This is a genomic window from Arthrobacter sp. Z1-9, assembly GCF_054792695.1.
Map to the genome: position 1 here is coordinate 287104 of NZ_CP096456.1, position 229525 is coordinate 516628.

Genomic DNA, 229525 nt, shown 5'->3' on the forward strand with positions numbered 1-229525 from the left:
GTGCTCGAAGGTTACCGGCTTAACGGTCGCTGACATGTGTGATTCTCCTGGAGGTGTTGCAGGCGGCTGGGGATGTTGGACGGGCGGACGTGGCAGGAAACGGCGTGGTGACGGGCTTTTACCCCTTGACGGCGCCGCCCGCGAGTCCCTTCATGACCCGCTGGTTGAGGAACAGGTACAGGACAAGCGTGCCGAAGACGTTGATGCAGATAGCGGCGAACAGCGGACCGTACTGGACGGCACCGAACTCGCCGGTGAAGTTCAGCAGGCCCACCTGGATGGTGTTCAGGTCGGCGTTGTTGGTGAACGTCAGGGCGATGAGGAGGTCGTTCCAGATGAAGAAGAACTGGACGAGGGCCACGGTGAAGACTGCGTTCCGGACCATGGGGAAGCCGATGGAGAAGAAGGCGCGGACCATGCTGGCGCCGTCGAGGGTGGCGGCTTCGAACACTTCCCGGGGCACGGCCCGGAAGTAGGTGGCCATCATAAACACCGTCAGCGGGAGCCCGGTGGCGGTGTAGGTGATGATCAGCGGCCAGAGGGTGCCTGTGATCCCCATCTGGAAGTAGGCGGAGAAGAGCGGGAGCAGGATCATCTGGCCGGGGACCATGATGCCGGCGAGGAAGGTCAGGAGGACGGTATTGCGGCCCTTCCAGACAAGCACTTCAAGGGCGAAGCCGGCGGCGACACCGAACAGGACAATAAGGAAGAGCGACGGGATGGTGGCGATGAGGCTGTTGGCCACATAGGTTGCGAGGTTGCCGGTGGTCCAGGCTTCGGCATAGTTTCCGAAGTTGAAGTTCTGCGGGAGGGCCCAGACGGGGTTGTTGAGGAACTCGTCCTGGGTTTTGAATGAGCCCAGGAAGAGCCAGACCAGTGGGTAGATTTCCACGATCAGCAGAAGGGCGACCAGGAGGTTGATTGGCAGGCGTTTCAGCGCTTTGAGGTTCCTGGCCCGGCTGCGCGGGCTGGGGACAGCTGGGCGCGTGCTGGTGCGGGCGGGTGACGTGGCAGGAGCGGTCATCGTCGGTCAGTCCTTGGTGAGGTCGCGGCGTGAGGAGCGGAAGATGAAGAGCGTGACGATGAGGCAGAGAATCGTCAGCAGCAGGGCGATGGAGCTGCCGTAGCCGTAGTCCCCATAGGTGAATGACGTGCGGAACATGTGCAGGGTCAACGGTGTTGTGGCACTTCCCGGCCCGCCGTTGGTCAGCGCGACGATCGAGTCGAAGACCTTTAGTGTGCCGTTGATGCTGAAGATGACGGAGGACAGCAGCACCGGCATGGACAGCGGCAGCACAATGTGCCGGATGAGGCGCAGTCCTTGGGCGCCGTCGAGCCGGGCGGACTCGAGGATGTCCTCCGGGATGTCCACCAGCCCGGTGTAGAGGAGGACTGCGTAGAAGCCCATGGATCGCCACAGGTCCATAATGATGATGACCCAGAAGGCCCTGGTCCCGTCACCGAACCAGTCGATGGAGCCCATGCCGACGGCGTTCAGCGCCGAGTTCACCAGGCCGTTCTGGGGCGCGATTTCGAACATTTTCTGGAACAGCAGCGCGACGGCGACCGTGGGCAGAACGACGGGGAAAAACACCAGGGTGCGGATGAGGCTGGAGCCGCGCCTGAGTGCGAAGACATAGAGCAGGGAAAGCAGGTAGCCCAGGAATACCTGGCCCGCGGTGATGATGATGGCGTAACGGACGGTGAACCAGAGTGCTTCACCGACCGCTGGGTCTGAGAAGAGCTTTTCGAAGTTGGAGAGCCCGGCGAACGTGAAGCCCGTGATGGCGTTACCGGAGAGGAAGGTGTAGCCGAGGGACCAGAAAACCGGTATCAGCATGGCCAGCGTGTAGACCAGCAGTGCGGGACCGAGCAGGATGGCGACAGCCTTCTTGTCTCCCAGGACGTTGTTCATGATGCTTCTTTCATCGGGGAGGTTTTGTTACGGGGCGCCGGGGCCGGCCGGGCATTGTTGGGATGCGGCCGGCCCCGGCAGGAGAGTTACTTGGCGTCCAGGTCGTTCTGGACGAGTTCCATGAACTTCTGCGGGGCGATGCTGCCCGAGACCAGGCCTGCCGCGTTCGTCTGGCTGGTGGTGGTCGCCTTCGTGCTGAACAGCGCCTCGAACCAGAGCACGCTTTCGGTGGTGTTGTTGACCGTCTCCTGGGTGGACTTCACCAGCACGGGAACATCCTCAACAGGAGCGTTCTGCTTGAAGCCGGAAATCGAGTTGGCGTTTTTCAGTGCGCTGCTGCCGTAGTTGGCGGCGATGCACTTTAGCCATGCTGATGCCTTGTCGTCGTACTTCTTGGCATTGAAGGTCATCGGCAGGCCCACGTTTGCCGCGTACTGATTGTCGATGCCTGCGCCGCCGGAAACCTTGGGGAAGGGCAGGAAGCCGATGTTTTCCTCGCCGATCTTGTTGGCTTCCTTGTCATTGAAGTTCGACAGGATCCAGCTGCCCATGTAGAACATGCCGGCTTTACCGCTCATGAACTGGTTGGCGGCGGTGTCATAGTCGATGGAGCCAACGCCCTGTCCGAAGTAGCCCTTGGCACCGAGGTCGGCAACGGCCTGTGCGGCTTTTACATACTCGGGGTCGGTCAGTTTCGCTTCACCGTCGGCAACCTTCTTCATGGCATCCGGACCGAGATCGCTGAAGAGGTAACCGCTGAGGAGCCGCGTGAGCGGCCAGCCCTGCTCGCCGGAGGCCGACAGCGGGGTGACGCCTGCTGCCTTCAGTTTCTCGCCGGCTTCAACGAACTCGTCCCAGGTCTTGGGTTCGGTGATGTTGTTCTCAGCAAAGAGCTTCTTGTTGTACCAGACGCCTTCGACGTTGTACTGGTACGGCAGCACGTTCAGCTTGCCGCCGTAAAGGGCTTTGATCGTTGACACTGCTCCGGGCAGGACGGCGTCGCTCATGCCCAGGTCAGCGAAGGCCTTCTCAAAGTCGAGGATGTTCCCTGACTTTTCCAGGTCCTGGGTCAGGGCAGGCGCGTTGCCGGCCGCGAACTGCACAGGCAGGGCGTTTTGTCCCGCCAGCAGCTGCAGCTTCTGGTCCAGTCCCGTCTGCGGAACTGTTTCGATCTTCAGCGGCGCGGCGTCGTTTTCAGCCTTGCACTGGTCTTTGCTCAGGGTCTCCAACTCACCGCGAATGGTGGTGTTCTCCACATTGGTCAGGTAAGAAAATTCCTTGGAACCCTGGGCGGAGTTTCCGCTGCCACCAGCACCGCAACCCGTGAGCAGAAGGGCGAGAGCTCCTACCGATACAACTACTGGAGCAAATACGCGGACTTTGGGCCGCGACACAACAGAAACCACAGTTCCTCCTTGAAGTGTGCTTCGTTTGAAGCGTTTCAATAAAGGGTAAAGCGTGCTCATCTGATGTGTCAATGATCACGCGCAGCTATGCGCTCCAGGCCGCTAGCGCCTGGGCAGGGAGTTGGTGCCATGTGGGGAGGCGGCGCGCGCTTGGATAGTTGAAGCGCTTTAGCGGCGGGTGCGCTGCAGGGTTTCTACTTGCTCCAACCAAGGCAAGTGACCCGCGATGCTGCGACTTGCGACACTAGCTCAGCAGCGAGACCTGCAGGGCGGCGTCGGCGTCGCGGAGGACTTTTGCGGCCTCCTGCAGGCCTTCCACCCGGCCGAGGGAGACGTCTTCGTGTTCGATGTTGACCAGCATGTCCGGGTCCACTTCGTGGAGGGCTCGCAGGAACTCGGTCCAGTAGGCGGTGTCGTGGCCGCGGCCGAGGGCGACGAAGTCCCAGGCGGAGTTTTTGGGCCATTCGTTGACCCACTCGTTGCCGCCGAGGTTGGTTCGGTCCTCGTCGGGGGAGAGCCGGCGGAAGCTGTTGTCCAGCACGCCGTAAAGTGCAGCGTTTTCCTTGTTGATGCGTACGTCCTTCGCGGCAGCCTGGAACACGAGCGGGCCCAGTTCGCGGACGACGGCGACGGGGTCCATGTGCTGCCAGAACAGGTGCGAGGCATCCAGTTCCACGCCCACGTGAGTGGCACCCGTCAGGTGGATCAGCTTCCGGACATCGGCGGTGTTGAAGACGAGATTCTGCGGGTGCAGTTCCAGGGCGACCTTGACGTCCAGCTCGCGCGCCAGCTGGTCGATCTCCTTCCAGAACTGCGCGGCGATCTCCCACTGGTAGTCCAGTACATCCAGTGCGGCTGAGTTCCAGGCGTTGACGATCCAGTTCGGAACAGTGGCGCCGGGCTCACCGCCGGGCAGGCCGGACATGGTGACCACGCGGTTTTGGCCCAGCCGGCGTGCAAGGCGGATGGAGCGTCGGATGTCCTCGGCGTGCTTTTCTCCAATCTCCGGGTTGGGGTGCAGCGGATTGCCGTTGCAGTTCAGGCCGGCGATGGACACGCCGGTTCCCTCGAAAACGGCCAGGTACTCATCCCGCGCCGCGTCACTGGTGAGGATCTCATCCAGGGTGGGCACGTGGACCGGGGGGAGGAACCCGCCGGTGTTGATTTCGATCCCGGTCAAGCCCAGGTCGGCGATGACCTTCAGGGCTTCAGGAAGGGACCGATCGTGCAGGATCGCGTTGTAGACGCCGAGTTTCATCTTTTCTTCCTTCTGAACCGTGCGCTGGTCTGCTTGCTTCTTCTTTGATGCACTGGGACGAGCGCAGCCTCGAGCAGTGATGCAGATCGCGCGATGCTCGTTAGAGCGCTCTAAAAGGCTATGGGTGCAACTTTGTCCTGTCAATGTTCTAGTCCTGCCTAACTCTTCAGCGCGGCCGCGCTGGTTCGCGCTGACAAGACGACCTGCCACACCGGCGAGGATGCCCCACAACACAAGAAAACACCCGCCCGCGTTACCGCGGACGGATGTTTCTGCTTACCCCAATATCTGGAGTCCAGTTACAGGAAGCTCCTTCCGATGTCTCTGCCGATTTGTCGGAGCAGCGTGGCGGAGAGGTGGGGATCTTTGGACGAGTCCAGGTCTGTGTAGTCGGCCAAGGTGTACACCCGGGTCAGGGCCATGTCAGACCATTGCTCCTTGGGAAGCAGGGAACGGCCGGCGACAGCGATGATGGGACGGGTGCCTGACCGTCGCGCAACAGCGGCGGGCAGTTTCCCCGCCAATGTCTGTTCGTCGATGCTGCCTTCGCCGGTGATCACCACATCGCAGCTGTCCTTGCGGGTGTTGAAGTCCAGCAGGTCCAGAAAGTAGTCGGCTCCGGATACCTGTTTGGCACCGAGCAGCAGGCAGGCGTAGCCGATGCCGCCGGCGCTTCCGGCGCCTTCATGTGCTGCCAGGGACTCCGCGTCGGCAAAACCTGCTTCTGCCATTTTGCTCACGAAGTGCCCCAGGCTCTCATCGAGGATTGCGACGTCCTCCGCTGTGGCACCCTTCTGGGGGGCGAAGACCGCGGGTGCGCCGTGGGGGCCGCGGAGGGGGTTGTGAACGTCGCTTGCGACGACAAGTTCGGTCTCTTGCAGTTCCGGGAGCGCGGTGCGGTGAACGGACTGGATCTGTCCCAACGCTCTTCCGCTGCCGTAGAGCTGGCGCCCTTCGGAGTCGTGGAAGCTGTAGCCCAGGGCGGTGAGCATGCCCATTCCGCCGTCGGTGCTGGCGCTGCCGCCCAGTGCCAGGACGATCTTTGCGGGGTTGAGGCTGAGCGCGAACAGGACCGCTTCGCCGAATCCTCGGCTGGAGGAGTTCAATACCTCCAGTTTTCCTTCGGGCAGCAGCCCGAGTCCGCAGGTGTTGGCCACCTCGACGACGGCGGTGTTGCCGTCGAATGCGATGCTGGCCTGCACTGGTTGGCCAGTAGGGCCGGCGACGGTGTAGCTGCGGCGGGTGAAGCCGGAGGTGACGGCGGCATCGACGCTGCCGTCACCTCCGTCCGCCAGGGGAAGCAGTTCGCATTGAACTGCTCCGGCCGTGCCTTGGACGTCAGCGGCGGAGCGAAGCCCTGTTGCCAGGGCCTGCGCTACTTCGCTGGCTGTGAAGGCTGCCCTTGAACTTGTCGGGGGCGATAAGGGTCCGCACGGTCTTGGGGGCGGTGGGTGTGCTCATGTCAGTTAGACGGTCTCCGAGTGGGTGGGGCGAGAGCCCACGGGGGCAAGCTCGGCAACCGGGCCTGCATGCTTGGAGACAGTCTCCTTGGGCCCGTGGTGTCCGTACTCGGTGAGATCGTCCTCGATGTCGACGACTTCGTCCAGATGGATCGGGTCCTCGGTCGGCATGGGTTCGACAGTTTCACCGTTGAAGACCCGGCGGGCGCGGTCTGCGTCCAGGGTGCGGTCCCACCAGGCGATGAAGAGGGTGGCCACTGCGTTGCCGGTGAAGTTGACCAGAGCGCGGCATTCGGACATGAACTTGTCGATGCCGAAGATGAGCATGATGCCCGCAGCGGGGATGGTCCCGATGGTGGTCAGGGTGGCGGTGAGGGCGATGAAGCCACCGCCTGCAACGCCTGCAGCGCCCTTGGAGGTCAGGAGCATGACGGCGAGCAGGCCCAGCTGCTCGCCAAGGCTCAGGTCCGTGTTGGTAGCTTGGGCGATGTACAGGGCAGCCAGGGAGAGGTAGATAGCGGCGCCGTCCAGGTTGAAGCTGTAGCCGGTGGGGACAACCAGGCCCACGGTCTCCTTCTTGACGCCGGCGTGCTCGAGCTTGCGCATCAGGCCCGGCAATGCGGGTTCGGCGGTGGAGGTGCCCAGAATGAGCATGTATTCCTCTTTGAGGTGGCGGATCATCTTGAAGATGTTCAGCCTCAGGAAGAGCATGATGGATCCGAGCACGATCACCACGAAGAGGATGGAGGTGATGTAGAACAGGGCGATCAGTCCGCCCATGCTGGTCAGGGACGAGACGCCGAACTTGCCGACGGCGTAGGCCATGGCGCCGAAAGCACCAATGGGGGCGGCCTTCATGATGAAGCCCAGGATCTTGAACATCACGCCGGTGAGGCGCTGCACGCCGTCCAGGACGGGTGCGCCGACCTTGCCCATGGCGTTCAGGGCGATGCCGAAGATGACGGCGATGAAGATGATCTGCAGGATGTTGCCTTCAACGAAAGGGGCAACCATGCTTTCAGGGATGACTTTGGTGAGGAACTGCCACCATTCCTGATTCGCGCCGGCGTCGATCAGCTTCGCGGCGGACTCGGAAGTCTCGATGCTGTCGGCGTCGGCGTTAACGCCGTCGCCCAACCGGAAGATGTTGATGGCGACGAGGCCGAAGATCATGGCCAGGATGGTGCCGACCTGGAAGTAGGTCAGGGCTTTCAGGCCGGTCATACCGACCTTTTTGAGGTCAGCTACGCTGGCGATGCCGCCCACGATCGTGAGGAACACGATGGGGCCGATGAGCATCTTCATCGCATCAACGAAGGTGGTCCCGATGGGTTCCATGGCGATTCCGACGCTGGGCGCGAGCCAGCCGACGAGAATGCCGATGACGATTGCGGTCAGTACCCAAAAATACAGTTGACGGTACAAAGGTGTCTTGCGGGCCGCGTCTGCTGTAGGCGCGCTGCCGGCGGTAGTGATGTGGTCCATGATTCCTACCTCATTGTGGAATGTAACTGGAGGGCGCGGAGGTCCCACCCCAACACTGGCGAGCTTGTGCCGGGGCCCTCGGGACGCCGCTTATTACTTAGGGAAGACGCCCGACGGCGGTGGCCAGCCGCCGTCGGACGTTTGAGTTGGGAGAAGGGCTAGACGGCGCTCAGGGTGCGCGTGAGGGCCTTGACGATGGCGTCGGTGACATCGTCCGTGTTGGCGTCGCCGCCGACGTCGCGGGTCAGGTGCCCGGCGGCGGTGGTCTGCTCGATCGCCGCTTCAACCTGGCGGGCCTCGTCGTGCAGGCCGAAGTGGTCCAGCATAAGGGCGGCGCTGGCGATGGCGCCGATCGGGTTGCTGATGCCCTGCCCGGCGATGTCTGGAGCGGAACCGTGCACCGGCTCGAACATGGACGGGAAGCGGCGCTCCGGGTTCAGGTTGGCGCTGGCGGCCAGGCCCAGGCTGCCGGCAAGAGCGGAACCAAGGTCGGACAGGATGTCGGCGTTCAGGTTGGAGGCCACCACCACGGACAGGTCCTCCGGCTTGAGGATGAACTTGGCGCTCATCGCATCCACCAGGACGCTTTCGGTCTGCACGTCCGGGTAGTCCAGGGCCACGCGGTTGAAGACTTCATCCCAGAGGACCATGCCGTACTGCTGGGCATTGGACTTGGTGACCGATGAAACCTTCTTTACGGTACGGGTCCGCGCCAGATCGAACGCGAAGCGCATGATCCGCTCACAGCCCTTCTCGGTGAACAGGGCAGTCTGCAGGGCCACCTCGTTGCCGGGGCCGCGGCCGCTCAGGTTCCGTCCGCCGAGGCCGGCGTACTCGCCTTCGCTGTTTTCGCGGACAACAACCCAGTCGAGCTCGGTGTTGTCCGCCTTCCGCAGTGGGGACTGGATACCGGGCAGGAACTTCACGGGACGGATGTTGGCCCACTGGTCGAAGTTCTGGGTGATGTTCAGGCGCAGACCCCAGAGGCTGATGTGGTCCGGGACGTTTTCCCACCCGACGGCGCCGAAGTAGATGGCGTCGAAGTTCTTCAGAGTCTCCAGCCCATCGTCGGCCATCATCTTGCCGGTTTCTGCGTAGTACCCGCAGCCCCAGGGGAACTCGGTCCAGTCGAAGGCGAACTTGCCGTTGGAGTTCTCAGCCAGTGCATCCAGGACGCGGCGTCCGGCGGAAACAACTTCCTTGCCCACACCGTCGGCGGGGATTGAAGCGATCTTGAATTTCTGGGTGGCGCTCATGTGCCAGTCTCCTCGTTGAGTGTTTGCCAGTGAACCAGTAATCGGGGTCACACTGTTCTTCCTCTTCAAGTAGACGGCCTGTTCCTATAGGGCGTCCAAGACCAAGATTCGATACGGCATATAGGTTCAGCCTATCGACGGCGGCAGGGCGGCTTCCAGGCCGGGCGAAGCATGGAGTTCCGCCACTTGCAGGAAGGCCCGGGCGGCAGGCGTCAGGTCTTCCTTCCGGCTCAGGACCGCAACTTCGAGGTAGGAGACGGGTTCGATGAGCAGAGTCCTGAGTCCTGATCTCTGGGCCAGTGGAGCCCAGGATGAAGGCATCACCGCGTGGCCTACGCCCGCGAGGACGAGCGGCAGGATCGAAGTCCGGTGGGCGACTTCGGCAACAATTTCGGTGTTGACGCCGTGCGCCAGCGCATCGTCTACCAGCCACCGCATCAGGGATCCGCGCTGGCTCACGATCAACCGGTGGCCGCCCAGGTCTTCGCGCTGGATCGACTGTCCCGGGTTGAAGGTGTCCGCCTGGGGATTGACGATGAGGATCAGGGGCTGGCGTTCCAGCTCAAGCACCTGGACCCCTGGCACCCGGACGGGGATGGGGGAGCCGGCAAGCCCGATCTCCGTGCTGCCGGACCGGACAGAGTCGATAACTTCTTCCGGTGTGAAGGCAGCACTGACATTCAGCCGGACCGAAGGGTGCAGCCGGGTGAAGCCGGCGATCATGGACGTCAGCGGCTCAATACCGGGGGAGGGCATGGAAATGATGTCCAGCCGCCCGCTTCGGACCCCGCGAAGAGCCTGGACTGCCGAGGCCGCGGCATCGAGATCACGCATCACCAGCCTGGCCGGCCCCACAAGTTCCTTGCCCGCTTCGCTGAGGACGGCGCGGCGGCCGATGCGGTGGAACAACGGCACGCCCAGGTCCTTCTCCAGGCTCGCAATCGTCTGCGAGAGGGAAGGCTGGGCGATCAGTAGATGCTCGGCAGCCCGGTTGAATCCGTCGTGGTCGACCACGGCCAGGAAATACTTCAGTTTCCGCGTATCCACGCAGTTCCTCCCACGTTTTCAACCTCGGGTTCGGCGGCAACGCCTATGTGCCCGAGCACCAGGCTGCCTCGGCCCAGATAGCCTACGCCTATCAGGAGGATCACTTCCAGGGCAAAGCGCGCGGTGGACTGTGGCTTTGCGCGGTGGGACTGCGGGTGCGAGCGGTAGTGATTGTTGCTACTGGCCGATGCCGGTCACACCGATCATGATCGGGACGATACTGATGATGAGGATGGCGCCGAGAATATCAAAGGCAAATCCTGTGCGGACCATGCGGGTGATGGGAACCGCGCCCGAGCCGTAAACAATGGCATTTTGCGGGGTGGAGACCGGCAACATAAAGCCGAAGGATGCTGCGAATGTGGCTGCCAGGGCGGGGACGAGGGGGTCCACTCCCATGGCGGCACACAGCGGAATGACGATCGGAACAACGACGGCGGCAGATGCGGTGTTGCTGGTTGTCTCCGAGATGAGGATTGCCAGGACTGCCGAGAAGGCGGTGATCGCCAGGACGCTGGTGACGCCCAGGTTGTCGGCGGCAGCCTTTCCGATGGTTTCGGCAAGGCCGGTGGACGAGAGGAGGGCGCCGAAAATAATGCCTGTACCGAAAAGGATGATCGTCCCCCAATCGATCTTGGCTGCGTCGGCCCAGGTAAGGGTTGCGCGGCGCTCCTGCCAGTTTGTGGGAAGGATGAAGAGCAGGGAAGCGCCGACGACAGCGACGATGCCTTCGTCCAGCCGGTTATCCAAAAACGTGTACAGCTCCGAGTCCGGGCCGGCAAGGAGGCTGGCCAGTGCAGGGAGCAGCCAGAGGGTGACGGTGAGGCCGAAAGCGACAAGGGTATTAATCTCGGCCCGCGACATTCTGCCCTGCTGGCTCTTCTGCTCCCGGATGAACTCGTCCACGCCTTCAATTCGGCGGATCTCCGGCTTGTTGAGGAGGAACATGGTGAGCGCCAGAACAACAAACATTGCAACGCAGAGTGGGGCCACAGTCGCTGTCCACTCTACGAAAGAAATCTGAACACCGGTTGCTTCCTCGATGAGGCCGCGGCCGATCAGGTTCGGGGGCGATCCGACGGGCGTCAGGAGGCCACCGACGCTGGCACCATAAGCGAGCATCAGCATCAGTGCCGCCCCCACACGCAGGCGCAGCGGGTCAAAATCCGCCTTGACCACGCCGCGGTCCTGCATGAGCTGTGCGATCACCGCCAGGATGCCCAGGGCGGTGGGCATCAGCATCGCCACGGTGGCGGTGTTGGAGACAAACGCTGACAACAGACAGGTGATTACGCCGAAGGCGATGATGACCCGGTAGGTGGACTTTGCGACACCCGCAATGGACAAAACAGCGAAGGCCAGCCGCTGCGCGATGCCGTGTTTCAGCATGGCCGCAGCCAGAATGAAGGCGCCGATAAAGGTGAAGATCGTTGTCGAGCCAAAGGGTCGCAGGACGTCAGCTGCAGGTGCGACGCCGAGCAAGACCACAGCGGCCACGCCGATGAGTCCGCCCACCGGGATTGGTACCGGTTCGCAGATCCACAGGATAATGACCCCCAGCAAAACGGCTGCGAGCAGCTGCTGGGTGTGGTCCATCCCGGTGGGAAGAAGTGCGAAAACAATTGCGACTGCCGGCGCCAGGAAGAATCCCAGTGTTTGGCGGGCCCGCTCAAACTTCTCCTCCCGCGGAGAGAGCTTCTGCTCGCTTAAACTCCTGAACGTCTTACCGCCCAGCAGGGCCGCACGAACATCGGTCCGTTGCGGTGGAGGGACCGCCGCTGCAGACGGTGTCACCTTGCTGGACATCTTCGTCCTTTCGTCATGTGGGTTTGAACCCACTGTGCACCGTGACCCGAATCACGTCCAAGACGAATTGCCTACTTGTCCAATAGGAAAAACCGATCCCACCGCTTCCAGGCACCCCGGAACTGCTGGTGCGGTGGGAGTCAGTTCACGAGCAGTCTGCCCCACCGCGGATCCAGCAGTTGTGCGCCAGCCAGCTTGAGGGTATGCCACAGCGTGACGGCTACCGAGTCCAGGACGGGAACGCCGGTGCTTTCTTCGATTTCGGCTGTGATGTTCGCGCCGTAGAGGTTGGTGCACAGGTAGACCAACGCATCGGGGTTGGCCGCTGCAAGTTCGCAGGAGCCGGGCCGCATCTCATCGTCGGTCACGCGCGCGAAGGACTCGTTGTCGCTCAAGCCCAGGGCGCGGTGGTCGACAGTTTCGATTCCTTCCCGCTCGTAGGCGTCGATCACCTGGTGGTTTACATCGTCCGTGTACGGGGTGAACAAACCGATCCGTTTGGTGCCGAAAGTTCTGAACGCCTCGAGGTAAGCCAGCGTTGACGTGGTGGCCGGGATGCCGGTGGCGTCGGTAATTTCCTGCACCAACTCCTGGTCGTGCTTAGCCCCCAGCCAGGAACCCGAGGTACCGTTCCAGGCAATAACGTCCACGTCCGCCGTGGCAAGCAGCCGGGCGGCGTCCCGCATGACGGCGGAGTCGAACTGCTTGTTCGAGGAATTGTCGAGGGCAATCCGGGTGACGGGGATCCGGGTGAAATGGACGGTGACGTCGGTCCGGCCGCCGAGCATTCGGTAGGTCTGCGGCTCAAGGCAGGTGTTGGATGACGGAACGATCATGCCGATCCGGCGGGGGCGCGTTGTTGAAGGCATCGAAGCTCTCGTTTCTTTTTTGGCGCTGGCCTAGAGATTTGCGGTGGCCGGAGCCCCGGCAGGGACGGTTGAATCGTGCTGGTGAAAGCCGTTGCGGGGCACGAAACGGCCTACACTCCCGGGGTCGTGGAAGCCTTCGGCGTCCAGCACCACTCGGCCTCCGGAAATTACGACGGCGGGCCAACCGGTGAGTGCCTTGCCCTCGAACGGGGAGAAGTCTGTGCCCATGTGCAGCGCAGCGCCCACCACGGTGCGCTCTTCGGCGGGATCGAAGACCACCAGATCGGCGTCAAAGCCTTCGGCGATGCGGCCCTTTCCGGGGGTGGCATTGATCCGTGCCGGTCCGGCGGAGAAAACTTCGACGAAGTCCTCCACGCTGGCGCCGGCTGAGGTCATGGCGGTAAACGTGACTGGCATCCGGGTTTCAACACCTGGCAGGCCGTGTGGCATGGCCCGGACATCGTCGGTGCGCTCGCGCTTCTGCGAGAGGTCGTAGCAGGAATGGTCCGAGGACATGGTGTGGATGGTCCCGGAGGCGAGGCGTTCCTTCAGCGCGGCCACTGTTTCGGCGTTGCGCATGGGCGGGCAGCAGGCGAACCACTCAGGGAATTTCGAACCGTAGACGGAATCATCCAGCGTGACGTAATGCGGGCAGGTTTCGGAGTACGCCTCCTGCCCGCGGGTCCGTGCCTCCGTCACCAGATCCACGGCCCCTGGTGTTGATTGATGGACAAAGTAGACCGGCGCCCCCGTGTATTCAGCCATGGCCAGCGTTTCCTTGACGGATACTTCTTCCGCCAGCTCTGGCCGTGTCCGGTGCAGGTGCTCGATGCCGATCCGGCCGTCCTGGGCGTGCTGCTCCGTGCAGTCGGTGATGATGGGATCGTGCTCGGCGTGGATGTAGGTAAGGCCGTCCAGCCGGACCATCTCGCGCATGACTTTCAGGATGGTGTCCCCGTCCGCCATGGTGGTGCTGCGGTTGGTGGTGTACATCTTCACCGAACGCACGCCTTCGGCGGCAAGCTGCTCAAGCTGCCAGGGCACGGTTTCATCCCAGCTGATGACAGCACCGTGCAGGGCAACGTCACACCGTGATTCTGTTGCCAGCTCTTTTTTATGCAGTACGGCTGCGAGTGGGGTTTCCTGGGCGTCGCGGGGGATGCCGAAGTCGATGATGGTGGTGGTGCCGCCCCACAGGGCTGCGGTGGACGTGGTGCGGTAGTCGTCCAGGGTGCGGAAGCGTCCGGTTACCTGGGCCACGTGGCAGTGGCCGTCCACGCCGCCGGGAATTACAAGGCGCCCGCCTGCGTCGATGGTCCGTTCGGCGCGGGGAACGGCTTCAGAGGCGTCGAGGAGCTGTGTGATCAGGCCGTCCTGGACCACGATATGGGCGTTTTGGCGGCCGAAGCTGTTGACGACGGTGGCGTGGGCAATTACAAGGTCTGGATGGCGGGACATCGATGTCCTCCTTCTGGAGAAAGCGTGGTGGTTAGGCGGTGGGCACAGCGGACGCGGCGCTGTTCTGGGCGGCGGAGAGGGCGGCGTCGAGGTTTTCACTGAGTCCCTTGCGGCCCTTGACGGGCGGGGGAGCGAAGGCGCCTGCGCGGTGCGGACCGGATTCGAGCCCCACCACCGCCTCTGCCATCCGGATTCCGGCTGAGATTCCGTCCACTACGGGGACGGGGATCTGCCCTTTGAGTTCGCGGGCCAGCCCGGCAAGGGGTGCCCCTGCCAGGATGACGACGTCGGCGCCGTCCTCAGCGACGGCCTGGCGGCAGAGTGCCAGGAGGGTTTCCTTGAAGTCCTGCTGGACCGAGCCGATGCCGTTGAGCGTTTCGTTGATGGACCTGATGGAGGCAAGCCTTCCGAGCAGGCCGAACCGCTCCACGCAGTCGCGGTACCAGGGTTTGATGCGCTCCGAGATAGCAATGATGGAGAAGCGGTGGCCCTGCAGTGCGGCGGCGCAGAGGGCGGCCTCGGTGATGCCGATGACCGGAATGTCCGTCAGTTCCTTGAGGGCGGGCATGCCCGGGTCGCCGAACGCGGCTACCACCACCCCGTCTACAGGGTCGGTGCCGGGGCGGGTGTGTTCGGCGATGATTTCGGCTACCGCACCGGCGGCGATGAGGGACTCGAAGCGGGTTTCGATGTATTCCACGCCGTGGCCGGCGGTACGGACCACCAGTAGGGTGCCCGGAGCCGCGGAGCGGAGGGCCTCGGATTCGATGAGGGCCGTGACATCGTCGCTGATGTTGGGGTTGATGACGAGGAGTCGCATTATTTCTTCCGGTGAAGTTGGGGTTCGGTTTTCTCGAAGTCTTCAGGGAACTGCTCGCGGTATTTGCCGATGTGGGATGCGGATTGTGCGGCGGCACGGTCCGGGTCCCCGGTGGCGATTGCGGTGTACAGCTCGCGGTGTTCCTGGATGAGTTCCGGCAGGTCGCTGACGTGGCGGAAAAGCCAGTGCATGCGGCCCTGAAGGGGTTCCAGTGCTGATTTGAGAAAGTTGTTGTCAGCGATGGAGGTGATGGCGTCGTGGAACTCACTGTTTGAGCGGTGGGCTTCCCGAACGGCGCCCTTGGCGAGGAAGCCTTCGGCGTCGTCGAGCAGGCCCTTCAGGTATGCCAGGTCCTGCTCGGTTGCCCTGACGGCGGCGAGCCGGCAGGCCAGGACTTCCAGGGACTGGCGGACGTCGAAGAGGTCCTCCACGTCTTTGGGGCTGAGCGTGCTGACTTCCGCTCCCCGTGCGCCGCGGTCACTGATGAGGCCTTCCTGGCGGAGCATGCGGAGTGCTTCGCGGACGGGCAGCCTCGAGACGGAGAATTCCGCCGCCAGGTCACGTTCCACCAGCCGCGTGCCGGGAGCGTAATGTCCTTCGAAAATCCGGGTGCGGAGTGTGTCCCGGACGGCCTCGCGGAGGGGGCGTTCCTTGTCCTGGGTATCTTCTGCAGTAAGCATGGTGCTCCATTCGGATGTTCGTGTGACGTCGCTCCCGGCAGCGGGGGCGTGGGTTGCGTGTTGCCTTGGGTGGCCAGCTTAGACAGGAAGCCGCTTGTTGTAGTTCAGGGTCAGGACAGATGCACCCATAATGATCGCGGATCCTACGAAGTACAGCAGGGCCCACGTGTACGAACCGGTGGCCCCGACAATCAGGCCGACGGCGATGGGTGTGACGAACCCGGAGATGTTGCCGCTGAAGTTCATGGCGCCGCCCAGGACGCCCGCATTGGTGCGCCCGCCCAGGATGGATGGGATGCTCCAGAACAGACCAACCCAGCGCAGGAAGAACATCACGAGCGACAGCAGGACGACGGCTGTGGTGGGGTCGGGAACCACAGTGACGCCGATGAGACCGCCAATGACCACCAGGCTGGAGATGCCCAGGAGGGTGCGCATGACGCGGTTGGCTGAGGCGCCGGAAGCACGCCACTTGTCGGCGATGGTGCCGCCGATGATTTCGCCAACGAATCCTGCCCCGAAGATCACGAAGGTGGACCAGCCGATGGTCTTCAGGTCAAAGCCTTTGTCCTGGGAGAGGTAGAGCGGGCCCCACGTGAGCAGACCGTAGAACACCCCGTTGAAGCCCAGCCAGCCCAGGCACATGGCCCAGAAGGAGCGGAATTTCAGGTAGGGGAGCAGGGCGCGCTTGCCTTTGCTGCCGTCGCGCTCCGCTTCGGCGTCCTCTGCCGCGTGTGACGCTTCGATGTAGGCGGCCTCGGCCTCGTTGACGCCGCGGTGTTCGCGGGGATTGTCCCGGACGTACCACCAGACGGCGAGGCCCATGAGGACGGTGGCGGCACCGGCGATCAGGAACGCCAGGCGCCAGCTGCCGGTGGACGCAATAAGCCCGGCGATGATGATGCCGCCAAGACCTGCACCAAGGGGTGCGCCGGCGTCCAGGATTGTCGCGCCGCGGCCGCGTTCGGACTTGTGCATCCAGATGGCGTTGAGCTTACCGCCGGCGGGCATAACGCCGGCCTCGGTGACGCCGATGCCCATGCGGGCGATGAACATGCTGAGGAACCCGCCGGCCATGCCGGACGCCGCTGTGGCGGCTCCCCAGCCGACGCAGGACGCGGTCATGACCTTGCGGGGCCCGAACCGGTCGATCAGCCAGCCGACCGGGATCTGCATGAGGGCGTATGTCCAGAAGAAGGCGGAGAGCAGCAGGCCCACCAGTTCCGGGGCCAGATTGAATTCCTTCTGGATGATGGGGAGCGCAACGGAAATGGAACCACGGTCGATGTAATTGACGGCAACCAGGACCAGCAGCAGCAGGAAGAGCTTCCAACGGACGGTGGTGCGCCGTTGCACGCCATCCTTCTGCGGGGCATCGGTGGCTGCCGGATCCAGGGTGCCGTCTGTGGCGGCTGTTTCGGTATTAGGAATAGACACAGCTTCTCCTTCACGGGGAAGTTACGGATGGGGAAAGCAGGAACGGGGCAAAAGTGCGGTGTGTGTCGGCCGGGACCTGCAGCCCGTGCTGTTCTGGTCCAGGATGCGAAGGTCCGACACGAAGAAGCGGACTTGGCGACGCCTTATGGGCGTTCCGGAGCGCCCAGAGGATGTTCATTTGGGATCCCGTTTTGGGATCCCAAAATCAGAGTATGAGTGACGCGCGCCACTGTCAAGGCATTTCCGCGCATGCAAGGGAAAGAGCAGAAGATTCCAATTGTGACTGCGCATCAAGCACGGCTTCGACGGCGGAGGTCCCCCAGAGGAGTTATCTCACGGGATGCAACGGACGCCTCCCCAGTATGGAGGGGTGGCGGGTGCCGGGGCGGGTCTAAGCGGCCGCCGAGGCATCACTGGGCCATCTGCGCAGGGTCTTTAGAGACAGTGAGCTATCCAGGGCGCAGCGCCTGGGCTCTCCTGATGGCCCATGCCACTGCGCACTGAAGCCGGTAGTGAATCAGCGGGTCTTGCCGCCCCCGTTCCTGCGTTCAAGGTTTCCGGCTGGCGGCGGTGCATCGTGAGTGCGCGGTGCCACACTTCGGTCCGCTGCAGCCTCCAGACCGGCCGGTTTCCCGGCAGTGAAAAGCCACTCGTCGAAAAGCGGGTTCAATTCCTCGCCTGAGATCTTTTCGGCGAGGGTAATGAAATCATCTGTGGCCACGTTGCCGCCGGCGTTGAGTTGTACCCACTCGCGCAGGATGCGGAAGAAATCCTTGTCGCCGACGGCTTGCCGCAGCGCGTGCAGCGTCATGGCTCCCCGGTCGTAGACTGCGGCGTCGAATAGCGCGTCGGGGCCAGGATCGCCGATCCTGACGCTCCAGAACGGGTTATCGGCCGGGACGGAGGCAATGGAATCGAAAATCTCCTGGACGGTATCCAGGCCCTCGCGTTCACTCCACAGCCAGTGGGCCAGGGTGGCAAATCCCTCGTTGAGCCAGATATGCTGCCAGGCCTCCACCGAGACATTGTTACCGACCCACTGGTGCGCCAACTCGTGCACCACGAATGAATCGCCCTGTACCGGGTCGTTGAAGATATCCCTGGCGTAGATGGGCCTCGTCTGGTTCTCCAGGGCAAAGCCCAGCCCCCGCAGGTCGTCCACGGTTCCGCCGGCGTCCCGGAACGGATACCGGCCGAAGTAGCCTTCGAGGAATTTGATGATTTCCGGCTGCCTGGCGAATGAGGCCTGGACTTTTTCCCCTACACCCGGGGGAGATTCAGCCGTTGTGATCCAGTCGTTCTCATTGCCCGGGCTGCCCGCCGGCGGACCCGGGACCGTCCAGCCGTCCAGGGTATCGCCGTCGTCCTCGAAGGAGGTGCTGCCCTCGCCCGTGGAGACCACCACATCGTCGACAAACACGCCGGGGAGCTGACCGGTGTCGTCACTGACATAGGTGATGGAGACTTCCACGTCGCTGCCGGCATAGCCGGCAAGGTCGGCCGACCACTGTTCCCATCCGTCGCTGGCGCCGCTGGCCGCCGACCACGCGCCGGAGGTGCCCGCGTCCGTGCAGCCGCCCGCGCCGTCGTCCGTTTGGTAGTGCGTCAGGAAGGGATGCTGTGTGTGCCACCTGGGGCAGGAAAAGCCTGTCTGCCCGGACGTGTGCCCGTTGGCATCGGGCAGGGTCGTCCAGTCTTCGGCACCGGCGGTGCGGGCCTCCACGAAGATAAAATCCCAATTTGGCTCGGTATCGCGGGTCAGCCAGAAGGACAGCTGCGCCCCGCCGTCCGGGACGGTGATGGTCCGGGTGAGCCGTTTGTAGGAACTGTCCGATGCCTGGGACCAGGCGAAATTGGCCCCGGTCCGCGGTGCTGCCACCGGGTCAAAGAGGTCGGGGTCCAGCGCATCCAGGTATTTGATCCGCCCGGCCTGGTACTGGTTGAAGTCCCACTGCCCCACGCTGGCCGTAGCCAGATAGGACGCCATCGGTTCGCGCGCCTCCCACGTCCAGGTGGTCAGGCCATCCTTGGTGCGGTCATCGATTAGGCGCCCATTCGCCACGACTTCGAGCCCTTCCGGAACCGTTATCCGGAAGACGTAGGAAGCCTTGTCCAGTGGATGGTCGTTGACCGGGAACCAGGTGGCTGCCACATGCGGCTCCCCGATGACCAGGGAGCCGTCATCCGTGTGAAAGAACCCTGACTGCCCGTACTGGTCCGTGATGGTTTCCGGAACACCGTCGTAGTGGACCTTCACCGTGAAGGGGCTGTCGTCCTTGATACCCCGCTGCGGAGTGACGGTCAGTTCGCCGGCGTCGCGCGTGAATTCGGCTGAATGGCCGTTGACCGTCACCCCCCGGACCGTCAGGCCGTCCAGGTCCAGGTTGAATGCGGAGAGGTCCTGCGTGGCCTCGGCTTTGATCGTGGCGGTCCCGCCCAACATGTCGGTCGGCGGATCATAGCTGAGATCCAACACATACTTGTCGACGTCGTAGCCGCCGTTGCCGTCCAGCGGAAAGTAGGGATCACCGAGGCCGGGCGCCCCGGGCCGGTATTTGACCCCGGCCGGGAAGGGCTCTTCCTGAGCCGGTTCCGGGGATGTTTGCGTGGCCGCGGCGGCGGGGACCGGCAGCGCTGCCACGCACAACAGTGCCGCCAGCGCTGCCGCGCGCCGGCGTCCACGGGCGGCATACAGGCCGGGTGCGGCGGCCGGGTGTTGGGACGACATCGGCAATCCCTGCTTTCTGGAGTAGTCCTGGAGGATGCGGCCGTCCACAAAGGGCAGCAGCTCTTTGTGCCGGCCAAAACGACCGCAGGCGCATACTGTGGGGTGTTTCAGGGAGGGAAATACGCGTTACTTCGTCGCGTGCCGTACGGCTCATTGCCGTCCTGAAATCACGGCGTCAAGGGATATCAGCTTCAACAATCCAGGCTGTTAAGGCCTCGACTTCCTTCAATGGGGGTCCGCAAATCATCTGCCGGTGCCCATTGGACTCTGAAATATGCTATTCGGAACGCGCAATAGGAAATTTTCACAAGCGCATTAGGTGAGTCGGGGGGAAATTCCTAAGACTCACTGATCGGGCTATAAACGAGGCTGAATTCCTCTTTACCTGTCCCGCCGCCCGCGATGACGGGTTCCGCTAATTCGGAAATCATACACTCGGGCGATTGCGTGATGACAGGTGAGGAGCCCCCTAATTAGTCCTCGACGAGCGCAACTCCTACTTCTTCGTCAACCGGTACCGCTCGATCTGTTTGAGCCGCCGCAGGAGGCTGTCGCGCCGCGGGTGCGGGACGGCGTCGGCCGCCTCGGCGGTGAGGTCGATGTGTTTGGTGCCGTACTGCCACAGCAGCAGGTCATCGAGCAGCCGGTCCGGGCCGGGGGAGTAGCGGTGGTCCAGTGCTTTGCGGACTTCCGTGATGCGGTTGGCGCTCAGCAGCCCGGCGAGCTGCATGGTCTGGTTGAGCCCGTGCGCGGCGAGAAGCTCCGCGGCCCAGCCCCAGTCGTCGTCCACCTTCCGGTCCACGTGCGGCAGCAGGGTCCGCCACACATCCCGGATCCGGTTGGGTGTCAGCGGCGCGGCGCCCTCGCCCTCGGTATCCCAGAAGCCCCGGACCTCCTCGTACCGTTCGTGCAGGTCCGCGAAGGCAGTCTCCACCGTTTCCAGCATGGCGGCAGTGGCGGTGAACTGCCGGTCGAAGTGCGGGGTCCAGGCGCGCGGGTCCTCGGCCTTGAACCGGATGTCGTGCTCGATCTCGCTCCAGGCATGGGCAAAAATCGTGCGGATTTGGCACTCAAAGAAATAGCTGCCGTTCGGCTGCGCGTCCGGGTTGAAGACCTGCTGGTACTCCTTCACGGCCTCGTTCTGGATGCTCCGCAGGATCAGGTGCCGGCTGGAATAGCCGTAGGTACCGGACTCGATGGAGCCGATGTCCTTCTCCCGGTCCCCGCGGCAATCGAACAGCTGCCGCTGCCGTTTGATGATGTTGGCCACCGCGGCGTTCTCGGCCGGCAGCTTGGTGATGACCCGGATTCCCACCATGTCATTCAGCGTCCGGAACGGGTCCGGGAACTTCAGCACGGGCGGGCCCCCCGGCTCCAGCGGCTCCTCGATCCGGGAGATCTTCTCCTTGAACGATTCCACTGTTTTGGTGCGCCCGGTGACGAACAGGGGAGTGACCTCGCTGTCCTTCAGCATGTCCCGCATCAACAGCAGGACATCCCGCGTGACCAGTTTCAGGGCAGGCCGGACGCGCTCATAGATCTCCACGTTCTGCTGTACAGATTCGCGCAGGCTAGGGTCCAGGCTGTCCCAGTTACTCGGCATATTCCCAGCTTACGGCCGGGCACCGACAGAACGGCGGCGGTTGGAACCTTCAGCCTTCCGCCGCGACAGTGGATCCGCGCACCACGAGGGAACTTTCCAGCGTGACCCCGGCCCGCTCCAGCGCTTTGCCCTCCATCAGGCGGCGCAGCTGCTCCCCTGCCTTCAGGCCCAGGGGAGTGGCGGGCAGATGGACGCTGGTGAGGCCCGGATTGCTCGTGGCCGAATAGGGAAGATCATCAAAGCCGGCCACCGCCAGCTCCTCGGGTATCCGCACCCCGGCCACACGTGCCTCCTGCAGCACCCCGTAGGCGTGGGTATCGGTACCGCAGACGACGGCGGTCACCCCCTGCCGCTGCCACGTCGGCCAGGCGGCGGCGAACGCGGCCGCCGCCGTGCCGACGTCGATGGTGGTGCTGATGATGCGGTCCGGCCCGACGGTGATGCCGCGGGCAGCAGCCTCCTCCAGGAAGGCTTTCCGCCGCAGGGCGAACGTTTCCGTGCCGGTAACGCTGTCCACGTACGCCGCTTCCCGGTGCCCGGCCTCCGCGAGGTGGGCTGCCAAGTCCCGCGCTCCGCTTGCCACGTCCAGGTTCACCGACGGCGCGTACGCCTCCAGCCCGGGAGCGTCCAGCAGCACAAGCGGCGACGGCGACGCGAGGTCTTCGAGGAACCCGGCGCTGGGTGCGTCCACCAGGAGCCCGGCCGGACGCAGGGACATCAGCCGCCGGACGTCGTCGGCCTGCGGAAACTCGCCTGCCTCGGTGACCGACAACAACAGCTGGTACTGCGAGCCCAGGGACTCCCGCACCCCGGCAATCACCTTGGCGAAGAACGGGTTGGAGATGTCCGGCGCCACCAGGATCACGATGGAACTCACGCCCTTGGCGAGGGAACTGCCGATGCCGTCCACCACGTAGCCGAGCTCGGCGATGGCCTCCCGGACCTTGGAAATGTTGTCCTCGGAAACGCGGCCGGCAGTCTTGCCGTTGGCCACCAGCGAGACCGTGGCCGTGGAGACGCCGGCACGGGCAGCCACCATCGCCGCGGTAATCCGCCGCGAACGCGCGGGCTGCTGCGACTGTTCGGCGAATTCCATACTTCGATCGTAGTAGGCGCTGTGCCGGCTTCCGTTCACCCGCAGAAACCAGCTTTACCCGTCCAGCCCGAGCCCCTCGATGACCCCTGCCACGCGCCGGCGCTGTTCCCCGCTCAGCCCCCGAACAGGCAGGGGCAGGCAGGATCCCGGCGCCAGCCCCAGCTGCTCTGCGATGGCAGCGACAACCCGGATGCTCCCGCCGAATTCGGCAAACAGGTCCCACAGCGGGGCCAGCCGTTCCGACTCGGCCAAGGCGTCGGCGAACCGGCGCTCCCGGGCCGCCCTGGTAATTTCCATGGCAAGGGCCGGCAACGTGCCGCCGATGACGGAGTACCAGGCGTCGCAGCCGGCGGCCAGCCCGGCGGCGGCCCTGGCATCGCCGGAGACGCCGATGGTCACGGATGCGGGGACAACAGCACGGATCTCCCGGACCCGCGCCGCTGCCTGTTCCAGCCCGTCCGGTACGCCGGGTATTTTGATGGACGCGATCCGCGGCAGCGCGGCAATCCGCTCGTAGAGCTCAGTGCTGAAGGTGAAGTGGGTGGTCCCCGGGTTGTCATAGACCACCACGGGCAGTGACGAGTGCGCCGTGACAGTCCGGAAAAGCTCGAACACGTCGTCGTCCGTCAGCGGCTGATACGTCATGGGCGCGAGCAGCAGGCCGGACGCGCCGGCCAGCTCGGCGTTCTCGGCGTTGGCCAGCACCTGCGACGTCCGGAGCGCTCCGATCCCAACAATCAGCGGAGTGGAACCGGAATGCTCCACCGCCAGCCGGGCAACACGGTTCCGCTCCTCTCCGCTCAGGTACGCGTAGGAACCGGTGGAGCCGAGCGCCGTGATGGAATCAACGCCAGCCCCGTTCAGCCGTTCGATCAGCCGGACGAACGAAGCCTCGTCCACAGCATCGCGTGCCAGTGGGGTGAGGGGAAAGGCGCTCAAGCCAGTGAACACGGGCTCAACCTACAAAGTCGAGATCGGCGGGGCTCGCTGCCTGCTCCTTGGCTGGGCGCCGGCCGCCGCGCTGGGCTGCGGCCCCGGCCAGGACCACCAGCAGGATCCCCACCACCTGGATGGCAGAGGGCTGCTGGTGCAGGATGAGCAGTCCGAGGAGGACGCCGACGGCAGGCTCAAGTGCCATCAAAGTTCCAAACGCGGTGGGCGTCATCCTGCGCAGGGCGAGCATCTCCAGCGCGAACGGCAGCACGGGCAGCAGGATGGCCAGGCCGGCTGCTGCGGCCAGGATGTCAAGGCTGAGGTGGCCGGCGGCCTGGGGAATTCCGACGACGGCGGCGGTCACCGCGGCGATGGGCACGGTAAGGGTTAGCGCGCCGATGCCGGTGAACCGGTCGCCAATCCGCTGGGTGAGGAGGATGTAAAAGCCCCAGGCGACGGCCGCCAGCGCGGCGAACGCAACCCCGGTCGGGTTGAAGTCGCCCTGCCAGGGCTGGGTCAGCAGAACCACGCCCACCAGCGCCAGCGCAGGCCAGGCGAGGGCCTTCCGGTTGTGGCTGCGGATGGCGGCCACTGTCAGCGGACCCAGGAATTCAATCGCGACGGCGGTCCCGAGCGGTATGTGCTCCACCGCGGCGAGGAACCCGATGGTCATCACGCCGGTGGTGATCCCGAGGCCGAGCAGCGGCAGTACGTCCGGACGCCGGATGGAACGCAGTGGCGGGCGGCCGATCGCGAGCAGGATGACCGCTCCCATGCTGAGGCGCAGCCAGGCGGTGCCGGCCGGGCCTACGTCCTCGATAAGGCCCACGGAGAGGGCTGAGCCCAGCTGGACCGACAGGATTGCGGTGACGGCCAGCCCCCACGGCGGGACCGGAACAGTTCGCTTGAGCATCTCAGTTTCCTTCTTTGTTTGTTGGGGCCGCGGCGTGGGCCTCCGGCCGGTGCCCTGAGCCAACGCCCGGTTCGAAGACCGCCAGCGAGAACGTGGCCGGTTCGTTGCCCGGGTTGGCGTAGGAGTGCTCAACGTCGCCAGGGAAGGAGACGGCGTCCCCGGCCTCGAGGACGAAGGTTTCGCCGGCAATTGCAACCGTGACGGATCCATGCCGGACCTGGAGGAGCTCCTTGGTGCCGGGAGCGTGGGCTTCGCTTTCATGCAGGTCGCCGGGCGCGAGGGTCCAGTCCCACAGCTCAACCACATCGGGGGACCCGGTTCCGGCCACCAGCACACCCCGGCCACCGGAGGCAGAACTCCAGAGGGCTGCGCCGTCACCGCTCCGGGTGACCGTAACGGGCTTGGGGCGCGGAGAGTCGACCAACGCCGGCAAGCCGATGCCCAGGGCATCACTGATTCGAAGCAGGGTGCCCACGCTGGGATTTGCGGCACCCTGTTCGACGTTGATGACCATGCGGCGGCTTACTCCCGTGGCTTCTGCGAGCTGGTCCAGGGTCCAGCCCCGCGACTGGCGTTCCTGCCGGACCCGGGTGCCGATCGCCGTTGCCAGCGCTAAGGTGCTCTTATCCATTAGTGCATCATACTGCACCTTCAGTGCACTTATCCACCGATTTGCGGTCGGTTGAAAGCCGGCGGGCGCAGCCCTTCCTTGCGGGTGCGCCAGGTGGGACGATGCCCTTATGAGCGAAACAGGCGGAGGAGGCGCGCGCGACCTCGGCCCCCACCAGCATGCGCACTCGGCACCGAGTACCCAGCAAATGAGGACCGTCGGACAGCGCCGGCGGGACGCAGAGGAGAAGCTGGAGCACCACCTTCAGGAGGCGCGCCACAAGCACGAGCACCTCGAAGTTGAGGATGGGCCGGAGGTTGGAAAGCCCGCCGGCGGCCAGTCCTAAGGCGCCCGTTCCACGGTTGCACCACAAGCCGACAGCCTCAAGCGGTTGGCGGCATCAAGCGCTTGACCTGCGAGTACGTCAAGCGTTTGACGTGATGCTGCCAACAGTGCCATGATCACTCCTGAACGCTTTAGCTCCCCGCGCTGCGGTTAGTAAACCCGGTGCGGGCCCCAATGACGTGGAGATCATCGTGGAACCTTCCGCCCAGCCCTCTAAAGGGCAAGCACCCGGCCGCAAGAAAATCATTCTTGACTGCGATCCCGGGCATGACGACGCCGTCGCGTTGCTGCTCGCGCACGGCAACCCGGACATCGAACTGCTGGCCGTTACAACGGTGGTGGGAAACCAGACCCTGGAGAAGGTCACCCGGAACGCCCTCGCCGTGGGCACCATCGCCGGCATCACCGGCGTCCCCTTTGCCGCCGGCTGCGACCGCCCCCTGGTCCGCAACATCGAAACCGCCCCGGACATCCACGGGGACAGCGGCATGGACGGCCCGGAACTGCCGCCGTCGGCCATTGAACTGGATCCGCGGCACGCGGTGGACCTGATCATCGACACCGTGATGGCCCACGAACCCGGCACCGTCACCCTGGTGCCCACCGCCGGCCTGACCAACATCGCCATGGCGGCCCGCAAGGAACCGCGGATCGTGGAACGCGTCAAGGAAGTTGTCCTCATGGGCGGCGGCTACCACGTGGGCAACTGGAGCGCCGTGGCCGAATTCAACATCATCATCGACCCCGAAGCCGCCCACATCGTCTTCAACGAAAAGTGGCCGGTGGTGATGGTGGGCCTGGACCTTACGCACCAGGCGCTCGCCACCCCGGATGTGGTGGAAAAGATTGCCGCGATCGGCACGAAGCCGGCGAAGTTCGTCACGGAATTGATGGACTTCTTCGCCCATACCTACAAGGACGCCCAGGGCTTTGACGCCCCGCCGGTCCATGATCCCTGCGCCGTTGCCTATGTCATTGACCCCAGCATCGTCAGCACCCGCAAGGTGCCGGTAAACATCGAACTGCAGGGCAGCCTGACGCTCGGCATGACCGTGGCCGACTTCCGCGCCCCGGCGCCGGCGGACTGCCACACCAGCGTCGCCGTCGCCCTCGACCACGAAAGGTTCTGGAACCTCCTCACCGACGCACTGGTTGCCATCGGCGAGCCGCCCACCGGTGAGAGCAACACTGATGGCAACGCGGCCGACGCCGAACGCCGGGAAGGTGCCCACCTCACCGCTGGAGGCGTCAAGTAAATGACTGCCACCATCGTCGAAGCCAAGGCCACCCGCGGCAACGTCACCGCCCTGATGGTCGCCCTGCTGGCGGCCTGCGTGGCCTTCCAGCTCAACGCTTCCATGCTCAGCCCGGCCCTGGTGACCATGGGCGAGGAGCTCAACACGGACCAGGCCGTCATTGGCCTGTCCCAAACCTGGTTCTTTACAGCAGCCGCCCTGTTCTCCCTGTTCCTGCCCCGCCTGAGCGACATCGTGGGCCGCAAGAAGATCCTCGTGGGCATGATGCTGCTCATGGCCGTCGGCTCCGTCATCGCAGCCCTCGCCCCGGACGTCACCTGGCTGTTCGTTGGCCGCATCATTCAAGGCGTCAGCGGCCCCACCGTTCCGCTCTGCCTGATCATGCTGCGCTCCGCCGTCAGCAACCCCCGCAAATACGGCACGCTGATGGGCCTCATCACGGCCGTCAACGGCGGTGTAGCCGGCGTCGACTCCTTTGTGGGCGGCTACTTCGCCGAGCACTTCGGGTTCCGCAGCATCTTCTGGCTCATGGTGGTGCTGGCCCTGGTGGCCACCGCCCTGATCGCCTTCCTGGCCGGTGAAAGCAAGCCGGCCGCCGGCACCCGGATGGACTGGCTGGGCGTGTTCTTCATCGTCGTTGCCGTGGGTGCACTGCTGACTGCCCTGAACGAAGGCGCCAAACTGGTGGGCGCCTTCTCGTCCGGCACCCTGATGCTCAGCCTGGCGCTGGTCCTGGTGTCCGCCGTCGCGTTCTATGCCTTCTGGACCGTGGAGAAGCGGGCGAAGCAGCCGATGGTGGAAACCGTGCACCTGCGCCAGCGCTCCACCTGGGCGCCGCTGCTGACCACCACCCTGACCATGACCGGCATCTTCGCCGTCATCAACGGCATCGTCCCCGCCTACGTCCAGGCGGCCGACGGCTTTGGCATCGGGCCCACCGAAATGTCGCTGATCATCCTCACCCCGTACGCCCTGCTCGGGTGGATTGTGGGGCCGCTCAGCGGGAAGCTCGCTCCCGTCCTGGGCTACACCAAGGTGCTGCGCATCGGCCTCCTCGGCAGCATCGCGGCGCTGGCCATCATCGCGTTCTTCGGCCTAAGCAGCCTGCCGCTGATGATTGCCGGCACTGTCTTGCTGGGCATCATGTACGCCGGTACGGTCAACATCATGCTCAACGGACTCGGCGTTGTCCTCTCGCCCGCGGGAAATCCCGGCTTCCTGCCCGGCATGAACGCAGGCGCCTTCAACCTCGGCGCCGGCCTCAGCTTCCTGGTGCTCCCCGCCGTCCTCGTGGCCTCCTCCGCGCTCGGGGATGCCAAGGCGTCCTACCTCACCGTGATTGTGGTGGGCTTGGCCCTTACCGTGGCGGCCTTCGCTGCCTCCCTGCTGATTCCCAAGCCGGTTGAAGCCGAGGTGGCCGAATGAACGCCGGCGCCTCAGACTCCAGCCAAGGCGCGGCGGGGCAGCCCGCAGCCGGAAAGACCGGCCGGATCGTCGTCGTCGGCTCCCTTAACGCCGACCTGACCATCTACTGCGAACGCCTCCCGCTCCCGGGCGAGACGGTGCACGGCAACGGGTTCGCCGTGAATCCTGGCGGCAAGAGCGCCAACCAGGCCGTCGCCGCGAGCCGGCTGGGCGGGACCGTCAGTCTTGTCGGCGCGGTGGGGGAGGACCCCAACGGCGACATGCTGCTCTCCTCCGCGGCCGGCTCGGGGGTCGACGTCGGGCATGTCCGGACGTCGCACGAGCCTACAGGCGTGGCCGTTATCGCCGTCGATGCCAGCGGCGAGAACAACATCATTATTTCGGCCGGCGCCAACGGCACCCTGTCGCCGGCGGACGTGGCGGAGGCCTCGGACGCTCTGAACGACGCCGCCGTCGTCAGTCTTTGCCTGGAAGTCAGCATGGAGACGGTGCTGGCAGCGGCCCGGGCAGGGCATGACGCCGGCGCAACAGTTCTGCTGAACCTCTCGCCGTACGGCGAGGTTCCGGAGGAGCTGACTGCCCTCACCGATGTCCTGCTGGTCAACGCGCACGAGGCCGCGCTGTTCCTGGGGGACGGCGCCGCGGTTCCCGGGCCGGAGGCAGCCGGTGCCGAATGGGACGCGGAATGGGAAAAGGTCAGGTTGCGGTTTGCCGAGCGGGGCATCCGGCAGGTCCTGGTGACGCTTGGTTCGCAGGGTTCGGTGGTGCTGGATTCGCTGGCGCCGGAGGGCCGCCAGGTGGTCCGGATTGCGCCCACGAAGGTGAAGGCCGTTGATACCACCGGGGCCGGCGATGCGTTTACCGGTGCCGTTGCCGTCCGCCTCGCAGCCGGCGATGCGCTCGCCGGCGCCGCCGCCTTCGCGTCGGTAGCGGCTGCCCTGGCCACCACCCGCAAGGGAACGCAGGCTGCCTACCCGGAGGCGCTTGACGTGGCGCGCCTGTCCGGGAGCTGACCCCGCGTCCGGGTGGGGCCGTCAGAGCGGCCCCACCCGGAGGAATTGCTTGCGCGCCGGACCCTAACTGACCGTGGCGTTGCTGCGGGCGGCAGCAACGGCCTGCGGGACCGCCAGGAGAGCAACCACCGCCAGGGCGCCCGCTGCTGCGAAGACGTAGAAACCCCACGGGTAGGCGATGCCGGCGGCCACCAGGCCGCCTGTCACGGCAGGTCCCACGATGGCGCCGACGCGGCCGACGCCGGCAGCGAACCCAAGTGCCGTTGCGCGCAGGCGGGCCGGGAACAGCTGGCTGACCCAGGCGTAAACGAGTACCTGGGAACTGAAGACAAACACTCCTGTGACGAAGACGAGGGCGTTCAGCAGGACAGCGTTGTCCACCTTGATGCTCAAGAGGGCAAGGCATACCGCCGAAAGGCCAAACCACAGCAACACGACGCGCTTGGTTCCGTGCTTATCAGCCAGGACGCCGGCGATGATGAGTCCGGCAACAGCGCCGAGATTCAAAACAAGGAGCAGGGAAAGCCCTGCGCTAACGGGATATCCAGCGGAAGCCATCAGCTGCGGAAGCCACGTGTTCAGGCCGTATACCAGCAGCAGTCCCATGAACGACGCCGCACCGATCGCTGCGGCAATCAGAGGGTAAGGCTTCTGCACCAGGTTCCGGAACCCGGTTTTCTCCGCCGTCCCGGCAACGCGGACTGCCGGCAAAGTCTCCGGCAGTTTGAACCACAGGAACGGCAGGAGGACCAGGCCTGAAACGCCTCCCACGACGAACATGATGCGCCAGTCCGGAATGACGATCATCGCCAGGAACGCTGTGGCGACGGCACCGACGTGGTACCCGGTCATCGTGCGGGTGGTTGACTTGCCCGCGGAACCGGCCGGGGCATAGTCGTTCATGTAGGCAAGGGCGGCCGGAAGGCATGCCCCAAGTCCGGCCCCGGCCAGAAGCCGGAGGGCGCCAAATACGGCAACGTTGGGCGCCCACACCACCGCGAGGGTAAAGAGCGAGAACCAGAGCACGCAGGCAACCAGCAGGTTCCGGCGCCCGAAACGGTCCGAGAGCGGGGCGATAAAGAGCGCTCCCAAACCCACGCCCACGAGCGAAATTGTGGCCACGAAAGTAGCACCGACCGCGTCAAAGCCAAGCTCACCGGTCTTGATCAGGGTGGGAATGACGGTGCCGAGCACCACCAGGTCGAAGCCGTCCAGGACCATAGCCAGCCAGCAAAGCCAGACCGGCCAACGTGACGGGCGGGGGGAGTGGGAAGTTGTCATGGAATCCTCATTGATTTAGGGAAAAGAACGGAAGCACGGCCGGTCGAGAGTTTTGCCACAACTGGCTGTGACTCGCGGCATACTTTCCGCCCACAAGAGTACAGGCATGTTCAATTAACGCACAAAAGTTCGCTATACGAACACTGCTGTTCCTAACCCGGCGGACGGTAATCTCAGCTCATGACTGGCTTCCGGCGTCGGACCTTCTTTGTAGGGGCAGTTGCGGCAGGTGCTGGCCTCGCCGCTTGCGCAGAGGTACCCAGCCAGCCACAGGAAATAGCGACGGAGGACCCCATCAACGGCGCACAGGTGCAGCGGCACAGGCATCACTACGGCGATGACCCCAGCCAGTGGGGCGAACTGTTCCTCCCTGAACTGCGCGATGACGTTAAGCACCGCGGCGTGGTGGTGGTGATTCACGGCGGCTACTGGCGCTCGCAGTACGGTGCCGAGCTGGGGGAGCCGCTGGCGGAGGACCTTGCTGCCCATGGGATGGCTGCCTGGAACCTGGAGTACCGCCGCGCCGGAAACGGCGGGGGCTGGCCCAATACCTTCACCGACGTGCTGGCTGGGATCGACAAGCTTGGCGAGCTCGCCGCCGCCCATGCCCTGGATCTGGCCAACGTAGTGGCGCTGGGCCACTCGGCAGGCGGGCATCTGGCGGTCTGGGCGGCAGGCCGGGACCGGCTGGGCGGGTTGGGGTTGGAACCTGAGCATCGCGGCGTTGGGGCAGGCGCCGGTCGCGTCCGCATCACCGGCGTAGTGAGCCAGTCCGGCGTGCTGAACCTCGCAGAGGCCGAAAGGCTGAACCTCAGCAATGGTGCGGTGGCCAACCTGCTGGGCGGCCCGTCGTCGGAGTTTCCGGGCCGGCACCGGTACGCGGACCCTATGGCTGCGCTCCCGCTGGACGTTCCGGTTTATGCGGTCCATGCGACGGAGGACGAGGACGTGCCGCTGGCGATGTCCGGCACGTACGTTGACGCGAGCCAAGCGGGGCCCTTGCCTGCGCAGCTGGTCACGGTACCCGGGGACCATTTTGCACTGATCGATCCCGAAGCTGCTGCCTATGTGAAGTGCCGGGAGTTGGTACACGAGCTGCTGGGCTGACACGAACTGCTGCCGGCGCCTCAACTCTGGCAGAGTATGGGCATGCTCACAGTTATTGGCGAAGGTCTTGTCGACGTTGTCCAGCGCGCCTCCGGGATCGAGGCCCACGTGGGCGGGAGCCCGCTGAATGTTGCGGTGGGCCTGGCCCGGCTGGACCACCCGGTGCAGTTCATCGGCCGCTACGGCCGGGACGCCTACGGTGACTCCGTCGCGGCGCACCTTCGCGCCAGTTCCGTGATGCTTCCGCTGGGCCCGGACGATCTCCCCACGAGCGTGGCCACCGCCCTGATTGACGACGACGGCGCCGCCACCTACACGTTCGACCTCGCCTGGGAGCTTCCCGGCATCGCCGACCGGCTGGCGTTTATGCTGCAGGGGACCACCCTGCTGCACACCGGCTCCATCGCCACGATGCTGGCACCCGGCGCCACCGACGTGCTGGCCGCCGTCGAATACGCCCATCCGCGCGCCACCATCAGCTTCGATCCCAACTGCCGGCCCAGCATCATCACCGATGTGGACTACGCGCGCCGCCATACGGAGAAGTTTGCGTCCCTCGCGGACGTTGTCAAGGCATCGGATGAGGACCTGGCCTGGCTCTACCCCGATCTGGATGTGCTGGACGCCGCCCGCCGCTGGCTTGAATTGGGAGGCAACGAGGGCCCGGCCATGGTGGTGGTCACCCGCGGAGCGGACGGGCCGTGGGGGATAACCCGGCAGGGCGAGGCGCAGGTACCTGCTCCCAAAGTCGAGGTGGCAGACACGGTGGGTGCCGGTGACTCCTTCATGGCAGCCCTGCTGTCCGGACTGGTGGACCGCGGCCTGGACGGTGCCCAGAACCGCAAGGACCTGCGTGAACTCCCCGCCGAGGGCCTCGCCGAACTCCTGGCCCACGCAGCCAAGGCGGCGGCCGTTACTGTCTCCCGGCCTGGCGCCAACCCGCCCACCAGGGCCGAGCTGAACGGTTCTTTCACCGAGGGTTAGGTGTAATTCTCACAAACTTAGGTATGAAAGTGACGGAATGCTGTTAGTCTGATTTCGCACCTAGAGAGAGTGAGCAACGATGCTTCTCGAAAGAGACCTCATCCAGTCCGTCGGCTTCCGCAACGTCACCGAGGGCGGTCGTGTGACCGGCTTCCAGTTCCGCGTCCGGATGCCTTCCTACCGCGGTATGGCCGCGTCGCTCATCGACGGCATTGCGGTCCGCGTGGGCAGCATTGTCGACGTCGGCCCTGCCGTTCCGCTGTGGACCTTCGGCGAACGGACCTACACCCTGCAGCAGCTGTGGGAAAGCGACGGCGTGCGCTGGCCCCTGGAGGAGGCCGCGGTGGTCACCGTTCCGTTCGACGGCGGCCTGCCGCAGGGCGTCCACGAGCTCACCATTGAACTGCGGCTGCGCATGTCCTATATTCCCGTCGAGCACCAGCCCACCATCCACCGCGTCAGCCGTGCGGTCACGCTGGCCCCGGCGGGCGGTGACGGAACCTTCCGGTACGGCGTTTCCCTCTACAGCTACATGGGCGACTACGGCACGGTGATGGACCTGGAGACTGCGTTGGCCTCCATCGCGGACGTGGGCGCCACCGGCGTGGAAATCCTCGGGGAGGGCCACGTCCCCGGCTACCCCGAACCCACCCCGGCGTGGATCGACAACTGGTTCAGCCTGCTCGAGAAGTACTCCCTGGAGCCAACGAACTGCGGATCCTGGATCGATACCCGGCTGCATCCGGGCCGGAGCCTGACGGCTGCCGAGGGTGCAGAGGCGCTGCAGCGCGACCTGCGGCTGGCCCACAGCCTGGGTTTCGGGTTCGTCCGGCCCAAGATCGGCGTGGTGTCCGGTGACCTGGTTCCGGACCCCATCTGGACTGAATCGGTGGAGCGCTCCCTTGACCTCGCCCACGAGCTGGGGATCATTATCTGCCCCGAGATCCACTCGCCCACGCCCATCAAGCACCCCGTTGTCGAGGACTACATCAGCCTCATCGAACGGACCGGAACCAAGAACTTCGGCCTGCTCATCGATACCGGAATCTTCCAGGACCGGCCCATCCCGCTGCGCGAAGGCGAGACCCGCGAAACCCGGCCCGCGTTCCTGGACGGCATCGGCGTAGACCCTGCTGATTTCGCAGCGATTGCCCAGTACGTGGTGTTCGTCCAGGCGAAGTTTCACGACATCAACGAGCAACTCGAGGACCAGCAGATTCCTTGGCTGCCCGTACTCAAGGCACTCAAAGACGCCGGCTACACCGGTTACCTCTCCAGCGAATACGAAGGCGACCGCACGCCATGGCGGGCCATCGAGCAGGTACGCCGCCAGCACGCGCTCATCCGCCGCATAACGTTCGAACTTCCCTGACCCCTACCTCCTCCCAGCAAAGAGAACAGACAATGCCAAACGGACTTCTTGACGATTCGAGCCTCCGCACCCACCCGGACGGCCTGGCCCTGGCCCTGACACTGCCGTGGTACCGGAGCCTCTGGCTCTCCTCGGTCTCCAGCCTGCGGCTCACCATTGACGGGCAGGACGTTCCTGCCGAGGACCTGGCCCTGGAACTCGGCGGTGTCCGCTACGAGCTTGCCGACCTGCCGGCGCAGAGCGAAACCCTGTGGTACCTGCAGGAGCACCCCCTGCTGATCGCCAAACGGGATACTCCGTTGGCCTTGGGCGAGCAGCACACCGTCCAGCTCATCGGGGAGCTGCGCCTGCCTTATATGCAGATCGCCCCGGGCCAGGACGGCGGCCCCGGCATGTACGTCCCCAACTTCGTGAATCAGACACTCGACCTGACCGTCACGGACAGGGCCGCTGCGGCTCCTGAATTGACGACGGCGGTCACCCCGCCTCCGGCCAAGACCGAGGACGATCCCTTCTCGCTCGGGCTTACCCTGTACTCCGCCAGCGCCGAGTTCCGGGCCGGCTGGTACGACTTCGACGGCCTGCTGAACCGTGTGGCGGAGCTGGGCATCGGCCCCGGCATTGAGATCGTGGCCTCCCAGGTCCTGCCCACATATCCGCACGTCTCGGATGACTTCGCCCGTTCCTGGCAGGAGGCCTTCGACAAACACGGCTTCACGGCCAGCTCCTTCGGTGCCAATCTGGACATGGGCCGGCGCCGGGACCGGGACATGACCCCCGACGAGGAATACCAGTTCACCGAGACGCTCTTCCGCGGCGCCAAGAAGCTCGGCTTCCCGCTGGTCCGCATCCAGAGCGCCAAGCCCGCCCTGCTGCGACGGCTGCTGCCGCTCGCCGAGGACCTGGAACTCAAGCTTGCCTACGAGATCCACGCACCCCTGGGACCCAACTCCCCAGAGATCATGAAGGTCCGCGACGTCTACGCGGAACTCGATTCACCGCTGCTGGGCTTCGTGGCCGATTTCTCCTCCACCATGCACAGCATGTCGCCCACGCTCCTGCGGGCCGTCCGCCGTGCCGGGCTCGACGACGAAGCAGTCCAGAAGCTGCAGGTCATCTGGGCCACCGACGCGCCGATGCGGGCGCGGCAGGAAGAGTTCATCGGCTACCTCCGCGGGCGGGACTTCGATCCTGCCCGCCTTGGTTCCTTTGCCCACCTGGCCTTCAACATGCATGGCCATGTCAGCCCGAAGGAGTGGGCAGACATCATGCCGCAGATCATGCACGTCCACGCCAAGTTCTACGACATTGATGAACACGGCAACGAGCCCGCCATCGACTATCCGGAACTCGTCCGCGTGTTCGTGGAGGGCGGCTACCGCGGCTACTGGTCCAGCGAATGGGAGGGCCACGCCTTCGCCGAGCTTGGCGAGGTGGATCCGCTGCAGCTGGTCCGCAAGCAGCATGACCTCATCCGCAAGAGCATGCGCTCTGCACTGGCGTCAGCCTGACTCCTCAGCACTTGTGCATCCTCGGTGCCTGTCCGTTCACCCGGCCGGGCACCGAGGCATCTAAACCGGGAGCTCCTAAGCCGGGGCTTTAGGGACGTCCTTGGCGGCCGCAGCGGCAACGATGCCGGCAGCCTCCTTGAACAGGCCCCGCATCCACTCATGCTCCGAATCGCGGTTGTGCACCGGATGCCACCACAGGGCGTTCACCAGCGGCGTGGCGTCGAAGGGGAGCGGGAGGACCCGCACCCCTCCCACGCGCAGCGCGAACGGTATCAGTGCAGCCTGGATGAGCGCGATCCGGTTGGTTCCCACCACAAAATGCGGCAAGGACTGGAAACTCTCCACCACCACGTCCACGCGCGGCTCAACTCCGAGCTGCATGATCTGGCGTTCCGCCGATGTTGACGCTGACCGGGTCTGGTACGTCATCACCCACGGAAGTTCTGCGATGTGCTCCATGGTGATTTTTTCGCCGACGGCGTCATTGGACGCAGAGACCACAGCCACCCAGCTGTCCCGCCACAGGTCCAGGTAGGGGAGCCCGGAGAGGAACCCGTGCGGAATCACCATGCCGTCCACGGAGCGGAGCCGGTTGGCTGCATCTTCCACCACCATCGGATTGTGCAGCATGAACCGGAACCGGACGCCCGGCGCACGCTCGGCCGCAAGCTCGGAAACGACGCGCCCAACGGTGGTAAATCCGTAATCGGAGCCGTAAATGGAGAACTCGCGCTCCGACTCGGCGGGCTCCCACGTGGCCTGGCTCTCGAAGACGCGCCGGGCCGCCTCCAGCGCTGTTGTTGTGTGCTCAGCCAGACGCAGGGCGAACGGTGTGAGTTCATAGGCATTGCCTCGGCGGGCAAGGATGGGATCTCCGAAGTGGGACCGGAGCCGCGCCAGCGAAGCGCTCAGCGCCGGCTGGCTGAGATGGAGCCGCTCGGCCGCCCTCGTCACGCTCCGCTCGGTAATGAGGGCATCCAGTGAGATCAGCAGGTTGAGGTCGAGCCGGGAAAGCAGGACATTATTCGTCACGGCGCGGCGATCTTTCAACGGTGAACTTTCGTCCGGCCAGTGTATCAGCGGTATCAATAGGGCTGGTGTTGAGCATCACATCCTCCAATGTATCGAGCTTCCGCAGACCCCCGTGAAACTTATGTCTAGCATCTGCAATACTTATGTGCTTTTTCTGCACATCTCCTGCATACTGGTGAGTGACCGGGGTCACGGCTCCCGGATATTTTCGACAACGAAGTCAGAAAGGCTGGATATGACACAGCACCGTCGCTACTCAGGCCTCAAGGCCGGCGCCCTCGCCGTCCCCACCATCGCCGCCCTCGTCCTTACCGGCTGCTCGGCCTCCACCGGCAGCAACGCCTCCGGAGGCTCGAACGAATTTTCGCTGTCCTTCGCCACTTCCAACACCATCGAAAGCCCCTTCCAGGTGCTCGCCGAGAAGTACATGGAGGCGAACCCGGACGTGAAGATCACGTTCAACCCGCAGCCCAACGACTCCTACGACCAGACCCTTCGCACGCAGCTCCAGGCCGGAAATGCCTCAGACATCGTGGTGACTTCGCCCGGCAGCGGCCAGGGACGCAGTATCCTTCCGCTGGCGGAGGCCGGGTTCCTTGAGCCGCTGGACGATTCCGCCAAGGAGCTCCTGCCTGAAGGGAGTGCCAGCACCTTCGGCCCGGAAGGCAAGGTTTTCGGCCAGGCCACGGCCATCACCGTGTCCGCCCTGGTCACGAACGAGACTGCGGCTAAGGCTGCCGGCGAGTTCCCCGCGGACTTTGCGGCTCTTGAAGAGCAGTGCAAAACCCTCGAATCGTCCGGGAAATCCCTCTTCGCCCTTGCCGGTGCAGCGCCTCCCAACACAGGCCTCACGGCCATGTCACTGGCAGCCTCCCGGGTTTACGGGGAAGACCCCCAGTGGAACGAAAAGCGCGCGGCCAAGGAAGTCACGTTCGCAGACACGGAGGGCTGGAAATCGGCACTCGAAGCAGTCAACACCCTGAAGGATGCGGGCTGCTTCCAGAAGGGCGCCGCAGGTGCCGGTTTTGACGCCATCACCAAGGGCCTAGCCAGCGGTACGGCTCTGGCAGGATTTATCCCGGCCACGAGCTGGAAGCAGCTGCAGTCCGCTGCTGCCGGCTCCGAATTCGGCGTGCGCGCCCTCCCGGCCGAGAGCTCGGACAAGAGCTTCGTCTACGCCAGCGCCAACTACGCCTTCTCCATCAATGCGGCCTCCAAGAACAAGGAGGCGGCCAAAGCCTTCCTCGCTTGGGCGGCTGAACCTGAGCAGACCAAGGCCTTCGCGGAAATCGACGGCGCCCTTCCGGTCTCCGGTCTGGACAAGTACGACTTCGAAGGCGGCGCCTACAAGAACGTTGGTGACCTGATTAAGGACGGCAAGTACGGGCCCCTGCCCAACAGCCAGTGGCCGAATTCCGCCGTCTACGACGCACTGGCCACGGGGGTCCAGGGCATCATCACGGGCCAGAAGAGCCCTGACCAGGTCCTGCAGGCCATGGACGCCGCCTGGGGCCAGTAGCGTTTTTCACCATCAACGTTCCGACCACTCAAAGGGACAAGCAAGGAATACCATGACTGCGACGATGCAACCGAAAAGCGAAGCAGCTGAAGCACCCCGGCGAGGCAGGCGGACTCCGGGGGCGGGCCAGAACGTTCGCCCCCGGGGCCGGGGCCTGGAGTTCGGACACTGGTGGTGGGCCCTGCCCGGGATCGCCCTGGTGTTTGCCATTCACTATGTGGCAACCGGAATCGGCGGATTCTTCGCCTTTACCAACTGGACGGGCATCGGCTCGTTCAAGATCACGGGCTGGGCCAACTTTGAGGCCATCTTCGAGGACCCCACGAAAGTCGGAGCCCTCTCCAACACCCTCTTCCTGGCGTTTGGCTCGGTTCTCCTGGGCAACATCGCCGGGCTGGTCGTCGCTCTGGGCCTGAACCGCGTCCTCAAGACCCGCTACATCCTCCGGACTTTGTTCTTTATGCCCGTGGTGCTCAGCCCGCTGGCCACGGCGTACATCTGGAAGTACATCTTTGACTTCGACGGTCCGCTTAATGCCTTCCTTACGGCAATAGGCGCCGGCGACCAGGCCAAACCGTGGCTCGCCGACCCCCAGTGGGCCGTCTGGACCGTCCTGGTGGTGCTGGTCTGGTCTTCCACCGGTTTTGCCATGGTGATTTTTATGGCCGGCCTGGCCGGTGTCCCCGCGGAAGTGGAGGAGGCGGCCGCCATTGACGGCGCCAACCTGTGGCAGCGCTTCCGCAACGTGACGCTGCCCGCCATCCGCCCCGCCGTCGCCATCGCCACCACGCTGGGAATCGTCCAGGGATTGCGCGTCTTCGATCCCATCATGGCGCTCACCGGCGGCGGCCCCGCCGGGGCAACCGAAACGCTGGCCACCCAGGTCTACAAGCAGGCGTTCGCGCTCGGTAACTTCGGAGGCGGTGCCGCCCTGGCCCTGGTGCTCGCCGCCATCATCCTGATCTTCGCCGTAATCCAGCAGCGGCTGACGCGTTCGAACCCTGAGGACTAAGCCATGTTCCGCTACACCAAACTCACCCTGCTCCGCGAAGTCGGCCTGTGGGCGCTCGCCCTGCTGTTCCTCACGCCGTTCTACTTCCTGGTGACAACTGCGCTGAAGCCGGACACCGAGTTGTTCACCACTTCAGCCCTGGCTCCGCCTAAGAGCCCGGACTTCAGCAACTTCATCGACGTCCTCACCGCCACCGGCAACTCCAATGTGGTGATGGGCCTGGTCAACAGCCTCATCATCACCGCGGGCAGCATCGTGGGACTCATCGCTCTCGGCTCCATCACCGGCTACGTCATCTCCCGCAGCACCCGCCGCTGGAGCAAGGGCGCGTACTACCTCTTCCTGGTGGCCATCATCCTTCCCGGCCAACTCGGCGCCGTCCCGCTTTACATGGGTGCACGGGCCCTGGGGCTCACCGGATCCGCGTGGGGCCTGATCGTCCTCTATACCGGCATGCTCCTGCCGCTGTCGATCTTCCTCTACGCAAACTTCTTCCGCGGCCTCGGCACGGACTATGAAGAGGCGGCAACCATCGACGGCGCCAGCAAGTCCCAGATCTTCTCCAAGGTGGTGTTCCCCATGATGGCTCCCGCCACAGGAACGGTCACCATCTTCGCCGGGCTAATCGTGTGGAACGACTTTTTCACGTCGCTGATCTTCCTGGGCGGTTCCGCCAACCAGACCCTGCCGGTGGCCATGTACTACTACATCGGCTCCCTGGTCTCCCAGTGGAACTCAATCTTCGCCATTGTCATCGTGTCCATGATCCCCATCCTTGCCCTGTTCCTGTTCGCGCAGAAGCGCTTCATCCAGGGCTTCTCCGGCGGCCTAAAAGGCTGACCGGACCCACCCGGAAACGGCCGCGGGCTAAAGAGCACAAGCGGCCTGCGCGATCCTTTGCGCCCAAAAACAGGTCCATTCAGGCACAGCCGCCACCCCACATTCCTACTGATCACCCTCAACTACCCAGGAGCCACGCATGTACCAGCTTGCGCCCAACATCGACCTTTTGTTCTCAGAAGCAGGCGCCAGCGCCGCCGACCGTGTCCGCGCCGCAGCCGCCGCCGGATTCGACGCTGTAGAAATGTGGGGCCCCACAGGGAAGGACATTCCCGCCCTCAAGGAAGCCCTCGACGAAACCGGAGTCCAGCTCACCGCCCAGTTGGCAGAGCCGCGGATGCAGTTCATGATCCCGCCCAAGGACCACGCGCCGTTCTACACCGGACTGGATGCCGGCGTCGAAGTGGCCCGCCAGCTCGGCTGCCCCCGCATCGTGGTAGGCAGCGGCACCGGCTTCGGCGGCCGCAAGCGGCAGGACCAGCTGGATGAGCTCATAGAAATCTTTACCACGGGCGTTGCGCACATTGAAGGTTCCGGCATCACGCTGGTCCTCGAACCGGTGAACATCCGTGTTGACCACCCTGGAGCTCTGCTGGACCGCACGTCGGAGGCTGTCTACGTCGCCAGGGGCGTCAACTCGCCCAACTTCGGCGTCCTCTACGACCTTTACCACTCCACCGTTGAGGGCGAGGATGTGGCGGCAGAACTCGCGAATGCCGGGGACCTCATCAAGTACGTGCAGGTCGCCGACGCTCCGGGCCGCGGCGAGCCCGGCTCCGGTTCCATCGACTGGCCCGCACGGTTCGCGGACCTGCGCAACAGCGGCTACACCGGCCCTATCGGCCTCGAGTACTACCCCACCATTGACTCGGCAAAGTCGGTGCGCCGCATCCAGGAACTGGTGGCGGGGCGGTGAGCAGCAACCGGTATCCCGCCGCGGTTGATGTCGCCATCGTCGGCAGCGGCCCCACGGCATCGGCCTACGCGCGGATCCTCAGCGAGGAAGCCCCCGGCGCCACTATCGCCATGTTCGAAGTAGGCCCCACTGTCAGCGACCCGCCCGGGGCGCACGTGAAGAACATCGAGGACCCTGACCGCCGCAGCCTGGCCCAACGGGCGTCGGAAGGCCCCGGTGCCGGTGCCGCAACCGTGAACTCGCCGGGCGCCGTCAAGAGCGGAGAACGCCGCGCGCGCCCTGGAACCTACTTGCTGCAGGACGGCTACGCCTTCCCGGGCGAGGACGGCATGCCAGTCGCGGCCATGTCCAGCAACGTGGGCGGCATGGCCGCCCACTGGACCGCTGCCTGTCCCCACCCGGGCGGCAAAGAGCGCATCCCGTTCCTGCCGGACCTGGAAGACCTCCTTGACGATGCGGACCGCCTCCTGGGCGTCACCACCTCCGCCTTCGATGGTGCCCCCTTCTCGGACCTGGTCCGCGAACGCCTGGCCACAGTAGTGGATCAGGGCCGAAAGCCTACCTACCGCGTCCAGCCCATGCCGCTTGCGGTACACCGGCGGCAGGATGGCGGCCTCGTCTGGTCCGGCTCCGACGTCGTGATGGGGGAGGTCACCCGCGAAAACCCCCAGTTTGGCCTCTTTGATGAATCGCTGGTGACCCGTGTGCTGGTGGAGGACGGCGTGGCTGCCGGCATCGAAGTCCAGGACCGCCGCAACGGCGGGACTTATCACGTGGCAGCCCGCTACATTGTGGTGGGGGCGGACGCCCTGCGCACGCCGCAGCTGCTGTGGGCTTCCGGGATCCGGCCCGACGCCCTGGGCCGCTACCTCAACGACCAGGCGCAGGTGGTGTTCGCGAGCAGGCTCCGCGATGTCCAGCCTGAGAACGCCCCGGCAACTGCCAACGGCGCGCTCAGCGAACAGAGCGGAGTGGCCTGGGTCCCCTATACGGACGAGGCGCCCTTCCACGGCCAGATCATGCAGCTGGATGCTTCCCCGGTTCCCCTGGCCGATGATGACCCCGTTATCCCGGGCTCCATCGTGGGGCTGGGCCTGTTCTGCGCCAAGGACCTGCAGCGCGAGGACCGGGTGGCGTTCGACGACGATACCCGTGACTCCTACGGGATGCCAGCGATGCGCATCCACTACCGCCTCACACAGCGGGACCACGAGGTACTGGGCCGCGCCAGGCAGGAAATTGTCCGCCTGGGGAAGGCGGTGGGCGAACCGATCGATGAGCGCCCGTTTGTGATGCCTCCCGGTGCGTCGCTGCACTACCAGGGCACCACGCGCATGGGTGAAACGGACGACGGCGAGAGCGTCTGTTCGCCGGACAGCCAGGTGTGGCAGGTTCCCGGCCTCTTCGTGGCCGGCAACGGCGTCATCCCCACCGCAACGGCGTGCAATCCCACGCTGACGTCGGTAGCGCTCGCCGTGCGTGGAGCACGGAAAATCGCTGAAGAAATCAATAGCGCTTTACTTATGTCTAAATCAGACAATAGACTGACTAAATAGTGAAGAAGTGCCGCGCGCCGGCCCTTCGTTCAATCAAAAGCATTCACTCGCAGGCAAGGCATGCCGCAGACAAGGAGGTCTCGATGATCGCCGACCGCATAATCGAGCAGGGAACACTGACCACCCAGGACGGCCGCACCGCCGTCGAAGTACGGATCCCCTGGTACCGCGCCCTTCCGGGCTCATGCATCGCCGGCGCAGCACTGACGGTTGACGGCGTTGCCGCACCGGAGGACACGCTGCGCTGGACCATGAACAACCGCACGTTCAGCTTTGCAGAACTCGTGGATGAGACGGGCGAATGGTGGTTTCCGCTGGACTCCGCCGTCCTTTCCGGCGACCTTCCCGTCCAGGATGACAACGCCGAGCACGAGGTCCGGGTGGACTTGAAGCTCTACATCCCCTACATCATCACCGACCACGGCGTGCTGCACATCGAAGAGCACGACACCAAGACCATGAAGGTGGCACAGCGATGACCAGCCTCGGCACGCCGATCCAGGGCGTCACCCTTTACAGCTTCACCCGCGCCTCCCATGCGCGGCAGTACGACCTCGACGGCCTCATCCGGAAGGTGGCGGCTGAGGGTTTCGGCCCGGGGCTTGAGGTAATCGGGTTCTCCAGCCTGCGCGGTTTCCCGGACCGCATCGATGACAACTTCGTTGGGCAGTTCCGCGATCTGGTGGCCGAGGTGGACCTTGTCCCCACGTCGCTGGCAGTCAACGTGGACACGGGCATCCGCCGGGACCGGCTCATGAACCACGACGAACTCGTCGAGTACATGCGCAAGCAGATCGAGGTGGCCGCCCGGCTCGGCTTCCCAATCGCCCGCGTGCAGATCTCGCTGACGCCCGACGCCATGGAAAGCCTGCTGCCGGTAGCCGAAAAGTACGGCGTCACCCTGGCCCTCGAAGTCCACGCTGACCAGCACGGCGCCCATGAGCGCGTTCTGGCACTCCGCGACCGCTACGAAAAGCTCGATTCGCCGCTGCTTGGGTTTACCGCGGACTGGGGCGCCACGGTCACCGGCTTCGCCCCGTCCCTCCTGGAGGCCTACCGCCGACGCGACGCCTCAGAGGACCTGCTCCGGCAGGTGGTTGAGTTGTGGAACGGCTTCTATGCAGAAGGGCCGCCCAACAACCAAAAGGTCCACGGCGAACGTTTCGGCGCCTTCATTGGCCTCGCCGCCCGGAACGGCCGGCCCGACTTGGGCATCGACTTTGGCATCAACGGAACGGGACTGTTCGGCCCTGCACCGCTGGACACGTGGCTGGAAATCATGCCGTGGGTCCGTCACGTGCACGGCAAGTTCTTCGGCATTGACGAAAACGGCGAAGAGCCCTCAGTGCCGGTGCGCGGCCTGGTCCGGCAACTCGTGGAAGACGGCTACTCCGGTGCCATCTCCAGCGAATACGAAGGCTGGCACTGGAACAACTGGCAGGACCCGTTCGAGATCATCCGCGGCGAGCAGGCCGTCCAGCGTTCAGCAGCGGCCAACGCCGGTTCCGCCATGATCACCGACGCAACGGAAGCCCGCCGCATCCTCAGTAGCCACCTCGCCCAGCCCGTTCGCGGCTGAAACAAAAGGAATCAAAGACATGTCAGAAGGCATCGCAGGCTCGGGCATCGAGCTTGGCATCACTCTTTACTCCCTCACGTCAGAATTCGCGGCCGGGCTCTACACCCCGGAGACCCTGATCAAGGCCGTCGCCGATGAAGGCCTCGGCCCGGGCGTCGAGTTCAACATCGCCCAGATGCTGCGCACCTACCCGGACGTGGACGAGGATTTCGTCCGCCTGTGGCGGGACAGCATGGACCGCTACGGCCTGACCCCCAGCGCCGTGGGCACCAACCTGGACATGGGCCGCCGTAAAGACCGGGACATGACGCCGGACGAGGAGTTCGACTTCTTCGCCCGGCAGCTCAAGACCGCCAACACGCTGGGCTTCAACAAGATCGTTATCCGGTCCGCGGGCAAGGAACTGCTCCGCCGGCTGCTTCCGCTGGCCGAAAAGTACGACCAGAAGCTCGGCTACGAGATCCACGCGCCCCAGGGCCCGAACGATCCCAAGATCCTCCAGATCCGCGAGATGTATGAGGAGCTCGGCAGCGACCGGCTGGGCTTCACGGCAGACTTCAGCTCCACCATGCACAGCCTGTCGCCCACGCTGTTCCGCACCCTGACCCAGATGGGCCTGCCTGAGGAACACTTCGCGGTCATGCAGGACATCTGGCGCAAGCCCCTGCCCATGCAGGAGCGGAACCAGGAGTTCGAGGACTACCTGCGCGAAAACAACTTCGATCCCGCCCGGCTGGGCCCCTTCACCCGGTTGGCGTTCAACATGCACGGACTGGTTCCGCCGGAGGAATGGCTGGACATCATGCCGCAGATGTTCCACGTGCACGCGAAGTTCTACGACATCGACGAGAACGGCAACGAGCCCGCCATGGACATCCCGCGCATCGTGCGCCAGTTCGTCAAGGGCGGCTATCAGGGCTTCCTGTCCAGCGAATGGGAAGGCCATGCCTTCGCCGACCTCGGCGAATCGGACCCCATCGACCTGGTGAAGAAGCAGCACACACTGATGCGCCGCGCCATCGAAGAATCCGTCGATTCAACTGGTTCCAACCCGACCCTGGTCGAGACTGCGAAGTAAGGAAAGCCATGGCAACTCACAACTCCCTGTTCCAGGACGCCGACGTCCGCAGGCACCCCGAGGGCATTTCGGTGTCCGTGCAACTGCCCTGGTACCGCAGCCTCTGGCTGTCCGCCTTGGACGATGTTGCGGCCACAGTGAACGGCGTGGCGATCCCCAAAGAAGCCCTCCGCTTCGAACTGCAGGGCAAGTCCTACTCCATCGCGGAGCTGCCCGAGCAATGGGAAACCCTCTGGTTCGTCGCGGACAAGCCCGATGTCATCATCCCGCTGGACCGCATCCCCGACGCGGGAGAGGAGATCGACGTTGAAGTCATCCTCACCCTCCGCTTGCTCTACATGCAGATCGCGCCCATGCGCTACGTCGGAAACCGGGTGGCGGTTGAGCGCAAGGTCGTGCTGGCATGACAACCCTGCGCGTGGCCATGATCGGTTATGGCTTTATGGGTGCTGCCCACTCCCAAGGCTGGCGGACGGCGCCCCGCGTCTTCGACCTGCCGGCCGAACCGGAAATGGCCGTCGTGGTGGGCCGCAACGCCGAAGCGGTGGCGGACGCAGCCCACAAGTGGGGCTGGGCTGAGTCCGCCACGGACTGGCGCGAGGTGATCGCCCGGGACGATATCGACGTCGTCGACATTGTCACCCCCGGTGATTCCCATGCAGAGATAGCTATCGCGGCGCTGGAAGCCGGGAAGCATGTCCTGTGCGAGAAGCCGCTGGCCAATACGGTGGCCGAAGCTGAAGCGATGGCCGAAGCGGCGGAGCGGGCGGCAGCAAAGGGCATTCGGGCGATGGTGGGGTTTACTTACCGCCGCGTCCCGGCCGTCACTTTCCTGCGCAACCTCATCGCTGAAGGCGCCGTGGGGACGATTAATCAGGTGCGTGCCTCTTACCGGCAGGATTGGCTCGTTGATCCTGAGATGCCGCTGGCCTGGCGCCTGCAGAAGGAGCACGCCGGCTCCGGTGCGCTGGGGGACATCGGGGCCCATGCCATCGACCTGGCCCAGTTCGTCACCGGGCTGGACCTGGAGAAGGTGTCCGGCACCATCGACACCATCGTGAAGGAGCGTCCTCTTTTGGAGGACTCCACTTCCGGCACCGGGCTTTCCGGCACGGCGGGTGTGGGCAAGGGCAAGGTGACCGTGGACGATATCGCCATCTTCACCGGTCGCTTCGAATCGGGTGCCCTGGCATCGTTCGAGGCTTCGCGCTTCGCCACCGGACGGAAGAACGCGCTGCAGATCGAGGTCTCAGGGGACAAGGGCGCCCTGGCGTTCGACCTCGAGGACCTCAACAGTGTCCAGTTCTATGACCGGACGGCGCCCGCGGACCGCCAGGGCTTCCGGAAGATCCTGGTCACCGAAGCGGAGCACCCCTACGTCTCCGGGTGGTGGCCCGCTGGCCACATGCTCGGCTACGAGCACGGATTCTCGCACCAGGTCAAGGACCTCGTGGAGGGCATTGTGGCCGGCACCGACACGCAGCCCACCTTCGCTGACGGGCTGAGGGTCCAGCGGGTGCTCGACGCCGTCGAACGCAGTTCCGACAATGATTCAGCCTGGACCCGCGTTGCCGCCGATGTCCCGGCGCAGGTCTCGTAGGAGGGGAAATACATGGCACGACCCATTACTTTGTTCACCGGCCAGTGGGCCGACCTGCCGTTCGAGGAGGTGGCGCGGCTTGCCGGCGAGTGGGGCTACGACGGGCTCGAAATAGCGTGCTGGGGAGACCACCTGGACCCCTGGCGCTGGGACGACGACGCCTATGTCCAAGGCAAGCTGGACATCCTGGAACGCCACGGCCTCAAGGTGTGGACCATCGCCAACCACCTTAAGGGCCAGGCCGTGTGCGATGACCCCATCGACGAACGGCACCGCGGCATCCTGCCGGACATCGTGTGGGGCGACGGCGACCCTGAAGGGGTGCGCCGCCGTGCCGCCGAGGAAATGAAGAACACCGCCCGGCTCGCGGCCAAGCTTGGTGTGAAGACGGTAACCGGCTTTACGGGGTCGTCCATCTGGAAGTATGTGGCCATGTTCCCGCCGGCCTCGGAAAAAATGGTGGACGCCGGGTACCAGGACTTTGCGGACCGGTGGAACCCCATCCTGGACGTCTTCGACGAGGTGGGCGTCCGCTTTGCCCATGAGGTGCACCCGTCCGAGATCGCCTACGACTACTGGACCACCCAGCGGGCGCTGGAGGCGATCGGGCACCGTGAGGCCTTCGGGCTGAACTGGGACCCGAGCCACATGGTGTGGCAGGACATCGATCCCGTGGGGTTCCTCTGGGACTTCAAGGACCGGATCTACCACGTGCACTGCAAGGACACGAAGAAGCGGCTCAGCAACGGGCGCAACGGGCGGCTCTCATCGCACCTGGCATGGGCCGACCCGCGGCGCGGCTGGGACTTCATCTCCACGGGCCACGGCGACGTGCCCTGGGAGGACGCGTTCCGGATGCTCAACTCCATCGGCTACCGCGGCCCGTTGTCCGTGGAGTGGGAGGACGCCGGCATGGACCGCCTGGCCGGTGCCCCTGAGGCTCTGGCGTTTGTGCGCAGGCTCTCCAGCTACGAGCCTTCCGAGGCAGCTTTCGACGCCGCCTTCAGCACCAAATAGCACCACCCGGCTTAACAACGGCTACTACAGAGGCCGGCTCCGGAACTCCGGGGCCGGCCTCTGTTGTTTTGCCTGTCAGGTGGAAACGCTCCATCAGCTCCTGCAGCAATTCGGGGCGCCCGCCATCACCTCCTGCAGTAGATCGGGGCACCCTCCATCAGCTCCTGCAGCTATTCCGAGCATGCGCACTCTTCCCGGCACCACTGCAGTTGGACTTCATCAGGAGGTGATGGGGCGTTGCGGGAAAGCCGCCGGAGGTGATGGAGCGTTGCGCCAAAAGTTGCGGGAGGTGATGGAGCGTTGCACCAAAAGTTGCGGGAGGTGATGGTGCGTTGCGGGGGAGGCTGCATAAGGTGATGGGGCGTTTGTTCTGTAACCCGAAAATAGGGTCAACCGCCGACGCCTTGGGCAACGGGTGCTGCCTCAACCAGCGCCGCCTCAGCCACCGCCAGGTGCCGCTGGGTCATCTCCGTGGGGTTATCCTGCAGCCACTCGTGGCCGCCCCACTCGCTGGTCAGTGTGCCGGTGAAGCCGTTGCGGCGCAGCAGGGCGCCCAGGTCCCGCAACGGCTGCGAAACCCGCCCGCCGTCGTCGTGCAAGTCCCAGAACTTCAGGTGAAAGGCGCCCACCAGGGGGAGGATGCCCTGCAGGTCCGACGCGTCACTGCGGCCGAAACGGATGAGCAGGTTCATAAAGAGGGTGTGGATCCGCGGGGGCACGTTTCCTGAGCGGAGCAGGGCGGTGACGGCGTCATGTGTGGAGGGGTCCCGCCAGTCATGCTCCAGGCGCCCCAGGAAGTCCTGCGGCATGCCACCGCGGCGCAGTTCTTCCAGGTAGGTGACGGGAAGGGCGGGCATCAGCATGCTGATGTCCACAAGCACCCGCACGTGGTCATCTCCGAGGGCGTCTATCGCTTCCAGGGCAGGTTCGACGGCGGCGCTGCCGGGGGCCTGCTGCCCCTGGATTTCCTCGTACAGCACCAGGTCGAGCTCGTGCAGAAGTGGCTGGACCAGCGTGAGCAGTTCGGTGCCGGCCTGGCCGATGGGGAGCCGGATTCCGCTGGCGCCCACGCGGTGCGCGGCATGGATCTGGGGAACCAGGAAATCCAGGCGCTGGTGCAGGGGGCGGCGTTCCGTTGGCGTGAAGTCGTCAAGGCTTGCGCCAACGATGCTGACGGACCCGCCCTTCGCCGCCAGGGCATCCCGCAAATCATCGACTTCGGCGTCGCGGGGAACGGGGAAGGACCGCCACACCAGTCCGGGCTCGAGTTCGACCGTCTTCACCACTGAATCCGCGATTCCGGTGACGATGTCCTGGGCGGTCCGACGGGCGGCAATGACGTCCGGGGTCCAGTTAAAGGAGCTGGCGCACAACGTCCAGCTGCTCGGAATTTCGGGAGCCATAGAGCGTCTTCCCCTTTATGCTTCTTAGTGACAAACTTATGTCAGTTTCAGGATAAAGGATGGAAGCCATGTTGGAAACCGCTTTGCGCGAGGATGCGTTGACCACTGCTCCGGAAGGCTTTGAACTGCGCATCGGCCTCCCGTGGATCCGCTCAATGCCGCTCTCCAGCGTCACCAGTCTCACTGTGGAGGTGGACGGCGTGCCGGTGGCAGCAGAGGATCTTGCAGTGATTCTCGGGTCCCGGCGCGTGTCCTCAGGTGCCCTGCAGTCAGAGCGGGGCTGGTGGTTTGTGCAGGACAGGCTTGTCCTTGCGGGCCGGCGCGAGCTGTCGAGCGGGACACGTGCCGTCGCCGTGGATTTTCAGCTGATGATTCCGTACTTGCAAGCACGGCCCGGTTCACCGCTGGTCCTGCCGTTCCACCTGGAGGCCCGGCTGGACCTGGACGAAGCGCCGGTACCCAGCGTCTCCCGTGACGTCGCCTGAGCGGGAGCGCCCTGAGCTGATCTTAGGCGGGAACTGCCACGCGTTCCGGCGAGGGGCGGCCGTCGGCGAACCAGCGCGGGAAGGTGACATCGAACAGCTGCTCGCGCGCCAGCTCGGCGCCTCCGCGAAGGGGTTCGCGCTCGTCGTTCACGGAAAGGGTGATGGTCAGATCCCGCGTGGCCAACGGCAGCGACAGTTCGTAGACCCGCTGGCGAACCTCCGCCAAAAAGACCTCGCCCGCCGACCCCATGGCGCCGCCGATGACGATGACACCGGGATTGAACATGTTCACCAGGGCAGAAATGGTTTCGCCCGCGACCCGGGCGGACTTCTGAATCAGGGTAATGGCCAGCGAGTCTCCGGCCTGTGAGGCCAGGGTGATCTCCTCGAGGGTGAGGGCTCCCTTTTTCACCAGGGGAGCCATGGAGCTGTTGGCGCCCTCCTTGATGGCCTTTTCAACATCCCTGACCAGGGCCCAGCCACTGGCCACGGCTTCCAGGCAGCCGATCTTGCCGCAGCGGCATTGGGCGGTGGAATCCAGGACCCGGACATGGCCGATGTCGCCGGCGGCTCCGTTGGCGCCGCGGTGGATCCTGCCCTGGGACAGCAGTCCCGCACCAATTCCGGAACCGATCTTGCAGTAGATGAGGTCGGCCAAGGATTCGCGACGGCGGGCACGCTCGCCGAGGGCCAGAAGGTTGACGTCGTTATCCACCCACACCGGGGCGTTGAAGCGTTCCTCAAAGGGTGTGCGGACATCGAATCCGTTCCACCCCGGCATGATGGGAGGCGATACGGGCTGTCCGGAGGTGAAATCGACCGGGCCGGGAAGCCCGACCACCACAGCCCAGACGGGCACTGTGGAGTCCTTCTTCAGCACGTCGTCCACAAGGGCCATGACTGCCTCAATGGTCTTTTCGGGTCCCCTGGAGATATCCCAGGTGCGGTGTGTGTGCTCCAGGACGTCGCCGTCGAGCGCCGTCAAACCCACCCTGATGTGGGCCGCTCCGAGGGCGCAGATGACGATCCGGCCCTGCTCGGCGCGAAAGCGCAGGGTCCGGGGTGCGCGGCCGCCGGAGGAGGCGCCGAATTCCCCCTCGCCGAGGAAACCGAATTGGATGGCCTGATCCACGCGCTGGCTAACAACGCCCCTGCCCAGCCCGGTGACCTTGCCGATTTCGGGGCGGGTAGTTGCCTCGCCCGTCCGCACCAGGTTGACGATCCTCAGGAGGCTCGTCACTTCATCGGTCTGGGCTCCGAAGCGGAGGGTGGACTCTGTCGTCATAGTTCACAATTCTCACACATCAAAGCCCACTAAAGCTTGGTTTGCTGCCACTATAGCCAGATCTTTCCGCACTTATGAATAATAGTGACAGAAGAAGGAGGGCGACGATGCCTTGGAACGTGGGGATTATTGGCGCGGGCCCCGGCGTGGCGGCGCTTCACCTGCCGGTGCTGGGGCGCCTCGCGGAACTGTTCACAGTGGTGCACGTAGCCGATGCGGGAAGCGGGCGCGCCCGGGGCCTGGCTGAACGGCATGGCGCACACTGGTCGGAGGGGGAGGCGGACCTGCTGGCGGACCCGGCCGTTGACCTGGTGGCTATTTGCAGCCCACCCGGTGAGCACGCCCGCCAAATCCTGGCGGCACTCAGTGCCGGCAAGCTGGCCATTTTCTGCGAAAAGCCGCTGGCCACCACCATGGACGAGGCTAAGGACGTTATTTCCGCGTGCCGGGAGGCAGGGGTGGCCCTGCTGGTGGGGACGAACCATCTGTTCGACGCCGCATGGGGCCGCACCAAGCACCACCTGGTGGCCCTTGAGGGCAAGGTGCAGGCCATCTCGGTAACGCTCGCGCTTCCGCCAAATGACAGGAACCACCGGCTCGTAAGTGAGGGCGGTACTTTCCAGGCAGCCGGACGGGGACGCCCGGACCTCGGCAACCCTGCCGTGGCGGCCGGCGTCCTGAGGCAGCTGCTGACCGGCCTCGCAATTCACGACCTTCCTGCCGTGAGGGACATCGCGCCCGGCATCGATGAAGTGGTCTACGCCCGGGTCGTTTCCCCGGTCGGCTACTTGGTGGGGTACAGGGCCGGCGGAGTCCTGGTCCAGTTGGCGCTCACCATGCTTCCGGAGGGGCCGGATGCCCTCTGGCGGATGAGTATCGCCACCTCCCATGACCGCATCGAGGTGGATTTCCCGCCCGCCTTTGTCCATGCCGGAAGCGCTGCCACCCGCGTGCGGAGCGTCGACGGGCTGTGGACGGAGTATCCGCGTGAGAACGAGGATGGCTACCTGGCTGAGTGGCGCCTGCTGGCCTCGCTCCTTGAAGGGGATGCCCCCATGGAGTACGACGAACTGTTGGCTGACGCACAGTACGCCATCGGTCTGGCTGACGCCGCTGCGGCGAAAGTCCTTGAAGGGGTGCAGCAATGAGCCGGGACCAGGCGGTCAGCGTTGTCACAGAGTTGCCCGCCTACACGGCGGCTGTCGCGGAGCTTCCCGTGAGTGCTGTCCTTTCAGTAACCGTGGAGGGGGCGGTGGCGGTGGTGCCCGGAACTGGCGACTGGTGGAAGGGGATGCTGGCAGCCCGCGCCGGCGGCGCGTCGGCGGTGGTGCTGGCGGATCCTGCTGTGCTTCCGCGGGGAGCCGTTGAGTCGGAGCGGTGGCCTGGGGACATCCCGGTGATTGTTGAACGCCCCCGGCTGCGTCCCGATGTTGTAGCCGCTGCGGTTGCGGCAAGACGCGGCAGCCCCGCCCGGATCATCACCGTTGAGTGTGCAGCCCACGCTGCAGGCCTTGGTGCGCTGATCTGCGACGGCTTCGGCTGGATGCGGCACCTCGCCGGGGGAGCGCTGGCGCTTCAGTCAAGCATTGCCACTGTTCACAGCAGGATCGCACTCCTGGACTCGGGCGACTACAACGGCGGGACAGTTCCCGCAACCCTTTCGGCAACCGCAATCGGCGGTCTTCATGCCGGAGGCTTCCTCAAGGTGCTTGCCCTCGGTGAGGTGCGGACCGAAGTGACTGTGGACCAGCCCGCCGGCCTGACCCGGGTGGAAACTTCCACCGAGGAAGGGGTGTTGCGGGCTCCGGACTGTTATGAGTCCTCAGCACGTTTGGCCCTCCGCCGGGCGATCGACGCCTGCTTGTCGGATGAGCCGGCAGCGGACCTGGCGGAACTGCTGCAGGACATGTCAGTTACCTGGGCAGTGCTAGATGCGTAGGCACGGCGTCCAGCGTTCATGTCTGTTCCGCGCGTTCTTATGTTGTTTTCTGACCAAAGCGCAGTATTATGGATAACGGCGCCGGGGTTCCTGCCGGACCCGTTCTCCGGTGTGATGGTGCGCCGGAGGCACATCACGTCGCGTCGACGGCCCGATCGTTCGGGTAGATCACTATGCCACTTTCGCCTTTGAGACTCCGTCTCCTTGTTGTTGCCCTGCTCTCGGTCTCCTTCCTCGGGGCCCTGGACCACACAGTGGTGTCCACTTCCCTGGCCACCATTTCCGGTGAATTGGGTGCACTGACACTCATGAGCTGGGTTGTTGTGGGCTACACCCTCGCCAGCACCGTGCTGCTGCCTGTACTCGGCAAGCTCGGTGACGTGCTGGGTGCCCGCCGCATCTTCCTCTTCTCGCTGGTGATGTTCCTGGCCGCCTCACTGGCCTGCGGCTTCGCCACGGATATGGCCTGGCTTATTGCCGCGCGTGTCCTGCAGGGCATGAGCTCCGCCGGACTGCAGTTGATGTCCCAAACCATCATTGCCCGCGTCACCACCCAGCGGGAGCGGCCCCGCTACATGGCCATCATCGGCGCGGCCTTCCCCATCGCCATCCTGATTGGCCCCGTCCTTGGGGGTGCCATCACCGACTATTGGGGCTGGCAGTGGGTCTTCTGGATCAACATCCCGGTGGGGGCTGCGGCCCTGGGCCTGGCGCTCATCGCCGTTCCCCGCCTGGAGCCCGGCCCCATGCCCCGCCACTTCGACGTTGCCGGGGCGGCTGTCTTCACCACCGCCCTGGTGGCGCTGGTGCTTGCCGTTACCTGGGCTGCCGAACGCAGCGCGGGCGCTGCCACCGCTGCCGCGCTCGCTGTCAGCATCGCCGGCTTTGCGGCGTTCTTTTTCATCGAGCGGCGTGCACCCGAACCCATCGTGCCGCTCCATTTCTTCGCCAACCGGACCATTGCTGCAGGCACGGCACTCTCGGCGATTATCGGCGTCGGCCTCTTCTCCATCACTGCTTACCTGCCCACGTACTTCCAGATGGCCTACCAGACCACCGCCACCGTTTCCGGGTTCGTCCCCATCGCCACGGTGTTCGGCATGCTGGTCAGCAACCTGCTGACCGGATGGCTGGCCAGCCGGACAGGGCAGTACCGGATTTTCCCGATCGTGGGAACCACGATGGGGGCCGCCGGGCTTTTGGTGATGGCCATGCTTCCCGCGGGCCTTCCACTGTGGGTTCCCATGATGGTGATGGCGGTGGTGGGGATGGGCACCGGAGCGTTTATGAGCCTGATCGTGGCCGTAGTCCAGGGCGCCGCCCCGGCCAGCCAGACCGGCACCATCACAGCCACCATCAACCTGGTGCGGCAGGTGGGGTCCACAGTGGCGACGGCGGTCATCGGCGGAGTGATCGGTTTCGGCGTCGCCGCTCTTTTGCCGGCAGGCCTTGATGCTTCCACCCTGACGCCGCAGCTGGTGCACGCAGCCGCGCCGGAAGTTCAGGCCAACGTCGCACAGATTTACAACTCGGTTTTCACGCCGATCTTCATTGCCCTGGCAGCCACCTACGCGGTGGGGATTGTCGCGGCGGTCCTGCTTCCGCACGGCCGCCTCTCCGACGAACCCGATCCCGCTCCCAACACCACTTCCGAATCCCTCTCGGCCTGATTTCAAAGGAGACATCATGTCCAACCCCACTATTGCCATCGTCGGCAGCGGACCCATCGGTTCCACGTACGCGCGGGTGCTCCTGGAGCACGTCCCGAACGCGCGGGTGATGATGTTCGAAGCCGGACCGCAACTCACCGACGTCCCCGGCGAGAGCGTTCGCAACATCCCCGATCCTGCCGAGAAAGCACGTGCCCGGGAAATGTCGCAGGGGCCGCAGGCCGGCGCCTACCGGGAATCGCTGGGCATTCCGGCAGGCACCGTCACCGAGGGCATGTTCACCGCCCGCCAGGGCACCCACCTCCTGGACTTCGGCGGCGCGGGTTCCGCCCATGCTCACTCCTTCCCGGCCGCGGCTGCGGCCACCAACGTAGGGGGCCAGGGTGCCCACTGGACCTGCGCGACGCCGTCGCCCGCCTTCAGCGAGAAGCTCCCCTTCATCGCCGATGACGAGTGGGATGGGCTGATTGAGGACGCAAAGCAGCTGCTGCACGTCCACAGTGCCGCCTTCGCGGATTCGAAGGTCGGTGAGGCGATCCGGTCCCTCCTGGACGAAGAGTTCGGCGCGGAGCTGCCGGACGGCTACGGGGTGGGCACCCTTCCGGTGGCCGGGGACCCGCAGCCTGACGGGTCCGTGCGCTGGGCCGGGGCCGACGTCGTCCTCGGCCCGCTGATCGACAAGGACAGCCCGCTCTCCAAGCAGTTCGAGCTGCGCGACCTCACCCTGGTCCGCCGCGTGGAACTGGACGGACAGCGTGTCACCGGCGTCACGGTGCAGGACCTCCGCACCGGGGAGACGTCTTTCGTGGCAGCTGACATCGTGGTGGTGGCCGCCGATGCCTTCCGCTCGCCGCAGCTGCTGTGGGCCTCGGGCATCCGGCCGGCGGCGCTTGGCCACTACCTGACCGAACACCCCGTGGTCATCTCCACGGTGGCGCTCGACGCCGAAAAGATGCGCCGCTTCGCCACGGAAGAGGACCTCAAGGCTGAGCTTGCCCGGCGTGCGCTGAATTCCGCGGATCCGGTGGCGGCCGTGAACCGCATCCCGTTTTCCGAGCCCGAGCACCCTTTCTCGGTCCAGGTGATGTACACCGAAACCACGCCGTTCCCCATGGAGCCGGGCACCCCGTACTCCGAGAACCGCTGGGGCTACGTCAACATGGGCTACGGCCTGCGCAAGCACCCGCGCTACGAGGACGCCGTCACGTTTGACGACAACGAGCCGGACTACCGCGGCTTCCCGAACATGACCATCGACTATGCGCTCACTGAGCGGGAGGAAACGGAGATCGCTCAGGCCACGGATCGGCTGCGCCGTGCCGGCAAGGCCCTTGGCGTTTTTGTTGCCGAGCCCCGGTTGATGCCCAACGGCTCCAGCCTGCACTACCAGGGCACCATGCGGATCGGCGCCAACGACGACGGCACCTCGGTGGCGGATCCGTGGTCCAGAGTGTGGGGCTACGAGAACCTGGTGGTGGGCGGCAATGCGCTCATTCCGACGGCGACGGCGATGAATCCCACCCTGATGAGTGTTGCCATCGCGGTGCGCGGGGCCCGGAAGGTTGCCGAGGAGCTGGTGGCCTGACCTGCGTGGAGATTTTCGCCGGACACCGCCGGCCTGGCTGCAGCTTGGTCCCGCCATCCGTTCCGTGGATACCTGTTATCCCAAATCCATGATTCCCAGATAGCCCAAGCGTTGCCACAGTGAGGGAAGTCACTTTTCGGCGCCTCAAGCGCGCTGAAACCCTCCGTGACCATCAGAGGCTAAGGAAAATTCAATGGAGAATATTCAGCTCACGGATACCGGGACCAGGAGTGAGGCGCCGGGCACCCCGGGGACGCGGAAGGCCGGACGGCTGCAGGCAACCCTCCTGGTTGCCGGCAGCTGCATGCCGGTGCTGGGCGCCGTCCTTCTGGCGCCCATCCTCCCCACCCTGAACCAGGCGTTCGCCGACACACCCGGCGTCGCCATCCTGGTGCCGCTCACACTGACGCTGCCGGCGCTGTTCGTGGCGCTCTTCTCACCGCTCGCCGGCTACGTTGCGGACCGGGTGGGCCGCAAGCAGCTGCTGGTTTTCGCGATGCTCGCCTACGCCGCGTTCGGGACGGCGCCGCTGTGGCTGAACACGCTCGAGTCCATCGCACTGTCCCGGGTGGGCGTCGGAATTGCGGAAGCCGCCATCATGACCTGCTGCACCACGCTCATCACGGACTACTACGCCGGCGAACAGCGGAACAAATACCTGGGCCTGCAGACCATGGTCAGCGCGCTCGCCGCCACCGCGTTCTTCGCCCTCGGTGGCGCCTTGGGCAGCATCAGCTGGCGGACGCCGTTCTGGCTCTACGCGGTCAGCGCGGTGATCGTTGTCCCCATGATGTTCAAGCTGTGGGAGCCGGCAAAGATCCAGCGCACGACGGCGGCAAGGACGCCGGTGCCATGGCGGCAGATCGGTGCCCCGGCCGCCGTGACGCTCTTCGGCGGTATCGTGTTTTACGCACTCATCGTGCATCTGCCCTACGTCATCACCGGGCTGGGCGTCGCTGACGCGGCCCTTATCGGGCTCGCCGCGGCCATCGCTTCCTTGGCAACTGCGGCAGGGGCCATGTCATTCCGCTTCCTCGCGAAGCTGGGCACGCGCACCCTGTTGGCGCTCGCCTTCGGCTTGGCCGCCGTCGGGCTCTCCCTGGTCTCCATCGCGGACAATGTGCCGCTGGCTATCGCGGGGGCAGTTGTTGCCAGCGCGGGAACCGGTGTGCTTCTGCCCACGCTGCTGACCTGGGCCGTGAACGGCCTTGAATTCCAGCAGCGCGGCCGTGGCACCGGCATCTGGACCGGGACACTGTTCATCGGCCAGTTTCTGACCCCCATCGTCCTGGGCGCGGCCGCGGCGGCAACCGGAAGCCTTAGCCTCGCCCTGGGCGGGCTGGGAATCACGTGCGCTGTTGCCCTGCTGGCTGTCCTGGTCCGGGGGCCCCGGATGGTTCCCCGCAGCCACTAAAAGGCTGGCGGCTGGACAGCTGTAGCTCCACCCAGGCGTTGAAGCAGGGCCTCCCGCAGCAGTATCGCCGCGGGAGGCCCTGCTGGGTTTAAGCCCCCTAACGGTTTCGCCCACCGGGCGGCCTGTCCACGTGACTACTATTCGCTGCGCAAATACCTACTAGACGAATTCCCAGGTTCCCCTCGGACGTGACGTAGGTCATTGTTGATTGCAACGAGGTTGACAACCGGTTGCCAAGGAAAATGGCAAAGGCGGCAACAAACTCTCGATCCGGTAACTGATCAACGATTTTAGGAGCCAACGATGAAGTTAGGTCCCACAGCGGCAGCAAGCGCCGCCATTACACTCAGCGCCGCACTGGCGCTCACCGCATGTGGCGGCAGCAGCAGCGGAAGTACGCAAAGCGCCGCCCCGGGCAAGCCGACCGTGACCTCCCTTACTCTCGGCGCGCTGCAGGATGTCCGCTCCTGGGATCCGGCCCAGGCACACGTGGGCAACGGGTTGCAGCCGTACCAGATCGCGTACGATTCCTTGCTGCTCCGTGAACCGGACGGCAAGCTCAGCCCCATGCTCGCGACGCAGTGGAAGTACAACGACGCCAATACTGTCCTCACCGTAGATCTCCGCACGGATGTGACCTTCAGTGATGGCGCCCCGTTCGACGCTGTGGCAGCCAAAGCCAACATGGACCACTTCAAGAAGGCCAACGGTCCCCAGATGTCGCAGCTGGCGTCGGTTACCGAGGTCAAGGTTGTGGATGCAGACACGGTGGAGCTCAACCTCCGCGCCCCTGACCCGGCGCTGGAGTACTACCTGAGCCAGGCCGCCGGCCTGATGGGCAGCCCCAAAGCCCTAGGGTCCGAGGCCATCAAGACCGAGCCTGTTGGTTCCGGGCCTTACGTGATGGACAAGGCCGCCACAGTCAAGGATTCCCAGGCCGTCTTCAACGCCCGGGAAGGTTACTGGAACAAGGACCTGCAGAAGTTCGAAAAAGTCTCGTACAAAGTCCTGACTGATATAACCGCCCGTACTAATGCCCTCGTCTCCGGCCAGGTGGACGCCGCAATCCTTGACCCGAAAACCGGCAAGCAGGCTGAGGGTGCAAAGATGAAGCTCGCGAAGAACGAGGTGGACTGGCAGGGCCTGATCCTGTTCGACCGGGACGGTACCAAGAACCCGGCGCTGAAAGACGTCAGGGTCCGGCAGGCAATCAACCATGCGTTCGACCGCAAGACCATCCTGGACCAGGTTTTGCTGGGCCAGGGAACTCCCACGTCCCAGCCCTTCGGCAAGGACAGCGGTGCGTGGCTGGAAGAGCTGGAAGACAAATACCCCTACGACCCCGCCAAAGCGAAGGCACTGCTGAAAGAAGCCGGTTACGAGTCCGGAGTGGTCCTGGAAGTCCCGTTGGTGCCGGCCTTCGAAACCCAGATCAACGTCCTCAAGCAGCAGTTGGCCGACGTCGGCATCACGCTGAACGCCGGTGCCTGGTCGGGGCCGACCTTCACCAGCGATGTCGCGGCACAGAAGTACACCAGCATGTACTTCTCGCTGTTCCAGGGCGAACCCTGGGTAGCCGTCAACCAGCTTGCCTCAACCAGCGCCTTCTACAACCCGTTCAAGAACACCACTCCTGAACTGCAGGCCAAGATCGATGCCGTCCAGAATGGCGGGGAAGAATCGGACAAGCTGGCGCAGGAAGTCAACCGGTACCTCGTGGAGGAAGCCTGGTTTGCCCCGCTGTTCCGGATCAACCAGATGTACTACCACAACGACAAGGTCAACGTGACGCCGCAGATCCAGCAGGCTGTCCCGTCGATCTACAACTACTCGCCCGCGAAGTAGCGGCACTCTTCCCAGCCATCGTCCGGCGGCGACCTCAAGGGGCCGCCGCCGGACACGGTCACAGCACGCCAGTTCGACGGAGAACCAGCAATGATCCCATTCATCCTCAAACGCCTCGGCAGCGGCATCATTGTCCTGTTCGCTGTTTCGGCCCTGACTTTCTTCCTCCTGTACGCCTCCAGCAGCAGCATCGCCCGCAACATCCTGGGCGACCAGGCCACCCCTGAGCAGGTGGCACTGAAAGAAGCCGAACTCGGCCTCGGCCAGCCGGTGGTTGTCCGCTACGGCGCCTGGCTTGCGGACACCCTGCGAGGCGACCTGGGGTCCTCCTGGTTCACCTCTGAACCTGTGGCCGCCTCCCTTGCAACGCGGATCCCGGTCACCATGACTATGGTTTTCGCAGCAATGATCCTGATTGCCGTCATCGCCACCCTGGCAGGCGTTGCAGCTGCCGTCAGGCGCGGATGGGTAGACCGGACAGTGCAGGTGGGAGCGATCATTGGCGACTCCATTCCGGGATTTGTTATCGGCATCATCCTGGTCACCATCCTGGCCATCCAGCTGGGCGTCTTTCCCGCCACGAGCACTATTTCACCCGACGCAGGCGCGGACGCCTGGGTACTGTCGTTGACCCTTCCGGTGATCGCCCTCCTGATCAACGGGGTGACCAGCGGCGCCCAGCAGATCCGCAGTGCCGTCATCAAGCAGCTGGAACGTGACTACGTCCGCACCCTTCGCAGCCGCGGCATTGGAGAAGGCGAAATCCTGCTCAAACACGTGCTGCGCAGCGCAGCACCGGCAGGCCTTACCGTTCTGAGCCTCCAGCTGATCGGGATGCTCGGTGGGGTCGTAATCCTCGAAGCCATTTTCGCCCTCCCGGGAATGGGCCCCCTCGCCGTCACCGCCACCGCCCAGAGTGACCAGCCCGTGGTGATGGGCGTCGTTATGTACACCGTCGCCGTTGTGATTGTGGTCAACCTTGTTGTTGATCTGCTCAACGGGTGGCTCAACCCGAAGGTGCGTGCCTCGTGACAGAGTCCGTGGAAGCCTCAGCCCTGGCACCCGTCCCGGGCACCCCTGATACCGGCACCAGCGGCCAGACCGGAACAGTGGTCCGGTCCACCGTGCTCAAGCGCCTCTTCAAGAACCCGCTGGGCCTGATCGCGATGACCATCCTGCTGGCAATGGCCCTGTTGGCGGCTTTTGCCGACGTCCTGGCACCGTTCGATGAAAACTTCGCCAACATCGCCAAGACCCTGGCTGCGCCGGACTCCGTCAACATTCTTGGCACGGACAGCGCCGGCCGTGATGTGTGGAGCCGCCTGCTGTTCGGCGCACGGTTGACGCTGCTCTCCGCCCTGCTGTGCGCCGCCGTCGCCATTGGCATCGGCTTGCCTGCCGGCCTCATTGCCGGCTACTACGCGGGCAGGTTCGAAGCGGTGTCGAACTGGGTGGTGAGCATCCTCATGAGTTTGCCTGGCCTGATCGTACTGCTGACCATCCGCGCAGCTTTCGGACCTTCCGTCTGGATCGCCATGATCGCTTTCGGCATCCTGATCAGTCCCTCGTACTTCCGCCTCACCCGTTCAGCTGTCCAGTCGGTCCGCAACGAGCTCTACGTCGATGCGGCCCGCGTGTCCGGTCTTTCGGACGGGAGCATCATTGCCCGCCACATTTTCTCCGTGGTTCGGGCTCCCATCATCATCCAGACTGCGGCGATCGCCGGTGTGGCCATCGCCATCCAGTCCGGTCTTGAATTCCTGGGCCTGGGGGACCCGGCCAAGGCAACGTGGGGCGTGATGCTCAGCGAGGGATTCAAGAACGTGTACCTCACGCCGACGTTGCTGGTCTGGCCGGCACTGGCCATGGCGCTCACCATCGGAGCACTTGTCCTGCTCGGCAACGCCATCCGCGACGCGCTCGAAGACGGCGAAAAGATCCGGCACCACAAGAAGAATGCAGTACAGGCGAAAGGCACGACGGCGGCACCCGCCCGGGTGCGTCTGTCCCGTCAGCCCGTAGCCGCCGTCGAAACCGGCACAGAGCACCACCTCGTGAAGGTGACCAACCTCGGCGTCGGCTATCCGCAGGCCGACGGTTCCATAAAGAAGGTGGTCGACGACGTGTCCTTCCACGTGGACCGCGGCGAGATCCTGGGCATCGTGGGTGAATCCGGTTCCGGCAAGTCCCAGACGGCGTTCTCGATCCTTGGCCTGCTGCCCGACAACGCACGCATTGTCTCCGGTTCCATCCAGTTCGACGGCAACTACACCGTGGCGCCCAAGGATGACCGGGTGAACCAGGACCGCCTGTCCAAGCTGCGCGGCAGACGGATCTCCTACATCCCGCAGGAACCCATGAGCAACCTGGATCCGGCGTTCACCATCGGCTACCAGCTGGTCACCCCGATGGTCCGGGTCCTGGGCATCTCCAAGGACGAAGCCCGCAAGCGGGCACTCAAGCTGCTCTCCGACGTCGGAATCGTCAACCCGGACCGGACATTTAAGGCCTACCCGCACGAAGTGTCCGGCGGCATGGCCCAGCGCGTGCTCATCGCCGGCGCCATCAGCTGCGAACCGGACCTGATCATCGCCGATGAACCCACCACCGCCCTGGATGTGACTGTCCAGGCGGACGTCCTGGACCTCATCCGCGACCTGCAGCGCCGCCTCGGCGTCGGCGTCATCCTGGTGACCCACAACTTCGGCGTGGTGGCCGACCTGTGCGACCGCGTCGTGGTGATGCAGAACGGCCGGCTCGTTGAGGAGGGCTCGGTCCGGGACATCCTCCGCAACCCGAAAGAGCAGTACACGCAGACGCTGCTGAATTCCATGCTCGAAGGCAAGGAACCGATGACCATGCTCGCATCCGCCAGTCCGAAAGGAGCAGCATCATGAACGGATCCACTGCTAAGGCGGGCGGTTCCCCGGGGAATGTCCGCGACGAACTCCTCCGTGTGGAGGACCTAGTGGTGGAGTACCAGGGCAAGGGCTTGCGTTCCAAGCCGTTCCGCGCCCTGACGGACATCAACATCAGCATCCGCCAGGGCGAGACCCTGGGCCTGGTGGGCGAGTCCGGCTCCGGCAAGACCACCCTGGGCCGGGCAGTCCTCGGCCTGGCGCCTGTCACCGGGGGCAGGATCATTTTTGAGGGCAGGGACATCAGCCGCGCCAGCCGCAAGGAACGCCGGATCCTCAGCCGGGACCTGCAGGTGGTCTTCCAGGACCCGTACACCTCCCTGAACCCGGCCCTGGAAATCGGCGACATCCTTGCCGAACCCCTCGGCGTGCAGGGCATGGCACCCGCCGCCGCGAAGAAGCGCGTGAAGGAACTGCTGGACCAGGTGGGCCTGCCCTCGGACGCGATCCACCGGCTGCCCCGGGAATTCAGCGGCGGCCAGCGCCAGCGCGTCGCGATCGCCCGCGCCCTGGCCCTGTCACCGAAACTCATCGTCTGCGACGAACCCGTGAGCGCACTGGACCTCTCCACCCAGGCCCGCGTCCTGGACCTGTTCCTGCAGATCCAACACCACACCGGCGTCTCCTACCTCTTCGTTTCGCACGACCTGGACGTGGTCCGGCACATCAGCCACCGCGTGGCCGTGATGTACCGCGGCGAGATCGTTGAACAAGGATCCGCCGACGTCGTCACCACCGACCCCGAACACCCCTACACCCAGCGGCTGCTGCTCGCGTCCCCTGTCCCGGACCCGGACCGGCAGGAAAAGCGCCGCGCCGACCGCCACCGGCTCCTCGAGATCCAGCGTCACCAGAACGAACAGGCGCTCCTGGCATGAGCACCACAGAAACACCCGTCGAGGGGGCGGGCAGCAGGGCGAAACCCACAATCTACGACATCGCCAAAGCTGCCGGCGTCAATCCCTCCACCGTTTCGCGGGCACTCAACAAGCCGGGACGCGTCAGCGCGAAGACCCAAAAGGCCATCCAGGACGCAGCGGAATCCTTGCAGTTCCAGATGAACCCCTTTGCGCGGGCGCTGGGATCAGGCCGCACCGAAACTCTTGGGCTGATTCTGACGGACATCACGAATCCCACGTTCTTCGACGTGATCCGCGCCGCCCAATCCACGGCCATCACCCGGGGGTACACCATGATGATCGCTGAATCTGCCGAGTCTCCAGCCACCGAACTGAAGGCAGCGACCCGGATGCAGGCCACCGTGGACGGACTGATTCTGGCAAGTCCCCGAATGGACGATGACAACATCCGCACGCTCGCTGCCAGCAAACCCCTCGTTGTCATTAACCGTGAAGTTGAAGGTGTCTCCTGCGTGGTCCCCGACGTCAACGGCGGCATCAGTGCGGCCGTCCGAGCCTTGGCTGAACAGGGACACCGCAAGGTTGCCTACGTTGCCGGCCCGCAGCAGTCATGGATGTCGATTCGCCGCTGGGAAGGCCTGCAGGCGGCCTGTGACTGGTCCCGGCTCGAGGCGGTACGGCTGGAAACCGGCAAGCCAACCGTGGACGGCGGGCGGCGGGTTGCCCATGAAGTCCTGTCCAGCGGAGCGACTGCAGTTTTGGCCTACAACGACCTTCTCGCCATCGGACTGATGCAGGAACTCCAGGCAGCGGGCGTGGTAGTACCCGACCACATCAGCATTGTGGGCTTCGATGACATTTTTGGGGCCGACTTCACCACACCGCCACTGACAACGGTCCGATCGCCATTGGCCACCTGCGGCACCACCGCGGCGGCGCTCCTCCTGGACAAGCTCGACCGGGAAGCCGAGGACCAGCCGTCCCTGGTGCATGTCGATACCGAACTCATCCTCCGGGGCTCCAGCGGACGCCTGCTGGCTGCTGCCGCACCCACTGCCCACTAATCCTCCGCTTAAACGGAGCCGGGTGCCTCCCGGCGCTCCAACATGAAAAGGACAAAAAATTGCTGAAACCCCAAGCCAACGAAACCCGCGAGCTGGTCAATCTGGACGGCCTGTACCGGTTCAAGGTGGACACCGAAAGGTCAGGCCACAGCGAGGAGTGGTTCAGGGCGCCGCTGGACACCGGATTGGAGATCGGCGTTCCCGGCAGCTACAACGACGTTTTCCCGGACAAGGCCATCCGCAACCACGTGGGGTACGTCTGGTACCAGCGCGAAGTCCGGGTACCGCGCGGCTGGGCAGGGGAGCGGATCCACCTGCGCCTGGACTCCGCAACGCATGAGGGCATGGTGTGGGTCGAAGACGTCCTGGTTGCCCAGCACGTGGGTGGCTATGTTCCGTTCAGCGCAGACATCACCGATTACGTCACCGCGGGCCAGGCTTTCCGCCTCACCATCGCCGTCAACAACGAACTGACCCAGGCGACCATTCCGCCCGGCAAAATCACTCTGGGGGAGGACGGCCGGAGGAAGCAGACCTACTTCCACGACTTCTACAACTACGCGGGCCTGCACCGCAGTGTGTGGCTCTACAGCACCCCAGCCGTGACAGTCGAGGACATCACCGTTGTTACCGGCTTCGAAGGACACAACGGCACCGTCGACTACAGCGTTGCCGTACGCGGCGGAACCGGCACTGAAAACGTCTCTGTCATCCTCAAGGACGCGGCAGGCGCCGAAGTAGTCCGGGGGAACGGAACCGACGGCACCCTGGCAATTGACGACGTCGTCCTCTGGCAGCCCGGGGCCGGTTACCTGTACAGCCTCACAGCGGAGATCCGTGACGGCGGCAGGCTGTTGGATACCTACTCGCTGCCGGTGGGGATCCGCACCGTGGAGGTGAGCGGCACGGAGTTCCTGATCAACGGCGCGCCGTTCTACTTCACCGGGTTCGGAATGCACGAGGACCACGTGACCATCGGCAAAGGCCACAGCAACGCCCAGATGGTGAATGACCTGGAACTCCTGAAGTGGTCCGGGGCGAACTCCTTCCGGACATCCCACTACCCCTACGCCGAAGAATTCCTGGAATACGCCGACCGCCACGGCATCGTGGTCATCGACGAAACAGCCGCCGTGGGACTCAACCACGGGTTCGCCGCTGCCTTCGGCGGCCTGCCACAGAAGACCTACGAAGAAGGCGCGGTCGACGCGAAGACCGCCGCCAACCACCGCCAGGCCATCACCGAGCTGATTGACCGGGACAAAAACCACCCCTCCGTGGTCCTCTGGTCCATCGCCAACGAGCCCAACGCCTCAGAAGACGGCGCCCGCGAATACTACGAGCCGCTGGCCCGGCTCACGCGCCAGCTGGATCCGAGCCGCCCTGTTGGCTACGTCAACCTGATCTTCGACCCCATCGGCAATGAAAAGCTCGGCGACCTCTTCGACGTCATCATGCTCAACCGCTACGAGGGCTGGTACACCAACACCGGTGACCTGGAGACCGCAGAGACCCTCCTGGAAGCCGAACTCCGGACCTGGGAAGCTGCTTACGGCAAACCCATGATCATGACCGAGTACGGCGCCGACACCATGACCGGCCTGCACTCCATCTACGAGCAGCCGTGGAGCGAGGAATACCAGACGGCGTTCCTGGACATGTACCAGCGCGTGTTCGACCGCATCGACGCAATGGTGGGTGAGCACGTCTGGAATTTCGCCGACTTCCAGACCTCCGACGGGGTGCGGCGGGTCGACGGCAACAAGAAGGGAGTCTTCACCCGCGACCGGCGGCCAAAACCTGCCGCCTACGCCTTGCGCCAGCGATGGACTGCGTTGGCGGGCAAGAAGGACAACACTTTTCGCCCTCAGGTTTAGGTGCTCCTTTCGGCAACGCGGTCCACGCGCTCCGCTATCCGCAGACGGATAACCTTAGGAGCGTGAAGAACCTGGACCTCAACCTGCTGCCCCAACTGCAGGTCCTGCTGGAACTGCGGAACATCTCCCGGGCGGCCGAGCGGCTCCAGCTCAGCCAACCGGCCACCAGCGCGGCCATGGCAAGGTTGCGGCGGCATTTCGACGACGAACTCCTGGTGCGGAACGGCCGCACCTATGACCTCACGCCCTTTGCGCAGTCCCTGGTTCCGATGATTGATGAAGCGATGCTTCACATCCAGCGGGCAACGCGCGTGCGGTCCGGTTTCGACGCCGCCACCAGTGAGCGGGAGTTCGTCATCGCCGCCTCGGACTATGCCGCAGCGCTGATCGTGGGGCCGCTGCGCGGGATCCTGCGCGAGGAGGCCCCGGGCGTTTCAGTGGATTTTGTCCCCACTGCCGGCACAGGCATCCAAGGACAGATGGCCGACTATTCAAAGATCGACCTGCTCGTGGGGCCCACCGGGTACCAGATGCAGGGGGCCAGCAAGCAGGTGTTTCGTGACAGCTTCGTGGCCATCGCCGACGCCGGAAATCCCCTGCTTCAGCAGCCCCGGCTCACGCTGGCGGACCTGACGACGGTGCCCCACGCCGTCGGCTATTTCGGCGAGGGAATCAGCACCCCGGCCGATAAGCTGTTCGAGTCCCGGGGCATGCAGCGCCGCGTGGCGGCCGTGGTGGCCGGGTTCCTGTCCCTGCCGCTCCTGGTGGAAGGAACCGATTTGGTGGCGATGGTCCCGCGGATGCTGGCGGCACGGGCGCAGCGCGGTGCGGACATCGTTGTGCTGGAGTTCTCGGAGGGGACCGAGGCGTCCCTGGTGGAGGCCATGTACTGGCACCCGTCCCAGGCCGAGGACCCGGCCAGCGTCTGGCTTCGCTCCGTGGTCCAGCGTTCTTGCGCACGGCTGCACGAACTTTTCCCTGTCACTGCGCACCCCGTGACTATCCACGCGGCGGATACCGCCTGACGCCAGCGCCTTGTGCCGGTTGCCGGTGTCCTGGTTGATATTTCCCCCGTGACGGGGTGGTTGCGCGGCCGTAGACTCGTGCTGAAATGAGCCGTGCAGCGACTCAAACAACCCAAGGAGGACCGTTATGAGCAACGTAACCACCAGCCCTGAGGCCGCGGCCGCCGCACAAACCCTGTTCCGGGTCGGTCTCGGAGGGGTGCTTATCGCCCACGGATCCCAAAAGCTTTTCGGCTGGTTCGGCGGGGGAGGCGTCGAAGGCACCAGCAAAGGTATGCATGCCATGGGGTTCCGCCCGGCAAAGCCCAGCGCCATCCTTGCGGGCGTAGGTGAAGCAGGAGCCGGCCTGGCCTTGGCCCTGGGTCTGGCCACCCCGGCCGCCGGCGCCGCTGCTGCAACCACCATGGGCGTCGCAGCCAGCGTCCACGCCCCGAACGGCTTCTTCGCCATGGAGGGCGGCCTTGAGTACCCTGCCGTGCTGGGCCTGGCAGCAGCGGCGTTCACCATCGGCGGCTCCGGACCCTTCTCCTTGGATGCGCTCACCGGTCACGTCCTGGACCGGCCCTGGATGCGGATCACCGCTTTAGCCGTGATCCCCACCGCCATCGCCGTCCAGATTTACCGTCGTCGCCAAGCTCTGGCCGCCGACGCCGCGGCACCGGCCGCCGGCACTCCTGCGGTCATCGCCACGGAAGAGGGTTGAGCCCATCCCCGCGACTAACCCCGCGTCTATCCACGCGGCAGATACCACCTAGACCCGAAGGGCCGTTCCCCGGCCAGCCCGTCCCTGCGAAAGTCGAAGAAACACGCTTTCGTAAAGGACTCTTTATGCCTGCTTCCAGTCAGCGCCTGGCCGGCAAGACCGCCGTCATCACCGGAACGGCCAGCGGCCAGGGCAGGGCGGCCGCGCTCGCCTTCGCCGGGGCAGGAGCGTTGGTGGTGGGCTGTGACATGGACGACGACGGCGCCGCGGCCACGGTTGCGGCGGTCACCGCTGCCGGGGGCCGGATGAGCAGCAGCCGGGTGGATCTCACGGATGAGGCAGCTGTGGCCGGGTGGGCGTGGGATGTCGCGGCGGAGCACGGCCAGGTCCATATCGTCTATGCCAACGCGGCGGTCACCCGTTTCGCCCCGGTGGAGCAGCTCACCTTTGCCGACTGGAAGTGGAACGTGGAGCACGAAATGGATGTGGTGTTCCTGCCGGTGAAGTATTTCTGGCCGCAGCTGATCCAGGTGCCGAATGCGGCCATTGTACTGGTGGGGTCGACTGCGGGAGTCACCGGATCCATGACCAACGGCCGGCTGGCCCATACCGCCACGAAGGGTGCCGTGGTGGCCATGACCAAACAGCTCGCGGCCGAGGGCGCTCCGTATGGGCTTCGCGTTAACACCGTCAGCCCGGGAATGATCCGCACCGCGGCCACCGAGGGCAACCTGCTGGCACCGGACCACCCCATGCGGACTATCGCGGGCAGCATCCCGCTGGGGCGGATTGGGGCGCCGGAAGAAGTCGCCAACTGCGCGCTGTTCCTTGCGTCGGATGAAGCGTGGTATGTGACCGGTGCAAACCTGATGGTCGACGGCGGCTGGTCGGCGGTGCTGCCAGGCTAAGTTTCTCGCGGTGCCCCCCAACTAAGTAGCGCTATGTGTCGTTTTGACGCTCCAAAACGACACTTAGCGCTACCTAGTTGGGATGTATAGGGGCAGTCAGCGGAGGGCATCGGACACCGACTTGGCGCCGCCGTGGCCGGACTGGCCGCCGTCCACCGGGATTTCGGCCCCGGTCACGAACGAAGAGAGCGGGCTGAGCAGGAAGAGCACGACGGCGGCCACCTCCTCCACGTTCCCGGAGCGTCCCAGCGGGGTCTCTTCCAGAGTGGCTTGCCGGAACTCCGGTTTGGCGCCCGCCGTCATAGGCGTTTCGATGAAACCCGGGTGGACGGTGTTCACCCGAATGCCGCTGGGTCCAAGTTCCATCGCTGCCACTTGGGACAACCCGCGCAGCGCCCACTTGCTCGCGGTGTACGCCAGCGGATAATGAGCGGTTAGGCCGGCAGCAGAGCCAACATTGACGATCGATGAGCCGCTGCCCATCAGCGGAGACAGTGCCTGGATCCCCAACAGGCTGCCCGCCACGTTCACGTCGTAGACCCTGTGCAGGTCAGCCACTGATGCCTCAAGCAGCCGGCTGCGCTGGGTGATTCCGGCATTGTTGACCAGCCCGTCCACCTGCCAGCCCTGGGATTGGATCCAGGAAGCGAGGCCGGACCAACCGCCCTCATCAATGACGTCCAGCTGCCGGTACAGCAGCTCGCCGTCCGAAGCGAGGGACACGTCAGCCAGCCCGGCTGGCGCGTCCGCTGCCAGGTCCGTGGCAATGACCCGTGCCCCTGCCTCCGCCAGCAGTCGTGCTTCCGCGGCGCCCTGCCCCTGGCCTGCGCCGGTGACCACCACGGTCCGGCCTTCAAGCTGGAGGGAAACCACCTTAGACGCCGGAAGGAGCCGCAGCGGCAACCCGGTTACGGGGCCTGGGCCGGGCAGGCACACGGGTTACGGCCTCGCGCCGGGCGCCCACCGTGTTTTCGATGGTGCCGATGCCTTCCACCGTCATCCTCACCACGTCACCGGTCTTCAGGGGCGGGGGAGTCTTCGCGCCGTTCCGTCCCCACAGCTCCGCGAGGCAGCCGCTGCCGCACGTGCCGGAGCCCAGCACGTCGCCTGGCCGCACCACCGAGTCCTGCGAGGCGTAGGCCACCAGCTCGGCGAAGGGCCAGCCCATGTTGGACAGCAGGTCCTGGCCGATGGGCTCGCCATTGACTTCGACGGCCATGGAGATCGGCAGGAACCCTTCGGCGTCGTGCCGGTCCTCGAATTCGTCGGCAGTCACGATCCAGGGCCCCAGGGTGTTGGCGAAGTCCTTGCCCTTGCAGGGGCCGAGGCTGACCTTCATTTCACGGCGCTGCAGGTCCCGTGCGGACCAGTCGTTGAGGATTGTGTAACCGAAGATGTGCCGGTGCGCCTCGGCAGCGGTCAGGTTCCTGCCGTCGCTCCCGGGGACGCGTCCGACGACGGCGGCCACTTCAGTCTCAAAGTCCAGGTCCTCACAGCCCGCCGGAATCCCAATTACCTCGCCCGTGCCGGTCACGGTATGAGGGTTGGTGAAGTAGAACGTGGGTGCCTCGTACCACTCGGGCACCACGCCGGCCACGCCGTCGATGCTCTTCCGCACGCCTTCCACATGTTCCTCGAACGCCACGAAGTCCCGCATGGTGGCGGGCTCGAGCGGGGCGAGCAGCTGGACGTCCGCCAGCGGAACGGCAGGGGCGGAAGCTACGGTTTCCCGGGCAACGCGCAGGGTGTCGTCCAGACCGGCGTCCAGCAGCGTCTGGACGCCCTGGCCGCCGGGCAGGGCGTAGCAGGATCCGCCGTCCACGAAGCCGGACTGCGTCCCGCCGTCGTGGTTCCAGCGTGCAATCTTGACCATGGAAGTGTTCCTTAAGCGTTGGGTCGGGCGGTCAGGGCGGCCGCTGCGGTGATGCCCAGGGTGCGTGCGTTGCCGCCCAAAACCTGTGCCTCGTCGTCGGCCGGGAGCGCGGCAGCCTGGATCTCGTCCACCGGAAGGTCGGAGCCCATGTCGAAGGGGTAGTCCGAGCCCAGCAGTACCTGCTCCGGACCGGCTGCGGCGACGAGTGCCTTCAGTTCAGCGGGGCTGTGGACGAGCGAGTCGAAGTACAGCTTCTTCAGGTAGGACGACGGCGGCTGGGCACAGCCGTGTGCCTCAGGCCGGACCTTCCACGCGTGGTCTGAGCGGCCCAGGGTGGTGGGCAGGTAGCCGCCGCCGTGCGCCGCGAGTACCTTGAGCTCCGGGTACCGGTCCAGGACGCCGCTGAAGATCAGGTGGGACAGGGCCACCGCGTTCTCGGCGGGCTGCGAGACGGTGTTGGCGAGGTAGAAGCGGTCCAGCCGCTCATCCAGCGAGCAGCCAAACGGGTGCAGGAACACCAGGGCGCCCAGCTCCTCGGCCCGGCTCCAGAACGGCTCCAGCCGGGGGTCGGAGAGTTCCACGGTGCTGCGCTCCGGATCGTTCGGCGTGGCGGCGAACGATCCGATTTCGACGCCGAGCAGCCCGCACTCCAGAACCGCGTGCTCCAGGGCTTCCACCATCAGGGCGGGGTGCTGGAGCGGGACCAGGCCCAGCCCGTTGAGCCGCTCCGGGGCGCGGTCCACGAACTCGCGGACAGCCCGGTTCGCTGCCTTTGCCACCTTCATGGCCAGCTCCTCGCCGGCGAAGTAGTAGAAGTGCGACGGCGACGGCGAGACCAGCTGTACGTCCACGCCTTGGGCATCCATGTCCGCGAGCCGGCGGTCCAGGTCCGTCAGCTGCGGCCAGCGCTCCTTGATCATCCGCCCCGAAGCGGCCATCGATTCGGGTCCGTTGCGCCGCACCTCCAGGGCCTGCTGCGCGCCGAAGCCCTCCGGGTCCGCCTCGGCCACGAGCTGCTGCAGGGCCGGAAGCAGGATATGGGCGTGGACGTCAACGGTGGGGGTTTGAGTTATGCCGTTGCTCATGCCGGTTCCTTAACGAGGCTGGAGATTGAATGCATAAGGCCGGGCACGTTGGCATCCCGGACGCCGTCGAGCATCCACTGGCCCAACTGGACGGACGCGTTGACAACTGCCTTTGCCCTGTCCAGGCGGCGGTCGGTGAACTCTTTCCAGAGCGTCTCGGTAACGTCGTCGGCACTGATGAGGAGCTCGGCCAGCACAGCCGCATCCTCCATCGCCATGGCAGCACCCTGCGCAATCGTTGGCGGGCAGCTGTGCGCGGCGTCGCCGATGATGACGCTGCGGCCGCGGTTCCAGGACCCGTCGACCAGGTGGGTGGTGAACCAGGTGTAGTTGATGCGGGCACTGTGGTCCAGGTTGGTGCGGATCTCGTTCCAGGGGCCGCCGTAGGCCGCGGCGAGTTCAGCCATGATGCGGGGGCCGTCCTCGTGCTTGCGCTCCTGGGCCTTCTCCACCAGGTAGGCGTAGATGGTGTCAGGGCCTGTGGGGCAGTAGCCGGCGATGAAGCAGGGTCCGCCGTAGGTCAGGTCCGTCCGGACCACCTCTTCCGGGCGCTCCACAAAGGCGCGCCAGATGCCCATGCCCGTGGGCTGCGGCTCTACCTCGATGCCGATCTCCTTGCGGACAGCGGAGTGCAGGCCGTCGGCGCCAATCAGGAGGTTGTAGGTGGCGGTGGCGCCGTCGGCGGTGCCCACGGTGACGGACCCGCCGTCGTCCGTTATGCCGGTGACTGTCCTGCCGTAGCTGATCCGGGCGCCTGCCTGCTCTGCCCGGTCGCGGAGGATGGCGGTGAGGTCGGGGCGGTACATGCCCATTGTGGCGGGCAGGTCATCACCGCCCGTCCGGATGTCCTCCAGGAGGGCGATGACGGTGCCGTCGGGGTCCGGGGCGCGCAGGCCCAGGGTGCTGAAGCCGTAGCCCTTCGCCTCGACCTGATCCCAGACGCCGAGTTGGCGGAGGACCCGCAGGGCGTTGCCCTGCAGGGTGATCCCGGATCCAAGGGTCTGCGGCGCTTCCGCCTTCTCAAGGATTTCCACCTGGATTCCGGCGTCGGCCAGGAGGATGGCTGCGGTCAGTCCCGCGGCTCCGGCCCCGACGATTCCGACGTTCTGTACTGCTGCCATCGCTGACTCCTTTGTATTGACGGCGTTACTGCTGGTGGTTTTGTTGCTGTTTTAACTGAAGCTACCGGACGGCGATCGGGTTGACGGGCGATCCGACGGCACCGGTGATCGGAAGAGGCGCGGCGGTGAGCAGGAAGTCGTACCTGCCGTCCGCCGCACACGCTTCAGCCAGGCCATCCGGGTCCCACATCTCGCCCAGGAACAGGCCGAGGTTGGGGATGGCGATCTGGTGCAGGGGCTGGAAGGCGGCGTCGAACTCGTTGGGACGGACTTCGAACCCCCAGGTGTCGGTGGCGATCCCGGCGATTTCCGAGCGGTGCAGCCACGGTGCCGTACTGAAGGACAGGCCCGGTGCCGAACCGCCGGCGTAGTCGCCCCAGCCGTCCCGGCGGACCCTCGTGTGCTGCCCGGTGCGGATCACCACGATGTCGCCGCGGCCCACCTTTGAGCTGTGCCCCTGCAGGTCAATGGTCCGCTGGAGGTGTTCGGGGGTGATGGCGAAACCGTCCGGCAGTTCGCCGTCGTTCCTTCCCAGTTCCGGGCCGAGCGCACGGCCGACGTCGAGCAGGACGCCGCGGGTGACGATCTTGGCCGCAGCGGTTTCGATGCCGGTCACCAGGTCGCCCTCCGAGGTGACTACGTCGCCGGCTGCCCTGCCGTTCCAGGCCTTGCCCTGGTCGAAGATGTGGCCCAGGCCGTCCCACTGGGTGGAGCACTGCAGCGGCATGGCGATCACGTCGTCGGCACCGCCGAAGCCGTGCGGAAATCCCTGGTTGCCGCGTTCGGCGTCCACCCCGGTGTCCGTCATGGTGTGGACGGGGTTGGTGCGGCGGCGCCAGCCCTTCTGCGGTCCGTTGGTGTCGAACGGCTGGGACAGCGAGAACGCCTCACCGGTCCTGACGAGGGCCGCGGCTTCGACGCGCTTGGCGGCGTCGATGAAGTTCAGGGTGCCCAGGACGTCGTCCTGGCCCCAGCGGCCCCAGTTGTTGTGGGCCGCGGCCATGGCGCGGATGCTGCCCAGCGGGTCCTCACGCCGGATCACCGGGGAATCGGTTGATTCCCCGGTGGCGGTGGTTGGTGCTGTGTCCTGCGTGGTCACTGCTTGCTGCCTTCAGCGAGAACTTCGTCCTTGCAGCGGATCAGCTGGGTGCCAAGGCCCGTGATGGTGCCTTCCATGACATCCCCGTCTTGAAGCAGGCGGCCCCAGTGTTGGCCGTTGCCGGCGGGGCTTCCGGTGAGGACCAGGTCCCCGGGCCGGAGCGGCATGATTTGCGAGGCCTCGCTGACCAGCTTGGCCACCCCGAAGATCATGTCCTGTGTGGACTCGTCCTGCATGGCCTTGCCGTTAAGCTTCAAGGTCACTTGAACGTCCTGCGGGTCCCCGAAGAACTTGGCGGGCACCAGCAGCGGACCGGTGGGCAGGAAACCGGGGGCGTTCTTGGCGCGGTACCAGTCAGAGCCGATGGCCGGCATGTCCTTGCGGAAGACGTATTCACGGGTGGTGATGTCGTTGACCATGGTGTAACCGAAGACGTAGTCCAGGGCTTCCTCGGGGGTGACGCGGAACGCGGTCCTGCCGATGACCGCTGCCAGTTCCAGCTCCCAGTCGTGGGACTTGGAGTAGGCAGGCAGGGTGAGGTCGTCCGTTGCGGAGGCGATCGCCGTCGGAAGCCCGATGAAGAAGTACGGCGTGCCCTGGCCTGCCCGCTTGTCCATCATGGCCGCCGTCTTGGTGCGCACTTCTTCCTCGTCCTCGCCCGGTTCGCGGTGCGCTGCGGCGAGGTCGATCACGTGCTTGCGGTAATTCGCGCCAGTCTGCAGCACCTGGGCCGGTTCCACCGGGGCGAGGACCTCGACGTCGGCGAGTGCCAGGCTGGCGTCCTGGCCGGCGGCGGCGGCGAGGGTGTCCAGCTGGGCTTCGGCGGTTTCCCAGTGCTCGATCAGGGAGTTGATGTCCCCGTCCAGTGGCAGGACCCGGTCATTGATCAGCAGGCCGGCGCGGGCCTTGCCGTCGCCGGCTTCCTGGAAGCGGATGAGGGCATATGTTGCTTCAGGCATATCTTTCTAGCCCCGTCCCTGCTTGGCGTAGGGGTTCAAGAGGGCTTCCTTCATTTCGGGGGAGGCACCTTCTTCGGTGGCGGTGAAGCCCTCGGCCGGCGGGAAGGACTCGGTCATGGAGTGCGGCATGGCGCCGTTCTTGTAGAAGTTGTTGGAGCCCAGCGACGGCTTCCAGGTGTTGGCGTCCCAGTCCGGGACGTAGTTGCGGTAGCCGCCGGAGTTCAGTTCGACGCGCATGCCGGAGGGGTCGCGGAAGTAGAGGAAGTTCTGTTCGCCCACGCCGTGGATTGAGGGGCCGTATTCCATCGGCGTGCCGTTTTCCATCATGACGTCGGCGGTGCGGAGCAGGTCCTCGGTGGCGTCCACCCAGAAGGCGATGTGGTTGACGCGGCCGGCGCGGCTGGAGGTGTCCAGGACGACGCCGAGGTCGTGGGACTTTTCGTTGGTGGTCAGCACGGAGAACACGGTGATGGGTGCTTCGTCCAGGTCAACGAAGGCCATGACGCGGAAGCCGAGGGCCTCGTTGTACCACTTGGCGAAACCGCGGACATCGGAGGACGCCACGGTGACGTGGTCCAGGAAGCGGGGTGCGGCGGCGTGGCTGCTGCGGCGCTCGGGCCGGTCCGGGTAGGTGGACTCGAAGCCGGGTTCGGCTACGAACTTTTCCACTTCATAGAAGAGGCGCATGTGGTGGCCGTAGGGGCCGGTGAATTCGTAGGCCTTGCCGAAGCCGTGGCCGCCGGGGGTCCAGGTGCCCTGGACGCCGGTTGCTTCGATGCGCTGGGCTGCGGCTTCGAGGGCTGCCTGGGAGTTGGTCCGCCAGGCCATCCGGCCCAGGGACGCTTCCGGTCCTTCGGTGATGACCAGGCTGTAGCGGTAGTAGTCGCCCCAGCAGCGCAGGTAGACGTTGCCGTCCACGCGGTCGATGATGCGCATGCCGAACTTTTCCTCGTAGAACCGTGCCGAGGCTTCGACGTCCGGGGTGGTGATTTCGAGGTGGGCAAGATGGGAGAGGGGAGTTTCCACGTTGAAGTCCTTCTGGTTACTGGCTGCGGTACAGGTTGCTGCAGGTCCTGTAACTACTGTGAGGCACTTCATATATTCGGGGAAGGCGAGCTTTTTGATATCAACTATCCGCCCCGCTGATACCCGCCACAGCGACGCTCTCTCACTAAATGGGGTTAAATCACTAACGCTCTCTCACTTTCTTAAGGAAAGTGAGAGAGCGTTAGCGAAAATGGCGCGTTAAGTGAGAGAGCGTGCCAGTGGTTGGGTTACTCCTTGCCGAGCCCCGCGGCCGAAGTCTTCTCGCCTGCCACGCTGTTGAGCGCGGCCAGGTCGAAGATGCCGTTGATGTCGGCCTGCTTGGTGGTGCCGGCAGCGACGCCGTCGGCCAGGAGCTTCTGGTAGGTTCCGGCCAGCGGGTCCACGGTGAACACGATGTTCTTCAGCGACCTGTCGATCACGTCCGCCTTCAGTTCGGCGCCGGCGGATTCCTTCAAAGCGGCGTTGATGATAGAGGCCTTCTCGCCGTCGGCCGCGTTGTTCAGCCACTCCACCGACTTCACGTGCCCCTTCAGCAGCGCCTTCACGGTGTCCGGGTGGTCAGTGGCGAATTTCTGGCTGACGATCAGGATGGTGGTGGGGAATTCGCCCGGCTTGCCGGACAGCGAGCCGTCCCACAGGTCCTTCTCATCCACCAGCACCTTGGCTCCGGCGGTCAGTACCAAACGGGAGGCCCAGGGCTCAGGCAGCCACGCGCCGTCGAGCTTTCCGTCCTGGAACAGCTTCAGGGTCTGGGCGTTTTCAGTGGGGTTGATGGCGACGTCGCCGCTGCCGTCCACGTTGGTCTTGTAGCCCTGCGAAGCGAGCCACGCCCGGAGCGCAACGTCCTGCGTGCCGCCAAGCTGCGGGGAGGCGAGCGTCTTGCCCTGGAGGTCTGCGGGGGAGTTTATCTCTGGCTTGACCACCAGCTGGGCGCCGCCGGCGGCTGCGCCGGCAATGATGTGCACCGACTCGCCGGCGCTCTTGACGTAGGAGTTGATGGCCGGGTTCGGGCCGATGTAGGTGGCGTCGATGGCGCCGGCGTTCAGGGCCTCGATGGCGGCGGGGCCGGCGTTGAACACCTGGGTGGTCAGCTTCGTATCGCCGAGTTCATCGGCAATGTGGCCCTGGCTGACGCCGACGAGGGCGGGGGCGTGGGTGACGTTGCCGAAGTAGCCGAGCTTCAGTTCTGCGGCGGGGTTGCCGGCAGCTGCGGTCTCCTGGACCGCTGCCGGCGCACTGTTGTTGTTGTTGACCGCGGAGGCGACGGCGGCGCCGCCACCGACGAGGGCCAGGATGCCGGCGGCGATGCCGATCTTCAGGCCGAGGGGGCGCTTGGGAGTGGCTGACTGGCCGGCGACGATGCGGGTGGAGCTTGGCTGTTCCGGACTCTTGCTTGAGGGGTCTGACATTGGAAAGTTCCTTTGCTGGGGGATGCTGAGTTGAGAGTACGGAGCACCCGGCAGCGCCACAATCATTCCCGTAGCGGGCGTTCACGGGACGTCGCGAACGCTCAACAGGGCGTAGCGCAGCGTCAAGGAACGTCTCGGGAAGACACAGAACAAGGCTTACGACGGCGTCGCCCGGACTAGCGGGCGCGGGAACGTTTGGCGGGTGGGAAGGGAGCGCCTGCGGATGAAATACTCCGCCACGGCGAGGTTGATGACCCAGGCGGCCCCCATCAGAACGGCCCTCGTTGTAACGTCCGGCGGGCTGGCGAGTAGTTCGGGCACGATGAGGATCAGGGCCTGGGTTCCAGCACCGAGGCCGATGGCGTACGCCCTGGTCATCCACCCGCCGTGCTTCGTGAAGTCGCGGCGCAGCACTGCGCGAAGTCCCAGGATGAGGCTGAGTGCCATGGCGGAGCCGAAAACGAGCCGAAGGACAAGCAGCAGCTGCCCGTCGCTGGGCGGCAGCGTGTAGAAGACCGCCATATAGAGGCCGGACAGTGCTGCGAGCAGGCCCGCCGGCAGGAGGACTCGCCCGGCGATACGGTGCCAGCGGCGCCGGCGGAGCGACGGAACGAACTGGAATGCTCCGAGCAGGGAGTAGACGGTGACACTGACGATATGGATTACCACCGGTGTGGGGGAGTCGAAGAACCTGGCGTTGCGCTCCGTCACTGCCGCTCCACCGGTCAGTTCGGTCAGCCGGGCGGCGCCGGCGATCACCGGGATGAGGCTGAGGAAGATCAGGCCGGCGGGAACAAGCCACTCCCGTCGCCGTCGCTTTACAGCCGCGGGCGCCTTCGCCGGTGCACTTTGCCTTGTGGTTTGCATTGTCCTGCTCCTCTTGGTGCCGGCGTGCTTGCCCTCCGGAAGCGGACCAGGAGGTCGCCCTTGGGGCTGAGGTGTACGACGTACACCTTCTAGGACCAAATGTAGGTGTACGCCGTACACTGGTCAAGGGGTGCAAGGAAACGGAAGGACCAATGGCATGAGCAGGCAGGGCGCGGCGCAGCGCGTGCGCCTCAACCGCGACAGGGTGCTGCAGGCCGCCGTCGCGCTTGCCGACGAAATAGGGATCGGGCCGCTGAGTATGCGCAGGCTTGCCCAGGAGCTCGACGTGGTGCCCATGGCGCTGTACAAACATGTAGCCCACAAGGAGGAGCTTCTCGACGGCATGATCGACGTGATCATCACCGAGATCGATCCGCCGGCCACCGGCCTGGGCTGGAAGGACGTGGTCCGGCGCAGGATCCTTTCAGCTCGGAGCGTCCTTCAGCGGCATCAATGGGCCCGGCAGGTCCTCGAAACGCGCACCAACAAAACGCCCGGCGTCCTCGCCTACATGGACTCGTTTATCGGAATGTTTCTCGAGGGCGGCTTCTCGGTGGATCTGACCCACCACGTCATGCACGCCATTGGCAGCCGCATGTGGGGCTTCACCCAGGAGCTGTTCCAGGAACCGGCCGAGCCAACGGACGGAGCGGTGGCGGACCCGGACGAGGCGGCCCGGCAGGCAATGCTCCAGGAGATGGCCAGGCGCTACCCGAATGTCCTGACGATCGCCATGGCTTCCGCCCACGATCCGGACGCCGTTGTTGGGCAGGGCTGTGATGACCAGTTTGAATTCGAGTTCGCGCTCGACCTGCTGCTGGACGGCATCGAGAAACTGCACGCCCAGGGTTGGACGTCGGCGCGGGCGTAAGGGCAACCGCTTAAAACAAAGGGAGTGGTGCCGCGCCCTGCCCGAAGGCGCAGTACCACTCCACTTTGTGTTGTGTCGGCTTTAGCTGCCGGCGGCTGCCGGCCTGGACTCCCGCACCACCGGCGGCGTGAACCGTGCCCCTGTGTCCGGGAAGGCAGGCACCTCGATGCGGGCGTGGGTGTGGACCTCCTGGACGGTCCGGCGGGTGTGTTCCGCAATGTCTTCCATGGTGGCCACCCACATGCCGTCCATTGCTTTCACCCTTTCAATCAGCCTTTCCAGGGCCACTGCTTTTGAGGGCCGGCCGGAGATGAAGGGATGGTTGGTGAGGACAAAGCAGCTGCCCTGGGCATGGTGTGCCTCCGCTTCGAGCGTCCACATTTCGAGGACCTTGGCCGGGCTTTCGATGACACCGCTGCCCGTGACGCCGGGGTAGAAGGCGTACTGCTCCCAGTCGTCCAGGGCCCAGTCCACGGGGATTTCCACGATGTCCCGGGTGTCACCCGGGGCGACGCTGAAGCGGTAGGGGGCGTCGCCGTCGAGCAGGCTCGAATCGTAGAGGAAGCCGCGGTCCGCCAGAAGCGCGGGCGAATGCCAGTTGAGCTCCCACCACGGCGCCCGGTACCCCACCGGCTCCACTCCGGCGGCCTTCGCCAGGGCCTCCAGTCCGCGGTCGATGTAGCGGGCCTCCGTTTCGGCGTCGATGCCCTGCATTGGCTCATGCAGGTAGCCGTGGTGGGCCACCTCGTGCCCGGCGTCCACGATCCGCCGCACCGTGTCCGGGTAGCACTCGGCCGTGAAACCGGGAACAAAGAACGTGGCGCGGATGTCCTGGCGCTGGAGGATCTGCAGCAGCCGGGGAACAGCCACCTTGGGCCCGTAGGACTGGTGCGTCATCAGGGACATCCGGCGGGTGCTCTTGGGATCATGGGCGATGGTGCAGGATTCGGCGTCGACGTCGAACGTGAAGGACGCTGCTGCCCGCTTGCCTTGCGGCCAGGTGATGGGGTGGGCGGAGTCGGGGAACGCTTCAAGAGTCATGCGGAGAAGTCCTGTCGTAACGGGGTGCGGCGGTTCAGAATGTGCGGTTCTGCAATGTGCGGGTTCAGAGTGCGGCGGGCGTCCCGGGCTGGGCGGCGGCGCCGGTCAGCTCGGAGGGCAGCTGGTGGTGGGCAGATGTCGGGCCGGACTCGATGAATTTGCGGTGCATCCTCGGTCCCAGGATGGCGTAGCTGGTGGCGCTGGCAAGGCCGCCGGCCAGCCAGGACAGGTCCCAGCCGCCCAAAGCCACGGCGATGGGGCCCTGCATCGCAGGGACGAGGCCGTACATAAACAGCCAGGTGGCGAAGATGCCCACCAGGAGGGAGGTAATGCCCGCCCAGTTGACGCCGGGGAGCCGCCGGGTGCCGACGCCGTCGAACAGTCTTTCCGGATTGCCGGGCCAGCGCTTGTCGATCCAGAAGTAGTGGACCAGCATGACGCCGCCCCAGGCGGCCACCCAGGCGACGAGTCCGATGAGCCAGGCGTCGAGGACTGCGGCGAAGTCCTCCTGGAAGATGAAGAAGACGACGGCGGCGAGCGAGAAGACGCCGACGAACAGGTTGAGCTTGCGGCGGCTGATGGTGATGTCGAGTGCCTGGGTGGCCACCGAGAAGGTGTAGATGTTCAGGATGTTGGTGGCGATGGGGCCGTGGAGCACCATCAGCAGTACGGGCAGTGCGAGGACGCCGAAGTTCTGGACGATGAGCTTGCCGGGGTCGATTTCGCCGCTGTTGGTGGCCAGGCTTGCGCCCAGGACACCGAGCCAGACGACGGGGATGAATTGGCCCAGCACCGATGCCAGGTAGACCTTTTTCTTGGGCACTTCGGTGCTGACGAACCGGGAGTAGTCTGCGGCGTAGGTGAACCAGGTGATGCCCCAGCCGATGCCGATGGCGGTCATCACGGCGCTCATCGCTGCAATCCGCTCCGAGCCTTCGAGGATGTTGCCGGCGGGACCGGCGTAAGCCCAGTTGATGTCCATGCCGAACCACGCCACAGCAGACATCACGGCCAGGATGACGATGGTGGGCGGGACAGTCCACTTTTCGAAGGCAGCAATTGCCTTGTAGCCAAACCAGGCGATGGCTACCTGGGCGGCCATGATTCCGGTTGCGACCGCAATCTTCCAGCCGTAGTTGGCCGCTGTAGGGTCCACCCAGCCGAGGGTTCCGAAGAGTGCCATGACCAGGTCCAGGATGATCCAGGTGTTGACGGCGCACCAGCCGATTACCAGGAGCGCCTGAATGGCTGCGGGGAGGTAGTTCCCCCGCCTGCCGAATGCGGCCCGGGCGAGCACCATGCCGGTGGCGCCGGTCTTCTGGCCGAGGAGGACGAAGCAGCCGAAGAGCAGCATGCCGATCAGGTTGCCCAGCACCAGGACCGTCACGGTGTCCGCGAAACCCAGCCCCAGGTGGATTCCGAGGGCGCCCAGTACCCAGTTGATCGGTGCCAGGTTGGCGCCGGCCCAGATCCAGAACTGGCCGGAGACCTTGTGCGTGCGCTTGGATTCGGGAATTGGCTGGAGCCAGGCTTCGACGTCCTCCGTGTGAACGGATTGCTCGGCTCCTGGGGCTGTAGGTTGTTGTTGCATCGGGGCCTCTTCGTTGAGGGGATGGGGATTCTTCAAGATTATGTGTCGGGGGCCACCTTCACCATCTACAATGTGTCTTGAGCTTTCCCCTTCTACATGACGGAGTGTCATGCCTGTTCGATTGGAAGATGTTCTACGGCATTCCACCGTTGTTGCCGCGGATCCCGTGGTCCGGGCGGCGGCGGGACTGGTTCCCCAAACCCAGCTGCGGTGGATCCACTCCAGCGAGGTTTTGGACATTGCCTCGCTGCTCGGCGGCGGGGAGCTGCTGCTGACAGGCGGCCAGGCCCTGGCGCTCGCTACCGATGAGCGCCGCACGGGCTACATCCATGATCTGGCCGAGCGTGGGGTGGCGGCGCTCGCCATCGAGACCGGCACTGTGCTGCCGTCCATTCCTTCCTCGATGATTTCGGCTGCCGAGGAAGACGGGCTTCCCCTGATCGAGCTTCGCAAGGTGGTGCCTTTTGTGGCGGTCATGGAGGCTATCAACTCACAGCTCGTCAGCCAGTCCGCCGCGCAGCTGCAGGAGGCCGACCAGGCCAGCCACGCCATGGCGGTGGAACTCGCGCACGGAGGCAGCCTGGACCGGATTCTTGCAGTCCTGGCTGCTGCAACGGGTTCGGACGTGGTGCTCACCTCTACCGCCGGGATTACCCTCGCGAGTGCGGAACCTGCGGGGGAGAGTGAAGCATCCGCCTCCTTGGACGGTATCCCCGGGGATCATCAGCGGGCCGTCCATATTGAAGTGCCCGTGAGGGGGATTCCCTCTGCCCGCCTGACACTGCAGGTGCGCGGCGAAGCCGACGTGAACCTGGCACGGATCGCCGGCAACCGTTCCGTGGACATCCTGGCCCTTGCCTTGCTGCAACGGATGCCTCCCGGTCTGAAGGAGATGGCCGGCGCTGCGCTGATCCGGGCCATTGATTCCGGCAAGCAGAACTGGCGGCTGCAGGAGCTGGCTCCCGCCGCAGGCATCCCTGTCTCCGCCCATGTGGTGGCGGTGGTTATGCGCTCCTCCGCTTCGCAGCAGCTCCGGCGGCAAGTGGAGCACCTCCTGGACCCGGGTGGCCAGCACGGCGCCAGTTATGCGGACAACGCGGAGCTGCTGGCCCTGGGGGTCCTCCGATCCGGGAATGCGCAGGATGAGCGGCAAAAGATCGTGGACGGCCTGCAGTCGCTGACGGTACCGGAGGGAACGGTGAGTGCCGTCGGGCCGATTGCCTCGGGCATCTCCTCCGCTCCCTGGTCCCTGGCCGAGGCGAGGCTCACGCTGGAACTGGCTGCCGACGTCGGACGTGGCAGTTTCGGCCGAACCGCACCCGGGGTAGGCGGGCAGGGCACCGTCCTTGATGCCCAGGCGTTCGCTGTGGAACGGTTCGCAGTGCACTCCGTGGACGAGGCCGTGCGCCGCGACTTCGTGGGCCAACAGCTCGGCGCCGTCCTTGAGCACGACGCCCAGCGCCAGTCCAAGCTGGTGGAGACGCTGCGGGTCTGGCTGGACTCCGGCTGCAACACCGCCCAGGCTGCAAGGGAGCTGCATGTGGAGCGGCAGTCCATGCACCAGCGCTTGCAGCGGATCTTCTCCCTCTGCGGCGGCGACCCCCGGGGAACCGGCCGCCTTCCCGCCCTGCACCTGGCCACCCGCCTCGCCGCCCTCCAGCCCCAATAACCAGCTGCGACGCTCTCTCACTTAACGCGGCTTTTCCGGCGATCCTCTCTCACTTAACGTGGCTTTTCCGGGGATGCTCTCTCACCCACCAACGCCCAACGCCAGGCCTGTGGATAACTTCTGCGGCGTCCTGCCGCGTCGAGGCACAATGCCAGCATGCGAAAGCAAGAGTTCCTGCCCCCGCCGTTGGCTGAGGCGCCCTTTACCTTCGGTTCGGCCAGGGCTTCCGGTGTCACACTGGACCGGCTTCGGCGCAAGGATGTCGTCAACGTGGGTCGTGGTCTCTACCGCCCGGCGGATTGGGACTTCGATCTGGAAGGCGCCGCCAGGGCATTGTCCGCTGCGTCGCCCGGCGCGTGGATCTCACACGTGACTGCGGCCCGGCTCCGTTGTCAACTGCTGCCACCGTGGCTGGCAAATTCCACGGAACTGCACCTCAGCAAGCCGCGTGCACTGCCGTCCGTGCGCCGGAAGGGCATTTTTGGGCATACCGTCCTGGCCCTTGAGGATGAGATTGAGGTGGTTGACGGCATCAACCTGAGCACCCGGTCCCGCACTTGGCTTGATCTGGCACGGGTCCTGCCGCTCAATGATCTGGTCAGCATGGGTGACGAACTGATCCGCATCCCGCGGGTGGATTTTGAGGGTAGGACCCAGCCCTACGACACCTTGGCGGGGCTTCGCACCCTCGTGGGCCGCCACCCGAATCTTCAAGGCATCGTCAGGGCGCGCGACGCGCTGGACCTGATGCGGGTGGGTGCGGACTCCGCGCCCGAATCGCTGCTCCGCCTGGCTATCGTCAGCGCGGGCCTGCCCGAGCCTGAACTTCAGGTGCCATTGCGCGCGGGAGACGCGAGGTCGCCGTCGGCCGATCTGGGCTACCGTCACCGTCGCCTTGCCATCCAGTACGACGGCGGGCATCACCTTGGCGACGCACAGATACTCAGCGACAGGCGACGGGATAAGGCCTTCAAATCAGCCGGTTGGACGGTCCTTGTTTTCCACAAGGACGATTTTGCCGACGGCTTCGAAGGTGCAGTGCAACGCGTCAAATGTGCACTTCGGAGGGGCTGGCTTGACCACCCGCAGGCGTCAGGGTTTGCCAGCGGTAACTGATCGTCGACAGGGATATGCATCATGGCGAAAAATGGCGCTTAAACCCGTGACGCTCCCTCACTAAAGGCGAGAGAGCGTCGGCGGAAAAGCCGCGTTGTGTGAGAGAGCGTCGCGGGAAAACCCACGTCAAGTGAGAGAGGATCGCCGGAAAAGCCAAATTAAGTGAGAGAGGGTCCGTGGGGGCTAGCGGAGCACCACCGTCCGGCTGCCTTGCAGGATGACCCGGCCCTCGCAGTGCCAACGCACCGCGTTGGACAGGGCCTTGCACTCGGTGTCACGGCCGGCGGCCACCAGGTCCTCGGGCCCGTACGTGTGGTCTACCTCCACGGTCTGCTGCGAGATGATCGGCCCCTCGTCCAGCTCGCTGTTGACGTAGTGCGCGGTGGCGCCCACGGTCTTCACGCCGCGGGCATACGCCTGGTGGTACGGCTTGGCGCCCTTGAAGCTGGGCAGGAACGAGTGGTGGATGTTGATGGCCTTCCCGTCCAGCTTTCGGGTCAGGTTGTCGCTGAGCACCTGCATATACCGGGCCAGGACCACGAGCTCCACATCGAACTCATCCACCAGCTCCAGCAGCCGGGCCTCGGCAGCGGGCTTGGTTGCAGCCGTGACGGGCACGTGGAAGAAGGGGATCCCGTGCCATTCCACCAGTGCCTGGTGGTCGGTGTGGTTGGAGACCACCGCCACCACGTCCACCGGCAGTTCGCCGATGCGCGCCCGGAACAGCAGGTCGTTGAGGCAGTGCCCGAACTTGGACACCATGATCAGCACCCGCCGCTTGGAACCGTGCCGCTCCAGCCGCCAGCGCATCCCGAAGCGCTCCGCAACAGGGCCAAAAGCGGCCCGGAGCGTGTCCGCGGTGGAGGCATCGCCGTCGGACGCAAAATGCACCCGCATAAAGAAGTGCCCTTCGGAACGCTCGCCGAACTGCTGGTTGTCGATGATGTCGCAGCCGTGCTCCAGCAGGAACCCGGAGACGGCGTGGACAATGCCGGGCGATTCCGAGCAGTCCAGCGTGAGGACGTGCTCGACCGTGGTCGCCGGCTGCGGCAGGGAGGTTTCAGTCTGGATGGCAGTCATGGCTCAGCACTCGATTACGTTGACGGCAAGGCCTCCGCGGGAGGTTTCCTTGTACTTGGTTTTCATGTCGGCTCCTGTTTCGCGCATCGTTTTGATGGCTTTGTCGAGGGATACCTTGTGGCTGCCGTCGCCGTGCAGGGCAAGGCGGGCGGCGTTGATGGCCTTCACGCTGGCGATGGCGTTGCGCTCGATGCAGGGGATCTGCACGAGCCCGCCCACCGGGTCGCACGTTAGGCCGAGGTTGTGTTCAATGCCCACCTCGGCGGCGTTTTCCACCTGGGCAGGCGTGCCGCCCAGCACTTCGCAGAGCCCGGCGGCGGCCATGGAGCAGGCGGAACCCACCTCGCCCTGGCAGCCCACCTCGGCCCCGGAAATGGAGGCGTTGATCTTGAACAGGATTCCGACGGCGGCCGCGGCCAGCAGGAAGCGGACTACACCGTCGTCGTTGGCGCCGGGGACGAACTTCACGTAGTAGTGCAGCACCGCCGGGACGATGCCCGCCGCGCCGTTGGTGGGTGCCGTGACGATGCGCCCGCCGGCGGCGTTTTCCTCGTTCACGGCCAGCGCGAACAGGTTCACCCATTCCATGGCCCGGAGCGGGTCGGTCACCCCAGTGTCCGCCGTCAGGGTTTGGAATAACGACGGCGCGCGGCGGCGGACGTTGAGCCCGCCGGGGAGGATGCCTTCCGCGGCGCAGCCGTTGTCCACGCATTCGCGCATGACCGCCCACAGCCCCAGCAGCTTCTCCCGGAGTTCCGCTTCGGTCCGCCACACCAGCTCGTTGGCGAGCATAACGTCGGAGATGGACATGCCTTCGCGTGCGCAGATCTCCAGGAGCTCGTCCGCACTGGCGAACGGGTAGGGAAGGACGGTTGAGTCGGCAACCACCCTGTCGGCGGCATCGGCGTCCCCATCAACAACGAAGCCGCCCCCAATCGAATAGAAGCTCCGTTCGCTGAGGACAGCCCCGGTGTGGTCCAGCGCCCGGAAGGTCATGCCGTTGGGGTGGGCCGGGAGGGACTTGCGCCGGTGCAGCACCACGTCCTCGTCCCAGTTGAAGTCCACCCGGTGGTCGCCGCAAATCCACAGTTCGGCGTCGAGGGCGGCGGCCGCCACCTGGTCGTCCGCGGTAAATGTGTCCACGGTTTCCGGGTCCAGCCCCTTGAGGCCCAGCACCACGGCCTTGTCCGAGCCGTGGCCCCGGCCAGTGGCGCCCAGCGAGCCGAACAGTTCGGCCTGCACGCGCCTGGTGGAGCTGAGGTGTCCGTCGCCTTTGAGTCCGTCGGCGAACAGCTTCGCTGCCCGCATCGGGCCGACCGTGTGTGACGACGACGGCCCGATGCCAACGGAGAACAGGTCCAGGACGCTGAGGGCCATTTAGGGGACCTCGGGGGAGGCGTACTCCCGCATGGCGTCGAGGAGCCAGCGGCCCAGGAAATCGGCGAACGAGGCGCGGGGGAAGATCCGGAAGGTCTCCTCGCCGGTCTTCCACAGCACCACGGGGATGTTGCCGATTTCGGTGGACAGCGCCGTGCCGGCCGACAGGACGCGGGGGTGCAGGTCCAGGGAGCAGCCCTTTTCCAGGACGGCGCGGGACCGGGGTCCGGTGAGTTCGAAGGTGGTGCGGTTGGCGGAGAGGTCCACCACCTGGCCCTCGCCGTCGCCGAGTGCTTCGCGGAGTGCCTGGATCAGGTCGCCGCCGAGGGACTCATGGGCTTCGGTGGGTGCCACCACCAGGAACTCTTCGGGCCCGAGCCACAGTACCGACGTGTCCCTGGAACCGCTGACGGCGCCGCAGGCCCCGGGCAGGCCGCCGGTGACGGTGGCTACGCGCTGTCCGGCGTCGCTGGTCCGGTTGACCCGAAGGCCCACCATGGTCAGGAAGGACACCTCGGACAGTTCCACGACGCCCCGGACGGACCCGGTTTCAAACGCTGCCCGGAGCTGGGCTGCGGGGCTGACACGGAGGGAGAGGTTCTTCTCGTAGGAGGTTGCGGGTGCTGCTGTTTCAGCCATCTTTGCGGGTCCCTTCGGGGTCAAAAAGTACGGTTTCGGCGACGACGACGTCCACAAGTTGATCGCCGGCGGCAGCCACCAGGGTTTCGCCGATGCGGTTGCGGCCGTTCTTGATCAGTGCCAGGCCGAACGACCTGCCCAGGGCGGCGCTGTGGTAGCTGGAGGTGACGAAGCCTTCCATCGGAACCGGCCCGTAGGCAGGGTTGGTGGAGCGGCCCTTTTCCACGAGCTGCGTGCCCTCGGGCAGGCGCAGCGTGCCGTCCACGGGGAGCACGCTGACCAGGTGCTTGCGGTCCTCGCGCTGGGCGTCGGCCCGGGAGTAGGAGCGCTTGCCGATGAATTCCTTGGCCTTGGAGACGATCCATTCCATGCCCGCGTCCTGCGGGGTGACGGTGCCGTCCGTGTCCTGCCCGACGATGGGGTAGCCCTTTTCGGCGCGGAGCACGTGCATGGTTTCGGTGCCGTAGGGGGTGATGTTGAACTCGGCGCCGGCGGCTGCCACGGCTTCCCAGGTGTTAAGCCCGTACCAGGACGGCACGTTGATCTCGTAGGCAAGTTCGCCGGAGAAGGAGATCCGGCAGATTCGGGCGCGGACGCCGGAGGCGAGGGTGGTTTCGCGGAACGTCATGAACGGGAAGGCTTCGGCTTCCAGCCCGCCGTTAGCTGCCAGTTCCGGTGCCACCTTTGCCAGGACAGCGCGGGATTTGGGCCCGACGACGGCAATGGTGCTCCACTGTTCGGTCACCGAGGTGCAGTGCACGTCCAGGTCCGGCCACTCGGTCTGCAGCCATTCCTCCAGCCAGTCCAGCACCTTCGCGGCGCCGCCGGTGGTGGTGGTCATGAAGTAGCGGTCCTCGTCCAGGCGCAAGGTCACGCCGTCGTCGAAGATCATGCCGTCCGCCATGCACATCACGCCATAGCGCGCGGAGCCCGGTGCGAGCTTCTTGAACGCGTTGGTGTAGATCCGGTTGAGGAACTCACCGGCGTCCTTGCCGCGGATCTCGATCTTGCCCAGGGTGGTGGCGTCCATAAAGCCCACGGAGTCACGGACGGCAGCGCACTCGCGCAGTACCGCGGCGTCCATGTCCTCCCCGTCCTGGGGGTAGTACCAGGGCCGCTTCCACTGTCCAACGTCCTCGAACAGGGCGCCCTTGGCCACGTGCCACGGGTGAATGGAGGTGACGCGCGCGGGGTCGAACAGCTCGCCGCGCTGGCGGCCGGCAAGTGCCGCGAACGCCACGGGGGTGAAGGGTGCACGGTAGGTGGTGGTGCCGATGTCACCGATGCCCCGTGAAGCTTCGCCGGCCGTCCGGAGTGCGGCGGCGATGACGCCGATCGCGTTGACGCCGGAGGTCTTGCCCTGGTCGTTGGCGGTGCTGATGGAGGTGTAGCGCTTGATGTGCTCCACGGACCGCATCCCGGCTCCGGTGGAGCGCAGCACGTCGGCCACGGACTGGTCGCGCTGGAAGTCCACGAAGTGGTGGTGCCAGTCGTCCGGGGTGCCCTGCTCACCGGGGACCAGCCACAGTTGGCGGGTGGGGGCGGCGGCCTTCGGCTCGCTGAGGGGTGCGGGTTCGACGGCGGACGCGAACCCGGCTGCGACGGCCGCCTTCGCGCCGGCGGAGATTCCCTCGGCCAGGCAGTCTGCGATAGCGAAGGAGCCGCGGCCGGAGCCGACAATCTGCTGGTTGGGGACCACGGTGCTGGGCACAAAGGCGGCCAGTTCGTCGTCCCAGCGCAGCTTGCCCTGCCGCTGGGAGTGCAGGTGGACCAGCGGGCTCCAGCCGCCGGAGACTGCCAACAGGTCGCAGGCGATCTGTTCGATGCCCGAGGTGAGCTCGCCGTCGTCGTTAATGCTGCGGACGGTGACGCCGTCCAGGCGGCCGTCGGCAGAAGCTGACGTGTTGGCCACCGCGCTGCCGATCAGCACGCGGGTGCCGGCTTCGACGGCGACTGCTGCCACCTCGGTGAGCTGCGGCCGGGCGTCCACCACGGCGGCGATTTTGACATTGGCGGCGCGCAGGTCAGCGGCCAGGGCGTAGGCGCTGTCGTTGGTGGTGCTGATGACCACGCGCTGGCCGGCGGCGACTGCGTAGCGGTTGAGGTAGCTGCGGACGGCCGAGGCGAGCATGATGCCCGGCCGGTCGTTGTTCTCGAACACCAGCGGGCGTTCGTGGGCGCCGGGGGCCAGTACCACCTGGTTGGCACGGATGTGCCAAATCCGCTGCCGGGACACCCCGGAAGCGGCAGGGGAGGACAGGTGGTCGGTGCGGTTCTGGACGGCGATGACGTAGTTGGCGTCGTAGGCGCCGAAGGCGGTGGTGCGGTTCAGGACGGTGGATTCGGCGGCGGAGACGAGTTCGGCTTCGACGTCGGCCACCCATTCCAACGCCGGCTTTCCTTCGATGGTTTCCGCCAGTTCCGGTGCGGTGGAGCCGGAAAGGAGTGATCCGCCCAGTTCCGGCTGGTCGTCCAAAAGCATCACGCGGGCACCGGTTCGGACGGCTTCACGGGCAGCGGCCAGGCCGGCAGGGCCGCCGCCGATGACCAGGACGTCGGTGTGGACGTACGTCTTGTCGTACTCGGCGCGGTCTTCCTCGGGGTCAAGCTTGCCCAGGCCGCTCAGCAGTTCAGCCTGCAGGCCGTCCACCAGGGTGACGGTGGTGGCGGGGAGCATGGACTCGGCCACGTGGCCCGGGAAACGCGGCTGCACCTTGACCAGGGCGTTGGACTCCTCCACGCCGGCGGACATGATGCCGCGGGGGCGGTCCTCGTAGAGCGAGTTGCCTGCGGCGATGCGCCCGTTGGCGAGTAGGGCCGAGGCGAGGGTGTCGCCGGGGTGGCCGGTGAATTCCTCGCCGTCCACGGTGAAACGCCAGGAAATGGTGCGGTCGATGCGGCCGCCGGCGGCGAGGCGGGCGTTGCGGGCCGCGGGATTCTGGGAAGTCACTTTGTTGCTCCTTCCGGGGCGGTGGTGCTGGTTTTCGAAGTACTGGTTCCGGAAATGTCCGGCGCGGCGGTCCCCGTGGTGGTGCTGTTAGCGGCGGTGCTGGCAGTGCCGCTCTCGGCGGTCACCTTGCCGGCGGCGTCCGGCCGGGGCATGCCCATCGGGTACACGGCCTGGATGTCGTAGGTCACGGTGTCGCGGAGCATGTTGAACCACTGGCGGCAGCCGGTGCTGTGGAGCCAGCGCTCGGCGAAGGCGCCCTTGGTGTTGTCCCGGTAGAACAGGAACTCGGCCCATTGGCGGTCGGTCAGTTCGTTCGGGTTTTCCGGGTAGGCCACGTGGGCCTGGCCGCCGTAATGGAACTCGGTCTCGTCGCGGGAGCCGCAGTTGGGGCAGGAGATGAGCAGCATGTGCGTCTTCTTTCTAAAATGCAGGTTCGCTGGCGGCTAGTGGGCGACGGCGGCGGCGCCGTGTTCGTCGATCAGCGCGCCGGTTTCGAAGCGCTCCAGCGCGAACGGCTTGTTCAGCCTGTGCGGGGCACCCGTGGCGATGTTGTGGGCGAACGTCATGCCGGCTGCGGGGGTGGCCTTGAAGCCGCCGGTGCCCCAGCCGCAGTTCACAAACATGTTCTCCACCGGGGTGTTGCCCACGATCGGCGAGGCGTCCAGGGTGGTGTCCACGATCCCGCCCCAAGTGCGGAGCACGTGGGCCCGGGCAAAGATGGGGAAGAGTTCGACGGCGGCCGCCATCTGGTGCTCGATCACGTGGAAGGAGCCGCGCTGGCCATAGCCGTTGTAGGAGTCAACGCCGGCGCCCATCACCAGTTCGCCCTTGTGGGCCTGGGAAACGTAGACGTGCACGTGGTTGGACATCACCACCGTGGGGTGGACGGGTTCGTGCAGTTCGGAAACCAGGGCCTGCAGCGGGTGGGACTGGATGGGGAGCCGGAAGCCGGCCATTTCGGCCAGGACCGAGCTGTGCCCGGCGGCGCAGAGGCCCACCTTTTCGGTGTTGATGGTGCCGCGGTTGGTCTTGACGCCGGTGACCCGGTTGCCGTCCTTGACGAAGCCGGTGACTTCGCAATTCTGGATGATGTCCACGCCCAGCTCGTCGCACTTGCGGGCGAAGGCCCAGGCCACGTGGTCGTGCTTGGCGATGCCGGCGCGGGGCTGGTACGTGGCGCCCATGACTGGGTAGCGGATGTTGTCGTTGATGTTCAGGATGGGGCAGAGTTCCTTGACCTGCTGGGGGTCAAGCCATTCCGCGTCAACACCGTTGAGCTTGTTCGCGCCTACCCGCCGCATGCTTTCGCGGACGTCGCCCAGCGTGTGGGCCAGGTTCATGACGCCGCGCTGGCTGAAGAGGAAGTCGTACTCAAGCTCCTCGGGCAGGATCTCCCAGAGCTTGAGCGCGTGCTCGTAGATGGCGGCGCTCTCGTCCCAGAGGTAGTTGGAGCGGATGATGGTGGTGTTACGGGCCATGTTGCCGCCGGCCAGCCAGCCCTTTTCCAGGACGGCGATGTTGGTCATCCCGTGGTTCTTCGCCAGGAAGTAGGCAGTGGCCAGGCCGTGGCCGCCGCCGCCGACAATCACGGCGTCGTAGGAGGACTTGGGCTCCGGGTTGCGCCAGAGGAAATCCGGGTGCTCGGGGAGCTGGTGGGTGCTCACTGGGCTGCTCCAATCATGTCTGTTTCAAAGGCGGCAATCTCGGAACCGCTGTCATCCCGGGAAAGGTGGGGGTAGAGGGGGAACCGGTCGGCAAGGGCGGTCACGCGGGCGCGGAGTTCGACGACGTCGTCCCCGGCCAAGGTGCCGTTGCCCGCCGAGGCGATCAGCGCCGTCGCGATGATGTCCGCAACTTCTGCGAATTCCTCCGCGCCGAAGCCGCGGGTGGCGAGGGCCGGAGTGCCGATCCGGAGTCCGGAGGAGACCATCGGCGGGCGGGGATCGAAGGGGACAGCGTTGCGGTTGACGGTGATGCCGATGCGGTGCAGGGCGTCTTCGGCCTGCTGTCCGTCCAGCTCGGAGTTGCGGAGGTCCACCAGGACCAGGTGGACGTCGGTGCCGCCGTTGACCACGGAAATTCCTGCTGCGGCAACGTCGTCGCGGAGGAGCCGTTCGGCGAGGAGCTTGGATCCCTGCAGGACGCGTTCCTGGCGTTCCTTGAATTCGGGGGTGGCGGCGAGCTTGAAGGCTACCGCCTTCGCGGCGATCACGTGCTCCAGCGGACCGCCCTGCTGGCCGGGGAACACGGCGCTGTTTATCTTCTTGCCGAACGGCTCCTTGGCGAGGATGACGCCGCCGCGCGGGCCGCCCAGGGTCTTGTGCGTGGTGGTGGTGACAACGTCGGCGTAGGGGACGGGGTTCGGGTGCAGGCCGGCGGCCACGAGGCCGGCGAAGTGAGCCATGTCCACCATGAGGTAGGCGCCCACGAGGTCGGCGATGCGGCGGAACTCCGCGAAATCCAGCTGGCGGGAGTAGGCGGACCAGCCGGCAACGATTAGCTTGGGCTTGTGTTCAAGGGCCAGTGCCTCGACCTCGGCCATATCGATGCGGAGGTCTGCTTCGCTTACGTGGTAGGGGACCACGTTGTAGAGCTTGCCGGAGAAGTTGATCTTCATGCCGTGCGTCAGGTGTCCGCCGTGGGCCAGGCTCAGGCCCATGATGGTGTCGCCCGGGTTCAGCAGGGCGAACATGGCGGCGGCGTTGGCGCCGGAGTGTGGCTGGACGTTGGCGAATTCGGCGCCGAACAGGGCCTTGACGCGGTCAATGGCGAGCTGCTCCACAACGTCAACGTGTTCGCAGCCGCCGTAGTAGCGCTTGCCGGGGTAGCCCTCGGCGTACTTGTTTGTCAGGACTGAACCCTGTGCCTCCATGACCGCGGACGGGGCGAAGTTCTCGGAAGCGATCATTTCCAGCGTGGACTGCTGGCGGCCCAGCTCATGGGTGATGGCCTGCTGGACCTCGGGATCGACGACGGAAAGTCGCTCGTTCAACTGCTCAACCACGGATGCTCCTTTTGAAATACCACTTGTTCGGTAACTGATATATCAGTGTGAGGTCAATGGTATGATCGGGATCACAGCAGAGTCAATAGCTGGACCGAAAGCGGCAGGAAGCTACCGCGTACGGTTTGGCACGTCATCGAAGAACGGAGCGGCGCCTTGAATGCACTTCTTGCTCTGACCCCGGCGGAGGAGGAAGCTCCGTCCCAGGCGGAGGCCGCGTACCGGCAGCTGCGGGACAAGCTGATCATGCTGGAGATCCGCCCGGGTGAGCCGATCAATGACGGGCAGCTGGCGGCTGAGCTTGGCTTCGGGCGGACTCCCGTGCGGGAGGCGATTAAGCGGCTTGAGGTGGACCACCTGGTGGTTTCCTATCCCCGCCGCGGAACGTTCGCCACCAATGTTGACTTCACGGAGCTGGCGGATGTCTCGGAGATCCGGGAACTGCTGGAGCCCCTCGCCGCCCGCCGTGCGGCCGCCCGGGCGAGTGAGGGCATGCGCCGTGAACTGCTGCGGGTGGCCGATGCCATTGCGGGGATTGACCCCACGTCCGGGGAGTCCCGGGACCTCATGCGCTATGACCTGATGGTGCACCGGCTGATCTACAAGGCGGCCGCGAACCCGCACCTGGAAAGCACCCTGATCCGCTACGACAACCTGGCCACCCGTATCTGGTGCGTGGTGCTGGACAAGGTTCCCTCGGTGACCGGCCACATCACCGAGCATGTGGACCTGCTGAAGGCGGTAGCGGCCGGTGACGCCGACAAGGCCGGCGAGCTGGCCCTGCACCATGTCACGAGCTTCGAGGAAACCATCCGCAAGGTGCTGTAGCGCTTCCCGTGCCTAAAACGCTCTATCACTTTTCGCAGCCAAAACCCCAACGCCCCATCACCTAACGCCGCATCAACGGGAACGATCTCTCACTCTTGAAAGGATGGAATGCTTCGCAATGCCTGCTGACACCCGGAACGCACAGGACAGCGCAGTCAGGTTCGGCTTCGCCTTCATCGGCGTCCTGCTCATTGCAGTCAACCTTCGGGTGTCCTTTGTCAGCGTGGGACCGGTCCTGTCGAACATCAGCGGCGACCTTGGCCTGTCCAGTGCTGCAGCGGGGTTTCTGACGGGCCTTCCGCTCATTGCGTTCGCAGTCTTCTCACCCGTGGCGCCTGGCTTCGCGACCCGCCTGGGCCTGGATCGCGCGCTGTGGATGTCCCTTCTGATCCTGGCCTCGGGCATCGTGCTCCGCTCCTTGCCTGTGCCTGGCCTCCTTTGGGCCGGTACGGCATTGATCGGCCTGGCTATCGCGTTCCTTAATGTTCTGGTCCCTTCGCTGGTGAAGCGGGACTTTCCCGCGCGGGTCAGCCAGCTCACCGGAAGCTACACCGCCACCCAGGCCGCCTTCGCCGCGATGGGGGCCGCCGTCGTCGTTCCCGTGGCGCAAACGTCCCCGGCGGGGTGGCGGCTTGCCCTGGGTATCTGGGTGGGACTGGCCATTATCGCCATGGCGGTGCTCCTGCCGTGGCTGCGCCGGCACGGGTCAGCCACCGTGGCCGCCGCCAAGCCGGAGGTTTCCTTCCGGTCGCCGTGGGCCTCGGCCCTGGGCTGGCAGGTGACGGCTTTTATGGGGCTGCAGTCCATCGCCTTCTACGTCCTGATGGCGTGGCTACCCACCATCGAACAAAGCCGCGGGGTTTCAGCCACAACTGCGGGCATCCATCTGTCCGTGTTCCTGCTCATCAGCGTGTTCGCCAGCCTTATGGCCGGGGGAATACTTCACCGGGGTTCGGATCAGCGGCTCGTATCCTTCGCGAGCGGCGCGGCAATGTTTGTGACGTTCCTCGGGCTGGCACTTGCACCGGACCTCACATTGCTGTGGGTCGTTCTGGGGGCAATCGGATGCGGGAGTCTCATTGTGATCGCCCTGTCGCTGTTCAGCCTGCGGACAGTGAACTACCCGCAGGCGGCGTCACTGTCCGGCATGGCGCAGTCCGTCGGCTACGGCCTGGCTGCTGCGGGGCCGGTGATGTTCGGCGGTCTTCGCGACGTGAGCGGAGGCTGGACTCTTCCGCTGCTCGTCACTGCGGGCGTCATGGCGGTTCTCGCCGTGACGGGCCTGCTCGCGGGGCGGGACCGGGTGATCAGCGGTTCGGTGTGACATACGTTCGATTCCCGGAAAAACGCATGGATGAAAATACTGGTCCGCAGTGGCGCGTGGAAGACGTCATGGTCACATGCCCAAAGACGCTTCCCCCGGATTGCACCGTAAAGCAAGTGCGCAGTCTTTTCGATGACGACCACGTCCATATGGCGTTGATCGTGGACGCCCGCGGGCTCCTCCTCACCACCCTGGAGCGCTCGGATATTCCGGCGGACGCCGGCGGTACTGCCAAGGCCACTGCATTCGGGGTGATCCGTCAGCGGACAATTGACCCGAAACTGCCTGCCGCGGCTGCCACCGCGGCTCTGCAGGCAGCGGGTCGGCGGCGGCTCGCCGTCGTGGACGGCCACGGAAAACTTCTTGGCCTGCTCTGCCTAAAACGGACCGGCCTCGGCTTTTGCAGTGATGCAGGAGTTGCTGCCCGCGCAGCAGAGCGGGACACCTGCAGCACCCAGGCGGGTAGGTTGCGAGCGTGACCAGGGCCGATTTTGCCGGTGGTGGATTTCACGCTGCGCAAGCTACTTGAGAGTATTAGTCATGGCTTCGAACAGTGAGCGCGAACCCGACGTCGATGCAGATCCGGGCCACGGCGGCGTTCAGTCCGTGGACCGGGCACTTGCGGTGCTGGAGATCCTGGCGCGGGACGGCCATGCCGGCGTCAGTGACATCGCCGAGGAGATGGGCATCCATAAGTCCACGGTCTCGCGCCTGCTCGGCTCGCTGGTCAGCAGGGAAATGGTCCACCAGAACAGCGAACGGGGTAAGTACCAACTGGGCTTTGGCATCCTGCGGCTGGCAAGCTCCATCCCCGGCAGGCTGAGCCTGGTGCGGGAAGCCCGGCCCGTCCTGGAGGCCCTTGCGGAGGAATTCAAGGAGACGGTGAACCTCGCCGTGCTGCGCTCCAACTACGCCGTAAACGTGGACCAGGCCATGGGCCCGTCCACGCTTGCCACGTATGACTGGGTGGGCAACCTGACGCCGCTGCACGCCACCTCGAGCGGGAAGGTCCTGCTTGCCGCGCTGCCGGCCGAGGACCGGGACCGCATCCTGAAGGAGACCGGCCTGCCGTCGCGGACTCCCCGGACCATCACCAGCCGCAAGGAACTTGAAAACCAGTTGCTCGCCGTCGCCCGCGACGGCTACGGGGTGGTGCGCGAGGAATTCGAGATCGGCCTGACGGCGGCCGCCGTTCCCGTCTACAACCACATGGGTGCCGTGATCGGGGCCATCAGCATCTCCGGCCCGGCCTTCCGCTTTGATCCGGAGGAGATCCCGGGACTGATCGAAGCGCTGAAGCAGGGCGGCCTGCAGGTCAGCGCCAAGATGGGCTACACCGGCCGCTAAGGCATCAGCGTCCCTACAAGGATAGGGAAGCTGCCGAATGCCAGGACAGCCCACGCCGGCAGCTCTCAGAGGTCCTCTTCGAGCCGGGCGGTGAGGATCCGGTTGGCGTTGACCTGCAGGATGCCGAGCGACTCCTGGATCAGGGGTGAGGCGATGCTGCCCCTGCGCACCGCGGCGACAATGCGGCGCGTGGGTTTGGCCTTGCCGGTGATGCGTAGCCGAACCACGTTTTCGGCGCCATGCAAGGGCGCCAGCCGGGGCAGCAGGCCGACGCCCAGCCCCGCACCCACGAACGCGATGTGGGTTTCCCATTCGACGGCTTCATGGGCGATCTGCGGTGTCAGCCCGACTGCCGTGAACGCCGCGGTGAAGAGTGAGTGGTAAGTGGAACCGGCGGCCTCCGTGATCCAAGGTTCCGATGCCAGCTCTTCAAGCGTCGCTGTTTCCCGTGACGCCAGCGGATGGTCACCGGGAATGATCACGTCCAGTGGATCGTCGAGCAGAACTCTCTGCTCGAAGCGCGGATCGTCCTCGCCATAACTCCCCGACTGCATGGCGACAATGACTGCCAGGTCGATTCGTTCCGCAATCAACAAGTCGAAGCAGCGGGCCGGATCAGCCTCAAGAACCTGCACCTCCAGCAGGGGGCGTGTTGACCGTAGGGTGGCGGCCAGCGGCGCGAGCAACTGGGCGGCTGCAGTAGAGAATCCCCCGAGGCCAAAGTGGGACTGCACCTGGTCGCCGGCCTCCATGGCTGCGGCACGCAAGCTCTCCCACTGGGCAATGAGGGGATCCGAGCCCGCCACGAGAAAGCGTCCCGTGGCGGTAAGCCGCACGCCCCGGCCGTCTTTCGTCAGCAGCTGCATTCCAAGCACGCGCTGGAGCTCCCGCAACTGAGCGGATACGGCAGAGGGAGAATAGCCCGTGAGCTCCGCGGTTGCGCCTATGGTGCCACAGCGGGCGAACACGCGGAGTGTGATGAGCCTCGGATCAATCATGCACCTATTCTGCATGGTTATCTTCAAAATTTTGCGCTTTTGTTGCAGCTCTTGTGACCCTAATCTCATCACTACAAGTTCTTCGCCGTGCCGCCCGCACCCGTGGTCACACGCAACACCTATTACCCAGGCCTCCCGGGAGGAAACCCATGACTGCTTCAGTGAACGTGCCCCTCAACTCACGCGGAAAACTCGCTGCATCCCTGCCTGCCGAGCAGCTGGCAGAGATTACCGCGTTGTTCGAGTTCCGGCGCACCGGCTACTCCCTCGATGCCCCCTTCTACACCGATTCCTCGATCTTCAAGATCGACATGGAGGCCATTTTCGGCCGGCACTGGATCTTTGCCGCCAGCACCGCCGAACTGCCGGAGCCGGGCGACTATGTCACTGTCGACTATGGGCCCTACTCCCTGATTGTGCTGCGCAACGACGACGGCGCCGTGAACGTCCTGCACAACGTATGCCGCCACCGCGGCGCCCGCGTTCTTACCGAAGCTGCCGGGTCAACCGGAAACCTGGTCTGCGGCTACCACTCCTGGACCTACTCACCGGAGGGCAACTTGATCCATGCCTCCGCACCGGGGGAAACGAAGTTCGACAAGAGCTGCTTCGGCCTCAAGCGTGCCCACGGCCGTGAGGTCGCCGGACTCATCTTTGTCTGCATTGCGGATGAGCCGCCGACGGACTTCGACGAGACCGCAAAGATCTTTGAGCCCTACCTGGCGCCCCACGACCTCTCGAAGACGAAAATCGCCTACCAGCAGAACATCATCGAAGAGGGCAACTGGAAGCTTGTCATGGAGAACAACCGTGAGTGCTACCACTGCGACGGCCACCCTGAGCTCGCCTGCTCCCTCTTCCCCACCTGGGGCCTGACGGAGGGCCTGATCCCGCCCCACCTTGAGGAGGTGTGGAACCGGAACAAGGAGGCCCAGTCCTCCCTCGAGGAGCGTTGCCGCCGCTACGGCCTTCCCTACGAGGTGGTCGAGCAGCTTGACACTCGCATCGCGGGAATCCGCATCTCACGGGAGTCACTCGATGGAGAGGGCGAATCGTTCTCCGACGACGGGCGCCGGCTTTCCAAGAAGCTGCTCGGTGACCTGCGCGACTTCCGCCTTGGCCGCTGCTCGATGCACCTGCAGCCCAACAGTTGGTTCCATTTCCTCGGCGACCATGTCATCACGTTCGGTGTCTTCCCCATCAACGAACACCAGAGCCTCGTGCGCACCACGTGGCTGGTGGCTGACGACGCCGTGGAAGGCGTCGACTATGACCTGGAGAAGCTCACCTACACCTGGAAGCAGACGAACCTGCAGGACAAGGCGTTCGTGGAGCTCTGCCAGCAGGGTGCCGGCAGCCCCGCCTACGAGCCCGGTCCCTACATGAAGAGCGAATACCAGGTGGAGGCGTTCATCAACTGGTACGTGCAGCGCGTGCAGGAGCACTTGGCATGATTGAACTCCTCACTGAAACGGCAGTCCAGGAACCACAGCGTATCCGCGGTCTTGAGATGCCGTGGAACAGGGTGATGGGAAGTACGGAGACACCCGCCCGGGCAGCCCGTGCATTGGGCCCATGGCATCCGCAGGAGTTCATGGCCGAATGCGTCGAGACCATTCCCGAGGCCGGTGCCATGATGACCTTCGTCTTCCGTCGATGCGACGGCGCGCCCCTGGCGTTCCGTGCGGGCCAGTATGTGAACGTCGCCTTTCCCGTGCATGGCGAGGACCAGGAACCGGTGGACCGCAGCTACTCGCTGTCCAGTTCGCCCACCGAGCCATGGACCTTCAGCATTACCGTCAAGTGCGACCCCACGGGCCTGGTCTCGCCATGGGTACACGAGAACGTCAAACCCGGCACCGTTCTTGAGATGCTGGGACCGGTGGGAGCATTCCACCTGCCCGACGCCGACCGCCGGGCACGATATCTCCTGCTTGCCGCCGGTGCAGGCATCACTCCCATCATGTCCATGGTCCGGACCATCCACTCCCTGCCCGGCCACGCCGATGTCGTAGTGCTCTACCACGGCTCGGATGCCGGAGGCTTTGCCTTCCACCGGGAATTGGCCTACATCGCCTCCGTGGATTCACGCGTCAAGGTCTATTACTCCCTGGGCGACCGCACTGTACCGGAGGGGTGGGAAGGACTCAGCGGAAGGCTGACGGCGGCCATGCTCGAGGAGGTGGCTCCGGACGCCAACGGCCGCCAGGTGTACGCATGTGGTCCTGAGGGGTACCTGAACACCGCCAGCGAGCTCCTCAAGAAGGTCGGTGTCGACGACACTTCCATTTACATGGAGTTCTTCTCGGGAGACCGCCAGACGCTCCTTGAATACCAGGCGGAGGTGGCACTTGCAGCCGACTTCGCGGAGGAGATCGCCGAGGATATCGCCGAATCCGCCGAGGACTACTTTGAAAGCCAGCCCGCCGCGTTCGCCCTCTACGAGCCTGGTTACGACGCCGACGGCACCCTGCAGGCCTCGGGGCTGCCGCTGGAGATCGTCGACCCGGAGGCGCCCGGCCCCGCCCCCTCCGCCGACAGTGCGGGCGGGGAACCGGAAGCCGGATCCCCTGATGCCTCGAGCTTCGACACGGTGGGGACAGGCAGCCTCACCATGTCCTTCATGCGTACCGGCATCAATGTGCGGATCGACCCCACCGAGCGGATCCTCGAGGTGGCCCAGCGTGCTGGCATCAGGATTGGCGCGAACTGCAAGGAAGGCATGTGCGGCTCCTGTAAGGTCGTCAAACTTTCCGGGGAGATCGAAATGAACCACCAGGGCGGGATCCGGGCACGGGAGATCTCTGCAGGCAAGTTCCTGCCCTGCTGCTCCACCGCGCAGACGGACCTGGTAATTGATGCCTGACCCCTGTTCCAGCCCACTGTCAAGGCGCAGCCGAAACCCCTGAAATAGGGCTTCAAACTTCGGAAAAACCTTGACAGCTGGCTGTGATTCGGGCCACTCTGTTGCTTATGGCGAGACGTGTTGATCCTTACGGAACAGCGCCCCGGTCAAAGCAAAGCTGACCTTGATCACTGGATGCCAGGAAGCCCCGATCTTCCACCCGGTTTGGGGACGCCGGAGTACAGCGTGAGCCCATGAATTCAAACCAAAGGACTTGACATGGCTTTGAACAGCGACATCCGCACGGATGCCCAACCCCCCAACGAGCTCGAGGAGCCCAAGCTCGTTCCCGCATCGGAGAGCTCCCCTTCCTCCCACGACTCGCACGACTCACACGACGCTGAGGACACCCAGCAGATCATGCAGGAACTCCGCCAGACCAAGGCCGAGCAGGCTGTTGCGAAGCGGCGGAACCGTAAGCTCACGCTGGACAAGGCCACCTTCGGCATCACCGGTGTCCTCGCCCTGGCCTTCGTGGCCTGGGGCTTCCTCGGCCGGGACAGCCTCTCCGCCACCTCAACTCTCGCCCTCAACTGGGTGATGGAGTACACCGGCTGGCTCTTTATGGTCCTGGCCTCCCTGTTCGTCGTTTTTGTCCTCTGGCTGGCCCTCGGAAAATGGGGCAACATCCCGCTCGGCAAGGACGGGGAAAGGCCTGAGTTCCGGACTGTTTCCTGGATTGCCATGATGTTCGCGGCCGGCATGGGCATCGGCCTGATGTTCTACGGCGTGGCCGAGCCGCTCTACCACTACATCTCTCCACCGCCCGGAACGGTGGACGGGAGGACCCCTGCGGCCATCCAGACCGCCATGGCCACCTCCATCTTCCACTGGACCCTGCATCCCTGGGCGATGTACGCCGTCGTCGGCATTGCCATGGCCTACGGAACCTACCGCCTGGGCCGCCGGCAGCTGATCTCCGCGGCCTTCACTTCGCTGTTCGGCATCAGGACGGTGGAAGGGCCGGTAGGCAAGTTCATCAACATCCTGGCGATCTTCGCCACCCTCTTCGGTACGGCGGCTTCCCTGGGTCTCGGCGCCCTCCAAATCGGCAGCGGCCTCAGTTCCAACGGCTGGATCGGCGAGATCGGTACTCCCGTCCTGGTGGCCATCGTCGCCATCCTGACCGCGTGTTTCGTGGCCTCGGCGGTTTCCGGCATCAGCCGCGGCATCCAGTGGCTGTCCAACATCAACATGGTCCTGGCCGTTCTCCTGGCGCTCATTGTCTTCATCGCAGGGCCAACCCTGTTCATCCTGAACCTCATACCGGCCGCGGTGGGCGACTACGCCAGGGACCTGGCCGAAATGTCCTCCCGCACCGAGGCCGTCGGTGACGAGGCCCTGCGCACCTGGATGTCCGGCTGGACCATCTTCTACTGGGCCTGGTGGGTGTCCTGGACGCCTTTTGTGGGCATGTTCATCGCCCGGATCAGCCGCGGGCGCACCATCCGGCAGTTCGTCACCGGCGTCCTGCTGGTACCCAGCATCGTCAGTGTCATCTGGTTCGGCATCTTCGGCGGAACGGCGTTCAAGATCCAGGAGGACGCGGACAAGGCAGGCGCGGCCGGCCTTGTGTCCATGGCCAGCGGGTCACCGTCCATCGACTTTGACGGAGCCCTGTTCGACCTGGTGAAGAACATGTCCATGCCGGCCTGGCTCACCGCGGCGGTCATCGTCCTCGCCATGGTTCTGGTGGCCATCTTCTTCGTTACGGGAGCCGACTCGGCGTCGATCATCATGGCGTCGTTGAGCTCCAACGGATCCTCGGACCCGAAGCGCGGCCTGGTCATCTTCTGGGGCCTCCTCACCGGGGCAGTTGCCGCCGTGATGATGCTGGCCGGCGGAGACGAGCCTTCGGAGGCACTGTCCGGCCTGCAGCGCATCACCATCGTGGCCGCCCTGCCGTTCGTACTGGTCATGCTGCTGCTCTGCTTCGCCCTGGTGAAGGACCTGCGCCGGGATCCGCTCTCCCTGCGGCGGCGGCTGGCTGACTCAGTGGTGGAGCGCGCCATCCGGACCGGCGTGGACCAGCACGGCGGCGTCCAGTTCGACCTCGTTACCAAGCACCAATGTGATCAGCGCTGTTCGGACGGCGGCCCCTGCGCGGCGTCCCCCGCTGACACCCAAGCCCACGCCAAGAACCAGGAGTAGACCATGACCACAGTCCTCGAAGGCCGCCCGACCGGTAATGCGACGGCCGAAGTCGGCGCCGTCCCCAGCGTCCGCAGTACCGGCACCGCACAGTACGTCCTCACCCTTGCGTGCCCGGAGCGCCCCGGAATCGTCCGGGCCATCACCGCATTCCTCGCTGACCGCGGCTTCGACATCGTTGAACACCAGCAGTTCGATGACCACATGAGCGGCAAGCTCTACCTGCGCACGGCCTTCACTCCGGGAGACAAGGAAGTTTCCGCGGAAGGCCTCAGCACGGAGTTCGCCGCTGTTGCCGATGAGTTCGACATGGAGTTCGCCATCCACGACGGCCGCCCGCAGCGCGTGCTGGTAATGGTCTCGAAGTTCGGCCACTGCCTCAATGACCTGATTTTCCGCTGGCGCGCCGGCAGCCTGGGTGCGGAGATCGCCGTCGTGGTGTCCAACCACGAGGACCTCCGCCCCATGGCGGAAGCCGCCGGCCTGCCGTTCATCCACGTCCCGGTCACCGCGGACACCAAGCCGCAGGCCGAAGCGCGCCTGCTGGAACTGGTCGAGGAGTACCAGGCAGACCTGGTGGTCCTGGCCCGCTACATGCAGGTACTCTCGGACGGCCTCAGCAAGACCCTCCGCGGCCGTGCCATCAACATCCACCACTCATTCCTGCCCGGGTTCAAGGGGGCCAAGCCTTACCACCAGGCCTATGACCGCGGCGTGAAGCTCATCGGAGCCACCGCGCACTACGTCACCGCAGACTTGGACGAGGGCCCGATCATCGAGCAGGAAGTGTACCGGGTGGACCACAGCCTGGACCCGAATGCACTGGTCACTGTCGGCAGGGATGCCGAGTCGCAGGCACTGTCCCGCGCAGTCAAGTGGCACTGCCAGCACCGGGTCCTGCTCAACAACACCCGCACCGTCGTCTTCCGCTAACGCCAACGCCCGCCACGCAAAACAGGAGAAACAAAACCCATGAGCGCATCACCACGCGTTGTCATTATCGGCGCCGGCATTGTCGGAACCAACCTTGCCGACGAACTTTCCACCCGGGGCTGGACCAACATCACGGTGGTGGAACAGGGCCCGCTGGAACTTGCCGGCGGCTCCACCTCGCACGCTCCGGGCCTGGTGTTCCAGAACAACCCGTCACGGACCATGACCGAATTCGCCACTTACACAGTGAACAAGCTGCTGGCCCTGAGCAAGGACGGCCAGTCCTGCTTCAACCAGGTGGGCGGCCTGGAGCTGGCCACCACCCCCGAGCGCCTTGCCGACCTCAACCGCAAGATGGGCGTGATGACCTCCTGGGGCGTCGAAAGCCGGATCGTCGACGCCGACGAATGCGAAAAGATCTACCCGCTCCTGAACACCGGCAAGCTCACCGGCGGCCGCGAGGTCCTGGGCGGCCTGCTCATCCCCACCGACGGCCTGGCCCTGGCCGCCCGTGCGGTGCAGCTGCTGATCGAGCGCACGAGCGAGCTCGGCGTGACCTTCCGCGGCTCCACCACGGTGACCGGCATCGCCCAGGAGGGCGGCAAGGTGACCGGCGTCGAAACTGACAACGGACTGATCCCGGCGGACATCGTGGTGTCATGTGCAGGTTTCTGGGGCCGTGAACTCGGCACGATGGTGGGCCTGGAAGTCCCGTTGCTGCCGCTGGCCCACCAGTACGCCATCAGCACCCCGCTGCCCGAACTTGGGGGCGTCAACGAGCTCCCCAACGGGGCTGGCAAACCCATCCTGCGCTACCAGGACAAGGACCTGTACTACCGCGAATGGGGCGACCGCATCGGCATCGGCAGCTACGCCCACCGCCCCATGCCCGTGGACATGTCCGCCCTGCCGAAGGTCTCCGCAGAGGAAATGTCGGACCACCGCATGCCCTCCCGCCTGGAGTTCACCCTGGAAGACTTCCTGCCCGCTTGGGAAGACAGCCAGGACCTGCTGCCGGCACTGCGCAGCTCCGAGATCCAGGACGGCTTCAACGGCATCTTCTCCTTCACCCCCGACGGCGGGCCGCTCATGGGCGAGGCGCCCGACCTCGAAGGCCTGTTCGTGGCCGAAGCCGTCTGGGTGACGCACTCGGCCGGCGTGGCCAAGGCAATGGCTGAGCTGCTGGTGGAAGGCCGGTCCCGCACGGACCTGCACGGCTGCGAGCTCACCCGCTTCGAAAAGGTCCAGACCTCCGACGCCTACGTCAGCGAAACGTCCCAGCAGAACTTCGTCGAAATCTACGACGTGATGCACCCCCTGCAGCCCAGGGAATCCCCGCGGGACCTGCGCGTCAGCCCGTTCAACGTCCGCCAAAAGGAACTCGGCGCGTTCTTCCTCGAGTCTGCCGGCTGGGAGCGTCCGCACTGGTTCGAGGCCAACCGCGGGCTGCTCAAGGAACTGCCGGCAGAGTGGCAGACGCCGGAGCGGGACGAATGGTCCGCCATGTTCTCTTCCCCCATTTCCGCGGCCGAGGCGTGGAAGACGCGCACCGCCGTCGGACTTTACGACATGACGCCGCTGAAGCGGCTGTCCGTTGTGGGCCCCGGTGCGCAGGACCTGCTGCACCGGCTCAGCACGGGCAACATCACCAAGAAGCCGGGTGCCGTCACCTATTGCCTGCTCCTCGAGCACGACGGCGGCATCCGCAGTGACGTGACCGTCGCCCGGCTGGCAGAGGAGGAATTCCAGCTTGGCGTCAACAGCAACGTGGACTTCGACTACCTCCGGGTTGAGGCCCGCAGGCAGTCGGCCGCCGATCCGGCCCAGTGGGTGCACGTCACCGATATCACCGGGAGCACCTGCTGCATCGGGCTGTGGGGTCCGCTGGCCCGTGAAGTCATCGGCAAGGTCAGCTCCCATGACCTCACCAACGACGGCCTGAAGTACTTCCGCACCAAGGAAATCTCCGTGGGCGGCATCCCGGTCACGGCCATGCGCCTCTCCTACGTGGGCGAGCTCGGCTGGGAGCTGTACACCACCGCCGAGTACGGCCTGAAGCTGTGGGACCTGCTGTTCGAAGCCGGCCAGGAGCACGGCATCGTCGCGGCCGGCCGCGGGGCATTCAACAGCATGCGGCTGGAGAAGGGCTACCGGCTGTGGGGCACTGACATGACGTCCGAGCACCAGCCCTACGAGTCCGGCCTGGGCTTCTCCATCGCCAAGGACAAGACCGGATTTGTGGGTGCCGAGGCCCTTGCTGAACGTAAGGAGCAGCCGGCCACACGCGCGCTCCGGTGCCTGACGGTCGACGACGGCACGTCCCTGGTGCTGGGCAAGGAGCCGGTGTACGTGGCCGGGGAAGCGGTTGGCTACGTCACCAGCGCCGCCTACGGCTACTCGGTGCGCAAGCCGATCGCGTACGCCTGGCTGCCGGCTTCGGTCTCTGTCGGTGATTCGGTGGAGGTCGAGTACTTCGGCAAGCGCATCGCTGCCACGGTCTCTGCCGAGCCCCTGTTCGATCCGGGCATGGAGCGCCTCCGGGGGTAACCAGACCAGGGGCGTAGCCCGCAGCGTCATCGAAACCGGGGGTCGCCGAACGGGCGGCCCCCGGTTTCCGGCGCACCCGGCGCCGCTCGCAGCTCCCGGTCCCAGCGCACCAGCCCCTTCCCGCCTCAACGTCAGACGCTCCCGCCAGCCCGCGGTTCCCGCGCGCCCTGCCTCTTCCGGCGGTAATGTCAGACCCCCTTGTCATGATTGATTCATGGGAAAAGCGGCGGTGGCGAAGGCGTTTGAGGACATCAATGCCGCTCTTGCTGTGCTCAATGCCGAGGCGGATGGGATGGGTTCCGAGCCATTCTCGGAGGCTGATCCGTTAGCCGGCCTTGCCGATGGCTGCCTCGACATCCTCGCCGGCGGGGCCGGGGTCCAGGCCCGGGTATCGGGACTATTGGCCACAGCGACGTACGCCGACACTGCGCGGGCCGCCGCTGCGCCGAACGCGCCCGTACAGGCACAGGAAATGGCGATCGCGGCGGAAATCGGGTGCGTCCTGGCCCTCAGTGACCGGGCCGCCGGTGCGCTGCTGGCCCAGTCCTACGCCCTGACTACTTCCTTGCCCCGGACGCTGGCAGCCCTCCAGGAGGGTACGATCTCTTGGCAGCACGCCAGAGTGATGGTCGATGAGACCGCCACCCTGGACCCGGCCGGGGCCGCCGCCTTGGAGGCCCACTTCCTGGACCCCGACACCCCGAAACCGGCCGCCGCGGCAACGATCGGGGAGATGCCGGCGTATCGGTTCAAAGCCAAGGCCCGGACGTGGCGGGAACGCCACCACGCCGAGTCCATCGAGAAACGCCATGCCAAGGGTGTGGCGGACCGGCGGGTGGAATACCGGCCCGATCAGGACGGTATGGCCTGGCTCTCCGCCTACCTGCCCGCCGACCAGGCGCTGGCTGGCTGGAACAAGCTCACCGCCGACGCGCGGGGACTACACGGCCCGAAAGAAACCCGTACCCTCACCCAGTTACGCGCGGACCTGTATGGTGCGTGGCTCCTCGGCGGCACAACCAACGGCGCCGACTCCGATGCAGGAACCGCCGCCGGGACGTCGCCGATTCAGGCGCAGGTGCTCGTCACCGTGCCGGTATTCTCGCTGATGGGCCTGACCGACGAACCCGCGATGCTCGACGGGTACGGACCCATCCCGCCTTCCATGGCACGGCAGCTGGTTGCCAATGGTGCGAGTTCGTTTTACCGGGTGCTTGTGGATCCGCGGGACGGGGCGCCGCTGGAGATCGGCCGCACCAGCTACAGCCTTACCAAGGCCATGAAAAAGGCACTGCAGCTCAGGGACGGCAGATGCACTTTCCCCGGCTGCAACAACCCATCCCTCGACAACGAGGCCGACCACCTTCAGGCCTGGCAACATGGCGGGCATACGGGCATCAGCAACCTGGCGCAGCTCTGCCCCAAACATCACCGCCTCAAACATGCCACCGGCTGGACACCCACCCAAGCCACCACAATTGAACCACCCGGCTGGATCTCACCCATCGGGCGCCACTACCGAGCCGAACACCACGACTGGGAACCACCGCACTGGCCACGCCAGCTACACGAAGCCCCCGGGAATCCTCCGGACTTTGCCTACATTGGGCTCTCCGCAGGCGAAGAAGGACTCCAACGGTTCCTGCACGCCCCACCCGCCTGACTCGTCGCCGGATGTCGTTCCGCCGCCGTTCCCGCACCTCCCGAGGTGAGTCATGCTCAACCGACGGGTGCCTGGGCGTTACTGGCTCAACCATCGATGCCTGAGTGCTGCGCGCTCATCCAACGGTCTGACTTCCTCGGCGACTTCCTCTTGCCCTAGCCTGCGGCTGGTGCTTGGCTGGTGGGATGGCTGATGAAGAGGTTTCCAAGAACCTTCCGGACGACGAGCACCTGCGGCAGGATGTAGCACCAGAGCCCGAGGGAGAACCCCAAGGTGCTCCAGACAGCGGTTTTACGCCGGGTCAAACCAACGCCGGCCAGCAGGTGGGCGGGCTAGCTTCCGCCAGCGGCTACGGGAAAGACCTCGATCCCGAGGCACAGCCTGACGGCAACAACCCGGTGTAGGCGCGAAGATCCAAGGCGAAAAAACAGCGACGGCGACACTCGGCACCTGCCGGATGTCGCCGTCGCTCTTTGAGTCCTGGGGGACAGCGGCGCAGCAGCGGTTATCGCGCCGCGGCCGGCTCGAGCTCTCCGGCGGCCTCCACCCCTGCGGCTTCCGCCAGGTGCGGGACGAAGCGGACGAACATGGCTTTGAAGCCGGGGGTGTTGGATTCGCGGGCGACGTTTTCTTTGTGGACCAGGGCGTTGGCTTCGGGGAAGTACGCGGCGGCGCAGCCTTTGGCGGTGGGGTAGGCCACGAGCCGGAATTTGTCCGCTGTGCGGTCGTGGCCGCGGAAGGTGCTGACGACGTCCACGAGGTCCCGGTCGTTGAAGCCGAGCTCGGCGAGGTCGTCGGGGTGGATGAGGATGACGCGGCGGCCGCCGGAGATGCCGCGGTAGCGGTCGTCCAGGCCGTAGTAGGTGGTGTTGTACTGGTCGTGGCTGCGGATGGTCTGCAGGACCAGGTGCCCGGCGGGCGGGGTGAGGTATTCCAGCGGGCTGACGGTGAACCGGCCGCGGCCGATGTCGGTTTTGAAGGAGCGGGTGTCCCGGGGCGGGTTGGGCAGCACGAACCCGTTTTTGGTCCGGACCCGGGTGTTGAAGTCCTCGAAGCCGGGCAGGACCCGTTCGATGTGGTCCCGGATCACGTCGTAGTCCTCGGCCATGGCCTTCCAGTTGACCGGGTGGTCCGGGCCGAACGTCGCCTCGGCCATCCTGGCGACGATGACGGGTTCGGCGAGCAGGTGCTCGGAGACCGGGGTCAGCCGGCCCTGGGTGGAGTGGACCACGGACATGGAGTCCTCCACGGAGAGGAACTGCGCACCCTTGGGGTGTTTGTCGTCCTTGTCCGTCCGGCCCAGGGTCGGCAGGATCAGCGAGGTGCGGCCGTGCACGATGTGGGAGCGGTTGGGTTTGGTGGAGATGTGCACGGTCAGCCCGATCCGCTGCATCCCGGCTTCGAGGGTTTCGGTGTCCGAACATGCGAGGGAGAAGTTCCCGCCCATGGACACGAACACATCCACCTCGTCGCGTTCGAACGCTTCCATGGCTTCGACGGCGTCGTAGCCGTGGTGCCGCGGGGAGGTAATCCCGAACTCGGTGTCGAGGGCCGTCAGGAGCCATTCCTTGGGTTTTTCCCAGATGCCCATGGTCCGGTCGCCCTGGACGTTGGAGTGCCCCCGGACCGGGCAGGCGCCGGCACCGGGCTTGCCGAAGTTTCCCTGCAGCAGCAGGACGTTGACCATTTCCTTGATGGTGTCCACCGAGTGCGGCTGCTGCGTCACCCCCAGCGCCCAGCAGAAGATGGTGGCCTTGGAGGCCACCAGCATGGAGGCAACCTTTTCGATCTGGTCCCGGGACAGTCCGGTGGCTTTCTCCGTTTCGGCCCAGTCCAGCTCCTTGCGGGCTTCACGGTAGGCATCGAACCCGTCGGTCTGCGCATTGATGAAGGAATGGTCGACGACAGAACCCGGGTTCCGTTCCTCCTCTTCAAGGAGCAGGTGGCCGAGCGCCTGGAACAGGGCCAGGTCCCCGCCGACCTTGATCTGCAGGTATTCATCGGCCAGCGGCGTGCCGCCCCCAACGACGCCGGAGACGGTCTGCGGGTCCTTGAAGTTGAACAGCCCGGCTTCCGGCAGCGGGTTCACCGCCACCACCTTGCCGCCCTTGTCCTTGCATTCCTTCAGCGCGGAGAGCATGCGGGGGTGGTTGGTGCCGGGGTTTTGCCCCACCACGAAGATCAGTTCGGCGTCGTGGATGTCATCGAGTGACACGGTGCCCTTGCCGATCCCGATGGTGGGGTTCAGGGCCGAGCCGGAGGATTCGTGGCACATGTTGGAACAGTCCGGCAGGTTGTTGGTGCCCAGGGCCCGGGCGAACAGCTGGTACATAAACGCGGTCTCGTTCGCGGTCCGGCCCGAGGTGTAGAACACGCACCGGTCAGCCGTGGTGGCCCGGACGTGTTCACCGATCAGCTCGAACGCCTCAGCCCAGGAGATCGGCGAATAGTGCGTCTCCCCGGGCCGGATCACCACCGGTTCACTCAGCCGGCCCTGGTTCCCCAGCCAATACTCCGTCTTCTCCGACAGCTCCTTGATCGAGTGCTTCGCCCAAAACTCCGCCCCGACCGTGCGGAGGGTGTTTTCCTCGGCCACGGCCTTGGCGCCGTTCTCGCAGAACTCCGCCGCCTTGCGCTTCTTGTCCGACTCCGGCCAGGCGCAGCCCGGGCAGTCAAACCCGCCGCGCTGGTTCAGCCGCAGCAGGGACTGCGCCGTCCGGGTGACTCCGGCCTGGGCCACCGCGCGTTCCAGCGCCACCATGACGGCCTTCACGCCCGCCGCTTCGGTCTTGGGCTTGTGGACTTCGAGGTCGTCCTCGTTGATGTCCGCGACGGGGGCGGGCTGCTTACCGAACTTCATTGTTCCAACTTCCTTACCGGCTTACGTGCTACGTGTGCTGTTGCCCTGCTGGTTTGCACTCGGGACCTGTGGGGGCTTATGTCCTGTTCGCGGCACCACGAGGCGCGCCGGCTTTCCCGGCGCGCCTCGTAGGTTCTGGTGGGACCGCTAATTTATTGCGAAACCTTCGCCAGCGTTTCCCGCTCGGCGCCGATGGTGGTGTTGTCGCCGTGTCCGGTGCGGACCACGGTTTCGGCCGGGAGCGGAAGCAGCCGTTCCCGGATCGAGGCGAGGATGGTGGGGTAGTCGCTGTAGGAGCGCCCCGTAGCGCCGGGGCCGCCGTTGAACAGCGTGTCCCCGGTGAAGACCGTTCCTTCACTTTCGAGGTAGAAGCAGGTGGAACCGGGGGAGTGCCCGGGCGTGTGGATGGCCCGCAGAGTTGTCCCGCCCACCTCGAACACGTCCCCGTCGGCCAGTTCCCGGTCCGGCTTTGAACCGGGGTAGACCTGTTCCCAGAGGACCAGGTCCTCCGGGTTCAGATAGATCGGGGCGCCCACGGCGTCCGCAACTTCCCGCGCGGCGCCGATGTGGTCGTTGTGCGCATGGGTGAGGAGGATGGCCTGGACCTTCCGGCCCTGGACCTGGTTGATGATGGCCGTGGCGTCGTGCGGGGAGTCAATGATCACGCATTCTTCGTCGTTGCCCACGATCCAGACGTTGTTGTCCACGTCCCATGTGCCGCCGTCGAGCGAAAACGTGCCCGAGGTGACCAGATTGTCGATCCTTACGCTCATGCCGACACTCCCGCCGCCGGGATCTCAACAACCGATCGCAGGACCTTGCCCTCATGCATCCTGGCGAAGGCTTCCTCCACCTGGTCAATGCTGATGCGTTCGGTGACGAAGGCGTCCAGGTCCAGGTTGCCCTGCTTGTAATGGCTCACCAGCATGGGGAAGTCGCGCGAGGGCAGGCAGTCGCCGTACCAGGAGGACTTCAGCGACCCGCCGCGGCCAAAGACGTCCAGCAGCGGCAGTTCCAACTGCATTTCCGGCGTCGGGACGCCCACCAGGACCACCCGGCCGGCGAGGTCGCGGGCGTAGAACGCCTGCTTGTAGGTTTCGGGACGGCCGACGGCGTCAATCACCACGTCGGCCCCGTTGCCTCCGGTCAGGGCACGGATGGCCTCAATGGGGTCTTCCTTGCTGGAGTCAATGCCGTGGGTGGCGCCCAGGGACTTGGCCATCTCCACCTTGTTCGCGTCGATATCCACGGCAATTATGGTGGTCGCGCCGGCCAGTTTGGCGCCGGCGATCGCCGCGATGCCCACGCCGCCGCAGCCGATCACAGCCACGGACTCGCCGCGCTTGACCTCCCCGGTGTTGATCGCGGCACCAATGCCGGCCATCACGCCGCACCCGAGCAGGCCAACGGCGGCAGCATCAACCTCGGGGTCGACTTTGGTGCACTGTCCCGCCGCGACCAGGGTTTTCTCGGCGAACGCACCGATGCCCAGGGCCGGGGAGAGCTCGGTACCGTCCTCCAGCGTCATCTTCTGCGTGGCGTTGGCGGTGTTGAAGCAGTACTGCGGCTGGCCCTTCGCACAGGCCCGGCACTGCCCGCACACAGCACGCCAGTTCAGGATCACGCGGTCACCCGGAGCTACAGAGGTGACGTCCGGGCCTACTGCGCTGACCACGCCGGTGGCTTCATGGCCCAACAGGAAGGGGAAGTCATCGTTGATGCCGCCCTGCTTGTAGTGCAGGTCCGTGTGGCAGACCCCGCACGTCAGGATATCCACGAGCGCCTCGCCCGGGCCCGGGTCCGGGACCAGGATGGTCTCCACCGACACTGGAGCATTCTTTTCCCTGGCAATGACTGCCTTGACTTTATGAACCATTAGCTGGGCTGTTCCTTTCCTAGTCCCGGGACTCTGGGCGGTGCCCGGGCAGTTCGTTCGGCCCGAGTTCAGCCCGACTTCTTATTCTCGTGCCTCAGACAGGGTGGCGGCTAGTCGTCCTGTTACTGCTCGCAAATTGCGTATTACACAACAGGCTGCACATAACGCGTACTCGAAATATGTCAGCCGTCACACGATGTGTCAACCAGACGTCCGAGTACTACCCGGGGGCAGCTGCCTGTTGGCAACCAAGTTTAGCGACATCACGCAACGCAAATCCTTCTAATGCAACAAATGCCATTCATTGGCGCTATCGTCCAGCTTCGCTTGACCCACGCGCTGCGAATCAGATGGTGCCCTTCATCTGCAAGCGCAGCCCATTGACTGTGGCCTCCATCACGCTTAGTCTATTGCAACAGCGTTGCGCTGAATGCAACCCCAACAACTTGGGTGGATCCATGACTAAAGAAACTTCCTCTCCCGTCCAAGGACGGGGCCCAGACCCGGAGCTGAATGGCAGCCAGCCCGGCTCGACGCCCGGCGCCGGCCCGCTGGGCCGGAACAAACCGGAACTTGCAGGCAGCGCCGTCAGCAAGGAAACGCGGCGCCGGGTCATCGCCGCCAGCTTCATCGGCAACTTCGTTGAGTGGTTCGACTACGCCGTCTACGGTTACCTAGCCGTCACCATCGCGACAGTCTTCTTCCCGGAGTCCGATCCCCAGACCGGGCTTCTCCTGACCTTCGCCCTTTTTGCGATTTCATTCCTGGTGCGCCCATTGGGCGGTTTCGTCTGGGGCCACATCGGCGACAAGGTGGGCCGGCGGACGGCTCTCTCCCTTTCGATCCTGATCATGTCCGGAGCAACCTTCTGCATAGCGCTGATTCCGGGCTACGACGCGATCGGTATTTGGGCGCCCCTCCTGCTTCTGATGATCAGGGTGGTCCAGGGCTTCTCCGCTTCCGGTGAATACGCCGGAGCGTCAGCCTTCCTCGTGGAATACGCCCCCGCCAACAGGCGCGGCCTGTACGCCGCCGTGGTCCCGGCCAGCACCGCCGCCGGCCTGCTCCTCGGCTCACTGATTGCCGGCCTGCTGACAACCCTGCTCTCAACCGAAGCGATGCACAGCTGGGGCTGGCGGCTGCCGTTCCTGCTGGCGGCCCCAATGGGCCTGATCGGCCGGTACATCCGGACCAAGCTCGAGGACACCCCCGTGTTCCGCGAACTGGCCGCCGAGGACCAAGCCGTCAAGGCACCCGTGTCCAGCCTTTTCCGGAACCATTGGAAGCAGCTGCTGCAAGCGGTCGGGGCCGTGCTGCTCAACGCCGTCGGCTTCTACGTGATCCTCAGCTACATGCCCACGTACCTGTCCTCAGAGCTGGGCCTGGGTGAAACCGAATCATTCCTTGCCACCACCATCGCGCTGATTACCTACATCGGCTTTATCTTCCTCACCGGCATGCTCTCGGACCGGTACGGGCGCAAGAAAGTCCTGATCAGCGCATCGGTTGCCTTCATCGTCCTCACCGTCCCCGCCTTCGCGCTGCTGGGAACCGGGAACTTCCTGGTCATCGTCCTGGTCCAGATCCTCCTGGGGGCCATGCTCACCCTGAACGACGGCACGCTCCCCAGCTTCCTGGCGGAAATGTTCCCCACCCGCGTGCGCTACAGCGGCTTCGCGGTCAGCTTCAACCTCTCCAACGCCCTTTTTGGCGGCACCGCCCCGTTTATGGCAACGCTGCTCATCGCTGCCACGGCCAGCGACCTCGCCCCGGCCTGGTACCTGGTGGCCGCCGCCGTCGTCTCCCTGATCGCCGTGGCCCTGTCCAGGGAAACCTGCAAAGAGCCCCTGCGCCACGAATAGCTTCCCTCCTAACCAACCGCACCTGAACAACGCACCACAGAAAGGCATCACCACGATGACCACCACCACCGAGAACGCAACCACCGTCGCCGAACTGGAGCGCACGAAGGTCCTCAAGAACGGCGAAAAAGTCACCCTCACCTTCTCCGATGCAGAGTTCGAACGAAGGCTCGCCGGGCTCCGCCGGATCATGGCGGAAAAGGACCTCGACGCCGTCGTCCTCACCAGCTACCACTCCATCAAGTACTACTCCGACTTCCTTTTCACCACCTTCGGCCGCTCCTACGGCATGGCGGTCACCAAGGATGACACCGTCACGGTCACGGCCAATATCGACGCCGGGATGCCTTGGCGCCGGAGCTACGGCGACAACATCGTCTACACGGACTGGCGCCGCGACAACTACATCTTCGCCATCCAGGAAGTCCTGCGCACGCGCGGCATCAACCCGCGCCGCCTCGGTGTCGAGGACGACTCGCTGCCGCTGGACAACCGCAACAAGATCCAGGCCGCATTCCCGTCCGCAGCCCTCGTGGACGTCGCCCAGGCAGCCATGCGCCAGCGCATGATCAAGTCCGCCGAAGAGATCGAGGTCATCAAGCACGGCGCCCGCATCGGCGACCTCGGCGGCGAAGCCATCCGCAACGCCATCACCGCCGGGATCACCGAGTACGAGGTGGCACTGATCGGCACCGAGGCCATGGTGCACGAGATCGCCCGGACCTTCCCCAACTCCGAGATCCGTGACACTTGGGTATGGTTCCAGTCCGGCATCAACACCGACGGCGCACACAACTGGGCCACCACCCGGAAGATCCAGGAACACGACATCCTGTCCCTGAACTGCTTCCCCATGACCTCCGGCTACTACACCGCCCTCGAGCGCACCCTGTTCTACGGCGAACCCGATGCCCGCTCACTGGAACTGTGGAACATCAACGTCGAGGTCCACAAGCGCGGCCTTGAACTGATCAAGCCCGGCGCAGTGTGCAAGGACATCGCCGCGGAGCTCAACGAGATCTACGTGGGCTACGGCCTGCTGGCCAACCGCACCTTCGGCTACGGACACTCCTTCGGCGTCCTGAGCCACTACTACGGCCGGGAAGCCGGGCTGGAACTCCGCGAGGACATCGACACCGTGCTCGAACCGGGCATGGTGGTGTCCATGGAACCGATGATCACGGTCCTCGACGGCCAGCCGGGCGCCGGCGGATACCGCGAACACGACATCCTGGTGGTGGGGGAGGACGGCGCGGAGAACATCACCAAGTTCCCGTTCGGGCCCGAGCACAACATCATCGGCGCCTAGCATCCCCTGTGCGCTCCCTGGCCTCGAAGGTCCGGCCAGGGAACGCGGCCGGACCCCTAACAGGGCCAAAGCCGGAAGCGGCGTCATCATGGCGCCGCTTCCGGCGTCCGCTAAGGAATGATGGGTAACACCATGAGCGCAACAGAATCCGATACCACAGGCAACGGCGACACCAAGGGCGCCTCCGTGATCGTCAACGCGATCGCCGTCCTCCGCACCTTCACCGCGGACGAGCCCCTCCTGGGGGTCACCGAGATCGCCAACCGCGTCGGGCTGCACAAAAGTACCGTCTCGCGCATCCTGGCCACCTTCGAACAGGAACACCTGGTGGAACGGGACGCCGAGACCCGCCGCTTCCGGCTCGGGCTCGGGCTGATCGCTGTGGCCGGCCCCCTGCTGGCGGAACTGGAGGAGCGGCGCGTCGCCTACCCGGTGCTCCGCGAACTGTCGGAGCAGACGGGCGAAACCAGCGCTCTCATGGTCTGGAGCGGTGACGAATCCATCTGCGTCGAGCAAATCGCCAGCCACCACCAGATCAAGCACACCACCCCGCTGGGCGCCCGGTACAACGATGCCCTCAGTGCCTCCGTGCAGGTGTTCCTTGCGCAGGAACCCGAAGGCCGTGTCCGTTCCCTCCTCAGCAGCGGTGCCATCACCTACCCCGGCTTGGACGAGTCGAGCCTGGACGCCTACCTGGTCCGGCTGAAGGACGACCTCCGGCGCGGCTGGGCCATCAATTACGGGGAAACCTCCATCGACGAAGTGGGCCTGGCGGCACCGGTGTACGATCACCGCGGCGAGGTAGTTGCTGCGGTCCTGATCCCGGCGCCCCGGTTCCGGGTGTCCCAGGACCGGCTAAAGGCCCTCGGCGAATCCTGTGCCGCTGCGGCCGCCAAGGTCACTGCCCGGCTGGGCGGCAGGGCGCGCAGGGCCGCCACGTAGACTGGCAGGATGCGGTTGGTAGCAAGTGACATTGACGGAACGATCCTTGGGCACGACGGAAAGATCAGTGACCGCACCGTCCGCGCCTTCCACGCCTGCCGGGACGCCGGCGTCGAACTCGTTTTTGTCACCGGCCGTCCTCCGCGCTGGCTCCTGCCCCTGCAGGACCAGCTGGGGCACACCGGAACCGTCATCTGCTCCAACGGCGCTGTGGTCTGGGACCTCGAGGCGGAACAGCTGGTGTCCGCCCGCACCCTCGCCATCGACTCCGTGCTGGAAATCCGCCGCATCATCAAGGAGCTCCGCCCGGCCGCCCTCTTCGCCGCGGAGACCCTGACAGGCTTCCACCTCGAACCCGGCTTCATCGAAAATGGCTCCTCCGAACTGCTCTCGGAATTCACCCCGGCGCCGCTGGCCGAAACCCTCACCACGGACGACGCCGTCGTGAAGTTCCTGGCGATCGTCCGCGAGGGGACAGCCGATGACTTCCTGGCCGAGGTGAGGCCCGCCGTCGAAAACCTGGCCGCCGTCACGCACTCGTCGCCCGGCGTCTCCATGCTGGAGTTGTGCCTGCCCGGCGTCAACAAGGCCGTGACGCTGGCGGAATACGCCGCCGCGCTGGGCATCGACGCTGCCGACGTTGTGGCGTTCGGGGACATGCCCAACGATATCGAGATGCTCCGCTGGGCCGGCCACGGCTACGCGATGGCCAGCGGCCACCCGGAGGCAATCCGCGCCGCCGGGCAGCAGGCGCCGCACTTTGACGACGACGGCGTGGCCCAGATCCTGGAGGCCCGCCTGGCGTCGCTGGGCGTCAAACTTAGCTGATCCCGCTGAATTTCCAGCTGACGCTCACCTTGTGTTCACTTTCGCTCCCTACCGTGAAGCAAGGGGACCAAGAGCTCCCCTTCGGCTCGAGGGGTAACGATGGCAAAAAACACCAAGCACGAAGCTGTTGATGTGCCGCTGCGCAGGGCAATGCCCGCGCCGCATTGGAAGCATTTGCGCCGGGGCGACCGCGTCCGTGTGGTCTTCACGCCCGGTTTCGAAACCGGCGGCCTGGTGGACGCCGTCACCGGGGACCACGCCGCAGTGTGGATCAACCTCGACGGCGGCCGCGGCCGCACGCTGCTGCACTGCAGCGACGGCGTGGAGATCCTTCCCGAAGAGGATTAGGCCCGGCACTCCCGGCCCGCGCGGCTCCTCCGCTCCGGTACGCTCGCAGAGTGAGTTTGCCGTTCTTCAGCAACCCGGACGCGACGGGTCCCGAGCCGCCTGTCGCCATGGCCCACCGCGGGTTTTCCCGTGAGGGGCTGGAAAATTCAATGGCCGCGTTCCGCGCCGCGGTGGAGCTCGGCTACCGGTATCTGGAAACTGACGTGCACACCACCGCGGACGGGGTGGTGCTCGTCTTCCACGACGACACCTTGGACCGGGTGACGGACGGGAGCGGGCGCATCGCCGACCTCACCGCTGCTGAGGCAGCCCGCGCCCGCATCAGTGGCCGCGAGCCGATCCCGACCTTTGATGATTTGGTCACCGGGCTGCCCGGGGCCCGCCTCAATGTGGATGTCAAGGACTGGAACTCGGTCCGCAGCCTGGCTGCCGCGATCGAGCGCCACCAGGCCCACTCCCGGATCCTGGTCACCAGCTTTTCGGACCGGCGACGGCGGGCGGTGCTGAAGCTGCTGAGCCGTCCGGTTGCCTCATCGGCCGGGGTGGTTTCGGTGGCCTTGTTTACGGTGCTCGGCCGGGTGCTTCCCGGACCCGTCTTCCGCTGGATCATGCGCCGGGTCCTGCGCGATGTCCAGGCGCTGCAGGTTCCCGTGCGGCGCGGGATCGAAGTGGTGACGCCCGGTTTCGTTCGCCGCGCTCACGCCCTGGGTCTGGTGGTCCACGTCTGGACAGTCAATGATCCCGCGGAAATGCGCCGCCTGCTCCAACTCGGCGTGGACGGCATTGTGACCGACCGTTCGGACCTCCTCCGGGAGGTGCTCAGGGAACGCGGCGAGTGGGCGGGGCCGCCCGGCGCCGGGAGCTAGCCCCGGCCCGTGCTGGTGGAAGAAGGATCCTGGTCGCCTTCGGACGGATCTGCGCGCAACTCATCCGGGTCGCCTTCCGGCAAGCCTGCCGAACCTGGAACGTCGCGAGGAACCCCCGCCGTGCCACCCGTGGGGGCGGATGCATTGCCGGTCAGCCCGGTTGCCCCGGTTCCGGCAGCCCCGCCGGTATCCGAGCCCGCCTCGTCCTGCTCGGAATCCCGTTCGTCGACGTCCCCGCCAAGTGGCGCTTCGGACACCGGGTCCGGAGCCGCGCCGGCCTTTAGACCGGGAGCCTTCTGCTTCTCCGCTTCCATGGCATTGGATCCCTCGCTGAGGGAGGAATGGACTTCCACATCGTCATTGGGGTCTGTGGGGTCCGGGACATGCAGTTTCTCAGTGGGCTTGCTTGTCCCTGCCAGGTCCTCCATGGCGTTCTCTGCTGCCTTGCCGATGCTGTCGCCGATACCCATGTGACTGCTCCTTCTGACATTGCGTGCCCGGTGCCCTCGTGGACTTCCGGAACATTACCCTTCCAGAATTATCAGCATGCTTACAATTAGTCCAGAGCCGGGGTAGGAGACCACGGCCAGGCAGAGGAAGGACGAGCATTGTGAGCAGCTACCATCCGGAAAACGATCCCGCGAACCCTGACCAGCCTGGCAAAAACCAGCCGGGCGCCAACGAGGCGGGTGCCGGCAACCATGGCGGGCGGGACTCCGCGGGCTCGGCAAATCCGGACCCGGCGGCAGGCAACGTCACGGGGCTGGAGCCCGGCGGGGGAGTGCCTCCGGGTGAGACTCCTCCGGCGGAAGACCAGATGAGCGCCGACCAAGGGCACGACGAATAGGCCGTCCGCTACGAATGGCCCATGCAACCAGGAATAGCCCGCGCACGAGGACTAGCACGTCCAGGACCGGCGGTCAGGCCCGAGCCCGCAGCGGGCCCCGCTGGTCGCCACGGGTTGGCCGATGCAACCAGGAATAGCCCGCGCGGGACCGGCGGTCAGGCCCCGCCCCTCAGCGTGCCCCGCTGGTCGCCAGGGGACAGCCGGTGCGCAGCGTCAGCCGATCCTCAGGGGGAGTCGTTGGGGGGAGTAATGCCGCCGGACTTCTCAGGGCCAACGAGCTGCCGTTTGAGCCCGTCCGCATCGAGGCGGGTGTTCCACCTTGTCCAGTCCTGGGGCCGGACGGACGGCCTGCCCAGCAAGTAGCCCTGGCCCGCGCTGATCCCAAGTTCCGTGAGGACCTTGAGTTCGCCGACGGTCTCGATGCCCTCCGCCACCAGGGTGGTGCCAAGCTGCGCGGCGAAGTCCACCAGGCAGGCGGTCATGGCCCTCTGAATGCCGTCCTTGTCGACGTCGCCGATGACATTCCGGCCCACCTTCAGGAAATCCGGCCGCAGGTGCACCATCCGGCTCAGCGCGCCCGCCTCCGGGTGCGTATCGTCGACGGCGATGCGCAGGCCCTTGTCGCGCAGGGGACTGACGGCGGCAATGAACTGCGGGTATTCCTCATCGCTGATGGTTTCCGTCAGTTCCAGCACCACCCGGCCGATGGGAAGGTCAATGTGCTCGAACAGCTCCGGCAGGCGCGGGTCCAGGCATGACGTGGGCGAGATGTTCAACGAAACGTACAGGTCCTGCGGAAGATCCCTGGCTGCCGCAGCAGCTGATCCCAGGGCCGCAAATTCGAGGTTCGCGCCCAGGCCGACCGCGGCCGCCTCCGCGAACCACAGTTCCGCGGCAGCGCCGTCGTCGCTGACAAAGCGGGACAACGCCTCCACTCCCACAACAGACTGGTCCGCAAGCCCGTAAATGGGCTGGAAAGCCGTCATCAGCATCTGGCTGTCAAGCAAAGCACTGATGCGTGACATGCTTCGAATCGCATCAATCTGCTCAGCGAGTTTCGGCGGGATGGCCGGGGATTCCAGGCGCATTTTCCGGGCGCTCTCCAGCGTCTCGACCGTATTGGCGTCACTGCGCCGGGTTTCGAGGAGGTACTCCAGTAAAGCCCGTTCGGGCACGCCCGGATTCTCGTCGAGGCTGTTGCTAAGGCGCTGCCGTACAGCGGCCCCGGATGGATCCGAGTCAGCCAAAACAGCGGCAATGATTCCCCATGCTTGTACACGAACCGACATTAGCTACGCCCCCAGTTGACGAAGTAATGACCCATTGGCCCTTTGTTGTTCAATTTCCAACCGCTTCTAAAGTCCCGTGCTGCTGACGAGCCGCGACATCCACGGCGACGAAAATCAGGCCCAGCACGATGATCGTATATCGGAGTGGAAAAAAGCGCAGTACTTTTCTGTTACTGGTTAGCGCTTTCCGGCTGGCCCGCCAGGAGTTCCGGAACCTGCGCAGGCGGGACAGGGCGGCTGAAGTAATAGCCCTGCGCACTGCGGCAGCCCAAACTGCGCAGTATCTCCGCCTGCTCCGCCGTCTCGACGCCTTCCCAGACCGCCTCCAGGCCGCAGGCGCGGACGAGTTGCAGGACAGCCGCCACCAGCGCCGGTTGGGTGGGATCGGTGCCGAGGCCGGTGATGAGGGAACGGTCCACCTTCACCCGGTCCACCGGGAGCCGCCGCAGATAGCTGATGGAGGAGTAACCGGTGCCGAAGTCGTCAATCTCGATCCCCACACCAAGGCCGCGCAGCCCGCCCAGCGAGTAGCGGTCCAGTTCGTTGCCCTTGACGATGGCCACTTCAGTCAGTTCCAGGACCACCTGTTCCGGCCGGACGAGGGTTTCTTTCAGGACATTGCGCACGTCCTCAATGAATTGAAGGCTTTGCAGGTCGGTGGCTGAAATATTGATCCTGACGGAAAAATGGCTGTCCACGAGGGCGGCGTCAATCCATTGCCTCAGCTGGTGCACAGCCGTACGAAGCACCCACAGTCCCAGCACGGAGATCAACCCGGCATCCTCGGCCAAGGGGATGAACTCATCGGGCATGATGAGCCCGCGGGTCGGGTGGTTCCAGCGGACCAGGGCCTCAACGCCTTCGATCCGGCCCGAGCTGAGTTCCACCACGGGCTGGTAATGCAGCGTCAGGCCGTCGCTCTTGATGGCAGCCCGAAGGTCCTCCACGAGCTGGCTGCGGAGCCTGCGGACCAGCAGGAGGCCGGGTTCGAAACGATGAAGCCTGTTCTGCCCCTCCGCCTTGGAGGCGTACATGGCGACGTCGGCCTCCATCAGCATGTCCTCGGGCGTCTGCCCGGCGCCGCCAGCACTTAGCCCGATACTTGCACCACAGCGGATGCTTCGCCCTGGCAGTTCAATCGGTTCGCTTAACGCGGCAAGGATACGGTGACCCACAATGGCTGCCTGGTCCGCGGAAACCGCCGGCATAACGATCGCGAACTCGTCCCCACCAAGTCGTGCCACAACGTCCGTCGCACGGACCGCGCCGCGGATCCGTTCCCCCACCGTGATCAGGACCTGGTCTCCGGCGGTATGGCCCAGGCTGTCATTGATTGATTTGAAGGCATCGAGGTCCATCAGCAGGATGACGGGCCCTTCGTGGGAATCGTCGTCGTCAATGGCAGCACGCAAAGCCTCGAGGAGCGCGGAGCGGTTTGCCAGGCCGGTCAGCGGGTCCTGCATCGCCATCTTCTGCATTTCCAGGTGGGCCTCATGCAGCAGTTGCGTGCGCACCTGCACGCGCTGTTCAAGTTCCTCGTAAATGATCTGAAGGTCCTCGGCCAGCAGGTTGGTGCCCATAATGATGGCGTCAAGCTCGTCGCGGGCCTCGGATACCTCGATACGGGAGCTGAGGTCTCCTGATGCCAGCCGGACTATGCCTTCCAGCAGCTGGGAGAGCCGGGGGTCGTTATCAGCAAACATCGGTCCTCCTTCCCCTGCTCAATTCGCCTGGCTGCGGTGGGCATCCAGCGGAAGGCTGACGGTGACCGTTGTCCCCGCACCAAGGGTGGAAGCCACATCGATGTGGCCGCCGTGGCGCGCCACGATGTCCTTGGTGATGGCCAGGCCCAGGCCGGTTCCCGGAATCGCCCCGGACATGGCGTTGGAGGCGCGGTAGAACCGGGTGAAGACGTGGTCGATTTCCTCGCTGGAGATGCCGATGCCGTTGTCCGCGACGCTGACGGTGGCCCACCGCCTCCCGTCTGCCGCGGCGTGGGACTCGCTGCCCACCTCGATCCGGCCGCCGCTGGGGGTGAACTTGATCGCGTTGGACACCAGATTCGTGAACACCTGCTGCAGCTGTACCTCATCGGCCAGGATCTCAGGATCTTCAGGGATCGGGTCCACCGCGATCGTCACGTTTTGCAGCTGGGCGAGGGGACGCAGTGCGCCGGCAACAAGGTCCAGTGTCTGCCCCAGGCGCACCGGGGTGAGATGCATCAGGTTGTCATCCAGGCCGTTGCGGGAAACGCTCAGCATGTCTTCGATCAGCATCCGGAGCCGCTCCGTGTTGCGCACCACGATGTCCAGCATCTGGTGGACCTCGGGCGAGACCGGCTGCTCAGTGCTCTCCTGGATCATGTCCAGGTACGCCATGATGGACGTCAACGGCGTCCTCAGCTCGTGGTTGACGGTGGCAAGGAAGTCCGTTTTGGCCTTGTCGAGCTGTTGAAGCTGCTTAACAACCTGCTGCTGGCTGCTGATGAGGTGGCTTTGGATGAGTCCATGGGCGGCGTTGCCCGCAACGTGCTGGATCAGCCCCAGCTCGGCACGGGACCACTGCCGGGGCTGGTCCAGCATAACGATCCAGATAATGCCCAGCGAGGAGCTTCCTTCACCCATCGGCACGGCCAGTAAGGACGCGGCCGGCGCAGCGCGAGGGGTATCTGAGGCTTCACCCGTCTTCGGATCCTCTTCGGAGCCGTCAAAGGAATGCGTTTCAGCAGCCTCCCAGAGCACATCCGCAGTGTGGCGGGCAGAGTCCTGGTCCGGAAGCGCTGCGGCGGGAAGCGTCTCCAGTCCCGGCCTGGTCCACGCAGCGGTAATCGGGGGAACCCGCTCGTCCTCAAAAGTGGTAAGCCGGACGTGGTCAGCCTTGAACGTGCGGCCGAATCCCTCCACTACGAGGGAGGCAATCTCCTGCGGATCATTGGTGCCGCGGACGGCAGCAGACACCAGCCGGAGCTGCTCCCGGAGACCTTCGGCTTCCTGCCGGGCCGCCGCCCGCCGGGACACTTGCCTGATGAGTGCAGTGGCACGGTGCACCAGTTCCTTGGGCGGCACAGGTTTAGCTATGCAGTCGTGGATGCCGGGAGGCTGCATGGCTGCGAGCTCGGCCGGGCTGTCCAGGTCCACCATCACCAGGACGGGAGCATCTGTTTCCACCCGGGACAGCAACGTATCAACCACGATGACCGACGGTTCGCTTGCGTCAAGCAGGGCAGCAAGCCCGCCCGCATCCCCTGCGGTGCGGACCTCGTAGCCGGCATCGCGCAGTGCTTGGGCGTTCACCGCCAGCCTGCCGTCGTCGGGGTCCGCCACTACAGCGGTGCGAGGCACAGTCGAGTCCCACGGCATGTCAGCCGTCACAATGCCCCCTTTGATCCCAGTTGAGTACATTGTAGGGCGATGAAGGCTGGATGAACCCTCAGAAGGCGTACATCCCGCAAGAGTGACGAAACACGGATAGCGGAGCGGGCGCCGCACCGCAAGCGGGCCGCGTGGCTAGGGCACCGTGGCGCACACCATATATTTGATCCGTGTCCTCCCCAGCGAAATCAGTCCGCTCTGCCTGGCAGAAGTACCTGATGATTCCCAAACTCGTCCGACTGTCCCGTTCCGCGCACAAGGACCGGCCCGTGGCGTGGGACAGGTATTGGGCAGGCATCAAGGTGACCGGCGCAGGGGGCGAAGTCCTCTGGGACTCTGGCAGGGACAACGAATTCCTGGGATACAGGGATGTGTTGGTGCGCCACCTGGACCCGAAACTTCCCGTGGTTGATGTGGGATGCGGGCATGGCAGCTTCTCGCGTGCCCTGGCCGGTGTCTTCCCTGAAGTGATAGGGGTGGACGTCTCCGCCCACGCTGTTGCCCGTGCCCGCACGGAATCCGGCGTGGACGGCACCAGCGCCGGACGCGTCCGTTACGAGGTGCGGGACATGACGGCGCCCGGTGCTGCGAGCGGGTTGGGGGACGAACGCGGCGCCAACGTCTTCATCCGCGGGGTGCTCCACGTGCTGAACCCTGACGACCAGGTGGCGCTGGTGGAAAACCTTCGGCTCCTCGCCGGCGCGCGCGGCACTGTATTCCTTGCCGAGACGAACTTCCAGGGCAACCCCGTGGACTACGTTTCGCACCTGGGCGCAACCACAAGGGGTATCCCGGCGCCCTTGGAGCGGGCCATCCGCGAACTGCCCATGCCTGGCCATTTCGGACCCGCTGAACGGGTCCGTGTCCTTCCCGAAGAGGCTTGGGAACTCCTGGAGGACGGCGCCGTGGCCATCGAAACGAACCCAATGACGGACGTGGCCGCACAGAGCCTGATCCCCGGGTATTACGCGGTGCTGCGCCCCCGGTCCTAGCAACCGCCGGCCGGAGGTGCGACCCTCCTCCGCCCCCGCCCCTTGCTCGGCCCCTTGACACGGAGGCGGAATGGGAGGCTACATAGTAAGTAGACTTACTAGTTATCTCCAGGGGAAAGGATAGCCGCCATGGCGCAGGACAAAGGCAAGGCCCGCGAGGCTGAAGCGGAGCGGGACGAAGAGGACCTGGGGGCTGGCCCGGATGACGGAAAGGTCCGCACCGGTCCGGAGTCATCCAAATCCCTGAAATATTCACAGGAGGTCACCTCAACGGACGACGAACCGGAGCGCGAGGGCCGGAGCCTGGTCACCACGCACCATGAAGCCATCAAGCAGTGGGCGGAGGAACGCGACGGCGTTCCGGCCACAGTAGAGGGTACCGAGCACGGTGACCACCTCGGTGTGCTGCGGATCGACTTTGGCGGCGAAAACGACAAGCTTCGCCACATCAGCTGGGAGGAATGGTTTGATACCTTCGACTCCCGCCAGCTGAACTTCATCTATCAGGAACAGCGCAGCGATGGCCAGCAATCCAACTTCTTCCGGCTGGAAAACCCCGGCCGGGAAGACGCCTAAGCCGCATCCGCCCAGCCGCACCCCGCAGGACCAGCACCGGGCAACCTCCGGCGCCGTCCCGCCGTCGGCAGGCGTAACCCAACAGGAACAATCATGCGCGAACTAATCCCTTCCGGTTCCCTCCGCGGGATGCTGCTGCCGCCAACGTACGGCCGGCACGTCACGGACAACACCGAATTCACTGTCCTGTCGGTCGAAATCTGGGCCACGGGCCTGGTGGTCAACATCCAGCTCGCCTCCGATGATGCACCGGAGCCCAACATCATCCTCCAGGACCATTTTGGAACCGAGTATTCGTTGCGCAGTTCAGCAACCCTCGGCTCCCGGAACCTGCAGGTTTTTGCCCCCTCGGTGCCGCCGGGAACCAGGAGCCTGACCGTCAGGTCGGCTGACGACGCCGAAGCCAGGCCTGTTGTCACCTTCGCCGTCCCGCTCATGGCCGTGCGGGAGGCTCGAGCCGATTCGCAAGACTCCGGTTACCCCTCCCGGCCGGAACTCCGCCGCCCCGCCTGATCATTCACAAGGAGCCACCATGCAGGACACCACAGGTTTCAGCCCCGCCACCGCCATCGTCACCGCGTCAGATTCCGGAATTGGCAAGGCCACGGCCGTGGCACTCGCCAAAGCGGGCATGGATGTGGGCGTGACCTGGCATTCGGACAAGGCGGGGGCTGAAGCGACCGCCGAAGAAATCCGCAGCCTGGGGCGGAAGGCTGTGGTCCGGCAGCTCGATACCACGGAGCTCCGGGCGGCCGGTGGGGTTATTGAGGAGCTGGCAGAGGAACTTGGCGGAGTGGACGTGTTCGTCAACAATGCCGGGACCGGGGACGGCACTAAATTCCTGGACCTCGACGTCGACACCTGGATGCAAACCCTGGACACCAACCTCAACGGAGCGTTCATCTGCCTGCAGGCTGCCGCCCGGCGCATGGTCCGGGCAGGCAGGGGAGGCAGGCTGATCGCGGTCACCAGTGTCCACGAGTTCCAGCCGAGGGTGGGATCGTCCGCCTATGACGCGTCCAAGCACGGCCTGGGCGGCCTGATGAAAACGCTGGCCCTGGAACTCGCCGAGCACGGCATAACGGCCAACAGTGTTGCCCCGGGTGAGATAGCCACGCCCATGACAGGCCAGGAGGACGAGGATCCAACGGCGAAGGACAGGCCCGGGGTTCCGCTGGGCAGGCCGGGGGACGCGCGGGAAGTGGCTGCCGTCATCGCCTTCCTCGCGTCGCCGGCCTCCAGCTATGTCACCGGAGCTTCCTGGGCGGTGGACGGCGGGATGCTGCAAATGGGACCCCAGGCCGGCTCCCACATCACCAGCCACGAATGGCGCGAGGGGTAGGCGCTTCCAGCTGGGCCTCCTGAAGGAAGGCGCTTGCCCGTGTTACGCCGCAGGCAAGCGCTTTCCGGTGCGGGGCTGGCATGATGGGTCCCATGCGTATTCTTATTGCTCCGGACAAGTTCAAGGGTTCCCTCACGGCTGCCGAAGCAGCTGCCGCCATTGCTGAGGGCGCGCTGCGCGTTTATCCGGATGCGGTAGCCACCCAGTTCCCCATCGCCGACGGCGGCGAGGGCACCCTGGAAGCCGCCGTGGCCGCCGGCTACGAGGAGCGGATCAACGCGGTGGTCGGCCCCATCCTCGCGCCTGTCGGCGCTGCCTGGGCCATCCGGAAGGACGACGGCGGCAAAGTCACCGCGGTCATTGAAACGGCCCAGGCTTCCGGCCTGGCGGACATGGAGCCCACTCCGGGGAACGCGCTCCGGGCCCACAGCTACGGCTGCGGCCAGCTGATCGCAGCAGCGCTGGACGCCGGTGCCACCGAAATCGTGCTGGGGCTCGGCGGATCGGCAATGACCGACGGCGGCAGCGGCGCCCTGCGCGCCCTGGGCCTGAAACCGCTGGACTCAGCCGGAAACGTGGTCCCGCTGGGCGGTGGCTCACTCGCCGACATCGTGGCGCTGGACTCCTCCAAGCTGGACCCCCGGCTGGCCGTTAGCAAGTTCCGCATCGCCGTCGACGTGCGTAATCCCCTTTACGGAACGCTGGGGGCCGCGCACGTTTTCTCCCCCCAAAAGGGGGCGGACGAAGACTCCGTGGAACTGCTCGACGCCGGATTGCGCAACTGGGCGTCCTTGCTCCGCGAGGCCACGGGCCGGGACGTCAATATCGAGGGGGCCGGCGCTGCCGGCGGCTTCCCGGCGTCGTTCCTTGCCTTTACCGACGCCGCGCTGGAAGGCGGCTTCGCGCTTGTAGCGGGACTGACCGGCCTGGCGGACCAGCTGTCCGGAGCCGACCTGGTGATCACTGGCGAAGGCTCCATGGACGTCCAGTCGCTGACCGGCAAAGCCCCGATTGCGCTTGCGGACGCGGCCCGGGAGCGGGGTATCCCGGTCATCGTGGTGGCCGGCAGGATCCTGGTGACTCCCGAAGACCTCGCCGGGCACGGAGTGGTGGCTGCGGCGCAGCTGCTGGACGTCGCGTCAGGCCCGGAGGACGCAGTGGCCAACGCCGCCAAGTACCTGGCCTGGGCAACAAGCCAGGTACTTGAAGGTGCGTAGCCGGGTGTAACGCCGGCGGCGCCCGAACCTAGACGATGGTCTTGTTGCCCCGGCGGCGATTCCAGATGAAGATCACGATCAGCGTCAGCAGGATGATCCCGCCGATCACCCAGGGAGTGTTGTCGGTGCGGGTCGACTCATTCTGGGCCGACTCACCCGTTCCGGGGTTGGCCGGGCCCGTGGAAGCGGTGTCCCCGGGAGAAGGCGTGGGAGATGCGGCGGAAAGTGCAACGGTGGTTCCCGCCCGCTCCGCGGCAGGGGAGGCGTGCGCGGCACCGAGCGAAAGTGCCGGTGCTGCAAGCAGCAGCAGGGCCACCAAGGCAGTTCTCAAAAGTGCTTTCATAAGGTTCTCCTGTCGTTGACCGCGGCTGGTTGTCCGGCCGCGTGGCTGGGTAAATGGACAAATGGTTGCAGACGAAAGCGCGGGAGGCGCGGCTGTTCCCGCAGGGCGGCGCCGTGCTGCCCGGAGGCGGGTTGGTCCCTACCTTGCCGCTTCAGCCCGCTTATTCAAGTGGATTGGGACGTAGACCAGCAGGACCACCATCACGGCCAGCAGCGCTCCGCCGGCGGTGATGCCGGCCGAGCGTCCCGCGGTTACGTCAAAGACCAGGGCGGCAGTGCCGGCGCTCAGCAGCGCGATTCCGGCGAGGGTGATCTTGGCGATGGTGTCACCACTGGCAACCAGGGTTTCCTTGAGCCGCTTCCGGAAGAGCCGCCGGTGAACGCTCACCGGCAGGAGGATGAGTGCGGTGGTCAGCGCGGCGATCACCACGTTTGTCAGGTAGAGGACAATCTGGAAGTCATCCAGGTCTTCAAACCGCTCCTGGAAGGGCAGCGTCAGCAGGAAGCCGGCGAGGATCTGGACGCCCATCTGGAGCACCCGCATCTCCTGCAGCAGTTCCGCCCAGTTGCGGTCCAGTTGCTCCTCGCGTGTCTCATTCCTGCCGGTCCGGCCGGTGTAATCCTCCACATCCGACATTGCCTCTCCTTCCTGCGCCACCAGACCCTGGCTACCTTTCTACTCCCGAGGTACCCAGAAAAAGGACAACGTTGCGCCGCGGCCCATATTTGATAAGTTTACTGATTATTCGCACGGAACGGTGGACTTTGCTCCTCCGGCCGGGATAGCTTCGAAGGGCCGGTGCACGGCTGGGCCCTCGGAAACCGACAGAAGTAGGCGGACTATGAGCGACACTGAAAAGCAGACAGACCAGCCAAAAGATCCCCGGGGCGGCTACCATGACGGCCCGTTTCCCGAGCAGGAGCAGAAGCAGCCTGGCCTGACGGCTCCGATGGAGCCCAAGCCGGACCACGGGGAACTCAGCTACGAAGGGCACGGAAAGCTGCAGGGCAAGGCAGCACTCATCACCGGTGGGGATTCGGGCATCGGCAAGGCCGCTGCCATTGCATTCGCACGGGAGGGCGCCGACGTTGCCATCTCCTACCTTCCGGAAGAGGAGGAGGACGCCCAGGACACTGCGGACTGGATCCGTAAGGCGGGCCAGCGGGTGCTCCTCTTTGCCGGTGATGGCCGCGAAGAGGAGTTCAGCACCCGGATCGCCAACGAAACGGCGACGGAGTTCGGGCGCCTCGACGTGGTGGTCCTGAACGCGGCCTACCAGAAGAACCGCGAAAGCCTGGAGTCCCTGCCCACGGAGGAATTCGACCGGGTGTTCAAGACGAACCTCTACTCGCTGCTGTGGACAGCGCGGGCGGCGGTGCCCCACTTGAAGCCCGGTGCCTCGATCATCACCACGGCTTCCATCCAGGCCTTCAACCCCTCGCCCGGCCTCATCGACTACGCCATGACCAAGGCGGCCCAGGTGGCGTTCACCAAAGCGCTTGCCCAGGAGCTTGGCCCCAAGGGCATCCGGGTTAACGCCGTCGCTCCCGGACCGATCTGGACGCCGCTGATTCCCGCCACTGAATGGCCGGAGAAGCTCCCCAAGTTCGGCCAGGACACCCCGCTGGAACGGGCGGGCCAGCCGGCCGAGCTTGCCGCGGCCTACGTCCTGCTGGCTTCGGAGGACGGGTCCTACATCTCAGGGGCCGTACTGCCGGTGACCGGCGGCAAGGGCCTCTGAGCAGCGCCCCCAGTTCAGCTTCATCCAACGCACAACAGGAGGAACCATGACGCAGGAAAACCAGCACGCCCAACCGGAAACGGACCCGGGCGGTTACGGCACTCCCACCGCTGAGCAGGAACTGGGCGGCGTCCAGGGCTCTGCCGACGCCTCGGGGACCGGTGGTGCCGGTGAACCAGGCAGCGTAGGGACGAACGAGCCGCAGTCCGGCACCGGTGAGGATCCTGTACCCCGCGACGTGGACCTTCCCTCGGGCGAAGCTGAACTGGACGAAGGTAACGACGACTCCCAGGGGTCTGCCCCGGTATCCTCGGAGCCCGGGCAGGAGGCCGCCGGCATTCCGGACGGCAGCGGCAACGACCTGCCCGAAGAGAAATCCCCAAATGACGACGGCGGCGAGAGCTTCGACGCCGGGTGACCTGTTGGGTGCCGCATCCTAAGGGGCGTGCACCTGCAGCTGAAGGCCTTCGTCCCTGCCTCCCTGGGTGGCAGGGACGGAGGCCTTCGCCGTCTCTGGGCATACATTGCGGTGATGTGGGTACAGAACACAGCGAACCCGACTATCGAGGCCGAGGCAGGCGCCAGGAGGAAAGGCTGTGAGCAGGAGATCATCAGAACAGTGGGCACGGCGTGTTGAGATGCCGGACAGCGTGGCAGTGGACGTGCTGGTTCCCACGTGCAACCGGCCGGCAGAACTGGCCGTGACCCTGGCGGGCCTGGCAGGGCAGGCTGACCCTGCGTTCCGGGTGGTGGTCAGCGACCAGTCCACTGACGGCCCGGGCTGGGAACATCCAGCGGCCGCGGCCATGGTGCGGGTCCTCGAAGCCCAGGGCCGCCCTGTCACGCTGCTCCGCCACCTGCCACGGCGCGGGCTGGCGGAACACCGCCAGTTCCTGCTGGAGCAGTCGACGGCGGAGAAGTGCCTCTTCCTCGATGACGATATCTGGCTCGAACCGGGTGCCCTTGAGCGGCTCACCCAGGCACTGGACGAGTTGGACTGCGGCTTTGTGGGGATGGCTCCGCAGGGCTTGTCCTACCTTGATGACAGGCGGCCGGAGCAAACGGCCGGCTTTGAAGCATGGGACGGGCCGGTGACGGCGGAACGCATCCGGCCCGGTGCCCCTGGATTTGAGCGCTGGCCGCTGCACAACGCCGCCAACCTCAGCCATCTCAGCGCTGACCTCTCCCTGGCCCCGGGGGAATGGGTGCCCTACCGCGTGGCCTGGCTTGGGGGATGCGTGCTCTACCGGCGGGAAGCGCTGAACACCGCAGGCGGCTTTGCCTTCTGGACCAGCCTTCCCATGAACCACGCGGGCGAGGACGTCGTGGCCCAATGGCAGGTCATGGAAAGGTACGGGGCCGCCGGCATCCTACCCTCCGGAGCCGTCCACCTGGAGTCCCCCACCACGGTGACGGACCGCACGGTGGAGGCCTACGACGTCGTGCTCAGCGCAAAGTCGCAGGCGTAAGCAGGGGACGCCGCAGCCGCAGGCGAGGCAGCTCCATCCGCTGCCCCTCCCGCCGGCGGGGCGGCGGACGTATTCTTTAAAAATCGAGGTTTTGCAGTAGGCCGACGCGCTCAACAAAGGCGTGGGAACATGGCCGCTGAACCTGCTGGGCCGGTTGGCTGGGGACCGCTTCCATTGCCCCCGGAACCGGTTTTCGACAGCAAAGATGTCGAAACGTACCTCTGGGACGTCACCCATGACTTCATGGCGGACATTAAGGGCGAACACCGCGGTATCGGCTGGGCAGCCACCCTCTTCCGCCTGGGCAAGGGGCACACCATCGCTGCCAGCGCCGATCAGGCACGCGAGGCGGACCGGGAACAGTGTTCCTTCGCCGACGGACCAGTCATCGAGGCATTGCGAAGCGGCGAATTCGTGCTGCTTTCCGACGTCAGCCGGGACCGGCGCTGGCCCGGGTACGCCAGCGCGGCCGCAAGCCACGGCGTTCAGTCGCTCCTGTCGGTGCCCATCGTTGCCGAGGGCGGGACGAGCGCCGCCATCAACCTTTACGCCTCCTCGCCCCACGCCTTCACCAGCGATGACCTTCTCCGGATCCGGAGCTACGTCCAGCAGGTTGCCCGCGCACTGCGGGTAGTAGTGCGGGTGGCGGAGCGCGCCGAAGCAACGGCGGGCCTCGCCGTCGCCCAAAGCTCTCTGGTCCTGGTGGATTTGGCGGTGCGCAGCCTCATGGACGAGTACGGCCTCTCCCGCGAGGGTGCCCTGAGGTTCCTGCAAAGGGAGGCATCGCACCACGAGCTGGGTTTGCGCGACGCAGCCCTGACCATAGTTGCGCCGGTCCCCGGCAGGGATCCTTCCGGGCCGCGCCGGGAGCCGTTCGAGGATGTTGAGGATTTCCGCCTGGTGGCGCCGGCGGAGCTGGACCAGCCGCTTGGGGCAGTTGCTGCCCCCGAAGCGGATCCTTCCCCCAAGGCGAGAGGACGGCGGTCATGACCATCGACCAGCAGGAAACATGGCCAGGACGACCATTGGGAGCACGGCACCCGTGGCACCGCTTCATAGCCCTTGGCGACTCCTACACGGAAGGGGTGGGTGACCCCGAGCCCCGCAGCATCGGCGGGCTCCGTGGCTGGGCGGACCGGGCGGCAGAGGAACTCAGCGCCGGCCAGCACGACTTCGCCTACGCGAACCTCGCCGTGCGCGGACTGGTGCTGCAGGAGATCCTGGACGGGCAGCTGGAGCCGGCCTTGGCCCTCAAGCCGGACCTGATCGGAATGTCCGGCGGCGGAAACGACGTTGTCTTCCACCGGGGCGACCCCGACAAGCTGGCCGAGAAGATGGACCAGGCGGTGGGCCTGCTGGCCGAAACCGGCGCCACGGTCCTGCTTTTCGCCGGACCGGACTGGGGAAGCACGCCCGTGTTTAACCAGATCCGGGGAAGGCTGGCCATCTACAACGAACACCTCCACACGATCGGACTGCGCCACCATGCCGTGATGGTGGACCTGTGGTGCCTGCCGGCGCTGCACGACGCCCGGATGTGGGACCAGGACCGGCTTCACCTTTCACCGCTGGGCCACCAGGCCGTGGCCATTGCCACCCTGGACGCGCTGGGAGTACCGCATACGCTCAAGGCCCTGCAGCCGCGGCCGGTTCCATCCCACGGCTGGACGCAGGCAAGGGCGGAAGACCTCATCTGGGCAAGGCAATACCTGTTTCCGTGGGTCCTCCAGCGGCTCTGGCGTCGGCCGGAGTCCCTGGCGGCGAAGCGGCCGCAACCGGGACCCGTCTTCGGCCTTGGCCTCCCTGGTCCCTTCCCTCCTGGCCACCCGGCCAGTACAGCACCGGCGGGGCCGCCGGAGGATATTGCGCAGGCGGCAGGAAGTTTCGGGCCGTTGCGTCCGCCAGTACCGGAGGACGGGGATAGGCCTGAAGACGAGGACGAAGCGGGCGAAGTGGCCTAGCGGATGCGGCGCTAGCGTTTCTTAGGCGTGCGCTTCGCTGCTGCGTTCATCGCTGCCTTGGCGGCAGGCGGCAGCCCAACCTGCTCGGTCTCGGGCTCCGCTACCGTGCCCCTGGCCTTCGCGATGGCCTTCATGCCGTGGTAAATGACCAGGGCGGCGGCTGAACCGAGGGCGATGCCCGTGAACTTCAGGTCGCCGATAGTCCAGGTGTAATCCGCGATGCCGATGATCAGGGCAACGGCGGCAGTAGTCAGATTCACGGGGTTGGAGAAGTTCACCTTGTTCTGTACCCAAATCTTCACGCCCAGGATACCGATCATGCCGTACAGCATGGTGGCGGCACCGCCCAGTACCCCCGGCGGAACGGTCGCGATGAGCTCGCCGAATTTGGGGGAGAAGCTCAACAGGATGGCGAAGACGCCTGCCACCCAGTAGGCCGCCGTCGAATAAACCTTGGTGGCGGCCATAACGCCGATGTTCTCCGCATAGGTGGTGGTGCCGGAACCGCCGCCGAAGCCGGCCAGGACGGTGGCGGCGCCGTCAGCCATCAACGCACGGCCGGAGACGCCGTCGAGGTTCTGGCCCGTCATTGCGGCCACCGACTTCACGTGGCCGATGTTCTCGGCCACCAGCACCAGCACCACGGGAACAAACAGGCCCAGGACGCCCACATGGAACTCGGGGGTCTGGAACTGCGGCAGGCCCACCCAGGCGGCGGCCTCCATTTTTTCGTAGCTCACCTCGCCCCGGAGCATTGCCACGAGGTAGCCCACCACCACGCCCACCAGGATGCTCAGCCGGCCCAGGATGCCGCGGAACAGGACGCTGACCAGGATGATGGTGGCCAGCGTGATCACCGCGGTGACGGGGGCGGCGTCGAAATTGTTTTTCGCGGCAGGGGCAAGGTTGAGGCCGATCAGAGCCACGATGGCGCCGGTGACAATGGGCGGCATCAGGCGGTTGATCCATCCCGCGCCGAACTTCTGCACAATGGCGCCCACCACGGCCAGGACGGCACCGGCCAGGACCACCCCGCCCAGGGCGCCCGGGACGCCGAACTGCTGCTGCGACGCCATGATGGGGGCGATAAACGCGAAGCTGGAGCCGAGGTAGCTGGGCACGCGGCCCTTGGTGATCACCAGGAACAACAACGTGCCGATGCCCGAGAAAAACAGGGTGGTGGCCGGGGGCATGCCGGTGATGATGGGTACCAGGAAGGTGGCCCCGAACATCGCCACCACGTGCTGCATGCCCACGCCGATGGTCAGCGGCCAGGCCAGCCGCTCATCCGGGGCCACCACGTGGCCCGGCTTGATGGACTTCCCGGTGCCGTGCAGCTTCCACTTGATTCCGAGCATGCTCATGAGGGGGCCTTTCAAAGGGGGTGCCGGGGCGAGGATCGCAACTTGCTCCAGAATACCGCCCGCCTTTTGTGCTGGTCAGCTGTGCCCAACGTCACCTGCCGTCACGGGAAGAGGGCGCACCTACTTGAAGTTGCAAGTATGGACAGCAACGAGGCCGCCCCAGCAGCGGGGAGGCGCAGCGAAAGGTAAGCCAATGACCATTGCCCACGAAGAAGCAGTCATCGATTCGGCCGCCGTCGACGCCATCTTCGCCCAGGCCCGCACCGCCAACTCCTTCACCGGAGAGGTGAGCGACGAGCAGGCGCAGGCCATCTACGAGTTGACCAAGTTTGGCCCCACGGCCTTCAACTCCCAGCCCCTGCGCGTCACCTACGTCCGCTCGGACGAAGCCCGCGCGAAACTGGTGGACGCCCTCATGCCGGGCAACCGCGCCAAGACCGCTTCCGCGCCCCTGGTTGCCATCCTCAGCTACGACACCGACTGGGCCGGGCAGTGGGATAACTTCCTCCCCGGCTACAACGCCCCGAAGGCGATGTACGACGCCAACCCGGAACTTGCTGCCGCCACGGGCAACAACAACGCCCACCTGCAGGCCGGCTACTTCATCCTGGCCGTCCGGTCGCTCGGGTTTGCAGCAGGCCCCATGACCGGCGCCGACTTTGCCGCGATTGACGCCGCTTTCTTCCCCGAGGGCGACCAGAAGAGCTTCCTGGTGGTCAACATCGGCCAGCCGGCCGAGGACGCCTGGGGCGATGCCAAGCCCAAGTTCGCCTACGAGGACGTTGTCCGCACCGTCTAACCCCCTCCGTTTGGGTTTGATGGGCGGAACGTGATGGGGCGTTTGAGGAGGCGGTGGCAGACTGGGCAGATGCGGAACCTCATCCTGGTTGCCTTTGTCGAGCCTGTCACGGACGGGCTGGTTTTCCCGCGGACACACTGGCCCCTGCATATCACGCTGGTACGGTTCGACGCCGGCGCTGACGATGCGGCCGAACACGCGGCGGCCCTCGCCGCACCGTACGCCAGGGCAGCCTTGGGCGCCAGCCTCACCGTGGGGAAGGACGCCGGGTTCGGCCGGAACGGTTCTGTGCCCGTCAGCCTCATCCAACCGCAGCCGGACCTGCAGGCCCTCCACGAGCAACTGGTCACCGCAGTCGAAAGCCTGGGCGGCAAGATCCTGACGCCGGCCCACACGATGTCCGGCTTCCGGCCGCACGTTTCGCACCACGGCGATAAGCGCCTGAACCCGGGCGACGCCGTCGTGCTTGACCGGATCGCGCTGGTGGACATGGCGCCGGACGGTGACCGCACCGTCCGGCGCGTCCTGCGGCTGTGGAGCCGGGACGACGCAGCCGGTTAGGCGATGACGCCGTCCACCAGGGCCTTGGCTTCCGCCTGCACCTGTTTGAGGTGGTCCTCGCCCTTGAAGGACTCCGCGTAGATCTTGTAGACGTCCTCGGTGCCGGACGGGCGGGCGGCGAACCAGGCGTTCTCCGTGACCACCTTGAGCCCGCCGATGGAGGCGCCGTTGCCGGGGGCTTCCGTGAGCTTGGCGATGATCGGCTCGCCGGCAAGCTCTGTTGCCGTGACGTCCGACGGCGACAGCTTGCCGAGTGCCGACTTCTGCTCCCGGGTAGCGGCAGCGTCAATGCGGGCGTAAACAGGCGCCCCGAACTGGTCCGTCAGGCCCTTGTAGAGCTGCGACGGGGACTGGCCCGTGACGGCGGTGATCTCCGAGGCGAGCAGGGCCAGCAGGATGCCGTCCTTGTCCGTGGTCCAGACGCTGCCGTCCAACTTGTTGAAGGATGCGCCGGCCGATTCCTCACCGCCGAAGGCGCCTTCACCGGAGAGCAGCCCCGGCACAAACCACTTGAAGCCGACCGGAACCTCCACGAGCTTGCGGCCCAGGCTTTCCGCCACGCGGTCGATGATCGAGGAAGACACCAGGGTCTTGCCCACCACCGACCCGGGGTTCCAGCCGCTGCGGTTGCGGTACAGGTAGTCGATGGCGACGGCAAGGTAATGGTTGGGGTTCATCAGCCCCCCGTCGGGGGTTACGATGCCGTGGCGGTCCGCGTCGGCGTCATTGCCGGTGGCAATGTCGAACGCTGACTGGCCGGAGGATGAAGCGTCGGACATCCGCTTGATCAGCGAGGCCATGGCTGCCGGCGAGGAGCAGTCCATGCGGATTTTCTCGTCCCAGTCCAGCGTCATGAAGGCCCACTGCGGATCCACACTGGGGTTCACCACGGTGAGGTTCAGGTGGTGGCGCTCGCCGATCTCGCCCCAGTAGTCCACTGCCGCACCGCCCATGGGGTCGGCGCCGATGCGGACGCCCGCCTCGCGCACGGCGTCCAGGTTCAGGACTGAGGGGAGATCGTCCACGTAGCTGCTGAGGAAGTCGAACTTGCCCGTGGTGTCAGCGGCCAGCGCGTCGGCCAGCGGGACGCGCTTGACGCCGCGCAAACCGTTCTCGAGCAGTTCATTGGCGCGGTTCGCGATCCAGCCGGTGGCATCGGAATCGGCGGGGCCGCCGTGCGGCGGGTTGTATTTGAAGCCGCCGTCGGCCGGCGGGTTGTGGCTGGGGGTGACCACGATGCCGTCAGCCTGCGGGGCGCCGGCGCCGGCGTTCCTGTTGTACGTAAGGATGGCGTGGCTCAGCGCCGGAGTGGGGGTGTAGCCGTGGCGGGCGTCGATGAGGACCTGGACGCCGTTGGCGGCCAACACCTCAAGCGCCGAATTCTGCGCCGGCTCGCTCAGGGCGTGGGTGTCCTTCGCCAGGAACAGCGGGCCGGTGATGCCCTGCCCGGCACGGTACTCCACGATTGCCTGGGTGATGGCGACGATGTGCTTCTCGTTGAAGGACCCCTTGAGGCTGGAACCGCGGTGCCCTGAGGTGCCGAACACCACGCGCTGGCCGGGATCACCCAGATCCGGCGTGATGTCGTAATACGCGTCAAGAAGCGCTGTGATGTCAACAAGGTCCTGGGGTTGGGCAACTGTACCCGCGCGGCTAGCCATGGCACCAGCATGCCAGACCCGGGCCGCAGCCAAAACGATCCGTCCACAATCCGGCCACTGTGTCCCGCCCTGTGACGGAAGAACGTCATCAACCAAGTAGGGCACCTGAGTACCGAAGCGGCAAAGTACTTATATACCGCCGCCCGCGCGCCCTGTTACTTTCGAAAAATCGGGCGGAATGTCCGTGAGCAAAGGACGACGGCGGCCTCCCGCCGTCGTCCTCCGGCAAGGGAAGCAGGGCGGCCATGGGGGCAGGGGACGGGGCAACGGAGCAAGCCAGGCTGGCTGCGGAAAGGGTTGCCAGGCTCAAGCGCCGGCTCGACCAGGCCGAACGTTCCACCAAGGCCTGGGACGCCGACGCCGTCGGCGGGCGAGTGGTGGCAGAGAAGCTGAGCGAACTGGTGCCGCGCGGCTGGTACGTGCTGCACGACGTCCACTGGCCGGGCCGGCCCAAGGCCAACCTGGACCATGTCCTGGTGGGGCCGGGCGGCGTGGTGGTGGTGGACGCCAAGAACTGGACAGGAGAAGTCCGGGTCTCCTCGGGCGTGTTGTGGCAGGGCCGCTACGCACGGACCCAGGCAGTGGAAGGGGCACTGGCCCAGTGCGCCGCCGTCGCCTCGGTGATGGCCCCGCCGCACCGCCGGCTGGTGCGTCCGCTCATCTGTATGGCTGCACAGCCGGACCTTTTTGGTGTAACAAGCTCCGATGTCGCCGTGGCAGGTGCCCAGCGGGTGGTGGCGGCCATCGAGTCGCTCCCGCAGGTGCTGGACCAACAGACGGTAGTGGGACTGTACGCGCACCTCGGCCAGCAGCTTACGCATGAACAGGAGGCCGGCATTACGGCGTTCCGGAACGTCCGGCCAGGGACCGTGGTCCAGCCAACGGGTGCCCTGCCGCCACGTGGGCCAGCCGCCGAGGGCGCAACTGGACAGGGAACGGCGGAGGATTCGCGTTCCGAAGGTGGCCCCAAACCCGCAACGGGCAGGAACACCTCAACCAGGAGCGGGAGCTCCGCCCGGCATCCGGCGGGCCGCCACCTTAAGGCAGCCGGGGTGCGGCAGGGCCGGAACGTTAAGGCCCACCAGCACGCCGGAGTGGGTGCGGGACGCCTGGCGCTGCTCGCGGCGTTCGTCATTTTCGCCGTCTATATCCTCCCGTACTGGGGGTACTAGCCCCACGGCTGGCCCTTGACGGCGGCTGTTCCCTGCCTGCCCCGGAGTGAGCCGGAACCAGCAGCTTGCTGCTGGCCTGCCGGACGGCCGCCGTGAAGCGGTTGAGCCGTTCGGAGTCCAGCGTCCAGGACTGCCAGTAGAGGGCAACGTCCTGGTGGCTGTCCTCCAGGCGGACCAGGGACCCTTCGACGATCTCTTCCGTGAGCTGCAGTTCGGGGATCATCCCCCACCCCAGACCGGCCCTGACAGCGGCAAGGAATCCTTCCGAGGACGGAACGGTGTGGGTGGGCGGAAGCTGATCAATACCTTTGGCTTCAAGCAGATGACGCTGGAGGGTGTCCTTGGCATTGAATTTCAGCACGGGCATCGCCGCCCAGTCCAGGCCTTGGGGAGTGGTGAACCGGCCATGCAGTCCGGCGGCGGCCACCGGGATGTAGCGCATATGCCCCAGCAGCTCCACCCGGCAGCCGCTCACGGGGACGGGATCAGAGGTCACTGCGCCCATCACTTCCCCCTCCCGCAGGAGCTGGCTGCTGTATCCCTGGTCCTCGACATGGAGGCCGATGGTGGTGTCATCCCAGCCGGCAGCCTCTGCCAGGACCGGGATGAACCAGGTGGCCAGCGAATCCGCGTTGACGGCGACCGGCAGGTGGGTCCGGGACGACGCGCCACCGCCCAGGGCGTTCGAAGTCTCGGCCTCGAGCACCTGTACCTGGCGGGCCATGCGCAGCAAGAGCATGCCGGCGTCGGTGGCAGTGCACGGCACCCGGCGGCGCACCAGCACCTGGCCCACCGAGGCTTCCAGGGCCTTGATCCGCTGACTCACGGCTGAGGGGGTGATGCGCAGCGCGTCCGCCGCTGCCTCGAACGTGCCCTCGTCAACCACGGCGGTCAGTGCCCTCAGATGCTCGAAGTTCATGAAGTTATTCTAATGACTCCGCAGAATATGTCATTTGTCTTTATTGTGACGGTCCTTTAGCGTCGAGGCATGTGGACTGTAGGGATGACCGGGCTTCTGACCGGCCTCGCGTTGATCGTGGCCATCGGGGCGCAGAACGCCTTCGTGCTGCGCCAGGGAATCCGGCGGGAACACGTTGGTGTGGTGGTGGCCGTATGCATGGCGGGAGATGCACTGCTGATCCTCGGCGGCACGGCCGGCATCGGAGCCCTGGTCACCCGCTTTCCGGAGGCCCTGGAGATATTGCGCTGGGGCGGGGCTGCATACCTGCTGTGGTTTGCCGTCCGGTCCTTCATCGCGGCGTTAAAGCCCTCCTCGCTGACCGAACAGCCGCCCCGATCCAAGCACTCGGTGGTCGCCACTGCCGTCGCCCTGACCTTCCTGAACCCCCACGTGTACCTGGACACGGTGGTGCTGCTGGGCAGCCTTGCCAACCAGCAGGGCGCCGGGAGTCGGTGGGTCTTCGCAGGCGGCGCCGTCACCGGCAGTGTGCTCTGGTTTTCCGCCTTGGGGTATGGGGCTCGGAGGCTGGCGGGCGTCCTGAGCAGCCCGCGCACCTGGCGCTGGGTGGACCTGGCCATCGGCGTGTTGATGCTGGTGCTCGCCATCAGGCTTGCAGTGCATTGACCGGTTCCGGAGGGCGCTTCAGCGGTAGGCTGGGTATCAACATCCTAGGGGGAAACCTTGACTGACCAGCCTTCCCAGCGCCCTGACTATCCGGGGCCCGGCTACCCGGGCGCAGACCCGCAACCCAACGTGCCGCCGTCGGCCTATGAACCACCCCGCTTCGTGCCGCCCTACGGGCCGGATGTTCCCACCCCGCCGCCGTACGGCCACGATGCACAGAACCAGTACGCCGGCAATCACTACGGACAGCCGGCCGGCGCTTATGCGCAACACGCCCCGTACGCGCAGCCTCCCAGCCCGTACGGTCAGCCCGCCTATTACGGGATGCCGGCCGAGCCCAAAACCCTGAGCATCGCCAGCATGGTGTGCGGCATCGCCTCCGTGATTATGGGCTGGCTGCTCCTTCCGCAGGCCGCGGCGATCGTGACGGGCCACATGGCGCTCAAACGGGAGCCGTCCGGCAAGGGCATGTCCATCACCGGCCTGGTCCTGGGCTACCTGTGCCTGCTGGGCTACGGTGCCTTTTGGCTGCTGCTCATTATCGGTCTGGCATACGCCAGCACCACGACGACGAACACCTTCTAAACCCTCGGATGCCCTATCACTTTTGGTCCCCAAGGCTTTAGGGACCAAAAGTGATAGGGCATCTTTCGTTTCTTAGGCTTTGCCGGCCGCCGCCAGCGAAACCGTGTCCTCCGCCGGGCCCGCCGGATAGATTGATTCGGCGGGCGCACGGTTGGTGGCCTTCGCCCAGGGGTAGTAGATGGCCAGAGTGACGGCGATCCCCACCAGCCAGGAGATGTCGGCGCCACCCAGCAGCTTGGTGACGGGGCCCGTGTACAGCGCCTGCGCCAGGAACGGGATCTGGACCACGACGCCGATTCCATAGGATGCCAGCGCGGCCGCGTTCCAGCGGCCGTACCGTCCGTCCGGGTTGTACAGCGCCGGGATGTCCAGGCGGTCGCGGGAGATCTTGTAGTAGTCCACGAGGTTGATCACGGACCACGGCGTGAACACCATCAGCAGCAGCAGGACAAAGTTCTTGAAGAGGTTCAAAAAGTCCTTGCTGGCGAAGAGCGCTATCAGGACGCTGGCGCTGATCACGGCAACGATAAAAACGATCCGCAGGGTCTTGGACACGGAATCCTTGCGGTTGATGGCGGTGCTGATGGTGACGCCGCACATAAAGGCGCCGTAGGCGTTGAGGCAGTTGACCGTGAGTTTGCCCGTGACGATCACCAGGTAGATGAAGATGGCGATCAGGCCGCCGCCGGCGAGGTCGCCCATGTAGCCCACCTGGTTCTTGAGGAAGTCACCGCCAAGCTTCGCGGCGGAGAGGCCGCCGGCGATGGCGCCCAGGGTCATGGCCCACTGCGCGCCGCCCACGGACCCGGCAAAGGTGTACCAGAAGGTCTTGCGCTCGGAGGTGTCGGCGGGCAGGTAGCGGGAGTAGTCGGCGACGTAGGGGCCAAACGTGAGCTGCCAGCCGGCGCCGAGGGCGATGGCGGTCAGGAACGTCGGCCATTCGAAGCCCTTGACCATCATGACCTGGGTGATGTCGAACTTCGTGACAACGGCGACGGTCAGGTACAGGAATCCCGCCAGTCCAACCACGGTGGCGATGCGGCCCAGGGCGTGGATGTACTTGTAACCGAGAATGGCGAGCAGGGCTGTTGCCGCGCCAAAGATCAGGATGCCCACAGCCGGGGCCTCCACGCCGAGCATCAGGTTGATGGCCTGGCCGGAAAGCACTGTTCCGGTGGAGGCGAAACCCACGTACATCAGGATCACCAGGGCCAGGGGGATGACGGCTCCGTAGACGCCGAACTGCGCGCGGCTGGAGATCATCTGGGGCAGGCCAAGTCTGGGTCCCTGGGCCGAGTGCAGGGCCATGACGGCGCCGCCCACAACGTTGCCGACCAGCAGTCCCACGATGGCCCAGAAGGCATCGGCACCAAAAACAACGGCAAGGGCGCCGTCCACGATGGCGGTGATCTGGGCGTTGGCGCCAAACCAGAGTGTGAACTGCCCCCGTGGGCTCCCGTGGCGCTCGCCGGGCGGAATCATGTCAATCGAACGTGCCTCTACGGCTGTACTTCCTGCGGCCATGGCCAAAACTCCTTGGGTGATGAAACGTAGGTTCCATCACACTGGGTTTGCGGCCCGATAAGAACAGAAAAGACCGGCCGGGTGTCCGGTGCTCCAGACAGCCCGGCGTGTCGGCGCAAAATTGCCCTCCGGATGAGCTATTCCACGCGCGCTCCAAGGGGAATTGGCCGTTAGGGGGGAGTCGTGCTCCGGGTCGGGTGGGCGGCGTTTAGCGGAGCAGCTCCACATCCGAAACGAGCTCGATATGGGCCAGCATGGCCTCCGCCGCCCCCTCCGCATCCTGCGCCCGGATGGCATCGGCGATCTTGCGGTGCGAGGCAAGGGACTGCTCGGGCCGGCCCGGCTGTCCAAGCGATTCCATCCTGGTTTCCAGGATCATTTCCGCGATAAACGCCATGAGCTGGGCCAGCACGGGGGAATGGGCAGCTTCGGTGATGGCCTGGTGGAAGAGCTCGTCGCCGTGGGTGCCGCGGTCGCCGTCGCTGATCTCCCGGGCCATGACGTCCAGGGCCTCGTCGATCGCTTTTAGGTCCTCGTCCGTCCGCCGCATGGCGGCGAGCGCAGCAAGCTTGACCTCCAGGGTGCTGCGCGCTTCTACAATCTCCGGCAGCCGGCTCCGGTGCTCACGCAAGCCCTTGATGACGGACGCAACACTGGGCCGGCGCGCAAGGACCGCACCCGTGCCGTGCTGCACGTCGATGACGCCAAGGACTTCAAGGGCCACCAGGGCCTGGGCCAGGGTCGCACGGGAAACGCCAAGCCGCTCGGCAAGGTCCCGTTCCGCGGGGAGGAGGTCACCCGGCCTCAGTTGAGCAGACTCGATATAGGCGAGGATCTGCTCCACCAGCTGTTCGTAAAGCCGGGGCCGCGTAACCCGCTCCAGTCCCAACCGTGATGTCTTTTCCACAAGCCCTCGCTACGTCGTCGTTCCTTCAAGAGTACAGGGAGGTGCTATTGACAGATAGACTCACTGTCTAGGAGGCTAGTCCAGTGAGCCAGTTACTCACGTCACACTTTTTCTTCCCCAATGGAGGACCAACGATGTCCGCTCCTGTCTTGTCGATCATCATCCTGGCGGCGATGTTCCTGCTTGCCACCGTCCTGCCCCTGAACATGGGTGCCCTCGCTTTCGTTGGCGCCTTCCTGCTCGGCACCGTGGTGCTGGGTATGTCCACCAACGACATTCTGGCCAACTTCCCCGGCGGCCTTTTCCTGACCATCGTCGGCGTCACTTACCTGTTCGCCATCGCCCAGAACAACGGCACCATCGACCTCCTGGTGCGCGGCGCCGTCAAGCTCGTGGGAAGCCGGGTTGCCCTGATCCCCTGGGTGATGTTCGCCATCACGGCAGTCATCACCGCCGTGGGCGCACTGTCTCCCGCCGCCGTCGCAATTATTGCTCCCATCGCCCTCAGCTTCGCCGGAAAGTACAAGATCAGCCCGCTGCTGATGGGCATGATGGTGATCCACGGCGCCCAGGCCGGCGGCTTCTCGCCCATCGCCGTCTACGGCGTTACCGTCAACGGCATCCTGGCCAAGACCGATCTTGCCTTCAGCCCCACCGCGTTGTTCCTGTCCAGCCTCGTTTTCAACACCCTCATCGCCCTGGTGCTCTTTGCGGTTCTGGGCGGGCGGGCGCTTCTGTCCTCCAAGGTAAGCCACTTCGTGGAGCAGGCCGCCGAAGCGCGGATGGCCGTCAGCGTCGGTGCAAAGGCCGGCGACGTGTCCTTCAAGGGCTTCGGCTCCGGCATGTACGGCCCCCGCGACCCTGCCGGCGATGGCGTCTCAGCCACCAAGGAGCGGTCAGAACGCCTCCCGCAACTGGTGACCATCGGTGGCCTGATCGCGCTGGCCGTCATCGCCCTCGGGTTCAAGGTGGACGTCGGGTTTGTCTCCATCACCATCGCCATCGTTCTGGCCCTGGTCTCACCCGCCGCCCAGAAGGGCGCCATCAACAAGATCAGCTGGTCCACAGTGCTGCTGATCTGCGGCATGCTGACCTTCGTCGGGGTCCTCGAGGAAGCCGGAACCATCGAGTTTGTCTCCAAAGGCGTGGCGAGTATGGGCCTGCCCCTGCTGGCGGCCCTGCTGATCTGCTACATCGGCGCCGTGGTCTCCGCCTTCGCTTCCTCCACCGCCATCCTCGCCGCCCTGATCCCGCTGGCAGTGCCGTTCCTCTCGACGGGCGAGATTGGAGCTGTCGGCGTCATCTGCGCCTTGGCGGTTTCAGCCACCATCGTGGACGTCTCGCCCTTCTCCACCAACGGGGCCCTGGTACTGGCCAACGCCCCGGAAGGCGTGGACAAGGACCGGTTCTACAAAAAGATCCTGGGCTACAGCGGCATCGTCATCGTTGCCGGCCCCGCCCTTGCCTGGCTGGCGCTCGTCGTCCCCGGCTGGCTGTAGCGGACCGGGGCGCCGCCACACACTTCCCTGCCTGTTTGAGAAAAGGAACCAGCGCATGAGCAGAACCGAGAACACCCGAGGCCCCCTCGCCGGCCACCTTGTGGTTGACCTGAGCCGGGCCCTGGCAGGTCCCCACGCCGGCATGATGCTGGCGGACCTGGGCGCCCGCGTCATCAAGGTGGAGAACCCCGGCACCGGGGACGACACCCGCGGCTGGGGTCCCCCCTTCGTCGGCCCGCAGGACGACCTGCAGTCCACGTACTTCATGTCCTGCAACCGCAACAAGGAATCCATCAGCCTGGACCTGAAGAGCGCCGACGGCCAGGCCGTGCTGCGGGGGCTGCTGGAGCGGGCCGATGTGGTGATCGAGAACTTCCGCCCCGGCGTCATGGACCGGCTCGGCTTCTCGACCGCGGCCATGCACGAGCTCAACCCGCGGCTGGTCATCCTCTCCATCACGGGCTTCGGTCATGACGGTCCCGAGTCGCAGCGCAGCGGGTACGACCAGATCCTCCAGGGCGAGGCAGGCCTGATGTCTCTTACCGGTTCTGGGCCCAACGATCCCCAGCGCGTGGGTGTCCCCATCGCCGACCTCCTCGCCGGCATGAACGGGGCGTTCGGCGTACTGGCGGCGCTGGTTGAACGCGACCGGACCGGCCATGGCCAGGTGGTGCGCACCTCGCTGCTGGCATCACTCATCGGGGTCCACGCCTTCCAGGGCACCCGCACCACGGTGGCGGGCGAAGTGCCGCAGGCCCAGGGCAACCACCATCCGTCCATCGCCCCCTACGGCCTGTTCGCCTGCAAGGACGGCAGCGTCCAGATCAGCGTCGGCAGCGAAAAGCTGTGGGCCTCCTTCGCGGCCGCCTTCGGCCTGGACCCCGCCGCCCCCGGCTTTGCCAGCAACGCCGAACGGGTGCGGAACCGCGCCGGGGTGATTGCCGCCGTCGAACGCGTCTTTGCCAACTACGGCGCCGCGGAGCTGCTGCAGAAACTGAACGACGCCGGGATCCCGGCAGGCAAGGTGCGCTCGCTTGATGAGGTGTACGCGTGGGAGCAGGTGGCCTCCCAGGGCCTCGTTGTGGATGTGGACCACCCGTTGCTCGGCAAGGTCAGCCTGCCAGGCCCGCCGCTGAGGTTTTTTGCCCCGGGCGATGCTGCGGAAACCACCGTCACCGAGCATGACGCGCCGCCGCTGCTGGACGCGGACGGGCAGGCCATTCGCGAATGGCTTGGCCTGGCATCCCTTGCCGGGCAGGTGGCGTAGCATGCCGACAACGGAAAAGGTCAGGCACCTCAGTGCCGCGGAACTGCTGGAAACAGTGGTGGACGAGGGCTCCTTCGTATCCTGGGATACGCCCGCGCAGGAGCCACCGCTGGCTGAGGAGTACTTCCGCGACCTCGCCAGGGCACAGGAACGCAGTGGGACCGACGAATCGGTCATCACGGGCGCCGGACTCATTAAGGGGCGCCGGGTTGCAGTGATCGTGAGCGAATTTTCGTTCCTGGCGGGATCCATCGGCCACGCCGCGGCGCAGCGGATAGTGGCCGCCATCGAGCGGGCCACCGCGGAGGGGCTGCCGCTACTGGCCGGTCCGGCGTCCGGCGGCACCCGGATGCAGGAGGGGACGCTGGCTTTCCTGTCCATGGTGAAAATCACCGGCGCCGTACGGGCCCACCGCCAGGCCGGCCTTCCGTACCTGGTCTACCTTCGCCACCCCACCACCGGCGGTGTGATGGCCTCCTGGGGATCCCTCGGTCACATCAACGTGGCTGAGCCTGGTTCGCTCCTGGGATTCCTGGGCCCGCGGGTTTACGAGGCCCTGCACGGCGAAGCATTTCCGGAGAACGTGCAGGTTGCGGAAAATCTGTTCAACAAAGGCCTGATCGACGGCGTTGTGGAGCCGGCGGATCTCGCCGAGCTGGTGGGCAGGGCGCTGGATATCCTCTGCGCCAGGCGCGGCGGCCGGCCGGAAGCCCCGGAGACGCTGGCTGTCCGGCCGGCCACCGTGGACGCGTGGACATCCATTGGGATTTCCCGGCGCCCCCGCCGGCCGGACCTGCGGCAGCTCCTCAAATACGGTGCCACCGACGCCCTGCCGCTGAACGGGACCGGGCAGGGGGAGAAGGATCCCGGGCTGCTGCTGGCCCTGGCACGCTTCGGAAGCCAGTCCTGCATTGTCCTGGGGCACGCCCGTCCACTCCGGAAGGACGCCGCCGGGATGGGGCCGGGCTCGCTGCGGGAGGCCCGGCGGGGCATGAAACTCGCGGAGGAACTGCGGCTTCCGCTGCTGACCGTCATCGACACCGCGGGCGCAGCCCTCTCGCAGGAAGCGGAGGAGGGTGGCCTGGCAGCGGAAATTGCGCGCTCGCTGCACGAGCTGATCGGTCTGGAGTCGCCGTCGGTCTCCGTGTTGCTCGGCCAGGGGGCCGGGGGAGGGGCGCTGGCGCTGCTGCCGGCGGACAGGACCATCGCCGCCCAGCACAGCTGGCTCTCGCCGCTGCCTCCCGAGGGCGCCAGCGCGATTGTCCACCGCACTACCGCCTTCGCCCCTGCCATGGCGCAGGCGCAGGGCGTGAACGTGGCTTCCCTTTACGCCCATGGATTGGTGGACCACATCGTGGATGAGCGGGACGACGCCTCGCTGGAACCCCGGGAATTCTGCCGGCGGATGGCCCGCGCCATCGAATACGAGCTGGGGTCGGTTGCCGGGATCCCGGTTCCCGAGCTCGTGGTAGCGCGGGCGGGGAAGTACCGTAACCTCGGGAGCTTCTGAGCCCTGGGGCGCTACCTGCTCTTTATGAAGCTTCGGGGCGCTACCTTCGCTGCGTTGCCCGCGCCCGGCGGGCGTTGGCACGCAGCTGGAGGATGCGCGCGCCGCCTGCCGCGGCCACCAGGACTCCGCCGGTGACGCTGGCGATAAAGAGTGCCATGCCCAGTGGCAAGCTTCCTTCGAAGCCCAGGAACCTGACCAGCACGAGGTCCTGGTTCTGCAGGATGAAGATAATCAGCAGGATCAGGAGCACCAGGGCTGCCACCACCGCGGCCCACACCACGCCGGCGCGGGTCACCTTGGGTTCGCCGGCTCCCGCTGGGGCAGCAGGGGTGGGGGCAGGTGAAGAGTCTGCGGGGCGTGCGGCGGGTACCCCCGGCGTACCGGTCCGGTCAACCGGCGTTCCGTTGTCGCCCGGCTCGGGTGGTCCGTCGGTCCCCGGTGTGTACTGTCCAGCACTCATTCACGTCCCCTTCCAGGATGCTAAGCATGCTTATGATGCCACTTTAGCCGGGAGGTTTCCGCTGGCACAACGCCACGCCTGCTAACTGCCGGCGATTCGTTGCGCGTGCTCGTGCTCCGCCGTAGTCAGTTCAGCAGCTTTGGTCTCCACAAGGGTCCAGTGGGACAGAGTACCGTCGGGGCGCGCCTGCGACCCGTTGGCAAGTGCAGAATCAATACGACGGCGGACCTCGGCTTCGTGCCTTGGATCGGTTGCGAAGATGATCCGGAGCCTCAGTGACTGTCCCTCCTGTTGGAGGGCGGTGTGGTGGGCGGCGAGCGGGCACGGCGGGGGATGCTCCGAGCTGCCGCACAGGGCTATCGTGATTGCAGCTCCGGGCGCCGCCGCGTCGGTATCGGCGTCGAACCGGAGGGTGGCTTCGTGGACGTAGGAAGCGGGCATGAGCCCATTCTCCGCCAACGGGCGGTCCCCCTGCCGGGCCGGGACCTGCGTGACCGGGACCTGCCTGACGGGGACCTGCCTGACCGGGGGCCGTCACGCAACGGAAGGGCCCCTTGGGGAGGCCCTTCCAAGGACTTCGGCACTGTGTCAGACCGGCAATTCCGTCAGGCCGGCACGATGTCAGACCCTTTCCCTGCTCCGATCACCGGAGGGGGTGCTGGGCCGTGGCGTCCTGCGCCAGTTGGGGAAGGCCCAGAACGAGTAATCCTGCGCCTTGACTTCCTGCTCCGGGGTTTCCACCGGGGTGTCCTGCTTGGCTTCAGGCTGACGGTGGGATTCCTTCTTAACGCCCCACCCGAAGTCCTTGCTGGATGAATAGCACATCGCAGACCTCCTTCTCGTGACTGCCCCTTAATCGTCCTCCCGATGTGCTAAAGAGTCGACACCCTGCAGGCAATCCGGCATTACCCGGTGCTGCGGGCTGCTGCCCTGCCGGGACCCGCCGGATACTGGTTATCGAGCCGTGGTGGCCCGCTAGAATCCCAGCTGGTGGGCAACCCGCAGCAGGAGGCCCTCGGAGCCCATCGGTCCCACCAGCTGGATTCCCATCGGGAGCCCGGTGCCCGCCGCACCGCCTGTCCAGTGCACCGGAAGGGTGACGGCGGGCAGGCCGCAGACGTTGACCATGGACGACCAGGGCGCGTATTCGCACTGTTTCCGGTAGTCGCCGTCGGCATCCCCTGGCCACTGGCTCACGGGCCAGCGTTCATCGCCGTGTCCTGTCCCGGTGAACCAGCCCACGGGGCGGGGGGTCTGCGCCAGTGCAGGCATCAGGAGCAGGTCCCACTGGGCATACTGCGTGACGGTGTCCCGCTGGAACTGCCGCAGCAGCGCCAGTGCCTCATTCAGCTTTGCGGTGCTTCGCTGTTGTGCCCGGCGCCGGAAGGTCCGGGTGAGCGGCGCCAGCAGCGCTTCGCGGTGTGGGCTGATCCTTGCTGCGCCCACCGGGGCAGTCCACGCAGTGGTGAACGCGTCCGGGTATCGGTTGTCATAGCGGATGACGGCGTCGCTGAGCGAGTGTCCGGCGTGCTCCAGGAGCTCCTGCCCCGTGCGGAAAGCGTCCAGCGCCTCCTGGTCCGGAGTGAACGGGAAGGTGCCGGACCAGGGGCTGTCCACAGTGACGCCGATCCGGAGCCGCGGCGGCTCCTGTTCCACAGCCGCGAGGTAGCGGCCGCACTGCGGGGACTCAGTGGAGGGGACGAGCGCGTCCATCATCAGCGCGGCGTCGGCGGCGCTCCGGGCCAGGGGGCCGGCTACCACGAGCCGGGCGGGATCGCCCAGGCTCTCCCCGGCCGGCACCAGGCCGCGGCCTGGCTTCAGGCCCACCAACCCGCAGGCGGCAGCAGGAATGCGGATGGAGCCGCCGCCGTCCGTGCCCGGCGCGAACGGAAGGAGTCCGGCGGCCACCGCCGCTGCACTTCCGCCCGAGGAGCCGCCGGAGCTCCGGCTCAAGGCATGGGGATTGCGCGACGGCGGCGCCACGCGGTTTTCGCTGTAGGCCGTCAGCCCGAATTCGGGCACCTGCGTCTTACCCAGGGAGATCACGCCTGCCTCCTTCAGGTGCGCCACCAGCGGGGCGTCGGCGGGCGCCGGTTTGTGGTCCAGAGCCGCGCTGCCGTGGGTGGTCACCACCCCGGCCACATCCGTGAGGTCCTTGAAGGCGAGCGGCATGCCGTGCAGGACGGGCAGGTCATCTACCGAACCGCTGCTCCGGAGGAAGTCGGCCGCCCGGGCGTCGTCCAGCGCCTGCTCGGCCGTTACCGTGACGAACGCACCGAGCAGGGGGTTGTGCCGTTCGATCCGGCCCAGGAAATGGGCCGCCGCTTCCGCTGACGAGACCTCCCCTTTCCGGAGGGTGTCCCGAAGTGCCACGGCGGAAAGGTCGTGGAGCTCAGCCAAGGTACCGTGGCTCCAGGCGTTCCTCAGCGGCGCCCCCTGCGTCCCCGGAACGGACCAAGATGGACGCGCCCTTGCTGCGGACTTCGGCCACGGGCACGCTTCTTGGCGTGCCGCGGCAAACAACAATGGTGGGCTGCTCTGCTGGCACGGTTCCTCCCAGGGTCTCCCGAGTAGCCTAACGTGCAGTTCTAAACGTGCATTTCTTCCCGGCGGGCAAGGGCCGCGGGGACTAGGCTTAACAGCGAACCCGATCAGCCAGACAGGACTTTCCATGAGTGATTTTGATACCGTCCCCGTCAATGACATCCCTGCCGATGCCGCCATCCTGGACGTGCGTGAGGATTACGAGTGGGTGACCGGGCATGCGGACGGGGCCCTCCACATTCCCCTGGACCAGCTGCCCTCGCGGCTGGACGAACTCGATCCGGACCGGGACCTGTACATCATTTGCCGTACCGGGGGCCGGTCTTTCCGGGCGGCCCAGTGGCTAACCGGCCAAGGCTATACGGCCATCAACGTGGCCGGCGGCATGGACCAGTGGCTGGAGGCCGGGAAGCCGCTGGTTTCGGACAACGGGCTGAAGCCCCTGGTTCTCTAACGCCGCCACTTAGCTTCTGCGTTCCGGGCCCCCGACCCAGGTGCGATCCCATGCCTTCTAAGGAATAGCTATGCCCAGTTCCGCCACCACCTATGCCTTCCTGGGCCCCGAGGGCACTTTCACTGAAGCCGCCCTGCTGCAGGTGCCGGATGCCCTGCAGGCCACCCGCATTCCGGCGTCCAATGTCAACGCCGCCCTGGACCTGGTCCGGGACGGATCGGCCGGCGCGGCCATGGTGCCCATCGAAAATTCGGTGGAAGGCGGTGTGACCGCCACCCTCGACGCCATCGCCACCGGCCAGGAACTGCGGATCATCCGGGAAGTCCTTGTGCCCATCAGCTTTGTGCTGGTGTCCCGGCCGGGGGTGCGGCTGCAGGACATCAAACGGGTGTCCACGCACGGGCACGCGTGGGCGCAGTGCCGGCTCTGGATGGACGCCCACCTTCCCGGAGCCGAATACGTGCCCGGCTCGTCAACCGCTGCCGCTGCCCTCGGGCTGCTGGGGGAGGAGCCGCACTACGACGCTGCGATCTGTGCCCCGCTGGTGGCCCGGGAGCAGCCGGGACTTACCGCGCTTGCCGAGGACATCGGCGACAATCCGGGCGCCGTGACCCGCTTCATTCTGGTCAGCCGGCCCGGCGTGCTGACCGAACGCACGGGAGCTGACAAGACCACAATGGTGGTGCCCCTGCCGGAAGACCGTCCAGGCGCCCTGATGGAGATCCTGGACCAATTCGCCAGCCGGGGCGTGAACCTCAGCCGGATCGAATCCCGGCCCACCGGGCAGTACCTGGGACATTATTTCTTCAGTATCGACGCCGACGGCCACCTCGGCGACGCGCGGGTCGCTGACGCCCTGGCGGGGCTCCACCGGATCAGCCCTGCCACGCGTTTCCTGGGCTCCTACCCGCGGGCCGACCACCAGGCGGCAGTGGTGGAGCCGCATACCTCTGATGGCGCCTTCGAAGCAGCGCGGGCATGGGTGGAAGGGCTGCGGCCGCACCCAGGGGATCGGGAAGCGGTTCCGCCCCTTCGCCCACAGCGTAGGTAATTGCCTTCCATACCACTTCCGCGGGCTGTGGACAATGCGTATGCTTACTTGATCCACATTGGGGATGGCCCCTAACGAAGGGAGCGGGTCATGAGAACCAACAGCTCTGACAACGATGGCCAGGGGATGATCGTCAATCCCCGCCCCACCGCCGACAACCAGGACTGGGACGGCGATGATGCCGACCGGGCGGACCGCCTGCGCTTCGAAGAGGAGCAGGCCATGATCCGTGAGCAGTCCGAGGCCCGCGCCGCCGCCAGGGCTGCCGCGGAGGCGCACAAGGAAGCCCACGCCTGAACCTGCTGCTTCAGACCAGCGAGCCCTGCCCTTTAACCCTGATCAATAGCGAACGCGGCTCCACCTGCACCGTGACCCTGGTGGCTTCGCCTGCCGTGTCGCCGTCAAGCTGCGTGGGCATCGGCTCCGGGCACTTGATGACGACCCGGCCCGACCGGTAAACGGTCATGACGGGCAGCTTGCCGCTGTGTTTGAACATGATTTTTACGTACATCAGGAGCCAGCCGATGGCACTGCGCGGACTCATCACCACCACGTCCAGCATGCCGTCGTCGATCATGGCCTGCGGAATGAAGTCGATGCCCCCTGGAACCAGCCCGCAGTTGGCAAAAAGGATGCTGCGGACGTTCCGGACCTGGTCCGGGCTGCCGTCCAGGGAAATTGAGATCTTCTTCCGCCGGCCGGGCAGGTGGCGCATGCCCGCCTCTGTGTAGGCGAGCCAACCGAACGTCTTTTTGAGGCCTGCGTTGGTGTCGGCCAGGACTTCGGCGTCCATGCCGATGCCGGCGATCACCAGGAAGGCGTGCTCGGAAGAATGGCCGGTCCAGGAGTTCTCGATGCCCATCCGGGCTGTGTCAATGTACCGCTGGTGGCCGAAAAGCGCTGTCTGCACGTTGCCGTGGAGGTCGTTGACGTCCAGGTCCACGTTGCGTGCCAGGAGGTTGCCGGTGCCCAGCGGGATCAGGCCCATCGCGACGCCGGTGCGCGCGAGGGACTCAGCCACCACCCGGACGGTGCCGTCGCCACCGCCCACCAGGACGACGTCGGGCTTGTGCCCCAGTGCCGCCTGCACCTGGGAGAAGCCCGGGTCCTCCGCCGTCGTTTCGTAAAACACCGGCTCATCCCAGCCGGCCGTCAGGCAGGCGCGCTGGATCGTGGCTTTGGCTTCGTCCGAGCGGGCCTTGATCGGGTTGAGTATCACCACCACGCGCTGATCAGTGAGCCCCGGTTCGTGCGCGTCCCCGCCTACGGCGCTGCGCACATGCAGCTCTTTGAGCCTGCGTACTCCCCACCAGCTGGAGACGGCGAAGGCAAGCGCCACCGCAATCAGCACATAGAGAATCAGGTCGCTCATGGTCCCCCAACAGTATCCCGGCGGGAGGTGCGCCGGTCCCGGGCGCCAGCGGCCGCCGTCGTACTCCCGCGGATTGGATACCCTTGTGTGGTGATCGACGTAAAAGACCTCAGCGAAAACCCGGACAAGTTCCGAGCCAGCCAGCGCGCCCGCGGCGCGGACGAATCAGTGGTGGACGCGATCATCTCCGCGGACTCGGCACGCCGGGCGGCGCTGATCCGCTTCGAAAACCTCCGCGCCGAGCAGAACGTCTTCGGCAAGAAGGTGGCCCAGGCCAAGGGCGACGAAAAGAAGGTGCTGCTGGCCGAGGTGAAGGAACTGGCCAACTCGGTCAAGGCTGCCTCCGCGGAGGCAGACGCAGCGCAGCTGAAGCAGGAAGAGCTGCTGCGCACCATTCCCAACCTCATCGAGGACGGTGTCCCCGAGGGCGGCGAGGACGACTACGTGGTGGTCAAGACCGTCGGCACGCCCCGCGAATTCCCGGACTTTGAGCCCAGGGACCACCTGGAAATCGGCGAGCTGATCGGCGCAATTGACATGGAGCGCGGCGCCAAGGTGTCCGGGGCGCGTTTCTACTTCCTCCGCGGCGTGGGTGCCCGGCTGGAGATGGCGCTCCTGCAAATGGCCATGGACCAGGCGATTCAGGCCGGTTTTGTCCCGATGATCACCCCTACTCTCGTGCGCCCCGAGACCATGCAGGGCACAGGCTTTGATGTAAAGCACGACGCCGAGATCTACCGTCTGGCCGAAGATGACCTTTACCTTGTGGGTACTTCAGAGGTTGCGCTGGCGGGGTACCACGCCGACGAGATCCTCGATTTCTCCGCAGGCCCCATCCGTTACGCCGGGCAGAGCTCCTGCTACCGCCGGGAAGCCGGATCGCACGGCAAGGACACCCGCGGCATCATCCGCGTCCACCAGTTCAACAAGGTGGAGATGTTCATCTACACCACGGTGGAGGAGGCTGCCGCCGAGCACCAGCGCCTGCTCGCCTGGGAAGAGGAGATGCTGGCCAAGTGCGAGCTGCCGTACCGGGTGATCGACACCGCTGCCGGCGACCTTGGCACCTCTGCCGCCCGGAAATACGACTGCGAAGCCTGGGTTCCCACCCAGGGCGCATACCGTGAGCTGACCTCCACCTCGAACTGCACCACCTTCCAGGCCCGCCGCCTGAACATCCGCGAGCGCGTGGTGAACGAGGCCGGCGTCGCCAAGGGCACCCGCGCTGTCGCCACCCTGAACGGAACCCTGGCCACCACCCGCTGGATTGTCGCTCTCCTGGAGCACCACCAGAACGCGGACGGGTCGGTCAACGTACCGAAGGCCCTGCAGAAGTACCTGGGTGGGCTTGAGGTCCTCCCCGTCCTGTAAAAGTTGCCCGCCGGGGTGGATATCGGCCCCGGCGGCAGGCTCCGGACGTTAACCAACAGTTCGATAAATCTGTGGCGCGCGTCCTAGCGGCGTGGGGGAGCGTCTGGTCTACTTGATGGATGACAACGCTGACTGAAACCTCAGTCGCCGGCAACGATGACCGGCGAGAGAACGAAAACGACAACGTAAACCAGAAGTTCATGGTGGCCCTGGACGTGGACGGCACCCTGGTGGACCACGACGGGCACATGTCCCCGGCCGTCCGCGAAGCGGCCCAGGCAGTAGTGGCCGCCGGGCACGAGGTCATGATTGCCACCGGCCGGTCGCTCAACGCCATGCTCCCCATCATTGAGAACATCGGGATAGAGCGCGGCTACGCGGTGTGCTGCAACGGCGGCGTGACGCTGCGGCTCCACCCGGGGCTTGAAAAAGGATACGAGGTCATCCACAAGGCCACCTTTGATCCGGCTCCTGCCCTCCGTGCGCTCCGCGAGCGGCTCCCGTCAGCCAAGTACGCGCTGGAAGATGAGGACGGAAACTTCCTTTCCACCGAACGCTTCCAGGACCCAAGCTTCGGCGTCGAGGCCGTCGGCGTGGACTTCCACACCATGCTCGAAGCCACAGCCGTGCGCGTGGTGGTGTTCAGCACCGAAAATACACCGGAAGAGTTCAACGAGGCGATCGAGCACGTCGGCCTTGCCGGAGTCACCTACTCGGTGGGCTGGACGGCCTGGCTGGATATCGCCGCTGCCGGCGTCACGAAGGCCAGTGCCCTGGAAAACCTGCGGGACCGCCTCGGCATCGAACCGCACCTGACGGTGGCCGTCGGAGACGGGCGCAACGACATCGAGATGCTCAGCTGGGCCGGACGGGGCGTGGCGATGGGCCAGGCCCCGGAAGAAGTGATTGCCGCCGCCGACGAGGTCACCCATTCCGTGTTCGACGACGGCGCCGCCCACGTTCTGCGCAGCCTCCTCTAGCTGCCGGCGGGCTTACGGTGCTTCCGGTTGAGCTGGCGGCTTGGGCCGCCTGCGCGGTACTGGCTGGCCTGGCCGTTTTCCAGGCAGCCCTGATGAGCGGTGCTCCCCTTGGCAGGTTCGCGTGGGGTGGTCAGCACAGAGTGCTGCCTGCCGGGCTGCGGGTGGGCAGCGGGGTGTCCATCGTCCTGTACCTCGCCTTCGGCTATGTCGCCCTTGCCAAAGCGGGAATCGCGCCGTTCCCGGCTAACGAGGGTGTTACGTCGGTGGCCGCCTGGGTGCTGACAGGGTATTTCGCGCTAGGTGTGCTGATGAACGCCATATCGAGGAGTAAGCCGGAGCGCGCGGTGATGACACCGGTGGCGCTGGTCCTCGCCGTCGCTTACCTGGTTCTTGCCGTCAGCTGATCCTGTCAGCCGATCCCGGCGGTTGGATGGCGTGCGGCGTCGGGGTGGGCCGCCGTCGGGCAGAATGGAAAGCATGACCCTTACGACGTTCGCCCTCATCCGCCATGGCCAGACTGACTGGAACGCCGAACGCCGGCTGCAGGGATCCACGGACATTCCCTTGAACGACGTCGGCCGGGCCCAGGCGCGTGACGCCGTCGCTGTACTGTCCGCATACGAATGGGACGCCATTGTGTCCTCGCCGCTGAGCCGTGCTGCCGAAACCGCAGACCTGATCGCCGCCGGGCTGGGGCTCACCGAGGTCCGCCGCGTGCCGGAGCTTATCGAGCGCAGCTTTGGGCCCGCCGAGGGCATGCAGGCTGGGCCGGAACTGGACGCACTGCGAATCCCCGGGGGCTTCCGGGGCGCTGAAAGCGAAGACGAGGCAGCAGACCGGGGACTGGCTGCCCTGGAGGCGCTGGCCGACGAGTTCCGCGGCCGCCGGCTTCTCGTCGTCGCACATGGGACGCTGCTCCGCGTGAGCCTCAGCCGGGCCGTGGGAACCACCTTGAAGAGCATCGACAACGCGGTACTGAACCTTGCGCACCACCACGCGATCGACGGATGGCAGCTCGAATACTTCAACGGCGAGCCGGTGATGGCAGCCAGCCAGAGCTGATTGCAGCCGGTTTTAGCTGCCCTGGCTTTCAACGAAAAGGCCGGCTAGCGCACCTCGAGGATCAGTCCCAGCAGCCGGGCCGCCGCGGGACGGGCTGCATGCTCCTCGTTCCACTGCGCCCGGGCCACCGCTTTGCTGACCGCCTGCGTGGTGATGCCCAGTTCCTGGGCCACGGCCTTCTGCTGCCCGCGGACTCCGGGGGTCAGCAGGTCAAGGACCCGCCATTCGGCTTCTGAACGGTCCCGGACGATATGGCCCAGGAGCCGAAGCACAGCCTCCGCATCCCGGGCGACATCGGCCAAGGGCCCCTCCACGGCAACCGGAATCCGCTCCTTGCTGTTCCGCAGCCGGTCAACAGCGCGCCGGGCGTACACCAGTCCGTGGCCGGAGGCGTCCTTGATCTGGTTGGGCAAAGGCTCGTTGACAGGCCCAACACCGATTCCCACGTACCAGGAACCGGAGCGCAGCGCGATCAACGCCGCCTCCACGGCCTGATGCGGGCAGTCCACGATGCCTTGGACCTCGTCCTCCACCGACCGGTCAAAATCCAGGCGCGCAGGAATGTGCCGCAGGTTCTTGAGCAACTGCGGCACCCGGTCGCCATCGCGCCGGCTGTCGGTCTGGTTGATTGTCAGCGTGAACATTTGAAGCAAAGACTACCCGTTGGTAGCAGAGTGCAGGCAAGCGGGGTTGCCTCGCCCGGACCCATCTGATGCGATGGACTCTTGGCTGCTTTTGGCGGCGAACGCGACGTGAGGATGGCTATGACCGGCAGCATGGGGCAGGACGAACTCGAACTTGTGGACCGCTGGTGGCGCGCCGCCAACTACCTTTCGGTGGGCCAGATCTACCTCCGCTCCAACCCCTTGCTGCGCGAACCGCTGAAGGCCGAGCACACGAAGTCTCGGCTGCTGGGCCACTGGGGCACCACACCGGGCCTGAACTTTGTGTACGCCCACCTGAACCGCCTGATCCGCCGCGACGCCGCCGAGATGCTCTTTGTGGCAGGTCCCGGCCATGGCGGCCCCGCCGTCGTCGCCAACGCCTGGCTGGAAGGGACCTACTCCGAAATCTACGGCCACGTGGGCAACGACGCGGACGGCATGGCCGAGCTCTTCCGCCAGTTTTCCTATCCGGGCGGCATTCCCAGCCACGCCGCTCCGGAAAGCCCCGGCTCCATCAGCGAGGGTGGCGAACTCGGGTACTCCCTCGCCCATGCCTACGGCTCCGTACTGGACAATCCCCAGCTGGTGACCGCCGTCGTGATTGGCGACGGCGAAGCCGAGACCGGGCCCCTTGCCGCAAGCTGGCATTCGCACAACTTCCTGGACCCGGCCACGGACGGCGCCGTGCTGCCCATCCTGCACCTGAACGGGTACAAAATCGCCAACCCCACCATCCTGGCGCGCATGCCCGAAGCGCAGCTGGAGCAGCTCCTGCGGGGCTACGGCCACGAGCCGCACTTCGTCACCGTGAAGGACCCTGACAACACGGAGCAGGCGCACCGTGACTTCGCCGAAGCGCTGGAAAGCTGCATGGCCGGCATCCGTGCCATCCAGGACTCCAGGCGTGCGCCTCAGCCAGGCACGGATGAAGCGGACAGTGGCGCGCCCCGCTGGCCCATGATCGTGCTGCGCTCGCCGAAAGGCTGGACCGGGCCCCGTGAAGTGGATGGGCTGCAGGTTGAAGGGACGTGGCGGAGCCACCAGGTGCCGCTCTCCGAGGTACGCACCAACGAAGACCACCTGCGGCTGCTGGAGCAGTGGCTGCAGTCGTACCGCCCCGAGGAACTGTTCGACGGCGACGGGCGGCTCCGGCCCGACGTCGCCGAGGGCGCGCCCACCGGGGAGTTCCGGATGAGCGCCACGCCCCACGCCAACGGGGGCCTGCTCCGCCGGGCGCTGAAGCTGCCGGAATACCGGGACCACGCCGTGGAAGTTGTCCGGGCGGGCAGCGAGCGGGTCAGTCCCATGGCCACGCTGGGCTCCTGGATGAGGGACGTCATTGGGCTGAACATGGAAACGTTCCGGCTGTTCGGCCCGGACGAGACAGCGTCCAACCGGCTCCAGAACGTCTATGAAGTCACGGACAAGGTGTGGCAGTACCGGATTGACGACGTCGATGAGCACCTTGCGCGCTCCGGCAGGGTGATGGAGGTGCTGAGCGAACACCTGTGCCAGGGCTGGCTGGAGGGATACCTCCTGACCGGCCGGCACGGCGTCTTCAGCTGCTATGAGGCCTTCATCCATATTGTTGACTCGATGTTCAACCAGCACGCCAAGTGGCTGAAGGTGCACCGCACGTTGCCGTGGCGCCAGCCGGTGGCGTCGCTGAACTACCTGCTGTCCTCGCACGTGTGGCAGCAGGACCACAACGGGTTCTCACACCAGGACCCTGGCTTCATCGACCACGCCGTGAACAAGAAGGCAGAGGTCATCCGGGTGTACCTGCCGCCGGATGCGAACACGCTGCTATCTGTGATGGAGCACTGCCTGGCATCCACGGACTACGTGAACATCGTGGTCAGCGGAAAGCAGCCGTCTCCCACGTGGCTGGGCCCGGCCGACGCGGCAACCCACTGCCGGCGGGGGCTGGGAATCTGGGAGTTCGCCGGCTCCGAAGTCCCCGGCGAGGAGCCCGACGTCGTCCTGGCCTGCGCCGGCGATGTCCCCACCGTGGAGACAGTTGCCGCGGCGGAGCTGCTCCGGCTGGGTGCTCCGGGGCTGAAGGTCCGGGTCGTGAACGTGGTTGACCTGATGCGGCTCCAGGACGAGGGTGAGCACCCGCACGGGCTCCCGGCACGCGATTTCGACGGAATCTTCACCGCTGACAAGCCCATTATTTTCGCGTACCACGGCTATCCGGCGCTGATCCACCGCCTGGCCTACCGCCGCAGCAACCAGGAGGGCCTCCACGTGCGCGGCTACAAGGAGGAGGGCACCACTACCACGCCGTTCGACATGGCCATGCTGAACGGCATCGACCGCTTCCAGCTGGCCATCGACGCCATCGACCGGGTGCCCGGCCTTGCCGAGAAGCACTCGCTGCTGCGGCAGGAGCTCCAGGACCGCAGAATCCGCGCCCGCGAGCACACCCGCACCCACGGGGAGGATCCGGAGGAAATCCGGAACTGGCAGCTCGGCTAGCCCCGCGCCCGGATAACCACGCCCGAAAGGACTATCCCCATGCCATGGCTTGATGTACTCGGCAACGACATCCACTACACCGACTCAGGCAGCGGCCAGCCGGTTGTGCTGCTGCATGGGCATGCTTCGGCGGCGGCCTGCTGGGAACCGATTATTGCTGACCTGGAGCAGGACTTCCGGGTCCTTGCCTACGACACCTACGATCACGGCTGGTCATCGAACTCACCGCGCCAGGGACCGCTCGTTGACCGGGTTTCGGAGTTGGAGCACTTCATCAGCTCGCTCGGCCTGGAGAATCCCCTCATCGTGGGGCAGTCCATGGGAGGTATGACAGCGCTTCGTTGGGCTGTCCGCCACCCAGGCGATGCCGCCGCCCTGGTGGTGTGCGGGATGGGTTGGCCGCTGGTGGTGCCGCCCCCGGGCCAGCTCGGCCAGCCGGAGAAGTTTGAGGTGTTCAGCTCACTGGACGCTGATGAACGGATCTGGCTGGGAGTTGGGAACTCCTTCACGGAGCGGTGGATTGAGGAGAACCCACGCGATTACGCCCGTTACATTCGTGTCCGTTCAACTGCGACGGCCATTGAAGCAGCCCGCCACCCGCGCAGCCTCGAACAGAGCCAAGGGGAGTTCCTCAGCGCCGACCCGTTGGACGTGGATTGGTTCCAGCAGGGACTCGAATCAATAACCAGCCCACTGGTGGTGATGATCGGGGACGGGGAAAGGCCGCGCATCCGCCGCGGGGCCGAGTACGTCGCAGCGACAGTGCCCGGCGCCCGTCTGCTGATTGTTGAGGACGCCGGCCACAACGCCTACTTCCAGCGCCAGGACATCCTGGTGGGAGCCATCCGAAACACCGCAGGCGCCGCCTGAATCCTGCTTTGAGTTTGGCCCGGTTATGCAGCCCTCTCCGGTCCGGAAGTCCGCATGCGTGGACTGGAACCCCTGGTCAGGCGGCGTGGTACGTTATCGCCCCGGGAATCCCGCCCTTTTCGCCAAGTCCGTCGCCCCGGGCGAAAGCCGCCCAGAGGCTTCGCAGTTCCCGGCCCACTACGTTTACGTCCTCCCAGCGGGCACCGGCGATCAGCCCCACGCCGTCCCAGGTTTTGCGGTTGCCGAGAAGCAGGGGCAGGTCAATGGTGTGGGCAGCACCGAAAATGTTTCCCGGTGCATGCCAGTGCAGGATGTAGCGGTGCGCCTTTCCGCCTGCCCGGGCATGGCGCCGCGCGAACTTCCGTGCCGCCCGGCCGTAGACGGTTTCGGTTACCACCCAATCAATGGCCCGGACCGCGGCGGTCCCGGCCACCGGAACCTTGGCGAGCCGGCTGAGGTAGGGGCTGCGCGGCAGGAACAGCCTGGCCTCCTCCGAGGTATGACCGATCAGCACCTCAATACCCGGAGCGGCGCGATCCCAGGCGGCCTCTATCGCGGCTTCCTCCGGCAGCGGTTCGTGCCCGTACTGGGTACCGAAAGGCATGGCGGCCAGCATGCCGAACTTTCGGGCCACTTGGGTTACATGGTCCTCCCGCTCCACCACTTCCATCGCCGGCGTTTCCTCGGTGACGGCTTCGGCAGCGATACCCATTGCGTGGTTCATTTTGTCCCGGCCACGGGATATGCCCAACGGTGCACTCTGGATGATGGCCCGCTGGAACAGCGACGGCGCCTCGGGAGTGGCCATGAGGTGGGCGATGGCGTCTCCGCCGGCCGACTGGCCGAAGGCAGTCACACAGCCCGGGTCACCGCCGAAGGCTGCAATGTTCCGCTGCACCCAGCGGAACGCCTCGAGTTGGTCCAGCAGCCCCAGGTTGCCCGGCCGGCCCGAGCGGGTGGCGAGGAAGCCGAACAGCCCCAGGCGGTAAGTCACCGAGACCACCACCACCCGGTTCTCGGCCACCAGCACCGCGGGGTCGAAGATGGCGAGGTCGCCGGATCCGGTGGTGTAGGAACCGCCATGGATCCAGACCATCACGGGCAGCCTCTCGCCAGGGCCAAGATCGGCGGGCATAGTGATGGAGAGGTTCTGGCAGTCCTCGCTGCCCGGAAGTTCGCCGTAACGGGTGCCCAGGACGTCGTCCAGGAACGGCACCGGCCCCTGCGGACAGGCAGGAGCGGGGGAGGTTGCGGACAACGGTTCGTCCCAGTCAGGCGCCGGAACGGGAGGCTGGAAACGCCCGGCCCTGGCGTAGGGGATGCCGGTGGCCCGGACGACGTCGCCGTCCCGCCAGCCGGCAAGCGGCCCGCAGGGCGGGTTGAAGATTGGTGCAGCGTTCACGGACCAACAGTTTCACATTTTGCTGGTGTGTTTCTGACAGCCAAGGGGGCGCCGTACCGTTGAGCGCTCCGTCCGGCCCCTGTTAAACGACGACGGCGGGTGCCCGGCTCTCGCGAGCCGGGCACCCGCCGTCGGAGGCTGGGCCTGTGGCTGGGCCCACGCCGTCGGGTTCCCTGACCGAGCGAAGCGAGGTAGGGGAGACGGCTGGCGTCAGTGGCCGGTGGGCACGTAACGCTTGATGGAGGCTTCCAGCTCGGCTTCAGCGGCGGCGCGGTCGCCCCAGCCTTCGGCCTTGACCCACTTGCCCGGCTCCAGGTCCTTGTAGCGGGTGAAGAAGTGCTCGATTTCCTTGATCAGGAAGTCGTTGACGTCGCTGACTTCCTGGATGTGGTCGAAGCGGGCATCCACGGGGACGCAGAGGATCTTGGCGTCTCCGCCGCCGTCGTCGGTCATGTTGAAAACGCCGATGGGGCGGGACTCAACGATGACGCCGGGGTGCAGGTCGAAGTCCTGCAGGAGCACCAGTGCATCCAACGGGTCGCCGTCCTCGCCGAGCGTGTTTTCGAAGTATCCGTAGTGCGTGGGGTACTGCATGGAGGTGAAGAGGACGCGGTCCAGGCGGACGCGGCCGGTCTCGTGGTCAACTTCGTACTTGACGCGCGATCCCTTGGGGATCTCGATGGTCACGTCATGCTTCATGGAATGCTCCTCGGCAATTGCAGGGGGTTTGCGGCACACTTGACGGCTCACCAAAAGGAGTGTCCGTGCCGCCGACTACTATTGAGGATATAGCGAGAGGCCCTGGAATCAGGAACTTGTGGGGATATTTCAGGACTTGAGGACCAGCACCAGCATGACCAAACCAACTGCCGCGGGACCATGGCTTGACCGTGTCCGCCACAGTGTCCGGGCCGGGTTCACCGGCCTGTGGGGGTCCTGGCCGTCGGTTGTGCTGACCGCCCTGCTGGTGGTTCTCGCGGTCCCCGCGGCCCTGCTGGTTGCCCCGGGTTTCCTGGGACCCGAACCGCCTGCCCCCGCGCCGCCGGTGCCGCCATGGCAGCAGGCTCCCGCCACACTCGCGCCTGATCAGGGACTTGCCCCGCTTGATGACTCGGCTGCTGTTCCCCTGGCGTCCGCCGTCACCGCCCAACTGGAACCCCTGTTGCAGACCGAGGGCGGCGGAACGTTCACGGGATTGGTGCAGGATGCGCTCACTGGCCAGGTCCTTTTCGACCGCGGGGGTTCCGAGAGCAGGGTGCCGGCGTCCAACCTGAAGCTGCTGACCGCGGTGGCGGCTTTGCGCTCGCTCGGCCCTGAGCACCGCTTCACCACCAAGGTGCTGGCCGGCCCGGCCGCCGGGCAGGTGGTGCTGGTGGGGGGCGGCGACGTCCTCCTCGGGCCGGGGGAATCGAACGGGGACCAGGTGATGGGCCATGCCGGACTGGCTACGCTGGCTGCCCAAACGGTCCAGGCGCTTTCAGCAGCGGGCGCCGCAGGGGAGATCAAGGTCCTCGTGGACGATTCCCTCTTCACCGGCCCTGCGCTGAACCCGGCGTGGGAGAGCGGGGACGTGGCCGCCGGGGAAGTGGCCCCCCTGTATCCGCTGGCTCTGAATTCCGGCCGTTTCGATCCAGCCGTCACCACTGGCCCCCGACCGCAGGACTCGGCGATTACCGTTGCCGGGGAATTCGCGGCCCGGCTGCGGGCGGCGGGTGCGGCCGCGGGACTGAGTGTGGCAGCCGCCGTCGAACGGTCCCCGCAGCCGGCGCCAACAGCGGGTGAACCGGCCGAAGGCGCAGGCGGCGGGCCCGCCGTCCTGGCCGGGGTGCAGTCGGCAACGGTGGCGCAGCAGGTGGACCACATGCTGCAGGAATCGGACAACTACCTCGCGGAAGCACTGGGACGGTTGGCGGCAGTAGCGGCGGGCCAGCCAGGCAGCAACGACGGTGCCACGGCTGCCGTCCTGTCCCAGCTGGCCGACGCCGGAATTCCGGTGGACGCGATGAAACTTGTGGACGTGTGCGGGCTGGCCATGGGCAACCAGGTCTCAGCCCGCCAGTTCGCCGAGGTGGTGCGTGCCATTACCTTGGGCAGTGACAGCAGGCTCCGCGCGGCGCTGGACGGCTTTCCGGTAGCCGGCGTCACCGGAACCCTGGACACCCGTTACGGCGACGATTCAACAGCCCGGGGCGCAGGCCTGGTCCGGGCCAAGACCGGCACCCTGAACTCGGTGCTTGCGCTCAGCGGCTACGTGGTTGACGCCGACGGCCGGCTCCTGGTCTTCTCCTTCATCGGCAACGGGCTCACGCCGGGCGCCGCGGGCAACAGGGCGGCTTTGGACCGGGCCGCGACGGCGCTCGCGGCCTGCGGCTGCCGCTAGCACTGCCGCCGCGACACGGGATGCGGCGGGGATGAACCTTGCGCGGCCTTTCCCCGCGCAAGCGGTCCCGGCCGGCACCGCTTATGCGGTCCCCGGCCGTCAGTGCTGGGCTGACAGCGGATGGTCGGGCAGGTTCGCCGGTGAGCGAACTTAAGGACTATCCCCAGCCTGCTGTGTTCTGATGGGAGCTATGGAGTCCACTGCACGCGAGTCGTCAGCCCAAACGTTGTCCAGCCAGGCCTCGGCCCTGATCAATTGGGATCTCGCCGCCTCCACCGCGGCGCGGCTGGCTCCTGCCGGTCCGGTCCTGAACCAGGCCGATATCGGCGACGCCGTGGAAAGCCTGCGCCGGCTTGCCGACGCCTCCGTTGAACACGTGCACGAGATCACGGGGCTGGAAGCTGCAAGGGACCTCCGGGACTCGAACGTACTGGTGGTGGACCGTGCCTCGTGGGCAAAGGCCAACACCCAAAGCTTCGCGGTGATGCTGAAGCCGGCCATGGAGAAGATGCTCGAAAGCCGGCGCGGAAACCTGAGCCCGGCCGCGGCCAGCGTCAGCGGTGCCATCACCGGCAGCCAGTTGGGCGCTGTTTTGGCCTTCCTGTCCAGCAAGGTCCTGGGCCAGTACGATCCGTTTGCCGCCCTGGCCGAAAGTTCCACCGCGCCCACAGGAGGGCGCCTGCTCCTGGTAGCGCCGAATATCGTGTCCGTGGAGCGTGAACTGAACGTCGCCCCCGAGGATTTCCGCCTGTGGGTTTGCCTGCACGAGCAGACACACCGGGTGCAGTTCGCTGCCGCCCCCTGGCTGCGGCACCACATGCTGGAGCAGATCGACGAGCTCAGCGTCCACCTGCTGGGCAACGTTGACACCCTGATGGAGCGTGCCACCGCAGCTGCCCGCTCGCTGAAGGACCGCACCGGCAACGGAAACACCCCCGGCCGCGGCGCCATCCTGGACCTCCTGCAGGACCCGGAGGAAAAGGCCGCCATCTCGCACCTGACCGCCGTGATGAGCCTCCTCGAGGGCCACGCCAACGTGGTGATGGACGCCGTGGACGCCAGCATCGTGCCGTCCGTGAAGACCATCCGGCAGCGGTTCAACGACCGCGGCAAGGACCGCGGCGTGATCGAAAAATTCATCCGCAGCCTCCTCGGCCTGGACGCGAAGATGCGCCAGTACTCCGACGGCGCCCGTTTCGTCCGCGCCGTCGTGGACGTCGCTGGAATGGAAGGCTTCAACAGGGTCTGGGAGTCGGCGGACCACCTGCCCACGGAACCTGAAATCCACGACGCCAAGCTGTGGCTTGAGCGGATGGGACTCTGATTGCCCGAAGCCGGCCTGCCTGACGTGCCCCCGCCGACGGCATCTGTCCCTCCTTCCGCCCATCGCAGCGGCCGACGGCGGCCCGGAAGGCTGTCGCCCGTCGTTGGCACTGCGCGGAAAATGCTCCAGGACGCCCTGGCCCAGGCCGGGTATCCACAGCACGTCGTCGTGGCCTGCAGCGGCGGCCCGGACTCCCTTGCCCTGGCATCGGTGGCCGCCTACTTCGCCCGCCGCGGGCACGTTGACGGCCATCCCATCACCGTGGGCGCTGTGGTGGTGGACCACCAGCTGCAGGAGGGTTCGGCGCAGGTGGCCTCGGAAACAGCCCGCGTGCTGCAGGAACTGGGTCTCGCCCCCGTGGAAGTCCGGACCGTGACAGTGGCCCGGGAAGGCCTCGGGCCCGAAGCCGCCGCGCGGGAGGCCCGGCATGCAGCGCTTGCAGCGGCCGCCGGAAGCCAGGGCGCAGACGCCATCCTGTTGGGGCACACCCTGGACGACCAGGCTGAACAGGTGTTACTGGGCCTGGCCCGGGGATCGGGCACCCGTTCGCTGGCAGGCATGAGGCCTGCGCGCGGCATGCTGCTGCGGCCGTTCCTGGGGCTTCGCCGGGCGGACACAGAGGAAATCTGCGCCGTCGAGGAACTGCAGGCCTGGCACGATCCCAGCAACACGGACCCCGCCTACGCCCGGTCACGCACCCGGGTGGAAGTGCTGCCCCATCTCGAGGAAAAACTGGGCCCAGGCGTCGCGGAATCCCTCGCCCGGACAGCATCCATCCTGCAGCTGGACGCCGACTATCTGGAGGATGTGGCGGAAGCCACCTTCACGTCGCTGGTGGAGCGAAACGGCAAGGAATTGAGCCTCCCGGAGGACGCGTTGCGTGCCTTGGCCCCGGCCATCAGGTTCCGCGTGATCGCCAAGGCTGCTGCCGACGTCGGCGGGCAGCAGCCCAGCTACCAGCGCCTTCTGGCGGCGGAAGCGCTGCTGCGGCGGCAGGGCTCTGCAGGCCCCGTTGAGCTGCCGGGGGGAGTGAGCGTGTTCAGGTTGTCGCTCGCGCAGCTGGAAGGTGTCCCGGCGGCGGATGGGCGTGCCGCCGGGGATAACGGCGCCCCCGTTCCCCGCGGAGGCGCACGCTGTGGGAAGCTAGTACTCCGGCCTCAAAAACGGCCCGCAAAATAGTCGCACCCCGCATCTACACAGGAGCCATTGGTGGATTCAAACGACGTCCAGGCAGACCTCAAGCACGTTCTCTACACCAAGGAGCAGATCCAGCAGCGGATCACCGAACTCGCCGCGCAGATCGACAAGGATTACGAGGGCCGCGAGATCCTCATTGTGGGCGTCCTCAAGGGTGCAGTCATGGTCATGGCCGACCTCGCCCGCGCACTTCACAGCCACATTTCCATGGACTGGATGGCTGTTTCCTCGTACGGCTCCGGTACCCAGTCCTCCGGCGTCGTCCGCATCCTGAAGGACCTGGACACGGACCTGATGGGCAAGGACGTACTAATCGTCGAGGACATCATCGACTCCGGGCTCACGCTGTCCTGGCTGAAGACCAACCTCGAATCGCGCGGCACGGCTTCCGTGGAGATCTGCACGGCCTTCCGCAAGCCCACCGCCGCCAAGGTGGAAATCGACGTCAAGTACGTGGGCTACGACATCCCCAATGAGTTCGTGGTGGGCTACGGCTTGGACTACGCCGAGAAGTACCGCAACCTCGACTTCGTGGGAACCCTCGCGCCGCACGTTTACGAGTAGGATCCGCTCCACGCACCTTGCGCAACAACGCTGGCATCAAGGACGTGGCCCTGGCCGCCGGAGTGTCTGTCACCACCGTCTCCCATGTCCTGAACGATGTTTCCTCCGCGCGGATCAGCCCGGAAACGCGGAACAAGGTCCGGTCCGCCGCCGCGCAGCTGGGCTACGGACCCAACCGGCTGGCGCAGGCCCTCCGGAGCAGGCGCACCGGTGTACTCGGACTGGTCCACGAGGACATTGCCACTGCGCCGTATGCCGGGCGGATCATTTCGGGCGCCGTTGATGCTTCCCGGTCCCGCGGCTACACCCTGATGGTCAGCAACACCTCCGGGACGGCGGGTCCCCGGTCCCGCGAAGCGGACGTTGAGGCGCTCCTCGAACGGCAGGTTGACGGCATCCTTTATGCCACCAGGAACCACCGGACCGTGGATGCGCCGGCCAACCTGGGCAAGGTTCCGGTTGTCCTCGTGGATGCCGTCAGCGCCGGCGGAGTGCTCCCCTCGGTGATGCCGGACCAGTATGGCGGCGCCCGCACCGCCGTTGAAACCTTTCTTGCCGCCGGGCACACCCGCATCGGTTTCATCAGCTGCACGGCGGACGCACCTTCAGAACGCGAGCGGCTTCGCGGGTTCCGGGAAGCGCTCGGCAGCGCCGGGCTCGACGGCGGGGCAGCGCCGGTGGAGGCAGGCTCCTGCGATGCAGCGGGAGGCTACGACGCTGTGCGCAGAATACTCGACTGCGACAACCCGCCGTCGGCCCTCTTCTGCTGCAATGACCCCATGGCGATGGGCGCCTACCGTGCAGCCGCGGACCTTGGCTGGTCCATCCCCGGAGACCTCTCTGTTATTGGCTTTGGCGACCAGGAGCTGATCGCAGCCAACCTCCACCCCGCTCTGACCTCCGTGGCCCTGCCCCACTATGAGATGGGTGCGTGGGCGGCGGAACGTCTGATCGCAACCGTGGAAGGGACACCGGGCCAGGACCTGGGAGTCCCGGAACCGGTCCTCCTTGACTGCCCGCTGGTGAGCCGCGGCTCGGTGGCCGCGCCCCGGATCCAGGCCTAGGGAGGCCCCTCGGCGCCAGTGGCGGCGGCCGCTACGCCCAGAGGGAACTTTTGCCCTGCACTATGCGTGATCTACTCCGGACGGTGTATAGCTAGAAGCTGACGCAGCACCATCACGCGCGCAGACTACTCGCCGTGCAGCACTACCAGGAGGGACGGGGCCAGCCCCCGAACACAGATGAAAGCTAAGAACTTCTTCAAAGGCCCGGGCATCTGGATCGTTGTCGTGATCGGCATGCTCCTGGTGGCTTTTGCAACGCTGGCTCCCGGCGGTGCCGCGCGGATTGATACTGACAAGGGCCTCGAACTGCTTGCCGGCAACAACGTTGAGCAGGCAAAGATTTTCGATGGTGAAAACCGCGTTGACCTGGTGCTTAAGGAAAACTACCAGCAGGACGGGCAGGACAAGGGCAAGAGCGTCCAGTTCTTCTTCGTTGACGCCCGCGCCCAGGACGTTGTCCGGGCTGTCACCGCTTCCGCCCCCAGCGGCGGCTACACGGACCAGCCGATCGAAAGCAACTGGTTCTCCGGCCTGCTCTCCCTCCTCATCCCGGTTATCCTCCTGGGCGCGCTGTTCTGGTTCCTGATGACCCGCATGCAGGGCGGCGGCTCGAAGATCATGCAGTTCGGCAAGTCCAAGGCCAAGATGGTCAGCAAGGACATGCCGCAGGTGACGTTCGCCGACGTGGCAGGCTCCGACGAGGCCGTGGAAGAACTCCAGGAGATCAAGGAATTCCTCCAGGAACCGGCCAAGTTCCAGGCTGTTGGCGCCAAAATCCCCAAGGGCGTGCTGCTGTACGGCCCTCCTGGCACCGGTAAAACCCTCCTTGCCCGCGCTGTAGCAGGCGAAGCCGGCGTTCCCTTCTTCTCCATCTCCGGCTCGGACTTTGTGGAAATGTTCGTTGGTGTGGGCGCCTCCCGTGTCCGCGACCTCTTTGAGCAGGCCAAGACCAACTCGCCCGCCATCATCTTCGTGGACGAGATCGACGCCGTTGGCCGCCACCGCGGTGCGGGCATCGGCGGCGGCAACGATGAACGCGAGCAGACCCTCAACCAGCTGCTGGTCGAAATGGACGGCTTCGACGTCAAAACCAACGTCATCCTGATCGCTGCCACCAACCGTCCCGACGTGCTGGACCCCGCGCTGCTGCGTCCGGGCCGCTTTGACCGCCAGATCGGTGTGGATGCGCCGGACCTGATCGGCCGTGACCAGATCCTGCAGGTTCACGCGAAGGGCAAGCCCATGGCGCCCGGGGTGGACCTCAAGGCCGTGGCAAAGAAGACGCCCGGCTACACCGGCGCGGACCTGGCCAACGTGCTCAACGAGGCCGCCCTCCTCACCGCCCGTTCCAACGCCAACCTCATTGATGACCGCGCTCTGGACGAGGCAATTGACCGCGTCATGGCAGGCCCGCAGAAGCGCAGCCGCGTGATGAAGGAACACGAGCGCAAGATCACCGCATACCACGAAGGCGGCCACGCCCTGGTGGCAGCCGCGCTGCGGAACTCCGCGCCGGTCACCAAGATCACCATCCTTCCCCGCGGCCGTGCGCTCGGCTACACGATGGTGGTCCCCGAGAACGACAAGTACTCCGTGACCCGCAACGAGCTGCTGGACCAGATGGCCTACGCCATGGGCGGCCGGGTCGCCGAGGAAATCGTCTTCCACGATCCCTCCACCGGCGCCTCCAATGACATCGAGAAAGCCACCGGCACCGCCCGCAAGATGGTTACCGAATACGGCATGAGCGAACGGGTCGGCGCCGTGCGCCTGGGCCAGGGCGGCGGCGAGCCGTTCCTGGGCCGCGACGCCGGGCACGAGCGCAACTACTCGGACCAGATCGCGTACGTGGTGGACGAGGAAGTACGCCGGCTGATTGACCAGGCCCATGACGAGGCCTACGCCATCCTCATCGAGAACAGGGACGTCCTGGACCGCCTGGCCCTCGAGCTGCTGGAACGCGAAACGCTGAACCAGGCCGAGATCGCCGACATCTTCCGCGACATCCGCAAGCGTGACTTCCGCGAGGTGTGGCTGTCCAAGGAAACCCGTCCGGTGCACACGGCCGGCCCGGTGGAATCACGCCAGGAAAAGGCGGAGCGCGAGGCCCAGGAGGAAGCCAAGCAGGCGCGGCTGGACGAGCCGCTGGACGCCCAGCCGCCGCATCCGCAGGGAGTCCCGGAGGACGCCCCGTTCCAGGGAGGCATCCCCGACTCGGGGCCTGACGCCCTTCGCGGCTAAGCTTCTACCGTGACCCACTTCGACGACGACGACGTTCCCGCCTCCGCCGTACACCTGGCGGAGGGCGGCGCCCACCACTCCAAACACCAGAAGGTGGACCGGCCCCGGATCGAGGCAGCGGTCCGTGAGATTCTCCTGGCCATCGGAGAGGACCCGGACCGCGCCGGCCTCGTGGACACCCCCAAGCGGGTGGGCAAGGCCTATGCCGAGATGTTTGCCGGGCTGCACCATGACCCGGCCGAAATCCTCGCCACCACCTTCGACCTTGATCATGAGGAGCTCGTCCTGGTCAAGGACATCCCGTTCTATTCCACCTGTGAGCACCATTTGGTGCCGTTCCACGGAGTGGCCCACGTAGGCTACATCCCCTCGCACGACGGCAAGGTGACCGGGCTGAGCAAGCTGGCCCGGCTGGTGGACATGTACGCCCGCCGCCCCCAGGTGCAGGAGCGCCTCACCACGGAAATCGTCGAAGCGATGGTCAGCCACCTCAAGCCCCGCGGCGCGATCGTCGTCGTTGAATGCGAACACATGTGCATGTCCATGCGCGGTATCCGCAAGCCCGGAGCAAAGACCGTCACCAGTGCGGTCCGCGGGCAGCTTCATGACCCGGCCACCCGTGCCGAAGCCATGAGCCTCATCCTCGGAAGGTAACCATCAGACCATGGATTCACTAGCTGCAGCGCCGGGAACCGGCCCCGCAACCTCGCCGCTGCCCATCCTGCGCAAACCGCGGCCGGTGGCCCGGTTTGAAGACCTGCCCACTGACCGGACCCTCGTAATGGGCATCGTCAACGTCACCCCGGACTCCTTCAGCGACGGCGGCGAACACGCGACGGCGGATACCGCCATAGCAGCAGGCCTGCGGATGTTCTACGCCGGCGCGGACATCATCGACGTCGGCGGGGAATCCACGCGTCCCGGCGCGGAGGACGTCAGCCCCGAAGAAGAACAGCAGCGCGTGATCCCCGTGATCGAGGCGCTGGTGAAAGCCGGTGCCCTTGTGAGCATCGACACCGTCCGCGCGTCCACGGCTGCCGCCGCCCTTGAAGCCGGCGCCGCCATCATCAACGACGTCTCCGGCCTCAGCATGGAACCGGAGATGGCCGAGCTCGCGGCGTCCTCCAAGGCCCCCTACATCCTTACCCACCGCCGCGGTGACGCCCGCACCATGAACTCCCTGGCAGAGTACAAGGACGTTGCCGGGGAAGTGGTGGCCGAACTGGCCGGAGTGCGGGACAAGCTCTACGCCGCCGGGGTCAGCCGGGAACAGATCATTATCGATCCCGGCCTGGGGTTTGCGAAGAATGACGCCCAGAACTGGGAGCTCCTGCAGAACCTGGACCAGCTGGAAAGCCTGGGCCACCGGATCCTCGTGGGGGCCTCCCGCAAGCGGTTCCTCGGCACCCTGCTGACGGTGGCCGGCAAGTCGGCTGCCCCGCAGGAGCGGGATGCCGCCACCGCGGCAATTACTGCCATCAGCGCCTACAGCGGTGCATGGGCCGTGCGCGTGCACGACGTCGGTCCCAGCCTGGACGCCGTCAAGGTTGCCGCGCGCATGGCCGCCCCAAGAACCAGCCAGTAGGCCCAGCCATGGACAGGATTACGCTGACCGGCGTCACCGCCGTCGGCCATCACGGCGTCTTTGATTTTGAACGCCGCGAGGGCCAGCCCTTTGTTGTGGACACGGTGCTTTATCTGGATTTCGCCAAGGCGGCGGCATCCGATGACGTCCGGGACACCGCGCACTACGGCGAGGTGGCCCAGCGTATTACCGAGTGGATATCGGGGGAGCCGCTGAACCTGATCGAGGCACTGGCTGTCCGGATCGCGGAAGGCCTGCTGGCCGAATTCGGGCTCCAGGCCGTGGACGTCACCGTGCACAAACCCCAGGCGCCCATCGAGGTGCCCTTCGGGGACGTGGCTGTCAGTGTCCACCGTGCCCGGAACAACGGGGAGCGGCCAGTTCAGGGGGAAAGAGTATGAACGCCGGTTATTCGAAAGTGGTCCTGGCCCTGGGCAGCAACCTGGGCGAACGCAACGAAACACTGACCGAGGCGGTGGCGGACCTCGTCGATCCGCCCGAGATCCGCCTCCTCGCCGTGTCACCCATAGTCCAGACCAAGGCCGTCGGCGGACCGCCCGGCCAGCCGGACTTCCTGAACATGGTCGTCACCGTGGAAACCAACCTCACGCCGCACGAGCTGCTGGAACACTGCCAGTCCGTGGAAAACAAGCACCACCGCGTGCGGGAGGTGCGCTGGGGGCCGCGCACGCTCGACGTCGATATCATCACCTACGGCGACCTCCGCAGCGATGATCCGGTCCTTACCCTGCCGCATCCCCGCGCCGCCACCCGGGCCTTCGTTCTTTACCCGTGGTCGCTCATTGAGCCGGCTGCCACCCTGGACGGCGAACGGATCAGCACCTTGGCTTCGCGGGCGGAGGATTTTGGCGACCTCGCCCCGTTCGACGGCTTCGGCGACTTTGACGGCCTGCCCACTGCGGGGGCGGTGGAGGAGCGATGAAACCCATCAATCCGCTGCGCCTCCTGCTCATCGGCTTCATCCTGGCCGTCGCCGGCTGGTCTGCCACTGTGGTGACTAGCCGTTACAGCATAGCCACGCCGGTCCTGCCGCTCACGGCACTGGCCACCATGGGCGTCATTGTTGCCATCACCCTGATCCTGGGCATCCGGGTCCTGAAGTGGCGCAACAGCAACAGGCCCAACAGCACGAAAAAGAAAAAGCTGCTCGACCCGCTCCTCGCAGCCCGCACGCTGGTACTGGCGCAGGCCTGCGCCTATGCCGGGACTGTCCTGCTCGGCTGGCACGTGGGGATCTTCCTGGACCAGCTGCGGATCTGGAGCCTGCGCAGCAACCAGGGCATCACCTGGCTGGCGCTGGCGATGGCCGGCGGCGGACTGGTGATGATCGTGGTGGGCTTGCTGGTCGAACGGTTCTGCAAGATCCCGCCGGAGGACAGCGACACCAACGGCGCCGACGGCAAACCTGGCCGTGCGGTCCGTGGAGAAGCCGCAGGGGAAGGCGAATATGCATACCGAGGCGATTGACCCGCCGGGCATCGTCTGGCAGCGGGTGTCACCCAAATACGTCACTGTCCGGCTGGTGCAGTGGGCGCTGGGGAACTTCATCACCGTGCTCGTCCTGTCCCTGCCCCTGGTGCTTGTCCTCCTGGACGCCTGGGCCTGGCCGCCGCTCTGGCTGGCCGTTACCGTCCCCTCTGTAGCGTTCGTCCTTGCCATCTGGCGGCTGGTGCTGATCCCACGCCAGGTGCGGGCCATCGGGTACGCCGAACGGGACGACGACCTGCTGGTCAGGACCGGCATCTTTTTCCAGCGCACCATGGCCGTCCCTTACGGCAGGATGCAGTACGTGGACATTGGCGTAGGGCCCGTGGAACGCGGACTTGGCCTGTGCACCCTCAAGCTGCACACCGCCTCGCCCGGAACGAATGCCCAGATTCCCGGGCTGCCCGCGGCGGAGGGCGCGCGGCTGCGTGAGCAGCTCGCTGCCCGCGGCGAAGCCAGGCTGGCAGGACTGTGACGGCAGAGGGGCCGTATCCGGAGGCTGGCGGTCCTGCCACAGCCCGGCCTTCCGAAAGCGCTGCGCCGAACCCTTTGCCCGGCGCCGCGGCCGACGGCGAGTGGCTGCGGGTGCACCCCGCCTCTCCCTTCGTGCGCGGCTGGGTGGCCCTTGCGGCCATCGGCTTCTTCGTCGGCCGGGACGTCTTTGAGCGCGCGCTGCAGGGCCGGCCCATCCTTGAGGATGAATTCGCCGGCCGGGCACCGTTCCTGCTGGCCGCGGGAGCAGTGATGCTGCTCATCGCGGTGCTGGGCTTTATCCTCACCTGGTACTTCACCAAGTACCAGGTGGCTGGCGGCTACGTCAGGGTCAACTCCGGCTTCATTTTCCGGCAGCAGCGCCAGGCGCGGCTGGACCGCGTCCAGGCCATCGATATCGTGCAGCCCCTGCTGGCCCGGATCTTCGGCCTGGCCGAGCTCAAGTTCGAGGTGGCCGACGCGGGGGAGTCCGCCGTCCGGCTGGCCTACCTGAAGATGGACGACGCCCGGCAGCTCCGGGCCACCATCCTGGCGCGGGCCGCCGGCGTGGCCGTGGATCCTTCCCGCCCGGAGGAGCCGGCACCCGAGGCGCCGGAATATCCGGTACTGGCCGTGCCGCCGTCGCGCCTTGTCGGTTCCCTGCTGCTCAGCGAGCAGAGCGTCTTTGTGGTGCTGGGCGCTGCGGCGTCCGTCATTCTGACGTCCGTCACAGGCAATGCAGCCTTCTACTTCTACCTGATCCCCGCTGCCCTCGGCCTGGCGGCCAGCTACTGGGGGTTGTTCAACAAGGGGTACAACTTCACCGCTGCCATCTCGCCAGATGGTATCCGGCTGCGCTACGGACTGCTGGATACCCAGGCCCAGACACTTCCGCCCGGCCGGATCCAGGCTTTGAAAGTTGTCCAGCCGCCGCTTTGGCGGGCGCTTGGCTGGTACCGGATCTCGGTCAACGTCGCCGGCTACGGCATCATCGAAAGCGCCGGCGAGGGCTCGGCACGCACCACGCTCCTGCCGGTGGGCAGGCTCGACGACGTGATGTCGATCCTCGCGCTGGTGCTGCCGGACCCCGGCACGCCGCAGCCCGCGGCCGTGTTCGGTGCCGGGCTCCACGGGCTGGATGCCGACGGCGGATTCGTCACCACTCCGCGCCGGGCCCGCCTCCTGGCGCCGCTGGGATGGCGGCGGAACGGGTTCACGGCCACGGACACCGCACTGCTGATCCGCTCAGGCCGCTGGTGGCGGGAACTTGTGGTGGTACCGCACCAGCGGACCCAGTCCATGGCATTGCACCAGGGCCCGCTGGCGCGCCGGTTCCGGGTAGCTGACCTGGTGCTGCACACCACTGCGGGCCCGGTCATCCCGCGCCTTCGCCAGGCGGCAGTGGAGCAGGCCTTGGCGCTCTTCGACGAACAGTCGGCCCGTGCCCGGTTGGCCCGGAAGCGGCAAACCACTGAACAGTGGCTTCGGCAGGTAGCCCCGGTGGTTGAGCCCGCCCAAACCCGCCCCGCCGACACCCCCGTCCCAACACAGGAAGGCCAGCAGCATGGCTAAACCCGGACGCCTCGGCGTCGGAATCGTGGGCGCCGGAAAGGTTGGCGCCGTGCTGGGCGCCGCCCTGCGCGCGGCCGAACACGCCGTCGTCGGAGTCTCAGCGGTTTCTGACGCAAGCCGTGAACGGGCCGCGACGCTGCTGCCCGGCGTGCCCGTCCTGGAAGTCCAGGAAATCGTCGAGCGTGCCGAGCTGGTGCTGCTGGCAGTACCCGACGACGCCCTGCCGGGCCTGGTGGACGGCCTCGCGAAACTGGGTGCGTGGCAGCCGGGCCAACTGGTCGCCCACACGTCCGGCCGCTTTGGGGTGGGGGTGCTCCATCCGGTGCGCGCTGCGGGGGCCGTCCCGCTGGCCCTGCATCCGGCGATGACCTTTACCGGGATGAGCCTTGACCTGACCCGCCTGCTGGACTGCACCTTCGGCGTCACCGCGGATGCGGCCATGCTGCCCATCGCGCAGGCGCTGGTAGTGGAGATGGGCGCGGAGCCGGTGGCCATCGCCGAGGCGGACAGGACGCTGTACCACGCCGCTCTGGCGCATAGTTCCAACCATCTCGTCACCCTTGTGGCGCAGGCTTCCGAACTGCTCAGTGAGGTGGGAGTGGAGGCCCCCGAGCGGATGCTGGGTCCGCTGTTGCGGGCAACGCTGGAAAACGCGCTGGCCTCCGGGGAGTCCGCCCTTACCGGACCCGTTGCCCGCGGCGACACGGGAACAGTCAAGGCGCACGCCGAGGCGTTGCGGGAGTTCGACGGCGGCGGGCAGGGGGACGTGCTGGCGGCGTACCTGGCGATGGCGCGCGCCACGGCCCTGCGCGCCGAGGGGCGCGGGCTGCTGAAACCTGACCAGCTGCGGGAGCTGCGCAAGGCCCTGGAACCGGAGGAAGACTAAAGATGCCCATCAAACTTGTCACTACTGTTGCTGACCTGCACGCCGGGAGCGCGCGGCTGCTGGCGTCCAAACATGGAACGTCCCAGGGCCTGGTGCCCACCATGGGCGCGCTGCACGAGGGGCACGCCGCCCTGGCCCGTACCGCCGTCGAACAAAACGACGTTGTGGTGGCCACCATCTTCGTCAACCCGCTGCAGTTCGGCGACGCCGTTGACCTGGACCGCTACCCCCGGACGCTTGACGCCGATCTTGCACTGCTCGAAGAGCAGGGTGTTGACCTCGTTTTTGCCCCATCGGTGGACGAGGTGTACCCGGGCGGTGCGCCGCTGGTACGCATCACATCGGGAGCGATTGGAGAGAAATGGGAGGGCGCTTCGCGGCCGGGCCACTTCGACGGCGCCCTGACGGTGGTGGCCAAGCTGCTGCACTACGGAACCCCGGGGGCAGGGCTGCCCGCGTCCGCCATGGAGGAGGGGGGCCTGCCCGCCTACCGCGCCTACTTCGGCCAGAAGGACGCCCAGCAGCTGGCACTGGTCCGGCGGATGGTCGCTGACCTGGACTTCCCGGTCGAAATTGTGGGAGTGCCGACTGTGCGTGCCGCGGACGGGCTGGCTCTTTCCAGCCGCAACCGCTTCCTGTCCGGGGAAGAGCGCGAGGCGGCGCTGGTGCTGTTCCGCGCACTGCGGCTGCTTGAGGAGCGGGCGAAGGCGCGGGAACCACTTGATCTCGAGTCAGTGCAGGCGATGGTGGAATCCCAGCCGCTGGTGGGTTTGGACTACTTCGACGTGGTTGACCCTGCCACCCTGGAACCGCTGGCCGAGAACTGCCGCGAGACGCCGTTCCGGGGCGAGGCCCTTGCGCTCATCGCGGCCAAGGTGGGGCCGGTGCGGTTGATCGACAATATGCCGCTCAGCTCCTAGCGACCGGGCGACGGGGCCGTCGGCCTGGAGGCTAGATGCCCGGGAGCTCCCGGTTCGCCATCAACTGTTCAAGGAGCGCGCGTTCCGGCCTGCCCGGATATCTGGCGACGCAGCGCCGGAGCCTGGCCCTGGCAAGCTCCTCGCCGGGTTCTTCCCTGCGCAGCACTTCGTCGATGATTTCCTGGGCCTGCCACCGCAGCGACTCGATGGCGAACTGGCGGATCTCGGCCGGCGTATCGCTGGCCATCCAGGCGTCCGGGTCCGACGGTACGCTCTGGAACATCCGCTCTGCTGACATAGGGGCCTCCTTGCACCAATCCGAAGTGGCCGGGGCCTCTGCGGCGTCGTAAGCACTGCGCTAAAAGAAACTTTACAGGGGGGCAGACCGGTCTGTCTTCCCCGGCGGCGGTAAACTGGAGATGTTATGGACGCAAAAGCGGAGCTGCCATCGACCGGGGCGGTGGACCGGGAATCTTCAGCCACGCCTTCCGCAGTGGCTCCTTCACCCATGGTCGCCGAAGCGCCCGTCCCGGAGACCGCGACCGCCAAATCCGTTGCCCGGATCATGTCCGTTGCCTACGAGCTTTTCTCGCGGCGCGGGGTCCGCGACGTTGGCGTTAATGAGCTGATTGAGCGGTCGGGGGTGGCGAAGGCGACCTTCTACCGTCACTTCCCGTCCAAGGACTTGCTGGTCCTGGCTTTCCTGGAACAGCGTGACAAGCAGTGGACCATGGATCTGATCCTGTCGGAGGCACTACGCCGGCACAGCACTCCCCGGGAGCAGCTGCTGGCGATTTTTGATGTGTTCGGGGAATGGTTCCAGCGCGAGGACTTCGAGGGCTGCTCCTTTGCCAAAGTCCTGCTGGAGATGGGCCCCGGCCATCCGCTGGGGCAGGCCAGCATCAGTTACCTGACAAAGATGCGCGGCCACATCCAGGCGGCGGCCGAAGAGGCGGGCCTGGTGCGCCCCGAGGAGTTCGCCTATTCATTATTGGTCCTGATGAAGGGCGCCATCCTGCAAGCCTTGGAGGGCGACCTACAAGCCGCCAAACGTGCGCAGCAGATGGCCGTCTGGCTGATCGAGCACCACAGCAGCTGACGGCCTGCCTCCGTGCCAGTCGCTGAGCACTCTTGCCAGCGTGGTCACCAGCCGCAACCCCGATGACCTCCCGGCCTTCAACGGCAAACTGGTGGAGGAGATTTCAGAGGGCCAGCACGCCGGCCAGACCGCCTGACCTCCGGGCCGGGCGCGGGCCCGCGGGCCTGATTGGCCCGCCTTGCCGCCCTTCTGAGTCCGCGCTGTTCCCTCAGGGATGCAGGAAAACTTCCCGCGAAGGGGAATTACTCCAGCCGGTAGAGTGTTGGAGTCTGCAGCGACGCTGATCGCGCACCACTTCCGCAACTCCCTGAGGGAACACCCATGTCTACCGAAGTTTCTCCGAACGCCAGCGGCCAGTCCGTTCAAGCTGCAGGAACCAAGCGCGCCGCACCGGAGAAGATGTCCCGAGAATCGGTGACCATTATCAGCACCCTGCTGGTGGCGACGTTTGTGGTGATCCTCAACGAGACCATCATGAACGTCGCCCTGCAGCGGCTCATGGTGGAACTCCAGGTGGACGCGCCCACCGTCCAGTGGCTGTCCACCGGATTTATGCTCACCATGGCCGTGGTCATTCCCACCACCGGGTTCATCCTGCAGAGCCTTTCAACGAGGGCCGTGTTTATGCTGGCCATGGGTCTGTTTGCCGGCGGCACCGCCCTCGCGGCCGTGGCCCCCGGCTTTGAGCTGCTCCTGCTGGCCCGCATCATCCAGGCCGGCGGTACGGCCATCATGCTGCCCTTGCTGATGACCACCATCCTTACCCTGGTTCCGGTGGCCAAGCGCGGCGCTGTGATGGGCAACGTCAGCATCGCGATTTCGGTGGCCCCGGCGATGGGCCCCACGGTTTCCGGCCTGATCCTTGAGCACTTCAGTTGGCGCTTTATGTTTGTGTTCGTCCTTCCCGTGGCCCTCGCCGCTCTTGCCATTGGCGCAAAGTACCTGACCAACATCGGGGAAGCGGAAAAGACAAAGCTGGACGCTCTCTCCGTGGTCCTCACCGTCCCGGCGTTCGGCGGCCTGGTCTACGGCCTGAGTCAGATCGGCGGCGGCCACGGCGGCCAGGCCGGCCCGGGCGCCGTCGCGATCACCGCTCTGGTCATCGGCGTTGCCGGCCTCGCGGCCTTTGTCATTCGCCAGTTGCAACTGCAGAAGGCGGAAGCCCCGCTGCTTGACCTGCGCGCGTTCAACTTCCGCATGTTCACCGTTTCGGTCCTGCTGATGGTGGTGGCCATGATGGCGCTGTTTGGCGGCGTCATCCTGCTGCCCCTTTACCTGCAGGAGATTCGCGGCCTGGGCTCCCTGGAGACCGGCCTGGCGCTCCTTCCGGGCGGCCTGGCGATGGGCCTGCTGGGACCGGTGATCGGCCGGCTGTTCGACAAAGTGGGGCCGTTGCCGCTCACCATCACCGGCTCCGTCCTCATGGTGCTGGCTCTCTGGCAGTTCTCAATGCTCGACGCCGGCACCTCCGTGGCCTGGATCGTCACCCTTCACGTGGGGCTGAGTTTCGGGTTGGCACTGCTCTTCACCCCGGCGTTCACCACCGGACTGAACCCGCTTCCGCCGCACCTCTACTCGCACGGGTCCGCCATCATGAGCACCACCCAGCAGGTGGCCGGCGCCGCCGGCACCGCCCTGCTGGTGTCCATCTTCGCCGTTGTTTCCGCGGCGTCGGGCCTCGTCGCCGGGATGAGCGCCGCCTTCCTGACGGCAACGGTCATAGCCCTCACCGCCGTCGTACTTTCAGCGATGATGCGCAAGACCGAAGGTGCCGGCCCGGGCCACGGCGCCCACTGACCCAACCAGGTAGCGCTAAGTGACCCTTCTATAGTTCGTCAAGCCGTGGAGGGGTCCGTCTTTGTCGCGTTGAGGGTTCGGTAGATCTGGCGGGCGAGGTAGCGTTTGATGCACCGCCGGATTTCCCTTTTGGTCCGTCCTTCGGCTTGTCGTTTCTCGACGTAGGCAGTGGTTTTGGTATCAAAGGCCATTCTGCTGACCGCGACTCTGTGCAGGGCTTTGTTCAGGGTTCTGTCGCCGCCGCGGTTGAGTCGGTGCCGGACGGTGTTGCCTGAGGAGGCCGGGATTGGGTTGACGCCGGCCAGGGAAGCGAAGGCGGCCTCGGAGCGTACGCGGCCCTGGTGGGACCAGGCGGTGAGGCAGATGGCGGCCGTGACGGGGCCGAAGCCGTTTTCCTGGAGCAGCGGTGCGGCTTCGCTGATTTGGACCAGTTCGGTGATCTGGTCGTTGTTGGTTTTGATGTGCGTGTCGAGCTTCCTGATGTGCTGGGCGAGCCGGATAGCTTCGGTGCGGGCAACGGACAGCGCCAAGTGTTCTTCACGGGCCCGCCACCGGGCGACCTCGGCGATCTGGGTGCCGGTGAGGGGTTTGCGGGCGTCCAGGCCAAGGTCGTTCACCCGGAGCAGCGCGGTGAGCGCGTTCACGGCCCGGGTCCGGTCGGTGGTCATGGACTCACGGGCGCAGACCAGGATGCGCAGGGCTGCGCGGACGCCTTCGTTGAGCCGTGGCCTGCGCAGTTGCTGCTCGCGAAGGGGCAGTACGGCCGCGGCGATCCGGTGGGCGTCCAGCGGGTCGGACTTGCCTACCCCGCGGTGGGCGCGGGCATCCATCCGTGCGGCTTCAGCGACAGGGTAGCCGGCCGCGCACACGGCACCGGCCAGCAGGGCGCCGTAGGACGCGGCGCCCTCGATCACCCACAAGGTGGCCAGGTCGGCGCCGGTTAGGCGGGCCACCCAGGCAATGGCCCGGTTGATACCAGCACCGGTCGTGGGGAAATCCCGGGTCTGAAGCAGTTGCCCGGTTGCGGGATCGATGATCGCGTAGACATGTTTTTTCGCGTGGGTATCGACTCCCACGACAAACGGGTAGGAATGAGCAACGATAGACATAGCGGTTCTGGCACTTCCTCTATTCGCGGATACGGTCAGGGCCGCACGCGGCCGGTACCAGCCCGGGTAGAGGTCACTTCGGAACAGCACTGTGACGAGCCACGCCCCCCTAGAGGGGGCGGGCAACCTTCTGATCAAGTCACCAAAGTGGGCCGGGAAGGTACCGGCCGGCCCACCCCGCAGACGGACAAGTCACTTGAACGGCACCCTGAGGGGGCCAATCGTTTTGTGAGTCACGACCACAGCGCGGAACGGCCAGTACCAACTCTGCCAGCCAGTCCCGGACCAGCCACCCCAATCCTCACAGTCGTTTTGAACCCTCAAAACGACACTCTGCGCTACTTGCTTGGGTCAGCCGGCGTAAAAGTCTGCGAGTTCCTTGATCAGCCTGTCCGGCGCCTTGATGACACCGTCGTGGCCGTGGCCGGGCAGGATGGTGTAGCTGGAGCCTGAGAGGACGTCGTGGATCTGGCCGCAGGCCACCCCGAAGTAGGCCGGGCTCTTTTCGCCCACCACGATCAGGGTCTCCAGCGGAAGCTCCAGGAACGGCTCTGCCGGCATGTCCGCGGCGATGATCGCCTTGATTTCCCGGACACCGGTCCTCATCATCTCGCGCTGCTGCTTGCCCTCTGTCGTCCCGGCGGTCAGCTTGTTGGCCAGGGTCAGCATGGAAAGCGGCATGCGGGACGAGAACGCACCGCCGGCTTCAAGCCCGCGCTGCAGGACGGCGAGGGCGCGGTCGTCATCCCCGGCAGCGGCGGCGCGCTCGTACTCTGCGGTCCAGTCCGCTTTGACGCTGTGGTTCACAGACACGGCGGGATCATAGACAGCAAGCCGTTCCACCGGCAGCGTACGGGCGGCGTGAAGGGCAACCGCCCCGCCGAAGCTGTGCCCGAACACATCCGTGCTGGACGTGTGCTTCATGACCGTTGACAGGTCCCGGATGTCCACATCCAGGGTGTAATCCTCCGGCTGGGGCGATGAGGAACCCCGGCCGCGGCGGTTGAAGGTGTGGACCGGGCGGCCCAGCGCTGCGCTGAGCTTCTGCGCGAACTTTGTATAGTCCGCGGCGGTCACCATGGAAGGCGGGACAATAACAACGCCCGAGCCGGCGGAAGCGAATTCCGCGCCGGTGGAGAAGAGCTCCAGCGTGCCGCCGTCGGGGGTCCTGATGTTCTCACGCGTCATGTTCCGAGCCTAGCTGAGCAATCTGAACACAGGCACCATGTCGGCCTGCCCGCAACCGGGAGCCGCACCAACACTGTCAGCCGAGGCTTTTGATGATTACCGCGCTTTGCCCGCGGATGGCGGCCAGTTCATTGCCCAGCCCGCAGAGGATGAGTGCGGCATCTGCCGCCTGCAGGGGCGAGCCGGGTGTTGCCATTCCGTCTGCCCGAAGACTGATCAGGGATTCGACCAGGCGGAAGGCAAGGTCGCCCGGGTCGGCTCCTGACGCGACGTCAGGGTGGGTGGGGGACAGCGATGCCCCCAGTTCCCTGTACAGGTTGCGCAGCTCCTGCCGGTCCGCCAGGAAACGGGCAAAGCGCGCGCTGCGGGCCTCAGGCAGGAGGTAGAGGACCCCGAGGTTCCAGCGGGCGCTGCACAATTGCGTTCCATCGTAGAGCGCGACGGCGTGGAGCCGGCTTCCGGCCGGAGCCTTGCTTGGCGGCAGGGCCGCCACCGCGCGCGCAAACTGCAGCCCGCCCAGCACGGTGCCCTCCAGCAGGTCCTCAAGGATGTCGTCCTTGGTTTTGAAGTGGTGATAGAGGGATGACTGCCTGATCCCCACGGCATCAGCGATGGAGCGGGTGGACGTGTTGGCGAACCCCTGGCTGGTGAAAAGCTCGGCCGCAGCGTCCAGGATTTCGTCACGGGCGGTGGCGCCCGGCCTGGAGGGCTGTTGGCTGCGGGGTCTCCCTGGTCCGGCTGAAGTCATCGCCTCATTCTTGCACCCCCATCCCGCCCCTTTCAGCGCTCCAGCTGGAGGTGAGGGGACGGAAATAAAGCCGAAACAAGATGTCTATGTGCCTTTTACAGAGGCGAAACTCTTTGGGGACATCACGCTGGAAAACTATCAAGTGACCGGTATTCCGCAGCCATCGGCCGAGTGCTGCACTACCGGAAGGCTCCACCCCAACGCCGTTCCAGCCCCCGGAGAATCCGATGACTTCAACCGTTCTTCCCACCGTCCATGCGGACGATGCGGACCTGACGTCCCTTGGCTACGAGCCCACGCTTCACCGGAAACTCGGCCGCTACGCTTCATTCGCCGCCGGTTTTTCCTTCGTGTCCATCCTGACCACCATCTTCCAGCTGTTCGCCTTTGGCTACTCGTTCGCCGGGCCGGCCTTCTTCTGGACCTGGCCGGTGGTGCTGGTGGGCCAGTTGCTTGTGGCCCTGAACTTCGCGGAACTCGCGGCCCGCTACCCGCTCTCAGGGGCCGTGTACCAGTGGGCACGCCGCGTGGGTGGCGAGGGCGTGGGCTGGTTCGCCGGCTGGTTCATGGCCATCGCCCAGGTGGTCACCGCGGCCGCCGCCGCGATCGCACTGCAGGTGGTGTTACCCCAGCTCTGGGACGGGTTCCAGATAGTGGGCGGTGACCCGGCGCTGAATACCGTGACCGGTGCCGCCAACGCAGTCATCCTGGGGGCAGTGCTCCTCGTGGCCACCACCATCATCAATTCCCTCGGCGTCAAGCTCATGGCCCACGTCAACTCCGTCGGCGTCACCTGCGAAATCGTCGGCGTTGTGGCCGTCATCCTCGCACTCATCAGCGCCGCGCAGCGCGGGCCGGAGGTCGTCGCGGACACCACCGCGCTCCAGGGCTCAGACCTCGGGGCCGTCGGAGCCTTCCTGGTATCCGGACTGATGGCCGCCTATGTCATGGTGGGCTTCAACTCCGCCGGCGAACTGTCCGAGGAGACCAAGGACCCCCGCCGTACCGCTCCGCGCACCATCCTTTCGGCCCTGCTCATCTCCGGAATCGGCGGAGCGCTGATGATCATCACCGCCCTGATGGCTGCACCAAGCCTTGACGACGGCCGGCTCGCCACCGAAGGCCTGCCCTACGTCCTCACCGCAGTCCTGGGCACCTTCTGGGGCAAAGTCCTGCTGGTGGACGTGGCCATCGCCATCTTTGTCTGCACCCTGGCCATCCAGACAGCCGGTTCCCGCCTGGTGTTCTCCATGGCCCGGGACGGCAAACTGCCCGCCTCTGCACTGCTGTCCTCCGTCCACCCCACCCGCGGTACGCCCATGTGGCCCTCGATCGTCATCGGCGCCCTGGCCGTTGGTGTGCTGGCCATCAACGTGGGCAACGCAGCCTTGTTCACCACCCTCTGCAGCGTCTGCATCGTGATGGTCTACATCGCCTACCTCCTGGTCACCGTGCCGCAGCTGCTCAACAGGCTCCGGGGCGACTGGAACCGGGTGGGACAGACCATGCCCGCAGGACTGTTCTCACTCGGCCGCTGGGGACTGCCCGTCAACATCCTCGCCGTCCTTTACGGAGCGCTGATGGTGGTCAATCTCGCCTGGCCCCGGCCCGAGGTCTACGACCCCACCGGCGAAAACGGCATCCTCCTCTACTCAGCACCGCTCATGGTGGCGGTGGTCCTGCTCCTAGGACTCTGGGTCCGGCGCAGGAACCTGGCAACCAACGCCTGAGCCACAACTTCACAGGCTTGGCCAACAACAGCTTCGAAAACAACCACGCGGACCAACACAGGATTGACATGACACAAGTAACCGAAAATCCAGCAGCCGGTACGGCCACCACCGCAGGCGCCCGGGCCCATGCGAGGGAGCAGCACGGCAGGACCGTCGAGACCATGCGCTCCGTGCCGGCTGCTTCTGCCCCGGCCCGGCTCACAGCCGGCCTGGCCGATGCCGCAATCGCAAACCTCACCTGGGCCGAATCCCTGGCCTTCGGCCGCTACACCACAATGAACCTGGCCCGCGGCACCCGGATCAGGCTCACGGACACCTCCGGTGATGCCTGTGTGCACGCCCTCCTCTACCGCGCCGGTGCCCTGCACGAGCGGCTCAACATAGCCGACACCGTGAAGGTCCCCTGGCAGGCCTACCCCGGTGCCGGCCACCCGCTCCTCTCTGACGCCGGCCGGCTGATGGCCACGATCGTCACCGACACCTCGACCCGGCACGATGCCCTGACCGGGGCCACCACCCTGGAAGGCAACATGGTCCGGTACGGCGCAGGAACCGCCCACAGCGCAACCCCGGCAGCCCGCGAACTGCTCACCCTTGGCGCCTTGAAGAGCGGCCTGGGTCCCCGCGACGTGGCACCCTCGCTGTCCCTGTTCAAGGGCATCAGCGTTGACCCCTCCGGCCGCATCACCTTCACCGGAAGCGCCGGCCCGGGCGCCGCCGTCGAACTCCTGCTCCAGATGGACTCTGTGCTGGTCCTTGCCAACACCGCACACCCGCTGGACCCGCGCGCAGACTTCGCCGGCACCGCCGTCGACATCATTGCCTGGCACGCCCCGCAGGACCTTGCGGCGCTGGAAGCGGGCACCCTCACCGGCACCCTGGCTCCGGAACACCTGCAGGCACTGCACAACACCGAACACGACCTGACCGCAAGGAACGCCCGATGAACACCGCCACCTACACCGATCCCAGCGCGGACGCACGAAACATTGCCCTCACACCGGGCGCAGTGGTCCTTGACGAATTCGTCGAAGCCCGCGGCCCCTGGTCCGCCGTGGTGGCTGCCGGAGACGTGCTGACCATCGTGGACCTGGAAGGCAACCAGGCCGTGGACTGCCTGCTGTATGCGGCGGGTGACACCACCGTCCGCTACTCAGCCGCCGTCACCATCGCCCGGCAGCAGTCCATCGTCCTGACCACCGGTTCCGTCCTGCGGGCGGAAACCGGGCTGCCCCTCATGACCGTCGTGGCAGACGAGGTGGGCGTCCACGACACCATCGGCGGAGCCTGCTCCCAGGAATCCAACACCCTCCGCTACGGCCAGCACACCCGCGAACAGCACGCCTGCGTCGAGAACTTCCTGATCGAGGGCTCACGCTGGGGGCTCGGGAAGCGGGACCTGGTGTCCAACATCAACTGGTTCATGAATGTTCCGGTGGACCCGGACGGCGCCCTGGGAATTGTCGACGGACTGTCCGCCCCCGGAAAGCGCGTGGCCCTGCGGGCAGAGGTGGACACCCTGGTGCTGGTATCCAACTGCCCGCAGATCAACAACCCGTGCAACGGCTTCAACCCCACCCCTGTCCGTATGATCGTCACCCGGCCGGAGGCAGCCCAGTGAACACGTTTGACACCCTCCTGATTGCCAACCGAGGCGAAATCGCCTGCCGCATCATCGAGTCCGCCCGCAAACTGGGACTGCGTACTGTGGCCGTGTTCTCCGACGCGGACCGCGGCGCCAAGCACGTCCGGCTGGCGGACGAAGCTGTGCTCCTGGGTCCGGCGCCGGCGAAGGAGTCCTACCTCCGCATCGATGCGCTGCTCGCGGCGGCCAAATCCACCGGCGCCGGCGCCATCCACCCCGGCTACGGCTTCCTGTCCGAGGACGCCGCCTTCGCAGAGGCCGTCGAGGCCGTGGACTTGGTCTTTGTGGGACCCACCGCCGAACAGCTGCGGATCTTCGGCACCAAGCACACCGCCAGGGATGCCGCACGCGCAGCGGGAGTGCCCATGATCGCCGGGTCCGGGCTGCTGGCCGACGTTGACGACGCCGTTGCCGCAGCCGCCGCGATTGGCTTCCCGCTGATGCTCAAGGCCACCGGCGGTGGCGGCGGAATCGGCATGACGGTCTGCCGCACGGTAGCTGAACTCGTGGAAAGCTTTCCGCGCGTGGCCCGCCTGGCCGGCGCCAGCTTCGGCACCGCCGGCGTGTTCGCTGAGCGGTACGTCGAAAACGCCCGGCACGTTGAGGTCCAGATTTTCGGCGACGGCGAAGGCCGCGTAGTCAGCCTCGGTGACCGTGACTGTTCCCTCCAGCGCCGCCACCAGAAGGTCCTCGAAGAGGCGCCCGCACCGGACCTCCCGGAGGATTTGCGCGAGGAACTTCACCGCAGCTCCCGCGCCCTTTGCGCATCCCTCAACTACCGCTCCGCCGGAACGGTCGAATTTGTCTACGATCCGGTCCGCCGCGAGGCTTCCTTCCTTGAAGTGAACGCCCGGCTGCAAGTAGAGCACCCTGTCACTGAAGCCGTCACCGGTGTGGACCTCGTGGAGTGGATGCTCCGCTTGGCCCAGGGCGGCAGCGAGGCCGCAACGGTCCTGGCGGAAGTACCGGACAGCCTGCCGGTGTCGGGCCACGCGGTGGAAGCACGCGTTTACGCCGAGGACCCTGCCCGAGGCTTCCAGCCCAGCGCCGGCACCATAACCAACGCCGTCTACCCCGCGTCCGGGGACGTCCGCGTGGACGCCTGGGCCGAGACCGGCACCGAGGTTTCCACCAACTACGATCCGCTCCTGGGCAAGGTCATCACCACCGGGACGGACCGCGCCGAAGCCCTCGACCGGCTCGCCGCCGCGCTCGCCGGAACCCGCATCGACGGGATCGAGACCAACCTCGGGATGCTCCGCGCGGCCACGGGGCTGGACGTGGTCCGGGCCGTACAGCATTCCACCAGCACCCTGGACAACGTAGGGGACCCGGAGCCGCGCATCACCGTGGGCCGGCCGGGCCTGCAGACAAGCGTGCAGGACTGGCCCGGCAGGACCGGGCTCTGGCAGATCGGTGTACCACCCAGCGGTCCCATGGACGACCTGTCATTCCGGCTCGGCAACACCGCCCTGGGCAATGCGGAGGGTGCTCCCGGCCTGGAATTCACCATGACCGGCCCCAGCCTGACCTTCACACACCGCACCACCGTCTGCGTCACCGGCGCCGAGGTAACAGTGACAGTGGACGGGACGGAGGTGCCCACCTGGGCATCTGTCACAATCCCTGCGGGCGGAACGCTCGACGTCGGCACCGCCGGCGGCAACGGGCTCCGCGGCTACATCCTGTTCCAGGGCGGCCTGGACATCCCGCAATACCTGGGCAGCGCCTCCACCTTCACCCTGGGCCAGTTCGGCGGCCACGCCGGACGGGTCCTCCGCTCCGGCGACGTGCTCCGCGCAGTTGCCCCGGCCGTCTCTGGAGCCGCAAATGCTGAAGAAGCGCCGGTAGCGGCCGTACCGCTGGACAGCCGGCCGGCTTTGACCTCCGCCTGGGAACTGACCGTGGTGGAAGGGCCGCACGGCGCACCGGAGTTCTTCCAGCGCGAGGACATCGAGGAGCTCTACGCCTCCGACTACGAGGTCCACTTCAATTCCGCCCGCACCGGTGTCCGCCTCATCGGCCCCAAGCCGCGCTGGGCACGGACCGACGGCGGCGAGGCGGGCCTGCACCCGTCTAACATCCACGACACCGCGTACTCGGTGGGAGCCCTGGACTTCACCGGGGACACACCCATCCTGCTCGGTCCTGACGGTCCCAGCCTGGGCGGGTTCGTCTGCCCGGTCACCGTGGTGACCGCCGACCGCTGGAAGCTCGGCCAGCTTCGGCCCGGCGACAAGGTCCGGTTCGTACCCGTCCGGGTGAGCCAGGCGCCGTCGGCCAAGGACCTTGGTCCGGGCCGGCAGCTGGTGCTGCCTGGGGACGCCGGCTGGTCGGCGGACATCTCTACCGTTACTCCGGGATCCGCGCCCGCTGCCCGCACGGCGCGGGGGGATGGCGACGACGGCGTGCTGGGCCGTGTGCCGGAAGGCTCGGGAAGGCCGGCGGTCACCTACCGCCGCTCCGGGGATGACAACCTGCTGGTCGAATATGGCGAGATGGTCCTGGACCTTGGGCTCCGGGCCCGGGTGCACGCCCTGCACCAGCACCTCGAGCAGCTCCGCGTGCCGGGAATCGTGGACCTTACCCCGGGTATCCGCTCCCTGCAGGTCAAGGTGGATCCGTCCGTTCTGTCCACGAAGCGCCTGCTGGACATTGTCCGGGAAGTTGAGTCCGCACTGCCGGCGAGTTCGGAGCTGGTGGTTCCCAGCCGCACCGTCCGGTTGCCGCTCTCCTGGGACGATCCCGCCACCCGTGAAGCGATCGAACGCTACATGGCAGGTGTCCGTGATGACGCCCCCTGGTGCCCTTGGAACATCGAGTTCATCCGGCGGATCAACGGCCTGGAATCCGTCAACGACGTCTTCGACACCGTTTTCAACGCCGAATACCTGGTCCTGGGCCTCGGCGACGTCTACCTGGGCGCCCCGGTGGCCACCCCACTTGATCCGCGCCACCGCCTGATCACCACCAAATACAACCCGGCCCGCACCTGGACGCCGGAGAACGCGGTGGGCATCGGCGGCGCCTACATGTGCATCTACGGTATGGAAGGACCGGGCGGCTACCAGTTCGTGGGCCGCACCACGCAGGTTTGGTCGCGCTACGCGGACTCTGCCCCCTTTGAGCCAGGCTCACCATGGCTGCTCCGCTTCTTCGACCGGATCTCCTGGTACCCGGTCAGCCCGGAGGAACTCTTGGACCTGCGGGCCGACATGGCCGCCGGCAGGGGCCGGGGTGTGGAGATCGAGGACGGCACGTTCTCGCTGGCCGAACACGACGTGTTCCTCGAGGAAAACCGCGAGTCCATCACGGCGTTCCGCGAGAAACAAGGCACGGCGTTCGCCGTCGAGCGGCAGGCCTGGGCCGACGCCGGGGAGTTCGACCGCGCGGACGCGCTTGCCGCCGTTGTGTCACCGGTGGCAGACGAGGTAGTCGTCCCCGAGGGCGGAGCCCTCGTCTCCGCACCGTTTGCTGCAAGCGTTTGGAAAGTGGATGTGGCGGCCGGGGACCGGGTGGCGCAGGGCCAGCCGCTGGTGTCCCTGGAGGCCATGAAGATGGAAACCGTGCTTGAAGCGCCGTGCGACGGCGTGGTCCTGCAGGTCCTGCCGACTGCGGGCTCGCAGGTGATTGCGGGCGAAGCAGTGGTAGTCCTCGGCGGCGTGGATGCCGAACCCGCGCCCGCAACTCCGGACGCTGACCGGGAAACACAGGGGCTGGAAGCACCGGAACTGGAAGAGGCAGCAGTATGAGCAAAGCAACCATCGGCGCTGCCACCAAACGGGTCCAGGCCGCCCTCGCCGGATTGGCGGCAGTGGACCGCCCCGAAATCTGGATCACCCTCCGCGGTGCAGACGAACTGCTGGCCGAAGCTGCGGACATAGACACGGCCGTTGCCGGTGGCACTGACCTGCCGCTCGCCGGGCTCCTGCTCGCCGTCAAAAACAACGTTGACGTCGCAGGGATCCCGACGACGGCGGCATGCCCCGGCTTCGCCTACCAGCCGGAGAAGGACGCCGAAGCAGTGGCCCGCCTCCGTGCCGCCGGTGCCCTCGTCCTGGGGGCCACCAACCTTGACCAGTTTGCGACAGGCCTTGTTGGTACCCGAAGCCCGCACGGTGCGGTCCGCGATTCCCGCCGCCCGGACTTTATCTCCGGCGGCTCCAGCTCCGGCTCCGCAGTTGCCGTGGCCTTGGGGCTGGTGGATATCGCCATTGGCACCGACACGGCAGGATCAGGCCGCGTGCCCGCCGGGCTGCAGGGTATCGTGGGCATCAAACCGACGCTGCATGTCGTCTCCACGGATGGGGTGGTGCCTGCCTGCCGGTCCTGGGACGCCGTCACCATTTTCGCCCGCCACCTGTCCACTGCCGAGCTTGCCATGGGTGTGATGGCGGGGGGAGTCCGGGCCTGGCCGGCGGACATCCACCTGGCTGCGCCGGATAGGCCGCGGGTGGCCTACCCCGCAACCCTGCCGGGACTGCCGGAGGCCTGGGCCTCCGAATTCCATCGGAGCATTAACCGGCTGCGGGACGTGGGAGTGGACACGGAAGCCATTGAGTTTGGCGCCTTCCTCGAGGCAGCCCGGCTCTTGTACGACGGCGCGCTGGTAGCTGAGCGCTATGCCGCCGTCGGTGATTTCCTTGACAAGGCCGACGCCGGTGCGCACACCCAGGCGGGCATCGATCCCACGGTGGAACGCATCATCCGGGCAGCGGGCACGGTGCCCGCGCATCGCTACGTCAACGACACCGCCAAGCTGGAAGTATTGAAGCGAAAGGCGATGGCACAGCTGGAAGGTTTCGACGCCCTGCTGATCCCCACTGCCCCCTTCCACCCCACCCTTGCCGAGGTGGCGGCTGACCCTGTCGGCGTGAACTCATTGATGGGCACGTACACGAACTTCTGCAACCTGTTCGACCTGTGCGCGGTGGCTGTGCCTGCCGGTGACGTGGACGGTGCGCAGTTCGGGGTGACCGTGGTGGGCAGGACCTTCGACGATGCTGTTGCCGCCGACATCGCGCGCCTGCTGGAGGCAACCCCGGCCGTTCCGGCACTCTTCGCCGACGGCGCCGCACCGGCAGCCGGGCAGTCTGCGGGCCCGGCGGCGTCGTCATTCCCCTGGCCCGTAGCTGCCGGGGCCGTCACCGTACCCCTGGTGGTGGTGGGCGCGCACCGCAAGGGCCAGCCGCTGGCGCCGCAACTGGAGGAACTCGGTGCTGCCTGGGACGGCCCGGTACGTACCGCCGCCCGCTACCGCATGGTATCCCTCGACACCGTGCCGCCCAAGCCGGGCGTGTACCGCTCGGACGACGGCGGCGCGGAGCTGGTGGGGGAGCGGTGGCTGTTGTCCGAAGCGGGGCTGGGCTCTTTCCTGGCTTCCCTCCCGGAACCCATGCTGCTCGGGTCGGTTGAACTTTCGGACGGTTCCAGGGCTGTTGGATTTGCCTGTGATGCTGTCGCGGCTGCCCGCGGCGAAGACATCACCCGTTATGGCGATTGGCTGGCGGACCGGAACGGGCCGGAAGGCGGGGCGGAGCAGCAGGAGGTGCGAAGCGTGTGGCAGAACCTGGGGGACGCGGCGCTGGCCGGATTCAGCCGTGGCGCCTAGCCCTTGAAGTATTCGGAAATGTCGGAGACCAGTTCGTTCACTGCCGCGGGGATGGAACCGTGGAAGCCCTTGGGGGAGAGCTCATAGGTGCTGCCGGGGACGGCTGCGTGCAACCGCTCCGCCGTGGCCTTGTAATAGCTCGGGCTCTTGCCGCCGGCCATGAAATGGGTGTTGGCGGGCAACACGCTGAAATCCCTGGCGTGGTCCGCCTCGTTGTAGGCGGCCCGCAGCTCACCGACGCCGCTGGGCATCACCTCGCGGAACATCCTGTTGACCTTCGTCCGGGACAACAGGGCCATCAGCCCGGCGAGCACGGGCTCGGGGATCTTCGCCATCGCCGAACCGGGGCTTGTGGCCTTTTTCATGTGCGCGAGGGCGTGGCCCACCTTGCCGCTGTCCACGGCGTTCTCGAACCCGTCAAGCCAGCCGGTGTCGATGCTGCCATCGATATTGACGGCCGCGTCGTACACGGCCAGCTTGTCCGGCACGTAGGAGGTTCCGGTGAACTCCTGCACGGCGTTCAGGGCCACCGAGCCGCCCAGGCTGTGGCCGAGGATATTCCGGGCGCCGGTGGCGTCCAAGACGGCACGGACATCGGCGATCTCCGTGGCCATCGAATAGCCGTCCGGTTGCTCGGAGGAGCTTCCGCGTCCGCGGCGGTCGTAGACGTCAACGGCCCACCCCTCGCCCAGGCCCTTGGCCAGTGCAACGGAAAAGGGCCGGTAAATCAGGGCAGTCAGGAACGCGCCGCCGATCAGGAGCACCCGGCGGTCTCCCGGCGCATCCTCGGTGCCGTAACTGTATAAGGCCAGGCGGCCGCCGTCGTGCGTTGGAAGGACCTGTTCTTTCACCACCCCATCCTAGGCGGGGGCCCGCTGCTGGCTGGGAAGCGGGGCCTGCCCAACTCCCGGTAAACTTGATGATTGTGACTTCCCAAAACACCCCCTCGCCCAAGAACTCCCCAGAGCCGCTCGATGCCAGCGAGCAGATGCGGATCCGCATGGAGAAGCGCGCCAAACTGATCGAGCGCGGCGCCGAGGCGTACCCGGTGGGTGTGGAGCGGACGCACTCGCTCTCCGAGATCCGCGAAAAGTACGCCCACCTCCAGGCGGACGACACCACGGGCGACATCGTAGGCGTCACCGGCCGCGTGGTGTTCGTGCGCAACACCGGAAAGCTGTGCTTCGCCACCCTCCAGGAGGGCGGCACCGACGGCAAGGGCACGCGCCTGCAGGCAATGCTCAGCCTCGCCAACGTCGGCGAGGAAGCGCTAGCCGACTGGAAGGCGCTGGTTGACCTCGGCGACCACGTGTTCATCAAGGGTGAGGTCATCTCCTCCCGCCGCGGCGAGCTTTCCGTTATGGCGGAGTCCTGGTCCATGGCCTCCAAGGCGCTCCGGCCGCTGCCCGTACTCCACGCGGAGCTGAATGAGGAAACCCGCGTCCGCCAGCGCTACGTGGACCTGATGGTCCGCGATGAAGCCCGCGAAATGGTGTACACCCGCGCGGCCATCACGCGCTCTATCCGCGAGACTCTCTTCCGCCACAACTACGTGGAAGTTGAAACCCCCATCCTTAATCTGGTCCATGGCGGTGCGCTGGCGCGCCCGTTCGAGACCCACATGAACGCCTTCGACCAGAAGATGACCCTGCGCATCGCCACCGAGCTTTACCTCAAGCGCGCCGTGGTGGGTGGCATCGACCGCGTCTACGACATGGGCCGCGTGTTCCGCAATGAGGGTGTGGACTCCACCCACAGCCCGGAATTCACCACCCTTGAGTGCTACGAGGCGTGGGCGGACCAGTTCGTTATGGCGCAGCGCATCAAGGAGATCATCCTCGACGCCGCCGACGCCGTGGGTGCCGGCCGCGTCCTCCAGACCGAAGCAGGGGAGATCAACCTCGACGGCGACTGGGCATGGGTTTCCGTCTACCCGGGCCTGTCCGACGCCGTTGGCCAGGAAGTCACGCCGGAGACTTCGCTGGAGGTACTGCGCGAAATCGCCGAAAAGCACGAGGTCAAGGTTGATCCGAAGTGGGACGCGGAGAAGCTGGCCGTGGAACTGTTTGGCGAAATCGTGGAGCCCACCCTGCTGAACCCCACCTTTGTTTACGACTATCCGCCCTCTGCCCAGCCGCTGGCCCGCCCGCACCGGGAGGACGGCCGGCTGATCGAGGCCTGGGACCTGATTATCGGGGGCATGGAGCGTGGCACTGCTTTTTCGGAGCTGATTGACCCCGTTATTCAGCGCGAGCGGCTCACCGAGCAGTCGCGCCATGCCGCTGCCGGTGATGACGAGGCCATGCAATTGGATGAGGACTTCCTGCGCGCCCTCGAATACGGTGCCCCGCCTATGGGCGGTATCGGCCTCGGAATCGACCGCCTCGTGATGCTGTTTACCGGCGCCGGTATCCGTGAAACCATCCTCTTCCCGCTGCTGAAGCCTGAAGGACACTAATCATGGAATACGTTGCTGTGCTCCTGCCCTCACTGGTAGTGGGCCTGCTCTTTTGGTTCGCCATGAAGTCGATTTTTAATGCGGACAAATCCGAACGGCAGGCAGAAGCACAGGCGCAGGCAGAAGCCGAAGCGCGTGCGGCGGCACCGGGGGACCGGCCTGAGCCGGAATCGAATAGATAAACCCCCGGTTTCCCCCTTTTATCCCCAGGAACCATTTGACGCTTTGACGCGTTGCCATAAAAAGAGTCATACTTTTAGGGAAACATCCTGCTTTTCTGAAAACTGAACCCTTTCCAAGAGGAAGACCTTAAATGGCACAGAAAGTAAACATCATCCTCGTTGATGATTTGGATGGGGGATCCGCAGACGAGAATGTTAAGTTTGGCCTTGACGGGGTCAACTACGAGATTGATCTCTCGGCGGCCAATGCCGCTGAACTCCGTTCTTCACTGGAGCGGTTTATTGGCGCCGCGCGTAAGGCTTCCGGGAGCAGCGGCCGGGCCACCCGGACCAAAGCTCCGAGTGGAGGCCGCAGCCACGATTCAGCACAGATACGCCAATGGGCTCGGGAAAACGGCTATACCGTTAACAGCCGCGGCCGAATTCAGGCCGAAATCCAGGAAGCGTACCAAAAGGCCAATTCCTAGTTACGGCCTCAGTTCGCAAAAGCCCTGCATCCCGGTTCGGGAGGCAGGGCTTTTTCGGTTACCAAACCTGGAATGCGCGGCTCGGTACGGAATAACTGCGGTCCCGCCCGGGCGTGGCTGGGAGTGCGCGCGCCGCGGGCCAGGACCCGCAGCGTCGGCCTGCCGTTGCCGCGGACAGCGCCCGGGAATGGGCTCTTCAGCTGCTCCCGGAAGGAGCCGGTTGGTGCTGCAAAGTGATGGCGGCCGGTATTCCCGGTCCGGGTGCGGTTTCCCCCGTGGCGAACACGCTCCACAAGTCCCGGCGGGCCACGTAGCATCAAAGTACGTCGTAGCTAGGAGTGTGGCGAAATGTTTGAGCGATTTACGGACCGTGCCCGTCGCGTAGTTGTGCTTGCCCAAGAAGAGGCACGCATGCTGAACCACAATTACATTGGTACCGAACACATCCTCTTGGGTCTGATCCATGAGGGTGAGGGCGTTGCCGCCAAAGCTCTTGAGTCCTTGAGCATTTCGCTCGACGGCGTTCGCGAGCAGGTGCAGGAGATCATCGGGCAGGGCCAGCAGGCGCCGTCCGGTCACATCCCCTTCACCCCCCGTGCCAAGAAGGTGCTGGAGCTCTCGCTGCGCGAAGCCCTCCAGTTGGGCCACAACTACATCGGCACGGAGCACATCCTGCTGGGCCTCATCCGCGAGGGTGAGGGTGTTGCTGCCCAGGTGCTGGTCAAGCTCGGCGCGGACCTCAACCGGGTCCGCCAGCAGGTCATCCAGCTCCTGTCGGGCTACCAGGGCAAGGAAACCACCGGCGCCGGCGTCGGGTCGGGCCAGCCTGAAGGTGCCCCGGCCGGTTCTGTTGTCCTGGACCAGTTTGGCCGCAACCTGACCCAGGCTGCACGCGAGAACAAGCTGGACCCCGTCATCGGGCGCGAGCAGGAGATGGAACGCGTCATGCAGGTCCTCTCCCGCCGCACCAAGAACAACCCGGTGCTGATCGGTGAGCCGGGCGTCGGCAAGACGGCCGTCGTCGAAGGCCTGGCCCAGGCGATTGTCCGCGGCGACGTCCCGGAAACCATTCGGGACAAGCAGCTCTACACCCTGGACCTTGGGTCCCTGGTGGCAGGCTCCCGTTACCGCGGCGACTTCGAAGAGCGCCTGAAGAAGGTCCTCAAGGAAATCCGCACCCGCGGCGACATCATCCTCTTCATCGACGAGATCCACACCCTCGTTGGTGCCGGTGCCGCCGAAGGCGCCATCGATGCTGCGTCCATCCTGAAGCCCATGCTGGCCCGCGGTGAACTGCAGACCATCGGTGCCACCACGCTGGACGAGTACCGCAAGCACATTGAGAAGGATGCCGCCCTGGAGCGCCGCTTCCAGCCGATCCAGGTCAAGGAACCCTCCGTGGCGCACGCCATCGAGATCCTCAAGGGCCTGCGTGACCGCTACGAGGCGCACCACCGCGTCACCATCACCGACGGCGCACTGGCCTCCGCTGCCAGCCTCGCCGAGCGTTACATCTCGGACCGCTTCCTGCCGGACAAGGCGATCGACCTGATCGACGAGGCAGGCGCACGGCTGCGCATCCGCCGCATGACCGCTCCGCCGGAGCTCAAGGCCATGGACGAGCGCATCGCCAAGCTGAAGATGGAAAAGGAGTCCGCGATTGACGCGCAGGACTTCGAAGGTGCAGCTTCGCTCCGTGACAAGGAGCAGAAGATGATCACCGAGCGCGCGGAGAAGGAACGGCACTGGAAGTCCGGCGGCATGGACGACATCTCCGAGGTGGATGAGGATCTCATCGCCGAGGTGCTGGCCAACTCCACCGGTATCCCCGTGTTCAAGCTGACCGAGGAAGAGTCCTCGCGTCTGCTGAAGATGGAAGACGAACTGCACAAGCGCGTCGTCGGCCAGAACGAAGCCATCAAGGCGCTGTCCCAGGCAATCCGCCGTACCCGTGCAGGGCTCAAGGACCCCAAGCGTCCCGGTGGCTCGTTCATCTTCGCCGGCCCCACCGGCGTCGGCAAGACCGAGCTGGCCAAGGCACTCGCGGAGTTCCTGTTCGGTGAAGAGGACGCCCTCATCACCCTGGACATGTCCGAGTACTCCGAGAAGCACACCGTCTCGCGGCTCTTCGGTGCCCCTCCGGGCTACGTGGGCTACGAGGAGGGCGGCCAGCTGACCGAGAAGGTCCGGCGTCGTCCGTTCTCCGTAGTGCTGTTCGACGAAGTGGAAAAGGCCCACGCGGACCTGTTCAACTCGCTCCTGCAGATCCTGGAAGACGGCCGCCTGACCGACTCCCAGGGCCGTGTGGTGGACTTCAAGAACACCGTGATCATCATGACCACCAACCTCGGTACCCGGGACATTTCCAAGAGTGTTGCCACCGGCTTCCAGTCCGGCACCGACACGCAGACCGGCTACAACCGCATGCGTGCCCGTGTCACTGAAGAGCTCAAGCAGCACTTCCGCCCCGAGTTCCTGAACCGTGTGGATGACGTTGTGGTGTTCCCGCAGCTCACCCAGGACGAGATCATCGAGATCGTGGACCTCTTCGTCACCCGGCTCGAGAAGCGCCTCAAGGACAAGGACATGGGCATCGAGCTCACGCCCGCCGCCAAGGTGCTCCTCGCAACCCGCGGTTACGACCCCGCCATGGGTGCCCGGCCGTTGCGCCGCACCATCCAGCGCGAGATCGAGGACCAGCTCTCCGAGAAGATCCTGTTCGGCGAGATCCACGCCGGCGACATTGTCGTAGTAGACGTGGAAGGCGACGGTGACGACGCCAAGTTCACCTTCGCCGGCAACGCCAAGCCGCGCATCCCGGAAATCGCTCCGAGCGTCTAAAGCATCACCCGAAGGCCCCGCCCGCTCCCAGAGCAGGCGGGGCTTTCGCTTTCCCCCGTCTACTTAGGGTTTCCGTTCGGGGCGTGGTTGGGTCGCTCCGTGGCTGGGTTCGGCGCCGACCATCAGACATTTCCCGGCGCCTGCTCGTTCCTCGCTTTGACGGCGCCTACATAAATGCCTGATGTCCGGCACCTCGTGCGCCCCAACCCTCTGCAGGCATTGGATGGCGGCACAAGCGGCTTTGACCCGTATAACCGTTGTTGCCCAACACCGTTCAAGCGGGGCGGGGCCGGTCTTACGAAAAGCCTTTGACTGGGGCCGGAGCGGACCCAGCCACGGAAACGCACACAGGGGAGCGTCGAGATTGTGATGCGGGGCACAATTCGGGTTGAATCGGGGGCATGGCTATTCTGAATCCGGCGATCCCGGACGAGCAACCTTTGACCCCTTTTCATGATCTTGACCATTACCTGTCCATCCCGCGGGTTAGTGGGCTGGCGATGAGCCCTGACGGCCGGCGGCTGGTTACCACCGTGGCCACCCTGAACGGCAAGGGAACCGAATTTGGTACCGCCCTGTGGGAGCTCGATCCTGCAGGGCAGAAGCAGGCGCGCCGTATTACGCGCAGCGCCAAGGGCGAGGCCGGAGCGGCGTTTGCGGTCAACGGTGACGTCTACTTCACCTCAGCCCGGCCCGATCCGGACAGCCCCGAGGGCGACCCCGTCAACGCACTGTGGCTCCTGCCCGCCGACGGCGGCGAAGCCCGCGTGGTGCTGAACCGGCCCGGCGGCGTCGGTGCTGTGATGACAGCCAAGGCAGCGGATGCCACGTTCGTCGTAGCGGAAGTCCTGGCAGGCTCGCGGGACGAAGATGACGACGCCGAGCGGCGAAAGTCGCGCAAGGACAACAAAGTCTCCGCCATCCTGCACAGCGAGTATCCGGTGCGGTATTGGGATGCCGACCTGGGGCCCGGGCAGCCGCGGATCTTCGCCGTCGAGCCCGGAAAAGAAAAGGATCTTGGCAAACCCGCCACTGTGGATGCCACCTCGCCGTTGACACTCCGGAACCTCACTCCGGATGCAGGTCCGCGGCTACGGGAGGCGGAAACTGCTGCCAGCCCCGACGGCCGGACCATCTATGCGAGCTACACCAAGCCGCTGGCCAAGGCGGACAGCCGCTCCGTCCTGGTGGCCGTTGACGTGGCCTCCGGAAACACTCGGGTGCTCCTGGACCACGAGGGCATGAGCTACTTCCCCGGCCCGGTCAGCCCCGACGGCAATACCCTGGTGGTAGTCAGCGAAAGCGACACCACTCCACGCCAGGCACCGCAGGTAAAGCTGCACCTCCTGGATGTCTCCGACGCTTCCACGTCCGGCACGGGGCAGCTGACCCCTCTCGCGCACGACTGGGACCGCTGGGCCAAGCCGGCAACGTGGCTGCCCGACGGCTCCGCCCTCCTGGTCACCGCGGACGACGACGGCGCGTCGCCAATTTTCCGGATCAGCGTTCTGGTGTCTGCCGCTGAAGGGAGTGTCACCCGGGTGACACAGGACGCGGCGGCCTACACCGACGTCGTGGTTTCGCCTGAGGGGCGTAGCGCCTACGCCCTGCGCAGTTCCTATGAATTCCCGCCCGAAGCCGTACGGATCGATCTGCAAACGGGCGAGACAACCAGGTTGCCCGCACCGGCGGAAAGGCCCACGCGCCCCGGCAAGCTTGAACGGATTGCGGCGACGGCGGCGGACGGCTCGCGCGTCCCGGCCTATCTTGCGCTGCCCGAGGGCGCGTCCGCGGGCTCCCCGGCGCCGATGCTGCTGTGGATCCACGGTGGACCGCTGGGGTCCTGGAACGCCTGGACCTGGCGCTGGAACCCCTGGCTGCTGACAGCGAAGGGGTACGCGGTGCTCCTGCCCGATCCCGCCCTCTCCACCGGCTACGGCCAGAACCACATCCAGCGGGGCTGGGGCGAATGGGGTAAGGGCCCGTTCACCGACCTCATGGCGGTGACTGATGCCGCCGTCGACCGGCCGGATATCGACGCGGACCGTACCGCGGCCATGGGCGGCTCCTTCGGCGGCTACATGGCCAACTGGGTCGCGGGGCAGACCGACCGGTTTAAAGCCATTGTGACCCATGCCAGCCTCTGGGCACTGGACCAGTTCGGCCCCACCACGGACGCCTCGCAATACTGGCTGAAGGAAATGACTGAGGAGATGGCGCTGGAGAACTCGCCGCATCTTCACGTGGAAAAGATCAGCACCCCGATGCTGGTGATCCACGGTGATAAGGACTACCGCGTCCCGATCGGCGAGGGCCTGCGCCTCTGGTACGAACTGCTGTCCAAGTCACAGCTCGCCGCGGACCAGGACGGCCGGACCCCGCACCGGTTCCTGTACTTCCCCGACGAGAACCACTGGGTCCTCCAGCCACAGCACGCGAAGGTCTGGTACGGCGTCGTGGAGCACTTCCTGGCCCGGAACGTCCTGGACCAGGATGTGCCCTTGCCTGCTGATCTGGGACTCTAGTCACCTTCGGCTCGGAGGCTGGGACATTTACCGCTTGCTGCTCCTTCATCCCCACTGGCCCCCTAGCCTCGCAAGCTCGGCCAGGGAACCCTGCCAGCGTGGGCCCTCAAGCAAGCTACATAAATGTCCCAGCCTCCTTCGCCTCTTGCCCGAAGTTGCCCTAGCGCACGCGAGCGTCGCAGACTCTCGCGCCTCGTTAGGGCGGCTTTACGGTTTGGGGGTTAGGGGGCGTCTAGTGTTTCCTGTTTTGCGTCCTGGTCCTTCGGCTGGCCCTTTTGGTGGCGGCCGTACTTGTAGTGGAAGTAGGCGTAGCAGGCACCTACGAAGGGGATGCCGAAGTAGAGGGCGGTGGCCTGGGTGGGATCGAAGCCGATGCCTATCAGCGAGATGAGGCAGAGGATGAACGCTGCGATGGGCAGCAGGGGAAACAGCGGTGCCTTGTAGGCAAGATCTGCAGTGCGGCCTCCTGAGCGCAGGAAACTCCGCCGGTGGAAAAAGTGCGAAGCGGTAATGGACATCCAGACGCCAACCGTGGCAAACCCGGCGATGGACACCAGGACCAGGTAGACGGTGGTGGGGGCCACCACGCTGCTGATCAGGGAGGCCAGGCCGCCCAGCATGCTGACGCACAAGGCGAGAAGCGGAATTCCCCGTTTTGTCAGTTTCCCGAGTGCCTTCGGTGCATGTCCCTCGTCCGCAAGGGAGAAAAGCATCCGCGCGCAGGAAAACAGGCCGCAGTTTCCTGCCGACAAAAGGGCGGTGATGATGACGAAATTCATGACGTCGGCGGCGTAGGGAATGCCCAGCTGCGAGAAGACGGTGACAAAGGGACTCGCCTCCAGTGAGGTTTCCGCATAGGGAACGGTGCAGGCAATGACCGTAATGGCACCAACGAAGAAAATGAGCAGGCGAATAACGGTGGTCCGCATCGCCTTGGGAATGTTGGCGGCGGGATTGGCAGTTTCTCCGGCGGCCACGCCAATAAGTTCTGAACCTGAGAATGCGTAAAAGACAGCAAGGGTGGTGATGAGTACGCCGGTAATTCCATTGGGGAACAAGCCCTGCGGCGTATCGAGGTTTTCGCCCAGGAACGGGTAGCCGTTTTCAGCAAGGGGATGGAAGCCGAACAGGGCTGCACCGCCCAGGACAATCAGACCGATTACGGCAGCGACCTTTATCAGCGCGAACCAGAACTCCGATTCACCAAAGACCCGCGAGGAGATCGCATTCAGTGTGAACAGGATGGACGCAAAAACAAGGCACCAGATCCAAACATCCACCTCCGGAAACCAACGCTGCATCAAAAGGCCCGCTGCGGTGAACTCCGAGCCCAGCGCGACTGCCCAGCAGAGCCAGTAAAGCCAAGCGGTGGCAAAGCCGGTGGCAGGACCAATCGACCTCGCCGCGTAGATGTGGAAGGCGCCGGATACCGGATAAGCAACAGCCAGTTCGCCCAGGCATGCCATCACCATGTAGACCACGGCTGCGCCGATGAGGTAGGCGATGATTGCACCCAGTGGACCTGCCTGTGCAATGGTGTAACCGGAGCTGAGGAACAGGCCTGACCCTATAACACCTCCCATGGCGATCATGACCAGGTGTCGGGCTTCCATAGACCTTCTAAGGCCGCGTTTCTCGTTCTGCTCTAAGGGATTTTCGGTGAGCGTGGGGGAGCCTATGGCCATTTTTCCTCCGGAGTTGGGCGTCGTTGCCCATCGGCGTGACGGGGGTAACATCCGAAACACTGCTTGGTCGCCGCTCACCTGCGCAAACGCAATAGCGGCACACCTCAGAACCCTGCGCAGTCACGGCCAAATCCAGCGCCCGAGCATAAGCAGAGCTTCGACTCGACGAGCTCATGACGAATCACGGCTGCTGGTCATCTCCGCTCCGCCACCGGCAAATGTCTGGCTGGCGGCGCCGGCTTGCCCCTTACCAGAAATCCGAAGCAGGCGTTCGGTTGGCCGGCGGTTCTGCACCGTCGAACTAGGATTGCTCCTGTGACTGACTCCTTCCATATCCGTCCTGCGCGCACTGGTGATGTATCCGCCATCAAGAGATTGGTGGCGCCGCTGGCAGAACAACGGATTCTGATGGCCAAGGAGACGGTGGCCTACTACGAAAGCCTGCAGGAGTTTCGGATCGCCGAGTCCTCCGATGGGCAGGTTATTGGCTGCGGTGCACTGCACGTGATGTGGGAGGACCTGGCCGAAGTGCGGACCCTGGCCGCCTCCGAGGACTGGCGGGGGAGAGGCGTAGGGCATGTGCTGGTGGAGAGCCTCCTTGAGGAAGCGCGCGCCCTGGGCGTCGCCCGGGTGTTCTGCCTTACTTTCGAAGTGGACTTTTTCAAGCGCCACGGCTTCGAGGTGATGGCAGACCAGTCAGCCGTGGATCCCGTGGTGTATTCGGAGTTGCTCCGTTCCCATGACGAAGGTGTGGCCGAGTTCCTGGACCTGGCGCGGGTGAAGCCAAACACGCTTGGCAACACCCGCATGATCAAGGTCCTCTGACGCAAGTCCTTCGGTATGAGTTCCAGCAAAGCCGGCCTCCCGGTGCTTGGCTTCATGGATGACTCGCGGGGATCTTCTCCTCCCGGAAACGCCACCTTTCCTTCTTTAGCAGGCATCCTGGCCCTGCTGGTTGCCCGCCTTGTCCCAGCGGCATCGACACGGCGTCTACCGAACGCAGTGCCAAAGCGGAACTGGAAGCCGAGAACCCGTTCCAGGCGCGGCCACGCCTTTGTTTTGAAACCACCTGAAGTAGGTGCGAAAAGCCGTCTGAACAGCACTTTCTTTTACTCAGTTTGATGGATAAACTGGCTGAGGCCGGGATGGGGGGCCCAAGGAAAGGGACAGTCATTGGGGGCTGTCCCTTTTCTATATCCGGGGTACGGCAGCCCTACCGCCCCCTTGCTGCCCGGTAGTAGGGTCAGGAATGTCATCCTCCAGGAAGCAGACCAGGAGTACCACGTGAAAAAGCTCATCAACGATCCGAAGTTGGTAGTTGACGAATCTGTGCAGGGCTTCGGCCAAGCCCATGCAGACCTCGTCACCGTCAGCACAGACCCCACCTTCATCACGCGCAATGAGGCGCCTGTCAGTGGGAAAGTAGGCCTCGTCTCGGGCGGCGGCAGCGGCCACGAGCCGCTTCACGCCGGCTTCGTGGGGCACGGGATGCTCGACGCCGCCGTGCCGGGAGCGGTGTTCACCTCGCCCACGCCGGACCAGATCCTCCCGGCGACGCTCACCGTTAACTCGGGCGCCGGCGTCGTGCACATCGTGAAGAACTACACCGGCGACGTCCTCAACTTCGAAACGGCAGCCGAGCTCGCCGAGGCGGAAGGGGTCAATGTCCGCACGGTCCTGGTGAACGACGACGTTGCGGTGGAGGATTCGCTGTACACGGCAGGCCGGCGTGGAGTGGGCGGTACGGTGCTGGTGGAGAAGATCGCCGGAGCGGCCGCCGAGCGTGGGGACGGCCTGGACGCTGTGGCTGCCATCGGCGAACGGGTCAACAGCAACGTCCGCACCATGGGCGTTGCGCTGAGCGCCTGCACAGTACCCCATGCGGGCTCGCCCAGCTTCGACCTGGCCGACGATGAAATCGAGATCGGCATCGGAATCCATGGTGAGCCGGGCAGGCACCGTATAGCTATGGAAAACGCTGACGGTATCACCGACCGCCTGTTGGGACCCGTGCTGGCCGACCTGGGAATCAGCTCCGGGGACAGGGTGCTGCTGTTCGTGAACGGAATGGGCGGCACCCCCCTAAGCGAGCTGTACATTGTCTACCGGCGGGCCGCGCAGGTGCTCGCGGATAGTGGAGCCACCGTGGAGCGGTCCCTGGTGGGAAACTACATCACCGCCCTCGAGATGCAGGGCTGCTCCATCTCGGTGTTGCGGTTGGACGACGAACTTACCGAACTGTGGGACGCGCCGGTCCACACGGCCGCACTGCGCTGGGGCGTGTAGCTATGGTTCTGGACGTGAATTGGACGGTGAAGTGGCTGACCCTGTGCGCGCAGGCGATGGCGGAGCACAGGGTGGAGCTGATTGAGCTGGACCGGGCCATCGGGGACTCCGATCACGGCGAAAACATGGACCGCGGTTTCCAGGCTGTTTTGGACAAACTGTCCGAAACCCCGCCGGAAACGCCCGGTGCTGCGCTGAAGCTGACCGCCATGACCCTGATGTCCAAGGTGGGCGGCGCCGCGGGCCCGCTGTACGGAACGGCGTTCCTGCGGGCGGCCACGTCCCTCGGCGACTCTCCGGAGATCGCTCCTGCCGCCTGGGCCGGTGCCCTGGCTGCCGCGCGTGACGGGATAGTGGCCCGCGGAAAGGCGGAACCGGGGGACAAAACCATGGTTGATGCCTGGACGCCGGCGGCCGAGGCAGCCAGTGTGGCTGCCGCAGACAACAGCCTGGATGCCTTGAGTGTCCTGGTCGCGGCAGCGGAGGCCGCCGAAGCCGGAGCGGTGGCCACCGACCCGCTGATAGCACGGAAGGGACGCGCAAGCTACCTCGGGGAGCGAAGCGCCGGGCACCGCGACCCCGGCGCCGCTTCCAGTGCGCTGATTCTCCGCGCCGCCGTGAAGGCGGCTGCATGACCGTCAACATCGTGGTGGTCTCACACAGCGACAAAATCGCCGACGGCGCTGTGGAGCTTGCCGCGCAGATGGCGCCCGACGTCGTTCTTCTGGCAGCGGGCGGCACCATGGACGGCAGGATCGGTACCAGCCTGGAGAAGGTCCTGGCTGCGCTGGACAAGGTGGCCAGCGGTGATGGAGCGGTTATCCTGGCTGATCTTGGTTCTGCCGTAATGACTGCAGAGTCCGCACTGGAGTTTGCGGAGAACGGGTCCGGGATACTGCTGGCAGACGCGCCCCTGGTAGAGGGACTCGTGGCCGCCGCCGTGGCTGCGCAGGGCGGCGGTGACGTCCAGGCGGTCAAACGGGCGGCGGAAGCTGTGGGCGGCCCCGCCCGGCAGGCCGGAAGCCCCGGTCTGCAGGAGGCCGGGGAAGGCCCTGTCACCGGTTCCGGTCCCGATTACACCGGGGACTTTGAGCTCGTAAACCAGGCGGGTATGCACGCGCGCCCCGCGGCAAAGATCGCCGGCGGGCTGTCTTCGCTGGATGCCGAGGTGCAGGTCAACGGGGTTGACGGCGCCTCCATGACTGCACTTATGACGCTGGCGGCCGGCAAGGGCTCTGTCCTGCACGTGGAAGCGCGGGGAGCGGACGCAGAACGGGCGGTGAACTACGTGGGCGGCCTAGTGCAGGCCGGCTTCGGCGAACCGTAGTTGCCTGGACTATCCGAATGAAGATCGGGCGGTGTGTTCCCAACGCCGCAGCGGGTTCCTGCGAATATGCTCGATGCCATGGAACGGCTCCACCTTGAAGACAACTCCCCGGATATCGAAGTGCTGGAGGGGCAGCTGTCCGTTGAGGAACTCCTCGCGGAGCTGGGCTTCGAGTGGCGGCCCGAGCCAGGGGTTGCGGGAGGCCCTGGCGATGGCACAACCGAGGAGAGCTTCAGCCAGCCGGCGTTGTTCTAGCGCCAGGCCTGCTCGTGCAGGCCATCGGCGTCGAGCAGCACTGATGCGGTGATGAACCTGCCGCACTGCTCACCAAACGGATAGTCGCCCCTGGGGCGGAAGTCCAAGGTGTGCGCGGGCAGTGGCGATCCGTCCGGGGCAGTTGCCGATGCTGTTACCGTCATGGGTGATTCGGTGAGGGTCTCCAGGAACAGGTTGGCGAATTTCGTTCCGTCGGGGGAGGCGGTGGCGGAGCAGACCCCGTCCGGAGTGCAGCCCTGGTCGATGGAGGCGCTTCCCGGATGCAGTTCCACATCGGATTCCTTGCACGCGCCGTCCTGGCAGGCGCTCACGTGCAGCGCTGACACCTGAGGTGCGTAGTTGGCTGACACCGTGACGGAAACGGCCGTTGCCTGTGCGATGGCCGGGCAGGGAACCGCGCCGGGGCCGGGGCCGCACGCAGAGGCGAGTCCCGCCGTCGTGATCAGCGCTAAAAGCAGCCCGCGCTTGCCCATACTTCAGGGTACGGCCGTGGTGCTCCCTCCCTGGCGTGAGCGGCGAAGTGATGCAAACATCGTTACGCTGCCGCCCACACCACTCAGGCGGGAAGCCGGTACCCGCCCCCGTGCAGCTCCGCGAGGCCGTCGACGAGCAGACCTGCCAGGGCCCGTTCCAGCTGTTCAGGAGCAGAATTCAACCTATGCAGGGCCCCCAGCGGCACACCAATCCCCTCCGGCGCGAAGCCAAGGTCGGCCGGCTCCCGCTCGAACATCTCCGGCGGCACCGGCGCATCGGCCTCGCGCAGCACGGCCAGCACGGCTCCGCGGACCTGGCGATCAGTGCCGTGCCAGGCCTGGCCCTTGGGAACGTACGACGGCGGCGGCTCGCCGGCTGCCCGCCACGCGCAGGAGTTCCTGACCGGGCAGTCGCCGCACTTGGGTGCCCGGGCTGTGCAGATCAGCGCCCCCAGCTCCATCACCGCAGCGTTCCAGCGCACGGATGTATCGTCGTCGTCCGGAAGGAGCCGGGCGGCGAGCCGCATTTCCGCGGCCGTCAGTGCCGGGGCGGGAAGCGCAGTCCCGGTAACAAGTCTGGCGTGGACCCGCCTGATGTTGGTGTCCACCACCGTTTCGCGGCGTCCGTAGGCGAAGGCGGCGACGGCTGCCGCCGTATAACTGCCCACCCCGGGCAGCGCCAGCAGTTCAGCATAGTTGTCCGGGACTTTGCCGCCGTGGTCCTGGACGATAGCCACTGCTGCTGCGTGCAGCCGCAGGGCCCGGCGCGGGTAGCCCAGCCGGCCCCAGGAACGGACCGCCTCTCCCGCAGGTTCGCCCGCGAGGCCGGCCGGTGTGGGCCAGCGAGCCAGCCACTCCTGCCAGACTGGCAGCACCCGGACCACGGGGGTTTGCTGCAGCATGATTTCGCTGACCAGCACGCCCCAGGGTGAACATTCCGGCTTCCGCCAGGGGAGGTCCCGGGCAATTTCCGCAAACCACCTGTTGATCCGGCCATGCAGCGTCTGCAGTTCCGCCCCGGCAGGAAAGCGGGCAGGCGAAGCGGTGGTGGAGGCTTGAGTGTCGATCCCAACACTGTAATTGATCCGCTTGCCGGGCTGGAAACCCGATGTGACCAGAGCGTTGGCCGGGTGGCGGCGTGGTGGCGGAGCAGATCCGCGCCCGTTCTCTAGCCTAGAAGGATGGGCAGGCAAGACGATTCATCACGTGGCAGGGCGACTGCATCAGGTTCCAGCACCGTCCGCAAGCCCAGCCCCGCCGTGTACCGCCGGCGCCGGCTGTTCCTCGGTGCGGCGCTGCTGACGGTGATCGCCTTGATTGCCGGAAGCTTCGCCCTGGCCGGCGCCTTCAGCGGCGATTCCGAGCAGGCGTCGTCCACGGACGGTGCCGGCGCAACTGCGTCCGCTGATCCCTCCACGCAGCCGTCGCCGTCGCCGTCGGCCCCGGCCCCGGAACCCACGCCCACGCCATCGGCAACCCCTTCCTGCAACCAGAATCTTGTGACGGTCTCAGCGTCCACGGACAAGGCCGCCTACGGGCCGGAAGAAAAACCGATGCTCACGCTCAAGGTAACCAACGGCGGCACGATGCCATGCGAGGTCAACATCGGAACCTCGCAGATGGAGTTCCTGGTGACGAGCGGCCCGGACCGCATCTTTTCGTCCCGGGACTGCCAGGCCAAGAGTGAAGACCTAGTGAAAACCATCGCTCCCGGCGCCAGCGAAACCGCCAACTTCCCGTGGTCCCGGAACCGCAGCGTTGAAGGCTGCCAGCCCGTGGAAGCCAAACCCGGGGGCGGCGGGGCGTACTACATTTTCACGGCGAAGCTTGGCTCCAAAGCGAGCCCCAAGGCAGTTTTCCAGCTGACCTGACGCATCCTGCCAGGCTCCTAGAGGAAGCGGTCCAGGAGGCTTGCTTCTGCCATCCGACTCAGGCCTTCCCGTACAGTGCGGGCGCGCTGGTCGCCGATCCCGTCCACGGTCATGAGGTCATCGATGGTGGCTGCCATCAGGAACTGCAGCCCGCCGAAGTGGTCCACCAGCCGGTCCGCGACGGCCTTCGGAACTGCCTTCAGCCCCGAGAGCAGCCGGTAACCGCGCGGCTGCACCACGGCGTCCAGGTTTGCCTCGCCGCCCGCGAAGCCGACAATTCCCGAAATCTTCCCGAGGTCGATCAGCTCGGTGGGCCCCAGGTTCACCAGGGCGCTGACCGCCTTCTCAATGTCTTCGGGGGAAGCGTTGGGCGAGGCGTAGTCGCGGATGATGACGTCGCTTCCGGGGCCGCGGCCGACGGTGAGCTCATCGAGCTGGAGGGAGAGGAGGCGGCCGTCTTCGCCCAGTTCCAGGACGTACTGCGAGATCTCCTCGGAAATGCGGCGGACCATCTCCTGGCGCTGCAGGGTGACGGCCACATCCCGCACCGTCACCATCGCTTCGATCTCCAAAGCGGACAGCGAGCTGGTGACCTGGTCCAGGCGCGAGCGGTAGCGCTCCAAAGTGGCCAGGGCCTGGTTGGCACGCGCCAGGACCTTTTCCGAACCTTCCAGGACGTGCCGGAGGCCGTTGACGTACAGGGCAATGATCTGCATGGACTGGCTGACGGAGATGACAGGCACACCGGTCTGGATGGCAACACGCTCGGCTGTTCGGTGGCGGGTGCCGGACTCCTGGGTTTCGATGCTGGAGTCCGGGACCAGCTGTACTGCGGCGCGGAGGATGTTGCCGGCGTCCTTGTCGCAGATGATGGCACCGTCCATCTTGGCGAGCTCCCGCAGGCGGGTGGGGGAGAAGTCGATGCCGATGTCGAAACCGCCGGAGCAGATGGAGTCGATGGTCCGGTCGTAGCCAAGCACAATAAGGGCGCCGGTACGTCCCCGGAGGATGCGCTCAAGGCCGTCGCGGAGCGGGGTTCCGGGTGCCACTCTGCCCAGAGTTGCCCTCAGAGATTCTTCGGGGCTCCGCGCCATCAGGTGTTTCCCTTCACAGTTGCGGGCCTTTGCCCGCAGGAATGCCGGCTTTACCGCTTGGCCGGCAGGATCAAAAAGTACTCATTTCCCGCAAGCTCAATGATAGGGGTAAGAAACGCCTGATTCCGCACGGGCAAGCCCTAAAGTACCCCATGAGGGAACGTCGGGAAGGGGTGCAGGAACGCGTTCGACGGCGGGTGGCGGGGTGGCACTTTCCCGCTCCAAAGCAGTCAAAGACAGTGCAGACGGACTCAGCGTGCCTGCCCGCGCAGCATCCGTTCGAGGTCCCTGCTGACCCTGCCTAAAGAAGCCGCGCGACGGACCTTTTCGTCCACAACAACTTTCTTCCGGGGCCGGGGCTCCTCCACTGCCGAGCGGTCTGCGTCGCGTGCGGAGCCATGGCCCTGCCCGGTGACGGGTGAAGCGCCCGCAAAGGGATCGAAAAACAGTTTGGCTGGATAGGAAGTGCGGTCCACGGCTTCAGATCTTTCGGAGGGCGTAGGGAAGTTGCCGGGCGTCATCATGCCGTCACGGTAGCTCGCACTCATTTCACGGTTTTGAAGCTGGGGTTTCGCGGGTGTTAAGCAGAGCCCGTGGTGGGGCTCCAAGCTGCGATAAACTTGGAACTTGGCTGTCCGCCAGCCCGCCTCCCCTGAAGCCTGTCCAATGCCAGGGGCAGCCCAAACCGCAGCGAAAGTAGCACCGTGTCCCAAGATGTCCTCACCCCCGCCCGGATCTCGGAGATTCACAAAGAGGCGGGCCGGCGTCGGACCTTTGCTGTCATTTCCCACCCCGACGCCGGCAAGTCCACGCTGACTGAGGCGCTGGCCCTGCATGCCAAGGTGATCGGCACCGCCGGTGCCTCCAGCGGCAAGGCCAACCGCAAGGAAACCGTCTCGGACTGGATGCAGATGGAAAAGGACCGCGGCATCTCCATCAGCTCCGCGGCGCTGCAGTTCTCCTACCGGGACACCGTCATCAACCTCCTGGACACTCCCGGCCACGCTGACTTCTCCGAGGACACCTACAGGGTGCTCGCCGCCGTGGACTGCGCCGTGATGCTGGTGGACGCAGCGAAGGGCCTGGAAACCCAGACCATGAAGCTGTTCGAGGTCTGCAAGCAGCGGAACCTGCCCATCATCACCGTCATCAACAAGTGGGACCGCCCGGGCCTGGACGCGCTGGCCCTGATGGACGAAATCACCGAGCGCACCGGACTGCAACCCATGCCCCTGACCTGGGCGGTGGGCATCTCCGGCGACTTCCGCGGCGTGTGGGACCTCCGAAACGACCGTTTCGCCCGCTTCCAGCGCAACAACGCCGGCGCTCAGATCGCCCTCACCGAATACTTCACCCCCGAGGAAGCGGCGGAGAGCCAGGGCAGCAACTGGTCGGACGCCGTGGACGAGGCCGGCCTGGTAATCGAATCGAACCTCGAGTTCGACGTCGAAAGCTTCCACGCCGGCAAGGCCACCCCCATCCTGTTCAGCTCCGCCGCGCTTAACTTCGGTGTCAAGGAACTGCTGGACGCGCTGGTTGACTTCGCCCCGCCGGCAGCCCCGCGGCCGGACGTGGACGGCAGCCTGCGGCCGGTGGCATCGCCGTTCTCCGGATTCGTGTTCAAGGTCCAGGCCGGCATGAACAAGGCACACCGCGACCACGTCGCCTTCATCCGCGTCTGTTCGGGCGTGTTCGAGCGCGGCATGGTGGTCACCCAGACCCGCACCGGGAAGTCCTTCGCCACCAAGTACGCGCAGCAGGTTTTCGGCCGGGAGCGCGAAGTGATCGACGAGGCGTACCCCGGCGACGTGGTGGGCCTGGTCAACGCGTCTTCCCTGCGCGTGGGGGACAGCCTCTTCCTTGAGGATCCGGTGGAATACCCCGCCATCCCGCTGTTCGCGCCCGAGCACTTCCAGGTTGCGCGTTCCAAGGACCCCAGCAAGTTCAAGCAGTTCCGCCGCGGCATCGAGCAGCTTGAGCACGAGGGCGTTATCCAGGTGCTCCGCTCCGATGTCCGCGGAGACCAGGCGCCGGTGCTGGCCGCCGTCGGCCCCATGCAGTTCGAGGTGGTGGAGGATCGGATGGCGCACGACTTCAGCGCCCCCATGCGCCTGGAGCGCCTGCCCTACTCCATCGCCAGGATCTCGACGGCGGATGCCATGCCCGCGCTCGCGAACGTGCCGGGCGCCGAGGTGCTGCTGCGGTCCGACGGCGAATACCTCGCGCTGTTCAACGACGTCTGGGCGCTGCGGCGGATCGAAAAAAACCACCCCGACCTCACCTTGGTGCCCATCGGCACCCACAACCCCGCAAAGTAGGAACCGTGAACGCAGTTCAACCCCGTGCGCTGATCACGGGCGCCGGCACCATCAATCCGCTCGGCGCATCTGTGGCCGAAACCTGGACGGCCCTCCTGGCCGGGCAGTCCGGCATCGCCGCCCTGGAAGAGACCTGGGCCGAGCAGCTGCCCGTCAAGATCGCCGGCCAGGCGCCCGCCGATCTTTCGGAGCACCTGAGCACCCGCGAGATGAAGCGCATGGACCGCTGCGGCCAGCTTGCGCTCATCGCCGCCCGGGAAGCGTGGAAGCAGGCCGGTGCCCCCGAGGTGGATCCCGAGCGCTTCGCCGTGGTCATCGGGTCCGCCTACGGCGGCCTTGGCTCCACGCTGGAACAGGACCGGACCTTGGCCGAATCCGGTCCCCGCAAGGTCTCGCCCCACACGCTGACCCGCCTCATGGTCAACGGCCCGGCAGCCTGGGTGTCCATCGACCTCGGCGCCCGCGGCGGCGCCCGCACCCCCGTCAGCGCCTGCGCGTCCGGCGCCGAGGCGATTGTCCAGGCAGCCGAGATGATCCGCTCCGGCGCCGCCGACGTCGTCATCGCCGGCGGCGTTGACGCCTCGGTGAATGACCTGGTGATCACCGGTTTCTCCCAGATCCGCGCACTGTCCACCCGCTCCGATGATCCGCAGCGGGCCTCGCGCCCGTTCGACGGCGGTAGGGACGGCTTTGTGCTCGCGGAAGGCGCCGGCGTGGTGGTGCTTGAAAGCGAAGAGCACGCGCGCGCCCGCGGCGCTTTGGTGCTGGGAGCCGTGGCCGGTGGGGCAGTAACCTCCGACGCGAACGACATTGTGGCGGCGGACCCCGCCATGCAGCGGCGCGTGATGCAGAAGGCGCTGGAATCGGCCGGCATGGAGCCGGGGGACATCGGCTTCGTCCACGCCCATGCAACGTCCACCCCGGTGGGGGACCGGCTTGAGGGCCAGGCCATCAATGCGATCTTCGGCGCCGACGTGCCCGTGACCTCCACCAAGGGGCACACCGGCCACCTGCTGGGCGGCGCCGGCGCGCTGGCAGCCGTCGTGGTCATTGAAGCCCTGCGCACCGGCCAGCTTCCGGGCACCCTCAACGTGGAGGCCCAGGACCCCGAAGTGGACCTGAACGTGATCACCGAGGCCGCCCATGCACTGCCCTCCGGGAACCCCCGTGCCGGCTTGGTGAATGCGTTCGGCTTCGGCGGCCACAGCGTTGCACTGGTGATCACGGGCGAGTAGCCCGGCGGGCACAGGGAGCGGGCAGCGTCGCGGGGATGCCCTGCCCGAATTCGGGCCAAAAGATTGTTGAACAATGTAGATCCTTGAGGCATGATGGATGAAGAATCCAACCTGAGACGAGGGTCACATGCCTTTCATCGATTTGAACAGCGACGTCGGGGAATCCTTCGGCAACTGGACCATGGGCGACGATGCCGCCGTCTTCCGCCACGTGACCAGCGCCAACGTTGCCTGCGGCTTCCACGCCGGTGATCCCTCCACCATCGCCCGCACCTGCCGGGACGCGGTAGCTGCCGGCGTCACCATCGGCGCGCACGTGGGTTACCGCGACCTGGCCGGCTTCGGCCGCCGGTTCCTGGACTGCTCAGCCGCCGAACTTGCCGATGATGTCCTGTACCAGCTCGGCGCGCTGCAGGCCCTCGCCCGCGCGGCCGGCGCCGAGGTCAAGTACGTCAAGCCCCACGGCGCCCTCTACAACACCATCGTGCACCACGAAGTCCACGCCCAGGCCGTGGTGGACGCGGTACATGCGTTCAACCCGGACCTGCCGCTGCTGCTCCTGCCGGGCGCAGTAGCAGGGAAGAAGGCCGCGGCGCGGGGCCTTACATCGCTCTCCGAAGCCTTCGCGGACCGGGCCTACAACCCCGACGGAACCCTGGTGTCCCGCCGCGAGGAAGGCGCTGTGCTGCACGACCACAACGCCATCACCCAAAACATGGTCCGGCTGGCCACCGAGGGAACGATCATTGCCCGCGGCGGATCCGTGCTGCAGGTCCAGGCGGACAGCATCTGCGTCCACGGCGACACCCCGGGGGCGGTTGCCATGGCCGGAGCCGTGCGGACCGGGCTTGAGGACGCCGGCGTCACCGTCCGGAGCTTTGTATGAGCATCGTTGGACTGCGCTGGGCCGGCCCCCGCGCCGTCCTCGTTGAACTGACCGACCTCGCGTCGGTGCTCGCGCTGCATCACCGGCTGGAGGCCGAGCCCCTTCCCGGCCAGCTGGACGCCATCGCCGGCGCAGCCACTGTGCTGGTCAAATTCGATTCGCGGTTCCACACCGGGGCCGCCCGGGAACTCATCCCGCACCTTGACCTGACCGCCCGCGACCACGGCACCGGCAACGAGGTCACCATCGAAGTGGTGTACGACGGCGAGGACCTCGCCGAGGTGGGCCGGCTGACCGGACTGGGTGCAAATGGCGTGATTGCCGCCCACACCGGGCAGGCGTGGACCGGGGCGTTCGGCGGCTTTGCCCCGGGCTTCACCTATTTGGTGGGCGAGAACGACTCGCTCAATGTGCCGCGGCGCAGTTCACCCCGCACGGCAGTGCCCGCCGGTTCGGTGGCTCTCGGCGGGGCCTTCTCCGCCGTCTACCCGCGGCAGTCGCCCGGCGGGTGGCAGCTCCTGGGCCACACCAGCGCCATGATGTGGGACCTGGGCCGGGAGTCCCCGGCGCTGGTCCGCCCCGGCGATACCGTCCGCTACGTGGCCGTGCGGGAGACTGTGGCAGTGCCCTCAGCTGAAGAGGCAAAGCCTGCTGCTCCCGAAAACACAGCATCCGGGCCCGGGCTCACCGTCCAGGCCCCGGGGCTGCAGTCCCTGCTGCAGGACCTGGGCCGGCCCGGCTTCGGGGACCTCGGAGTCTCCGTGTCCGGCGCCGCCGACCAGCGCTCCGTCCGCCAGGCCAACCGGCTGGCAGGCAATGGACCGGACGCCGCCGTCGTCGAAAACCTCCTCGGCGGCCTCACCGTGCGGGCAGATGGCGACCAGGTGCTGGCTGTTGCCGGTGCTCCGGCAGTCCTTGAAATCCGCGACGAATCCCGGACGCTCCTGCGGCACCCGGCCATGCACACGCCCTTTGCCCTGCTCGACCGCGAGACACTCACCATAGGTCCGCCAAGCGCGGGAGTTCGGAGCTACCTGGCCGTGCGCGGCGGCTTCGATGTTCCCCCGGTCCTGGGCAGCCGTTCCAGCGATTCGATGTCCGGCATCGGACCCGCCCCGCTGGCGGCCGGCGCTTTCCTGCCCGTCGCCCCGGTAACAGGAGTCCGGCCGGTGGGAATACCGGAGGACGGCGTGCTGGAAGACGGGTCATCAACCACCACCTTGCGGGTGACCCTGGGCCCCCGTAACGACTGGTTCGACGCCGAGGCCATCGACCTCTTCACCGGCCAGCAGTGGCTGGTCACCGAGCAGTCCAACCGGATCGGTGTCCGGCTCGCCCCACCGGAGGAGGGCCGCGCCCTGGCACGCGCCCGGGACGGCGAACTGCCCAGTGAAGGAACGGTGCCCGGGGCACTGCAGATGCCGCCCAACGGGCACCCGGTCCTGTTCCTGGCCGACCATCCGGTGACTGGCGGCTACCCGGTGATTGCCGTCGTCGTGCCTGAAGACCTGCCCCTGGCTGCCCAGCTGCCGCCCGGGCATCACGTGCAGTTCAGCATTGTGGACCCCCGCACCCTGGCCCCTGTTGACCAGAAAGTTGTTGACCAAACAGCAGCCCGCCAGGAAACCTCCCGTGAATCAGGTATAAGCGCCACCGCGTCTGAAGGAAGCCAGCCATGAAAAAAGTCCTGATTGCCAACCGCGGCGAAATCGCAGTGCGGATTGCCCGGGCGTGCTCGGACTCCGGGCTCGAGTCCGTGGCCGTTTACTCCGACCCGGATGCCGACAGCCTGCACGTCCGGCTCGCTGACGAGGCATACGCTTTGGGCGGCACTTCCAGCGCCGAAACGTACCTGGACATCGCCAAGCTGCTGGACGCCGCCCGGCGCTCAGGCGCGGACGCGATCCACCCCGGCTACGGCTTCCTCTCGGAAAATGCAGACTTTGCCGAGGCTGTCATCAACGCCGGCCTGGCCTGGGTGGGGCCGTCGCCCGACTCGATTCGGGCCCTGGGCAACAAGGTGACCGCCCGGGAGATTGCCGTCCGGGCCGGCGCGCCGCTCGTGCCCGGTAGCGACGGACCTGTGGCCAATGCCGAGGAAGTGCTGGCCTTCGCCCGGGAATACGGTTTGCCGGTGGCCATCAAGGCCGCGTTCGGCGGCGGCGGCCGCGGGTTGAAAGTGGCGCGGCGGATGGAGGACGTGGAAGACGCCTTCGAATCGGCGGTCCGCGAATCCACCGTGGCGTTCGGCCGCGGCGAGTGCTTCGTCGAACGGTTCCTGGACCAGCCCCGGCACGTGGAAGCGCAGGTCCTGGCCGATACGCACGGCAACGTGGTGGTGCTGGGAACCCGCGACTGCTCGTTGCAGCGCCGCAACCAGAAGCTCGTGGAGGAAGCCCCCGCACCGTTCCTCACACCCGAACAGCGCTCGCTGATCCATGAGTCCGCCAAGGCAATCTGCCGTGAAGCGGATTACCACGGCGCCGGGACGGTCGAGTTCCTGGTGGGGAAGGACGGGATCATCTCCTTCCTGGAGGTCAACACCCGCCTGCAGGTAGAGCATCCGGTTACCGAAGAAACGTCAGGAGTGGACCTGGTCCGCGAGCAGTTCCGCATCGCCGCCGGCGGAGTCCTTGCGATCACGGCCGACCCCGAGCCGCGGGGCCACGCCATCGAGTTCCGGCTCAATGCCGAGGATCCGGCCCGCGGCTTCCTCCCCGGGCCGGGGACGGTTGAGGCTTTTGAACCGCCCACCGGCGCGGGCATCCGCGTTGACTCCGGTGTCCGGTCCGGCTCTGTGGTCCCGGGCGAGTACGATTCCCTGCTCGCCAAGCTGATCGTCCACGGCGAGGACCGGCCGCAGGCGCTCCGCCGCGCCGCGGCTGCGCTCGAGGAGATGCGGATTGTGGGGCTGCCCACCGTCCTGCCGTTCCACCGTGCCGTGGTCCGCCATCCCGCCTTCACAGCCGAGGAAGGGCTGGGCGTGCACACCACCTGGATCGAAAATGAATTCGCCGAGCAGCTGGCGGCCTCTCCTGAGATTGCCCGCACCCAGCCCGGTGCCGCCCGCAGGACCTTCACGGTGGAGCTGGACGGCAAGGCCGTGCAGCTCGGACTGCCGGCGAAACTGTACGAAGCCCTGCTCAGCGGAGGGGGCGGCGCAGGCCACTCCTCGGCGTTGGCCGAGGAAGAGGACGACGCCGAACTTGCCTCGCCAATGTCAGGTTCCCTGGTGAAATGGGTCGCCGGGGATGGCGCACACGTTGAGGCCGGCCAGCCTGTTGCCGTTCTCGAGGCGATGAAGATGGAAACCGTGGTGCCCGCCCACCGCAGCGGCACCCTGGCGCGGGGCCTGCACGAGCCGGGCACCGCCGTCGTCCGCGGTGAGCTCCTCGGCCGCATCACGTAGGTCACCGAGGGAACGTCAATCTTTCGATAGTTTGGAACGATGCCCATGAACGCAGTACTCCAAGGGATCGCCGACGGCGGCCAGGCAGCGCACGCCCACACGGGGGCGTGGGTAGCCGGCGTGCTCCGTTCCCGGATTTCGGCCGGCGAGCTTCCGCCGGGGACCAAACTGTCCGAGCAGAAGCTCTCCGAAGCCCTCGGCGTTTCTCGGAATACCCTGCGCGAGGCCTTTACGGTCCTGGCGGCGGAGTCGATGGTGCAGCGGATCCCCAACCGGGGGGTCTACGTTGCCGCTCCCGGAGCGGAGGATGTGCGGGAGATTTACCGGGTGCGGCGGCTGATTGAGCCGGCCGCCGTCCAGTGGGGTGAGATGCCGCCCGGGGCGCTGGAACACCTGGAGGCCATTGTTGCCAGGGCGCAGGCCGCCAAGGCTGCCGGCTCGGTGCCCGACATGGCCGACGCCAACCAGGAACTGCACAAGGCCTTAGTGGCTCTGTCCGGGAGCGCATCATTGTCTGAGCTGATGGAAAAGGTGCTCGCGGAGATGCGCCTTGTTTTCCATGCGATGGCCACCACGCCTGACTTCCACAGCCACTACGTGGACCGGAACGTCGCCCTGGTGGAGCAGATCCGTGCAGGGCAGCGCGAGGAGGCAGCCGCCGAGCTGCGGCGCTACCTGGATACGGCCGAGCATGAGCTGCTGGTGCACATCGGCGCTGTGCCGGCCGGTCCGGCCGCCGTGGATCCTGCCTAAGCTGCCTGGCCTCTGCAGTGCCTAGGGCACCAGGTACGAGCTGTCCCGGGCGTCCGTAATGAGCATGTGCCCCGGCGCGTGCCCGATGGCCAGTGCCGGCCGGGATTCCATCACCATCGCCTGCGGCGTCACCCCGCACGCCCAGAACACCGGAATGTGCCCCTCCGGAATCCGGACGGCGTCGCCGAAATCGGGGCCGGACAGATCCGCGATGCCAATCTCCGACGGGTTGCCCACGTGGACCGGAGCGCCATGGACGGCGGGGTAGCGGGACGTGATGCGGACGGCGTCGGCCACCTGGGAGGCCGGGACCGGCCGCATGGACACCACCAGTGGCCCGGCCAGGGCGCCGGCCGGTTCGCAGCGCACGGAGGTCCGGTACATCGGCACGTTGACGCCCTGGTCGATGTGCGCAATCCGGATGCCGCCTTCCTGCAGCGCGGCCTCGAAAGTGAAGCTGCAGCCCACGATGAAGGTCACCAGGTCATCCCGCCAGTAGCCCGTGATGTCCGTTGGCTCGTCCACCTTCACGCCGTTTTCGTAGACGGCGTACTTCGGCACGTCGGTCCGGATGTCACCGCCGGCAAGCAGGGCGCTGCTGGTCTCGCCGGCCTCAAGCACGCCCAGGACGGGGCACGGCTTGGGGTTCCGCTGGGCGAACAGCAGGACATCGAAGGCCTGGGCCTTCGGAACGATCATCAGGTTGGCCTGCGTGTAGCCCGCACTCCACCCCGACGTGGGAGTCACCAGCCCGGCCCGGAATAGGGCGCGGGCCTGGGCGGGGGACAGTGCGGCCGGGTTGTCCGGGAGTACGACGGCGGGCGGGTTTGCGGGGATGGTCATGGTCGGCTCCTGCCGGGGGCAAGGGGATGCAGTGACTGCAGTCACAGGGTCTTCAGCCAGCTTAACGACCAGAGGGCGGGCCGCGCAAGAGATTGTTGAACAATTCTTGCGAGCCCGCCCTGAGGTCCTTGTTGCGGAGGTCCTTGTTGCGGAGGTTCGTCAGCCGCGGCGACCTATGCCCCAGCGGCGGCTTGCGCCGCCGTCGTACGGCCCGTCAGGCGCGGCTGCCGACCGGCTCCTGCACGGCGGCTTCCGCAACCTGCTCTGGAGCACCATCGGTTCGGCGCTCTTTCAGGAAGTACACCATCCCGGCAGCGATGGTGGAGGCGGCGGCCAGCGCGAACAGGCCGGGGATAACGCTGCCGGTCTGCTCCTTGATGATGCCGAAGCCGAAGGGGGCCACGAAGCCGCCCAGGTTTCCGAGCGAATTGATGATGGCGATGGCCGGGGCCAGGATCATCGGGTGTAGGCCGGACTGCGGGATGGTCCAGAACAGGGGTGAGGCGCTCTTGAAGCCCATGGCCGCGATGGCCAGGAAGACCAGGGCCATGACCGGAGATGCGATGGCCGCGGCGAACGTGCCCACGGCTGCGACCAGCAGGGCAACCACCAGCAGCGGGCGCTTGGACTTGGCCTTGTCCTGCAGCTTGGCCGCAAAGTACATGGCGAAGACGGCGCAAATCCACGGGATGGAGGACAGGAAGCCCACGGTCAGGTCCGTGGTGCCGGGGATCTGCTTGATGATGCTGGGGAGCCAGAACGTGTTGGCGTAGATGGACAGCTGCACCGAGAAGTAGATGCCGCACAGCAGCAGGATCTGCGGGTTGAGCAGCATCTTCCAGCGGTTGACCTTACCGGCGCCGGTGTTGGAGTGCTGTGCGTCCTCGTCGCTGATGGCCTGGGACAGGGCGTGCTTTTCAGTAGCGGTGAGCCACTTGGCGTCCTTGATTTTGGCGTCCAGGACGAAGAAGACGGCCATGCCCACCACGACGGAGAGGGCGCCTTCGAAGCCAAAGAGCCACTGCCAGCCGCGCAGCCCCAGGACCCCGTGAAGGCTCAGCAGCATACCGGCGATGGGGCCGGAGATCGCCGCGGCGATGGAGGAGCCGGCGATGAAGATGGCGGTGGCCTTGCCGCGCTGGCCCGCCGGGACCCAGCGGGCGAAGTAGAAGATGACGGCGGGGAAGAAGCCGGCCTCCGCAGCGCCGAGCAGGAAGCGCAGGACATAGAACATGGTTTCGTTCTGCACGAACGCCATCAGGAAGGAGACGATGCCCCAGCTGATCATGATGCGGGTTAGCCAGACCTTGGCGCCGTACTTTTCCATCATCACGTTGCTGGGAAGCTCAAAAATGGCGTAGGCGATAAAGAACAGGCCCGCGCCGAATCCGTAGGCCGCCGCGCCGATGCCGACATCCGCCTGGAGGTGGTCCTGGGCGTAGCCGATGTTGGACCGGTTCAGCTGGTTGCAGACCAGCATGACCAGCATGATGGGCAGGACGCGCTTGAAGAACTTCTTCGTGGCTGTCGCCACGTCCGAGACAGCGTTGTCTACAGACTTCATTGAATGTATTTCCTTTGGATAGATGGCGCAGGCCGCAGCGGGGCCCGAAGTACGGGGGGCACAGGAAAGTAGTGGGGCGCGCCACGGCGACCCCACTACTTTACCGAAAAGTGCTGCCCGTCACTGCAGCCGGACGGTGCTGCCGGCCAATGCCGGCGGAAACTGCCAGCGGGCAGTGTTACCGAACAGTGCTAGCGGACCAGGCAGGGCCGCTTCGGATCGAAGGACCAGCCTTCGATGTAGTACTGCATGCCGATGCTGTCGTCGCGGGCGTTCAGGCCCTGTTCCAGGTACAGCTGGTGTGCCTTGTCCAGGGCTTCGCGGTCGAGTTCGATGCCGAGGCCGGGGGCGGCCGGAACCTCGATGGCGCCGCCCTTGATCTGCAGGGGTTCTTTGGTGAGTCCCTGGCCGTCCTGCCAGATCCAGTGCGTGTCCAGCGCCGTGATTTCGCCAGGCGCAGCGGCGCCGGTGTGGGTGAACATGGCCAGGGAGATGTCGAAGTGGTTGTTAGAGTGCGAGCCCCAGGTGAGGCCGAACTCGTGGCATATCTGGGCCACCCGCACCGAACCGTGCATGGTCCAGAAGTGCGGATCAGCCAGCGGGATGTCCACGGCGTTGCTGCGGATGGCGTGCGACATTTCCCGCCAGTCCGTGGCGATCATGTTCGTAGCAGTCTTCAGTCCGGTGGCCCGGCGGAATTCCGCCATGACTTCCCGGCCCGAGAACCGGCCTTCTGCACCGCAAGGGTCCTCGGCGTAGGCAACAACGCCCTGCATCCGCTTGCCCAGCCGGATGGCTTCGTCCAGCAGCCAGCCGCCGTTAGGGTCCAGTGTCACCCTGGCGTCGGGGAAGCGCTTGGCGAGGGCAGTGACCACGTCCACTTCGTCGTCGCCGGACAGCACGCCGCCCTTGAGCTTGAAGTCGCTGAAGCCGTACCGTTCCTGGGCGGCCTCGGCCAGGGCCACCACGGCTTCGGGCGTCATGGCTTCCTGCCGGCGGAGTTCCTCCCAGCGATCCGCAGGTGCGTCCTCCACGAGGTAGGGCAGGTCCGTCCGCTTGTGGTCCCCCACAAAGAAGAGATATCCGAGCATCGGCACCGAGCTGCGCTGCTGGCCATCGCCCAGCAGTTCCGCGACGGGAACGCCGAGGTACTGCCCGTGCAGGTCCAACAGCGCGGATTCGACGGCGGTGACGGCGTGGACGGTGGTGCGCAGGTCAAAGGTCTGCAGGCCCCGGCCGCCGGCGTCGCGGTCAGCGAACTCGGCCGCGATTTCGCGCAAAAGCGAGCGGTAGCGGGCCACCGGCTTGCCGGCGATCAGGGCACCGGCTTCCTCGATGGTGGTGCGGATCTTCTCGCCGCCGGGAACTTCACCCAGGCCGGTCCGGCCGTCCGAATCGGTGATGATCACAATGTTGCGGGTGAAGAACGGGCCATGGGCGCCGCTGAGGTTCATGAGCATGCTGTCGTGCCCGGCTACCGGGACAACTTCGACCCGGGCAATGCTTGGCTGGGAGGTCATGCGTTAATTCCTGCTTTCTGTGCTTCGGCGGCTTCCACAACGCCGTCGATCCTGCGGTTCAGGTGCCAGGGGTTGGCGTCCTGCAGGGGTGCCGGGAGGAGTTCCTGGGGGATGTTCTGGTAGGCGACCGGCCGGAGGAACCGGTTGATCGCGAGCGTGCCGACGGAGGTGGTGCGGGAGTCGGAGGTGGCGGGGAAGGGGCCGCCGTGGACCATGGCGTGGCCCACCTCGACGCCGGTGGGCCAGCCGTTGACGATGATGCGGCCCACCTTCTGCTCGAGGGCCGGGATCAGGGGCGCCGCCGTCGGGTAGTCCTCTTCGGTGAGCTGCAGCGATGCGGTGAGCTGGCCTTCGAGGCGGGCGACGGCGTCAAGGAGTTCGTCGGTGCTGCCGTAGCGGATGACCAGGGAGGCGGCGCCGAAGATTTCCTCGTGCAGGACGTGGTTGGTGACGAAGTCGCGGACCTGGGTGCCGAAGATCGTGGGAGCCGGGGCGTTCTTGGTGATACCTTCCAGGCCCTTGCCAATGAGGTCAACACCTGCTGCGCTGCCAAGTGCTTCAGTTCCGGCGTTCCAGGACCCCGCGATGCCTTCGGTGAGCATGGTCTGCCCGGAGCAGGCGGAAACAGCGCGGCCGACGGCGGCAGCAAGTTTGTCCCCCGCCTCACCTGCCGGGGCGAAGAGCAGCCCGGGGGAGGTGCAGAGCTGGCCCGAGCTGCCGGTGACAGCGGTGACGTACTGCTGGGCCAGGGCCTTGATCTGTTCGGTGGAGCCCTTAAGGGCGCCTTCGAACACGAAGACCGGGTTCAGGGAGGACATCTCAGCGTAGACCGGGATCGGCTCGGGCCTGGCAGCCGCGGTCTTCATCAGGGCGATGCCGGCAGTCTGGGACCCGGTGAAACCGACGGCCTTGATGTGTGGGTCCGCCACGAGGGCCTGGCCGATGCTGGCTCCCGGCCCGTAGACCAGGGAGAACACGCCCGGGTGCAGGCCGCAGTCCTTGACGGCCTTGACTACTGCATGCCCCACCAATTCACCGGTGCCGGGGTGCGCGTTGTGGGCTTTGAAGATGACAGGGCAGCCTGCGGCGAGGGCCGAGGCGGTGTCTCCGCCCGCCGTCGAGAAGGCCAGCGGGAAGTTGCTGGCCCCGAAAACGGCTACCGGGCCGAGCGGGATCTGGCGCTGGCGGATGTCCGCCCGGGGCAGGGGGGTGCGGTCCGGGATGGCGGGGTCCACCCGGACACCGCGGTAGTCACCCTGGCGGACAACGGCGGCGAAGAGCCGCAGCTGGCCGGTGGTGCGGGCGCGCTCGCCCTGCAGGCGGGCGGCGGGCAGGCCGGTTTCCTGGCCGGCGCGTACGATGAGTTCCTCGCCGATGGCCTCGATGTTGTCCGCGATGGCTTCCAGGAACCCGGCGTGGGTTTCCGGGTCCAAGGTGGAGAAGGACGGGTAGGCGTCCGCGGCCGCGGCGGTGGCCAGCTTCAGCTGCTCTTCCGTGATGAGGGAGTACGCGGGATCGAGCTGTTCATTGGTTGCCGGGTTGAAGCCGAAGGCAGTCTTGCCGTCGCCGACGACGGTCTGTCCGGCGATCAGGGAGTGTCCGGTAAGGGTCACGGTGGTTCCTCCTGGGAAAAGGTGGATCAGGGGTCAGGATACGCGGGCGATGAGGGCCTTGAGGTCGGCAAGGTCCTGCTCGGCGAGGTTCTGCAGCGGGGGACGGACCGGGCCTGCGGAACGGCCGATCGCGTCCAGGCCGCCCTTGACGATGGAGACGGAGTAGCCCTTCACGCGGTCACGGATGTCCAGGTAGGGGATTACGAAGTCGTTGAGCTTCTTGTTGACGGCGGCGCGGTCGTTGTTGCGCACGTCCTGGTAGAAGTCCAGGGCGAATTGCGGGACGAAGTTGTACATGGCGCTGGAGTAGGTGCTCATGCCCAGCTGCAGCAGGGGGAGGGCGAAGGTTTCCGCGGTGGGAAGGCCGCCCAGGTAGAAGAGGCGGTCGCCAAGCTTGGCGTAAACGCGGGCGTCGTGTTCGAGGTCGCCCACGCCGTCCTTGAAACCGATGAGGTTTTCGTGGCGGTCGGCCAGGGTGGCAACGGTGGTGTCCTTGTAGATGGCGTTGGCGCGGTTGTAGATGATGACACCCAGCGAGGTTGCGCTGCAGATTGCGCTCACGTGGTCGATCAGGCCGGCCTGGTCGGCTTCGGTCAGGTACGGCGGCAGCAGCAGGAGGCCGTCGGCGCCTGCCGCTTCCGCGGCCTGGGCATTCTCGATGGCCTGCGCCGTGGATCCGCCGGCCGATGCCAGGACCGGCACCTGGCTGCCAACTTCCTCGACGGCGGTGCGGACCACACGCGCTGATTCGGCCGGAGTGAGGGAAAAGCCCTCACCCGTGCCGCCGGCTGCGAACAGGCCGGCCACCGGGAAGCTTGCCTGCCAGGCAAGGTGCTTCCGGTAGTTCTCCTCGTCGAACTGCAGTTGGGAGTCAAAGGACGTCACCGGGAACGACAGCAGGCCGTCTTTCAGGGTGTTTGCCAATTCCTGCGGGGTGTACTTTGCCACGATGTTGTCCTCCGGGTGAGCGCCTACGATGACGGCTGGTGTTGGGTTCCTGTTCAGGTTAGGCAGAGGACGTAATGCCTGTCTAAGTGCATTTTTGTATGTATTGATACCTTCGCTGCATGATCGGCGCTTCTACTCCATGGCAAACTCCAGGCCCCGGAGGAGGCGGGCCAATGCAGGATTAGTGATCCTCCGGTTCCACAGGGCATGCAGTTCCACATGTTCCCCCCTGCCCGCCTCCAGGGGCAGGAATTCCACGCCTTTGATACCCAGGAGGGTGGCCGAATGGGGAACGAAGGCCAGCCCGCGTTTTGCGGCGACAAGCGAGACCATGGTGAGGATCTGGCTCACGGTGTGGACCACGTTGGTGTGCCGGACCGGCAGCATGCGGACCACCAGGTCATAGAAATAGCGGGCCTGGGTGGGGGAGTGCATAATCAGGGGCTCATCCCGAAAGTCCTCGGCCGTGATATCCCGTCCGAGCAGGGTCAGGGGGTGCCCGGATGGAACGGCCAGCACCATGGATTCGCGGTAGAGCAAGTGGGAATCGAAGGTTTCGCTGTCGAAGGGCGGGCGGGCGAAGCCAAGGTCGAGTTCGCCCGTCAGCAGGCCGTTGAGCTGCTCGCGGGTCACCAGCTCCTGCAGGTCGATGTCCACGTCCGGCAGGATTCCCGAGACCTCTTCCAGCAGCGGGCCCAGGATGCTGAAACCGCTGGCTGCCGTGAAGCCGATCCGCAGGACGCCCGAGCGTCCCGAGGCGATACGGCGGGCTGTGACCGGTGCCCGCTCTGCAAGGGCCATGAGGCGGCGCGCCTCCTCCAGGAAGGTCCGCCCAGCATGCGTAAGCTCCACTTTCCGGTTGTCCCGCACCAGTAGTTCCGCTCCCACGATCTTCTCCAGCTTCTGGATCTGCCGGCTCAGCGGGGGCTGCGTCATGTTCAGCCTTTCGGCCGCCCGTCCAAAATGGAGTTCTTCAGCTACGGCGATGAAGCCCGCCAGCTGGTCGAAAGTAAACATGATGCCTTCCAGGTATCAAATGATGCAGATTTGGGCTTAGACATGCATCATAACCACTCCCTACACTCGACAAAGCGAACGGGGTGACCCGCTTCACAGATTGTTCGGGCCCCAACGCCCGCCGTGCCAACTAGGAGTTCCAATGAAGCACTTCCCAACACGCCGCACGATTCTCGGAGCGGCATCCGCCGTTACATTGTTGGCGCTGACGGCGTGCGGCAACGTCGCCGGGGGCAGCACGCCCGATTCCGCCAAGTACCCGACCGGCCCCGTCAACCTCTCGGTGGGCCAGGCTGCCGGCGGCAGTACAGACCTGATCGCCCGTGCCCTCGCCGAAGGTGCTTCCAAGACCCTCGGCCAGCCGATGCCCGTGGTCAACAAGCCCGGCGCCAACGGCGCCCTGGCTACCAAGGAAGTGGCCGGCAAGCCCGCTGATGGCCAGGAGCTGGTCCTGCTCAACGCTTCCCTGATCACCATCACCCCCCTGGCAGTCAGCGCCGATGAAGCCGTGAACATTGACGACCTGGACATCATCGCCGGTTTGTCCCAGGACGATTACGTGCTCGTAGCCAGCGCCGAGTCCGGCTTCAAGACCTTCAAGGACGTGACCGCAGCAGGACGCAACGTCACCTTCGGCACCACCGGAGTGGGCACGGGAAGCCAGCTGGCACAGACCGTGCTCTTCAAGCAGGCTGACGTCAAAGGCACGGACATCCCCTTTGACAGCGGCAAGCCGGCCCTGACGGCAGTCCTCGGCAACCAGGTTGAGCTCGCCACCATCCAGCTCGGCGAGGCGATGCCGCAGATCCAGGCCGGAAAAGTTGCCCCGCTGCTGGTCTTCTCGGAGGACCGCACCAGCTTCCTTCCCGATACGCCCACGGCAAAGGAAGCGGGCTACGACGTCCCGGTAGCCCAGTACCGCGCAGTGGCTGCCCCGAAGGGAACCCCGCAGGAAGTCAAGGACAAGTTGCTCGCCGCGTTCCAGGAGTCGTTCAAGTCTGACGCCTACAAGGAGTTCAACAAGAAGAACTCGCTGACTCCGAAAGAGATTTCCGGTGAAGAAGTTGTGACGGAATGGAAGGGATACGCAGCGAAGTACAAGGAACTGGTGGAGAAGTACGACATCAGCCTGAGTGGAAATAAGTGATTCCTGTGAAAGGAACTCCTGCAGGACCCGCGGGGGGCAGCAGTAACATCGCTGCCCCCGGCGGGGACGCCCACCATGCCTTCCCCGATGAAGTTCCGGATGACCTGACGCCCGAGCAACTGGCAGCTCAATGGGAGGAAGAAAAGCCTCCGGCCGCCGGCGCCCTTGCGAACGCTGCATCGTCATTGGTGGTTCTCGGAGTGGGCATTGGTGCGGCCATTCTTTCAATGGTGATGGGGCTGGGGACGCCGTCAGCCCCGCAGCCCGGCCTTTGGCCGTTCATCATCAGCTGCGTCATGGTTGCCCTGGGACTGTTCCAATTGGTTGCCGGCCGCCACAACCGGGACGCCGAGAAGTTCACGCGGATGTCCACCGCGCCGCTGACCGGCTTGGTAACCCTCGTTGCCATGGTGGCCCTGATGCCGCTGATCGGCTTTGAGCTGCCGGCCCTGGTGCTGTGCGTCATCTGGATGCGTTTCCTGGGCGGCGAAACCTGGCGCTCCACCGTTGTGGTCAGCGTGAGCGTCGTTATTGGTTTTTATGCCATTTTCGTCCTGGCATTGAACACCTCCATTCCCCACCTCTTCTAGGAGACCCCCGTGGATTTTCTGAATCCCGTTATTAACGGATTTGCGGTTGTCCTGGAGCCGACAAACCTCCTGTACTGCCTTCTCGGCGTCGTGATCGGCATGATGGTCGGCGTGCTGCCCGGACTGGGGCCCGCGGCAACCATCGCCATCCTGCTTCCGCTTACGTACAACGTGGAACCCGTGACCGCCATCATTATGCTGGCGGGCATCTTCTACGGCGCGCAGTATGGCGGAACGATCACCTCCGTGCTCCTGCGCCTGCCGGGTGAGGCGTCCTCGGTGGTTACTGTCTTCGACGGTTACCAGATGGCAAAACAGGGAAGGGCCGGAACGGCCCTGGGCCTTGCGTCCATCGGATCCTTTGTGGGAGGCACAGCGGCCATTATCGGCCTCACATTCCTCGCCCCCATCGTGGCGAGCTTCGCCCTGGACTTCGGCCCGCCGGAATACACCGCACTGGCGATGCTCGGAATCCTCCTCGTCGCCACGATCAGCAGCGGGTCCAAAGCCAAGGCGCTCATCGCCGCTGCCCTGGGGCTCCTGCTCGCCACGGTTGGCCGGGACATCTTTACCGGCGCCAGCCGCTTCACGTTCGGCAGCCTGCCGCTCGCCGACGGCATCGATTTCGTGCCGATCGCCATGGGCATCTTCGGCCTGGGCGAGATCCTCTACAA

At 65.7% G+C, this 229525-nt stretch carries 207 protein-coding genes and 1 pseudogene (2 of these 208 running past the window's edge); 125 read left to right on the forward strand and 83 right to left on the reverse strand.

All coding sequences use genetic code 11. The features are described 5' to 3' along the window. The 21 genes from M1D93_RS01350 to M1D93_RS01450 all read right to left on the reverse strand — a co-directional run. Positions 1-36, reverse strand: the beginning of a protein-coding gene (locus M1D93_RS01350; RefSeq protein WP_461173416.1) for a family 78 glycoside hydrolase catalytic domain. It extends 2547 nt beyond the left edge of the window; the window shows 36 of its 2583 coding nt (coding positions 1-36); its start codon is at positions 34-36; its stop codon lies off the left edge, out of view. 82 nt (positions 37-118) lie between these two features. Continuing rightward, complete coding sequence (locus tag M1D93_RS01355; protein ID WP_461173417.1) at positions 119-1024, reverse strand: carbohydrate ABC transporter permease; 906 nt, start codon at positions 1022-1024, stop codon at positions 119-121. Between the two features lie 6 nt (positions 1025-1030). After that, positions 1031-1915: a carbohydrate ABC transporter permease gene (locus M1D93_RS01360; RefSeq protein WP_461173418.1), complete on the reverse strand. Its 885-nt coding sequence runs from the start codon at positions 1913-1915 to the stop codon at positions 1031-1033. 86 nt (positions 1916-2001) lie between these two features. After that, complete coding sequence (locus M1D93_RS01365; protein WP_461173419.1) at positions 2002-3321, reverse strand: ABC transporter substrate-binding protein; 1320 nt, start codon at positions 3319-3321, stop codon at positions 2002-2004. A gap of 244 nt (positions 3322-3565) precedes the next feature. Beyond that, a complete protein-coding gene (locus M1D93_RS01370) occupies positions 3566-4579 on the reverse strand; it encodes a sugar phosphate isomerase/epimerase family protein (RefSeq protein ID WP_461173420.1) in 1014 nt (337 codons plus the stop codon). A 299-nt stretch (positions 4580-4878) separates the two neighbouring features. Then, positions 4879-5946, reverse strand: coding sequence for a glycerate kinase (locus M1D93_RS01375; protein ID WP_461175085.1), 1068 nt, complete (start codon positions 5944-5946; stop codon positions 4879-4881). 99 nt (positions 5947-6045) lie between these two features. Beyond that, complete coding sequence (gene dctA / locus M1D93_RS01380; RefSeq protein WP_461173421.1) at positions 6046-7524, reverse strand: C4-dicarboxylate transporter DctA; 1479 nt, start codon at positions 7522-7524, stop codon at positions 6046-6048. A 158-nt stretch (positions 7525-7682) separates the two neighbouring features. Continuing rightward, positions 7683-8780, reverse strand: a complete 1098-nt coding sequence (locus tag M1D93_RS01385; RefSeq protein ID WP_461173422.1) for a tartrate dehydrogenase — start codon at positions 8778-8780, stop codon at positions 7683-7685. A 126-nt stretch (positions 8781-8906) separates the two neighbouring features. Beyond that, complete coding sequence (locus M1D93_RS01390; protein ID WP_461173423.1) at positions 8907-9827, reverse strand: LysR family transcriptional regulator; 921 nt, start codon at positions 9825-9827, stop codon at positions 8907-8909. Positions 9828-10004: 177 nt separating this feature from the next. Then, entirely contained in the window at positions 10005-11633 is a 1629-nt protein-coding gene (locus tag M1D93_RS01395) for an SLC13 family permease (RefSeq protein WP_461173424.1), read from the reverse strand. A gap of 140 nt (positions 11634-11773) precedes the next feature. After that, positions 11774-12502: a maleate cis-trans isomerase family protein gene (locus tag M1D93_RS01400; RefSeq protein WP_461173425.1), complete on the reverse strand. Its 729-nt coding sequence runs from the start codon at positions 12500-12502 to the stop codon at positions 11774-11776. 30 nt (positions 12503-12532) lie between these two features. Further along, entirely contained in the window at positions 12533-13960 is a 1428-nt protein-coding gene (locus M1D93_RS01405; RefSeq protein WP_461173426.1) for an amidohydrolase family protein, read from the reverse strand. Between the two features lie 31 nt (positions 13961-13991). Then, a complete protein-coding gene (locus tag M1D93_RS01410; protein ID WP_461173427.1) occupies positions 13992-14780 on the reverse strand; it encodes an aspartate/glutamate racemase family protein in 789 nt (262 codons plus the stop codon). Continuing rightward, positions 14780-15460, reverse strand: coding sequence for a GntR family transcriptional regulator (locus tag M1D93_RS01415; protein ID WP_461173428.1), 681 nt, complete (start codon positions 15458-15460; stop codon positions 14780-14782). Before M1D93_RS01415 ends, M1D93_RS01410 begins: the two co-directional genes overlap by 1 nt. 78 nt (positions 15461-15538) lie before the next feature. Continuing rightward, entirely contained in the window at positions 15539-16897 is a 1359-nt protein-coding gene (locus M1D93_RS01420; protein WP_461173429.1) for an MFS transporter, read from the reverse strand. 517 nt (positions 16898-17414) lie between these two features. Beyond that, positions 17415-19625 carry a M1 family metallopeptidase gene (locus tag M1D93_RS01425; RefSeq protein ID WP_461173430.1) on the reverse strand — a complete coding sequence of 737 codons (2211 nt, stop codon included), beginning with the start codon at positions 19623-19625 and terminating at the stop codon, positions 17415-17417. A gap of 496 nt (positions 19626-20121) precedes the next feature. Next, positions 20122-21228 (reverse strand): GTP pyrophosphokinase, encoded by a 1107-nt coding sequence (locus M1D93_RS01430; protein ID WP_461173431.1) that lies wholly within the window; start codon positions 21226-21228, stop codon positions 20122-20124. A 49-nt stretch (positions 21229-21277) separates the two neighbouring features. Next, the gene (locus tag M1D93_RS01435; RefSeq protein WP_461175086.1) at positions 21278-22267 is read right to left on the reverse strand and encodes a LacI family DNA-binding transcriptional regulator; all 990 of its coding nucleotides are present in this window, start codon (positions 22265-22267) and stop codon (positions 21278-21280) included. Between the two features lie 111 nt (positions 22268-22378). Further along, positions 22379-23275, reverse strand: a complete 897-nt coding sequence (locus M1D93_RS01440) for a dihydrodipicolinate synthase family protein (RefSeq protein WP_461173432.1) — start codon at positions 23273-23275, stop codon at positions 22379-22381. A 4-nt stretch (positions 23276-23279) separates the two neighbouring features. Then, the gene (locus M1D93_RS01445; protein ID WP_461173433.1) at positions 23280-24170 is read right to left on the reverse strand and encodes an EamA family transporter; all 891 of its coding nucleotides are present in this window, start codon (positions 24168-24170) and stop codon (positions 23280-23282) included. A 1-nt stretch (position 24171) separates the two neighbouring features. Further along, positions 24172-24801, reverse strand: coding sequence for a helix-turn-helix domain-containing protein (locus tag M1D93_RS01450; RefSeq protein ID WP_461173434.1), 630 nt, complete (start codon positions 24799-24801; stop codon positions 24172-24174). Between the two features lie 109 nt (positions 24802-24910). Between M1D93_RS01450 and M1D93_RS01455 the strand changes: the two genes are divergently transcribed. The 4 genes from M1D93_RS01455 to M1D93_RS01470 all read left to right on the forward strand — a co-directional run bounded on the left by M1D93_RS01455 (position 24911) and on the right by M1D93_RS01470 (position 28819). Then, positions 24911-25126, forward strand: coding sequence for a hypothetical protein (locus tag M1D93_RS01455; protein ID WP_461173435.1), 216 nt, complete (start codon positions 24911-24913; stop codon positions 25124-25126). A 190-nt stretch (positions 25127-25316) separates the two neighbouring features. Further along, positions 25317-26381 carry a uridine-preferring nucleoside hydrolase UriH gene (uriH, locus tag M1D93_RS01460; protein ID WP_461173436.1) on the forward strand — a complete coding sequence of 355 codons (1065 nt, stop codon included), beginning with the start codon at positions 25317-25319 and terminating at the stop codon, positions 26379-26381. Beyond that, on the forward strand, positions 26382-27806 hold the full coding sequence (gene uriT / locus M1D93_RS01465) for a uridine transporter UriT (RefSeq protein WP_461173437.1): 1425 nt from the start codon (positions 26382-26384) through the stop codon (positions 27804-27806). It begins immediately after the preceding gene. Continuing rightward, entirely contained in the window at positions 27803-28819 is a 1017-nt protein-coding gene (locus M1D93_RS01470) for a ribokinase (RefSeq protein ID WP_461173438.1), read from the forward strand. The genes uriT and M1D93_RS01470 overlap by 4 nt, the downstream gene beginning before the upstream one ends. A 63-nt stretch (positions 28820-28882) precedes the next feature. Here the strand turns inward: M1D93_RS01470 and M1D93_RS01475 are convergent, their stop codons facing one another. Next, positions 28883-30100, reverse strand: a complete 1218-nt coding sequence (locus tag M1D93_RS01475; RefSeq protein ID WP_461173439.1) for an MFS transporter — start codon at positions 30098-30100, stop codon at positions 28883-28885. Positions 30101-30409: 309 nt separating this feature from the next. Between M1D93_RS01475 and M1D93_RS01480 the strand changes: the two genes are divergently transcribed. The 4 genes from M1D93_RS01480 (at position 30410) to M1D93_RS01495 (ending at position 35074) form a co-directional block, all read left to right on the forward strand. Continuing rightward, the gene (locus M1D93_RS01480) at positions 30410-31207 is read left to right on the forward strand and encodes an alpha/beta hydrolase family protein (RefSeq protein ID WP_461175087.1); all 798 of its coding nucleotides are present in this window, start codon (positions 30410-30412) and stop codon (positions 31205-31207) included. A gap of 42 nt (positions 31208-31249) precedes the next feature. Beyond that, positions 31250-32191, forward strand: coding sequence for a carbohydrate kinase family protein (locus M1D93_RS01485; protein WP_461173440.1), 942 nt, complete (start codon positions 31250-31252; stop codon positions 32189-32191). Between the two features lie 79 nt (positions 32192-32270). Next, the gene (locus tag M1D93_RS01490; protein WP_461173441.1) at positions 32271-33563 is read left to right on the forward strand and encodes a C-glycoside deglycosidase beta subunit domain-containing protein; all 1293 of its coding nucleotides are present in this window, start codon (positions 32271-32273) and stop codon (positions 33561-33563) included. Positions 33564-33595: 32 nt separating this feature from the next. Then, complete coding sequence (locus M1D93_RS01495) at positions 33596-35074, forward strand: C-glycoside deglycosidase beta subunit domain-containing protein (RefSeq protein ID WP_461173442.1); 1479 nt, start codon at positions 33596-33598, stop codon at positions 35072-35074. A 75-nt stretch (positions 35075-35149) separates the two neighbouring features. Here M1D93_RS01495 and M1D93_RS01500 read toward each other — a convergent pair whose 3' ends face one another. Beyond that, positions 35150-36106, reverse strand: a complete 957-nt coding sequence (locus M1D93_RS01500; RefSeq protein ID WP_461173443.1) for a LysR family transcriptional regulator — start codon at positions 36104-36106, stop codon at positions 35150-35152. A 235-nt stretch (positions 36107-36341) separates the two neighbouring features. Here M1D93_RS01500 and M1D93_RS01505 point away from each other — a divergent pair, with 235 nt between their 5' ends. From M1D93_RS01505 to M1D93_RS01555, 11 genes are all read left to right on the forward strand, one after another. Beyond that, the gene (locus M1D93_RS01505; protein ID WP_461173444.1) at positions 36342-37625 is read left to right on the forward strand and encodes an ABC transporter substrate-binding protein; all 1284 of its coding nucleotides are present in this window, start codon (positions 36342-36344) and stop codon (positions 37623-37625) included. Positions 37626-37677: 52 nt separating this feature from the next. Then, positions 37678-38637, forward strand: a complete 960-nt coding sequence (locus tag M1D93_RS01510; RefSeq protein ID WP_461173445.1) for a carbohydrate ABC transporter permease — start codon at positions 37678-37680, stop codon at positions 38635-38637. Positions 38638-38640: 3 nt separating this feature from the next. Next, positions 38641-39477, forward strand: coding sequence for a carbohydrate ABC transporter permease (locus tag M1D93_RS01515; protein WP_091419149.1), 837 nt, complete (start codon positions 38641-38643; stop codon positions 39475-39477). A gap of 139 nt (positions 39478-39616) precedes the next feature. Continuing rightward, entirely contained in the window at positions 39617-40393 is a 777-nt protein-coding gene (locus M1D93_RS01520; protein WP_461173446.1) for a TIM barrel protein, read from the forward strand. Further along, positions 40390-41949 (forward strand): GMC oxidoreductase, encoded by a 1560-nt coding sequence (locus tag M1D93_RS01525; RefSeq protein ID WP_461173447.1) that lies wholly within the window; start codon positions 40390-40392, stop codon positions 41947-41949. The genes M1D93_RS01520 and M1D93_RS01525 overlap by 4 nt, the downstream gene beginning before the upstream one ends. 83 nt (positions 41950-42032) lie before the next feature. Then, positions 42033-42428: a C-glycoside deglycosidase beta subunit domain-containing protein gene (locus M1D93_RS01530; protein ID WP_461173448.1), complete on the forward strand. Its 396-nt coding sequence runs from the start codon at positions 42033-42035 to the stop codon at positions 42426-42428. Then, positions 42425-43528, forward strand: a complete 1104-nt coding sequence (locus M1D93_RS01535) for a sugar phosphate isomerase/epimerase family protein (RefSeq protein WP_461173449.1) — start codon at positions 42425-42427, stop codon at positions 43526-43528. The genes M1D93_RS01530 and M1D93_RS01535 overlap by 4 nt, the downstream gene beginning before the upstream one ends. Positions 43529-43547: 19 nt before the next feature. Further along, a complete protein-coding gene (locus tag M1D93_RS01540; protein WP_461173450.1) occupies positions 43548-44606 on the forward strand; it encodes a sugar phosphate isomerase/epimerase family protein in 1059 nt (352 codons plus the stop codon). Between the two features lie 8 nt (positions 44607-44614). After that, complete coding sequence (locus M1D93_RS01545; protein WP_461173451.1) at positions 44615-45013, forward strand: C-glycoside deglycosidase beta subunit domain-containing protein; 399 nt, start codon at positions 44615-44617, stop codon at positions 45011-45013. Continuing rightward, the gene (locus tag M1D93_RS01550) at positions 45010-46206 is read left to right on the forward strand and encodes a Gfo/Idh/MocA family protein (RefSeq protein WP_461173452.1); all 1197 of its coding nucleotides are present in this window, start codon (positions 45010-45012) and stop codon (positions 46204-46206) included. Before M1D93_RS01545 ends, M1D93_RS01550 begins: the two co-directional genes overlap by 4 nt. A 12-nt stretch (positions 46207-46218) precedes the next feature. Next, the gene (locus M1D93_RS01555) at positions 46219-47223 is read left to right on the forward strand and encodes a sugar phosphate isomerase/epimerase family protein (RefSeq protein ID WP_461173453.1); all 1005 of its coding nucleotides are present in this window, start codon (positions 46219-46221) and stop codon (positions 47221-47223) included. 389 nt (positions 47224-47612) lie between these two features. On the opposite strand, the gene M1D93_RS01560 is transcribed toward M1D93_RS01555, so the two are convergent. Next, positions 47613-48626: an apurinic/apyrimidinic endonuclease family protein gene (locus M1D93_RS01560; RefSeq protein ID WP_461173454.1), complete on the reverse strand. Its 1014-nt coding sequence runs from the start codon at positions 48624-48626 to the stop codon at positions 47613-47615. Between the two features lie 68 nt (positions 48627-48694). Here M1D93_RS01560 and M1D93_RS01565 point away from each other — a divergent pair, with 68 nt between their 5' ends. Continuing rightward, the gene (locus M1D93_RS01565; RefSeq protein ID WP_461173455.1) at positions 48695-49111 is read left to right on the forward strand and encodes a C-glycoside deglycosidase beta subunit domain-containing protein; all 417 of its coding nucleotides are present in this window, start codon (positions 48695-48697) and stop codon (positions 49109-49111) included. 22 nt (positions 49112-49133) lie between these two features. Here the strand turns inward: M1D93_RS01565 and M1D93_RS01570 are convergent, their stop codons facing one another. Beyond that, on the reverse strand, positions 49134-50396 hold the full coding sequence (locus M1D93_RS01570) for an ROK family protein (RefSeq protein WP_461173456.1): 1263 nt from the start codon (positions 50394-50396) through the stop codon (positions 49134-49136). A 107-nt stretch (positions 50397-50503) separates the two neighbouring features. Here M1D93_RS01570 and M1D93_RS01575 point away from each other — a divergent pair, with 107 nt between their 5' ends. The 14 genes from M1D93_RS01575 (at position 50504) to M1D93_RS01640 (ending at position 68204) form a co-directional block, all read left to right on the forward strand. Further along, the gene (locus M1D93_RS01575) at positions 50504-51544 is read left to right on the forward strand and encodes a Gfo/Idh/MocA family protein (RefSeq protein ID WP_461173457.1); all 1041 of its coding nucleotides are present in this window, start codon (positions 50504-50506) and stop codon (positions 51542-51544) included. After that, positions 51541-52335 (forward strand): hypothetical protein, encoded by a 795-nt coding sequence (locus M1D93_RS01580; RefSeq protein ID WP_461173458.1) that lies wholly within the window; start codon positions 51541-51543, stop codon positions 52333-52335. Before M1D93_RS01575 ends, M1D93_RS01580 begins: the two co-directional genes overlap by 4 nt. Positions 52336-52523: 188 nt before the next feature. Further along, positions 52524-54005 carry an MFS transporter gene (locus tag M1D93_RS01585; protein ID WP_461173459.1) on the forward strand — a complete coding sequence of 494 codons (1482 nt, stop codon included), beginning with the start codon at positions 52524-52526 and terminating at the stop codon, positions 54003-54005. 16 nt (positions 54006-54021) lie between these two features. Then, positions 54022-55590, forward strand: a complete 1569-nt coding sequence (locus M1D93_RS01590; protein ID WP_461173460.1) for a GMC oxidoreductase — start codon at positions 54022-54024, stop codon at positions 55588-55590. A 193-nt stretch (positions 55591-55783) separates the two neighbouring features. Further along, complete coding sequence (locus M1D93_RS01595; protein WP_461173461.1) at positions 55784-57004, forward strand: MFS transporter; 1221 nt, start codon at positions 55784-55786, stop codon at positions 57002-57004. 303 nt (positions 57005-57307) lie between these two features. Continuing rightward, positions 57308-58849 (forward strand): ABC transporter substrate-binding protein, encoded by a 1542-nt coding sequence (locus M1D93_RS01600; RefSeq protein ID WP_461173462.1) that lies wholly within the window; start codon positions 57308-57310, stop codon positions 58847-58849. A 90-nt stretch (positions 58850-58939) separates the two neighbouring features. Next, positions 58940-59881, forward strand: a complete 942-nt coding sequence (locus tag M1D93_RS01605) for an ABC transporter permease (RefSeq protein WP_461173463.1) — start codon at positions 58940-58942, stop codon at positions 59879-59881. Then, on the forward strand, positions 59878-61746 hold the full coding sequence (locus tag M1D93_RS01610) for a dipeptide/oligopeptide/nickel ABC transporter permease/ATP-binding protein (protein WP_461173464.1): 1869 nt from the start codon (positions 59878-59880) through the stop codon (positions 61744-61746). The genes M1D93_RS01605 and M1D93_RS01610 overlap by 4 nt, the downstream gene beginning before the upstream one ends. Further along, entirely contained in the window at positions 61743-62645 is a 903-nt protein-coding gene (locus M1D93_RS01615) for an ATP-binding cassette domain-containing protein (protein ID WP_461173465.1), read from the forward strand. Before M1D93_RS01610 ends, M1D93_RS01615 begins: the two co-directional genes overlap by 4 nt. Next, entirely contained in the window at positions 62642-63691 is a 1050-nt protein-coding gene (locus M1D93_RS01620) for a LacI family DNA-binding transcriptional regulator (RefSeq protein WP_461173466.1), read from the forward strand. Before M1D93_RS01615 ends, M1D93_RS01620 begins: the two co-directional genes overlap by 4 nt. 59 nt (positions 63692-63750) lie before the next feature. After that, the gene (uidA, locus tag M1D93_RS01625) at positions 63751-65568 is read left to right on the forward strand and encodes a beta-glucuronidase (RefSeq protein WP_461173467.1); all 1818 of its coding nucleotides are present in this window, start codon (positions 63751-63753) and stop codon (positions 65566-65568) included. A gap of 62 nt (positions 65569-65630) precedes the next feature. After that, a complete protein-coding gene (locus tag M1D93_RS01630) occupies positions 65631-66593 on the forward strand; it encodes a LysR family transcriptional regulator (RefSeq protein ID WP_461173468.1) in 963 nt (320 codons plus the stop codon). A gap of 127 nt (positions 66594-66720) precedes the next feature. Next, positions 66721-67296: a DoxX family protein gene (locus M1D93_RS01635; RefSeq protein ID WP_461173469.1), complete on the forward strand. Its 576-nt coding sequence runs from the start codon at positions 66721-66723 to the stop codon at positions 67294-67296. Between the two features lie 125 nt (positions 67297-67421). Continuing rightward, positions 67422-68204 (forward strand): SDR family NAD(P)-dependent oxidoreductase, encoded by a 783-nt coding sequence (locus M1D93_RS01640; protein ID WP_461173470.1) that lies wholly within the window; start codon positions 67422-67424, stop codon positions 68202-68204. 96 nt (positions 68205-68300) lie between these two features. Here M1D93_RS01640 and M1D93_RS01645 read toward each other — a convergent pair whose 3' ends face one another. The 9 genes from M1D93_RS01645 to M1D93_RS01685 form a co-directional block, all read right to left on the reverse strand. Next, positions 68301-69077 (reverse strand): SDR family NAD(P)-dependent oxidoreductase, encoded by a 777-nt coding sequence (locus tag M1D93_RS01645; RefSeq protein WP_461173471.1) that lies wholly within the window; start codon positions 69075-69077, stop codon positions 68301-68303. A gap of 1 nt (position 69078) precedes the next feature. After that, a complete protein-coding gene (locus M1D93_RS01650) occupies positions 69079-70077 on the reverse strand; it encodes a fumarylacetoacetate hydrolase family protein (protein WP_461173472.1) in 999 nt (332 codons plus the stop codon). A gap of 11 nt (positions 70078-70088) precedes the next feature. Beyond that, positions 70089-71162: an amidohydrolase family protein gene (locus M1D93_RS01655; RefSeq protein WP_461173473.1), complete on the reverse strand. Its 1074-nt coding sequence runs from the start codon at positions 71160-71162 to the stop codon at positions 70089-70091. Next, positions 71159-72283, reverse strand: a complete 1125-nt coding sequence (locus tag M1D93_RS01660) for an FAD-dependent oxidoreductase (RefSeq protein WP_461173474.1) — start codon at positions 72281-72283, stop codon at positions 71159-71161. Before M1D93_RS01660 ends, M1D93_RS01655 begins: the two co-directional genes overlap by 4 nt. A 61-nt stretch (positions 72284-72344) precedes the next feature. After that, a complete protein-coding gene (locus tag M1D93_RS01665; protein WP_461173475.1) occupies positions 72345-73382 on the reverse strand; it encodes a cyclase family protein in 1038 nt (345 codons plus the stop codon). Continuing rightward, positions 73379-74341 carry a fumarylacetoacetate hydrolase family protein gene (locus M1D93_RS01670; protein WP_461173476.1) on the reverse strand — a complete coding sequence of 321 codons (963 nt, stop codon included), beginning with the start codon at positions 74339-74341 and terminating at the stop codon, positions 73379-73381. Before M1D93_RS01670 ends, M1D93_RS01665 begins: the two co-directional genes overlap by 4 nt. A 6-nt stretch (positions 74342-74347) precedes the next feature. Further along, positions 74348-75367: a VOC family protein gene (locus M1D93_RS01675; RefSeq protein ID WP_461173477.1), complete on the reverse strand. Its 1020-nt coding sequence runs from the start codon at positions 75365-75367 to the stop codon at positions 74348-74350. A gap of 248 nt (positions 75368-75615) precedes the next feature. Continuing rightward, positions 75616-76797, reverse strand: a complete 1182-nt coding sequence (locus M1D93_RS01680) for an ABC transporter substrate-binding protein (RefSeq protein ID WP_461173478.1) — start codon at positions 76795-76797, stop codon at positions 75616-75618. A gap of 156 nt (positions 76798-76953) precedes the next feature. Further along, on the reverse strand, positions 76954-77664 hold the full coding sequence (locus M1D93_RS01685) for a DUF2306 domain-containing protein (protein ID WP_461173479.1): 711 nt from the start codon (positions 77662-77664) through the stop codon (positions 76954-76956). Positions 77665-77821: 157 nt separating this feature from the next. Between M1D93_RS01685 and M1D93_RS01690 the strand changes: the two genes are divergently transcribed. Continuing rightward, a complete protein-coding gene (locus M1D93_RS01690; protein WP_461173480.1) occupies positions 77822-78535 on the forward strand; it encodes a TetR/AcrR family transcriptional regulator in 714 nt (237 codons plus the stop codon). An 81-nt stretch (positions 78536-78616) separates the two neighbouring features. On the opposite strand, the gene M1D93_RS01695 is transcribed toward M1D93_RS01690, so the two are convergent. Together M1D93_RS01695 and M1D93_RS01700 are read right to left on the reverse strand one after the other, a co-directional pair. Beyond that, positions 78617-79576, reverse strand: coding sequence for a polysaccharide deacetylase family protein (locus tag M1D93_RS01695; protein ID WP_461173481.1), 960 nt, complete (start codon positions 79574-79576; stop codon positions 78617-78619). A 64-nt stretch (positions 79577-79640) separates the two neighbouring features. Then, the gene (locus M1D93_RS01700) at positions 79641-81167 is read right to left on the reverse strand and encodes a purine-cytosine permease family protein (RefSeq protein WP_461173482.1); all 1527 of its coding nucleotides are present in this window, start codon (positions 81165-81167) and stop codon (positions 79641-79643) included. A gap of 109 nt (positions 81168-81276) precedes the next feature. On the opposite strand from M1D93_RS01700, the gene M1D93_RS01705 reads away from it, so the two are divergent. Both M1D93_RS01705 and M1D93_RS01710 read left to right on the forward strand, forming a co-directional pair. Further along, on the forward strand, positions 81277-82836 hold the full coding sequence (locus tag M1D93_RS01705) for a PucR family transcriptional regulator (protein ID WP_461173483.1): 1560 nt from the start codon (positions 81277-81279) through the stop codon (positions 82834-82836). A 156-nt stretch (positions 82837-82992) separates the two neighbouring features. Continuing rightward, positions 82993-83952, forward strand: coding sequence for an endonuclease domain-containing protein (locus M1D93_RS01710; RefSeq protein WP_461173484.1), 960 nt, complete (start codon positions 82993-82995; stop codon positions 83950-83952). Between the two features lie 183 nt (positions 83953-84135). On the opposite strand, the gene purU (M1D93_RS01715) is transcribed toward M1D93_RS01710, so the two are convergent. Genes purU (M1D93_RS01715) through glyA form a run of 7 tightly spaced genes read right to left on the reverse strand, consistent with a single transcriptional unit; the run spans position 84136 to position 93002 of the window. Then, positions 84136-85032, reverse strand: coding sequence for a formyltetrahydrofolate deformylase (gene purU / locus M1D93_RS01715; protein ID WP_461173485.1), 897 nt, complete (start codon positions 85030-85032; stop codon positions 84136-84138). Between the two features lie 3 nt (positions 85033-85035). Next, a complete protein-coding gene (locus M1D93_RS01720) occupies positions 85036-86409 on the reverse strand; it encodes an L-serine ammonia-lyase (RefSeq protein ID WP_461173486.1) in 1374 nt (457 codons plus the stop codon). After that, positions 86410-87048, reverse strand: a complete 639-nt coding sequence (locus tag M1D93_RS01725) for a sarcosine oxidase subunit gamma (RefSeq protein ID WP_461173487.1) — start codon at positions 87046-87048, stop codon at positions 86410-86412. After that, entirely contained in the window at positions 87041-89998 is a 2958-nt protein-coding gene (locus M1D93_RS01730; RefSeq protein ID WP_461173488.1) for a sarcosine oxidase subunit alpha family protein, read from the reverse strand. The genes M1D93_RS01725 and M1D93_RS01730 overlap by 8 nt, the downstream gene beginning before the upstream one ends. Beyond that, on the reverse strand, positions 89995-90405 hold the full coding sequence (locus M1D93_RS01735; RefSeq protein WP_461173489.1) for a sarcosine oxidase subunit delta: 411 nt from the start codon (positions 90403-90405) through the stop codon (positions 89995-89997). The genes M1D93_RS01730 and M1D93_RS01735 overlap by 4 nt, the downstream gene beginning before the upstream one ends. A gap of 36 nt (positions 90406-90441) precedes the next feature. Then, positions 90442-91662: a sarcosine oxidase subunit beta family protein gene (locus tag M1D93_RS01740; protein ID WP_461173490.1), complete on the reverse strand. Its 1221-nt coding sequence runs from the start codon at positions 91660-91662 to the stop codon at positions 90442-90444. Further along, complete coding sequence (glyA, locus tag M1D93_RS01745; RefSeq protein ID WP_461173491.1) at positions 91659-93002, reverse strand: serine hydroxymethyltransferase; 1344 nt, start codon at positions 93000-93002, stop codon at positions 91659-91661. Before glyA ends, M1D93_RS01740 begins: the two co-directional genes overlap by 4 nt. 156 nt (positions 93003-93158) lie before the next feature. Here glyA and M1D93_RS01750 point away from each other — a divergent pair, with 156 nt between their 5' ends. The 4 genes from M1D93_RS01750 (at position 93159) to M1D93_RS01765 (ending at position 96501) form a co-directional block, all read left to right on the forward strand. Then, a complete protein-coding gene (locus tag M1D93_RS01750) occupies positions 93159-93830 on the forward strand; it encodes a GntR family transcriptional regulator (RefSeq protein WP_461173492.1) in 672 nt (223 codons plus the stop codon). Positions 93831-93948: 118 nt separating this feature from the next. Continuing rightward, complete coding sequence (locus M1D93_RS01755) at positions 93949-95154, forward strand: MFS transporter (RefSeq protein WP_461173493.1); 1206 nt, start codon at positions 93949-93951, stop codon at positions 95152-95154. Positions 95155-95270: 116 nt separating this feature from the next. Then, positions 95271-95633 (forward strand): hypothetical protein, encoded by a 363-nt coding sequence (locus tag M1D93_RS01760; RefSeq protein WP_461173494.1) that lies wholly within the window; start codon positions 95271-95273, stop codon positions 95631-95633. Positions 95634-95694: 61 nt separating this feature from the next. Then, positions 95695-96501 carry an IclR family transcriptional regulator gene (locus tag M1D93_RS01765; protein ID WP_461173495.1) on the forward strand — a complete coding sequence of 269 codons (807 nt, stop codon included), beginning with the start codon at positions 95695-95697 and terminating at the stop codon, positions 96499-96501. Between the two features lie 65 nt (positions 96502-96566). Here M1D93_RS01765 and M1D93_RS01770 read toward each other — a convergent pair whose 3' ends face one another. Further along, entirely contained in the window at positions 96567-97499 is a 933-nt protein-coding gene (locus M1D93_RS01770; protein ID WP_461173496.1) for a LysR family transcriptional regulator, read from the reverse strand. A 149-nt stretch (positions 97500-97648) separates the two neighbouring features. Between M1D93_RS01770 and M1D93_RS01775 the strand changes: the two genes are divergently transcribed. From M1D93_RS01775 to M1D93_RS01805, 7 genes are all read left to right on the forward strand, one after another. Beyond that, on the forward strand, positions 97649-98953 hold the full coding sequence (locus M1D93_RS01775; protein ID WP_461173497.1) for an aromatic ring-hydroxylating oxygenase subunit alpha: 1305 nt from the start codon (positions 97649-97651) through the stop codon (positions 98951-98953). Continuing rightward, positions 98950-100365, forward strand: coding sequence for a ferredoxin reductase (locus M1D93_RS01780; RefSeq protein ID WP_461173498.1), 1416 nt, complete (start codon positions 98950-98952; stop codon positions 100363-100365). Before M1D93_RS01775 ends, M1D93_RS01780 begins: the two co-directional genes overlap by 4 nt. A 258-nt stretch (positions 100366-100623) precedes the next feature. Then, positions 100624-102555, forward strand: coding sequence for a BCCT family transporter (locus M1D93_RS01785; protein ID WP_461173499.1), 1932 nt, complete (start codon positions 100624-100626; stop codon positions 102553-102555). A 3-nt stretch (positions 102556-102558) separates the two neighbouring features. After that, positions 102559-103488 (forward strand): formyltetrahydrofolate deformylase, encoded by a 930-nt coding sequence (gene purU, locus M1D93_RS01790; RefSeq protein ID WP_461173500.1) that lies wholly within the window; start codon positions 102559-102561, stop codon positions 103486-103488. Positions 103489-103527: 39 nt separating this feature from the next. Next, a complete protein-coding gene (locus M1D93_RS01795; protein ID WP_461173501.1) occupies positions 103528-106035 on the forward strand; it encodes a GcvT family protein in 2508 nt (835 codons plus the stop codon). 214 nt (positions 106036-106249) lie between these two features. After that, complete coding sequence (locus tag M1D93_RS01800; protein ID WP_461173502.1) at positions 106250-107698, forward strand: HNH endonuclease signature motif containing protein; 1449 nt, start codon at positions 106250-106252, stop codon at positions 107696-107698. Between the two features lie 185 nt (positions 107699-107883). Beyond that, the gene (locus M1D93_RS01805) at positions 107884-108102 is read left to right on the forward strand and encodes a hypothetical protein (RefSeq protein ID WP_461173503.1); all 219 of its coding nucleotides are present in this window, start codon (positions 107884-107886) and stop codon (positions 108100-108102) included. 101 nt (positions 108103-108203) lie between these two features. On the opposite strand, the gene M1D93_RS01810 is transcribed toward M1D93_RS01805, so the two are convergent. The 3 genes from M1D93_RS01810 to M1D93_RS01820 form a co-directional block, all read right to left on the reverse strand. After that, entirely contained in the window at positions 108204-110558 is a 2355-nt protein-coding gene (locus tag M1D93_RS01810; protein ID WP_461173504.1) for an FdhF/YdeP family oxidoreductase, read from the reverse strand. 152 nt (positions 110559-110710) lie between these two features. Continuing rightward, positions 110711-111331 carry an MBL fold metallo-hydrolase gene (locus tag M1D93_RS01815; RefSeq protein ID WP_461173505.1) on the reverse strand — a complete coding sequence of 207 codons (621 nt, stop codon included), beginning with the start codon at positions 111329-111331 and terminating at the stop codon, positions 110711-110713. After that, positions 111328-112434 (reverse strand): S-(hydroxymethyl)mycothiol dehydrogenase, encoded by a 1107-nt coding sequence (locus tag M1D93_RS01820; protein ID WP_461173506.1) that lies wholly within the window; start codon positions 112432-112434, stop codon positions 111328-111330. The genes M1D93_RS01815 and M1D93_RS01820 overlap by 4 nt, the downstream gene beginning before the upstream one ends. Before the next feature lie 458 nt (positions 112435-112892). Here M1D93_RS01820 and M1D93_RS01825 point away from each other — a divergent pair, with 458 nt between their 5' ends. From M1D93_RS01825 to M1D93_RS01850, 6 genes are all read left to right on the forward strand, one after another. Beyond that, positions 112893-114296 carry an MFS transporter gene (locus M1D93_RS01825; RefSeq protein ID WP_461173507.1) on the forward strand — a complete coding sequence of 468 codons (1404 nt, stop codon included), beginning with the start codon at positions 112893-112895 and terminating at the stop codon, positions 114294-114296. A 55-nt stretch (positions 114297-114351) separates the two neighbouring features. Continuing rightward, on the forward strand, positions 114352-115605 hold the full coding sequence (locus M1D93_RS01830) for an aminopeptidase P family protein (protein WP_461173508.1): 1254 nt from the start codon (positions 114352-114354) through the stop codon (positions 115603-115605). Positions 115606-115737: 132 nt separating this feature from the next. Further along, a complete protein-coding gene (locus M1D93_RS01835) occupies positions 115738-116547 on the forward strand; it encodes an IclR family transcriptional regulator (protein WP_461173509.1) in 810 nt (269 codons plus the stop codon). Between the two features lie 9 nt (positions 116548-116556). After that, the gene (locus M1D93_RS01840) at positions 116557-117375 is read left to right on the forward strand and encodes an HAD family hydrolase (RefSeq protein ID WP_461173510.1); all 819 of its coding nucleotides are present in this window, start codon (positions 116557-116559) and stop codon (positions 117373-117375) included. A 99-nt stretch (positions 117376-117474) separates the two neighbouring features. Further along, positions 117475-117723, forward strand: a complete 249-nt coding sequence (locus M1D93_RS01845; RefSeq protein WP_461173511.1) for a hypothetical protein — start codon at positions 117475-117477, stop codon at positions 117721-117723. Positions 117724-117773: 50 nt separating this feature from the next. Further along, complete coding sequence (locus M1D93_RS01850) at positions 117774-118589, forward strand: glycerophosphodiester phosphodiesterase (protein WP_461173512.1); 816 nt, start codon at positions 117774-117776, stop codon at positions 118587-118589. Here the strand turns inward: M1D93_RS01850 and M1D93_RS01855 are convergent. Continuing rightward, a complete protein-coding gene (locus tag M1D93_RS01855) occupies positions 118586-119059 on the reverse strand; it encodes a hypothetical protein (protein WP_461173513.1) in 474 nt (157 codons plus the stop codon). The two genes, M1D93_RS01850 and M1D93_RS01855, sit on opposite strands and share 4 nt — an antisense overlap. Positions 119060-119199: 140 nt before the next feature. On the opposite strand from M1D93_RS01855, the gene M1D93_RS01860 reads away from it, so the two are divergent. Further along, positions 119200-119436, forward strand: coding sequence for a DUF6480 family protein (locus M1D93_RS01860; protein ID WP_461173514.1), 237 nt, complete (start codon positions 119200-119202; stop codon positions 119434-119436). A gap of 224 nt (positions 119437-119660) precedes the next feature. Here M1D93_RS01860 and M1D93_RS01865 read toward each other — a convergent pair whose 3' ends face one another. The 3 genes from M1D93_RS01865 to M1D93_RS01875 all read right to left on the reverse strand — a co-directional run bounded on the left by M1D93_RS01865 (position 119661) and on the right by M1D93_RS01875 (position 124084). Continuing rightward, positions 119661-120725 carry an EAL domain-containing protein gene (locus M1D93_RS01865; protein ID WP_461173515.1) on the reverse strand — a complete coding sequence of 355 codons (1065 nt, stop codon included), beginning with the start codon at positions 120723-120725 and terminating at the stop codon, positions 119661-119663. A gap of 170 nt (positions 120726-120895) precedes the next feature. Continuing rightward, complete coding sequence (locus M1D93_RS01870) at positions 120896-122428, reverse strand: putative bifunctional diguanylate cyclase/phosphodiesterase (protein WP_461173516.1); 1533 nt, start codon at positions 122426-122428, stop codon at positions 120896-120898. Between the two features lie 18 nt (positions 122429-122446). After that, positions 122447-124084, reverse strand: coding sequence for a sensor histidine kinase (locus M1D93_RS01875; RefSeq protein ID WP_461175088.1), 1638 nt, complete (start codon positions 124082-124084; stop codon positions 122447-122449). A 230-nt stretch (positions 124085-124314) separates the two neighbouring features. Between M1D93_RS01875 and M1D93_RS01880 the strand changes: the two genes are divergently transcribed. From M1D93_RS01880 to M1D93_RS01900, 5 genes are all read left to right on the forward strand, one after another. Then, a complete protein-coding gene (locus M1D93_RS01880; RefSeq protein ID WP_461175089.1) occupies positions 124315-125088 on the forward strand; it encodes a class I SAM-dependent methyltransferase in 774 nt (257 codons plus the stop codon). A gap of 129 nt (positions 125089-125217) precedes the next feature. Then, positions 125218-125664: a Rho termination factor N-terminal domain-containing protein gene (locus M1D93_RS01885; RefSeq protein ID WP_461173517.1), complete on the forward strand. Its 447-nt coding sequence runs from the start codon at positions 125218-125220 to the stop codon at positions 125662-125664. A 93-nt stretch (positions 125665-125757) separates the two neighbouring features. Continuing rightward, positions 125758-126177 carry a hypothetical protein gene (locus tag M1D93_RS01890; RefSeq protein WP_461173518.1) on the forward strand — a complete coding sequence of 140 codons (420 nt, stop codon included), beginning with the start codon at positions 125758-125760 and terminating at the stop codon, positions 126175-126177. A gap of 19 nt (positions 126178-126196) precedes the next feature. Continuing rightward, positions 126197-127006: an SDR family oxidoreductase gene (locus M1D93_RS01895; RefSeq protein WP_461173519.1), complete on the forward strand. Its 810-nt coding sequence runs from the start codon at positions 126197-126199 to the stop codon at positions 127004-127006. Between the two features lie 92 nt (positions 127007-127098). Continuing rightward, on the forward strand, positions 127099-128223 hold the full coding sequence (locus tag M1D93_RS01900; RefSeq protein ID WP_461173520.1) for a glycerate kinase: 1125 nt from the start codon (positions 127099-127101) through the stop codon (positions 128221-128223). A 28-nt stretch (positions 128224-128251) separates the two neighbouring features. Here the strand turns inward: M1D93_RS01900 and M1D93_RS01905 are convergent, their stop codons facing one another. Both M1D93_RS01905 and M1D93_RS01910 read right to left on the reverse strand, forming a co-directional pair. After that, positions 128252-128566 (reverse strand): LuxR family transcriptional regulator, encoded by a 315-nt coding sequence (locus M1D93_RS01905; protein WP_461173521.1) that lies wholly within the window; start codon positions 128564-128566, stop codon positions 128252-128254. Between the two features lie 138 nt (positions 128567-128704). After that, entirely contained in the window at positions 128705-129202 is a 498-nt protein-coding gene (locus M1D93_RS01910; protein WP_461173522.1) for a DUF6328 family protein, read from the reverse strand. Positions 129203-129407: 205 nt separating this feature from the next. On the opposite strand from M1D93_RS01910, the gene M1D93_RS01915 reads away from it, so the two are divergent. From M1D93_RS01915 to M1D93_RS01935, 5 genes are all read left to right on the forward strand, one after another. After that, the gene (locus M1D93_RS01915) at positions 129408-130307 is read left to right on the forward strand and encodes an SDR family oxidoreductase (RefSeq protein ID WP_461173523.1); all 900 of its coding nucleotides are present in this window, start codon (positions 129408-129410) and stop codon (positions 130305-130307) included. Positions 130308-130353: 46 nt separating this feature from the next. Further along, complete coding sequence (locus M1D93_RS01920) at positions 130354-130725, forward strand: hypothetical protein (protein ID WP_461173524.1); 372 nt, start codon at positions 130354-130356, stop codon at positions 130723-130725. A 178-nt stretch (positions 130726-130903) separates the two neighbouring features. After that, the gene (locus tag M1D93_RS01925; RefSeq protein WP_461173525.1) at positions 130904-131776 is read left to right on the forward strand and encodes a glycosyltransferase family 2 protein; all 873 of its coding nucleotides are present in this window, start codon (positions 130904-130906) and stop codon (positions 131774-131776) included. Positions 131777-131905: 129 nt separating this feature from the next. Continuing rightward, a complete protein-coding gene (locus M1D93_RS01930) occupies positions 131906-132766 on the forward strand; it encodes a GAF domain-containing protein (RefSeq protein ID WP_461173526.1) in 861 nt (286 codons plus the stop codon). Further along, positions 132763-133737, forward strand: a complete 975-nt coding sequence (locus M1D93_RS01935) for an SGNH/GDSL hydrolase family protein (protein WP_461173527.1) — start codon at positions 132763-132765, stop codon at positions 133735-133737. The genes M1D93_RS01930 and M1D93_RS01935 overlap by 4 nt, the downstream gene beginning before the upstream one ends. A gap of 11 nt (positions 133738-133748) precedes the next feature. Here the strand turns inward: M1D93_RS01935 and M1D93_RS01940 are convergent, their stop codons facing one another. Continuing rightward, a complete protein-coding gene (locus M1D93_RS01940) occupies positions 133749-135101 on the reverse strand; it encodes a uracil-xanthine permease family protein (protein ID WP_461173528.1) in 1353 nt (450 codons plus the stop codon). A 193-nt stretch (positions 135102-135294) separates the two neighbouring features. Between M1D93_RS01940 and M1D93_RS01945 the strand changes: the two genes are divergently transcribed. Next, positions 135295-135900 (forward strand): malonic semialdehyde reductase, encoded by a 606-nt coding sequence (locus M1D93_RS01945; RefSeq protein ID WP_461173529.1) that lies wholly within the window; start codon positions 135295-135297, stop codon positions 135898-135900. A 69-nt stretch (positions 135901-135969) separates the two neighbouring features. After that, entirely contained in the window at positions 135970-136461 is a 492-nt protein-coding gene (locus M1D93_RS01950; protein ID WP_461173530.1) for a 2'-5' RNA ligase family protein, read from the forward strand. Here M1D93_RS01950 and pgm read toward each other — a convergent pair. Next, the gene (pgm, locus tag M1D93_RS01955) at positions 136458-138122 is read right to left on the reverse strand and encodes a phosphoglucomutase (alpha-D-glucose-1,6-bisphosphate-dependent) (RefSeq protein WP_461173531.1); all 1665 of its coding nucleotides are present in this window, start codon (positions 138120-138122) and stop codon (positions 136458-136460) included. The two genes, M1D93_RS01950 and pgm, sit on opposite strands and share 4 nt — an antisense overlap. A 245-nt stretch (positions 138123-138367) precedes the next feature. On the opposite strand from pgm, the gene M1D93_RS01960 reads away from it, so the two are divergent. Further along, a complete protein-coding gene (locus M1D93_RS01960; RefSeq protein WP_461173532.1) occupies positions 138368-139294 on the forward strand; it encodes an NERD domain-containing protein in 927 nt (308 codons plus the stop codon). On the opposite strand, the gene M1D93_RS01965 is transcribed toward M1D93_RS01960, so the two are convergent. Next, complete coding sequence (locus M1D93_RS01965; RefSeq protein WP_461173533.1) at positions 139254-140213, reverse strand: LysR family transcriptional regulator ArgP; 960 nt, start codon at positions 140211-140213, stop codon at positions 139254-139256. The two genes, M1D93_RS01960 and M1D93_RS01965, sit on opposite strands and share 41 nt — an antisense overlap. Before the next feature lie 69 nt (positions 140214-140282). On the opposite strand from M1D93_RS01965, the gene M1D93_RS01970 reads away from it, so the two are divergent. Then, positions 140283-140879 (forward strand): LysE/ArgO family amino acid transporter, encoded by a 597-nt coding sequence (locus M1D93_RS01970; protein ID WP_461173534.1) that lies wholly within the window; start codon positions 140283-140285, stop codon positions 140877-140879. Between the two features lie 57 nt (positions 140880-140936). Further along, a complete protein-coding gene (locus M1D93_RS01975) occupies positions 140937-141464 on the forward strand; it encodes a DUF4190 domain-containing protein (protein WP_461173535.1) in 528 nt (175 codons plus the stop codon). 72 nt (positions 141465-141536) lie between these two features. Here the strand turns inward: M1D93_RS01975 and M1D93_RS01980 are convergent, their stop codons facing one another. Together M1D93_RS01980 and M1D93_RS01985 are read right to left on the reverse strand one after the other, a co-directional pair. Beyond that, complete coding sequence (locus tag M1D93_RS01980; protein ID WP_461173536.1) at positions 141537-142988, reverse strand: purine-cytosine permease family protein; 1452 nt, start codon at positions 142986-142988, stop codon at positions 141537-141539. 208 nt (positions 142989-143196) lie between these two features. Further along, the gene (locus M1D93_RS01985) at positions 143197-143895 is read right to left on the reverse strand and encodes a FadR/GntR family transcriptional regulator (RefSeq protein WP_461173537.1); all 699 of its coding nucleotides are present in this window, start codon (positions 143893-143895) and stop codon (positions 143197-143199) included. Between the two features lie 134 nt (positions 143896-144029). On the opposite strand from M1D93_RS01985, the gene M1D93_RS01990 reads away from it, so the two are divergent. From M1D93_RS01990 to M1D93_RS02000, 3 genes are read left to right on the forward strand one after another with little or no spacing between them, the layout of a single operon-like run. Next, a complete protein-coding gene (locus tag M1D93_RS01990; RefSeq protein WP_461173538.1) occupies positions 144030-145394 on the forward strand; it encodes an SLC13 family permease in 1365 nt (454 codons plus the stop codon). Between the two features lie 55 nt (positions 145395-145449). Beyond that, complete coding sequence (locus M1D93_RS01995; protein ID WP_461173539.1) at positions 145450-146661, forward strand: CaiB/BaiF CoA transferase family protein; 1212 nt, start codon at positions 145450-145452, stop codon at positions 146659-146661. Position 146662: 1 nt separating this feature from the next. Beyond that, complete coding sequence (locus M1D93_RS02000; RefSeq protein WP_461173540.1) at positions 146663-148171, forward strand: carboxyl transferase domain-containing protein; 1509 nt, start codon at positions 146663-146665, stop codon at positions 148169-148171. 40 nt (positions 148172-148211) lie between these two features. On the opposite strand, the gene M1D93_RS02005 is transcribed toward M1D93_RS02000, so the two are convergent. From M1D93_RS02005 to M1D93_RS02025, 5 genes are all read right to left on the reverse strand, one after another. Continuing rightward, positions 148212-148631: a lipopolysaccharide assembly protein LapA domain-containing protein gene (locus tag M1D93_RS02005; RefSeq protein WP_461173541.1), complete on the reverse strand. Its 420-nt coding sequence runs from the start codon at positions 148629-148631 to the stop codon at positions 148212-148214. A gap of 81 nt (positions 148632-148712) precedes the next feature. Then, positions 148713-149072, reverse strand: a complete 360-nt coding sequence (locus M1D93_RS02010; protein ID WP_461173542.1) for a hypothetical protein — start codon at positions 149070-149072, stop codon at positions 148713-148715. A 180-nt stretch (positions 149073-149252) separates the two neighbouring features. Continuing rightward, complete coding sequence (locus M1D93_RS02015; protein ID WP_461173543.1) at positions 149253-149456, reverse strand: hypothetical protein; 204 nt, start codon at positions 149454-149456, stop codon at positions 149253-149255. Between the two features lie 150 nt (positions 149457-149606). Further along, positions 149607-151031, reverse strand: a complete 1425-nt coding sequence (locus tag M1D93_RS02020) for an amidase (protein WP_461173544.1) — start codon at positions 151029-151031, stop codon at positions 149607-149609. Continuing rightward, positions 151024-151179 carry a hypothetical protein gene (locus M1D93_RS02025; RefSeq protein ID WP_461173545.1) on the reverse strand — a complete coding sequence of 52 codons (156 nt, stop codon included), beginning with the start codon at positions 151177-151179 and terminating at the stop codon, positions 151024-151026. The genes M1D93_RS02020 and M1D93_RS02025 overlap by 8 nt, the downstream gene beginning before the upstream one ends. A 123-nt stretch (positions 151180-151302) precedes the next feature. On the opposite strand from M1D93_RS02025, the gene M1D93_RS02030 reads away from it, so the two are divergent. The 3 genes from M1D93_RS02030 to M1D93_RS02040 all read left to right on the forward strand — a co-directional run bounded on the left by M1D93_RS02030 (position 151303) and on the right by M1D93_RS02040 (position 152977). Beyond that, on the forward strand, positions 151303-151629 hold the full coding sequence (locus M1D93_RS02030; protein WP_461173546.1) for a rhodanese-like domain-containing protein: 327 nt from the start codon (positions 151303-151305) through the stop codon (positions 151627-151629). A 70-nt stretch (positions 151630-151699) separates the two neighbouring features. Next, positions 151700-152680: a prephenate dehydratase gene (gene pheA, locus M1D93_RS02035; RefSeq protein ID WP_461173547.1), complete on the forward strand. Its 981-nt coding sequence runs from the start codon at positions 151700-151702 to the stop codon at positions 152678-152680. A gap of 90 nt (positions 152681-152770) precedes the next feature. Continuing rightward, positions 152771-152977, forward strand: a complete 207-nt coding sequence (locus M1D93_RS02040) for a hypothetical protein (protein ID WP_461173548.1) — start codon at positions 152771-152773, stop codon at positions 152975-152977. 10 nt (positions 152978-152987) lie between these two features. Here the strand turns inward: M1D93_RS02040 and M1D93_RS02045 are convergent, their stop codons facing one another. Continuing rightward, positions 152988-154052: a diacylglycerol/lipid kinase family protein gene (locus tag M1D93_RS02045; RefSeq protein WP_461173549.1), complete on the reverse strand. Its 1065-nt coding sequence runs from the start codon at positions 154050-154052 to the stop codon at positions 152988-152990. A 90-nt stretch (positions 154053-154142) separates the two neighbouring features. Here M1D93_RS02045 and serS point away from each other — a divergent pair, with 90 nt between their 5' ends. The 4 genes from serS to M1D93_RS02065 all read left to right on the forward strand — a co-directional run bounded on the left by serS (position 154143) and on the right by M1D93_RS02065 (position 157465). Continuing rightward, positions 154143-155423: a serine--tRNA ligase gene (gene serS / locus M1D93_RS02050; protein WP_461173550.1), complete on the forward strand. Its 1281-nt coding sequence runs from the start codon at positions 154143-154145 to the stop codon at positions 155421-155423. Positions 155424-155542: 119 nt separating this feature from the next. Continuing rightward, positions 155543-156403, forward strand: a complete 861-nt coding sequence (locus M1D93_RS02055) for an HAD family hydrolase (protein ID WP_461173551.1) — start codon at positions 155543-155545, stop codon at positions 156401-156403. Between the two features lie 92 nt (positions 156404-156495). Next, positions 156496-156807, forward strand: a complete 312-nt coding sequence (locus M1D93_RS02060; protein ID WP_461173552.1) for a hypothetical protein — start codon at positions 156496-156498, stop codon at positions 156805-156807. 73 nt (positions 156808-156880) lie between these two features. Next, positions 156881-157465: a histidine phosphatase family protein gene (locus M1D93_RS02065; protein ID WP_461173553.1), complete on the forward strand. Its 585-nt coding sequence runs from the start codon at positions 156881-156883 to the stop codon at positions 157463-157465. A gap of 44 nt (positions 157466-157509) precedes the next feature. On the opposite strand, the gene M1D93_RS02070 is transcribed toward M1D93_RS02065, so the two are convergent. Beyond that, positions 157510-158109 (reverse strand): hypothetical protein, encoded by a 600-nt coding sequence (locus M1D93_RS02070; RefSeq protein WP_461173554.1) that lies wholly within the window; start codon positions 158107-158109, stop codon positions 157510-157512. Positions 158110-158229: 120 nt separating this feature from the next. Between M1D93_RS02070 and M1D93_RS02075 the strand changes: the two genes are divergently transcribed. Further along, positions 158230-160611 (forward strand): phosphoketolase family protein, encoded by a 2382-nt coding sequence (locus tag M1D93_RS02075; protein ID WP_461173555.1) that lies wholly within the window; start codon positions 158230-158232, stop codon positions 160609-160611. A gap of 39 nt (positions 160612-160650) precedes the next feature. Further along, complete coding sequence (locus M1D93_RS02080; protein WP_461173556.1) at positions 160651-161481, forward strand: alpha/beta fold hydrolase; 831 nt, start codon at positions 160651-160653, stop codon at positions 161479-161481. Positions 161482-161557: 76 nt separating this feature from the next. On the opposite strand, the gene M1D93_RS02085 is transcribed toward M1D93_RS02080, so the two are convergent. Then, a complete protein-coding gene (locus M1D93_RS02085; RefSeq protein ID WP_461173557.1) occupies positions 161558-162883 on the reverse strand; it encodes a carboxylesterase family protein in 1326 nt (441 codons plus the stop codon). Positions 162884-163093: 210 nt separating this feature from the next. Beyond that, a complete protein-coding gene (locus M1D93_RS02090; protein ID WP_079596875.1) occupies positions 163094-163582 on the reverse strand; it encodes an inorganic diphosphatase in 489 nt (162 codons plus the stop codon). Positions 163583-163736: 154 nt separating this feature from the next. Here M1D93_RS02090 and dacB point away from each other — a divergent pair, with 154 nt between their 5' ends. The 15 genes from dacB (at position 163737) to panC (ending at position 178593) form a co-directional block, all read left to right on the forward strand. Continuing rightward, positions 163737-165263 (forward strand): D-alanyl-D-alanine carboxypeptidase/D-alanyl-D-alanine endopeptidase, encoded by a 1527-nt coding sequence (dacB, locus tag M1D93_RS02095; RefSeq protein WP_461173558.1) that lies wholly within the window; start codon positions 163737-163739, stop codon positions 165261-165263. 190 nt (positions 165264-165453) lie between these two features. Next, positions 165454-166587: a zinc-dependent metalloprotease gene (locus M1D93_RS02100; RefSeq protein WP_461173559.1), complete on the forward strand. Its 1134-nt coding sequence runs from the start codon at positions 165454-165456 to the stop codon at positions 166585-166587. A gap of 120 nt (positions 166588-166707) precedes the next feature. Beyond that, a complete protein-coding gene (gene tilS / locus M1D93_RS02105; protein WP_461173560.1) occupies positions 166708-167766 on the forward strand; it encodes a tRNA lysidine(34) synthetase TilS in 1059 nt (352 codons plus the stop codon). Between the two features lie 30 nt (positions 167767-167796). Further along, positions 167797-168348, forward strand: coding sequence for a hypoxanthine phosphoribosyltransferase (gene hpt / locus M1D93_RS02110; RefSeq protein ID WP_041651844.1), 552 nt, complete (start codon positions 167797-167799; stop codon positions 168346-168348). A gap of 17 nt (positions 168349-168365) precedes the next feature. Further along, entirely contained in the window at positions 168366-169412 is a 1047-nt protein-coding gene (locus M1D93_RS02115; RefSeq protein ID WP_461173561.1) for a LacI family DNA-binding transcriptional regulator, read from the forward strand. A 177-nt stretch (positions 169413-169589) separates the two neighbouring features. Continuing rightward, positions 169590-171653 (forward strand): ATP-dependent zinc metalloprotease FtsH, encoded by a 2064-nt coding sequence (ftsH, locus tag M1D93_RS02120; RefSeq protein ID WP_461173562.1) that lies wholly within the window; start codon positions 169590-169592, stop codon positions 171651-171653. 9 nt (positions 171654-171662) lie between these two features. Then, positions 171663-172307 carry a GTP cyclohydrolase I FolE gene (folE, locus tag M1D93_RS02125; protein ID WP_163161284.1) on the forward strand — a complete coding sequence of 215 codons (645 nt, stop codon included), beginning with the start codon at positions 171663-171665 and terminating at the stop codon, positions 172305-172307. Between the two features lie 10 nt (positions 172308-172317). Beyond that, the gene (gene folP / locus M1D93_RS02130) at positions 172318-173238 is read left to right on the forward strand and encodes a dihydropteroate synthase (RefSeq protein ID WP_461173563.1); all 921 of its coding nucleotides are present in this window, start codon (positions 172318-172320) and stop codon (positions 173236-173238) included. Positions 173239-173246: 8 nt separating this feature from the next. Continuing rightward, a complete protein-coding gene (folB, locus tag M1D93_RS02135) occupies positions 173247-173639 on the forward strand; it encodes a dihydroneopterin aldolase (RefSeq protein ID WP_461173564.1) in 393 nt (130 codons plus the stop codon). Beyond that, positions 173636-174181 (forward strand): 2-amino-4-hydroxy-6-hydroxymethyldihydropteridine diphosphokinase, encoded by a 546-nt coding sequence (gene folK / locus M1D93_RS02140; protein WP_461173565.1) that lies wholly within the window; start codon positions 173636-173638, stop codon positions 174179-174181. Before folB ends, folK begins: the two co-directional genes overlap by 4 nt. Next, complete coding sequence (locus tag M1D93_RS02145; RefSeq protein ID WP_461173566.1) at positions 174178-174726, forward strand: DUF3180 domain-containing protein; 549 nt, start codon at positions 174178-174180, stop codon at positions 174724-174726. The genes folK and M1D93_RS02145 overlap by 4 nt, the downstream gene beginning before the upstream one ends. Then, the gene (locus M1D93_RS02150; protein ID WP_461173567.1) at positions 174707-175219 is read left to right on the forward strand and encodes a PH domain-containing protein; all 513 of its coding nucleotides are present in this window, start codon (positions 174707-174709) and stop codon (positions 175217-175219) included. The genes M1D93_RS02145 and M1D93_RS02150 overlap by 20 nt, the downstream gene beginning before the upstream one ends. Next, positions 175216-176787: a PH domain-containing protein gene (locus M1D93_RS02155; RefSeq protein ID WP_461173568.1), complete on the forward strand. Its 1572-nt coding sequence runs from the start codon at positions 175216-175218 to the stop codon at positions 176785-176787. The genes M1D93_RS02150 and M1D93_RS02155 overlap by 4 nt, the downstream gene beginning before the upstream one ends. Continuing rightward, complete coding sequence (locus M1D93_RS02160; RefSeq protein ID WP_461173569.1) at positions 176780-177673, forward strand: Rossmann-like and DUF2520 domain-containing protein; 894 nt, start codon at positions 176780-176782, stop codon at positions 177671-177673. Before M1D93_RS02155 ends, M1D93_RS02160 begins: the two co-directional genes overlap by 8 nt. 2 nt (positions 177674-177675) lie before the next feature. Continuing rightward, entirely contained in the window at positions 177676-178593 is a 918-nt protein-coding gene (gene panC / locus M1D93_RS02165) for a pantoate--beta-alanine ligase (protein WP_461173570.1), read from the forward strand. 31 nt (positions 178594-178624) lie between these two features. Here the strand turns inward: panC and M1D93_RS02170 are convergent, their stop codons facing one another. After that, entirely contained in the window at positions 178625-178891 is a 267-nt protein-coding gene (locus tag M1D93_RS02170) for a hypothetical protein (protein WP_461173571.1), read from the reverse strand. Between the two features lie 210 nt (positions 178892-179101). Here M1D93_RS02170 and M1D93_RS02175 point away from each other — a divergent pair, with 210 nt between their 5' ends. From M1D93_RS02175 to M1D93_RS02185, 3 genes and pseudogenes are all read left to right on the forward strand, one after another. After that, positions 179102-179692 (forward strand): TetR/AcrR family transcriptional regulator, encoded by a 591-nt coding sequence (locus M1D93_RS02175; protein ID WP_461175090.1) that lies wholly within the window; start codon positions 179102-179104, stop codon positions 179690-179692. Between the two features lie 40 nt (positions 179693-179732). Then, positions 179733-179828, forward strand: a pseudogene (locus M1D93_RS02180) (peptidase C56); the annotation flags it as partial. A 185-nt stretch (positions 179829-180013) separates the two neighbouring features. Next, the gene (locus M1D93_RS02185) at positions 180014-181489 is read left to right on the forward strand and encodes a DHA2 family efflux MFS transporter permease subunit (protein ID WP_461173572.1); all 1476 of its coding nucleotides are present in this window, start codon (positions 180014-180016) and stop codon (positions 181487-181489) included. Between the two features lie 38 nt (positions 181490-181527). Here the strand turns inward: M1D93_RS02185 and M1D93_RS02190 are convergent, their stop codons facing one another. From M1D93_RS02190 to M1D93_RS02200, 3 genes are all read right to left on the reverse strand, one after another. Further along, complete coding sequence (locus tag M1D93_RS02190; RefSeq protein WP_461172108.1) at positions 181528-182598, reverse strand: IS110 family RNA-guided transposase; 1071 nt, start codon at positions 182596-182598, stop codon at positions 181528-181530. 351 nt (positions 182599-182949) lie between these two features. Next, positions 182950-183786, reverse strand: a complete 837-nt coding sequence (locus tag M1D93_RS02195) for an alpha/beta fold hydrolase (protein WP_461173573.1) — start codon at positions 183784-183786, stop codon at positions 182950-182952. Between the two features lie 76 nt (positions 183787-183862). Beyond that, positions 183863-184534 (reverse strand): TetR/AcrR family transcriptional regulator, encoded by a 672-nt coding sequence (locus tag M1D93_RS02200; protein ID WP_461173574.1) that lies wholly within the window; start codon positions 184532-184534, stop codon positions 183863-183865. A 227-nt stretch (positions 184535-184761) separates the two neighbouring features. On the opposite strand from M1D93_RS02200, the gene M1D93_RS02205 reads away from it, so the two are divergent. The 5 genes from M1D93_RS02205 to atzF all read left to right on the forward strand — a co-directional run bounded on the left by M1D93_RS02205 (position 184762) and on the right by atzF (position 193523). Further along, positions 184762-186264, forward strand: a complete 1503-nt coding sequence (locus M1D93_RS02205) for an amino acid permease (RefSeq protein ID WP_461173575.1) — start codon at positions 184762-184764, stop codon at positions 186262-186264. Between the two features lie 68 nt (positions 186265-186332). Further along, positions 186333-187214, forward strand: a complete 882-nt coding sequence (locus M1D93_RS02210; protein WP_461173576.1) for an urea amidolyase associated protein UAAP1 — start codon at positions 186333-186335, stop codon at positions 187212-187214. Beyond that, positions 187211-187888 carry an urea amidolyase associated protein UAAP2 gene (locus M1D93_RS02215; protein WP_461173577.1) on the forward strand — a complete coding sequence of 226 codons (678 nt, stop codon included), beginning with the start codon at positions 187211-187213 and terminating at the stop codon, positions 187886-187888. The genes M1D93_RS02210 and M1D93_RS02215 overlap by 4 nt, the downstream gene beginning before the upstream one ends. After that, positions 187885-191664 (forward strand): urea carboxylase, encoded by a 3780-nt coding sequence (gene uca, locus M1D93_RS02220; protein WP_461173578.1) that lies wholly within the window; start codon positions 187885-187887, stop codon positions 191662-191664. Before M1D93_RS02215 ends, uca begins: the two co-directional genes overlap by 4 nt. Beyond that, positions 191661-193523 (forward strand): allophanate hydrolase, encoded by a 1863-nt coding sequence (atzF, locus tag M1D93_RS02225; RefSeq protein WP_461173579.1) that lies wholly within the window; start codon positions 191661-191663, stop codon positions 193521-193523. Before uca ends, atzF begins: the two co-directional genes overlap by 4 nt. Here the strand turns inward: atzF and M1D93_RS02230 are convergent. Then, the gene (locus M1D93_RS02230; protein ID WP_461173580.1) at positions 193520-194374 is read right to left on the reverse strand and encodes an alpha/beta fold hydrolase; all 855 of its coding nucleotides are present in this window, start codon (positions 194372-194374) and stop codon (positions 193520-193522) included. The genes atzF and M1D93_RS02230 overlap by 4 nt on opposite strands. 68 nt (positions 194375-194442) lie before the next feature. Between M1D93_RS02230 and lysS the strand changes: the two genes are divergently transcribed. The 5 genes from lysS (at position 194443) to M1D93_RS02255 (ending at position 201996) form a co-directional block, all read left to right on the forward strand. Then, entirely contained in the window at positions 194443-195981 is a 1539-nt protein-coding gene (gene lysS, locus M1D93_RS02235; protein WP_461173581.1) for a lysine--tRNA ligase, read from the forward strand. Positions 195982-195983: 2 nt separating this feature from the next. After that, a complete protein-coding gene (locus M1D93_RS02240; protein WP_461173582.1) occupies positions 195984-196163 on the forward strand; it encodes a hypothetical protein in 180 nt (59 codons plus the stop codon). 131 nt (positions 196164-196294) lie between these two features. Then, on the forward strand, positions 196295-196630 hold the full coding sequence (locus tag M1D93_RS02245) for a histone-like nucleoid-structuring protein Lsr2 (protein WP_461173583.1): 336 nt from the start codon (positions 196295-196297) through the stop codon (positions 196628-196630). Between the two features lie 348 nt (positions 196631-196978). Further along, positions 196979-199471 (forward strand): ATP-dependent Clp protease ATP-binding subunit, encoded by a 2493-nt coding sequence (locus M1D93_RS02250; protein WP_163161328.1) that lies wholly within the window; start codon positions 196979-196981, stop codon positions 199469-199471. Between the two features lie 401 nt (positions 199472-199872). Then, complete coding sequence (locus tag M1D93_RS02255; protein WP_461173584.1) at positions 199873-201996, forward strand: S9 family peptidase; 2124 nt, start codon at positions 199873-199875, stop codon at positions 201994-201996. Positions 201997-202217: 221 nt separating this feature from the next. Here the strand turns inward: M1D93_RS02255 and M1D93_RS02260 are convergent, their stop codons facing one another. Further along, the gene (locus M1D93_RS02260) at positions 202218-203681 is read right to left on the reverse strand and encodes an amino acid permease (protein ID WP_461173585.1); all 1464 of its coding nucleotides are present in this window, start codon (positions 203679-203681) and stop codon (positions 202218-202220) included. Between the two features lie 315 nt (positions 203682-203996). On the opposite strand from M1D93_RS02260, the gene M1D93_RS02265 reads away from it, so the two are divergent. From M1D93_RS02265 to M1D93_RS02285, 5 genes are all read left to right on the forward strand, one after another. Then, positions 203997-204506, forward strand: a complete 510-nt coding sequence (locus M1D93_RS02265; protein ID WP_461173586.1) for an amino-acid N-acetyltransferase — start codon at positions 203997-203999, stop codon at positions 204504-204506. 459 nt (positions 204507-204965) lie between these two features. After that, complete coding sequence (dhaK, locus tag M1D93_RS02270; protein ID WP_461173587.1) at positions 204966-205967, forward strand: dihydroxyacetone kinase subunit DhaK; 1002 nt, start codon at positions 204966-204968, stop codon at positions 205965-205967. Positions 205968-205969: 2 nt separating this feature from the next. Beyond that, positions 205970-206602 carry a dihydroxyacetone kinase subunit DhaL gene (gene dhaL, locus M1D93_RS02275; protein ID WP_461173588.1) on the forward strand — a complete coding sequence of 211 codons (633 nt, stop codon included), beginning with the start codon at positions 205970-205972 and terminating at the stop codon, positions 206600-206602. Continuing rightward, a complete protein-coding gene (gene dhaM / locus M1D93_RS02280) occupies positions 206599-207294 on the forward strand; it encodes a dihydroxyacetone kinase phosphoryl donor subunit DhaM (protein ID WP_461173589.1) in 696 nt (231 codons plus the stop codon). The genes dhaL and dhaM overlap by 4 nt, the downstream gene beginning before the upstream one ends. Positions 207295-207372: 78 nt before the next feature. Continuing rightward, positions 207373-207549 carry a hypothetical protein gene (locus M1D93_RS02285; protein ID WP_461173590.1) on the forward strand — a complete coding sequence of 59 codons (177 nt, stop codon included), beginning with the start codon at positions 207373-207375 and terminating at the stop codon, positions 207547-207549. Here the strand turns inward: M1D93_RS02285 and M1D93_RS02290 are convergent. Further along, the gene (locus M1D93_RS02290) at positions 207546-208043 is read right to left on the reverse strand and encodes a hypothetical protein (protein ID WP_461173591.1); all 498 of its coding nucleotides are present in this window, start codon (positions 208041-208043) and stop codon (positions 207546-207548) included. The two genes, M1D93_RS02285 and M1D93_RS02290, sit on opposite strands and share 4 nt — an antisense overlap. Before the next feature lie 83 nt (positions 208044-208126). Further along, entirely contained in the window at positions 208127-209053 is a 927-nt protein-coding gene (locus M1D93_RS02295; RefSeq protein ID WP_461175091.1) for an HhH-GPD family protein, read from the reverse strand. Positions 209054-209224: 171 nt separating this feature from the next. Between M1D93_RS02295 and M1D93_RS02300 the strand changes: the two genes are divergently transcribed. Beyond that, entirely contained in the window at positions 209225-209914 is a 690-nt protein-coding gene (locus M1D93_RS02300; protein ID WP_461173592.1) for a hypothetical protein, read from the forward strand. Between the two features lie 17 nt (positions 209915-209931). Here M1D93_RS02300 and disA read toward each other — a convergent pair whose 3' ends face one another. Both disA and M1D93_RS02310 read right to left on the reverse strand, forming a co-directional pair. Continuing rightward, complete coding sequence (gene disA, locus M1D93_RS02305) at positions 209932-211008, reverse strand: DNA integrity scanning diadenylate cyclase DisA (protein ID WP_461173593.1); 1077 nt, start codon at positions 211006-211008, stop codon at positions 209932-209934. Positions 211009-211259: 251 nt separating this feature from the next. Further along, positions 211260-211556 carry a hypothetical protein gene (locus tag M1D93_RS02310; RefSeq protein WP_461173594.1) on the reverse strand — a complete coding sequence of 99 codons (297 nt, stop codon included), beginning with the start codon at positions 211554-211556 and terminating at the stop codon, positions 211260-211262. Positions 211557-211712: 156 nt separating this feature from the next. Between M1D93_RS02310 and M1D93_RS02315 the strand changes: the two genes are divergently transcribed. The 6 genes from M1D93_RS02315 to M1D93_RS02340 all read left to right on the forward strand — a co-directional run bounded on the left by M1D93_RS02315 (position 211713) and on the right by M1D93_RS02340 (position 219609). Next, positions 211713-213326 (forward strand): peptide chain release factor 3, encoded by a 1614-nt coding sequence (locus M1D93_RS02315; RefSeq protein WP_461173595.1) that lies wholly within the window; start codon positions 211713-211715, stop codon positions 213324-213326. Positions 213327-213331: 5 nt separating this feature from the next. Further along, entirely contained in the window at positions 213332-214561 is a 1230-nt protein-coding gene (locus M1D93_RS02320; RefSeq protein ID WP_461173596.1) for a beta-ketoacyl-[acyl-carrier-protein] synthase family protein, read from the forward strand. A gap of 127 nt (positions 214562-214688) precedes the next feature. After that, positions 214689-215447, forward strand: coding sequence for a LamB/YcsF family protein (locus tag M1D93_RS02325; protein ID WP_461173597.1), 759 nt, complete (start codon positions 214689-214691; stop codon positions 215445-215447). Next, a complete protein-coding gene (locus M1D93_RS02330) occupies positions 215444-217126 on the forward strand; it encodes a 5-oxoprolinase subunit B/C family protein (RefSeq protein WP_461173598.1) in 1683 nt (560 codons plus the stop codon). The genes M1D93_RS02325 and M1D93_RS02330 overlap by 4 nt, the downstream gene beginning before the upstream one ends. Continuing rightward, entirely contained in the window at positions 217123-218856 is a 1734-nt protein-coding gene (locus tag M1D93_RS02335) for an acetyl/propionyl/methylcrotonyl-CoA carboxylase subunit alpha (RefSeq protein WP_461173599.1), read from the forward strand. The genes M1D93_RS02330 and M1D93_RS02335 overlap by 4 nt, the downstream gene beginning before the upstream one ends. A 45-nt stretch (positions 218857-218901) precedes the next feature. Then, on the forward strand, positions 218902-219609 hold the full coding sequence (locus M1D93_RS02340) for a GntR family transcriptional regulator (protein ID WP_461173600.1): 708 nt from the start codon (positions 218902-218904) through the stop codon (positions 219607-219609). A gap of 21 nt (positions 219610-219630) precedes the next feature. On the opposite strand, the gene M1D93_RS02345 is transcribed toward M1D93_RS02340, so the two are convergent. From M1D93_RS02345 to M1D93_RS02370, 6 genes are all read right to left on the reverse strand, one after another. Beyond that, a complete protein-coding gene (locus M1D93_RS02345) occupies positions 219631-220452 on the reverse strand; it encodes a putative hydro-lyase (protein ID WP_461173601.1) in 822 nt (273 codons plus the stop codon). Positions 220453-220666: 214 nt separating this feature from the next. After that, the gene (locus M1D93_RS02350; RefSeq protein ID WP_461173602.1) at positions 220667-222016 is read right to left on the reverse strand and encodes an MFS transporter; all 1350 of its coding nucleotides are present in this window, start codon (positions 222014-222016) and stop codon (positions 220667-220669) included. A 191-nt stretch (positions 222017-222207) separates the two neighbouring features. Then, positions 222208-223536 (reverse strand): enolase C-terminal domain-like protein, encoded by a 1329-nt coding sequence (locus M1D93_RS02355; protein WP_461173603.1) that lies wholly within the window; start codon positions 223534-223536, stop codon positions 222208-222210. Further along, positions 223533-225149 (reverse strand): aldehyde dehydrogenase (NADP(+)), encoded by a 1617-nt coding sequence (locus M1D93_RS02360; RefSeq protein ID WP_461173604.1) that lies wholly within the window; start codon positions 225147-225149, stop codon positions 223533-223535. Before M1D93_RS02360 ends, M1D93_RS02355 begins: the two co-directional genes overlap by 4 nt. Positions 225150-225182: 33 nt before the next feature. Next, the gene (kdgD, locus tag M1D93_RS02365; protein ID WP_461173605.1) at positions 225183-226097 is read right to left on the reverse strand and encodes a 5-dehydro-4-deoxyglucarate dehydratase; all 915 of its coding nucleotides are present in this window, start codon (positions 226095-226097) and stop codon (positions 225183-225185) included. 132 nt (positions 226098-226229) lie between these two features. Then, complete coding sequence (locus tag M1D93_RS02370) at positions 226230-227114, reverse strand: LysR family transcriptional regulator (protein WP_461173606.1); 885 nt, start codon at positions 227112-227114, stop codon at positions 226230-226232. 142 nt (positions 227115-227256) lie between these two features. Here M1D93_RS02370 and M1D93_RS02375 point away from each other — a divergent pair, with 142 nt between their 5' ends. The 3 genes in view from M1D93_RS02375 to M1D93_RS02385 are tightly spaced (at most 9 nt apart) and all read left to right on the forward strand, a layout consistent with a single transcriptional unit that may run on beyond the window. Further along, positions 227257-228261 (forward strand): Bug family tripartite tricarboxylate transporter substrate binding protein, encoded by a 1005-nt coding sequence (locus M1D93_RS02375; RefSeq protein ID WP_461173607.1) that lies wholly within the window; start codon positions 227257-227259, stop codon positions 228259-228261. A 5-nt stretch (positions 228262-228266) separates the two neighbouring features. Continuing rightward, positions 228267-228851 carry a tripartite tricarboxylate transporter TctB family protein gene (locus M1D93_RS02380; RefSeq protein WP_461175092.1) on the forward strand — a complete coding sequence of 195 codons (585 nt, stop codon included), beginning with the start codon at positions 228267-228269 and terminating at the stop codon, positions 228849-228851. Between the two features lie 9 nt (positions 228852-228860). After that, positions 228861-229525, forward strand: partial view of a tripartite tricarboxylate transporter permease gene (locus M1D93_RS02385; protein ID WP_461173608.1) — the start only. It continues 868 nt past the right edge of the window; only the first 665 of its 1533 coding nucleotides appear in the window; the start codon lies at positions 228861-228863; the stop codon falls past the right edge of the window.

Coding starts and splice junctions, on each gene's coding strand:
- M1D93_RS01355 (WP_461173417.1), bottom strand. CDS start 1,024: ATGACCGCTCCTGCCACGTCACCCGCCCGCACCAGCACGCGCCCAGCT.
- M1D93_RS01360 (WP_461173418.1), bottom strand. CDS start 1,915: ATGAACAACGTCCTGGGAGACAAGAAGGCTGTCGCCATCCTGCTCGGT.
- M1D93_RS01370 (WP_461173420.1), bottom strand. CDS start 4,579: ATGAAACTCGGCGTCTACAACGCGATCCTGCACGATCGGTCCCTTCCT.
- dctA (WP_461173421.1), bottom strand. CDS start 7,524: ATGGACCACATCACTACCGCCGGCAGCGCGCCTACAGCAGACGCGGCC.
- M1D93_RS01385 (WP_461173422.1), bottom strand. CDS start 8,780: ATGAGCGCCACCCAGAAATTCAAGATCGCTTCAATCCCCGCCGACGGT.
- M1D93_RS01395 (WP_461173424.1), bottom strand. CDS start 11,633: ATGTCCAGCAAGGTGACACCGTCTGCAGCGGCGGTCCCTCCACCGCAA.
- M1D93_RS01400 (WP_461173425.1), bottom strand. CDS start 12,502: ATGCCTTCAACAACGCGCCCCCGCCGGATCGGCATGATCGTTCCGTCA.
- M1D93_RS01405 (WP_461173426.1), bottom strand. CDS start 13,960: ATGTCCCGCCATCCAGACCTTGTAATTGCCCACGCCACCGTCGTCAAC.
- M1D93_RS01410 (WP_461173427.1), bottom strand. CDS start 14,780: ATGCGACTCCTCGTCATCAACCCCAACATCAGCGACGATGTCACGGCC.
- M1D93_RS01415 (WP_461173428.1), bottom strand. CDS start 15,460: ATGCTTACTGCAGAAGATACCCAGGACAAGGAACGCCCCCTCCGCGAG.
- M1D93_RS01425 (WP_461173430.1), bottom strand. CDS start 19,625: ATGTCGTCCCAACACCCGGCCGCCGCACCCGGCCTGTATGCCGCCCGT.
- M1D93_RS01430 (WP_461173431.1), bottom strand. CDS start 21,228: ATGCCGAGTAACTGGGACAGCCTGGACCCTAGCCTGCGCGAATCTGTA.
- M1D93_RS01435 (WP_461175086.1), bottom strand. CDS start 22,267: ATGGTGGCTGCCCGTGCCGGCGTCTCCACGGCCACGGTCTCGCTGGTG.
- M1D93_RS01445 (WP_461173433.1), bottom strand. CDS start 24,170: ATGCTCAAGCGAACTGTTCCGGTCCCGCCGTGGGGGCTGGCCGTCACC.
- M1D93_RS01450 (WP_461173434.1), bottom strand. CDS start 24,801: ATGGATAAGAGCACCTTAGCGCTGGCAACGGCGATCGGCACCCGGGTC.
- M1D93_RS01455 (WP_461173435.1), top strand. CDS start 24,911: ATGAGCGAAACAGGCGGAGGAGGCGCGCGCGACCTCGGCCCCCACCAG.
- uriT (WP_461173437.1), top strand. CDS start 26,382: ATGACTGCCACCATCGTCGAAGCCAAGGCCACCCGCGGCAACGTCACC.
- M1D93_RS01470 (WP_461173438.1), top strand. CDS start 27,803: ATGAACGCCGGCGCCTCAGACTCCAGCCAAGGCGCGGCGGGGCAGCCC.
- M1D93_RS01475 (WP_461173439.1), bottom strand. CDS start 30,100: ATGACAACTTCCCACTCCCCCCGCCCGTCACGTTGGCCGGTCTGGCTT.
- M1D93_RS01485 (WP_461173440.1), top strand. CDS start 31,250: ATGCTCACAGTTATTGGCGAAGGTCTTGTCGACGTTGTCCAGCGCGCC.
- M1D93_RS01490 (WP_461173441.1), top strand. CDS start 32,271: ATGCTTCTCGAAAGAGACCTCATCCAGTCCGTCGGCTTCCGCAACGTC.
- M1D93_RS01495 (WP_461173442.1), top strand. CDS start 33,596: ATGCCAAACGGACTTCTTGACGATTCGAGCCTCCGCACCCACCCGGAC.
- M1D93_RS01505 (WP_461173444.1), top strand. CDS start 36,342: ATGACACAGCACCGTCGCTACTCAGGCCTCAAGGCCGGCGCCCTCGCC.
- M1D93_RS01510 (WP_461173445.1), top strand. CDS start 37,678: ATGACTGCGACGATGCAACCGAAAAGCGAAGCAGCTGAAGCACCCCGG.
- M1D93_RS01515 (WP_091419149.1), top strand. CDS start 38,641: ATGTTCCGCTACACCAAACTCACCCTGCTCCGCGAAGTCGGCCTGTGG.
- M1D93_RS01520 (WP_461173446.1), top strand. CDS start 39,617: ATGTACCAGCTTGCGCCCAACATCGACCTTTTGTTCTCAGAAGCAGGC.
- M1D93_RS01530 (WP_461173448.1), top strand. CDS start 42,033: ATGATCGCCGACCGCATAATCGAGCAGGGAACACTGACCACCCAGGAC.
- M1D93_RS01535 (WP_461173449.1), top strand. CDS start 42,425: ATGACCAGCCTCGGCACGCCGATCCAGGGCGTCACCCTTTACAGCTTC.
- M1D93_RS01540 (WP_461173450.1), top strand. CDS start 43,548: ATGTCAGAAGGCATCGCAGGCTCGGGCATCGAGCTTGGCATCACTCTT.
- M1D93_RS01545 (WP_461173451.1), top strand. CDS start 44,615: ATGGCAACTCACAACTCCCTGTTCCAGGACGCCGACGTCCGCAGGCAC.
- M1D93_RS01550 (WP_461173452.1), top strand. CDS start 45,010: ATGACAACCCTGCGCGTGGCCATGATCGGTTATGGCTTTATGGGTGCT.
- M1D93_RS01555 (WP_461173453.1), top strand. CDS start 46,219: ATGGCACGACCCATTACTTTGTTCACCGGCCAGTGGGCCGACCTGCCG.
- M1D93_RS01560 (WP_461173454.1), bottom strand. CDS start 48,626: ATGGCTCCCGAAATTCCGAGCAGCTGGACGTTGTGCGCCAGCTCCTTT.
- M1D93_RS01565 (WP_461173455.1), top strand. CDS start 48,695: ATGTTGGAAACCGCTTTGCGCGAGGATGCGTTGACCACTGCTCCGGAA.
- M1D93_RS01570 (WP_461173456.1), bottom strand. CDS start 50,396: ATGACGACAGAGTCCACCCTCCGCTTCGGAGCCCAGACCGATGAAGTG.
- M1D93_RS01575 (WP_461173457.1), top strand. CDS start 50,504: ATGCCTTGGAACGTGGGGATTATTGGCGCGGGCCCCGGCGTGGCGGCG.
- M1D93_RS01580 (WP_461173458.1), top strand. CDS start 51,541: ATGAGCCGGGACCAGGCGGTCAGCGTTGTCACAGAGTTGCCCGCCTAC.
- M1D93_RS01590 (WP_461173460.1), top strand. CDS start 54,022: ATGTCCAACCCCACTATTGCCATCGTCGGCAGCGGACCCATCGGTTCC.
- M1D93_RS01595 (WP_461173461.1), top strand. CDS start 55,784: ATGGAGAATATTCAGCTCACGGATACCGGGACCAGGAGTGAGGCGCCG.
- M1D93_RS01600 (WP_461173462.1), top strand. CDS start 57,308: ATGAAGTTAGGTCCCACAGCGGCAGCAAGCGCCGCCATTACACTCAGC.
- M1D93_RS01605 (WP_461173463.1), top strand. CDS start 58,940: ATGATCCCATTCATCCTCAAACGCCTCGGCAGCGGCATCATTGTCCTG.
- M1D93_RS01615 (WP_461173465.1), top strand. CDS start 61,743: ATGAACGGATCCACTGCTAAGGCGGGCGGTTCCCCGGGGAATGTCCGC.
- M1D93_RS01620 (WP_461173466.1), top strand. CDS start 62,642: ATGAGCACCACAGAAACACCCGTCGAGGGGGCGGGCAGCAGGGCGAAA.
- M1D93_RS01635 (WP_461173469.1), top strand. CDS start 66,721: ATGAGCAACGTAACCACCAGCCCTGAGGCCGCGGCCGCCGCACAAACC.
- M1D93_RS01640 (WP_461173470.1), top strand. CDS start 67,422: ATGCCTGCTTCCAGTCAGCGCCTGGCCGGCAAGACCGCCGTCATCACC.
- M1D93_RS01650 (WP_461173472.1), bottom strand. CDS start 70,077: ATGGTCAAGATTGCACGCTGGAACCACGACGGCGGGACGCAGTCCGGC.
- M1D93_RS01655 (WP_461173473.1), bottom strand. CDS start 71,162: ATGAGCAACGGCATAACTCAAACCCCCACCGTTGACGTCCACGCCCAT.
- M1D93_RS01660 (WP_461173474.1), bottom strand. CDS start 72,283: ATGGCAGCAGTACAGAACGTCGGAATCGTCGGGGCCGGAGCCGCGGGA.
- M1D93_RS01670 (WP_461173476.1), bottom strand. CDS start 74,341: ATGCCTGAAGCAACATATGCCCTCATCCGCTTCCAGGAAGCCGGCGAC.
- M1D93_RS01680 (WP_461173478.1), bottom strand. CDS start 76,797: ATGTCAGACCCCTCAAGCAAGAGTCCGGAACAGCCAAGCTCCACCCGC.
- M1D93_RS01685 (WP_461173479.1), bottom strand. CDS start 77,664: ATGCAAACCACAAGGCAAAGTGCACCGGCGAAGGCGCCCGCGGCTGTA.
- M1D93_RS01690 (WP_461173480.1), top strand. CDS start 77,822: ATGAGCAGGCAGGGCGCGGCGCAGCGCGTGCGCCTCAACCGCGACAGG.
- M1D93_RS01695 (WP_461173481.1), bottom strand. CDS start 79,576: ATGACTCTTGAAGCGTTCCCCGACTCCGCCCACCCCATCACCTGGCCG.
- M1D93_RS01700 (WP_461173482.1), bottom strand. CDS start 81,167: ATGCAACAACAACCTACAGCCCCAGGAGCCGAGCAATCCGTTCACACG.
- M1D93_RS01705 (WP_461173483.1), top strand. CDS start 81,277: ATGCCTGTTCGATTGGAAGATGTTCTACGGCATTCCACCGTTGTTGCC.
- M1D93_RS01710 (WP_461173484.1), top strand. CDS start 82,993: ATGCGAAAGCAAGAGTTCCTGCCCCCGCCGTTGGCTGAGGCGCCCTTT.
- purU (WP_461173485.1), bottom strand. CDS start 85,032: ATGACTGCCATCCAGACTGAAACCTCCCTGCCGCAGCCGGCGACCACG.
- M1D93_RS01720 (WP_461173486.1), bottom strand. CDS start 86,409: ATGGCCCTCAGCGTCCTGGACCTGTTCTCCGTTGGCATCGGGCCGTCG.
- M1D93_RS01725 (WP_461173487.1), bottom strand. CDS start 87,048: ATGGCTGAAACAGCAGCACCCGCAACCTCCTACGAGAAGAACCTCTCC.
- M1D93_RS01735 (WP_461173489.1), bottom strand. CDS start 90,405: ATGCTGCTCATCTCCTGCCCCAACTGCGGCTCCCGCGACGAGACCGAG.
- M1D93_RS01755 (WP_461173493.1), top strand. CDS start 93,949: ATGCCTGCTGACACCCGGAACGCACAGGACAGCGCAGTCAGGTTCGGC.
- M1D93_RS01765 (WP_461173495.1), top strand. CDS start 95,695: ATGGCTTCGAACAGTGAGCGCGAACCCGACGTCGATGCAGATCCGGGC.
- M1D93_RS01770 (WP_461173496.1), bottom strand. CDS start 97,499: ATGATTGATCCGAGGCTCATCACACTCCGCGTGTTCGCCCGCTGTGGC.
- M1D93_RS01775 (WP_461173497.1), top strand. CDS start 97,649: ATGACTGCTTCAGTGAACGTGCCCCTCAACTCACGCGGAAAACTCGCT.
- M1D93_RS01780 (WP_461173498.1), top strand. CDS start 98,950: ATGATTGAACTCCTCACTGAAACGGCAGTCCAGGAACCACAGCGTATC.
- M1D93_RS01785 (WP_461173499.1), top strand. CDS start 100,624: ATGGCTTTGAACAGCGACATCCGCACGGATGCCCAACCCCCCAACGAG.
- purU (WP_461173500.1), top strand. CDS start 102,559: ATGACCACAGTCCTCGAAGGCCGCCCGACCGGTAATGCGACGGCCGAA.
- M1D93_RS01795 (WP_461173501.1), top strand. CDS start 103,528: ATGAGCGCATCACCACGCGTTGTCATTATCGGCGCCGGCATTGTCGGA.
- M1D93_RS01800 (WP_461173502.1), top strand. CDS start 106,250: ATGGGAAAAGCGGCGGTGGCGAAGGCGTTTGAGGACATCAATGCCGCT.
- M1D93_RS01805 (WP_461173503.1), top strand. CDS start 107,884: ATGGCTGATGAAGAGGTTTCCAAGAACCTTCCGGACGACGAGCACCTG.
- M1D93_RS01810 (WP_461173504.1), bottom strand. CDS start 110,558: ATGAAGTTCGGTAAGCAGCCCGCCCCCGTCGCGGACATCAACGAGGAC.
- M1D93_RS01815 (WP_461173505.1), bottom strand. CDS start 111,331: ATGAGCGTAAGGATCGACAATCTGGTCACCTCGGGCACGTTTTCGCTC.
- M1D93_RS01820 (WP_461173506.1), bottom strand. CDS start 112,434: ATGGTTCATAAAGTCAAGGCAGTCATTGCCAGGGAAAAGAATGCTCCA.
- M1D93_RS01825 (WP_461173507.1), top strand. CDS start 112,893: ATGACTAAAGAAACTTCCTCTCCCGTCCAAGGACGGGGCCCAGACCCG.
- M1D93_RS01830 (WP_461173508.1), top strand. CDS start 114,352: ATGACCACCACCACCGAGAACGCAACCACCGTCGCCGAACTGGAGCGC.
- M1D93_RS01835 (WP_461173509.1), top strand. CDS start 115,738: ATGAGCGCAACAGAATCCGATACCACAGGCAACGGCGACACCAAGGGC.
- M1D93_RS01840 (WP_461173510.1), top strand. CDS start 116,557: ATGCGGTTGGTAGCAAGTGACATTGACGGAACGATCCTTGGGCACGAC.
- M1D93_RS01845 (WP_461173511.1), top strand. CDS start 117,475: ATGGCAAAAAACACCAAGCACGAAGCTGTTGATGTGCCGCTGCGCAGG.
- M1D93_RS01855 (WP_461173513.1), bottom strand. CDS start 119,059: ATGGGTATCGGCGACAGCATCGGCAAGGCAGCAGAGAACGCCATGGAG.
- M1D93_RS01865 (WP_461173515.1), bottom strand. CDS start 120,725: ATGTCGGTTCGTGTACAAGCATGGGGAATCATTGCCGCTGTTTTGGCT.
- M1D93_RS01870 (WP_461173516.1), bottom strand. CDS start 122,428: ATGTTTGCTGATAACGACCCCCGGCTCTCCCAGCTGCTGGAAGGCATA.
- M1D93_RS01875 (WP_461175088.1), bottom strand. CDS start 124,084: ATGCCGTGGGACTCGACTGTGCCTCGCACCGCTGTAGTGGCGGACCCC.
- M1D93_RS01880 (WP_461175089.1), top strand. CDS start 124,315: ATGATTCCCAAACTCGTCCGACTGTCCCGTTCCGCGCACAAGGACCGG.
- M1D93_RS01885 (WP_461173517.1), top strand. CDS start 125,218: ATGGCGCAGGACAAAGGCAAGGCCCGCGAGGCTGAAGCGGAGCGGGAC.
- M1D93_RS01890 (WP_461173518.1), top strand. CDS start 125,758: ATGCGCGAACTAATCCCTTCCGGTTCCCTCCGCGGGATGCTGCTGCCG.
- M1D93_RS01895 (WP_461173519.1), top strand. CDS start 126,197: ATGCAGGACACCACAGGTTTCAGCCCCGCCACCGCCATCGTCACCGCG.
- M1D93_RS01900 (WP_461173520.1), top strand. CDS start 127,099: ATGCGTATTCTTATTGCTCCGGACAAGTTCAAGGGTTCCCTCACGGCT.
- M1D93_RS01905 (WP_461173521.1), bottom strand. CDS start 128,566: ATGAAAGCACTTTTGAGAACTGCCTTGGTGGCCCTGCTGCTGCTTGCA.
- M1D93_RS01910 (WP_461173522.1), bottom strand. CDS start 129,202: ATGTCGGATGTGGAGGATTACACCGGCCGGACCGGCAGGAATGAGACA.
- M1D93_RS01915 (WP_461173523.1), top strand. CDS start 129,408: ATGAGCGACACTGAAAAGCAGACAGACCAGCCAAAAGATCCCCGGGGC.
- M1D93_RS01920 (WP_461173524.1), top strand. CDS start 130,354: ATGACGCAGGAAAACCAGCACGCCCAACCGGAAACGGACCCGGGCGGT.
- M1D93_RS01930 (WP_461173526.1), top strand. CDS start 131,906: ATGGCCGCTGAACCTGCTGGGCCGGTTGGCTGGGGACCGCTTCCATTG.
- M1D93_RS01935 (WP_461173527.1), top strand. CDS start 132,763: ATGACCATCGACCAGCAGGAAACATGGCCAGGACGACCATTGGGAGCA.
- M1D93_RS01940 (WP_461173528.1), bottom strand. CDS start 135,101: ATGAGCATGCTCGGAATCAAGTGGAAGCTGCACGGCACCGGGAAGTCC.
- M1D93_RS01945 (WP_461173529.1), top strand. CDS start 135,295: ATGACCATTGCCCACGAAGAAGCAGTCATCGATTCGGCCGCCGTCGAC.
- M1D93_RS01950 (WP_461173530.1), top strand. CDS start 135,970: ATGCGGAACCTCATCCTGGTTGCCTTTGTCGAGCCTGTCACGGACGGG.
- pgm (WP_461173531.1), bottom strand. CDS start 138,122: ATGGCTAGCCGCGCGGGTACAGTTGCCCAACCCCAGGACCTTGTTGAC.
- M1D93_RS01960 (WP_461173532.1), top strand. CDS start 138,368: ATGGGGGCAGGGGACGGGGCAACGGAGCAAGCCAGGCTGGCTGCGGAA.
- M1D93_RS01965 (WP_461173533.1), bottom strand. CDS start 140,213: ATGAACTTCGAGCATCTGAGGGCACTGACCGCCGTGGTTGACGAGGGC.
- M1D93_RS01970 (WP_461173534.1), top strand. CDS start 140,283: ATGTGGACTGTAGGGATGACCGGGCTTCTGACCGGCCTCGCGTTGATC.
- M1D93_RS01980 (WP_461173536.1), bottom strand. CDS start 142,988: ATGGCCGCAGGAAGTACAGCCGTAGAGGCACGTTCGATTGACATGATT.
- M1D93_RS01990 (WP_461173538.1), top strand. CDS start 144,030: ATGTCCGCTCCTGTCTTGTCGATCATCATCCTGGCGGCGATGTTCCTG.
- M1D93_RS01995 (WP_461173539.1), top strand. CDS start 145,450: ATGAGCAGAACCGAGAACACCCGAGGCCCCCTCGCCGGCCACCTTGTG.
- M1D93_RS02000 (WP_461173540.1), top strand. CDS start 146,663: ATGCCGACAACGGAAAAGGTCAGGCACCTCAGTGCCGCGGAACTGCTG.
- M1D93_RS02005 (WP_461173541.1), bottom strand. CDS start 148,631: ATGAGTGCTGGACAGTACACACCGGGGACCGACGGACCACCCGAGCCG.
- M1D93_RS02010 (WP_461173542.1), bottom strand. CDS start 149,072: ATGCCCGCTTCCTACGTCCACGAAGCCACCCTCCGGTTCGACGCCGAT.
- M1D93_RS02015 (WP_461173543.1), bottom strand. CDS start 149,456: ATGTGCTATTCATCCAGCAAGGACTTCGGGTGGGGCGTTAAGAAGGAA.
- M1D93_RS02030 (WP_461173546.1), top strand. CDS start 151,303: ATGAGTGATTTTGATACCGTCCCCGTCAATGACATCCCTGCCGATGCC.
- pheA (WP_461173547.1), top strand. CDS start 151,700: ATGCCCAGTTCCGCCACCACCTATGCCTTCCTGGGCCCCGAGGGCACT.
- M1D93_RS02040 (WP_461173548.1), top strand. CDS start 152,771: ATGAGAACCAACAGCTCTGACAACGATGGCCAGGGGATGATCGTCAAT.
- M1D93_RS02045 (WP_461173549.1), bottom strand. CDS start 154,052: ATGAGCGACCTGATTCTCTATGTGCTGATTGCGGTGGCGCTTGCCTTC.
- M1D93_RS02055 (WP_461173551.1), top strand. CDS start 155,543: ATGACAACGCTGACTGAAACCTCAGTCGCCGGCAACGATGACCGGCGA.
- M1D93_RS02060 (WP_461173552.1), top strand. CDS start 156,496: ATGAGCGGTGCTCCCCTTGGCAGGTTCGCGTGGGGTGGTCAGCACAGA.
- M1D93_RS02065 (WP_461173553.1), top strand. CDS start 156,881: ATGACCCTTACGACGTTCGCCCTCATCCGCCATGGCCAGACTGACTGG.
- M1D93_RS02070 (WP_461173554.1), bottom strand. CDS start 158,109: ATGTTCACGCTGACAATCAACCAGACCGACAGCCGGCGCGATGGCGAC.
- M1D93_RS02075 (WP_461173555.1), top strand. CDS start 158,230: ATGACCGGCAGCATGGGGCAGGACGAACTCGAACTTGTGGACCGCTGG.
- M1D93_RS02080 (WP_461173556.1), top strand. CDS start 160,651: ATGCCATGGCTTGATGTACTCGGCAACGACATCCACTACACCGACTCA.
- M1D93_RS02090 (WP_079596875.1), bottom strand. CDS start 163,582: ATGAAGCATGACGTGACCATCGAGATCCCCAAGGGATCGCGCGTCAAG.
- dacB (WP_461173558.1), top strand. CDS start 163,737: ATGACCAAACCAACTGCCGCGGGACCATGGCTTGACCGTGTCCGCCAC.
- M1D93_RS02100 (WP_461173559.1), top strand. CDS start 165,454: ATGGAGTCCACTGCACGCGAGTCGTCAGCCCAAACGTTGTCCAGCCAG.
- tilS (WP_461173560.1), top strand. CDS start 166,708: ATGCTCCAGGACGCCCTGGCCCAGGCCGGGTATCCACAGCACGTCGTC.
- ftsH (WP_461173562.1), top strand. CDS start 169,590: ATGAAAGCTAAGAACTTCTTCAAAGGCCCGGGCATCTGGATCGTTGTC.
- folP (WP_461173563.1), top strand. CDS start 172,318: ATGGATTCACTAGCTGCAGCGCCGGGAACCGGCCCCGCAACCTCGCCG.
- folB (WP_461173564.1), top strand. CDS start 173,247: ATGGACAGGATTACGCTGACCGGCGTCACCGCCGTCGGCCATCACGGC.
- folK (WP_461173565.1), top strand. CDS start 173,636: ATGAACGCCGGTTATTCGAAAGTGGTCCTGGCCCTGGGCAGCAACCTG.
- M1D93_RS02145 (WP_461173566.1), top strand. CDS start 174,178: ATGAAACCCATCAATCCGCTGCGCCTCCTGCTCATCGGCTTCATCCTG.
- M1D93_RS02150 (WP_461173567.1), top strand. CDS start 174,707: ATGCATACCGAGGCGATTGACCCGCCGGGCATCGTCTGGCAGCGGGTG.
- M1D93_RS02160 (WP_461173569.1), top strand. CDS start 176,780: ATGGCTAAACCCGGACGCCTCGGCGTCGGAATCGTGGGCGCCGGAAAG.
- panC (WP_461173570.1), top strand. CDS start 177,676: ATGCCCATCAAACTTGTCACTACTGTTGCTGACCTGCACGCCGGGAGC.
- M1D93_RS02170 (WP_461173571.1), bottom strand. CDS start 178,891: ATGTCAGCAGAGCGGATGTTCCAGAGCGTACCGTCGGACCCGGACGCC.
- M1D93_RS02175 (WP_461175090.1), top strand. CDS start 179,102: ATGGTCGCCGAAGCGCCCGTCCCGGAGACCGCGACCGCCAAATCCGTT.
- M1D93_RS02185 (WP_461173572.1), top strand. CDS start 180,014: ATGTCTACCGAAGTTTCTCCGAACGCCAGCGGCCAGTCCGTTCAAGCT.
- M1D93_RS02190 (WP_461172108.1), bottom strand. CDS start 182,598: ATGTCTATCGTTGCTCATTCCTACCCGTTTGTCGTGGGAGTCGATACC.
- M1D93_RS02195 (WP_461173573.1), bottom strand. CDS start 183,786: ATGACGCGTGAGAACATCAGGACCCCCGACGGCGGCACGCTGGAGCTC.
- M1D93_RS02200 (WP_461173574.1), bottom strand. CDS start 184,534: ATGACTTCAGCCGGACCAGGGAGACCCCGCAGCCAACAGCCCTCCAGG.
- M1D93_RS02205 (WP_461173575.1), top strand. CDS start 184,762: ATGACTTCAACCGTTCTTCCCACCGTCCATGCGGACGATGCGGACCTG.
- M1D93_RS02210 (WP_461173576.1), top strand. CDS start 186,333: ATGACACAAGTAACCGAAAATCCAGCAGCCGGTACGGCCACCACCGCA.
- M1D93_RS02215 (WP_461173577.1), top strand. CDS start 187,211: ATGAACACCGCCACCTACACCGATCCCAGCGCGGACGCACGAAACATT.
- atzF (WP_461173579.1), top strand. CDS start 191,661: ATGAGCAAAGCAACCATCGGCGCTGCCACCAAACGGGTCCAGGCCGCC.
- lysS (WP_461173581.1), top strand. CDS start 194,443: ATGATTGTGACTTCCCAAAACACCCCCTCGCCCAAGAACTCCCCAGAG.
- M1D93_RS02240 (WP_461173582.1), top strand. CDS start 195,984: ATGGAATACGTTGCTGTGCTCCTGCCCTCACTGGTAGTGGGCCTGCTC.
- M1D93_RS02245 (WP_461173583.1), top strand. CDS start 196,295: ATGGCACAGAAAGTAAACATCATCCTCGTTGATGATTTGGATGGGGGA.
- M1D93_RS02250 (WP_163161328.1), top strand. CDS start 196,979: ATGTTTGAGCGATTTACGGACCGTGCCCGTCGCGTAGTTGTGCTTGCC.
- M1D93_RS02255 (WP_461173584.1), top strand. CDS start 199,873: ATGGCTATTCTGAATCCGGCGATCCCGGACGAGCAACCTTTGACCCCT.
- M1D93_RS02260 (WP_461173585.1), bottom strand. CDS start 203,681: ATGGCCATAGGCTCCCCCACGCTCACCGAAAATCCCTTAGAGCAGAAC.
- dhaL (WP_461173588.1), top strand. CDS start 205,970: ATGGTTCTGGACGTGAATTGGACGGTGAAGTGGCTGACCCTGTGCGCG.
- dhaM (WP_461173589.1), top strand. CDS start 206,599: ATGACCGTCAACATCGTGGTGGTCTCACACAGCGACAAAATCGCCGAC.
- M1D93_RS02285 (WP_461173590.1), top strand. CDS start 207,373: ATGGAACGGCTCCACCTTGAAGACAACTCCCCGGATATCGAAGTGCTG.
- M1D93_RS02290 (WP_461173591.1), bottom strand. CDS start 208,043: ATGGGCAAGCGCGGGCTGCTTTTAGCGCTGATCACGACGGCGGGACTC.
- M1D93_RS02300 (WP_461173592.1), top strand. CDS start 209,225: ATGGGCAGGCAAGACGATTCATCACGTGGCAGGGCGACTGCATCAGGT.
- disA (WP_461173593.1), bottom strand. CDS start 211,008: ATGGCGCGGAGCCCCGAAGAATCTCTGAGGGCAACTCTGGGCAGAGTG.
- M1D93_RS02310 (WP_461173594.1), bottom strand. CDS start 211,556: ATGAGTGCGAGCTACCGTGACGGCATGATGACGCCCGGCAACTTCCCT.
- M1D93_RS02325 (WP_461173597.1), top strand. CDS start 214,689: ATGCCTTTCATCGATTTGAACAGCGACGTCGGGGAATCCTTCGGCAAC.
- M1D93_RS02330 (WP_461173598.1), top strand. CDS start 215,444: ATGAGCATCGTTGGACTGCGCTGGGCCGGCCCCCGCGCCGTCCTCGTT.
- M1D93_RS02335 (WP_461173599.1), top strand. CDS start 217,123: ATGAAAAAAGTCCTGATTGCCAACCGCGGCGAAATCGCAGTGCGGATT.
- M1D93_RS02340 (WP_461173600.1), top strand. CDS start 218,902: ATGAACGCAGTACTCCAAGGGATCGCCGACGGCGGCCAGGCAGCGCAC.
- M1D93_RS02345 (WP_461173601.1), bottom strand. CDS start 220,452: ATGACCATCCCCGCAAACCCGCCCGCCGTCGTACTCCCGGACAACCCG.
- M1D93_RS02350 (WP_461173602.1), bottom strand. CDS start 222,016: ATGAAGTCTGTAGACAACGCTGTCTCGGACGTGGCGACAGCCACGAAG.
- M1D93_RS02355 (WP_461173603.1), bottom strand. CDS start 223,536: ATGACCTCCCAGCCAAGCATTGCCCGGGTCGAAGTTGTCCCGGTAGCC.
- M1D93_RS02370 (WP_461173606.1), bottom strand. CDS start 227,114: ATGTTTACTTTCGACCAGCTGGCGGGCTTCATCGCCGTAGCTGAAGAA.
- M1D93_RS02375 (WP_461173607.1), top strand. CDS start 227,257: ATGAAGCACTTCCCAACACGCCGCACGATTCTCGGAGCGGCATCCGCC.